This is a genomic window from Erwinia sp. INIA01, from assembly GCF_025947915.1.
Classification (GTDB): domain Bacteria; phylum Pseudomonadota; class Gammaproteobacteria; order Enterobacterales; family Enterobacteriaceae; genus Erwinia; species Erwinia coffeiphila.
This window is the reverse complement of record NZ_JAPDNC010000001.1, coordinates 1-230,686: the sequence shown is the minus strand read 5'-3', so window position 1 is coordinate 230,686 and position 230,686 is coordinate 1. Positions and strand designations below refer to the sequence as shown.

The following is a 230,686-nucleotide window of genomic DNA, read 5'->3' as shown; positions in this document are numbered from 1 at the left end:
AAAGCACCGGGGATTATGTTTCGGCGCTGCGATTTTTACAGGCCACACAGCGAATGGATGCGCCGCTGACGGCGGAAGAAGATTTCACTTTTACCCTGGAAGCAGCGGAGTGCGAATTCCTGCACTGCAACCTGTCGACCGCGCAGGGCCACTGCACTAAGCTGCTCAGCGCACCGGGGAACCCCACCGATAAGGCGATTGCCGCCTGCATGATGGCGGAAATCCATATGCGGCGGTCAGACAGCAAGCTGGCGCTGGAGACGGCGATTGCGTGGCTGGCGGTGTTCGGCATTCATCTGAACCGCGAGCCGGACAAAGCCGAGTGCGATGCCGCCCGCATCAAACTTAAGGAGCAGGTGGGTAAAAACCCCTATACCCGCCTCAGACCGCTACCGCTAATGACCTGCCGTAAAACCGAAGCGATCATGAATCTGATGGCCAGCGCCTGCATGTTCGCCGCGTTTGTCAGCCCGCGCCTGCACTTTATGATCGTCTGTAAAATGCTGCATCTGACTATGGACAAGGGCATGACCGGTGCCTCGACGTTTGCGCTTTCCTGGTATGGCGTGCTGTGCGGCGATCATTACAACGAATACAGCCGGGGATTTGCCAGCACGCTGCTGGCCCGCGAACTGGTCTATAAACACGATTTCACCAGCTTCAAGGCGCGGACGCTGCTGCCGCTGGACCAGGTCAGTATCTGGACCATGCCAACCACCTATTCTATCGAATGTGCCAAAACCACCTTTGATACCGCCGTCGCCGTAGGGGATCGCACCTCGGCCTGCCTGGCCCTGCGCCATCTGGTGATGAACTATTTAACGCGCGGCGATCACCTCGAAGGGGTGCAGACCTCCATCGAGCGCGGCCTGGCGTATGTCAGCAAGGCACAGTATCGGGACGTTGAGGTGATTTTGCAGATGCAGCGCGACTACGTGCTGTTTCTGCGTTTCGCCGGGGATGAGCCGTTCTCCGGCAAAAACTTCACGCCGGTGCCCATTTTGCAGATGAAACCGGGCACCGCCATTGAACCCCTTCTGCTGATGCAGTTCTGGTCGTGGCTATATCGCGGCATGGCGCACTTCTTCGCCGGGGAATATGCCTGCGCCAGCGACTGCTTTGCCCAGGCCGCGCCGCTCACCGGTTCGATTCCCGGTCATATACACCGGCTTGATTTCCACCTCTACAGCGCGCTGTCGGTGACTATTCCGCTCACTTCACTGACCTGTACCGAGGAACACCGGCAGTTTGTCGCCGCACACTATGAAATGATTGCCACCTGGGCGGTTGAAAATCCGCGCACCTTTGCCGATAAAGCCGGGCTGCTGCGCGCGGAAATGCTGCGGCTGGAGGGGGATTCACTGCAGGCCGCACAGCAGTACGAGCTGGCAATCACCCTGTCGCGCGAAGGCCGCTTTGACCATATCAACGGCCTGGCCTGCGAGCTGGCCGCCGGTTATGCCAGCACCTGTGGACTGAGCGTGGCGGCGGATGGCTATATCAAAGGGGCCATGGCGGCCTGGGAGCGCTGGGGGGCCGGGGCCAAAGTCAGACAGCTGGAGCTGCGCTATCCTCACCATGCCTCTTCCCAGCGCCACGCCGCCTTCAGCACGGTGTCGTTTGAGCAGAGTGCGGAACTGAGCGACTTGCAAAGCGTGATTACCGCGGTGCGGGCGCTGACCGAAGAGATTAACCTCGACCGGTTGATCAACACGCTGATGATGATGCTGCTGGAAAGAGCCGGTGCACAGCACTGCCTGCTGATCCGCCTGCTGGACGGTAGCGTGCCGGAAATTGAGGCGCGGGCGGCCACCACCGCCGACGGTATTCGGGTGAAAATCGTGCAGGAAACACCGCTGGCTACGGATTTGCCGCTGTCGGTGCTGTCGGCGGTGATCCGTACCGGGCAGGAGATCCGCACCGGCAAACCGGAAGTGTTCAGCCCGTTCAGCCAGGACCCTTACCTGGTGGCCTCCGGCGCGGCGGTGATGTGCGTACCGATGTTTAAGCAGGCGCGTATGGTCGGGGTGCTGTATCTGGAAAACCGCCTGATGCCGGATGTGTTTACCGCCGAACATTCGCGCGTGGTGTCGATGCTGGGCGCGCAGGCTGCCGTCTCACTTGAAACCGCGCGGCTGTATGCCGAGCTGATGGAGGAGAACGTTAACCGCCGTCGGGTTGAAAAACAGCTGCGCGCCAGCCAGACCTCGTTGATTATGGGCGAGAAAATCAGCCATACCGGCACCTGGCACTGGAATCTGGCAAAGGACCAGATGATGATTTCTGAAGAATATCGCCGCATCCTCGGCCTGCCACAGGAGCAAACCAGCCTGTCGATGGTGGAGTTTATGACTATGGTGCATCCTGACGACCATGGTTGCATCAGTGAGTTAGTCAGAGAAAGCGTGATTCACGGCGTCAGTATGCAGGCGGAATTTCGTATTATTCGCCGCGACGGCGAGTGCCGCTATATCAAGGGCATCGGCGATCCGGTCGAAAATCTGCCCGACGTCAGCGAGTATTTCGGCACCATTTCCGATATCACCTCGCAGCGCCTGGCTGAAGATGCCGTACGCATCGCGCAAGCCGATCTCGCCCGTGTCTCCCGTGCGACCACGGTCGGGCAGCTTACCGCCTCGATTGCTCACGAGATTAATCAGCCGCTGATGTCGATTGTGGCGAATGCCGGTGCCAGCATGCGCTGGATCAAACGCGGCCCCGAACATATCGACAACGCCTGCCACGGCCTGCAGGAAATTCTGAGTGAAGGGAAGCGCGCGGGGGACATTATTCGCGGGCTGCAGGCGTTGACCCGCAATCAGCTCTCTGAGTTTGCACCGGCAAAACTGCATCATCTTGCGCGGGATATTCTGTCGCTTTCGCGTATGGAGCTGGAGCGGCGCTGGATCTCGCTGGATTTAGATTTGCGCGCGATAAATGACAACATTTACTGCGAGCGGGTACAGATCCAACAGGTGCTGCTGAACCTGGTGGTGAATGCGATTGATGCGATGGTAGAAAAAGGTCGGGGTTCCAGCGTGCTGAAGCTGTCATCGTGTAATCCGACCCCGGATACGATTCTTTTCGAAGTGGCGGATAACGGCACCGGCCTGTCGGATGAGGTGATATTGCGTATTTTCGACTCTTTTTACACCACCAAAAAAGAGGGAATGGGGATGGGACTGACCATCAGCGAAGGGATTATCAAAAGGCATAAGGGCGAACTGAAAGCGGAGAACCGCGCGGAAGGTGGCAGCCGGTTCTGGTTTACGCTGCCAACGGAAGCCGAAAGCTCACCCCCTGTTCCCTGAGGAACGACTCAGAGAATGTTCGGGGCCTGCAATGTTACAGGCTCTGAAAACGCTAGCGGCTGGCTGATTTAACGATGCTGAGCCGCTCGGCGGCCCTGACCAGGTCCGACAGCGATCGTACCTGCATTTTTTCCATCACCCTGCGCTTGTGCACCTTGGCAGTGATCTCACTGACGCCCATCTCGGCGGCAATCTGTTTATTCTGCAATCCGCCAATCGCCAGCATCATGACTTCGTTTTCACGCGGGGTCAGCGTCAGATGGCGCTCGGTTAGCGCCAGCTTTTCCTGCGCAGCTTCCATACCCTGTTCGGAAATCCGTAGCGCTTCTGCCACGGCCTGCAGCAGTTGTTCAGGATCTACCGGCTTGGTTAAAAACTCACAGGCTCCGGCCTTCATCGCTTTTACCGTAATGGGGATGGTGCCGAACCCGGTAAGAAAGATGGTGGGAATTGAGTAGCCGCGTTCGCTGAGCGCACGCGTCACATCGAAACCGTCAGATCCTGGCATATTGATATCGACAATCAGGCAGCAAGGGCCAGTGGAGAGTGATTCTGCAAGGAAAGACTGAGGAGAGGTAAACGGGGCGACACGATAATCTTCAGATTTAAGCAGGTTGGTCAGTGCGGCAATCACGGATGCATCATCATCAACAAGATAAACAGTATGATTCATTGGCAGATTCTCAGTTGATGTTATGGTCGTAACGAGAAGGTATGTACTTTAAGGTGCGAGATATTTTTATTTGTAAGGATTATATAAAGGCCGCATCCTTTAATTATTAAATACTATACCAACTATCTGTAAATGACGACTATTTTTCTTACGGCAGGATTGTTGTTAACTTGATGAAATCATGTGCAAAATGCATTTTTCGTGGCCAGTTTATTGTAAATGACCATGATGGAGTGATTATTGCAAAATATTTCCCGCTGGCGAATTGATACTGTTATTAAGAATAATCTTAGTTGTCATGGCGAATTTTTTACTCTCAAATTGGTCAATACTTACCTTAATACCTCATTTTTGGGTGGATAGTTAAATAATATTATTCAAACAGGTAAAATTAATGAAACGTACCGGACGTTATTTTCATATTCTCACGCGGCAATATTATCCATGCAAAAAGAAGGGAATAAAGTGGATCGGGATTTTATGGGCAATTAACATCCGAATCGATCATAAAATTAACGCCTTGCGGTGATGTTTGATACTTGCGGGCTTTTCTGCGGCAATGTTTAAAAAGCAAATAGAAATTGGCGGATTATGATGGAGGGAAGGCGCGAGAAATCAGCGTGAAATTTTTCTTATCATTAATAAGCAAAGCGGATGAGGACGACGCAACAGAGAGGAACGGTGTGAAACAAACCCATGCAGGGCGCACTCCCGGCCGCCTGCGATTAACCGTTCACAGGCGTCAGGAAAGAGTTCCGGCATGGGAGATTATTTGATCAGCTCGGCGGTAACGTAAGCCTGGTTATCCACGCGTGCACCGGTAATTTTATAGCTTGCACCACTCTGTTTTGCCTGTGCGGCCACTTTAGCTTCTGCCGCGTCCAGAGTAGAGGCAGTTGCGGTGATGTTTTGCGCCATGCTGCCGAATGAAACCAGAGCCAGTGCGGATACTGCAACGAAAGTTTTGATAGATTTCATGATTAATTCCTCAGTTGATTTTGTTTTGAGTGAAGCGTTTCGCCTCGATGGAATGCATAGTAGACCTGTGGCGGGATGAAAAACATCCCTGTCTTTTGCTGAAGTAAGTCAGAAAATTTGAATGATATTGAGCGAGGAATTCGACTGCCTGTAAATTGCATGTTTCCGCCGGGCAGACGACGGCAGTTCAACCACTCAGGCACATCTTAAAAGCGCATGAACGTGCTTAAAGGGGAGGGGGGCGAATCATGGCTGGGATTTTTCGCGTTTAATTGTCCATTTGAAAACTAATCAATTATCTCTTCGTATCACTATCTGTCCGTATACCTATCCATCTGTATAATTTATTTTCCCCCTCCGCTAAGTAGATAATCATCCTCCACTTTTAGCTTGCTCGCCGAGCGAATAACTTCGAATTATCCGCTGTCCGATCTGTAAAATGAGCGGAATGGAGAAAACATGCACATTATCAGCCCTGAACGAGAGCCGTTAACCCGCAAGGAGCCATGCTCGGCATGGGGAATCAAGTCGGTGGTACAGGATATCCTTCCGTGGATCGAAGATAACCTTGATAACGAACGTATCAGGGTCAGTACCGTCACCCGCAAGAGCGGCTACGGCCATTCGCACTTCCAGCGCGTGTTCAGAAAACAAACGGGCTACAACCTGGCCGAATATATTCGCACCCGGCGTTTGATCCGCGCGGCACAATCGCTGTTGTTTACCGATAAAGACATTATGCAAATCGCGTTTGATAACGGATTTACCAGCCAGCAAACCTTCTCGCGAACGTTCCGTAAGTATCTGAATGTGCCGCCTGCTACGTTCAGAAAGAGGCACGCCCGGCGGGCACAGCAGCCGCGTAACAGCGTTATCTTTGCCTGGCGCTGCCTGTCCGGTGCGGAGCAACGTCGTTTCACCTGCTAGTGCTGCTGGCGAGCTGCCGCGACGGCGCTTCGCCAGCATCAAACTGCATCAGATTACCGGCGAAACACCGATGTTCAGCGGCTTTTCGGACACAAGAAAAAGGATAATCAACGGTGAGCGGGATTATCTTGCCTTACGTTCGCGATAACCCTTCCCACTGCTCCGGGGTCAGGGTTTTTACATCAAACTGGTCGCGGGTGCGGCAATAGGTGTTGCCGCCCATGCGGCCAATGGCATCCATCAGCTGCTGATCGATGTGCAGATTCTCGGGATTAACCGCATCGCTACGCACGTAAACACCCACCACTTCGCCCAGAATAATTTCCCGCGCCGGGCCAACCTGCAGGGTGGTGTGGCGGCGGCACTCCAGCGCGGCCGGGGCGGAAAGAATGCGCGGGCTGCCAACCCGGTGACCCGCAACGGTGGCCAGCCCGGCTTCCTCCAGTTCGTTCACCTCGGGGCCAAATTTGATTGCGCAGATTTCCATCTGACGCACCAGCGCATCATCGACGATATGCACGGTAAATTCGCCGGTTTCACGGATATTGCGTGCGGTATCCTTAAAACGCATGTCGCTGTAGTTTTCCACGCCGATGGCCACAATGGCCGGGTCGTGCGTCAGCACGTTAAAGAAGCTGAACGGCCCGGCGTTCGGTTTACCGTTTTTATCGACCGTGGTCACCAGAGCAACGGGCCGGGGGATAACAGTACCGATCAGGATCTTATAGCGTTCCCGCTCGTTCAGTTCGGCAAAATCAAACCATGTATGATTTTCAGGCAGGCTCATATCAGACTCCGGCGCGAACGCGGTGGGTTTCCAGCGGGGTATGGCGGCTGAGGTTCTCAAAACCGTCCTCGGTGACAACGTAACAGTCGCCAATGTTACACCCTGCCGACAGCGGCTCCAGCCACTGCGTATGTAGAACAAACACCATGCCGGTTTCCAGCCGATCGTAGTTGTGCGATGAGATATTGAAGCTGTTTTGCCCGCCCGCCATACCAACCGAATGGCCAAGATTTGGATTGTGCGGTCCATGGGTTGCCGGGTAAACATGCATCAGTTTACGCCCCTGGGCTTCCCAGTCGACATCGCGCACGTACTGCTGCGGGATCAGCCGCGCCTCGCCGTCCGGCATCGCAGACCAGTTGTAGGGCATGGTGCGCGCTTCGGCATCGTTCAGCATGCCCTGCTCAATCATTGGGCCAAAGGCGGCATTGTTGATATCGCGCATCAATGCACCGGGCTTAATCAGCCGCTCGGCGCGCTTCACGCCTTCGGTACAGGCCGCCAGCACGGTTTCCTGGCGCTCGGTAATGTCACCCACGGCAATCATGCGCGCCGTTTGTGCGGTATAGCCACGCCAGGTGACGTTAGAGATATAGAGGTTGATCAAATCTCCCGAACGCACGACGTGTCCGTAGGGCTTGCCGCAGTGCGTACCAAATTCGTTAATGCCAATCTGATAGCCGTCACCGGTTTCGCCACCAAAGGCCATTTGCGCGGCGGTAAAGGCGGCAAAAATTTCATGATCGGTGACGCCCGGTTTGGCCACGTGATACGCCGCCTGGGTGCCGATACTGATTAACTGTGCGGCCGCGCGGAACATCTCGATTTCACGCGGGGAGCGAATTTTTTGCAGGCGGTCGAGAATCGGGTTATCGCTCACAAAGCGACAGCCGGGCATGAAGGTGTGCAGCGCGGCCTGGAAGGTCAGCGATGTCCGATCGCCAATTTCCCCAATCTGCGCTTTGCTCAGGCCGAGTCGGGCGAGGATGTCCGCGCATTTCTCTGCGGTTTTCAGGACGGCATCGCCGGGGCGATCGGCATACTCGCGGCCAATCGGCCCAATCTGCCAGATATCTTCAACCAGCAGCGGTTCACCCGCAGGCGGCAGCAGCACCGACTGCGTGAAAAAGGAGAGCAGGGTCAGCGGCTTGTCGGCGTCGGTGGGAATAATCAGTACCCCTTCGCGCATCCAGTCGCAGAGGTAACGCAGGTAAGCGTTGGACGCATGAAACCAGCCGACGCTGCCCGCATGGACGACAAGCGCATCGTGACCGGCCTCTACCGCCTGGCGACGGATGCGTCTGAGTCGCTCGGCGAACTCGGCTTCCGGCAAAGGCAGCGGTGCCGAAAAGGTGAAGTCCGGCTGGAAATCGGCCAGCAGAGAGCCGATGCGATAGCCCGCCGATGCGGTCGCATGAGTATGCATAATAGTTCCTTGTGAAATCAGTCGATCAGTGATTTTGCGGTCGCGGAGCCAGCACCCGACGAGCGACCAGTAATCCCAACAGGGTGAGGCCAATCAATATCCCGGAGATCGCCGCCACGCGGACGTCCAGTGATTCTTCAATCAGCGCAAACATTCGCAGCGGCAGTACCGTGGTACTGGCGTCCGCGAGGAAAAGTGACACCGTGACGTTATCCAGCGACTGGATAAACACCAGAAACGCACCGGCCAGAATGCCCGGCATCAGCAGCGGCAGCGTGACGCGGCGCAGCGTCATAAACCAGCTGGCCCCCATGGTGGTCGATGCTTCGGCCAGCGACGGGTTCATCCCCTGAGCCACCACCGAGGCAGCGCGATACATCAGTGGGCCAAACACCACGATATGACCGGTGACCGTCAGCCAGAGCGAAGGCTGGAAGCCGACAAAATTGGCGACAATCAGCGCGGCCAGCCCGTAAACCAGGCTCGGCATCACCAGTGGCGCAAGCAGCAGGGGTTCTATGCTGTTCACGCTTTTCCGTTTCATGCGCGTCATTCCAATGGTGGCTGGTACCGCAAACAGCAGCGATCCCGCCACCGCCAGAGCGGCAATTTTCAGCGAATTGCCCGCCGCAATATGCTCGGTTGCGGAGCGAACCGGGTCCAGCAGCGCTTCATACCAGCGCAGTGAAAACCCTTCCGGCGGGTATTTCAGCGTCTGACCGGCGGTGAAGGACATCATCAGTGCGATAACGATCGGCGCGATCAGATAGATCAGGCAGAGTACGCCAAAACCGTAGACAAACACCTTGTAAAGCAGCGCTGGAACAGGATTCTCGCGAAAATTAAGCATGACCGTTCAGCCTCCTGTGGCGTGAAATCATGGAGAGGGCAACCAGTAAACAGCCGGTGGACAGCAGCAGTACAACCGCAATCGCCGAGGCCAGCGGCCAGTCAAACAGCGTGCCGACTTCACGATAGATCAGCTGCGGAACGTAGACGTTGCGTGCCCCACCGATCACCGCCTGGGTGACGAACGAGCTGCTGGTGCTGGCAATCACCAGTATCCAGCCGGCCAGCAGACCCGGCAGCATGACGGGCAGCATCACGGTAATCAGAATGCGCCACGGACCGGCACCGGAAACCTGTGCGGCTTCGGTCAGTGAGTAAGGCGTGCGGGTCAGAATGGCAATCAGCGGCAGCAGGATCAGCGGCAGATCGATCTGACACATCGCCATCACCAGCCCCAGCTCGGTAAACATCAGGCTGGTGGGCGCGCCGGTGATCCCCAGCGCCATCAGCGCATCGCTGATCGGCCCCTGGCGGCCCAGGATGACGATCCACGCGAATGTACGCACCACGTTGCTGGTCAGCATCGGGATCAGCGTCAGAAAAATAATCATCTGCCGCATCGTGCGCCCGCTGTGCCAGTAAAGCAGGGCAATCGGCAGGCCCAACAGGGTGGTGCCGATGGCCGTCTCCAGCCCCAGTCGGGCGGTGTTCACCAGTACGCGAAAGTTAAAAGCATCGCCAAAAAATCGCGCGTAGTGTTCAAGGGTAAGCCCGCCGGGGTGGATAAAGCTGAATCCGATCAGTACAACGAGCGGCACGGCAAAAAACAGCACCGACAGCACCAGCATCGGAACAACATAAGGAAAGCCGCTCTGCTTCATTCCGTCACCTCAGCCTGCAACAAGGGTGTCAAATTCGCGTATCCAGGCATCGCGATTTTTGTTGATGCTGTCCCAGTCGGGATAGACCAGCGTTTTCAACTGCTCGCGAGTGACATAGGCGGCGATCTCCGGCGTCAGTGCGACTTCGCTGTTGGTGGGAAACATTTCGGCCGGTGGCAGCTTGAACCGGTCCTGCGCCGCCTGCGAGATGGCGGCATCCATATAGGCGTAGACCGCATCGGCATTGCGACTGCCGCTGGCAAGATGAATGTTGACCGGGGCGGCCGGGGAACCACTTTCCGGGTGAACAAACTCGGCATTCATCCCCAGGCTTTTCAGGCGCGCCACGTTGCCGGTACTGCACATAAACACCGCGATTTCGCCCTGCTGGAACAGCGTCATCTGATGGTTGGTACTGTCGACGATGTTTTTCATCTGCTCGGGATATTTGCGGAACAGGTCGAACACCGCTTTCATATCGTCCGGGCCGCTGCCGTAGAGTTTGGCGATTTCCGTGTAGGCCATCACCGCCGTGTTCGAGGCAAAGCCGGTCCAGGACACCAGCCCTTTGTAAGCCGGATTTTCAAAAAGGTCTTTATAGCCACGCGGACGCGGCACCAAATCCGGGTTATAGGCAATGCCGTTCACTTCCACAGTGACCGTAGGCCCGTACTCCCCCTGAAAATCGGGGGCGATCAGGTGCCAGTTCTTCAGCCTTGTCGGATCGATTTTCTGAATCAGGTTGTTTTGTACTGCCACCGTCATCTGCCCCGGTGACATCAGCAGCGCGTCGTAGGAAGGATTTCCCCGACTTGCCATCACTTTTGCCAGCTGATCCTGCGCCATCGCCGGGGCGATAGTCAGTCCGTAGCCCTCTTTTTGCAGCATCGGCGTGAGGACAGTTCGATAGGCATCCTCCCAGGTTCCGGGGAAGGTCGCCGCTACCGCGCGGCCTTTATCGGCAGCCATCGCGCGCAGTGAAACGGGTAACATTGCGGCGGCGGCGGAGCCTGCCAGTAGCTGACCAAACCGACGACGACTGATTGGGAAATCTTTCATGGTGTTGACCTCAGGTTAAGCATTCAGGGTTGCGGTTCAGCCGGGAAGGCGTGACAGCGTGTGGTATCAATGTCGGCAAAGAGTGACGTGCCGGGTAACGGGGCCGCTGTACCGGGGCGGCGGACCTCAGAGGCGCGCAGGCTGCTGCCGCAGTCCAGTTTCAGTTCATGAAGCAGCACCGGGCCAAGCGGCACGGAAACGGTGACCGTCACCTTCTGGCTGTTCTCGCCGGGTTGAGGCAGCAGACGCACTTCCTCCGGACGACAGGTCAGGGTCACTTTTGATCCAGGGGTAAAGCTGAGACGGCGCGGCAGGCGCAGCGTGGTATTGTCCGCCAGGCCGACCAGCGTGGTGTCATCGTCAAAACGCAGCACGGTGGCAGGCAGCTGATTGGCCTGGCCAATAAAAGTATTCACAAACAGCGAGCGGGGCCGGTCGTAAACCGCCATGGGGGTATCGATCTGCTCAACGTGGCCTTTGTTCATCAGCACCAGGCGATTGGCCAGACTCTGCGCCTCTTCCTGGTCGTGGGTGACGATCAGCGTGGTAATACCCAGCGTTTTTTGCAGATGCAGCAGCTCCACCTGTAAATCAAAGCGCAGGGCGCGATCCAGTGCTCCAAACGGTTCATCGAGTAGAAGCAGAGAAGGGCGACCGGCAATCGCACGAGCAACCGCCACCCGCTGCTGCTGGCCACCCGACAGTTCACGCGGCAGACGGTTGCCGAATTCATCGAGCCGCACCATCGCCAGCATCTCTTCAACCCGCTTCTGCCGTGCCGGGCGGGAAATCTGCTGACACGCCAGCGGATAGGCGATGTTTTCCGCAACGGTCAGGTGCGGGAAAAGCGCGTAGTTCTGGAAAACCATACCGATGCCGCGCGCTCTGGCGGATAACGATGCGAGATCGTCATCCCCCAACACGATTTTTCCTGCCTTAGGCTGGATCAGTCCGGCGATCGCCCGCAGCACCGTTGATTTGCCACAGCCGCTTGGCCCTAAAAGCGCAACGACTTCTCCGGGTTCGATAGTGAAGGAGATATCGTTTATCGCATTACTGCCGCCGTAGCTGTGAGTCAGGCCCTGCACGCTCAGGCGCTTGCGTAAGGACATGGATTGCATTTCTGCCATAGTGCTTCCCAGGTTGAAGGTGCTGAAAAAAGCCAGGAACGATGTATCAAGGAGATAGCAAGCGATGTGCCAGATTGAATGAAAGAATGAGTTTTGTTTTTAACGATATGAAATTAAACGAAAATAAATTTAAAATATAAATTCGCACAAAGTTTCGCATAAATATGAATCTTTAATTAATCCTGTTTTTACTCATCAATGCTGTTCACGGTGGTGCAAAATCATCCTCATATTGGTGCATTCGCATACACTGGTGGGGAGTTGCCGGAAGATGCAGGAGCTGTAAAGTCTGGTGATTGTGATGAATTATTTAATTAAATCATTGTGATAGATAAATGCTTTGCTTTTCACTGTCATTATTATCCTTGCAATCAAAATTAATAATTAACTTTCGAATATAGTTAAAACAAAAATTAATTATATAAATTTTATTTAAAATTAGTTTGTTAGGTGGTTTTTTCCTTTTGTGGCACATGATTTGCACCCTCTCTGAGCGTTACTAACTATCAAAAGGAAAGAGTCGTGAGATTAGGTATCGATGGGTTGAAGCTGCCGGAAGTGAAAAAGCGCGGCGCGCTGGCCAGTCTGGATCATGTCAAGTCTCTGGGGCTGGGTGGGGTATTCTTCAGTACGCTGCTGGATATGAGCCCCACGCTGGATCGCGGTGCGCTGCGGGAACTGCGCAGCAGGGCCGACGAGCTGGATCTTTATCTGGAAGCCGGACTGGGAAAAATTAATCCGTTCTGCAATGCCGAAGTGCCTGAACTGCGTGCCGCAGGCGGCGGTGACATTATTGCAGGGCTGATCCGGATGATTGAGACCGGCGCTGAAATTGGCTGCCGGGAACTGTGGGTTTCCACCGGGAACTTTAAACCGCAGTTTACCGGGCGCTTTGCGGTTGATCGCTTCCGCACCGACGTCAGCTGGAAAGATCAGCTGCTGGCCACGGAGAAAGTGCTGCGTTTGCTGGCTCCCGCGGCGCGGGCGCACGGTGTGCATATGAATATCGAAACCCATGACGAGATTACCTCATTTGAGATCCTGCGATTGATCGAGGCGGTAGGCGAGGATTGCGTTGGCGTAGTGCTCGACACGGCGAACATGCTGCAGCGGGGTGAACATCCGCTGCTGGCGGCACGCAGGCTGGCACCCTGGGTACGGCAAACCCACATTAAGGACGCCTACGTTGGCCGCGCGCCGGGCGGGCTGGACTTCCAGCCGCGCCCCTGCGGTAGCGGTATTGTGGATTTTTCCCCGATTCTGGCCCTGCTGGCCGGGGTGAATCCGCAGATTAATCTGTCGCTTGAAATTGCTCAGTCCTGCGAGGATAAGCCGCGCCAGGCCTGGCCACGGCAGTGTATTCAGATAGACGATCCGCTGTGGCGCGCGGGCCATCCGGACCTCAACGAGCAGGAGCTGGATGCCTATTTCGTCATGCTGGATGCCTTTGAACAGCAGGTTGCCGCCGGAGAGATTGCCGACTGGGAGAGCTATGAACGCGCGCACTATGGCTATCCCAGCTATCAGCATCAACCCTACGGTTACACGCAGACCGTAGGCTTTATTCAGCAATCCGCCGATCATATCCGCGCACTCTGCGCCGCACAGGGCATCGATTTAAGGTAAAAGTTGCGCAGGAATTTAATTACAGAGATAGTGAAGCAACCGTCTGAATTCAGGTGTGAACAGGGAGAAAACATGAAAAAGCCGCGCGGCCGTCCTGCGGCAGCCGATAAAAGCGCCGACAGCCATGATGATGTCTCTGAGCGGATACGCATTACGCTGGCGAAAGCCATCAGCGAGGGTGCGTTAAAACCGGGCAGCAAAATTCTGGAAGAGGCGATTGCCGATCACTTCGGCGTCAGCCGTACCGTGGTTCGCGGTGCGCTGGGCGTGCTGGAGAGCGATCACCTGCTGGAGCGCAAACGCAATCGCGGCACTTTTGTGGCCGAACCCGGCATTGAGGAAGCGCGCAGCCTGTTTGAGGCCCGCCGCAAGCTGGAAGGTATTTTACTTGAGCTGGTGGCCGCAAGGGTCACTGCTGCCGAGCTGGAATCGCTGGAAAAACTGGCTGACGAGGAAGAACGGGTTCATCAGCACGGTGACGAGAAATCGCGTGCCGTGCAGTCCGGACAGTTCCACATCGCACTGGCGGACCTTGCGCACAATGCGGTGCTGACTGAAGTCCTGGCGAAAATTGTTGCCCGCCTGTCGCTGGTGATGTCGCTGTATGAGGATCATCGCCATGACGACTGTGGCGCGGATCATCACCGGATGATTGTTCAGGCTCTGAAGGATAAAAATCTGCAGCAGGCCCGGCAGCTGATGGAGCACCATCTGGCCGATATCGAAAGCCGCGTCAAGCTGACAACCGGGCAGGGCGATCGCCATTCGTTTATCTCCGTGCTGGAGAATTTTTCCTGACCGATGAAAATTCCTGATTTAAATCTGATTATTGCGCTGGATGCGCTGCTGGACGAGGGTTCGGTGATTGGTGCCGCGCGCAGAATGAACCTCAGCCCGCCGGCGATGAGCCGCACCCTGACCCGTATCCGGCATCAGCTGGGCGACCCGATTCTGGTTAAGTCGGGGCGGAAAATGGTGCCCACCCCCCGGGCGCTGGCGCTCAGGGACGAAGTCCATCAGGTGATGGGCGAGGCGATTCGCCTGCTTCAGCCGCAGTCGGGGGTGGATTTATCCCAGCTGGAGCGCACCTTCACGCTGCACGCCAACGATGTGTTTATCAGCGCGTTTGGCGGCGTGCTGCTCAGCCGCCTGCGGCAGGAGGCGGTCAATGTCGGCCTGCGCTTTACCCCGGAAAACGGCAGCGATGAAGACAGCCTGCGCGACGGCAAGGTGGATCTGTATATCAGCGCGATGCGACCGCTGGGGGACGATATCCACGTGCAGTCGCTGTTTTCCACCCATTTTATGGGGCTGGCGCGAGAGGATCATCCGATTTTCGCCAGCGAGATCACCCCGGAATCCTTTGCCCGCTACGAGCAGATCAGCGTGTCGCGACGCGGGCGCGCGCGGGGGCCGATCGACAAACGCCTGGCGGAGCTGGGGCTGGTGCGCCATATCTCGCTGGTGGTGCCGACCTTCCATTCGGGAGTGTTTTCGCTGGGGAACTCCGATCTGATACTGCCGCTGCCGGGCCACGTGGTCCGCGCGGTGCAGGAGATGGGGATTAAAACGCGGGCGTTTCCGCTGCCGGTGGAGCTGGATGCCATTCCCATCGTGCAGGCCTGGCATCCGCGATTCCAGAACGATCCCGCCCATCAGTGGCTGCGGCGGACTATTCACCAACTCTGTGTTCAATCCGATGGGGCGTAACCTGGCTTAGCACGACTGCTCCGTCTCTTCGTTTTCAACCAGCACCGGACAGGCCGCGAGGTCGATCACTTCCTTCACGATGGAGTGTTCGACCCAGCGCTTCAGCGACGATAAATGCCGGTGCCCCATCACAATCAGATCGACCTTCAGCCTTGCTGCCTGCTGGATAATCACCTGCGTTGGCTCACCGCCGACGATCAGCCCGCTCACCTTGCGATTCTCCCAGCGCAGGCTGCCAACGGCCTGGTTCACCGTTTCCTGCGCGGCCTGATATTCGCGATCGGCCGGAGGGTAAATCAAACCGTCGCTGGCCTCCGTTGCATGCTGCTCCTCCAGGTAAAAATAGTTTTCCTCTGGCAGCAGATACGCGCCGTCGACCACGCACAGAATATGTATTGTTGCCGGGTGTCCGGCGGTGATTTTACGGCTGAGCTCAATCACCGCCAGCGACTGCGGCGAACCGTCCAGCGCGACCAGTATCGTATTAAACATGCTGTTTCCTTCTTAGGCAGGGTTAAAGCACGCATCTTCCGGTTCTCAGGCGGGTAAATAAATGCCTCCGGGCGCATCTGACCAGTGCGCCAGACGCACGCCTCGGCTGCACACATCGCAATTCCTGTCCCTCCTGCATCTTTCTAGACTGTGCGCCTGATCGACTGGAAAGGATGAACTATGCAAACACTCGCGCAACCCAAAGCTGCGCCGCCCGTGGCGGCGTTTGACCTGCGCATCATGACAGGGCTGACCGGTATTTTGCTGGCATCGCTGGTGGCCGGATTAAACGAGCACGTAACGGATATCGCCATGACCGACGTTCGCGGCGTGCTGTCGGTCAGCCACGATGAAGGCAGCTGGCTGACCACGCTGTATGAAGCCGCGCAGGTGGCGGCGATGGCGTTTGCACCGTGGTTTTCGGCCACGCTGTCGCTGCGCCGTTTTACCTTCGGCGTGACCGCCGTGTTTATGCTGGCGGGGATGCTGTGCCCGCTGGCACCCAATCTGCCGACCCTCTACGTGCTGCGCACGATCCAGGGGCTGTTTGGCGGCTGCCTGCCGCCGATGCTGATGAGCGCGGCGCTGCGCTTTTTACCGCCGGGGATCAAGCTGTACGGCCTGGGGGCCTATGCGCTGACGGCAACGTTCGGACCGAATCTGGGCATCCCGCTGGCGGCGTTGTGGACCGAGTACACCGGCTGGCAAATGGTGTTCTGGCAAATCATCCCGATCTGCCTGCTGGCGATGGCCGCCGTTTCCTGGGGTATTCCACAGGACCCGCTACGGCTGGAACGCTTCGCGCAGTTCAACTGGGTTGGTCTGCTGCTCGGACTCCCGGCCATTACCTCGCTGGTGGTGGTGCTGGAGCAGGGCACGCGGCTGGGCTGGCTGGATTCACCGTTTATCTGCCGGATGCTGCTGCTGGGGCTGACAACCCTGACGCTGTTTATGATCAACGAATGGTTCCATCCGCTGCCGTTTTTCAAAGTGCAGCAGTTGGCGCGGCGTAACTTAACCTTTTCGCTGATTACCCTCGGCGGAGTGCTGGTTGTTCTGGTGGCGGTGCCGGGGATACCGGCTGGGTATCTGGCGGAGATCCAGGGCTACCGGCCGCTGCAAACCGTGCCGCTGGCGCTGTACGTGGCGCTGGGTCAGCTGGTTGCGCTACCGCTGGTCTCGGCGCTGTGCAATTTCACTCGCGTTGACTGCCGCTGGGTGCTGGCCTGCGGTCTGGGTCTGATCGCCGTGACCTGCTACCTCGGCAGCGCTATGACCTCCGACTGGATACGCGACAACTTCTACGGCCTGCAAATGCTGCAAATCCTCGGGCAGCCGATGGCGGTGATACCCCTACTGATGCTGGCGACCAACGGCCTGCCGCCCGCCGAAGGGCCATTTGCTTCCGCGTGGTTTAACACCGTGAAGGGCATGGCGGCGGTGGTGGGTAGCGGCGTACTGGAAGGGTTGACCACCGCGCGTGAACATTTCCACTCCAACACGCTGGTCAATCAGTGGGGCAACAGCGGTCAGGCGCTGTCGATCCCTCCTTCTGACGGTGAAGGCCTGTCCGCGCTGGCGGAACAGATCCACGTGCAGGCGGTGGTACTGGCTTCCGCCGACGTTTATCAGGTGATGACTCTGCTGACCGCGATTCTGATTTTCTTTATTCCTTTAATGGCAACCCGCGTGTATCCACCGCGACCGCTTGCCGCTTCTCATGCATAAGGCTTGAACATGACTTTATTGAAATTGACTAAGAAGAACGTACCGCTTGTGGCCGGAGCCGCCGTACTGGCCGTGGCGGCAGGGATCGGGTTTGGCCTGCTGGGCGACAGCGCCGACCAGCGAACCAACGATGCCTTTATCCGCGCCGACTACACCGTGGTCACGCCGCGTATCACCGGGCAAATTGCGCGGGTGGCAGTAAAAGACAATCAGTATGTGGAACAGGGGCAGCTGCTGGTGGAGATCGATGACCGCGATCTGCTGTCGGAACTGAACGCGGCAGAGGCCAGCGTGGTGGTACAGCAGGCCACGGTGGACAATGCCAGTGCCAGCCTGGCGCAGCAGCAGTCGATGATTGCTCAGGCTGACGCCACGCTGGCCGCCAGCCGGGCCGGTTATGTCTTTGCTAAAGCGGAGCTGGCGCGCTATCTCGACCTGGCCGCCCACGGCGCGGGCAGCCAGCAAAATGCCCAGCTGGCACGATCGCGGATCGACACCGCTCAGGCCAACGTGGCACGCGATACTGCCACGCTCAACGCCGCCCGGGCGAAAACCGTGGTGTTACAGGCGGAATTCCAGCGGGCGCAGGGGGAGCTACAGCGATCGCAGGCGATGCTGGATACTGCCAGACTGAACCTGTCGTACACCAAAATCCTGGCCCCGATTGCCGGATGGGTCGGGCAGCGCGTCGTGCGTGAGGGGGCGTACGTCACGCCCGGCACGCCGATGCTGGCGGTGGTGCCGCTGAATAAAGCCTATGTGGTGGCCAATTTTCAGGAAACCCAGCTTGAGCACGTGCGGCCAGGGCAGCGGGTGGATATCCGCGTCGACAGCTTCAACGGGGCGCTGCTGCACGGTGTGGTAAACAGCTTTGCCCCGGCAACGGGCGTCACCTTCTCGGCGATTACGCCGGATAACGCCACCGGCAACTTTACTAAGGTGGTGCAGCGTATTCCGGTCAAAATTGAACTCGACGGCGGTCAGCGGCAGGCGGAACAGCTGCGGGTGGGCATGGCGGTGGAGGCCACTATTCATACCGTGAAGGCAGGAGAGAAATCATGAAACTGACTGCCTTAGCCACCAGTATTCTGCTGCTGAGCGGCTGCATGGTCGGCCCGGACTTCACGCCGCCTGATGTGAGCAGCCCGCAGACGTGGCCGCAGGGTCACGCACCGGGGCGCATTGCTGAACGCGAACTGCAGCCGCAGTGGTGGCAAATTTTCCATGATGACACCCTGACCGCACTGGTTGAGCAATCCGCGCGCAGCAACCTTGATGTGCAGGCGGCGGGCGCGCGTCTGCTACAGGCGCAGGCGGAGCACCGCGTGGTGACCGGGGAGAGCCTGCCGTCGGTTGACGCCACGGCGTCGTACCAGCGCGCCCGCAACAGCCAGAACGGGCTGCAGGATATCTCCGGGCTGGGCGGTAAAAAGGCCTGGAGCGTTTGGCAGCCGGGCATCGGCGCATCCTGGGAGCTGGATATGTGGGGACGGCTGCGGCGGGAACGCGAATCGTCCGCCGCCCGCGTAGAGGTCAGCGACGACCAGCGCCGTGCGGTGCTGTTAACCGTGCAGGCGGCGACCGTCAGTGATTATTTCCAGCTGCGCAGCGTGCAGCTCCAGCGCGATATCAGCCTGCAAAACCTGGACATCGCCCGCCACAGCCTGAAGCTGACCGGCATCCGCATGGACGACGGCGTGGCTACCCGGCTGGAGGTGGCCCAGGCGCAGGCGCAGGTAGCCTCGGTGGAATCGACCCTGCCGATCCTCGAACAGCAGGAAGCGCACCTGATGAACTCGCTAAGCTTCCTGCTGGGTGAAAACCCGGGGGCATTAACCGAGCGGCTGGCCGGTAGCCGACCGCTGCCGCTGACGCCGCCGGAAGTGCCGGTTGGTCTGCCGTCCGAGCTGGCGCAGCGCCGACCGGATATCCGCGCCGCCGAGGCGCAGCTGCATGCGGCCACCGCCGATATTGGCGTGGCGACCGCAGATTTCTATCCGAGTATTACCCTGAGCGGCAACGTCGGGTTACAGGCGATGCAGTTTAGCCAGCTGGGGAACTGGGGATCGCGCCTTTACAGCTTCGGTCCGTCGCTGAATCTGCCGATATTTGAAGGCGGACGGCTGCGCGGCCAGCTGGCGCTGAAAAAAGCACAGCAGCAGGAAGCGGCAATCCACTTCCAGTCCACGGTGCTCAAGGCCTGGCATGAAGTGAGTGACGCGATGGTGGATTACGACACCTATCAGCGCCAGCGCAGCCAGCTGGCAACCCTGGTGGAAAACGATCGCATCGCGCTGGCGGCGGCATCGAAGCAGTACGAGGCGGGTGCCACCGACTTCCTCAACGTGCTGACCATGCAAAAAGAGCTGCTGGCTTCGCAGCAGGAGCAGGTAAAAAGCGATGCCAATGTGTCGCTGGCGCTGGTACGGCTGTATCAGGCGCTGGGAGGGGGATGGGAGAACGGCAAGAGTTAACCCTCGCTTTCTCATAAAGTAAAACGCTCAATTAAAAAGGTTACGCAACTGGCGTAACCTTTTTATTGTCGGCGGTAAAAATACCCGATGACGGCTTATTCAACCCACAACGATCGGATTATTATATTGATTCACTGAAATAACGATAAATCCCGGCCTTTTTTAAAAAGAGTTTAAAAATTTTTTTTATTCATTAGGTTCATTAAAGAATAAAGAAACCGTTATATAATTCGCGGCATATCTGTTTTACCGAATTACATAGCCGATATAGTGATTTTACAACCCCCTCTGACCATTCCAGTATGGTTGTCTTATTCCGGCGGAATGAATGTTGGCAGAAGCCATATCGATTATTTCGCCCTGTCACCCGTTTAATATTTTGCGCACCTGATGCTGAACGCTTTCCCCGCGCCGCCTGTTCGCTGCGCGTAAGGGAGAGCCCTCGACAAGCGCAGAACGTATTTTCTTTTAAGGCTGTCGCAATCATGACCATCAAGATAGCAGTGGTAGGACTGGGTGCGCTGGGCTGTGCAACCCTGCTGGCACTGGCACGCAAAGGTTTTCACGTTGAGGGATTCGAGCAGTATCGCGTCGGGAATAATATCGGTGCATCAGGTGGCCGTTCTCGTCAGCATCGACTGATCTACGGTGAAGGCGCGGCTTACACGACCTTGCTACAGCGCGCCAGTCAGCTCTGGCATCAGCTGGAGCAGGAACAACAGACACAGCTATTTTGGGGGGGAGGATGCCTCACCATCGGCACGCCTGACAGCCCGTGGTTTACGGCAGTGGAAAACTCGGCGAAGCAACAAAATCTGCCCCATGAGCGACTATCGCGCGCGGCGCTGAATCAGAGATTCCCGCGCCTGAATATTGATGAAGATGAGGAAGGCATTTTTGACCCCGCCGGGGGCATTTTGCTGACGCATGAACTGCTGCTGGCGTCCGCCGGGCAGGCGCAGCAGTTGGGGGCAAAGATTCATGAACAGACTCAAATCGACGAGATTGTGGCGCGAGACGGCGCGGTCGAACTGACGATTAACGGTAAGGTAAGCACTTTTGATCGGGTGATTGTGGCCACCGGTGCGTGGAGCAAGCGGCTGCTCCCCGATTTACCCATCTCCTCACGCCGACTCGGTATGAGCTTCCACGTGGGCAAAGAAACCGGCTTCGACAGCGTGGCGTTTCCTCCGACGATGCGCGTAAGCGCCGGGCGGGCGATGTGGAATACCCAGCCCCTGCCGGATGGCAAAAACTTTAAATTCTTTGTGGGCGATGCCGAGCTGAATGAACAGCACGACCCCGAACTTGTCGCCACGGAAGCCACTAGCAGTCTGACGCCTGTTCTCCACGAGCGCCTCGATCGTCACGTGACGGATGCGGTGAACGGCGCACACCGTACCATTGTGGGCGGCGGCACCTGGCCGGAAGCCTACACCCACGATCAGGCTCCGCTGATTGGCGAACTGAAAAACCATCCCCACGTCTGGATTGGCATTGGCCTGTCCGGGCATGGCTTCAAACTGGCCCCCGCGCTGGGCGAGTTGCTGTCTGAGGCCGTTGCAGGCGAAGTCAATATTGCCCGCGACTGGCCTCTCTTTTCGCCTGAACGGCATTTTGCTGAACCGCAGGCGGTTTACTCTCGATAATCACCGGGTATCTCATGAAGAAAATATTACTGGCTGCTTTAATCGGTAGCCTGACGCACGCTGCACTGGCCGCGCCTTTAGCAATAACGTTAAAAGATAAACAGCTGCACGGCATTATGCAGAATGACTACGAACCGGTCGTCTTTGTAGACGATAAAGGGGAGAACAGCGGCTATTTCTACGAAATAGTTTCAGCGGCGGCAAATAAGCTGGGCGCGAAGCTGGACGTTAAGAATGGCACTTTTGATACCTTCATTCCCGGTCTGCAAAGCCACCGTTACGATCTGGCGCTGGGCACCGATGCCACCGTACCGCGCCAGCAGGTCGTGGATATCGTGCCTTTGATTGATGCCGGTTATTCGTTTATTACCCGCAGCGATGGCACCGTCAAGCTTTCCAGCGAGCTGACATCGCTCTGCGGTCATTCCGTCGCAGCCCTGGCCGGGCAATCTACCATTGATGCGCTGAACCAGCAGGCAGCGGCCTGCCAGCAGCAGGGCAAACCGGCGCTGAAGGTGGCCATCTATCCGTCGCGGTCAGCGGCATGGCTGGCGGTAAAAAGCGGTCAGGCGGAACTCACCCCGGTCTATACCGGCGAAGCGGGCTGGATAGTTAAAAAAGATCCAACCTGGCGAGTTACCGGGCCGGTATTTAACAGCGGTCAGTCCGGTTTCGCCGTAGATAAACAGCAGGGTCATGCCCAGCTGTGGGCTGACGCGGTGAATGCGCTGATTGCTGACGGCAGTTATCAAAAGATTTTACAGAAATACGGTGTAGAAAGCGTGGCGCTGAAAACGGTGGTGATCAACCCGGCTAAATAAGCCCCCGTCAACATCGTAAAAAACCGGCAAAGGAATGCATAAATCGGCATTGAGCAGAATAGTGATAACTGACTTAATGCCATTTCATTACCTTTATTGTTAACCGGTAATATCATGAGTGAAATAAATGAAAGCCTGGTGAAAATTGTGCCGGGTCATACTATTCGACCGCCCAATCAGGCCGTTTCGTCCTCTAATTTCGACACGCTACAGCGTATTAATCAGGCGGAAGAAAAACACGGCGTTCGCCAGGCGTGGCGCTGGCGCAGACATCTTTCTGCGATCGCCTTCAGCGCCATCTTAATTATTTTAATCTGGCAGGCAGCGGAAAACCCGGCATTTGACTGGCCGCTGGTGGGGCATTATTTATTTGACGGCCAGATCCTGAAAGGCCTGTGGACAACACTCTGGCTGACCGCTCTGGTGACCCTGCTGAGCGTGGTATTTGGTGTGGTGGTCGCTTTAATGCGGCTCTCGCGTAATCCGGTCGTTTCACTTTTCGCCTGGAGCTATATCTGGCTGTTTCGCGCCACGCCACTGCTGGTTCAGCTGCTGTTCTGGTTCAACATTGGCTATCTTGTACCGCGCCTGACGCTGGGCTGGCCCGGCGATACTCCCTGGTTCAGCGTGTCAACGAACGATCTTATTAGCGCGATTGGCGCCTCGATTCTCGGTTTAACCCTGCACGGCATGGCTTATTCAGCGGAGTTTATTCGGGGAGGGCTGCTGGCGGTACCGCAGGGGCAGAAAGAAGCGGCCACCATGCTGGGACTTTCGCCGTCAGAGATATTTATCAAAATCACCCTGCCGCAGTCGCTTCGCACGATTATTCCCGCCCTGGGAAATTTCCTGATTGATAATTTAAAAGGCACATCAATTATCAGCGTGGTGGCGGTGACGGAGCTACTCTACTCTGCCCAACTTATTTACAACCGAAATTACAAAATTATTCCGTTATTACTGGTGGCGACATTCTGGTATGTGGTTGTCACGTCCATATTGTCTTTATTACAACACTGGAGCGAGCGTTATTACGGTCGCGGGTATCATCGAAAATAATTAAGGTTCTGCTATGAGCGAATCCCCTGTCCCGGCTTTGGATAATAAAAAGTCGACGGTGCTGCGCGCCCGTCGTTTACAGAAACGCTATGACGATAACATCGTCCTGCAGCATATCGACCTCGATATTGTCGAAGGCGAAGTGCTGTGCCTGATTGGCCCATCGGGTTCGGGTAAAAGTACCCTACTGCGCCTGCTGGCGACGCTGGAGTCGCCGGACAGCGGCGTGGTGTTTTTTCACGACACGCCGCTGGGCATTGTTGAGCGAGGCGGCAACTTATATACCGCCCCGGAAAAAATCATCCGGCAGCAGCGCGATCGCATTGGTTTCGTCTTCCAGCAGTTCAACCTGTTTCCGCATCTGACCGTTCTGCAAAACGTCATGCTGGCCCCGCGCCTGCAGGGCCAGCGTGGGAAAGCCGAAGATAAAGCGCGCGCGCTGCTGGAACGTGTTGGTCTGGCGCACAAAGCGGATGCCTGGCCCGCATCGCTTTCAGGAGGGCAGCAGCAGCGCGTGGCCATTGCCCGTGCCCTGGCGCGCGATCCCGCGTTGATCTTGTTTGATGAACCGACCAGCGCGCTCGACCCCGAGCTGGTTAATGAAGTACTGGCGGTGATGACCGATCTGGCGGCGACCGGGATCACTATGGTGGTTGCCACCCATGAAATGCAGTTTGCCCGCCGGGTTGCCAGCAATGTGGCGTTTCTGGATAAGGGCCACATTGTGGAATATGGCTCACCGCAGCAGGTGCTTGATGATCCGCAGCAACCGCGGACGCGGGCCTTCCTGCAACAAATCTCCTCTCTGCGCAGCGAGGCTGAACATGTCTGAGATCATCGTTAAAGCACCGGTATTTGAGGCCGTTTTCCAACCGCTGCGGGTGGGGCATTTGCTGCTGCGAAACCGCATCATCAACTCCGGCCACGGTACGTCTCTGGGGCCGGGCACGCACAACGAAGATTTACTGGCCTACGAAGCGCGGCGGGCTGAAGGCGGCGCGGCTGTAGTGATCACCCAGGCGAATGCGGTCAGTGCGGGCTGCGGTGATTTTTACGTGCACGATGAAGCGCGGGACGGCAAATACGATCGCCTGGCCAGCAGGATACAGGCGCACGGTGCTTACTGCTTTGTGCAGCTTAATCATCCCGGCCGTCAGGCGTTTCTTGGCCCGAATCGCAGCGACGGAATTTTGTTTTCTGCGTCAGCGATCCCGCAGCGCGAATACGGTGGCGCGGTTCGCGTGCCGCTGGCGCTGGATGAGGCGCAGATTGAACAAATCATCGAAGATTTCGCCGCCGCTGCGGAGGCCGTCGCGCAGACGAAAGTGGATGGCATTGAACTGCATTTTGGCCACGGCAATCTGGTGCAGCAGTTCCTCAGCCCGGAAACCAATGTGCGGGAGGACCGCTGGGGTGGCAGCGCGGAAAACCGCAGCCGTTTTGCGCTGGCGATCCTGGAACGGATCCGCGCCCGCATCGGCACCCGATTAGTCGTGGGCGCGCGCGTCAATCTGGAACTGGCACCGCAGGCGGAAGAAAGGGCGGAACTCACCGAGCAGATTGTGGCGCTGGGTAATAGCGGCCTGCTGGATTATCTCTCCGTGAGCGGCGGCAATTTTTCCAGCGGCTGGGGGGTGGCAACCAATCTGCCGGACGCCAGCTTCCCGCCTGCGCTGTGGCAGCAGGCGGCAGCGACGCTGAAGCGACAGTTACCGCATTTACCGATCTGGCTGGCCGGGCGCGTGCTGAACGTGGCGCTGGCGGACAGGTTAATTACCGAGGGTATTTGTGACGCTGTCACCATGGCGCGTGAACTGGTCGCCGATCCCGATCTGCCGCGTAACGCGCAGCAGGGAGCAAGCGACCGCACGCGCCCCTGTGTCGGTATTCAGTCCGGCTGCTGGCAGCGCGTTGCCGACGGCAAGCCTATTCACTGCGCATTCAATCCGGTTGCTGGACGTGAAGCCGAGGCAGCGCGCTGGCAGGCACCGGTCAACGAAAAAGCCTTAAAAGTGGTGGTGGTCGGAGCCGGGCCTGCCGGTCTGGAGGCCGCGCGTAATGCGGCCCTGCAGGGGCATCAGGTGGTGCTGTATGACCGCGCATCGCGCCCCGGCGGGCAGCTGGCGCTGATTGAGCAGGTGCCTCATCGCCAGGATCTGCGCAATATCATCGACTGGTATGTCCGCGAACTGACGCACAGCGGGGCAGAGTTCCGCCTGAATGAAGAGGTGACGCTGGACAAATTACGAGCGGCGGCTGCCGATCGGGTGATTATCGCCACCGGCAGCCAGGAAACCGCGGTCAGCAGCGGGCATGCCGGTTTTTCGGGCGAGATCCTCACCGTTAATCAGGCGTTACAACACGCCTCCGGCGTTCCCGGTTCGGTGATGGTTTATGACGAATGGGGCGGCCGCGCGGCACTCAGCGTGGCCGAGTTTCTCGCGCAGCAGGGCCATCAGATTGAGTTTGTCACCTCCCTGAAATGGGCGGGACAGGGACTGAATGACACCGTTCGGCTACCCGCAGTGAGTCGTCTGGCGAAGCTTGGCGTGCATTTCCAGGCGGAACACCGCGTGGCGCTGCATCAGGGATGTTTACAGGTACAAAATCAGCTCAGCGGTGCGTGGAACCCGCTCTCCGATTCATTCGCCATGCTGGTGACCTCACTGATCCCCGCCGGGAATAACGCGCTGTATCTCGCCGCGAAGCAGGCCGGGTTTTCTGTACAGCTGGTGGGGGATGCCCGTGCACCGCGCGGACTCACTGAAGCCACGCGGGAAGGCTATCTGGCGGCGCGTTCATTTGGCAACGTTTCTTTAATTCAGGCTTTGTAGCCGTCACTTCAACTTGGGAAAAAAGAATGAAAAAGAGCTTTATTGCACTGTCAGTCCTGCTGGCGGCGAGCCAGGCTAATGCCACCACGATCGCCAACTCACCCTACGAGGGAAAAACGCTGGTCACCGCAATCCAGTATGACTGGGAGCCGCTGTCGTACAAAAACGACCAGGGGCAACCAACGGGTTATTTTTACGATATTGCCAATGAAGCAGCGCATCGGCTGGGTGCAAAATTAGCGGTGACCAGCGGTGATTTTGCCGCCGTGATACCGGCGATTCAGTCGGGGAAATTCACGCTGGCGGCCGGGCTGGACGCCACGCCAGAGCGTCAGCAGGTGGTCGATATCGCCTCAACGGTGCGGGCAGGCTATCAGCTGATTGTGCTGAAAAACTCCCCCCTGAAACAGGACGTGAAGCTCAGCGATCTGTGTGGTAAAACCGTTGCGCTGCTTGCCAGCCATCCGTCGACGAAAACCTTTGAGCACATTTCACAGCAGTGTGAATCGAGTGGCAAATCAGCGGTGAAAGTGAGCCAGTTCCCCGATCGCGGCGCGACCTGGCTGGCGCTGCGCTCCGGTCGTGCAGATGCCACATTGGGCTATACCGGGGAGAATGGCTGGCTGTTGCAGAAACAGGCTGATTTAAAGCGCGTCGGACCCATCTTTGACACGGTCTATGCCGGAATTCCCGTCAGTAAATCTTCAGGCAATGCGAAATACTGGGTCGAAGCGATCAATTCATTGATCAAAGATGGCACTTACCAAAAGATCCTCGCCAAATATGGCGTTGAGGATGTCGCCATTGACCATTCTGAGCTTAACCCAGGGAAATAGTTACCAGGGCTGATGGCGGTTGAAACGTTGATAAGCAGGATACAGAACGGTAATTGAATCGTTTATATTTCCTCTGCGTTATTAATATTTTTGAGCCAGCGAATCAGTTCACCCTCGACTTCTTGCAGGATATTCATGAAGTCCGTGAGCGGAAAGCGCCTTTCAGCTTCCCGCTCAAGAACAATCTGATCGAAGAAAAATTCGATTTCCACTTCTTCGTCCTCATCGTCTGTTTTAATCAGCCTGCAAAGGATTTGGCTGTCGAACAGAATCTCACCGTAGATATCTTCGGATGTTGGACTGGTGGTATAGACAACCTCGAACTCATTTCTCATTTTCCGATCCCTCGGTAGTCTGTCAGATCCTGATCGGCCGACGAGTAAGAATTTTGACGAAGGCACCGACCAAAAGCGCAGAGTAGTACAGGGGAACGAAAATTAACCCCAGGGCAATCAGCATCGCACCGGCGGAGAGTAATAACGCCACGGTGCTGTCCGGGGATTGTAAGGCCAGCAACCCCTTTTCAATGCCCGTCAGAAATGTCAGCCCCTGTAGCCGGGCGTAAAGCCATGACGTGCCGACAAGAACCGTACCGATCCAGAAGCTTATCCAGCAAAGCGCTGAAGTAAAACTAACCATCGTTTGTCGCATTAACATCCTCTCCCTCCCTTTTTATCTATTTTACAACAGGATGCTGTGATAGTGCTCCGGGTACTGCAACACGTGGGAAATCGTCTGGAGATTTTCTGCGCACAGTTCGCGTGACCACGCGCCGCCCAGGCAGATGCGCAATGCGTCGGGGGGATTATTATCGGTACAGAACGCCGCGCTGGAAACGGCACTGACGCCGAGTTCGCGCAGCTTCACGGCCACTTCTGCCGGATTCCAGTTATGGTGGCGCGGCAGCAGCAGCCAGAGGTGAAATCCCTGCTTAGAGGCACGCACGGTGAACGGCTGCAAAATATCCGCCGCCAGCTTCTGGCGGATGCCGGCTTCCACTCGAATCGAGTCCAGCACGCGGTCGGCGGTGCCATCCTGAATCCACTGCGCGACCAGGCCATTGGTTATCGGGCTCGCCATCACATTCAGTGCGCGCAGCGCCCCGGCCAGCAGCTCCGTATTGCGTCTGCCCGGTCCCTTAACGAACGCGGTGCGTAAGCCGGGACCGAAGCATTTCGACATGCCGGTAATGTACCAGGTCAGCTGCGGTATCAGCTCACTGAAACTCGCAATATGCTCCGTTGCCAGCGCGGCATAGGCTTCATCTTCAATCACTGGAATGCTGTAGCGTTCGGCGACATCGGCCAGGGCTTCGCGTCGGCGCAGGGGAATGGTCAGCGTGGTGGGGTTCTGTAGCGTCGGGTTGACGTAGAGCGCGCCGATATTTCCCGTCTGGCACTGATGCTCAAACGCACGCGGCAGCGGGCCGTCTTCGTCACAGGGCAGCGACTGGAGTGGAATGTTCAGCTGGCTGGCAATGGCTTTCAGACCGGGATAAATCAGCGAGGCCACCGCCACACTGCCACCCCGGCGGCACAGCAGAGTCAATAACCCCACCAGCGCACTGTGGATACCGGGCGTAATCAGCACCTCCTCAACGCTGACCGGCGGCAGCTGCTTTTCCAGCCACACTTTAGCCATCACCTTATCGTCAGCAGTTCCGCCAAAATCCTGATAGCGCAGCAGGTGGATAATGTCTTTCTGCGCGAACATGTTAACGGCCCCGTCGCGGATAGCCTGCGCCAGCTCTTCACCCGGCTCAATCGGCGAGTTCATCGTCATCTCATAACTGCTGCCGCCGGTGAGCGGTACGGCAGGCACCTTGCCGCGGATAAAGCTGCCCAAACCCGGCCGGGAATCTATCAGCCCGCGTCGTTTCGCTTCGGCATAGCCCCGGGTCACGGTGGTGTAGTTAAGCGACAGCGACACGGCCAGATCGCGAAGGGGCGGCAGCCGGTCGCGTGGCTGAAACTCCCCGCTGTTAATGCCGTCAGCAATGATATCGGCGATCAGCAGATAAGCCGGGCGCTGGGTCTGATGAGTGAGATGGGTGTTCCAGCTGCTGGAGAGTTTGGTCAGCATCGTCGTCGCGCCTCGGGTCATAGCAAGACCCACACTATGCCGCCCGCCGTGACCCTCTGCAATCAAATTTCCATTGATTGCATCATTGATTGCATGATGATTTTCTTTGTGTGCTTTTTTGGTGCAAAACAGCATCAAACCAGTGCATTTATGCCGTTATGGCCCGCTGATGTCCGTGCGAAAGTCAGGGAATTACGCCGGGTAAAAAATTTTTTGGCTCACAAAATAGGCAATTGATAGGAGATTGATTGCATCGGGTGAAATCGCGGCTGGCACGTCCCTTGCTCCCGTTAATACAGCATCACCTGCGGATGCGCCAACATGGGGAGCCAGACTCCCCCAGACACTAAACGGGAGAAACGTGCTATGCCAAAAGTCACATTACCAGCTCATGCCACCGGTGATTTCTTTGTCGATTACGAAGAGAAGGTGTTCGAGGATGTGAAAGCGGAACCGGGCCAGAAGGCGTTAGTGACCTTCCATACGGTGGCCTTTGAAGGATCGATTGGCTTCGTCAATATGCTGCAGGCCACACGGCTACAGCGTAAGGGGTTCGAAACCTCGATCCTGCTTTACGGTCCGGGCGTTTTACTGGGCGTACAGCGTGGCTACCCGACGATCGGCGCGGAAGCGTTTCCCGGTCATCAGAACTATGCCAACCAGCTGAACAAGTTTATGGCCGAGGGCGGCAAAGTGTATGCCTGCCGTTTTGCACTCCAGGCGCTGTACGGTCACGGCGAGCCGTCACTGCTGGAAGGCGTGCGCCCGATCAACCCGCTGGATGTGCTGGATCTTAAGCTGCTGCACGTGCGTGACAATGCACTGGTTATTGACACCTGGACCATGTAAGCGGAGGTGCAAGATGGCTGGATCACGCATTATCCGCGCCGCTGCAGCTCAGATTGCTCCCGATCTTTACGAGGCCAGCAAAACGCTGGCCAAAGTACTCGAGGCAATCGACAGGGCAGCAGAACAGGGCGCTGAAATCATCGTATTTCCTGAAACCTTTGTTCCCTATTACCCGTACTTTTCGTTTATCACTCCCGCGATGACCGCCGGTGCTGAACATCTGAAACTTTACGAGCAGGCGGTGGTGGTGCCCGGTCCAATCACTTATGCCGTCGGCGAACGCGCCCGCGTGCGCAAGATGGTGGTGGTGCTGGGGGTGAATGAACGCGATCGCGGCACGCTGTACAACACGCAGCTGGTGTTTGATGCCAGCGGAGAGCTGGTGCTCAAACGCCGCAAGATCACCCCAACCTATCATGAGCGGATGATCTGGGGGCAGGGGGACGGTGCCGGGCTAAAAGTGATTGAAACCGCCGTCGGCCGCGTGGGCGCGCTGGCCTGCTGGGAGCATTACAACCCGCTGGCGCGCTACAGCCTGATGACCCAGCACGAGGAGATCCACTGCAGCCAGTTCCCGGGTTCGCTGGTGGGGCCGATTTTCGCGGAGCAGATGGACGTCACCATCCGCCATCATGCGCTGGAGTCCGGCTGCTTTGTGATCAACGCCACCGGCTGGTTGACGGAGGCGCAGATCGGTGAACTGACAGCCGATCCCGCGTTGCAGAAGGGGCTGCGCGGCGGGTGCAACACCGCGATTATCTCTCCGGAAGGCCGCCATCTGGTGCCGCCGCTGACGGAAGGTGAAGGTATCCTGGTGGCCGATCTGGATATGGCGCTGATCACCAAACGTAAGCGGATGATGGATTCCGTGGGTCACTACGCCCGCCCGGAGCTGCTGAGCCTGGTGCTGAACAATACACCAGCACGTTACGTGATCCCCCACAGCCCTGAGGCTGAACCAGAAGGAGCGCGCGATGCAGAACGCCCCACTTAATCGTCAGCAGCTGATCACCGAGCTTCTTACCCAGGGAGTACAGGTGATCAACCCGCAGCAGCAGCATGCCAGCCGCCACGGCGGGGCGGGGCCTTCCGATCACCAGGCGATGAATATTGACGGCGTGACGGTGATGGTGCCGGTCTACACCCATTCCGCCCACCGTTCACCGTGGCAGGTGAAGCACGAAGAATCGGGTACAACCCGCCTGTATAACCAGAGCATTCCCGTGCGGGAGATCGGGATTACCCGCAAGCCGCGCTTCTATGAGCGGCAGACGGCGGAGGGAATACCTTATTCACAGATTGCGACCCTGCACGGCACCGACGTGCTGGCCACCACGGTATTGCAGACCTGCATTCGTTATGAGAACCGGGCCAAAGCCTGTCAGTTTTGCGCCATCGGCCAGTCCCTGGCGGCAGGGAGTACCATCGCCCGCAAGACGCCCCAGCAGCTGGCCGAAGTGGCTAAAGCGGCGGTGGAATTAGACGGCGTTAAACATATGGTGATGACCACCGGCACGCCGTCGGGCAGCGACCGGGGCGCGCGCATCCTGGTGGAAAGCGCCGAAGCGATTAAAGCCGCCGTGAATCTGCCGCTACAGGGGCAGTGCGAACCGCCGGGCGACCCGCGCTGGTTTCAGCGCCTGAAGGATGCCGGTATCGATGCATTAGGTATGCACCTGGAGGCCGTTACGCCAGAAGTGCGTGCGCGCATCATGCCGGGCAAAGCGCAGGTCAGCGTCGATCAGTATCTGGTTGCCTTCGCCGATGCGGTGGCGGTATTCGGTCGCGGCCAGGTCAGTACCTATATCCTGGCGGGGCTGGGGGATACGCCGCAGGCCATTCTGACGCTGTCGGAGAAGCTGATTGCGCTGGGTGTTTATCCCTTCGTTGTGCCGTTCGTACCGATCAGCGGCACACCGCTGGAGCATCACGCCGCGCCGGACAGCGCCTTTATGACGTCAATTCTGCAACCGCTGGGACAAATGCTGAATCAGGCCAATCTTCGCTCCCGCGATATCAAAGCCGGCTGCGGCCGCTGCGGTGCCTGTTCGTCACTCTCCAGTTTTGAGCAGGCGATGGCCTGAGGAGTACCGATGAATCATTACGCGGGATACACCATAAAATGGGTCACGCTGCCGTGGGAACGGCAAAAAGCCTATGACCTGCGCCAGCGCGTCTTCTGCCATGAGCAAAAGCTGTTCCAGGGCGACGATCGCGATGACATTGATAAGCACGCCCGCCTGCTGGTCGCGCTGGGCAGCGTCGGCGGCTGGCACGATGAGGTGGTGGGCACCGTGCGTATTCATCAGCCGGAGCCGGGCATCTGGATCGGTTCCCGACTGGCCGTGGACAGCCTCTACCGACGTCAGGGGCAGCTCGGCCCGACCCTGATTCGGCTGGCGGTATGCAGCGCCCATGCGCTGGGCTGCACGGCGTTTTATGCCCAGGTTCAGCACCAGAACGAACCGCTGTTCAGACGGATGCACTGGCACACGCTGGACAGTTTCGACCTGCACGGCGTGCGGCATGTGCGCATGCAGGCCGACCTTAATTTCTATCCTCCCTGCCACGATCCCCGCAGCGGGATGGTGATCGGCAGCGCCACGCGGTCACGCGTTGCCTGGACCGCGGACTTCCTGACGGGGGCGGCATGATGGAAAACGAACTGACCGCGCTGATTTCCCGTCTGCATACTTTCAGCGGCCTGGCCCATAAGCAGGATATTCAGCCCGTGGCGCAGCAGCTGCGTGAAGCCTGGCCCTGCCCCTGTGCCAACGGCGATGACTGCGCGCTGATCCCCGACGGCGAGGGGTACAAGCTGCTGGCGATGGAGGGATTTATCAATCGCTTTGTCGCGGAAGATCCGTGGTTCGCCGGCTGGTGTGGCGTGATGGTGAACCTGAGCGATATCGCTGCGATGGGCGGGCGACCGCTGGCGATCGTTAATGCTCTGTGGGACGACTCGCTGCCGCACGCCGGGCGGATCGTACAGGGAATGGCAGCCGCCTCCCGGGCTTATCAGGTCCCAATCGTCGGTGGGCATACCAACCTGCGTTGCGATCGGCCGCAGCTTGCGGTGGCGGTGCTGGGCGAAACGCGGCATCCGCTGAGCAGCTTTCTGGTACAGCCGGGGCAGGCACTGATGGTGGCGATCAATTTGCAGGGGCGCTGGCATCCACCGGGCCACAACTGGGATGCGGCGACGGAGGCTGACCCTGCCGCACTGCGGCACGCGCTGGCCTTATTGCCTGAACTGGCAGCGTCGGGCCGGGTCCATGCCGCGAAGGACATCAGCCAGGCCGGGCTGGCGGGTACACTGGTCATGATGCTGGAAAGCGCTGGCGTCGGGGCTGAAATCAATCTGGCTGAGATCCCCATTCCGCCGCAGGTTGACCTTGAGCAGTGGCTGTGTGCTTTCCCCAGCTTTGGTTTCCTGCTGGCCGTGGAGCCGGAGCAGTGTTCAGCCGTACAGCAGCAGTTTAACAGCGGCGGTATCGCCTGCGCGCGCGTCGGCCACTTCACCGCTGACAAACAGCTGATGATGCAACTCGGGCAGCAGCGCGCCTGCTACTGGGATCTTGACCAACAGCCGTTAACCGGCATGAGCAATCACTAGAAAGGAGCGAGCAATGCCTGCAATGCACTTTGTCGTTTGCTGGCCGGACGGCAGCAAAGAAACCTGTTATTCCCCGTCTACGGCGATTGAGAAACACCTGTTGGTCAATCACCCCTACCGGCTGGATGAGTTTATCGCCACGACGGTCCGCGCGCTGGATGAAGCCAGCGAACGGGTGAAAGCAAAATTCGGTTATTTCTGCTCCAGCGCGATGGATCAGTCGGCGGCCATCAGGCTCAGGGCGCAGCAGTTCAGCCCGGAGCAGCTGGTCATTGTCGAAACTATTAAGCCTGTAACGGCCTGACAACAAGCGGACACCTTATGAACAATCATTATCCTGTGGTCATTATTGGCGGCGGGCAGGCCGGGCTCGCCATGAGCTGGCATCTGACGCAAAAGCACATTCGCCATATCGTACTGGAACGCCATCAGCTGGCCTGGGCGTGGCGGCATCAGCGCTGGGACAATTTCTGCCTGGTGACCCCTAACTGGCAGTGTCGGCTGCCGGGGTTCCCCTACGACGGCAGCGATCCGAACGGGTTTATGCTTCGTGACGATATCGTGGCCTACATCGAACGCTATGCCCGCAGCTTTAACGCCCCGCTGCGTGAAGGGGTGACGGTGGAGCAGGTGACTCAGCGCGGTGAAGGATTCCAGCTGCGCACCTCCGCCGGGGAGTTTCTCGCCGACCGGGTGGTGGTGGCCGTGGGCAATTACCATCGCCCGCGTTTCCCTGAAATTGCGGCACAGCTCCCGAAACACATTGCTCAGGTGCACTCCGCCGACTACAAATCCTCGCAGCAACTCCCTGAGGGAGAGGTGCTGGTGGTGGGGTCCGCGCAGTCGGGCGCGCAGATCGCCGAAGATCTGCATCTTGACGGCCGCCGCGTGCATTTATGCGTCGGCAGCGCGCCCCGCGTGGCACGCTTCTATCGCGGCAAGGATGTGGTTGAGTGGCTGGAGCAGATGGGCCATTACCGTTTAACGGTGGACAATCATCCGCTGGGCGAAGACGCCCGCCGCAAAACCAACCACTACGTCACCGGGCGCGACGGCGGACGCGACATCGATCTGCGGGCCTTTGCCTTACAGGGCATGCAGCTTTACGGGCGGCTGCTTGGCTATCGCGAAGGCCAGCTGCTGACGGCCGATGATCTGCAACACAATCTTGATGGCGCGGACGCCACCTCGCAGAAAATCAAAGACAGTATTGATGCCTGGATTGTCGAGCAGGGTATTGATGCCCCGGCGGAGGCGCGCTATCAGCCTCTGTGGCAGCCTGAGCCCGGGGCCAAACCGATAGACCTGCGCAATATCAGCGCTATTATCTGGGCCGTCGGTTTTCACACCGACTTCAGCTGGATTGATGCTCCCGCCTTTAACGCCAGCGGCTATCCGCGCCATACCCGCGGCGTGTCGGTGCATCCCGGGCTTTATTTCCTCGGTCTGCCGTGGCTGTGGACGTGGGGATCGGGCCGCTTTGAAGGGGTGGGCGAAGACGCCGAATGGCTGGCGAAACATATTGCACATCACGCTGCGCGCGCGGAGCCTGCTGAAAATGACTATGTTAACGATGCACGATGATCGGGATGGATTCAGCCTGGCGTTCTGGCAGCAGGAAGCGCGGCGTATCCACTGGCAGCGCCCTTTCCGGCAGGTGATGTCGCTAACGGAACGGGGGCCGCGCTGCCGCTGGTTTGCTGATGGCCGCACGAATTTGTGCTTCAACGCGCTGGATCGCCATCTGGATCGGCGCGGGGAGCGATGCGCCATTATCCATCGCGATTATCAGGGGCAGACGCATCGCCTGAGCTATCGCGAACTGTGGCAGCAGGTCAATGCGCTCAGCAGCCTGATGATTCACTGGGGCATTAAACCGGGCGACCGCGTATTGATCGCCCTGCCGATGACGCCGCAGGCCGCGGTGGCGATGCTGGCCTGTGCGCGTATTGGGGCGGTACACGTTGTGGTGTATTCCGCGATGACCGGCGATGCCCTGGCTCAGCGCATCGCGGCCTGCCGCCCTTTACTGCTGCTGCATCATGGCGACCCGCGCGGGCGCGGCATCCTGCCGCCTGTTCCGCCCTCGTCAGAAACGATGCGGGTCGTTGATACCGCAACGGCTGAGTTCGCTGAGCACCTCGCCCGGCACCAGGGGCAGATCGCGCCCTGCGTGTGGCTGGAGTCCAGCCAGCCGTCCCATATTCTGTTTACCTCCGGCACTACCGGCACGCCGAAAGGCATCGTGCGGGATACCGGCGGCTATGCCGTTGCCCTGCTGGCAAGCCTGCATCATCTGTTCAGGTTCGGCGACGATGAAATCTGCTTTACCTCGGCGGATGTCGGCTGGGTAACCGGGCACAGCTATGGGGTTTACGCGCCGCTGCTGGCGGGTTTAACCACGGTGATGTGCGAGGCCAGCCCGGCAAACGCCCCCGGCCAGAGCTGGTGGCAGATGATTGATGCACTGGGCATCACGCGCGTGCTGACCATTGCCGGCGCAATTCGTCTGGCACGGCAGCAGGGCGCGCCGCGCGGCCTTTCTTCCCTGCGCACCCTGTATCTTGCGGGGGAACCGCTGGATGATGCCACCGAACAATGGGTTAAAAATCATCTGGCGGTGAGATGTGAAAACCACTACTGGCAGACGGAATCCGGCTGGCCGCTGCTTGCCGGGGAAGGATCGGCGCTGAACGCCGTTTTTAGCCGCAGGGTAGATATCGTTCATCCGGGAACGCACCAGCCCTGCGCGGAGGGCGTTGCCGGGCTGCTGGTGGTGAAAGACACATTAGGCCCCGGCGCGATGCTGACGTTATGGGACGGCGATGAGGCGCACGACCGGCAATACTGGATCAACATCGCCGGGCGCTGGCATTACCTGACCCACGACTGCGCGGTCAGGCAAAATGGCCGGATTGTGGTGCGGGGCCGCATGGATGAAGTGATCAACGTTGGCGGCAAAAGGGTGGCAACGGCCGAAATCGAAAATGCGCTGACCGGGCTGGAGGGGATCGTGGAAGTGGTTGCGACCCGCGTACCGCATCACCTTCTCGGCGAAATGGTCGCGCTGTACGTGGTGACTCAGGATTCAGATGCGCAGCAGCAGGAGATATTGAAACAGCAGATCCGCGAAACGCTGACGGCGCGATGCGGGCGGCATGTGCTGCCTCGGCGGATCTATTTCCGGCAGTCGCTGCCTAAAACGTTTTCGGGGAAAATCGTCAGGCGAATGCTGGCGGTTTAACGCGGGGGAGTGGGGTAGGATTACTGTGGCAGAGGCATTTTCGTGGGGTCAGAACCGGTCATCCCGCTAAGGATGACCGGCTTTCCAACCTGTTAAATCACGGCAGTTTATAAGCAATCACGTAATCACCGCGATCCGGTGAATTACGCGCGCCGCCCGCGGAGATCAGCAGATACTGCTGACCGTCTACCGGCGATTTGTAGCTGATTGGCGTGCCCTGGCTGCCGACCGGCAGGCGGGCTTTCCACACTTCTTTACCCGTTGAGGTATCGAAAGCGCGCAGATAGTAGTCCTGCGTTGAGGCAATAAACACCAGGCCGCCCTGCGTGGCGAGCGTACCGCCAATGGTCGGCATACCAATAGGCATCTGCAGGCCAATTTTCACCCCGAACGGTCCGGTATCTTGGACGGTACCAACCGGAACCTGCCAGGCAATTTTCTGTGTTTTCAGGTCAACGGCGGTCAGCGTGCCGAACGGTGGCTTCTGGCAGGGGATTTCCAGCGGCGACATAAAGCGCACTTTCGCATTGATCGCATACGGGGTGCCTGACAGCGGCAGAGGGCGACTGATGGCCGCCGCTTCGTTGCCGTCGTTCTTCATGCCCTGAATCTCTGGCGAAGCCGGGATCAGCTGTACTTCCAGACCCACGCGCATATCGTTGATAAACAGTAAATTATTAACCGGATCGGTCGACAGTCCGCCCCAGTTCATACCGCCCAAAGAACCGGGCAGATTCAGTGAAGGATCGGTGCCCGGCGGGGTGAACAGCCCGTTGTAGCGTTTGGATTTAAACTGAATACGGCACAGCAGCTGATCGAACGGCGTTGCGCCCCACATATCCGACTCTTTCAGCACATCCGCGCCAATGGTCGGCATGCCAACGGAGAAGGGCTGCGTCGGCGAGTAGTTTTCATCCGGGATCTGCCCCTGGGTGACCGGGCGTTCTTCCACTTTGGTCAGCGGCTTGCCGGTTGCACGATCCAGAACAAACAGCTGGCCTGACTTGGTGCCGAAAATCAGCGCCGGCGTTTTTTTACCGTCCGCACCCGGGAAATCAGAGAAGGACGGCTGCATCGGAACATCGAAGTCCCACAGATCGTTGTGAACGGTCTGATACACCCATTTTACCCGGCCCGTGCTGGCATCAACCGCCACCATCGACGCACCGAACTTACGGTCCAGATCGTTATGCTTGACGCCCCATAAATCTACCGCTGCGCTGCCGGTTGGCATATACACGGTGTTTGAATGGCTGTCGTAAGACATCGGTGCCCACACGTTCGGTGTGGAGCGGGTATAGGTTTTATCCCCCTCCGGTGCCTGTTTCTGCTCAGGGTTACCCGGGTCAAACGCCCAGCGCAGCTGGCCGGTGATCACATCAAAACCACGAATGACGCCACCGGGCATATCGGTCGCCACATTATCCGCCACGCGGCCACCGATGACCACGGTGGTGCCCGCCAGCGTCGGTGCGGAGGTCGGATAGTACTCACCTTTGTCCGCGCCTTTGCCCATATGGTCGCTCAGGCTGACCCGGCCGTTGTTGCCAAAGTCATGGCAGAACTCACCGGTGTCGGCATCCAGGGCGATCAGCTCAGGCGTGACGCTGTTCATCAGAATGCGGCGCTGACACTGGGCCGCTGCCGGAACGGACACGCTGGCGACCGGCGTGGAGTCCGGCATATCAGGCTGCTTTAACGGTGCCTGGGCATCGAAGTAGGCCAGCCCACGGCAGCGCATCCACTTTTTCTGCTTCGCGTTGATTTCCGTTTTCCACAGCTCTTTACCGGTGGTGGCATCCACGGCAATCACGTTGTTATGCGGCGTGCATAAGAAGATGCGGTTACCGATCTGCAAAGGCGTCTGCTGATCTTCTGCGCCGCCGCCGTTCGGGCTGACGGGGATATCCCCGGTGCGGTAGGTCCAGGCGACCTGCAGGTTTTTCACATTGTCGCGGGTGATCTGGTCCAGCGCGACAAAGCGTGAACCGCCCGAGGTGTTGCCATAATTGTCCCAGTTGACCTGCTCTTCACCCGGCTTTACTTTCACCAGCGGCAGAGACTCACCCGACGCGCTGATGGGCGCATGAGGGACAAACATCCCGCCCAGGGTCGCGCCGAAGGCGATCGCCAGCATCCCGGCCAGCGATGCGGAGAATTTCCAGCAGGCTTTTTTACCCGACCGCTTCAGCAGGAGCGGCAGCGACAGCGCCACTAAAATGCCAAATCCGGCCAGCGTCAGCAGCCTTGAAACCAGCGGCCAGAAATCCAGGCCCACGTCCCACAGCGCCCAGATACCCGTGCCCACCAGCACTGCGCCATACAGCACCGCGCCGCTAAAACGCTGGCGGATAATCTGGATGCCAGAGACCAGCAGCGCGATTCCCGCTATCAGGAAGTAGGCGCTGCCGTGCAGGCTGACAAGCTGCCAGCCGAAGTAGATGAAGAAAGCGGCCATCAGCAGAATGATGGCACCCAAAACTGACAGCCAAACGGCCGCCGCTTTGGTGTTTTTGTAACCCGACATAATTGTTCCCTTAGGTGTAACTCATGCGCTAACGACAATACTAAAGCCTTACAAAATGTAAGGCTTGTTAATCACATGTAAAAAAGAGCCGCAATGTTAGTTTTTTTTTAAAATAAAGGCCATCGAACTTTGAGTAGATGTGCATACATACACCGCTGCTCCGTCATGGTGCGAAAGCCTGCACTCTGCACACTTTCATGACAGTTGACCGCGCGTTAGCGGTGTTTTATGTGCAAAGTGCCCACTTTGCTATGTAGTCTCTGCCCGGATATTTTTGGCATATCTCTTGCTGTTACTGGCATAGCCATTCAGACAGCCACTCAGAGGTTAACTATGTCAAACAGCAATGATTTCCCGCTCGTCGAAGCGCCCGCCTCGGGGCGCAAGGGTGTATTTTCGATTTCCATGGTCCTGTTCAGCTTTACGTTCTTTACCGGCACGATGTTCGCGGGAGGAAAACTTGGCGTCTCGTTTTCCATTGTTAACCTGCTGTGGATTGCCGTGATTGGTAACCTGCTGCTGGCCCTCTATGCTGCGTCGCTCGGCTGGATCGCGGCCCGCAGCGGGCTGAATACCGTGCTGATGGGGCGTTTCTGCTTCGGAGAAATCGGCAGCAAGCTGGCGGATTTTATCCTGGGCTTCGCTGAGCTGGGCTGGTACGCCTGGGGAACGGCGACCGTGGCTATTTCACTGGTCAAAATCCTCGGCATACCCGAGGTGATGACCGTTCCGCTGATGATCCTGTTCGGTATTCTGTTCTGCGTCACCGCGCTGGTGGGCTACAAGGGGCTGGATGCGCTGTCCCGCGTGTCTGTGCCGCTGATGTTTATTCTGCTGGTGATATCGATGTACATCGCTGCTCATCACGCCGGTGGCTGGCAGGCGATGACCCTGATCGAGCCGAACGCCAGCGAAACCATGACCTGGTCGGCGGCGATTACCATGGTATTCGGCACCTTCGCCAGCGGCGCGACCCAGGCGACAAACTGGACGCGCCTGGCCCGCTCCAGCCGTACCGCCATCGTGGCCAGTATGAGCAGCTTCCTGATCGGTAACGGGCTGATGATTGTGGCCGGAGCCTGGTGTGCGATCGTTTACCAGCAGGCCGATATCGTCGAGGTACTGATTTTGCAGGGGCTGTCCGCCGCTGCGGTGGTGATGCTGTGCCTCAACCTGCTGACGATCCAGGGGCCGACGATTTATAACGTCTCGGCGGCCGCCTGCCATCTGCTGCGCAGCGAGCGCCGCCGCACCCTGACGGTCGTTTCCGCTGGGGTCGGTATTCTGCTGGCGATTGGTGGTATGTATGAAATGCTGATCCCATTCCTCGTTCTGCTGGGCAGCATTATCCCGCCGATCGGCGGCGTTATCCTCGCCGACTACTGGTTCTATCGCGGCGGCCGCTATCCTTTACTGCACACAGCCCGCTTACCGCGCTTTAACTGGTCGGGGCTCTGCGCCTACGCGGTGGGGGCGGTGGTGGCTTATCTGTCGCCGTGGATCGCACCGCTGGTGGGTATTACTGTTTCCGCGCTGGTCTATATTGCTCTGACCCGCCTCGGCAAACGCCAGCCCGCCGCCGATTCAGTCGCGGAGCAGTAGCCATGAGCCTGACGCTAAGCGATATCCTTGCTCTGGAAGGGCTCTCCGCCATGCGGCTGCGCGCGGGCGGGCAGGGGTTGCAGCTGGCGGTGCGCTGGTACTACGTGGCGGAAAACGAAACTATCGCGGACTGGATCATGGGGGGAGAGCTGGTGTTTATCACCGGCATCAATCATCCCCGCGATGAGGACAATCTGATCCAGCTGCTGATGGAGGGCAAACAGCGCGGGATCGCCGGCATGGTGATCCTCACCGGTGACGCCTATATTCAGTCAATCCCGCCGCGCCTTATCGCACTGGCCGATGAACTGGGTATTCCACTGATCGAGCAGCCCTATCTGCTGAAGATGGTGATCGTGACCGAACGCATCGGCACCGCCCTGGTACGCAGCGAAAATGCCCTGCAGTCGCAGCGCGATATTCTGATGCAGCTGTTAACCGGAGATTATCCCGATTTGCAGATGCTACAGCAGCGCGCAATCCATCAGCAGCTGGATTTCACCCGCCCGCTGCGGGTGGCGGCACTGCGCCTTGAGGGGATACAGAACCTGTTTCGCCAGTTTCCCCCCGAGCAGGCCGAAGCCTGGCTACAGCAGGCGCGCCGTACTCTACGCCAGCGCCTGCAGCAGCAGCTGAATCAGCAGGGCAACAGCTTTCCGCTGGTCGAGCGCGGCAATATGTTTATCTTCCTGCTGCCGGACGAGGAAGATGATTTTTATCAGCAGAAAACGTGGTTGCAGCAGTGGCTGCGTGAACTGGCGGAAGGCAATGAGGGGCTGTCGCTGCTGTGCGGCCTGTCGGCGAAGGTACAGCAGTTGCAAGACTATCAGCGCGCGCTGTCGCAGGCGCGTCAGGCACTGGATCTGAGTGAAAACCTGCGCCCGGCGCAGCGCATCAGCGACTATCAGCAGCTGGGGTTTATCAAGCTGCTCTCTGCCATTAACGACCCGGCGCTGCTGAGTGATTTTATGCATGACCACCTCGGCTGCCTGATAGAGCGTGACCGCAAAAGCCCCTGGCTGCTGATGGAGACGCTGGAAACGCTGTTTCAGGAGAACGGCAACGTGGTCAGGGCCGCCGAGCGGTTGGGCATCCACCGCAACACCCTGCATCAACGCATTCAACGTATTGAAAAGCTGACCGGCTATGCGATCGGTCATCCACAGTTCCATCTCAACGCCTCGGTCGCGCTGACGATCTGGCGTATGTCACAAAACCATTTACGGGAACATCTATGAAACTGATCAACGCGCGCCTGCGCCATAAAGCATCACTCTATACCCTTGAATTAATTGACGGCGTGATTAACCGCATCACCGAGCAGTCCTCTGTGCAGGTGGCCGGGACCGACGATCTCGACGCGCAGCAAAAACTGGTTATCCCGCCGTTTGTTGAGCCGCACATCCACCTTGATGCCACGCTGACGGCGGGCGAGCCGGAGTGGAACCGCAGCGGCACGCTGTTTGAAGGGATCGCCCGCTGGAGCCAGCGCAAACAGACCGTCACGATTGAAGATACGCGCCAGCGCGCGCTGAAAACCATTGGTATGCTGCGCGATAATGGCGTGCAGCACGTTCGTACCCATATTGATGTTACCGACCCCTCCCTGACGGCGCTTGAGGCCATGCTGGCCGTGAAAAAAGAGGCCGCTCATCTTATTGACCTGCAGATCGTGGCGTTCCCGCAGGAGGGCATTGAATCCTTCCCCGACGGCCGCGCGCTGATGACCCGCGCCATTGAGATGGGTGCCGACGTGGTGGGCGGCATCCCGCACTACGAATTCACCCGTGAGAAGGGCATCAGTTCGCTGACTTTCCTGATGGACCTGGCCGAGCGCCACAACTGCCTGGTGGATGTACACTGCGATGAAATCGACGATCCGCAGTCGCGCTTTCTGGAAGTGCTGGCGGAAGAAGCGCGGGTACGCGGGATAGGGGCGAAGGTAACCGCCAGCCATACCTGCGCCATGGGATCTTACGACAACGCTTACTGTTCCAAGCTGTTCCGCTTGCTTAAGGCCTCGGGTATTAACTTTATCTCCTGCCCAACGGAGAGCATTCATTTACAGGGCCGCTTCGACACCTGGCCGAAACGTCGCGGGGTGACGCGGGTGGCGGAGCTGGACCGTGCCGGGATCAACGTCTGCTTTGCGCAGGACTCGATCCAGGACCCGTGGTATCCGCTGGGCAACGGCAACATCATGCGCATTCTTGATGCCGGTCTGCATATCTGCCATATGCTGGGGTATGACGATTTGCAGCGCTGCCTCGACCTGATTACCGATAACAGCGCGCGGGCGATGTGCCTCGGGGATAACTACGGTATTGCCGAAGGACGCCCGGCGAACCTGCTGATCCTGGATGCCGAAAATGACTACGATGCGGTGTGCCGTCAGGCCCGGGTGCTGACCTCGATTCGACACGGTAAAATTATTATGCAGCGCCAGCCGGAACGGATTGGCTATCCCGAGTAACTGTTAAGTTCGCCCGGCGGTTAGCTGCCGGGCGTGCGTTTGGCCTTAACCTGAGGCTGCGTGCAGATCCCCTCTGTTTCATTTCAGGCTCCTTCACTAATTGATATAAATACCGATCGTTACAAAAGTAATTGACAGGGCGGGTCCGGCTCCCCTAGATTTATAACGATCGTTATACATGTGGTCTGCATCGGGCTCTGAAGGTCGCGCAGGCATTGACCACCCGTCTAATCAATTACAGGAATAACCATGAGCAATACCGTTATCGCATCCCTTTTAAGCCGCACAACCACCAGCCTGTATGATCCGGCTGCCACGTTAAGCGACGAGCAAATCCGCGAACTGGTGCGCGTCGCAACCACTGCCCCCACGGCTTTCAACTTCCAGAACTGGCGTTTTATTGCCGTGCGCACCCCCGAAGCCAAAGCAACGCTGCGAACGCTCGCGTGGGACCAGCCTAAGATCACCGATGCCGCCGTGACCTTTATCGTCTGCGGCCAGCTGATCGACTACAGCGTGCTGCCGCAGCGTCTGGCACCAGCCGTGGCGGCGGGGATCATGCCCGCGCAGATGGTGGAAGGATGGCAAGGTGCCGCACGCGGCCTCTATTTTGAGCAGCCGCAGCGCCAGCGTGATGAGGCGGTGCGAAGCGGTGCCATTGGCGCGACGGCGCTGATCTACGCGGCGCATGCGCAGGGCCTGGGGTCAACGCCGATGATCGGTTTTGATGCGGATGCGGTGGCCCGGACGTTTGCGCTGGCCGACTCGGAGCTGCCGGTGATGCTGGTGTCGGTCGGCAGGGCACTGCCCGAGAACTGGCCGCAGAAACCGCGCCGCCCGGTCGCCGACGTACTGGATTTCATCTGACCGCTGGGGTCAGTGTCAAATGTGATGAATTGAATTCATACAGAATTTTCTTCATGCAGTGAGATGAGGAGTATCTTTTGAGTCCTTTTGTATCATTTCGGTGAAGAAACCCAATGGCTGGCATAACTTGATGTCCAGCTAGCTTTATTTTTGCACTATTTCAGATTGAATGATTCATTTTCAAGCATTTTTGAAATGAAAATTCGATTTGCGTCTCATTTTTGATCTTCTTTCATTGTCTCAATTGTCTCTTTCGATCTACTTTGCGTCTAATTTGACACTTTATGTATCAATAAGAGGCGTGCGAAGTATTAATCGATGCCTCACGGATAACAATGGCAAGTAAGCGGAAGAAGACAAAATGACAAAATCTGTTTGGCTACTGGGCGCTATCGGTGCACTGGTGATTATCCTGGGAGCAGCACTGGCGGCAGGCGGTGCCTGGCTCGCGGTATTAGGGGGAGCCTGGTTCTATTTGTTCGCAGGGGTTCTGTTGTGCATCACCGGCTACGGCTTAATGCGTAGGCGTTTCTTCGCCTGGCCGGTTGCGCTGGGGCTGGCGCTGTACAGCGTGATTTGGGCCTGCTGGGAAATTGGCGATGATTTCTGGCAGTTCCTGCCGCGCGTAACGGTGTTCCTCGGTATCGGTATGCTGGCGTCCCTGTGTGCGCCGTGGCTGACCCGGAAAAATGGCCTGCCGACCCCCGGCAAAAAGTCGGCGTTTACCACGGCCGGTGCCTTCTTTATTGCCCTGGTCGCGTTGATTAGCGGCATCTTTATTCCCCATGCGGAAGTCACCGCATCGGGCGAAGCCGCGCCGGTGATTAATCCTCAGGCCGGTCACGAAGGCGGCAACGACTGGTCGGCCTGGGGGCGTAACACCCTCGGCGAAAAATATGTCCAGTTTGACCAGATCAACAAAAGCAACGTCAAGGATCTGAAGGTCGCCTGGACCTATCGCACCGGAGACATGGCGGTGGACGGTGCCGAATATCAGGTTACCCCGCTGAAAGTCGCCGACACCGTTTATCTGTGTACGCCGCTGAGTAAGGTGATTGCGGTTGATGCGACAACCGGTAAAGAGAAGTGGCGTTTCGACCCGCAGCCGAAAATCTTCGAAAGCAACCAGGGCTGGAAGCGATGCCGCGGAGTGGGCTATGCCGATCTCGACGCGCTGTCGGCGACCAGCCCGACCACCGGCGAGGTTACCGGAGCGGGAGTTTCCGCTGCGGCCACCTGCCGCAAACGTATCATTGAAACGACCATCGATGCCCGCATTGTGGCGCTGGATGCCGAAACGGGAAAACTGTGTGAAGACTTTGGCAACGGCGGCTACGTCGATCTGACCGTGGGCCTGCCCGCTGACGCCAAAGGGGGACAGCAGGGCAGTTATAACGTCACCTCCGCGCCGCTGGTGGCCGACGGGGTGATCATGGTGGGGGGCCGTCTGAACGATAACCTGACCGTTGGCGAGCCCGGCGGCGTTGTGCGTGGCTATGATGTGGCAAGCGGCAAGATCCTGTGGGCCTGGGATGCGAAACGCGGTGCCAGCGACAGCAGCCCGCTGCCGGTTGGGCAGACCTATCCGATTGAAACGCCTAACTTCTGGGGCACCGCCGCCTACGATCCTAAGCTGGGTCTGGCCTATTTCCCGACGGGTAACCAGACGCCTGACTTCTGGACCGGCGACCGTCATCCGTACTCTAACGAGTACAACGATGCCATCGTGGCCGTCGACCTGAAAACCGGCAAGGAGCGCTGGCACTTCCGCACCGCCAACATTGACCAGTTTGACTACGACGTTTCCACTCAGCCGATTCTGTACGATATGCCGCAGAAGGATGGCACCACTATTCCGGTGATCATCCAGGGCACCAAGCGCAGCCAGATTTTTGTGCTGGATCGCCGTACCGGCAAGCCGGTTTACCCGGTGGAGCAGCGTAAAGTGCCGACCGATGTCATGCCGGGGATGCAGGTCGCTGATACCCAGCCTTACTCTGCGCTCTCCGTGGGCGTCGACCGGCTGAAAGAGTCCGATATGTGGGGAGCCACGATCTTCGATCAGCTCTACTGCCGCGTGCAGTTCAAGAAGCTGCGCTACGAAGGGGAGTGGACGCCGCTGTCGGATAAGCAGGACACGCTGATCTGGCCGGGTTATTACGGCGGCCAGAACTGGGGCAGCATGGCGATCAACCCGGCGACCGGTGTGCTTTACGTCAATGACATTCGCATGGCGATGGTGGGGCGCTTCCTGTCCCGTGAGGAGGCCGCGAAGGGGGGGCTGAAACCGTCAACCGAAGGCGAATATTCCGAGCAGAAGGGCACGCCGTGGGGCGTGGAGCGCGGGATGTTCCTGTCACCGCTGGGTACACCGTGCTTCAAACCGCCGTTCGGCTCGCTGACCGCTATCGATCTGGCGAACAACCAGGTTAAGTGGCAGGTGCCGCTTGGCGGCATCCAGGATGCACCGATCCATAACAGTTTTTTACCGAAGGAGGGCATTGTGCCGAACCTGTATATTCCACTGGGCATGCCCAACCTCGGCGGTCCACTGGTCACAGCGGGCGGGCTGAGCTTCTTCCACGGCACGCTGGACTACTACCTGCGCGCATTCGACAACGATACCGGTAAGGAAGTCTGGCGCACCCGTCTGCCGGTCGGCGGGCAGGGCACGCCAATGAGCTATATCGGCAAGGACGGTAAGCAGTACATCGTGGTGGTGGACGGCGGTGCGACTCGCACCGGCACCAATAAAAATCGCGGCGATTACGTGATTGCCTACGCCTTACCCTGATTCAATTTTACCCTGAATAGTCTGTTAAACGGCGCTCTGCATAATCAGAGCGCCTGCCGGGCGGCGCGATTAAAAAATCGGTTGCCGGAATAACGATCTTATTATCTGCATATTAAGGTGATTATAATGCTGACCTCATTACATGGTATTTCGACCAGCCACGGTAATTTAATAACGGATGTACGACTCGCGAAAGAGGCGGGGTTCGACGCGCTGGAAATATTTTATCCTAAACTGGTGCGCTATTTAGAAAATGGCGGAACCACGCAGGAAATAAAACAGATTATTGCCGATGCGGGGCTTTACATTTCATTTCTCAGCGCACTCGACAGAATTGAACGGCATGAGGGGAGCGAGAAGCAGCAGCTGCTGGCCGAAGCGGAAAAAATCACCCGTGAGGCCGTTGAGCTGGGTACCGAAACCGTCATGATATTACCGCGTACCGGCATCGACCATTATGCTGATGACAAGATCATGGACATCATGAGCGAAAATATTTCTGCTATCGCCACCATCGGTGAACAGCACGGCATTCGCTATATGATCGAGCTGCCCGCCTTCACCAAATTCCGCACGCTAAGCCAGGCGCGGGAGGTGATCCGCCGGATTGATAAGAAGAATATCGGTGTGGTGGTCGACTTCTGGCACTTCTATGCCTCCGGCGCCACGCCGCAGGATGTCGCTACGATGGATAAAGATATGATTTTTGGCGTGCACTTCGGTGACGGCCGCGTGCCGCACAGCCCGCAGGAACCCTGGGATGAAACGGTATTACGCGACTGCATACCGGGAGAAGGGGAAATCGATCTTCGCGCCTGGTCCGAAGCCGTTAAATCCACTGGCTATAACGGAGCCTGGTCAATTGAATTAATCAGCCCGCGCCTGTGGGAACGCGATCCTGCTTTATTAACAAAGGAGCTGTTAGCCTCCATTAAAAAATACGCGAATTAATTTAACTATTATCGAACCTCGGGTGTTAACGTTCATTCTTAATTAATGAATTCGATCGTTATCACCTTAATACCTCCCTGTATTAATGCGTGACGTAGAGAATAATATGAAAACAAATAATGCTCCCCGTTTACCGGTGAGAGTGGCAATCAGTCCGCTCTCCTGGGCCAATGAAGTCATAGAAGAGTTTGGTAAAGATGCCACGGCAGAGCTATGCCTGACGGGCGCGCAGGCTGCGGGTTATGAAGGCGTTGAGATGAGCCGTTTATTTCCCCGCGATCCTGACGAACTGAATACGCTGCTGTCCGGTTATCACCTTTCCCTGGCATCCGGCTGGCACAGCGGTTTTCTCGCCGAGCGCAGCGTGAATGAGGAACTGATCGCGGTTGATGAGTTTGCCACGCTGCTGCAGAAAACCGGGGCGCGGGTAATGGTGTACGGCGAGTGCGCCGCGATGGCGGAGAACGCGCTGGATGTGCCCATGTCCCGCCGTAAGAAGTTAACTCCGGCGCAGATGGCGGCGTATGGTGCGCGGCTGACTGAGTTCGCCAGGGCGCTGGCGGAACGCTACGGTCTGGCTATGGCGTATCACCACCACCTGATGATGGTGGTGGAAACGCGCGATGAAGTTCGCCAGCTGATGGCGGCAACCGGCGATGAAGTCGGCCTGCTGCTGGACACCGGACATGCGCTGACGGGCGGGTTCAGTTACGTCGATCTGATTTCGGAGTTTGGCCCACGGATTAAGCATATCCACCTGAAAGACGTGCGTCCGCAGGTACTGGAAACCGTGCGCAGCGGCGATCTCTCGTTCAACGATGCGGTGTGGGCCGGCATGTTTACCATCCCCGGTGACGGCGCGATTGATTTCCAGCCGCTGTTCGAGTTTATCCGCCGCTCGGGTTACGAGGGCTGGGTAGTGGTAGAAGCCGAGCAGGATCCTTCGCTGGAGTGCCCGGACATCACCGTCGCCAGAGCGCGTGACTGGCTCAGCACCATTCTGCCTGCCAAGGCATAACGGAGAGCAATACCATGTCTTATAAACACAGGTTTAATGCCCGTTACGTGTATATGCTCTGCCTGGCGGCTTCCGCCGGTGGATTTATGTTTGGTTATTCCGAAGGGGTGATTGCCGCCACGCTGGAGTCGATTCAGCACACCTTCGGCCTGAATTCGGTTCAAACCGGCTGGGCGGTTTCCAGCGTGATCTTTGGCGGGGTGATTGGTGCGCTGACCGCCGGGAAAATGGCGAATAAAACCGGCCGCAAACCGGTGATGCTGCTCAGCGCCATCCTGTTTGTGGTGACCTCTTATTTTTCGGCCGTCGCGGACTCGTTTACGCTGTTTACCGGCTCGCGGCTGATATGCGGTATCGCCGTGGGCCTGGCAGCGACGGTGGCCCCGATGTATATCTCTGAAATGTCGCCGGCCAAAATGCGCGGCAAAGCAACCGGGACGTACGATCTGTCGATGGTGGTCGGCGTGCTGGCGGTGTTTATCGTCAACTATCTGATTGCACGCGGCATGCCGCAGGCCTGGATGGTCGAAACCGGCTGGCGGATTATGATGGCTGTGCAGCTGGTGCCGTCGCTGGCGATGCTGGTGTTGATCATTTGCTTACCGGAGTCGCCGCACTGGTGTATCCGGCATAACCGCAGCGAGCAGGCGATTAAAGTGCTGTCGCGTATCTATCCGGAGCTTAATCAGGAAGAGGCCCGTCAGCTGTTTCAGCTGCCATCATCACCCGCCAGAAGCTCAAACACAGCGAGCAAAGGCGCGTTGGCGGACAACCTGGCGCTGCGCTATATCCTGGTAGTTGGTGTGGCGATTGCGGTTCTACAGCAGTTCACCGGCATCAACGTCATCAACTACTACACCCCGATGATGCTGGAAGACACCACCAGTGATAAAGACATCATCTTCTTCGAAACGATTTTTGTCGCCCTGCTCAATGGTATTGGCGCATTTATCGGCATGCACCTGTTCGACCACTACGGCCGTCTGCCGATCATGAAGATTGGCACCGTCGGTGCCATCGTCGGGCTGCTGATTGCCTCCTGGGGTCTGTACACCAATGATGTCGGCTATATCGCCATCAGCGGCATCCTGATCTTCACGCTGTTCTTTGGTATGGGTTGGGGTGCGGGTGCCTGGGTGATGATCTCGGAAATTTTCCCGGACAGAATCCGTGAATTCAGTATGGGACTGGCCGTGGGTCTGATGTGGATCAGCAACTTCCTGATCACCCTGGTGTTCCCGATCGTCAACGACAATGCCTGGCTACAGGAGCAGTTCCACGGCGCGTTCTCCATGTGGATCTTCGTGGTGTTTAACGTCGTCTGTTACTGGTTCCTGTCGCGTTACGTTCCGGAAACCCGAGGCGTGGCGCTGGAAGATATAGAAAAGGTCGCGGCAGCGAAGATGCTGAAAAATTCGCTGTCTGTGCAGACGGAGAAAGGCTGATTTTTCTGCTGCTGAGGGTGATAATCCGCCAGCGTATTTCCCGGCACATAACGGAAAGCGGGCCAGATGACAGGCCCGTTTGACCGTGCAGCCCCGTTCAAATCATCTGCAGGGTGCGGCGTTGCTCCGTTTGTACCAGCGCCTGCGGCAGCAGCGCCAGCACCCGCCGGTTCTCTTCTGGCGTGCCAATGGTGACGCGTAGCCAACCCGGCAGGCCGAATCCTTCGCCCGCACGAATCAATATTCCCTGTTGGTAATAGACGTCGACCACCGGCTGGCTGTTCGGCAGCCCGGTATGGAACAGCACGAAATTGCCGTGCGAGCGGATGTAGCGCAGTCCCAGCGCGTCCAGCGTCCGGTAGTACAGTTCCCGTCCCGCCTTAACGCCATCGACGACCCGCTGGTAATAGTCCCGATCCGCCAGACTGGCGATGGCGGCGAGCTGCGACGGGGTGCTGATGTTGACCGGCAGGTGCAGGCGGCTCATCAGGTCGATCAGTTCCGGGCGGGCGATGCCGTAGCCGATGCGGAACGACGCCAGCCCGTAGGCCTTGGAGAAGGTGCGCAGGATGACCAGATTGCCGAACTCGCGCAGCAGGCGCGGGCTGTCCGGGAAATCCGGGTCGTCGACGAAATCCACATAGGCCTCATCCAGCACCACCACGATATCGCGTGGGATCGACTGAAGAAACTGGCGCAGAGTCGGCTCGGTCACGATGCCGCCCGCCGGGTTGTTGGGGTTGCACAGCCAGATGACGCGGGTCTTGTCGTTTATTGCCTGTTTGAGCGGCTCCAGATCGATGGTGAAATCCTGCAGCGGCACGGAAACGAAACGGGCTGCCATCTGACGGGTGGCGTTGTAGTAGTAGGGGAAGGACGGCGTCAGCGCGATAGCTTCATCACCCGGCGACAGAAACGTCTGGGCGACCAGCTCAATCAACTGGAAAGAGCCGGTGCCGAAAATCAACTGTTCGGGCGGCAGTTGATGATAGTCGGCCACTTGCCGCCGCAGCGCGGCGGCGGTGGAGTCCGGGTAGTAGCTGAGATCGTTCCAGTGGTCGAGCAGCGCCTGCTTCACCCGCGGCGACAGGCCGAAGGTGTTCTCGTTAGCCGACAGATTGAGGATCTGCTGCGTGCCCAGCTCCTGCCGGGTGGCTTCCAACGTTCTCGCCGGTATGAACGGGCTGAGATCGTCAAGGATTTTACGATGGGTCGGGATCATTTAAGGCTCCTGTCAGGCGGCGGTGTGATGGGGAACGGCGGCACGGATCTGCCGCACCCAGCGGTCGGTCTGGCGGATGGCGGTTTCAATCTGCTGCGGGCCGGAGGCGAAGGGCAGGCGCGTCAGGCGTTGCAGCTCGCTGAAGGTTTCCTGCGCCAGCAGGGCGATATCGGCGTCGATGTCGTCGCTGATGCCGATCTCTTCCAGCGTCAGCGCCAGGTTGAACTGTTCGAACAGCTGCACGCGCTCGCGGAAGCTGTCGTAGTCGGTGCCGCTGATGACGAACTGCGTCAGCAGCCCCAGCGCCACCTTGTCGCCGTGCAGGCGGTAGCGGGTATGGGCCAGTCGGGTGGAGGCTTGATAATACGGGTGGGCGAAGCCGCCGAAGTAGCGACCGTCGTGCAGGGTGCCGACCTGTCCGGCCAGGTAGATGATGGCGTCGACGGTGTCCAGCCCGGCCTGCGTTATCACGCCGCGTTGCCCCTCTTCAATGGCCTGCCTTGCCTGACGCGAAAGCACGTCGAACGCCAGTCGCGCGGTGTGGATCATTTGCGGCAGAGTGAGCGAATGGACGTCTGGCGTATGGTTCGGCTCGGTTTCGTACCATTTTGCAAGCGTGTCGAGCACCCCGGCGTGGGTGTAGCGCGCCGGGGCGGCCAGAATCACCCTGGTGTCGGCCAGCACCAGCACCGGGGAACGGCGGTTGAGGTGTACGGCGTCGAAGTCGCCCTCTTCGTCGTAGAGGATCGACACCGCCGCCCAGGCGGCGCAGGTGGCGGCGATAGTGGGCACAGCCACTACCGGCAGGCCGAGCCGATCGCCCACCACTTTGGCGGTGTCGCACACCCGGCCGCCGCCAATGGCGATAATCACGTCGGCGGTAAAGTCTTTAGCCTGCTGGCTGAACAGCTCGATGATGCGCCGCGTCGGGTAGCCGCTGAGCGTCACCGTCTGGTGGGCGATACGCTGCTCGCCCAGACTGGCGGTCAGCGTGCCGCCGACCTGTTCGAACGCGGTCTGGCCGGTGATGATAAAGGCGCGTTTGCCGTAGCGCGAGATGTGCTCGCCCGCCTGCGACAGCAGATCGGGCTGGTTGAGATACTGTTCCGGTGCCTTGATAGTAAGCATGATGATTCCTCTCAGATGGTGAATTCTGCCTGTGGGCTCTGATGTTCCGGCAGGTGCAGGATCTTGCTGAGAATCAGTTTCTTGTAGTGCAACTGGTCCTCTTCGGCGGTATGTGGACGGCTGAGTTCGATACGGACATCCAACGCGATGTGCTGGTGCGCCATAACGATCACCCGGTCCGCCAGCCGCACGGCTTCGTCCACGTCATGGGTAACCAAAATGCCGGTGAAGCGCTGCTCCAGCCAGACATTCTCGATCAGCGCCTGCATGTCGAGGCGGGTGAGTGCATCCAGCGCACCGAGCGGTTCGTCCAGCAGCAGCACGCGCGGTTCGGCCACCAGTGCGCGCGCCAGTGCCACTCTCTGCTTCTGCCCGCCGGACAGCACGCCCGGCCAGCTGCGCTGCTTATCGGCCAGCCCGACTTTGGTCAGCACGCTTCGCGCCACGTCGTCGTCCCGGTTCGGAGAGCCGGAACGCACGTTGTCCAGCACGCTGCGCCAGGGCAGCAGACGCGCTTCCTGAAACAGCACGCGGACGTGCGGATTGACGCCGTCGATCGGCTGACGGTCGATGGTGATGGTGCCGCTGGTAGGCTGTTCCAGCCCGGCGATCATGCGCAGCAGCGTGCTTTTGCCGCAGCCGCTGTGGCCGACGATGGCGACGAACTCGCCGGGTGCCAGCGTCAGGCTAACGTTGTTGAGAATGGGCACGTCGCCGAAACGCTTGCTGACGTTGTCGAGGGTAATGCCGTAGCCGTTGGGGGACGTCATGATGGAGTTCCTGTTAGTTGCGCCAGCGCAGCACCCGGCGCATCAGCGACGAGGCGATGACGTCGGACAGTTTGCCGAGCAGCGCATAGATGATGATGCTGAGTACCACTTTGTCCATTTGCATCAGCTCGCGGCCGGTGATGGCCATGTAGCCGATACCGGCGTCGGAGGCGATGGTTTCAGCAGCTATTAGCACCAGCCACATGATGCTTAGCGACAGCCGCACACCGACCAGAATCGAAGGCAGCGCGCCGGGGAAGATGATGTCGCGGAACATTTGCAGCGGCGTGAAACCGTAGACCTTGCCCATTTCCAGCAGACCGCGATCGATGTTCCTGATACCGTGGAAGGTATTGACGTACACCGGGAAAAACACGCCGAACGCCACCATGGCGATTTTCACTTCCTCACCGATGCCAAACCAGACGATAAACAGCGAGATCACCGCCAGCACCGGGATGTTGTGCACCATGTTGATCGTGGTGCTGAGGGTAATTTCAGCCCGCCGCGACACACCGTTAAGCAGGCCGAGCACGAAGCCGATGCTGCCACCGAGCAGGAAACCGGCGATGGCGCGCCGGGCGCTGACGTACATGCTTTCGGCCAGATCGCCGTTCTCCAGACTGGTGATGGCACGCGTTACTACCTCAAGCGGCGACGGCAGAATGGAGCGGCTGGCTTCGTTCAGACTGGAAAGGTGCCAGACGATCAGCAGTACAATTGGCAGCAGCCACGGGGCGAGCAGGCGTAGCAGCCGCGCCAGCGCAGGTTTGAAGCGCGGCGGCGAGATAACGCGCGGCTGCTGAATCACCGACTCGGCGGTGAGTGAAACGGGATGATTTTTCTGCATGGCGGTCATTCCGTGAAGTTATCGGGGAAGGTATTTGGCAAGGGCCTGATTGATTGGAACGTCCAGCGTCGAGTCGTAGAACGTGGCGACATTGGCCGGTTTTTCCAGCAGCCCGGTGGCGTACAGTGTGTCGGCTACGTCCTGCTGGGACTTGAGCGCTTCAGGCGAAACCACGAGGTAGCGGGACGGGCCCTGGACGTACTCTGCTTTGATGTCCGACAGCGCGACGTCGTAGGGGCGGCCGGTTGGGTCGGCTGAGACTTTAGCCCAGTCTTCCGGGTGCGTTTCGGCATAGTGGTAAGCTGCGTTCAGGCGGCCGATGTAGTCGGCGAAGGCGGCGCGTTTGCCGGGGTCTTGCAGCGAAATTTCTGACGCCGCGATTGGGAAATTGCCGGACAGAATATTCTCGGCGCTGGCCAACTGGGTAGCGCCGCGCAGTTCGGCGGCTTTAATCGAATTGCCGTAGCTGGCGAAGGCGTCGATACCGCCGCTGAATAGCGCGGTGACGCCGTCGGCGGTGGTAATTTCTACACGCTGAATATCGTCCCATTTCAGACCGGCGTTTTTCAGCATCTGATACAGGAAATAATGGGCGGTGGTGGATTTAATATAGCCGACGCGTTTGCCTTTTAATTCCGCCACGCTTTTTATCGGCGAATTGGGCGGAACGATCAATTCCTGATGCAGGGTGGAGCTGTTTTTAATCGCGATAATTTTGAAATTACCTTTATTTGCTGCCAGCGACGCAAATACCGGCGGAATTTCGCTGGTGACGGCGAAATCCACTTTGTTGGCCGCCATCGCCTCCAGCCCCAGCGCGCCGCCCTGGAAGGCCTGATACGTAACGCGATAGGGCGTATCGTCCAGTTTCGCCAGCTTTAACACCGCCTGTTCGACTTTCCAGCCGGTACTGGCCACGCTCAAGGTGGTCTTGCTCAGGTCGGGGTCGGCGATGGCGCTTTGTGCTGCCAGCGTCAGCAAGGTAAATACCCATCCCAAAGATCTTATTCTCATATCGTGTTTCCTGTTGTATTGGTATTTTTAATTGATGTTATTGCAATGTTATTCGTGGTCGAGAATAAGATAATCTTTGTGATATATGTACGTTTTCGTCATGCTTTTTATAGGATTGCTTATGCGGAAGTTTATTAGGTTCTCAAAATAACTAGCCCAATAGAAATGCCCGTATATTCGAAGCGGATATGACTAAGTTGCACCAATAATAAATGTTTACCCGAAGTTGAAATATCATCCTCAGTTCCCAAGTTAAAATGAAAGGTGGTAAACGCGCCGTAACTGGGTGACATTATAAACTAGCTAAAAAGTGACATTATCAGGTTGATATTTAACATAATTAACACCTGTACTTGGTGCGCATAATACTAATTATGTTAAATTAACTATCTCCGCTAAAGTGTTATCGGTGGAACCTGCCGTGTCCGTCAATAGTTAATTGACAACAGCAACTTAATATCTGGCGTTATGAAAATCAGTGCCCTGAATCCAATATGAGGCATGCCTTCCCCTTCATCAGGCGGAAGGCAGTTTACTGTCCTGACAACAATCAGAACTGTGGTTTATTGCTTTATAGCATTACCCGAGGACTCCAGCCCTACGCGCTGTCCGTAAGAGAGCTCCAACGTATTGCCGTCTGGGTCAGCGAAGAAAACGTAATAACCCACTGGATCGCCTGCATCTACAGGTTCTTTCCGCAAAACATTTTCAGCACGTGCCAAACTAATTTTTTCATCAATTTCCTGGCGACTGGCACAGGCAACGCCCAGATGACCGAAGTTCCCTAATGGGGTGTCCGTCACATTATCTGACTGTACCAAAACGAGGGCAAACGGGCGGGTTCGATCGCTCAGCCATGCCACTTTTCGCGCATCGGGAACATCAGGTTCGCGCTGGTGAACAACAGACATACCGGCATAGCGTTCATAAAACGCAATACTTCTATCCAGGTTTCTGACGACAAATGCAACATGCGTGAAACCAACATCTATTTCGTTCATATCCATAATTTGCCCATAGAAGTTAAGAGCAGGCATTCTAAAACCTTAAGTTAAGTTGAGGTCAAGGGCCGGTCTGAGCTGCTTTTACACCAGGAATGAGTCATATACCCTGGATTAACTTCCGAATGCAGTAGCCAGAACAAAATGATTTAATGCTTCACGCCGTCCTTTTGTGATGACCTTCATAAGACTCACCGGGCAGCGAGTTTCTCTATGTTGCCAGCGACATGCTTTATCTATCACCGACCAACTTCCTCTAATTTATCTGCCGAACGCTTAAAATAAGAGGCAGGATAAAAGTGGAAAAATTACTCTATGGTGTGGCTTACTACCGTGAATATATGCCTGAAGAACGGCTGGATGAAGATATACGGCTGATGAAGGCGGCAGGCATCAATGTGGTTCGTATTGCGGAAAGCACTTGGAGCAGCTACGAACGACAGGACGGTGATTTTAACTTTTCCAGCGTGCTGACCGTTCTGGACCGTATGCATGCTAACCACATCGCCGTTATCATCGGTACGCCAACCTATGCCATTCCTGCATGGCTTGCGAAAAAACACCCTTCGGTCATGGCCACCACCCCGCAGGGGGTGAATAAATATGGTCACCGCCAAAAGATGGATATCACCAGCCCTGTTTACCTGCGATATGCAGAGCGGATTATTCGCGAGTTGCTGACCGCCACCGCCAGTCACCCGGCCGTCATTGGGTATCAGATCGATAATGAGACTAAATACTACGATACCTGCGGAGCACCCGTTCAGAGGGGCTTTATTGAGCAGCTGAAGAAGCAGTTTGATGGCAATCTCGACAAGCTGAATGCCGAGTACGGCCTTGATTACTGGAGTAACAGAATCGACGCCTGGGAGGATTTCCCGCCGCTGGAAAGTACCATCAACGCCAGCCTGGGCGCCGCCTTCCAGCGCTATCAGCGCGGCCTGGTGACAGACTTCCTGGCCTGGCAGGCAACGCTGGTCAGCGAGTATCGCCTGCCCGGTCAGTTCATCACCCATAACTTCGATTTCGAGTGGCGGACCTGGTCCTTTGGTGTGCGAGGAGAGGTCGATCATTTCACGGCATCGTCAGTGCTGGACATTACCGGCGTGGATATTTATCACCCGGGCCAGCATCAGCTTACCGGGGTAGAAATTGCCTTCTGCGGGGACATTGCGCGCACAACGAAGGACGCAAACTATCTGGTTCTGGAAACGCAGGCGCAGGCGTTTAAAAACTGGACCCCTTACCCCGGCCAGCTCCGCCTTCAGGCTTTCAGCCACATTGCTTCCGGCGCAGCGATGGTAAGCTACTGGCACTGGCATTCCCTGCATAACTCCTATGAAACGTACTGGAAAGGACTGCTCAGTCACGATCTGGAGCCAAACCCTGTTTATGATGAGGCGAAAGATATCGGCCAGGCATTCGCCCGCCTTTCCCCGCATCTTGCGGGCCTGAAAAAACATAATCGCGTTGCCCTGCTCGTCAGTCACGACTCATTGACCGCCGTTGACTGGCATCCTTACAGCGGACATCAGTTTGGTCGTAACAAGGAACATCAGTATAACGACACCGTTCGCGCTTATTATGATGCTCTTTACCGTCTCAACATTGAAGTAGACATTCTGACCGTTGACGATCCCCGTCTGTCACGTTATCAGCTACTGGTAGCCCCCCTGCTTTACGCCGTTTCTGAGTCATCTCTGCAACGCCTGAATCAGTTTACCGAACGGGGCGGGCATATCCTGTACGCCTTCAGGTCGGGCTTTGCTAATGAACACCTCAAAGTCAGAATGAACCGGCAGCCGGCCGTCATCAGAGAAGCGGTGGGTGCAAGCTATCAGCTATTTGTAGAGCCACACGAGGTGACCCTGCAGTCTGCACAGCTGGACATTCCTGCCGGGAAAGCCGCTGTAGCTGACTGGATGGAACTGCTGGAGGCCGATGCCGGGGCCCAGGTTTGGGCCAGTTATCAGCACCCCTATTGGAATAAATACGCGGCTATCGTTCATAACCGCTACGGTGCCGGAACGGCAACCTACGTGGGCTGCAGCATCAGTTCTGAGGCCGTGGAGGCGGTGCTGCTTCGATTGATTGAAAAAGCGGCTCTGGACGTCGCAGCCCTATCGCCGGGTTATCCGGTTACGGTCAGGCGTGCGGTTAACCGCGCAGGCAATACCGTTCTTTTCTTCCTGAACTATTCCAGCCAGCCACAGACCCTGTCCTTGCCGTTTAAGGCTGGCGAGGAGTTACTGAGCGGGCAGCGTTACCGGCAGGGGCAATCGCTTGAACTGGCTGACTGGGGCGTGGCGATTTTTGAAGTGGAGAAAGAATGATGACCTCTAACTCATCGAATCAGGATCTGCAGCGTATCGGCACCCGGGAACGCCTGGCCTTTGGCGTGGGCGATTATGGCACCAACTTAACCTACACGTTAATGGTGACTTTTCTGGCGTATTACTACACCGATGTGGTGGGCATCTCTGCTCTGCTGGTGGGATCGCTGATGTTCTTTGCCCGCGTGCTGGATGGCATTATCTGTATCTACGTCGGCATACGCATCGATAAGACGCGCTCCCGCCTGGGCAAAGCCCGGCCGTGGGTTCTGTGGACCGCCGTCCCGTTTGGCCTGTCGGCCTTTCTGATGTCGACCATTCCGGACGTCAGTTACACACTGAAAGTCGTCTACGTCTGCATTACCTATCTGCTGATCAATATTATGTTTACCGCAAATAACATTGCCTACGGATCGCTCCTGGCGTTGATCACCCGTGACAATTATCAGCGCGGCATGCTGAGTGTCTTCCGGAAAGGGTTCTCAACCTGTGGATCGCTTACCGTTGGGGTGTTAACCCTGCCGATGGTGGCATTTTTCGGCAACAGCAGTACGTCCTGGATTATCGTATTCGCTATATTTGGCTTGTTCACTGCCCTGTTCCTGCTTCTGACCGCGCTGGGTACCCGCGAGCGTGTAGAACCGGTGAGCAGCGACAACAGCCAGAGAATTAATGCCAGACAGGTTACGCGTTCAGTCATGGCAAATCGCTACTGGCTGATCATCTTCTTCTATCTGATGATTACCTTCACCAGCCTCACCGCGTTGTCGGCAGTCGGGGTGTATTACTCGAAATATGTTCTTTCGGATGTCTCACTGATTGCCTACATCAGCATGGCCCAGTACATACCGGGATTGCTTACGCTGATGATCATTCCGACGCTGCTTAAAAAGCTGGGCAAGCGGCGCCTGGCCATGCTCGGGTTGATCGTTTGCTGTATTGCTTACCTGCTGCCGCTGTTCGACAAGCAGAATGCGCTGTTTGTGATTATGGGAACGGCGGTACGCAGTGTGGGATTCTGCGGCATTGGTGCCACCATGTTCGCCCTGCTGGCAGACACCATCGACTACGGTGAATGGCGAACCGGGCTGCGTATTGAAGGCATTCTCTTCAGTGCGGGTACGCTGGGGCAGACGCTGGGTATGGGGCTGGGTACGGCAAGCGTAGGCTGGATCCTGGGCGCGGCCGGGTTTGTCAGTGGTGGAAGCGCCCCTCAGTCTGAAACCGTCATCCGGACTATCGAATTTTTGTTTATCTTTTTCCCGCTCATCCTCGCGGCGCTAAACCTGGTACTGCTCTGGTTTTACAAGCTGGATGGGTTCTACCATCGGGTCGCGCAGGATTTGTCTGCCGGTCGTTATCAGCAGGCTGACAGCACCGATGTTTCAGTCACCGGCGACAGTTTGCTAAATTTGAAGTGATCTCTACGACAAAAAGAGTACATCCCCCCTTCAGTAATGGAGGGGGTTCCCTATAGTATCTGCAGCGTTGAAACAGGGACGGGTACCAATGGAAGAACTGAACGAAGCCGGTATGTTAAGCTTTTCTCCGCTTATGAGAAGCTTCACCTTTAACGCATTCATGGTTTCCGGCTTTACCCCAATCAGCCCCGGCAGCAAACTCGATTTTTTTATTCACCGCCCCAACGGAATGAAAGGCTACATGATTAACCTGACGCTGAAAGGTGAAGGGATCATTCATCATGCAGAGGGCGAGTTTTACTGCCAGCAGGATGAGATGCTGTTGTTCCCGCCCGGCGTAATTCATCACTACGGCAGGGCTAAAGAGAGCATTGCCTGGGACCATCTCTGGATCTATTTTATCCCCCGCCCGTACTGGATTGACTGGCTGCGCTGGGACAATAAACAGGGCGACATCGGCCGTATGTTGCTTGCTGACAAATCGCACAGCCAGCAAATGGTTCAGCTCTTCAAAGAGGTGATATCTTGTAATGCCGTCGGGGCACTGCTCCAGGATGCCATGGCCATGAATGCGCTTGAGCGCATCATTCTTAAGGCCTTCCAGCTTCAGCCGGCCAGCAATCGTCATAACCGGGATCCCCGTATTCAGACCGTCTGCGATTACATCAATGAGCACCTGTCCGAAGATACCCGAATTGAAGAACTGGCACGCATGACCTTCCTTTCCGCCTCACGCCTTACTCATATATTCAGGAAAGAGATGGGCAAAACCATTTACGGCTGGCGGGAACAGCAGCGTATTTCACGCGCCTGTGATTTACTTCGCTATAAACAGCTGAATGTCACTCAGGTTGCCCGCGCCGTCGGCTATGAAGACCCGCTTTATTTTTCACGTGTGTTCAGTCAGCACAATCAGCTGAGCCCACGCGAGTACCGAAAGAAATTTGAGCAAGCCGCTTTATTTTGAGCGTACAAAGCATGGGGAATTTTTAAGCTAATGTTCGAACATCAGCTCAAACATCATTGACACGCCATCAACACCTATTTATGACTCATGTATGAGTCATAAACCACAATAAAGCCTCATATGGCGTCCATTAAGTTTGAAGTTCCAAGAGTAAAATGATAATTTGATTTCCATATGATGCACTATGTCAGTTAATGACCTTTAAGGAGGTCAAAATGCCGCGTTCGATACAGAGGGTTTACTCACGCTACACCCTTGAGGCGATCAAATTGTTCGCTGAAATGATCCGTTTTGAACGTAAAAATCAAAAAATGACGGAATCGGAACTGGCGGAACGCGCAGGCATATCGCGGAGTATGCTGCAGCGAATTGAAAAAGCCGATCCGAAGTGCGAGCTGGGAGTTGTATTCGAAGTTGCGGCACTCCTCGGAATTCCTCTCTTCGATGCGACAGCCGACGTCAACCGGCTGATAACCTATCGCAGGCAAACCGAGGAAAAGCTCAGCCTGATGCCACGAAGGATTCGTAAACCAGCGAAGGAGACGTTTGATGACTTCTGAAAACGCGCCGCAACAGGCATTTGTATGGATTTGGTTACCAGGTGAAACTGCACCTGTGGTCGCCGGACGGCTGAGTTACGACAATACCGGAAAACTGGTGTTTAACTATGGCCGCAGCTATCTGGAACGCGTCCGCGATCGCTCCCCTGCCATCCCGCTTTACCTGCCTGAACTCCCGTTGCAGCCAGGTATTTTACCCCTGCTGCCGGGTCTGACGATGCCTTCGTCAATCCGCGACAGTGCGCCGGATGCATGGGGACGCCGTGTGATCATTAACCGTACGTTGGGGATACGCGGTGCCGATACGGATACCGCGTTACTGGATGAGTTGACCTACCTGCTCGAATCCGGTTCCGATCGGATTGGCGCGCTGGATTTCCAGCGTTCGGCAACGGAATATGAGCCTCGTTACGCAATAAATGTGGCAATGGAAGAACTGCTGCGTTCGGCTGAACGGGTGGAACAAGGTGTTCCGCTGACTCCTGAGCTTGACCAGGCATTATTTCACGGTAGTTCAATCGGCGGTGCCCGACCTAAAGCCCTCATAGAAGAAGACGATAAAAAATACATCGCAAAGTTTTCGGCGAGTAACGACCTTTACAGCGTGGTGAAAGCGGAGTTTATCGCCATGCGACTGGCCGCGATGTGCGGGATAAACTGTGCACCGGTTCGTCTGGCGCAGGCCGCAGGCAAAGATATTCTGCTGATTGAGCGCTTCGATCGGGTTGAAGCTGAGGCCGGTTGGACCCGGCGATCGATGGTGTCGGCATTAACGCTGTTTGGCCTGGACGACATGATGGCGCGCTATGCCAGCTATGAAGAGTTTGCACAACTGATTCGCCATCGTTTTGAACGCCCTGCTGAGACATTGCGTGAACTGTTCGCCCGTATCTGTTTCAACATCCTCAGTGGCAACACCGACGACCACGCCCGCAACCATGCCGCCTTCTGGGATGGGCAAAGGCTTTCGCTGACGCCAGCGTATGACATTTGCCCCCAGGGGCGGGCGGGAAATGAGGCCACTCAGGCGATGCTGATTGCCGGTAATAATCGCTTCAGCCAGCGCAGCGCCTGCATGGCAACCGCGCATAATTTCCTGCTTTCTCCGGCGGAAGCTGCGCAAATTTTTGATGGGCAGGTCGAAAAAATAAGTGAGCACTGGGACGCAGTCTGCGAAGAAGCCAGCCTGACTGAGATCGATCGCCGCTATTTTTGGAAAAGGCAGTTCCTTAACCCCTTCGTGTTTGAATGACCGTTCATACATCGCGTTCTGCCTGATGCGGGATGGAACATATCCACATCAGGCAATCACAGATATTTTTGAACGACCTCCAGCCGATACCCCCACCTCACCTCACTGCAACCGACTCGCAATCTGCCGCAGCTGCGCGGCGATCTGCGCAAAATCCTGCGTACCCGACCCCAGCGCGGCGGTGGAATTGCGCACCACCAGGCGTGCGGGCAGGATCGAGGACGATCGACTGTGGTCGTCTTCGCTGGCCTGCAAAATGCGGCTCACCGCCTCTTTCCCCTGTAAATCGAGGTCGAGGGAAACCGTGGTCAGCGCGGGGTGGAAGAAGGCGCTTTCATAGGTGTCATCGTAGCCCACCACCGAAACCTGCCCCGGAACCGCCATGCCGCGCTGGTGCAGCGCGCTCAGCACGCCCAGCGCCATCTGATCGTTGCCGACCAGCAGCGCGCTGAAGCGCGGGGTTTCGTGCAGCATCTGCAGGATGCCGTTAAAGCCGCTCTGCGCATCCCAGTTACCGTGGATCACACTGACCGGCTGTAAGCCATACCCTTCCAGAGTCTCCAGCCAGCTTTTCAGCCGCAGGCGGGCGGAAACCGAGTGCTGCGGCCCTGCCAGCAGCGCAAACTCGCGGTGCCCCTGTTCGTAGAGGTATTTGACGCTGGCGCGCGTGCCGTCCGCCGGGTTAAACGAAACGTTAAACACCGATGAAAACGGATCGACGTCGAGGAACAGGCACAGAATATCGTCGTTCTCCTGCACGATGCGCTCTGCATCGGCGGTCTCCAGCGGCACGTTAATAATCACTTTATCGACGCGCTGTGACTTCAGCTCGTTGATGCAATCCTGCAGGCTTTGGTTGACGTTCTCATCAATCATCGCGATCAGCACCTGGTAATCCGCCGCGTTAGCGTAGCGTTTTACCGCCGCCGCCACCTGTGAAGGGGCATGCAGTGCCAGCGAGGTGGTAACCAGCCCGAGCGTGGTGCTCTGCTTACCGACCAGCTGCTGTGCCAGGCGGTTAGGCACGTAGCGCAGCACCTCTATCGCCTTCTCAACCTTGCTGCGCGTCGCTTCGGAGACGTTGGCAGACTTATTAAGCACCCGGGAAACGGTCTGATAAGACACTCCGGCGTGACGGGCAACATCCTCTAAAGTGGAATTCTTCGATTTCATGGCTCGCTTCCCTGGTAGCAGATGCGGAAATTGTAACACAGCCGAAACCCTGGCCGGGTTAACCCCGTCACACTGTCGAAAAAATCATAAAAAAGTCTGACGTTCACATTCATATTTCGGTGATCAATCTCACCAAACGTTACAATAAGCGCCTAAAAACTTGCAGTAAATCACACAATCTTGACATTTGAATTGCAGGGGATTCGTCACTGGGCGTTTACTGCTCTCACATTGTGAACGTATTACAAAAACGAGGGTGACATGAATACCAGACTACATGCAACCGCTGTGGCACTTGCTGCGGCACTGACTTCCCCGGCGTTATACGCAGCCATCGATAATATTGATTTCCACGGCTATCTGCGCGGCGGTGTGGGCGTGTCGCAGGACGGCGGCATTCAGGAGTGGCAGAAGAACAAGCTTGGTCGTCTCGGCAACGAAGGCGATACCTACGGCGAGGTGGAGCTGGGTAGCGAAGTCTATAAAAAGGACGACGTCAGCTTCTACGTCGACAGCATGGTCAGCATGGTCTCTGATGGTTCCAACGATAACGAAACCACCCTCGGCGACGATGCGCAGTTTGGTCTGCGTCAGCTGAATCTGCAAATTAAAGGCCTGATCCCGGGCGATAAGAATGCGGTGATCTGGGGCGGTAAGCGCTACTACCAGCGCCACGATCTGCACATTATTGACACCAAATACTGGAATATTTCCGGCTCCGGTGCTGGTATTGAAAACTACACCGTCGGCCCGGGCGCGGTGTCATTCGCCTGGATACGTGGCGATGCGAACGACGTGGATTACCGTGAAGACGGTGATAACGACGTCAACATCAACTACCTCGACCTGCGTTACGCTGGCTGGAAGCCGTGGAGCGGTGCCTGGACCGAGTTTGGTATCGACTACGCCATGCCGAACACCACCAAAAAGCAGAAAGAGTACGGCGGGCTGTATGATGCCGACAACGGCGTGATGCTGACCGGTGAAATCAGCCAGGATATGTGGGGCGGCTACCAGAAGCTGGTGTTCCAGTATGCGAATAAAGGCCTGGCGCAGAACGTTATCTCGCAGGGCGGCGGCTGGTACGATATGTGGAATGACACCCGCGACGCCACCGGCTATCGCATCATTAACACCGGCCTGCTGCCGATCACCGACCGCCTGTCGCTGAACCAGGTGATTACCTGGGGCTCTGCGCAGGATCTGACGGCGTACAGCGATAAGAGCACCCTGCTGTCCGTCGTGGGCCGTGCGCAGTACCAGTTTACCGACTATGTGCGCGGTATCGGCGAAGCGGGCACCTTCTGGCAGAAAGATCAGTACAAAGACGGCAGCGATTACAAACAGGCCGGGCAGAAATATACCCTGGCGCTGGGTCTGGCGGCCGGTCCTGAGTTTATGTCTCGCCCTGAACTGCGCGTGTTTGCCTCCTACCTGAATGACTCCGAGCAGGGCAACAGCTTCGATGATGGTACAGCCAGCGATACCTGGAACTTCGGCGTCCAGGTTGAGGCCTGGTGGTAATCTCCCCCGCTCGCTCCCCGATCACTGCTTGAACACTGGCTGTTTTATTGGATAACCGTTACCGGTTATCCTTTTTTTATTGTGACAACGTCACCCTGTCAGCTCAGGCATCGCCAAAGAAACGCGCATCCAGCAGCTGGCGCAGCCGGTCAGACTGCGTGCCGAAGATGGCATGCACCTCGTGGCCGAGGATCACCACTCCGATCGCCCCCGCCTGCTGCAGCCCGGCAGAATCCACGGCAGACAGCGATTTAACCGTCACCCGCAGCCGGGTCAGACAGGCATCAACCTGCACGATATTGTCGCGGCCACCAAAGCAGCTTAACAGCCGATCCAGCAGCGCGTTGTCGGCCGGGGCTTCTTCAGCAGGCAGCGCTTCGCGGCTGAAGTAGTGCTTAAACGATTTCAGACTCACCATATTTCTCTCCTTCTGGACATAAAAAAAGGCGGGCTTGCGCCCGCCTGTGTATTCGCCGTTACAGCGGCGCGCGAAGCACGCGGCAGCCCCACGGCGGCAGGACCAGTACCCCGGAGAGCGGCGAGCCGTCCGTCAGGTCACTGATCCCCGCTGGCAGCGTGACTCTGTGCTCTGCCGCGGTGTAGTTCTGCAGGAAGATAAACGACTGCTCGCCGTCGGTACGACGATGGGCCGTCACGCCCGGCGGCAAGGTCACATCGAGCGCGCGCGGCAGCGCCAGCTGTTTAATCAGCGCGCCGTAGAAGTCGCGGTGGAAGGTCAGATCGTTGCGCGAAGCGATGTACCACGCCTTACCGGCACCCACCTCATTCACCGTGACCGCCGGCTGCCCGGCGTAGAAATCGCTCTGATAGCGGGCCAGCGCGGTGGCCCCCTCAAGATGGATCAGCTCGCACAGCTCACGCGCCTGATACGGGCCGCTCAGCCCCAGCGCATTGCCTTTAATGCCCTGAATCCCGTTTGATTCCTCGTCGGTCAGGCTGTCGATCTCTTCCGCCCAGATACCCAGCAGCGGCCGCAGCGGGCCGGGGAAGCCGCCGAGGTGGCAAAGATCGGTTTCATTCACCACGCCGGTCCAGTAGCTGGCAACGAACTGCCCGCCGTTGTGCAAATGACGCTCCACGCGTTCGGCAAAGCCGTCGCGCACCATATACAGCATTGGCGCAATCACCAGCGTGTAAGGCGTCAGGTCAGCATCGGCGTTGATCACGTCAACGGCCACGCCCTGTTCCCAGAAGGTCCGGTAGTGTTCCACCACCGTGCGCTCGTAGTGCAGGCCGATGTTGCGCGGGCCCTGCGCGTTATCCATCGCCCAGCGGCTTTCCCAGTCAAAGATAATCGCCACGCGCGCTTCCACGCGGCTGCCGAGCACAGGAGTCATGGCGTCCAGCATCCGCCCCAGCTCGCTGACCTCGCGGCCGATGCGCGTATCCAGATGACCCACGTGGTCGATCACCGCGCCGTGGAACTTCTCCACTGAGCCGCGGCTTTTGCGCCACTGGAAGTACTGCACCGCATCCGCGCCGTGCGCCACGGCCTGTAGCGAGGAAAGAATATGCATGCCCGGCTTTTTGAGCTTGCTGGTCGGCTGCCAGTTGGTGGCCCCCGGCGTGGACTCCATCAGCACGAACGGTTTGCCCTGCTTGAGCGTGCGCATCAGGTCATGGAACATCGCGGTGTAGCAGGCCAGCGTGGTGTCATCCTTCTCGTTGTGCCACGTCGGATAGCTGTCCCAGGAGATAAAGTCCAGCGCCTGCGACAGCTTCCAGTAGTCGTAGTCGTAGAAGTACTCCATAAAGTTGGTGGTAGCCGGCAGTTCCGGATTCACCGCCTTCAGCGGCTTGATCTCCTGGGTGCAGAAATCGGCCACCTGATCGGTCATAAAGCGCCGCCAGTCGAGGTTCAGGCCGTGGATGGACATCTCGCCCTGCGGCGAAGGCGAGGCAATCTGCGACCAGTCGGTGTAGGTATGGCTCCAGAAGTCACTCCACCAGGCGTGGTTCAGCTGTTCCAGCGTCTGATAGCGGCGCTGCAGCCAGTCGCGGAACGCCTGCTGGCAGCTGTCGCAGTGGCACTCGCCGCCGTACTCGTTGGAGATGTGCCAGCCAATCACCGCCGGGTGATGGCCGTAGCGCTCTGCCAGCCGCCCGTTCATTTCCTGCACCTTCTGGCGGTACACCGCCGAGGTCATACAGTGGTTGTGACGCCCGCCGTGCAGCGCCTTCACGCGATCGCGGCCCACGCGCAGCACCTCAGGATATTTTTGCGACATCCAGGCCGGGCGCGCACCGCTCGGCGTGGCGAGGAACACGCGGATGTTCTGTGCATACAGCTTCTCCAGCACGTTATCCAGCCAGCTGAAGTCGTAGCGCCCTTCTTCCGGTTCCAGCTTGGCCCAGCTGAAGATGCCGACCGACATCACGTTGCAGTGGGCCTCCTTCATCATCGCCACATCTTCATCGATAATGCCCGGCGTGTGCGACCACTGCTCGGGGTTATAGTCCGCGCCGTGCAACAGGCGGGTGATCCCGGCCGCCAGCGGTGGGAATTTAGTCATACTTCTTCCTTAATCTGTCAGAGATACCGGCCCGCAGGCCGGTCAATTAATGAAAAGCCTGGATGGACGGCAGCACTTTGCCGCGGCAGTCAAACAGCGCCTGATTTTCACGGGCGTTGCCCTGCTTCCACTCGTCGTGGATGTACTTCATGCCTTCCGGCGTGGCCCAGGTATTGCCGCTGGCGGGTATCCAGGCCGGCTCCCAGTACACCACCCCTTTGCCGCGATGATTCGGCACCGCCAGCACCGCCGACATCAGGTCGTGCAGATAGGCCGCCTGGCCCGCCACGGTTGCCGGATAGCCGCCGTCTTTCTCTTCTTTCGCCTGGAAGCTGTTCTCGGCGCTGTCGCAGTTTTCCAGCGTGTAGCTGTAGGCGGCTTCCACCACCATCACGTCTTTCTGATAGCGCTGGCTGATGTCATCCATATTGGCTTTCAGCGCGGAGATCGGTCCGTTCCAGTAGGTGTACATCGACAGGCCGATCACATCGAACGGCACCTGGCGGCGGGTAATTTCATCGAACCACCAGCGGAACATGTCGTTTTTGGTGCCTTCCGCCAGGTGCAGCATGATCTTCACCTGCGACGGATCGCTGAGGTTCTCACGCAGACCGGCGATGGCCGATTTCAGCAGTCCCGCCAGGCGATCAAACTCGCCGCCGTTCTGCCCCCAGCTTTTGCCTTCCGGCCACAGCATGCCGCCGTTCAGTTCATTGCCGATCTGCACGATCTCCGGCAGCACGCCCTCCGCCTTAAAGCGGGCGATGGTGTCGCGGGTGTAGTCGTGAATGCGCGTTTCCAGCTGCGGGAAGGTCAGCTTCTCCCAGGCTTTCGGCTTGTACTGCTTGCCCGGATCGGTCCAGAAATCGCTGTAGTGGAAGTCGAGCAGCAGATGCATTCCCGCCGCTTTGGCACGTTTGGCCAGCGCCAGCGTGGTGTTCAGATCGTTGGTGCCGCCGCCGTAGGCTTTGCCACTCGGGTCATACGGGTCAACCCACAGCCGCAGGCGAATGGTATTGATGCCGTTAGCCTTCAGGATGGCGATCGGGTCCTGTAACTGGTTGTTGGCGTTGTAGAATTTCGCGCCCTGCTTTTCCAGCTCCGGCAGCGTGGAGATATCCGCGCCCTTAACAAAATCCGCAGGCACCTGGCCTATCGGGGTGATGACCGACGGCGTGGCGGCGAGCAGAGGGGTCGCCCAGGCCAGCGCCAGGGCGATTAACAGTGATTTACGCTTCATGGTTTATCCCTTTGTACTGCCTGATGTCAGGCCGGAAACGAAGTATTTTTGCAGCGCCAGATAAAGGATGGCGACCGGTACGGCGATCAGCACCGCCCCTGCGGCATAGGTGGTGTAGCTGGCCCCCATTTTCTGCGACACGAGGTTGTACAGTCCGATAGGCAGCGTGAACTGGTCCGGGCTGCGCAGAATGGTACTGGAGAGGATGAAATCCCCCAGCGGGCCGGTGAAGGAGAACAGCGCCACCACCGCCAGAATCGGCTTCGACAGCGGCATAATGATCTCAATGAAAATGCGGAAGTTCCCCGCGCCGTCCATGCGTGCCGACTCGTCCAGATCTTTCGGAATGGCGTCGAGGTAGCCTTTCATCAGATAGGTGTTCATCGGGATCATGCCGCCAACGTAAATCAGCACCAGCGCCAGGTGGCTGTTGATTAAGCCCAGCAGCTGCGACAGCACGAAGATGGCAATCAGCGCCGAGAACTGCGGGATCATCTGCAACAGCAGGAACAGCATCAGACCATTCTGCCGCCCTTTAAAGCGGAACCGCGAAAAGGCATAGGCGGTACAGCTGACGCTGATCAGGGTCAGCACCATGGTGAAGAAACTGATTTTCATCGAGTTCCAGTACCAGCTCAGGTACGGCACCGTGCCGTTAAACAGATTGCGGTAGTGCTGCAACGACGCGTTTTCCGGGATGATCGAGCTGCTGAGCAGGCTGTTGCCCGCGTTCAGCGACGCGCCCACCGTCCACACCAGCGGATAGATAATGATGGTGGAAACCATCAGCACCACCAGCCAGGTCAGCGACAGGCGCATCCATTTTTCGCGTTTAATACTTACTGATTTCGCCATGACTGTGCCCTTACGCCATTTCATCTTGTTTAAACGATTTAGTGGCCCGGAACTGCCACAGCGCCACGCCGACCACAAAAATCGACAGCAGGATCGTAATGGTGGCGGCAATCGCATACTGCGAAGACGACATGGTCAGCTTGTAGATCCACGAAACCAGAATGTCGGTGCCACCGGCGTTAGACCCGGCCACCGCCGGGCCGCCGTTGTTAAACAGATAGATAATGTTGAAGTTATTAAAGTTGAAGGTGTACTGGGTGATGATGATCGGCGCGATGGCGTACATCACCAGCGGCAGCGTGATGGTTTTCAGCCGCGTCCAGGCGCTGGCTCCGTCCATCATCGCCGCTTCATACAGGTCGTCTGGAATCGCCTGCAGTACCCCGGTGGTCATGGCGAACACAAACGGGAAGCCGAGCCAGGTCTGCATTAAAATCAGTGCCGTTTTGGTCCAGAACGGATCGGTCATCCACGCCTTCGGCGCAATGCCGAAAAAGTCGAGAATCGAATTGTTGATCACGCCAAAGGTGTCGTTGAACATGCCCGCAAACACCAGAATGGTGACAAAGCCCGGCACCGCCCACGGCAGAATGAAAATGGTGCGGATCAGCGGCTTAAAGCGCAGATCTTTCTGGTTCACCAGAATGGCCAGCATCACGCCCACGCTGCACTGTAACGTCGTTGCCAGTAGCGTCCAGACCACCGTCCACTGCAGCACGTCGAAGAAGGTGGAACGCCAGATGGATAAGGTGAAGATATTAATGAAGTTCTTCACCCCGACCCAGTCAACCAGCTTCGCGGGCGGCGTGTGGTACAGGTTGTAGTTAGTGAAAGCGATGGCGAACCCGAACAGGATTGGAAACACCACCACAAACACCAGCAGGATAAACCCCGGGGTGATCATCAGATAGGGGAAGCCCTCGCGCAGCAGGATCTGATACTGCTTGCGTACCCCGTGCAGCTGGTCGCCGTTATCGCGGCGTTGGCCGTTCAGCCAAGCGTCGCGGAACGACAGACCCCACAGCGTCAGGCCAAAGGCGATAATCAGCACGCTGATAATACCCTCCGCCAGCAGGAAGATCGAGTTGTCGCGCGGCACCTCTTCCCCCAGCGTTACCAGTCCCCACAGCCCCTGCTGCAGAAAATCATGGAACACACCGGCAAAGCTGGTGAGCAGGATTAAAAAGCACAATCCCTTGGCCCACTGGCGATGATAGAACTGGCCGAAGCCCGGCAGCAGCGCCAGCAGTACGCCAGTTACGGCGTGCTGCCGCGAGCGTTTGTTAAGCATCAGTTTTTCACTGGGGGAAATCATCACACCATTATCCTTCTTGCTTCCTGATTTGGGCCGCGATACGACGCTGGCTTACTGGTTACTGGCCTGCATCGCTTCAATCTGCATGGTGATTTGCTTCACCGCGCCGTCGAGTGCCGCTTTAGGTTCCTGCTTGCCGGACACGCTCAGCTCCAAAGCAGCATTCGCCGGTCCCCACACTTCCTGCATTTCCGGTACGCCCGGCATGGCGGAGGCGCGGGCGGCCTGGACCGCAACGGCGTTGGCTTTCTCATCGTCTTTGATAATCGGGTCATTCATCAGCGCCAGCAGCGGTGGGATCTCCTGGGTTTTCTGATAGCGTTCTTTGACGTACTGCGGCTGGTTGATGAACTCGATAAACTGCTGCGCCAGCGCTTTATCCTTGCTCCAGGTGGAGACCACATAGCCCTTCACGCCGAGGAATGAGCTCATCGGTTTGCCGTTTGGCAACTCGGGCAGCGGTGCCACGCCGTAGTTGATGCCCGCCGCTTCATACGGCTGGAACGCCCACGGGCCGTTAATCACCGCCGCCGCTTTTTTCTCGGTAAACAGCGAGTCGATGGCGTTCAGTCCGTTATCCCCCAGGATGCCACCCGGCAGCAGGCCCTGAGTGAAGAAGCTTTTCAGATAGGTGACGGCCTCGATGCTGCCCGGGGTGTTCAGGCCGATGTCGTGGGTGTTCAGCCCACCTTTGCCATCCTTGCCGAAGATGTAGCCGCCCATCGGCGCAATCGCGCCCCAGCTGTAGTAAATCTGGTCGAACTTCGCCAGCAGGCCGTACTGTTTGGCTTCACGCTGCTTCTGCGAGAAGGTGCGGTACTCGTCGAGGGTTTTCAGCGGCGACGGCAGCAGATCCTTGTTGTAAATCAGTACCAGGGTTTCAATCGCTTTCGGAATGCCGTACACCACGTTGTTCTGGATAAACGCGGCCATCGCCGACGGGGTATACGCCGCCTGATGTGCCGCATCCACGGTGATTGGCGACAGCAGGCCCTGCACCACGGCGCTGCCCAGCTGGTCGTTCGGGATCACCAGCACATCGGGGCCGATACCGGCCGGGCCATCCAGACGCAGCTTCTCAATCTGCTGAGCGAAAGGCATCTCCTGCACTTTGACTTCAACGTTATGCTGCTTCTGGAAATCCGCGATGGCGGTTTTAATGCCGTCAGATTTCTTAATATCTTCCCAGACGGTGAGCTGCTGTGCGGCGTAAGCGGCCTGCGTGGCCATCAGTGCGGACAGTAACAGCGTGATGCTCGTTTTTAATTTCATTGCTGACCTCATGTGAAGGTATGACATTTTTATGTTTTATTGCTGAATTCGCGGGTCGTTAACCGGTGGAAGTCAGCCTGTAGAGCGAGAGGAACTACAACGTATTGATGTCATACGCTACGCAAGAGCACCCGATCCCACCAGCCCATAATTATCAATGTGTGATCGACGTTACAGAAATCAAAATACCCGGTAGGGTGCTTACCACCAGGGGGTTATAGTCAACCCGCTTCCCACAACGGTTGAAGCGCATAAGTGAAGATTTGTAATACGTAATACATTTAACCCTGAAAAACATTCCCGATGAGGATTCGCATGTCCAGCATCAGACTGAGAAGCGTGAGTAAGAAGTTCGGCGCAACCGAAACGCTGAAAAATATTCAACTGGATATCGAGGCAGGCGAATTTGCCGTATTCGTTGGCCCTTCCGGCTGCGGCAAATCCACCCTGCTGCGGCTGATTGCCGGGCTGGAGGAAGTCAGCGGCGGCGAGATCCTGATTGGTGATGAGATGGTCAACGACGTCGCCCCCGCCCATCGCGGTGTGGCGATGGTGTTTCAGTCCTACGCGCTTTATCCGCATATGACCGTGGCGGAAAACATGGGCTACGGCCTGAAGGTCAATCGCGTACCGAAAGAACAGATCCGCCACCAGGTGGAGATGGTTTCCAAAACGCTACAGCTTTCCCACCTGCTGGACCGCAAACCGAAGCAGCTTTCCGGCGGGCAGCGCCAGCGCGTGGCGATTGGCCGGGCGATTGTACGTAATCCGAAGGTGTTTATGTTCGATGAACCGCTGTCAAACCTGGACGCCGAGCTGCGCGTGGAGATGCGCCTGCACATCGCCAAGCTGCATCAGGAGCTGAAAACCACCATGGTTTATGTCACCCACGATCAGGTTGAGGCAATGACGCTGGCCGATAAGATTGTGGTGATGAACTACGGCAAGGTTGAACAGGTCGGCTCGCCGATGGCCCTCTACTACAATCCGGTTAACCGCTTTGTGGCGAGCTTTATCGGCTCGCCGAAGATGAATTTCCTGCCCGCCCAGGTCGTGGAGTGCAGCGCCAGCGGGCTGCTGGTCAGCATTAACGAAGGGCAAAACACCCTGGCGCTGCCTGCCCCGCAGCGGCTGCTGCAACCGGGCGAGGCGCTGACGCTGGGCATTCGACCTGAGCATTTGCGCATCAACAGCGACGCCCCGCTGCAGCTGGATTTCCACTGTGAAGTGGTGGAACGGCTGGGCAACAATACCTATCTGTTCGGTCAGAGCTACGGCCACGACGGCTTTAAAATGCTGCTGCCCGGCGATGTTTCCTTCCGTCCTTATCAATCTCTGCGCCCGTCTTTCTATCCGCATCAGTGCATGGTCTTTGACAGCGAAGGGCTGCGTATCAGCGCGGATATTGAGATCCCGCAGGATCAGGCGGCGTAATGCTGCCGGTTGCTTTCTCTACCCGCTTTATCCGTTGAGTCACTCCTGGCTGCGTGTTTGTTCACTCAGCCTGAAGGGATTTAGCGCCAATAAAAAACCAGACCATGAGGGTATCGGCACTTCTGCCGGGTCGTCATGGACTGGTAGCACCCTTTGATTTTGATGTCTCTCTGTGCCGTGAACCCGCCATCACCGTGTCATAACAGGCCCTTCCTGTCTTTTACTCTCAGGGGGTGTTTGATGATGATTCAAGCCGTTCATGCAGCTATTATTTTCGTAACATCTCAGAAACAAATTAAAAACACATAAAAAACATAAAAACTCAGACCTCATCAAAATATAACCACGTGCTCATCTTTCGTTCTAAAACCGCCGATACACTCAAATTATCAACTGAGCCCTACCCTACTTTTTATAACGACCTATAAATAAATCAGGAGATAAAATGGCGATCGCGATCAAGGATATCAGCGTTAAAGATATTCGTTTCCCAACGTCCAGAAACCTCGACGGTTCTGATGCGATGAATGCAATATCTGATTATTCCGCAACGTATGTCACCCTGATAACCGATCGGGAAGATTTAAAAGGCTACGGACTGACTTTTACTATTGGCCGGGGAAACGATCTCTGCGTCAGCGCAGTTAAATCATTAGCCGAATTATTTGTGATTGGCCGCACGCTGGAGGAAATTACCGCTAATTTCGGCCAGTTCTGGCACGAGCTGGTTTCCGGTGATTGTCAGCTGCGCTGGGTCGGGCCGGAAAAAGGCGTTATTCATTTAGCCACCGCGGCAATTATTAATGCGCTCTGGGATTTATGGGCGCGTTCGGAAAATAAAACCGTGTGGAAACTGCTGGTGGATATGAAGCCGGAAGAGGTGGTGAAGTGCATCGATTTCACCTACATTACCGATGTGTTAACCCCGGAAGAGGCGCTGACCCTGCTGCGCCGCGTCGAGAGCGGGAAAGTGCAGCGCGAACAGGAGATGTTTGAATACGGCTTCCCTGGCTATACCACCGCTGCGGGCTGGCTGGGCTACTCGGAAGAAAAAATGCGCCAGCTGGCACGCCAGGCGGTCGCCGATGGCTGGACGCACCTGAAGCAAAAAGTCGGAGCCGATCTGGAGCAGGACATGCGGCGTGCGGCCATTCTGCGTGAGGAGCTGGGCTGGGACCGCAAGCTGATGATGGACGCCAACCAGATTTGGGGCGTAGACCAGGCCATTGCGGCCATGCGCAAGCTGGCACAGTTCGACCCGCTGTGGATTGAGGAGCCAACCAGCCCGGACGATATTCTCGGCCATGCGGCGATTAAGGCGAGAATCGGTGATATCGGCATTGCCACCGGCGAGCACGCCCACAACCGCGTGATGTTCAAACAGTTCTTCCAGGCCGGCGCGATGGACTTTTGCCAGCTCGATCCCGCCCGCCTCGGCGGCCTGAACGAGGTGCTGGCCGTGGTGCTGATGGCAGCGAAATTTGGCGTGCCGGTTTGCCCGCACGGCGGCGGCGTCGGCCTGTGCCAGTATTCGCTCAATATCGTGCTGTTCGATTATATTGCTGTCTCCGCCTCGCTGGAAAACCGGGTGCTGGAATATGTTGACCACTTACATGAAAACTTCGAAGAGCCCTTAGTCATTAAACGCGGAAGATATTATCCGTTACAGCAACCGGGCTACGGCGTGAAAATGAAAGCTCAGACCCTACTGGATTATTCATGGCCTGACGGTCGCGAATGGTTAAATTAAAAACCTCTCACTATTAATCCTGTCAATTTTCTGCTATCCCGCCATGAAATAATGGCGGGATAGTCAGAATGCCTTATGACGTTATTATCGAAGAGACCGACTGCATAACACTCAACGTGGAAGCACTCCTATGAGTCAGACTGAAGATGATAAAGTTGTTAATTCGGCAGTACGTAAATCTATTATCCGCCTGCTGCCGTTTCTGGCATTAATGTATGTAATGGCTTATTTAGATCGTGCCAATATTGGTTTTGCCAAAGAGGCATTCCAGGTGGATACCGGTTTAAGTAATGCTGCCTACGCGTTTGGTGCCGGGGTGTTTTTTATCGGCTATGCGCTGTTCGAAGTGCCCAGCAACATTCTGCTGTATAAAGTCGGAGCCCGGGTCTGGCTTTCCCGCATTATGGTGACCTGGGGGCTGATCTCAGCGGCGATGATGTTCGCCCACGACGAGAAAACCTTTATCATCCTGCGCTTCTTCCTCGGTGCATCGGAAGCCGGTTTTATGCCGGGCGTGATGCTCTATCTCACCTTCTGGTTCCCGCTGAACGTCCGCGCCAAGGTCGCCGGTTATTTCTGGTTTGGTCCGCCGATCGCCTTTATTCTCGGCGGCCCGGCATCCGGCGCGCTATTAACCATCCACGGTATGTGGGGCTTGCACAACTGGCAGCTGATGTTCCTGGTTGAGGGATTACTGGCGGCGTTTGTTGGCGTGGTAGCCTATTTCTATCTTGACGATAAGCCTGCCGATCGGCGCTGTAAGTTCCTTAACGAAGAGGAGAAGCAGGCTCTCAGCCGGGTGATTGAAAAAGAAGAGAAGGCTAAGGTCAACCACGGCCCGCAGGGTATCCTGAAAGCCCTGTGCGATCCGCGCGTGCTCTATCTGTGCATGATCTGCTTTACCATCCAGGTGGGTTCCTACGGGATTGCGTTCTTCCTGCCTTCGCAGGTGGCGGCTCTTTCCGGCCAGAAAGTCGGCTTTATCGTCGGCGTGCTGTCCGGTATTCCCTGGCTTTGTGCCCTGTTTGCGGCCTGGTATATTCCGCACCTGTCGACGAAGCGCAAAGAAAGGCGCTGGATCGGCACCATTACCCTGCTGTGCGGCGGCCTTGGCGTGGCGCTGTCAGGGATGTTAGCGGCAACGCCGGTCTGGGCATTCATCGTGCTGTGCATCGGCTGCGCAGGTCTGCTGGCGGTGCAGCCGATCTACTGGACCTTCCCCACCAGCTATCTGGGCGGTGCGGCGGCGGCATCAGGGATTGCACTGATTAACTCGCTGGGCAATCTGGGTGGTTTCGTTGCGCCAAACATCCGCGTGTGGGCCGAAAACACCTTCAATTCTCCGGCGGCGGGGCTTTATCTGCTGGGTGCAATCGCCATTGTCGGTGCGCTGATGCTGTCCGGGGTGTTCCGCATCGGCATCCGCCGCGATCTGGACAGCCCGGCACCGGATATTCAGCGGGATGCGCCAGCGGAAAACAGCGCGACGCTGACTTCGGGTTCGCTGAAATAACGATGAAAGGAAAATACCCCGCCCTGTGCGGGGTATTTTTTTAACCCGGCCGGAACGCGTTCGATTTCCGTTCGGGCAGGGGAAAATAATCAGCGAGGCGTATGCTGAGGCACGCGCAATGCCGTTTCCGACCAGCATTGCTGCATTTTGTCCGTTGCCACCTTGAAGCGCTGCGTCCACTGCTGCAAATATTCCGACCGCTCTTTTTGCTGACGCTCGCGGGTGGAAGGATCGCTGCTGAACGTGCCCCACTGGCTCTGCACGGCCTTGCTCTCATTCGTCAGGCTGTCCGTTTCGGCACGGCACTGCGGAATAACGATGTTGTCGAAATCAGTCACCGACACGCCGTAATCCCGGTAGATGCTTAACATGCGATAGCGGTCATCGCTGCCGTCGGCATAATTTTTAGCGTCATTATAGACTTTCATATCCAGCGCCGAGTTGCTGCGGAAGTCCATCTCAATCGGCTCAAGCACCGCCGATGTCGCTGTTAAATGGTAGGTTTTCACTTCACCGGCGGCGGAAGGTGCTGCACTGGCTTGTGCATTCACCGCTGTCTGTTGCTGACTGGCGCTTGCCGCTACGCCGGTGCGGCAGTCATACAGATTGGCATCAAATCTTGGCTTCATGCTGCCTTTCACCGAGGTGAAGATAAAACTGAGGAACCCGTTGGCCTCGCTTTTGCGGTAGAAGGAGGTGGTGCCGTCCTGCTCCTGCTTAACGTTCATAAACTCCTTGCCGCGCGGTGAAATAAATTCACTGTTCATATCGCCCAGCCCGTAAAAACGATCGAAGTGGATGATAAAGCTTTCGCCGTTATCGGTGACGCGCAGCCGGTTTGGCTGGGTTTTCTGGTTGGTGATGTACTGATCGACAGCATCTTTACTGTAGGTGACCTGCACCTGGCAGGAGCGTTCTACCGACGCCTGGCCCGAACTCGCTACGGGCGCTGCACTCTGAGCAACGGGTGCGGCCTGTTGTTCGGGAGCGACCGCTGCCGGTGCAGCAGACTGAGGCTGGCTGCCGGAAACCGCCGCCGACTGTGCGCTGCCCCCGACGATCGCATTCAGGTCGTTCACGCGGTTCACATAGGCGTTTTGCAACTCGGTGAATGACGTGGACTTATTGCGAACCTCTTTTAACCACGCCAGCTGCGATTTTCTGATGGCGGCTTTATTGTCCGGGTTCTGCTTAATCGCCTGGCCGTATAAGCCGCTCACTTTATCGTCCAGCGCGGACAGCGCTGGGGTGGAACAGATGGTCTGTTCAACGTAGCCGCTGGCTTTATTACAGTCGAAGCCGGCAGCGAAAGACGCTGAACTAAAAATAACACTCGTAACGGCTAATGCAGCGAGACTCAATTTCTTATTCATGTAAAGTCCGATTAATATTGTTGTGCTGGCGAAGCGTTATTTTCCAACAGATTCACCATCTGATTTGTTGGAATACTTATTATTTATACTGCCTGGTTTAATGCTGCCTTGCCTTTGAGGATGTGATTTATATGTTTTAATTCTGTGGGTTACGTGAAGATTGCGCTGCTGGATTCTACCATCAGAACACGCCCGCGATTGTATAGTATGCCCGCGTTGCCCTGCCAGATAATTTTACTGAAACGGGTTCTGACCCGGCTGGCGGTCTCACTTCAATAATAAATAGACCTAACGGTAGTGACCGAAAACGTATCGGATGAAAAAGTTTTAATGATTCACCATCACGCAGATAAATAATCAATGCGGGTAGCTCATCCCTTAAGTGGAATATCAATTGATGCAGCAGTTTCTGATTTCGACCTGCGAGTGATTAATCCGACCAATCCTGGGCACTAAATTGTTAAACGATCAATCCGGAATGCTCATGTTCGCGCTGGGCTACGTCACCAGATCCGTTAGTCCCAGGTTTGGTTCCTGTACCGCCCATTCCCCTCCCCGGCATAATGACCCCGATCACAGAAATCACTTCTGCATTTTGTAATCGATTACTTTTGATCGTAGTTTGTAATCGATTACTTATTAATAACAGGATGAAAATTGATGAAAAATTTGATGGCAACGGTGGGCCTTTTGGCGGCTCTGGGCACGGCGTCGGGCTTTGTTTCAGCGGCGCAGGTGGATGATGAAATCGCGCTGCAAATGTATACGTTGCGCAATGTCGGCACGCCAGCCGAGCAGTTCGCGATGGCGCACAAGGCGGGCTTTAAGCACGTGGAGCTGGTCGGCACGCACGATCTGAATGCCGCACAGCTGAAGGCGCTGCTGGAGAAAAACCAGCTGACGGTCACCTCTTCACACGTCCAGCTGAAGGCGCTGGAGCAGGACTATCAGCAAACCGTGGCCTTTAACAAGGCGGTAGGCAACAGCACCATCGTGGTGCCGTGGATTGAACCGCAGGATCGCCCGGACAGCACCCAGGGCTGGATCGACTACGCGCAGCGGCTGGATAAACTGGGCGCGAAGCTGCACAAGGACGGCATCCAGCTGGGCTACCACAACCATAATTTTGAAATGAAGAAGTACGACGGCGTCACCGCGCTGGACATCATCTTTAAGCACTCGCAACCCGCCAACCTGAAGCTGGAAATGGATGCGGCGTGGGTATCACGCGGCGGTCAGGACCCCGCACGCATTCTGAAAGAGTATCCGGGCCGCGTGTTTGCTATTCACGCCAAGGATAATGCCTCGATCGGCATCCGCGATGACGAAATGAACTTTGCCCCGATGGGCGAAGGCCTGCTGGACTGGAAAACGATTTTACCCGCCGCGAAGGCCAGCGGCGTGAAGTGGTTTATCATCGAACACGATAAGCCGAAGGATGCCTGGAGCATCATCACCACCTCGCTGAAAAATCTGCGCGCCGCGCTGGAAAGCCTGCCGAAATAACCTCAGCAGAGCGGTACCGGAAAGAGTGCCGCTCGCCGTAGGAACCCGGAGCTGCATCACAGCCTCGATTTTTGGTAATCAGACGGCTCACGGGCTGATGCCTAACCCGTGAGCCCGCCCCGTCAGTCAGCGATGCGGATAACGACCTTGCCAAATGCACCGCGTGACAGGTGTTCGAAGGCCTTCACCGCATCCCGGAAGTCGTAGACCTGCTCAATCACCGGCTTGATGTTGTGCTCGGTGAGGAACGGATTCATGCGGTCAAACGATGAACGCGGCGCTACCGCGATACCCCGGATCGTGGTCTGGCGGAAAATCACCGGCATCAGGTCCAGCTGCGATGTCTGCCCGGTCAGAAAGCCGACCTGCGCGATGGTTCCGGCAACCTTCGTGGCGGCCACCGACTGGTTAATCCCGTCCCCCCCGGCGACGTCGATAGTGATATCAACCCCTTTACCGTCGGTCAGCGCCAGCACGGCGTTATGCCAGTCCGGCGTGGTTTTATAATTAATCCCTTCATCGGCACCCAGCTGTTTAATCCGATCCAGATTGGCATCACTGCTGGAGGTGGCGATAACGCGTGCGCCATACGCATGGGCTATCTGCGCCGCAAAGACGGAGACACCACCGGTTCCCTGTACCAGCACCGTCTGGCCCGGTTGCAGGTTGCCAATATCCATCAGCGAATACCATGCGGTCAGTGCGGCAATCGGCAGCGTTGAGGCTTCCTCATCGCTCATCGTGTCAGGGGCTTTCACCGCGCTGTCCTGATGAATAATCATATACTCGGCCAGGCCGCCCGGCAGCGGCATTCCAAGGCACCAGTCCGGCTCATCCGCTGCGGGTTCGCCGTCCAGCCAGCGCGAATAGAGGTGTGAGTTAACCCGTTCGCCGACGGTGAAGCGGCTTACGCCCTCACCGACTGCCACGACGGTTCCCGAGGCGTCGGACACCGGGATCAGCGGTTTAGGAACCCGGTGTGGTTCATAGAATCCGTCCACGATCGCCTTATCCCGGAAGTTGAGGGATACCGCCCCCACCTTCACCAGCAGTTCGCCCGGACCCGGCGCTGGGGTTTCCACCTCGGCGAGCTGTAAATTCTCAAGGCCAAAATCTTTCAGTAACCATGCTTTCATTTTTGCGTCTCCACGGTATGAGTTAAGTGGCGGCCATCATAAAAACTGCGTGCGGCGGGAAAAAGCCGTGGAAAAGCACTTCACTGTTATTGCAGGGGAAACAATCCGCCAGGGTATACTTCGCTGTATTGATACCCGGTGGGTGAACGATTTCAGTGGAGAAACGATGCGCGCTAACATGCTGGAACTGATGGCGATTTATGTTCAGGTGGTTGAACTGCGTAGCTTCACCCGTGCGGCAGATGCCCTGCAACTGCACCGTCCGGCGGTGAGTAAATCGGTACAGCAACTGGAAGACGATCTGGGGGTAAAGCTGCTGCATCGCACCACGCGCAGCCTGAGCATGACGGCAGAGGGTGAGGAAATTTATCAGCGTGCTAAAGGGCTGCTGACCGACGTCGGCGAGATGATGGCCTCGGTGTCGACGGATAAACCGCCGCGCGGCCGTCTGCGGATTGATGCGCCGCTGGCGCTGACCCACGCCATCCTCGTTCCCGCGCTGGACGAATTCCAGGCGCTGTACCCACAGATTGAAATCGTGCTGACGGCATCCGATCGCCTGACGGATTTTATTGCGGAAGGTATCGACTGCGTTATCCGGCTGGGCGAACTGAAAGACTCCAGTCTGGTCTCGCGCCACGTTGGCAGCGTAGCGATGGCGACCTGTGCCGCACCGTCGTATCTGGAAAAGTACGGAACACCGCAGACGCCCGACGATCTTGCCAGGCATAAAGCGGTAAATTTTTTCAGCGAGCACAGCCGCGAAATCATGGAGTGGAAGTTCACGGTCAACGGAGAAACGGTTTCACGACGCCCGGCCAGCAGCATGCTGGTTAACAATTCCGATGTGCTGCTGTCCTGCGGGCTGTCCGGCCTGGGGATGCTGCACGCATTACGCGCCGCGCTGGAACCGCATATTCAGGCCGGAAGGCTGACCGAGGTGCTGGCGGAGTACTCCACCGTTGCCAAGCCCGTCTCGGTTCTTTATCCCGATCGCCGCTATTTATCCCCGAAGGTTCGCGTCTTTATCGACTGGTTTAGCGCGATGTTCGCCCGCCAGCACCCGCGTTAACCGCGCACTCTTTTCACTCACTCCCGCGTTATTTTTACGATATGATTGCCGCTGGTCGTTAAGAACGATAACTATTTTCATTCAAACATTCCGTCTCTTTATCATCCCCGCAGAATATGCGGTTGTTGGGAAGCCACTTTGTCAGCGTTTGAGCGTTACTACACCGAACTGTTCCGTTTCCTGAGTGGCAAACTGCGGGACAAACACCTCGCGGAAGAGCTGACCCAGGAGACATTCAGCCGTGCGCTGGCCTCTCCGGAACAGGTTTCCTCGCACCGCGGCCTGCTTTACCATATCGCCAGAAACCTGCTGGTCGATCGCTATCGTCTGCATAAACAACATGAAGATGCACCGGATGTGGACGCTGACGAACTGCCGGCGCCGGGTCACGAGCAGCCCGACAGCCAGCTGGAGAACCAGCAGTACATCGACCATATCGTTGCCGCCATTGAACAACTGCCACCGCGCTGCCGCGAGGCGTTTATCCGCCATCGCATTGATGGCCAGTCGCAGAGTGAAGTCGCTGCCAGCATGGGTATTTCAATCAATATGGTGGAAAAACACATTATCCGCGCCATGCTGGCCTGCCGCGCCAGCCGTGAGAGCTGGCGGGATGAAGCAACAGGGAAGCCACAATGACGACGCAAGATAAGCAGGCAGTTGCCGAACAGGCGATCCGCTGGCTGCTTCGCCAGCAGGAGGGCATGACCCGGGCCGAGCAGGACGCCTTTCAGCACTGGCTGCAAACCCCGGCACACCGGGCGGAGTATCAGGACCTGTCCGGCCTGTGGCAGCAAACGGCGGCCATCCCCGCCGACGCGGTTAATCATCTGCGCCCTGTGCCGGTTCGCCGCCGCGTCTGGCGGCCGCTGGCGTTCGGCTGCGCGCTACTGATGCTGGCGGCAGTGCTGTGGCTGCCGCTGCGCGGTGAATTCGCCGCCCCGATTTACACTGCCAGCTGGCAGACCGGTCGCGGCGAGATGCGCACCGTCGATCTGCCCGACGGCAGTAAAGTTTCGCTGGATGCCGGGACGCAGCTGACCGTGCGCTATTACCCCGGCCGCCGGGAAGTGGAGATGCCGCAGGGACAGGCCTTCTTCCAGGTGGCGCATAACCCGCAGCAGCCTTTTGCGGTGTTCAGCGGCCCGTCGCGGGTGACCGTGGTCGGCACCGAATTCAGCGTGCGCTACCTGCCGCACACCATGAGCGGCGACGGCACCGATGTGGCGGTCAGCTCCGGTGCCGTGCGCGTTGGCCCGCGCGGCCGCTGGCAGAACGGCTGGTGGCGGGCGATGCAGCATCTGCATCTGCCGCAGGCCAGTGCGCATCTGGCCGTGCTGCACGCTTCCGAACGTGCAACAGGTGATGCCGAGGGGCGACTGATCGCACGTACCACCCTGCCCGCCGACAGCATTGCCGCATGGCGCGATGACCGCATCGTGCTGGACAATACGCGCCTGGATATGGCGCTGGCGGAATTTGCCCGCTATGGCGACGTGTCGATCAAACCGGGATCGTCCGCCGTTGCCGCGCTGAGAGTAAGCGGAAGCTTTGATACCGACCGCGCCGGGAGCTTTGCGAAATCGCTGCCGCTGGTGCTGCCGGTGAAAATAAAAACCGATAAAAATCAGTTAACTATCGTTTCATCTGCTGCTGAACGAAAAAATAATTAAAAACGACGTCAGGATTTGTCTTCGCGCTGCGTCTTCAGAAGAGAATGATTATTATTCATCTTAAATCTGGGGATCATGAATGGCCGTTTTTTCTGCTTTACGCGCGTTTCGTACACAGCACCTCGCCGTAGTTATCGCCGCCGCGCTGCCGATGTCCGGCGCTTATGCGGCGGCAACCCTCGCCGTTTCGCTGCCTGCGCAGCCGCTGTCAACGTCACTGAACCAGCTGGCCAGGCAGGCTGGCGTGCAGCTTATCGCCGCACCAGCCTCTCTTGACGGGAAAACCGCTCCGGCGGTATCGGGCCCGATGAGCCTTGAACAGGCGCTGGGACAGCTGCTGGCCGGCAGCGGGCTGGAGTGGAAACTGATCGGCGGGACCGTCTCCATTACCCCATCGGCCTCCGGCGACGGTACGCTGACCGTGACCGCCAGCGTCAGTAACGCTGCCGCTGTACCGCAGCAGACCCTGACTGCCACCAAAACCGATACCCCGCTGATTGAAGTGCCGCAGTCGGTTTCAGTGATCACCCGCGAGCAGCTGGATCGGCAGAACGTGCAGACCGTCACAGAGGCGCTGCGCTACGTGCCGGGCGTCAAAACGGAAACCTACGGCGTCGACCCCAAGGGTTACGACTGGATTTACATTCGCGGCTTTAACGCTCTGACCACCAATGACTATCGCGACGGCCTGCGCCAGCTGAACAACAGCTACAGCTATTTCCGCACCGAGCCGTACGCGCTGGAACGTATTGATATCGTCCGTGGCCCCTCTTCCACCCTGTTCGGACTGGGTGATGCGGGCGGGATCGTGAATCGCGTCAGCAAAATGCCGGACGCGCGCGGCGTGCATGAAGTGGAAGTACAGTTGGGTAATTTCAACCGTCGCCAGGCGCAGTTTGATATGAGCGACAAGCTGGACGAGGACGGCGAGTGGCTGTACCGCGTGGTCGGCCTGGCCCGCGACAGCGACACCCAGTTCCAGTATCGCGACGGGCCACACGTGGAAGACAACCGCGTGTATCTGGCGCCAACGGTGACCTGGATCCCCTCATCGGACACCAGCCTGACCCTGCGTGCTGACTATCTGCGCGACACGTCCGGCGGCACCATCGCCGTACTCACTACGCCGGGCGGTCGGGCCACCGATACCCTGCTGGGTGACTACAGCTACAACCGTTTCCGCCAGGAGCAGTACAGCGTCGGCTACGAATTCAGCCAGCAGTTGGGTGAAAACGTCAAGTTCCGCCAGAACCTGCGCTACGGGCAGACGGATACCATCCTGAATAACCTGCTGCCGGGCAGTCCTGACTTCACCACCAACACCATATCGCGCAACGCGATTCGTTTTGATGAGCACATGAAGGCCTTCAATGTCGATAACCAGCTGCAGATGGATTTCAATACCGCGTCCGTAGCGCATACGCTGCTGGCCGGCGTGGACTACAGCTGGCTGGACGGCAACGCCAAGCGTTTTGGTGCCGTTGCCCCGGCGTTGAGTATCACTAACCCGGTATACGGGCTGAATATTGCCGACCCGACCTATGCGCTCAACAATAACGATCAGACCACCGCACAGCTGGGCGTGTATGTACAGGATCAGATCCACCTGACGGACCAGTGGCTGTTAACGCTGGGCGGTCGCCATGACGACATCAGCATGCGCACGCAGAATAACCTGACCAGCAACACCTCGTGGATTGATAAAGATGCCTGGACCGGCCGCGCGGGGCTGACGTACCTGGTCGGCAACGGTCTGGCACCGTACATCAGCTACGCCGAGTCGTTTATACCCAACAGCGGCACCGACAGTCAGAACCGCACATTCGATCCGAGCAAGGCGCACCAGTATGAAGTGGGGGTAAAATACCAGCCGGACAGCAATCTGCTGATGACCCTGGCGGCGTTTGAAATCACCAAGTCCAACGTGCTGACCAATGAGCTGGTTAACGGCACGGCAACTGGCTATCAGGTGGCCTCCGGCGAAGTGCGTTCCCGCGGTGTCGAGTGGGAAACTCAGGCGAAGCTGACGGATAACCTTGATGCGCTGGCGTCTTACAGCTGGACCGATACCGAAATCACCAAAAGCAACAACGGTGACGAAGGCAAGCAGCAGGCTAACGTGCCGAAAAACATGGCCTCCGCGTGGCTCAACTACGGCTTCCATCAGGGGCTGTTTGACGGGCTGATGCTGAGCACCGGCGTGCGCTACGTCGGCAGCATGTACGGCGATAACGCCAACACCATCCAGGTGAAAAACTTCACCCTGGTGGATGCCGGTGCGAAATATCAGGTGAATAAAAATATCCAGGTTGGCGTGAACGTGCAGAACCTGTTCGACCGCCACTACGTGGGCACCTGCGATGGCGATACCAGCTGCTACCCGGGCCAGGAACGCACCTTTATTGGCTCGCTGAAACTGAACTTCTGATGCCGGAGTTCAGCCGCCGTCACTGTCTGAAAATGCTGATGATGCTGCCGCTGGCGGCGCGTGCGGGTCTGCCGACGGTGGACCCGCAGCGTATCGTGGCGATTAACTGGGCGGCGGCGGAAACGCTGCTCAGTATCGGCATCACGCCGCTGGCGATTTCCGATACCGGCTATTTTCGACGCCGCATCCCGCAGCCTGTGCTGCCTGCCGGCGTACAGGACATCGGGCCGTTCTGGGAACCGAATATGGAACTGCTCGATGCCCTGCGCCCTTCGCTGATTATCAGCGATATGCTTTCCGCACCGGTGATGGCAAAAATGGCGGCTATCGCGCAGCTGGAAACGGTATCGGGCTGGTATGCCTCGGGCGATCCGTGGCAGGCGCTGCACGACTGGACGCAGCAAACCGGGCGGCGGCTGGGCGCGGATGCTGCCGCCGCGCGCTGGCTACAGCGGGTGCAGGCCGAGATTAACGATCTGAGTCAGCGCCTCACGGCGCGTCAGCAGACGCGGGTGCTGGTGATGGTGCTGGATCAGGACGGTAAGCACGCCACAATCTACGGCAGCGGCAGCCTGGCGGATGCGATTATCCGCCAGCTTGGCCTGCGTAACGCCTGGCAAAAAGCGGTCAACGCCGCCCATATTGCACGCGTACGCATTGAGGAACTGGCGGATCTGCCCTGCGATCGGCTGTTCTATACCGAATTACCCACCGCGATGACGCGACTGATGCGCGCCAGGCAGCCCAACGGCCTGTGGCAGCAGTTACCGATAGTAAAAAGTGACCGCGTCACGCATCTGGAAAGTTTTTTCCCGTTCGGCGGACTCGCGACCGGGCTGGCGCTGGCCGGGGATATCACCCGGGCGCTGGAGGCGGAGCAATGAGATCGACGATCGCCGCCGTTATTCTGCTTCTCTGTTTCGCCGCCGCGCTGGCCTGCGTGGCGATGAACTATTTCGCGCTGGTGGCACGCTATCCGGCAACGCTTGCTGCCCTGTTACTGGACCAGAGCTTCCTGCCGCGCGTTGCGGTCAGCCTGCTGTGCGGCGCGGGCCTGGCGCTGGCCGGACTGCTGTTTCAGCAGGTGCTGCAAAACCCGCTGGCGGAACCGGGTACGCTCGGCGTGGCCGCCGGGGCAAATCTGGCGATGTCGGCCGCGCTGGTCTTCGCGCCCGGCCTGCTGGCGCTGGGCCTGCCCGTTCTTGCGCTGTGCGGCTCGGCGCTCGCCGTTTTACTGCTGATCAAGCTGACCTCCGGCCGCCGTTTTGCGCCGCTCAGCGTGATTCTGGTGGGGATGGTGCTGAGCCTGTACGGCAATTCACTCAATACCCTGCTGGTGCTGTTTAATCATGATTATCTGAGCGACCTGTTCAGCTGGCAGGCCGGTGCGTTAACCCAGAGCGGCTGGCGCAGCGGCATCCTGCTGGCGATCGCGCTGTGCGCTGCCCTGCTTATCAGCCTGCTGCTGGTCAGGCCGCTGGCCGTGCTCAGCCTGTCGGAACAGCAGGCCAGCGGGCTGGGGATCTCGGTGGTGAAGGTGCGCATTGCGGCGCTGAGCGTGGCGGTGGCGATCAGCGCCATTATCACCAGCCAGGTGGGGATTATCGGTTTTATCGGCCTGGCCGCCCCGGCCATCGTCAGGGCCAGCGGCATCCGCCGTTTTCTGCATCAACTGATCGCCACGGTGCTGACCGGTGCGGTGATGCTGACGCTGGTCGATCAGCTGGCCCTGCGCTTTTCCCCCGCCGCCGGGGATATTCCGGCAGGGGCGATTACCGCGCTGCTAAGCGCGCCGCTGCTGCTGGTGCTGCTGTTACGGCAGCGGGTAACGGGTTCACCGACTGTGCAGCCTGCCGCCCCGACGGTCGCCGGTTTTAAAACCCGTCAGCTGGGCATTCTGCTGCTGCTGTTAGCGCTGGCGCTGCCCGCCTCGCTGTGGCTGAACCGCGAACCGCCGGGGGCGCTGAGCTCACATCTGCTGGCCTGGCGCTGGCCGAGAATGACCGGTGCGCTCTGTGCCGGCATGATGCTGGCCTGTGCGGGCGAACTGATCCAGCGGCTCACGGGCAATGTGATGGCCAGCCCGGAGCTGACCGGCATCAGCAGCGGTGCCGCGCTGGCGGTATTACTGACCGTGCTGTTCACGCCGCTGCCGATGACCTTTATGCTGCCCTCGGCAATCGTGGGCAGCCTGCTGGCGATGCTGTTGCTGTTCCTGTTTGGTGCGCGCAGCCGGTTTAATCCGCAGAAGGTGGTGCTGATCGGCCTGAGCCTGACCAGTCTGGCCGGGGCGCTGAATACGATCCTGATGCTGAGCGGCGATCCGCGTGCGCTGATGCTGCTGAACTGGAGCACCGGTTCTACCGCCGGGATTAATGCGGACATGGCCGTTGAAGCGCTGATCGCCGCCGCCGTGCTGTGCCCGCTGGCGCTGCTGATGCAGCGCTGGCTACAGCTGTTAGGGCTGGGGCAACTCACCGCACAGTCGCTGGGTATCCATTTACCGCGCACCAACCTGCTGGTGCTGTTGCTGATATCCCTGCTCACCGCCGCCGGGACGCTGCTGGTGGGGCCGTTAAGTTTTATCGGCCTGCTGGCTCCGCAGTGCGCCAGGTCGGTGGGTGCGCGGGCGCTGCGCCATCAGCTTTGCGCCGCTGCGCTGATTGGCGGAACGCTGATGGTGCTGGCCGACTGGCTGGGGCGCAATATTGCCTGGCCCTGGCCGGTTTCCGCCGGGCTGCTCACTGCGTTTATCGGCGCGCCCTGGTTTTTATGGCAGTTTTCCAGAAATACGAGCCGCTAGGCTTTTTTGAAATAGTGATCGGTGAGGATTTCCGCGCCGTCATCGATCGCTTTCAGAATCAGCTTCTCGCAGGTTTCAGCATCACCCGCCTCTAACGCTTCCAGCAAATGGTCGTAGTTGTGATGCCCCTGCGCCATCTCCGTTGACTGCGGGTAGAGATAGTTGAAGCACGGGCCAATCTGTACCCACAGCTGCTCGATGATCGCTTCCAGCGTTGGCATCTTCGCATAGCTGTAAAGCGTAAAACGAAATGCACGGTTGGCTTCCAGCGCCATCTCAACGTCACCGCTCAGCTTGGCCTGCATAAAGCGTGCACAAAGTTTTTTTAACGCCGTCAGCTGTTTTTTCGTCACGGCCGTCGCGGCAGACCTCACCGCTAAACCTTCAAGCTGCTTACGGATCAGCGTGATCTCCTGATAGCGTTGCAGCGTGATTTCCGGCACCAGAAACGCCGCCGCGGGCGTGGCGTCCAGCGCGCCCGCAGAAACCAGACGCAGCAGCGCTTCGCGCACCGGCGTGATGCTGGTACCCAGCTGTGCCGCCAGATCGCGGGTCACCAGCCTGGCACCCGGCTTGAGTTTCCCCACAATCAGCGCGCTGCGCAGCGTGGATTCCACCTGCGCGGTGAGACTCAGTCGCTGCGCTTTTTCCATCTCAATCATGCTTTTTAGTCCTTTCCCGGATATCGCAAATGGTTATTTAATTTTAATGTTTTATTGCTATTCAGCCTGACTATAGGATATATCATGTATTACAAAAACACAGCATTGTCCTCACAGTATTCACTCTTTTCACTACCTTGCCGATGGCAATTTGGGAAAACGTTATGAGACTACCTGCAGTGAAGTTTGCCACTACCGCATTGCTTATTGCTCTGCTGCCTGCCGGTGTGCAGGCGGCGGAGATCACCATTGGCCAGGCGGCGTCCGCCACGGCAATGGACCCCGGCTTTCTGAAAGAATCCGCTACCCTCGTGGATAATATTTTCGATACTCTGGTGCGCCGCGGTGACGATATGTCGCTACAGCCGGGCCTGGCTACCGAATGGAAAGCGGTGGACGCCACCACCTGGCTGTTTACCCTGCGCCCGGGCGTGAAGTTTACCGACGGCGAGCCGGTGAATGCCGAAGCGGTGAAATTCTCCATCGACCGCATCCTCGACCCGGCAAACCACGCGCCGACCATCTCCTACATCCGCACGATTAAATCCGTTGAGACGGTCGGCGACAATCAGGTTCGCATCACCACCAACGGCCCGGACCCGCTGCTGCCAACGCGGATGAGCCGCTATCCGGCCTATATCGTCCCGCCTGCCTACGTGAAAAAAGTGGGTGCCAGCGAGTTTGCCCGCAAGCCGGTTGGCAGCGGTGCCTACAAGCTGGAAAGCTTTATCCCGGATGAAAAAGTGGTGATGGTCGCCAATGACGCCTACTGGCGCGGCAAGCCGGCTATCGATCAGGTCACCTGGCGTCCAATCCCGGAAGCCACCGCGCGCCTGACCGCGCTGCTGACCGGCGAAGTTCAGCTGATTGAGAACGTGCCTGCCGACCTGGTTCCGGCGCTGAAAAACCGCCCGAACGTGCAGCTGGAGCAGGTGAAAGGCGGCGGCCTGACCATCTATTTGGGCCTGAAAGATGAGGAAAAACCGCTTAACGACGTGCGCGTTCGCCAGGCACTGTCACTGGCGCTGAACCGCCAGGCGTATACCCAGCAGCTGCTGCACGGATTTGGTACGCCGACCGGCACCACCGCCGGAGCCAATGACTTTGGCTATCTGCCGGTTCCGGCTACCGTGCAGGACGTGGCGAAAGCGAAGTCCCTGCTGGCGGAAGCGGGTTACCCGAACGGCTTCACTCTGCGCTTCCAGGCACCGCGCCGCTATATTGCCAGCGCCGATGTGGCGCAGGCCATCGTGCAGGATCTGGCGGTCATCGGCGTGAAAGCCCAGCTGGAAGTGCCGGAATGGTCGGTCTACACCCAGCAGGTCGCGGCGCAGAAACAGGCTCCGGTTTATATGCTGGCCTGGGGTTCAACCCAGACCCTGGATGCCGACGCCGCGCTGTTCCCGATCCTGCGCAGCGGCGAGCCGTACTCCACCGTGCATGATGCCGAACTGGACAAACTGCTGGACCAGAGCCGTCAGATTGTTGATCCCGTAGCGCGCAAAAAGGTGCTGGAGCAGATCCAGCAGCGCGTCGCCGAACAGCAGCCTCTGCTGCCGCTGTATCGGGAAGACACCCTTTACGCCCACAGCGATTCGCTGGTGTTTAAAGGCCGCGTGGATGCCCGTATCCCACTGTATGACCTGAGGCTGAAATGATCGCACCGACCGCCGTGCTGCGCCGTCGCCCGAGGCGACTGATCTATGGTGATGCCGTGATTGGCGCGACCCTGCTGATCGCGGTTATCGCCGCAGCACTGCTGTCGCCGTGGCTGCCCCTGCCCGATGCGTTAAGTAATAATCTGCTGGAAATCTTCCTGCCGCCGGGTAGCCCCGGCGCGCAGGGCACCCACTGGCTGGGCACCGACCAGCTGGGCCGCGATCTGCTGTCGCGCATACTCTCCGGTACGCGGCTGTCGCTGCTGGTGGTGGTACTGGCGGCGCTGATCGGCGCGGTCATCGGCACCACGCTGGGGATGATTGCGGGCTATCTTGGCGGCTGGGTGGATGCGCTGCTGATGCGCCTGATCGATATCCAGCTGGCCATTCCGTTTATCCTGCTCATTCTGCTGGTGATTGCTCTGATGGGGGCGTCGCTGACCAATATTATTGTGATTATGGGCTGCACCAGCTGGGCGATTTATGCCCGCGTGGCCCGTGCCAAAACGCTGGAAATCCGCGAACTGGAATATATACAGGCGGTGCGGGCGATGGACTTCTCTACCCTGCGCATCCTGTTCCGCCACATTCTGCCGAATCTGTTTACCCCGCTGATCGTCCTGCTGACGCTGGATATCCCACGCCTGATCGTGCTGGAAGCCTCGGTCGGTTTTCTCGGCATGGGTATTCAGCCGCCGACGCCGACGCTGGGCAATCTGATTGGCGAAGGGCGCTCTTATATGCTGCTGTCTCAGTGGCTGGTGCTCTATCCGGGGCTGGTGATTGCCGCCCTGGTAATCGGCTGCAATCTGCTGGGCGATGCCCTGCTGCGCCGCACGCATACGAGGCTGGATTAAGATGCTGAACCTGCTGCTCAACCGCGTCGGCCAGTCGCTGCTGGTGATGTTTGGCGTCTCGCTGCTGATTTTCTTCAGCCTGCATATTACCGGCGATCCCGCTGCGCTGATGATGCCGCCCGGCTCCAGCCAGCAGGAAATTGATACGTTTCGCCACAGCATGGGCTTCGATCGCCCGCTGCTGTGGCAGTACGGCCACTACCTTAACGGCGTGCTTCACGGTGATTTTGGTGAGTCGCTGCGCTACAGCCAGCCGGTGCTGGCGCTGATTGGCGAACGGCTTCCGGCCACCGCTCTGCTGGCGGTCAGCGCGCTGGCCTGGAGCTCCGTGCTCGGGCTGCTGCTGGGTATCGTCAGCGCCCTGCGCCCGCACAGCTGGCTGGATCTGCTGTGCCGTCTGGTGGCATTCAGCGGCCAGGCCATCCCGGTATTCTGGCTCGGCCTGTTGATGATCCTGCTGTTCAGCCTGCAATTACAGTGGCTGCCCTCCAGCGGCTACGGCACTTTTGCCGCGCTGGTGATGCCGGCGATCAGCCTCGGCGCGTTTTACATGAGTGCGGTTGCGCGCCTGTCGCGCGCCAGCCTGCTGGATGTGCTGCAAACGGACTATATTCGCACCGCCCGCGCCAAAGGGCTGAGCGCCTGGCGCATCGTTGTACGTCACGGCCTGCGCAATGCGCTGATCCCGGTGATTACCGTACAGGGGATGTATTTTGCCTCGCTGCTCGGCGGCGCGCTGGTGACGGAAATCATCTTCGCCTGGCCGGGTATTGGTCGCCTGGCGATTCAGGCGATCCAGAACCGCGACTTCCCGCTGGTGCAGGCCATCGTGCTGCTGGCTGCACTGGTGTTTGTGGTGATTAATCTGCTGATCGATCTGCTTTATCTGGCACTCAACCCGAGGATACGCCTGTGAGCCGCCTAGATGCCACGTTAGAACTGCTGAGTGAACTGACCCGCTGGCGCAGCGTAGCGGGTGAGAAGGACGCCCAGCGCGGACTGGCTGCCTGGCTGGAGCAGTGGATGGTCGAGCGGCTGGATGCAGCCGTGGTGCTGCCGGTGGCCGTACAGTCCCACGACACGCCGCCGCTGGTGCACGTGCGCATTGATAACGGCTTTGAGCGCACCGTGGTGCTCTACAACATGTATGACGTGATGCCCGCTGACGAGAGCGGCTGGGACGTCTCCCCGTTTGTTGGCGGTCTTTGCGACTGGCCTGAACTGGGCCGGGTATTTGTCGGGCGCGGTGCCGAAAACAATAAAGGTCCGGTGGCCGCCATGCTGATCCTGCTCTGCGAGCTTCAGCAGCAGCGGCTGGACTTCAATATTGAAATTCTGCTGGAAGGCGAAGAGGAAGTGGGCAGCGGCACCCTGCGCCGCTATCTGGCACAGCAGCCCTGCCCGATTGCACCTGCAGAGGCGGTGCTGTTTCCGTCGCTGTGCGAATACGGTGGTGGTGCACCGCGCATTTACCTCGGTTTTACCGGGCTGGCCACCGGTCGCCTGAGCGTCACCGGCGGCGAATGGGGCGGGCCGTCTTCCGCCATTCACGCCAGCAACGCCGGATGGATTGCCAGCCCCGCGTGGCAGTTGGTCAATGCACTGAACGCCATTTCTCCGGCCGCCGACAGAGGCGTGCTGGGCCGCCTGATGCCGGACGAAGAAGCCAACCTGCTACTGGCCGAACTGGCCAAATCGTTCAGCCTGGAAGATGAATTGCGTTTTCGCCGCAGCCAGCGGCTGATGATTGAAGGCGATACGCTCAGCTGCCTGCAAACGCTGCTCGGCAGCGCCGTGCTGACGCTGGCCGAACTGCACAGCAATCCGTCCGGCGGCCGTGGGGTGATCCCGTATCGTGCCAGCGCGGAGCTGGCGTTCCGCATCCCGCCGGGATTTGATCAGGACGCGATGATCGAACGCGCCCGCCAGCGTTTGACGCAGCCGGATCTGGCCGGGAGTGAACTTGAACTGTTCGACAGCTATCCCGGCATTCGCTTCGGCCGCAGTGCCAACGGCGTTGATGCGCTGATTGCCAGCTATCAGGCGCTGGACGCCACGCCGCAAATCTGGCCGTGGGCACCGGGCTGTGCGCCCGCCTACGCCTTTGCGGCGGTTGCCCCGGCCTTTCTGATCGGCGGGCTGGGCCACGGCGGTAACGCCCACGCCGTTAATGAGTTTGTCACGCTGGAAGGACTTGAACGCTTCCAGCAGTCGCTGAGCCTCTGGCTCACAGGATTCAATGATCCGGCCTTTGGCCGGGTCGCGCGCCACACCAGGGAAACACCAAAGACTATTAAAACAGGTAAAAAACCATGAAATCAGTTGAAGAGTTCGAACGCGTTCCGCTCGGCTTCTTCCCCACCCCGCTTGAGCCGCTACCCCGGCTCAGCGAGGCGCTGGGGATTACGCTGAGCATCAAACGCGATGACTACAGCGGCTTCGGCGGCGGGGGCAATAAGGTCCGCAAGCTGGAGTACCTGATGGCCGAAGCCCGCCGTTCCGGGGTTAATGTGGTGATCACCACCGGCGGGCATCAGTCTAACCATGCCCGTATGGTGGCCGCTGCCGCTCGTAAGTTCGGTATGCGTCCGGTGCTGGTGCTGCGCGGCAACCCGCCATCCAGCTGGCAGGGGAACCTGCTGCTGGACAAGCTGTTCGGGGCCGAAGTGCAGTTTCTTGACCCGGACGGCTACTTCACCCAGATCGAAGGGGCGATGCAGGCACACGCCGATAAGGCGGTTGCCAACGGCGAAACCCCGCTGATCATTCCGCTCGGTGGCGCGACGCCGCTGGGTGCGCTCGGCTATGTGCGTGCGGTGGAAGAGATCGCCGCGCAGCTTGAGCCAGGTGGCACCGCTGCCCCGGACTTTATCGTCGCGCCGACCGGTTCCGGCGGTACGCTGGCCGGGCTGCATGTCGGCACGCGACGCTACTGGCCCGACAGCCGTGTCGTGGGTATCAGCGTCAGCGCGAAAGCCGACTGGTTCCAGCCGCGCATTGCCGGGATGGCACAGGACTGCGCCGATCTTCTGCAGTGGCCGCAACAGTGGCAGCCGGAAGATATCTGGATTGAGGATGGCTTTGTCGGCCAGGCCTACGGCGTGCCGTCGGATGGCGGCATCGAGGCGATCTACAAACTCGCGCAGTCGGAAGGCGTGCTGTTAGATCCGGTATATACCGGCAAGGCGATGCACGGCCTGTTCTCGCTGGTTGAGCAGGGCAAGATCCCGCAGGGATCGCGCGTCACCTTTATTCACTGTGGTGGTTCTCCTGCGCTTTATCCGTTTGCCGACCGCCTGCTGGAGCAGTAATGGACGGCCTGCTGCGCGTCCTTAATGACGCTGACGTCGCCCGGCTGGGCGGCGCAGATGTGGCGCTGGCGCTGGAGGATGTCCGCGAGGTGGTGAAGCTGATGCGGCTCGGCGAGGCGCAGATGCCCGCTGAGAACGCCGTCGACCTCGCCACGCCGCTGGGCAAAGCCTATGCGCTGCCCGCCCGCGTCGGAGGCCGTTTCAATGCGGCCGGAGTGAAATGGACGGCGCACCGGCCCCTGCGCCCGGATGCCCTGCCCGCCGCGCTGGCCGTAACGCTGATTAACGATGCGCAGAACGGCGTGCCGCGCGGCCTGTTAGCCAGCGGCGCGTTAACCGCCGCGCGTACCGCCGCCGTTACCGCCGTAGCGCTACAGCACGCCGCACCGCAGCCGGTGAAGCGTGTGCTACTGCTCGGCAGCGGTATCCATGCGCAGGCCCATCTGCAGATGCTCAGGCAGCTGTTCCCGGGCCTGGCGCAGATTGGCGTCTGGAACCGCACCCCCGGAAAAATACTGCCCGCCGCCGATCTGACGCTGGAAAGCGATCTTCAGCAGGCGCTGGCACAGCCGTATGACGCGGTGATTACCTGCACCAGTGCGGACCAGCCGATGTTAACCGAGACCGCCGTCCGCCCGGGGCGAATTGTGATTCAGGTGGGCTACCACGAGGTCAGCTTTGACGCCATTCGCGTCAGCGATCGGGTGGTGGTAGATGCGTGGGGCGATTTTGCCGAACGCAGCGCCAAGAGCCTGTTCCAGATGTACCGCGCCGGGCTGTTTCAGCCGCAGGAGGTGGCCGCCGATCTGGCCGCGCTGCTGCTGGACGGCTGGCGCGCCGCAGCGGATGACAGCGTCTACTTCTCTTCATTTGGCCTCAACGTGTTTGATATCGCCCTTGCCGCCCGCGTGCTACAGGCTGCGGAACGTGACGGGGTCGGGCAACGGCAGCCGCTGTTTACGGGAGCACTTCAATGATTATCTCAGCTCAAGCGCTGCACCTGCGCCAGTCGCGCGGCGAGCACTTTCTGCTGATAGACGTGCGCGATGCCGCCGAATGGCAGCAGGCCACGCTGCCCGGCGCGCTACACTGTAACGTTTATGACTATTTTATTGCCGACAGCACCGAAGCGGGCCTGGCGGTGATGGCCGCTGAGGCCGCCAGCGCGCTCGAGCCGCTGCTGGCGAGCTATCCCGGCGCCACGCCGGTCTTTTTTGAGAATCAGGTCGGCATGCGTTCACCGCGCGGTGCCTGGTTTGCCTGGCTTCTCGGCCATGAGGATGCGCTGATCCTTGACGGCGGCATTGAGGCCTGGCGCGAAGCCGGGTTTGCCACCGCTGCCGGGCAGGGATTAAGCCGGACGATCGCGCATCAGCCCGCCGCAGAAGCCACGCGCTGGCAGCGGGATCTGGTCTGTACCCGTCAGCAGGTACAGGAGGCCGACGGCGTCGCGGTAATTAACGTTGATGCCCGTCGACCCAGCGAGTTCGACGGCAGTTTTGCCCACGACTGCTGCCCGCGCGCCGGGCGCATTCCGCATTCCGCACTGCTGTTCTGGGAGGATGTGGTGTCAGGTGGTCATTTCCTGAAGCCGGAGGAGATCCGCCAGCGTGCTCTGAATGCCGGACTGCGTGAAGAGGCAAAACTGCAGGTTTACTGCCATCGCGGTGCCCGTGCGGCAACGGTGCTGGCCGCACTGAAACGGGCGGGCTTTAGCAATGTTTCAGTGTACGTCGGCTCGTGGCACGAGTGGGCCGAACATCCTGAACTGCCGCTACTGCGCGGCAGCTGAGCGCTGTGCCAGCGCCTGATGGACATCGGGCGCTGCGGCCAGCAGTTGCAGGGTATACGGGTCCTGCGGCTGGCTGATAACCCGTTCGGTTGCCCCTTCTTCCACCACTTTACCGTGATACATCACCACAATACGGTCGCACAGCTGACGTACCGCGCTGAGATCGTGGCTGATAAACAATACGGATAAACCCAGCTTGTGGCGCAGTTCGTTAAACAGCGCCAGGATCTGGCCGCGCACCGATAAATCCAGCGCGGCGACCGCTTCATCGGCCACCAGCAGCTTCGGTTCCATCGCCAGCGCACGGGCAATGACGATACGCTGGCGCTGCCCGCCGGAGAACGCGCCCGGCAGTCGACCGGCATGCTGCTCCTGTAATCCCACCAGCGTTAACAGCTCTTTGACCCGGGCCTGCACGGCCGCTTCGCCTTTGCGCAGCTGCCAGACCCGCAGCGGTTCGGCAATCTGCTCGCCGACGGTGATTTTGGGATTCAGGCTGGAGTAAGGGTCCTGGAAGATGATCTGACAGTGGCGGCGCAGCACTTTGCGCTGCCGCCCGCGCAGCGCCTCGCCCTGGAAGCGGATCTCGCCGTTATCGGCATCAATCAGCCCAATCGCCGCGCTGCCCAGCGTGGTTTTGCCGGAGCCGGATTCGCCGATCACCCCGACAATTTCACCCTGCGCAATGCTGAGATCCAGCGGGTGCAGCACGGTCTGCCGCTTAGCGGGCCAGAACGGCAGCGGGCGCGGCAGCGGATAGCTTTTGCAGATGGCGTTCAGCTCAAGCAGCGGCTGCGTTTTGACGGCGGCCTGCGACGGCAGCTGCGCCACCGAGGCGTCTACTAGTTTGCGGGTATAGGGGTGAACCGGGCTGCCGAGCGTGGCGACCGTTTCCCCCTGCTCCACCAGTTGCCCCTGCTGCATCACGCACACGCGGTCGGCATAGCGGGCGACCACCGACAGATCGTGGGTGATAAGCAAAATACCCATGCCCATTTCCCGCTGCAGATCCTGCAACAGGCTGAGGATCTGCGCCTGAATGGTCACGTCCAGCGCGGTGGTCGGTTCATCGGCGATCAGCAACTGCGGCTGGCCGCTTATCGCACTGGCAATCATCACCCGCTGGCGCATACCGCCGGAAATCTGGTGGATGTACTGCCGCCCGCGCAGCGCGGGGTTGACGATGCCCACGCGATCCAACAGGGCAATCGCCTCCTGCTGTGCCTGCTTCCAGCTCATCTGGCGGTGACGCACCAGCACTTCGGCAATCTGCTCGCCGATGCGCAGCGTGGGATTCATGCTCGACATGGGTTCCTGAAATACCGTCGCTATGCGGCAGCCGCGCAGCGATTGCACGTTGCCGGATTCCAGCCGCTGGCCTGCAAAGGTCAGTTCGCCTGACGCCTTCTGCACGCCCGCAGGCAGCAGGTCCATCACCGCCAGCGACGTCAGCGTTTTACCAGAACCGGACTCCCCCACCAGCGCCAGGATCTCCCGCTGGTCGAGATGAAACGAGACGTTATCGACCAGCAAACGGCCTTCGGCAGTTTCCAGCGACAGATTTTCAACGGACAGCAGGCGGGAATGCGTCATCGGAACGGGCTCTCTTCGGGCTTAAAGAATACATGATATATTCTGTGTTATAGCGCCTCAAGAACAATAGGTTTTCATTCTGGCCCAAATGGAATAAGCCCCATGGGCCAGACGTTTTACTTTTAACCCGATTGATTCAGTTTTACCAGGCCAATGGTTTTCTCAATCACCATCAAAAGCAGGATGGCAATGACGATAAAAATCACCGAAATGGCGTTCACCGTAGGATCGAAAGTCTGGTCGACATAGTTAAAGACCTGCACCGGGACGGTAATCGTGCCGGGAGCGGTCATAAACAGGCTGACCGACACCTCGCCAAACGAGGTAACGGCGGCAAAGACCGCACCGGCTAAAATTCCCGGTTTAATCAGCGGCAGCGTCACCGTGCGGAAGGTATACCAGCGCCCGGCTCCCAGGCTCATCGCCACCGACTCAAGGCGTTTATCCATCGCCGCAAGGCTGACGCTGATGGTGCGCACCACGTAGGGCAACGCCACCACCGCATGGCCGATCGCCAGCCCGCTGAGCGTTCCGGCGATCCCGGCGGCGGTCAGCACGTACAGCAGCGCGATGCCCAGTACCACCTGCGGGATCATCAGCGGCGACAGAATAAATGCCTGTAGCGCCTCGCGGTAGCGGAAATTAAGCCGCGCCAGCGACCAGGCGGCAAAGGTGCCCAGCACCACCGTTAGCGGCGTGACAATCGCCAGCAGCAACAGGCTGACCCACAGTGACTCAGTCCAGGCCGGGTCCTGCAACAGTGCTTCAAACCAGCGCAGCGACAGCCCCTGCGGCGGAAACTGCGGGTAAGGCTCCGGGCTGAACGCCGACAGCACGATCACCACGACCGGCAGCGCCAGAAACAGGTAAACAATAATACCGGCAAGGGTGACGGCCAGGCGGCTCAGCCGCAGCGACAGACGGTGTAAGGCATCAGCCATGATTTTTTTTCTCCCAGCGTTTCAGGAAAATACCGGCCACGCCCGCCACCGCCAGCGTCATCACCAGCAGCGTCAACGACAGCGCCGCCGCCAGCGGCAGATTAGCAATCTGCATCGCCTGCTGATAAATCGCAATGGGCAGCAGCGGCTGCAGGCGTCCGCCAATCAGCAGCGGGGTAATATAGCTGCCTGCGGCCAGCGAGAAGACGATCATAAAACCGGTCAGCATTCCCGGCAGCGTCAGCGGCAGGATCACCCGGCGAAAGGTCATCCCCGGCGTGGCACCCAGGCTCATCGCCGCCAGACGTAGCGCGGGGGCAATCTCATTCAGCGAGGTGATCAGCGGCAGCACGGCGAACGGCAGCATGACCTGCACGTAGGCGATCACCACCGCATTCATATTCCACAGCAGGCTCAGCGGCTGCGGGATCAGCCCGGTAAACAGCAAAAAGCCGTTAATCAGGCCGTTCTGCGCCAGCAGCACAATCCACGCAAAGGTGCGGATCACCACGCTGGTCAGCAGCGGTGAAATCAGCACTACGTACAGCAGCGTGCGCCAGTGACGTTGACAGGCGTTGACCAGCAGCCAGGCGGCGGGCCAGGCAAGCAGCACCGTGATGGCCGCCGTCAGCAGCGATACCCACAGCGTAGTCCAGAGCGCGTGCAGGTACTGGGGATCGCGGAAGATCGTCACGTACTGTGCCAGGCTGAATCCCGGCAGCGGATTGAGCAGGCTGTCGACATCGGTCAGGCTCTGGTCGAAAAGCAGCAGCAGCGGCACCAGTAAAAACAGCAGCAGAAACAGCAGGCAGGGCATCAGCATCAGCCAGGGAAACAGGTTACGCGTGCGCATCATCACCCCGCACCTGCTGCGGCAGAACAATCACATCCCCGGCCTGCCAGTGCAGCCAGCAGCGGTCACCCGGCGCGGGCAGCCGGGCGAAGTGTGACTCGGCGGGCTGTACGCGGATTTCTCCTCCGCCCGGTAGATCGCACGCCAGCCGCAGCGTTGCGCCCGCAAAGCTGACCTCTCTGACCACGGCGGCACAGGCATTCACTCCGGCGATACCGGGTTCAGCGCTGTACTGCACGCGCTCGGGGCGAACCACCAGCAGATCCGCATTCACCGCCGTGGCCGCCCGCAGCCGCAGCGGCACGCCGTCGGCGACAAAGTGCTCGCGCGCGGCGTACTCTTCACCCTGTGTCGCGACGGGAAAGAGATTGGCCTGGCCGATAAACTCCGCCACAAAGCGATTGGCGGGCTGGCGATACAGCGCCGCCGGGGTGCCGACCTGCTGCAGCTCGCCGTGGCCTAGGATGCCGATGCGATCCGAGAGCGTCAGCGCTTCTTCCTGATCGTGGGTGACCAGGATAGTGGTGATACCGACGCGCTGCTGGATCGCCCGTAGCTCGTCCTGCATCTCTTTACGCAGCCGCGCATCCAGGTTGGACAGCGGTTCATCCAGCAGCAGCACCTGGGGTTCAATCGCCAGCGCGCGGGCAATCGCGACACGCTGCTGCTGCCCGCCGGAAAGCTGATGCGGCATACGCTGCGCCAGCCCTTCCAGCCGGACCAGCCGCAGCGCATCGGCCACGCGCTTCTCCTGCTCGCTGCGGGAAACCTTACGCACCTTCAGGCCAAACGCCACGTTGTCCCCCACGCTCAGATGCGGGAACAGCGCGTAGTTCTGAAACACCATACCGATATTGCGCTGGTAGGGCGGTAGCGCGGTCACCTCCCTGCCGCCCAGTAAAACCCGCCCCTGATTCGGGGCGAGAAAACCGGCGATGATGTTAAGCAGGGTGGTTTTACCGCAGCCGCTCGGCCCGAGCAGGGAGAAAAACTCCCCCTGCGCGATGGTCAGGCTGACGTCATTCAGCGCGCGGTGGTTGTCGAACTGCCGCGCCACGCCGTCGATGACGACAGAACTCACTGGTTACCGCCCAGCGCCTGGCTCCAGCGACGGGTCCAGTCGGCCAGCTGCGGGGTGGCCGTGCTGTAGTCGATCCAGATCAGCTTGCTGTAGGCCTCTTCACCCACCTTCACCTGGCTCTTGAGGCTGTCGCTGTACTGCACGTCTTTGTTGGTCATGCCGTACAGTGACTTATCCGAGAACGCTTTCTGCACCTCGGGGGCGGACATGGCATTCACCAGTTTGTAGGCGTTGGCGAGATTCGGTGCACCTTTCGGGATCACCCAGTTTGCCGCACCCACCACCGGACCGTCCGACGGATAGACAAAATCAATCTTCATCCCCTGCTGCTTCAGCGCAAAGACCCGGCCGTCCCAGTACGGCACCACCCACGCATCGCCGCGCTCCAGCAGCGTCTGAATCGCGCCCGGGCTGTCCGGGAACGCCACGGCATTGCCGCGCAGCTCCTGCAGTTTGCTGAATGCCTTGTCCACCGCCGCAGGCTGATTCAGCTCGCCGCCGAGCGCATGAACCAGACCGGCAAAGAACTGCAGCCCGGCCGCATAGGTCGGTGAGGAGATAGCAACGTGGCCTTTATATTCCGGGTTCCACAGATCCAGCCAGCTTTTCGGCGGGTTTTTCACCAGATCGGTGCGGTAGGCCAGGCCCAGCTGACCGAGGCTGAACGCGGCGGCATAGGTCTGATTATCGTAAACAAAACGCGACTGCACGGTTTTATACAGGTTGTTCAGGTTCGGGATATCTTTGGCATCCAGCGGCTGCAGCAGCCCCGCAGCCTGCGCGCGCTGGACGGTATCGGGCTGGAACACCACCACGTCATACGGCGCGCGGCGTCCCTTGGCGGCACGTAGTTTGGCAAACCATTCCGCGTCCGCGCCCGGCACGATGGTGAGCTTCAGGTGATTATCTTTAGCAAACTGCTCAAGGCCGGAGGCGCGGATGTTTTTTTCCCAGTCTCCGCCGTAAACGCCCACGACCACCGAATTGCTGGCCTCGGCCGCAACGGCGGCGTGGCCGATAAAGATGCCCACCAGCGCGGCGAGCAGACGTTTTTTATTATGAATATTAGGCATGGTTGTCTCCTGGTATTAAGGTCTCTGAAACGGCAAGCTGCTCGGCCAGCCTTTCCAGCGCGTCGGCGAATGCACGCCGCGCAGGGGTAGGATCGGCAGAAACAGAACGGGGGAAATTCTCCGGCAGGCTGCCCAGCGCGGCGGCAAAGACCGCCTGCTTATGGCGCTGCCGTTCGGCCGGGCTGAGCGGATACAGCAGCCGGTTCAGCCGGGTCAGTGCGGCACTGTCAAACACGCTCAGCCAGTTGGCCCGCGCGTCAGACGTTGCATTATCGGATTGGCGCGGCTGGCTGCGGGCGGCTGCCGTGGCGGCGTCATCAACGCCCTGTGCGCCGATCGCCACGCCGTAGTTCCGCAGCGCCTGTTCGGCGGTCAGCAACTGGTTATCCACATCCCGCTGCACCGCAAGGGGATCGCGCAGCCAGGGATCGCCCCAGCCGCCGCCGCCCGGGGTTTGCAGCAGCACTTCATCGCCACGGTTGACGATGAGCAGATCGATTTTGCCGAGTTTTTTCGCCTCGGGGCTGTCAGGATTGAAGGTCAGCGTGGTGGGCGCACCGGACTGACCGCCCTGCACGCCCCACGGCTGGAACAGCATACGCTCCAGGCCGCGCGCCAGCAGGGTGCTGTCGTCCTGTAAAATCCGTACACGGATCTGCTGGCCCATACCACCGCGCCACTGACCCGCGCCTGCGGAACCGGGCCGCAGCGCGTACTGGCGAATTTCGATTTGAGTTTCCGCCTCTACCATCTCGACCGGGTTGTTCGCCAGGTTGGAGATACTGTTATCGCGGCCATCGATGCCGTCGCGCCCTGCCCGCCCACCGCCGCCGCCGACCAGCGGCTCAATCACCTGCACATTCTGTTCCCGGCCGTGACGCGCCGACTCGGCAATCACCAGCGGGATAATGGTTCCGCCGCTGGCGGCAGGCATCACGTCGGGCAGCGGCTGGCCCAGCAGTCCGTTCAGCAAGTCGTTTACTCTTACCGCCGCCGCATGGCGCACGCCCACCGCGGCCGGATAGTGCGGATTGACCAGCGAGCCCGGTGGCGCATACAGCGTAACCGGAGCCAGCAGGCCCGCATTCAGCGGCACCGTTTTATCCAGCGTGCACACCAGCGCAAGTATCCGCAGCGTCAGCCACGCGTGGGGATCGCCGTGGCTGGGAATATTGATGGCGGCCGCCACCTGCGCGTCGCTGCCGGTAAAATCCAGGTGGACCTGGCCGTCAGTAAAGGTGGCGGTTATCGCCAGCCGTACCGGCAGGCCGCTGCCTGCGGCATCATCCAGATAGTCTTCAAACTGATAAACGCCGTCGGGAATGCGTTTCAGCACCTGTCGCGCACGCGCCGCCGAGTAAGCCTGCAAATCCTGCTGTGCCTGGCGCACCGCCGGAACACCGTGCTGTGAAGCAATCCGGCCCAGACGCTCGCGGCCCGCATTCAGCGCCGCCAGCATCGCCTGAATATCGCCGCTAATCGCCTCCGGGGTGCGGCTGTTGGCGGTGAGGATCGCCATCACATCGCGATTCAGCTCCCCGGCGCGCAGCAGCTTCACCGGTGGGATCTGCAATCCTTCCTGGTAGATATCGCTATTGGTGGGGGAGATGCTGCTCGGCACGCGCCCGCCAACGTCTGAGGCGTGCAGGAATGCCCAGCCCCACGCCACCAGCTCACCGTCAATAAACCACGGGGCCAGCAGCTGCAGGTCGGGAAGATGGGTGGCCAGCCCCCGTGAGCGCCACGGATCGTTGGTCAGGATCACATCGCCAGGAGCCACTTCACCGACGGCGGAAATCGCCGTCAGGGCATTCAGCCCGACGAAGCCGGACACCCCAATGCCTTTGGGATAGGCAAAAAAACGCCCCTGCAAATCCGCCACCGCGCAGCAGAAGTCGGCGGTTTCTTTCACGTACAGCGTGCGGCCGGTGCGTTGCAGAATATGGCACATCTCTTCCGTCAGCGCGGTGAGTTTCTGGTTAAGAATTTCAAGCGTAATCGCATCAAGCTTCATGCTGTGCCTCCCGGAATACGGACGATCAACAGATTGCCGTGGGCATCGGGACGCGCCGTCCAGCCCGGTAAAATCACCGTGGTCGTGTCATCCTGTTCGATGACTGCCGGGCCGTGAATCGTACTGTCGGTGCGCAGATTCTCACGCTGCCAGATCTCGGCCTCCGTCCAGCCGCCGGCAAGGAAAACCGGCCGACTCGCCGGGGCAACGTGGGCCGTTTGCGCATCGAACGGTTTGTCCTCAGGCTGCGGCAGCGCCGCATTCAGATACAGGCGCAGCGTCGTCAGCTCAACGGTGGCTTCCGGAGTAATAAAGCCGTAGCGCTGCTGGTGCAGCTGCTGGAATCTGGCCCTGAGCTGTTCCAGCGTAACGTCCTGCGGAGAACCGAGGCTCACGCTGAGCTCGTAGGCCTGCCCGACATAGCGCATATCCGCTTCCACGCCATAATCAACCCGGCTGCTGAGGCGGCTGGCCTGCTGAGTAAACCAGCCTTCGGCCAGCTGATGCAGTTCTTCAAGCGTGGCGGCGATTTTGCTCCAGCTGCCCGCCGTGAGCGTTATCCGCAGGCTGCGGACAAAATCTCGCCGGATATCTGCACCGATAGCGCCGTCGGCGCAGAACGTTCCAGGGCGCAGCGGCACCAGAATACGTTGCAGCCCGGCTTCGGCGGCGAAGAAGTTCGCGTGCGTCGGGCCTGCGCCGCCAAACGGGATCAGCGTCAGCTCATCGGAGGCAAGACCGCGCTGTGCCAGCGCCTTGTTCAGCTCGGTGGCCATCTGGGCCGTCGCCACCGCAATCGCACCGCGTGCAACTTCGGCGGCTTCCATCCCCAGCGTTTCGCCTGTTTGCTGAAGCGCGCGCGTGGCGGCTTCGCGGTCCAGTTCGATACTGCCCGCCAGGCGGTTTTCAGCAGACAGGATGCCGCTGACCAGGTAGCAGTCGGTCAGCGTCGGCTGCGTGCCGCCGCGCCGGTAGGCAACCGGTCCGGGATCGGCTCCGGCGCTTTCCGGCCCGACTTTCAGGATGCCGTATTCATCCACTTGCACGAGCGAGCCACCGCCTGCGCCGATGGCCGATACGCCGACCACCGGCAGGATCAGCGGCAGGCCGCCGATTTCGGTGCGGTTTACCCGCTCGATTTCCCCTTCTGCCGACAGCGAAATATCGCTGCTGGTGCCGCCCATATCGAAGGAAACGAAGCCGCGACCTGCGGCAAGCCGTGATGCGGCCGTGACCCCGGATGCCGGGCCGGAGAGCAGCGTATCCACCGGGCGCTGCTGAGCGGCATCCAGCGGCAGCACGCCGCCGTTAGAGGCGGTGATCAATAATGGAACCTGAATTCCCTGCCCGGTCAGTAATGTGTTAAGGCGGGTAAAGTAGCGCTGCATCAGCGGCTGGATATAGGCGTTAAGCCCGGCCACCAGCGTACGTTCATATTCGCGAATTTCCGGCCACAGCTGCGCTGAAGAGAGTACCGGCACAGTGCCGAGCCTGGCGGCCAGTTCTGCCGCCAGTTCCGCCTCCCGCGCCGGGTTGGCATAGCCATTGATGGTCACCAGCGCCACCGCGCTGACGTTTAACGCGGCCAGTTCTTCGGCAGCCTGTGCCAGCGCGGCCTCGGTGGGCCACTGCGTCACCTCACCCTCAGGGCTGAAACGCGCCGGGATCTCCACCACGCGACGGCGCGGTAAAAACGGTGCTTCGCGATCGGCGTGAAAATCGAACGAGGACGGCATACGGGCGCGGGCAATCTCCAGCACATCGCGAAAGCCCTCGGTGATCGCCAGGGCAATATCCGCCCCGCGACGCTGGATAATGGCATTCAGCCCCAGCGTGGTGCCGTGCAGTACCAGCGACAGCGCGCTGGCCGGTAAATGGCTTTTTTGCAGGATCGCCTGTAGCCCTTCACTGACGGCAAGGGCAGGATCGGCGGGCGTACTGGGTTGTTTATGGTAAAAACGCTGCTGGCGCTGCGGGTCAAATAGAACAAAGTCGGTAAAGGTTCCGCCGACGTCCACGCCGACGGTTGCGCCGGCTGCGGGGCTGTTATCCACCTTACTTCTCCTGCATTACAAGTCACTGAGATAATCGGTACGGTCTGTAACCCCTTAATCTCCCTTGATTTGCCGGATATCACGAATAACAAAAATGACTTAGCTTTGCCGAAAAACGCATGAAGTGGATTCTTCACTTAATGGCTACTGAGATGACATATCACTCACAATAGATTTAAGAGTCTTAATCTAAGCTTTTAGAGTGGGTTTATTGCTTTTAAAGGCGTTAAAACAACTCTTGTGATAGACTAGCGGTTAAAGTTATTCGTTGAAATAAAAGAGCTTAAAACACCCCTTGTCGGTGATTTTAACTATCAGGAGCGTTTATTATGTCTCTTAAACTCTATTCTGAATCGACACTGATTGCTCAGCTGGGGCAACGCCTGCGTGAGCATCGCTTACGCCGCAACCTGCTGCAAAAAGAGCTGGCCGAAAAGGCGGGGATTTCAGTCTCGGCGCTGAAAAAGCTGGAAAGCGACGGTAAAGTGACGCTGGAAAACTTTATGAAGGTGGTGTTTGCCCTGCGGCTGGAAAGAGAGATGACCGGCCTGTTCGAACTCCCGGCGATGAGCATCGCACAGGTCGAAGCGCTGAAAGCGCCCACCCGGCAGCGTGCGGCTAAACGCCGCGCGCTTTAACCCGGCGAGAAGACGAATGACGGTTCCGCCGCTGTGGGCAACGGCGGCTGACGCGCTTCCGCCCCGCTAACCGCCGACAGAAGCTGGCGGGTCCAGGCGTGCTGCGGCCGGTGCCAGACATCGGCCGCATCCCCTGCTTCAATGATTTCCCCCTGATTCATCACCATAATCCGGTCTGACATATAACGCACCACGGCCAGGTTGTGGGAGATAAACAGATAGCTCAGACCCAGTTCCTGCTTCATCTCCAGCAGCAGATTAAGGATCTGCGCCTGCACCGAGACATCCAGTGCGGAAACCGCCTCATCGCAGATCACCAGCCGGGGTTTAACAATCAGCGCACGGGCAATGCCAATACGCTGGCGCTGACCACCGGAGAACTCATGGGCGTAGCGATGCAGCGACTGCCTCGGCAGGCCCACCCGGTCCAGCATGGTATGAATGCGCTGTAATCGCTGTGATGCCGGAGCGGGATCGTGCAGATGCAGTACGGAATCCAGAATAGTGAAAATGGTTTGCCGTGGATTTAACGACGCGTACGGGTCCTGAAAAATCATCTGCACGCTGCTGCGCAGGTTTTTCAGCCCGGATTCCGGCAAAGGGGTAAGATCCTTGCCGTCCAGCAGAATCTTACCGCTGTCCGGGCGCAGCAGGCGCAAGATACTTCGCGACAGGGTTGATTTCCCGCAGCCCGATTCGCCGACCAGGCCCAGCGTTTCACCGGCGTGTAAATCAAAGCTGATGTCTTTCAGGGCGGGGATGCGCGTGCGGCCCCGGCTGTAGCTCACATTGAGCTGGTTGACCGACAGCAGCGGCTGCGTTTCCCGCTGGCTGGCCGCCTCAGGAAACGACAGCGTAGCGGGCTGATGGAGATGAAAGCGATCGGCACCGTCGTGGCGAATTTCGGTGAGCAGGCGCTGGCGATAGTGCAGATCGCGCTCGCCCGTCAGCGAGGCGGCCATCAGGCCACGGGTGTAGTCATGGCCCGGCTGGTGCAGTATCGCCTCGGCGGCCCCCTGCTCGACAATCCTGCCGTTGTGCATCACGGCGACGCTATCGGCCCAGCGGGAAACCAGCCCCAGGTCGTGGGTGATCATCAGTACGCTCAACGAAAGTTCCCGGCGCAGCCGGTCCAGCAGCGACATAATGCTGGCCTGCACCGTGACGTCGAGTGCGGTCGTCGGTTCATCGGCGATCAGCAGTCGGGGTTCACAGGCAACGGCCATCGCAATCATTACCCGCTGCCGCTGGCCGCCGGAAAGCTGATGCGGAAAATCATCCACCCGCCGGGCAGGATCGGGAATATTCACCAGCGCCAGCAGTTCGATGGCGCGGGCGCGGGCCTGTCTGTGCGACAGACGCTGATGAATCCGCAGGGTTTCTGCGATTTGTGCTCCGACGCTGTACACCGGATTCAGTGAGGTCATCGGCTCCTGGAAAATCATCGACAGCGCATCACCGCGCAGTTTTCGCAGGGCGGACGGCGGCAGTTTCACAACATCGCGTCCGGCAAATTCAATGCGCCCGCTGACCTTTGCCTGGTCTGACAGCAGCCCCATTATCGCCAGCGCGGTCGCGGATTTCCCGCTGCCGGATTCACCGACCAGCGCGAGCATTTCACCCTGTACCAGGCTGAAATTCACGTTGTTAACCGCGGCATGACTGCCGAAACGAATGTGCAGGTTTTCCACGGAGAGAAGCAGTTGCATTATTGGTCACTCAGTCTTGGATTAAAGGCGTCATTTAGCGCATCGCCCAGCAGATTCAGCCCCAGCAACGTTATCACCAGCGCAACGCCCGGCTCGGCGGTCAGATACCATGCGGTGCGGAGCATTTCCCTGCCGCTGCCGATCAGGAAACCCCAGCTCACGACGTTAGGATCGCCCAGGCCGAGGAAGGACAGTGCAGCCTCCATCAGTATGGCGGAAGCCACCATCACCGATGACGTCACCACGATTGCCGGGAGGGCATTGGGCAACATCTCGCGAAAGATGATGTGCGCAGAGGAAAAGCCCTGGCAGCGGGCGGCCAGCACAAAGTCAGACCCGCGCAGAGTACGGAATTCAGCCCGCACCAGTCGCGCGATGGTCGGCCAGGTGGTGGCACCAATACTGAGGGTGATTAAGGTTACTGTCGGCGTGGAGATCGCCAGAATGATAATCACCAGCAGAAAGGCGGGCATGGTCTGAAACAGCGTGGTGATACGCATCAGGAGATAGTCAACGCTGCCGCCGAAATAGCCGCTCAGGCTGCCGACCAGCGTACCGAGGAGCAGCCCGATCAGCGTGGCACCCAGCCCAATCAGCAGCGAGACGCGCGCGCCGTGAAAAATACCGGCGGCCAGATCGCGCCCCATCGCATCGGTTCCCAGCGGCCACGCCGGGTCGGTAAACGGCGCCAGCAGCGGTGAGGCGACCATATCCAGCGGATCGCCGGGGAACAGCCAGGGGGCGATAACGGCCATCGCGACGGTCAGCAGCAGGATAATTAACCCGGCGATGCCCGCCGGGTTGCGCAGAAACTGGCGCAGGGCGCGGCGGTTAACCGGGGAATGAACAGATACAACGGACACAGTGGCCATAGATCATCTCGCAATACGGGGGTCTAACCAGGCGTGGAGAAGATCCACAATAAAGTTGGCGAGTATCACCATCAGTGAGGAGAACAGCAGAATGCCCAGCAGGATATTAACGTCGCGCGCCATCACCGCATCCAGCGCGAGCCTGCCCAGCCCCGGCCAGGAAAACACCGTTTCCACCACCGCCGCGCCGCTGAGCAGCGTCGCGATATGCATACCGCTCACGGTGACCAGCGGAATTAACGCGCAGCGGAGGGTGTGAACCAGCGTGACGCGCAGCGGCGACAGCCCTTTGGCATGAGCGGTACGCACAAAATCCTGATGGGCGATTTCCAGCATCGCCGCGCGCGTCAGGCGGGCGTAAATCGCCAGGAAAAAACTCGCCAGCGACAGAACCGGTAACACCGCATGCTTCAGCCGATCGCTGATATAGGCCCAGCCGTGCAGATCGGCACCGATAGTCATATTGCCGTTGCTGGGCAGCCAGCCGAGGTGCACGGAAAACAGCACCAGCAGCATCAGCCCAATCCAGAATCCGGGCAGGGAATAAAGCAGCAGGCTGACGAGTGATAATACCCGGTCAGGCCAGCGCCCGACGAATAACGCCATCAGCACACCGAAAATCACGCCAATAATTAACGCAATGGCCTGCGCGGCCAGCATTAAAATAAGCGTGGCGGGAAGCCGTGAAAGAATCAACGTGCTGACCGGAGTATTAAAGCGGGGGGAAAATCCCAGATTACCCTGCAGGATGTGGCTGCCCCAGTTAAGAAACTGCTGCCAGCCGGGCAGGTTAAGACCGTACTGCTCACGCATCAGCGCCATGCTGGCGGCGCTGGCTCCGCCCGACTCCCCGGCCAGCACGTCAACGGCATCACCGGGAATGGTTTTGAGGATGATAAACATAATCAACAGAATACCAATAAACGTTGGCACGACCTGAAGCGCACTTTTAAACAGAAATATCAGCAGCCAATGGCGCTCTCGCTGCATAGCCAGCGTCCTTAAATCACAATCTGTGGAGAGGGTCGAAATTAACAGGCGATGTTTTTCTCACTTAATAATTTTTCCGGGAAACCTTTTCTGAAATAAGACGATTGAGGAGCCATGACCGCTTTTGCAAATAACGAATGAGTTAACCCGAAATACTCAGTAGCCATCGTTTACCTGATACCGGTTAATGACGCCCTCCACTTTTTATTATGTATAAAGGCGAAGGTATGTCAGAGAGAGGGGGTAACGGCCCCGTTAACCGGGTTGCTGTAGATGTTGGCGGGACATTTACCGATATCGTGATGCTGCACGGCAGTACGCAATTTTCCGCAAAAATTCTCACCAGTGCCGACGCACCGGAACGTGCGGTGATTACCGGCATCAGCGACGTGCTGGCTCAGGCGAAATTAGCCTTCAGCGATATCGATGCGTTGATTCTGGGGACGACATTAGCCACCAATGCGCTGATTGAACGCAAAGGCGCGCGTACGGCATTGATTACCACCGCCGGATTCCGCGACCTGGTCGAAATCGGCCAGGAAGATCGCTTTGCCCAGTATGACGTTTTTCTGCAAAAGCCCAGGCCGCTGGTTGAGCGTGAATGGCGCTTCACCGTAGAAGAGCGCATCGATGCCCAGGGACAGGTGCGCATTCCGCTTAACGAAGCGCAGGTTGTCGCGCTGGCGGCAGAGCTTCGGGCGCAGCAGTTCGAGAGCGTGGCGATTGGCTATCTGCAGAGCTTTATCAATCCGCAGCATGAGCAGCGCACCGCTGAGATCCTGCGCGATTTGATGCCCGGTGTGACCGTGTCACTTTCCAGCGAGGTCTGCCCTGAAATCCGTGAGTACGAGCGGCTGTCAACGGTTTCAGCCAATGCCTACGTGCAGCCGCTGGTCGCGGGCTATCTGCACCGCCTGCAACAGCAGCTGGCAACGCGCGGTCTGCGTGTTCCGCCCTATCTGATGACCTCCGGCGGTGGCATTACCACTCTGGAAAACGGTATTCGCGAACCGGTCCGTCTGGTGGAATCCGGCCCGGCGGGCGGTGCGATTCTGGCGAGTAATATCGCCAGCCAGCTCGGTCTGCAAAAGGTTCTGTCGTTCGATATGGGCGGTACTACGGCCAAAATTTGCTTTATCGATCGTTTCCAGCCGCAAATCTCCCGCAGCTTTGAGTTTGGCCGCGTGCATCGTCATCAGAAAGGCTCCGGCTTACCGATTCGCATTCCGGTGATCGACCTGGTGGAAATCGGTGCCGGAGGGGGATCGATTGCCCGCATCGATCATTTACAGCGCCTGCAGCTGGGGCCCGACAGCGCCGGTTCTGCCCCCGGCCCGGTCAGCTACAACCTCGGTGGCGAACTGGTCACGATTACCGATGCCAATGCGCAGCTGGGGCTGCTCGATCCGGCCAGTTTTGCCGGTGGCAAAGTCGAGCTGAACGTTGCTAAAGCCGCTGCGGCGCTGACACAGCAGATCGGCAAACCGCTGGGGCTGGGAACGGATGAAGCCGCACTGGCGGTCACTGAAATTATTGCCGAGAACATGGCTAACGCGGCGCGTGTTCACGCCACGGAATCCGGTAAGCAGGTGGACAGCTACACGCTGATTGCCTTTGGCGGTGCGGCACCGCTGCATGCCGCCCGACTGGCCGGCAAGCTGGGCATCGATCGCGTGGTGATCCCGCATGCCGCTGGCGTGGGGTCGGCGCTCGGTTTTCTGTGGGCACCGGCGTCCTATCAGGCCGTGCGCAGCTTTTATCAGCGACTGGATAACCCCGACTATCCTGCCGTCAATGCACTGCTGGAAACACTGAGCGAGCAGGCCCACCGCATCGTTCAGCAGGCCGATGAAACGGCGGAAGTCACGCTACAGCGCAGCGTTTATCTGCGCTATGCCGGTCAGGGACATGAGGTGGCGATACCGCTTGAGGGGCAGCACGTTGATGAGCAGGAGCTGACCGCACTGCATGAACGCTTTACCCGGACCTATCGCCAGCTCTACGGCCGCAGCCTCGATCACGTGGCGGTGGAAGCCATCAGCTGGACGGTCACTGCCACCACGGCCGCGCCGGAAATTGCCTTCCCTGCTCCCGGCGATCCGACCGTGCCGACTGCCGGTGCGGCCGAACGCACGATCTACTCCCTTCAACAGCAGCAGCGGATTCAGGTGCCGGTCGTGACCCGTGCCGATATTGCGCACGCGGGGCAGCGCCCCGGTCCACTGGTCGTGGTCGATCCCGAAACCACCACGCTGGTGGATGAACGCTTTACGGTCAGCAGCACCCGCGAAGGCCATCTGCTGTTGGAACGTCAACCCCTGTCAGGAGCGGCACAATGAGCCAACAGGTTATTCAGTCTCAGGTGATCTGGAATCGTTTGATTTCGGTGGTAGAAGAGCAGGCGCAGGCGCTGATCCGCACCGCATTCGGTACTGCCACGCGCGAAGCGGGCGATCTGTCCGCCGGGGTATTTTTACCTGACGGGCGCATGATCGCTCAGGCGGTTACCGGCACGCCGGGGCACGTCAACTCGATGGCGGAGTCGGTTAAGCATTTCCTGCGTGAATTCCCGCTGGATACCCTACAGCCTGGGGATGTGCTGCTGACCAACGACCCCTGGAAAGGCACCGGACACCTGTACGATATCACCATGGTTACGCCGGTATTTCATCACCAGCGCCCGGTGGCGCTGTTTGCCTCTACGCTGCACGTGATTGATATCGGCGGGTTAGGCCCGGGACCGGACGGTCAGCAGATCTGGCATGAGGGATTGTTCCTGCCGATCCTCAAATTTATCCATGCCGGACGGCTCGACCAGACCGTGCTGAATATCGTGAAGGCCAACGTTCGGGAACCGGCGCAGGTGGAGGGCGATTTTCTGGCGCTGGTGGCCTGTAACGATGTGGGTGCCCGCCGTCTGCTGACGCTGCTGGACGAGTTTGCCCTGACCGATCTGCTGGAGGTGGGCGAGTATATTTTGACGCGCTCCGAGCAGGCGATGCTGGAAGCGGTCAGAAGCTGGCCTGCCGGCAGCTGGGAAAGTGAACTGTGGGTTGACGGCTACGACCAGCCGCTGCGGCTACAGGCGAAACTGACCCTCGGCCACGACGGCATTCACGTTGATTTTGCCGGCAGTGCGGGCTTCGTTGCTAAAGGGATTAACGTCGTCAAGGCCTATACCGACGCCTATACCTCCTTCGGCATTCGATGCCTGATCGGGGCCGATATTCCCAATAATGCCGGTTCTCTCGGTGTGATTAAAATTGATGCGCCGGAGGGGTCGATACTCAATGCGCCTTATCCGGCGGCGGTCACCTCCCGCCATATTATTGGCCAGATGCTGCCCGACGTGGTGTTCAACTGCCTGCGGCAGGCACGCCCCGGAGAAGTCCCGGCCGAGGGGGCATCCTGCCTGTGGAATATTCAGCTTTCCGGCGGCCATATTTTGCCGGAATACGATGCCGTTAATACCCTGACGCAGCCTCGTTTTTCCATCACCAGTTTTTCAACCGGCGGCACCGGCGCGCGTCCCCGGCTTGACGGGCTGTCCACCACGTCCTTCCCCAGCGGGGTACGTAACGTGTCGCTGGAAATCCTGGAGTCGATCAGCCCGGTGGTGTTCTGGCGCAAAGAATACCGTCAGGATTCCGGCGGTGCGGGCCAGCAGCGCGGTGGGCTGGGCCAGGTGATCGAACTGTCACACGGCCAGGATCTGCCAATGGAGCTGGGTGCTGCCTGGGATCGCATCCACTTCCCTGCACAGGGGGCCGAGGGCGGTCTGGCCGGTGCGCCGGGCCGGGTGACGCTCTCCACCGGCGAGACGCTGTCCGGTAAAGGCAGGCAGATTGTGCCGCCGGGCAGCCATCTGATTGTGGAAACGCCAGGCGGCGGCGGGCTGGGCAATCCCCGCGAACGCCCTGCCGCCAGCGTTTCCCGCGACCTCACCCACCAGCTTATCAGCCCCCAGGCCGCTGCGACATCGTACGGCCATTCGGCTCAATCAACGAATAAAACGGAGTAAAACATGCTTGAGACATTTCGCCGCTCGCTGCTGGCACTGGCACTGGGTGCCAGCCTGATTGGCGGTGGCGCACAGGCCGCCGAGCCGCAAAAGGGCGGTACGTTAAATCTGGTTCTGAACTATGAGCCGCCCGCGTTGATTGCGCTGACCACGGTTGCCACGCCTGCGCTCAGCGTCAGCGCCAAGGTTACCGAAGGGCTGCTGAGCTATGATTATGAGCTCAATCCTCAACCCCAGCTGGCAACGAGCTGGGAGGTCAGCCCGGACGGCACGCGATACACCTTCCATCTGCGCCCTGGCGTGAAGTGGCACGACGGGCAGGATTTCACCTCTGCCGATGTGGCGTTTTCCATTGAGCTGCTGAAAAAGGTGCATCCGCGTGCCTCCAGTACCTTCGCCAACGTCACGAAAGTGGAAACGCCCGACCCGCTGACGGCGGTGCTGGTGCTGTCGAAACCCGCCCCCTATCTGATTAAAGCGTTTGCCGCCGCCGAGTCACCGATTGTGCCCAAACACATTTACGACGGTACTGACGCACTGACCAATCCGCACAACAACGCACCGATTGGCACCGGTCCGTATGTCTTCGACAAGTGGGTGCGGGGCAGCTACATCCTCTATAAGCGGAATCCTCACTACTGGGATAACAATCGCCCGTACCTGGATCAGCTGGTGGTGAAGTTTATTCCCGATGCGGCAGCGCGCTCGGTGGCGTTTGAAACCGGCGATGCGGATCTGGGCTATCGTACCCCGGTGGCGCTTAATGATGTGGCGCGGCTGAAAACGCTGCCGCAGCTGGGCTTTGAAACCAAGGGCAACAGCTACTCCTACAACGTCAGTTCGTTACAGTTCAACCTCGACGATCCGCATTTCAAAGATTTGCGGGTGCGGCAGGCCGTTGCCCATGCCATTAACCGGAATGTGATTTTGCAGGTGGCCTACTTTGGTCTGGGTCAGGTGACAGCGTCACCGATTGCGCCGGGGATTAAGGCCTATCACGACCCGTCTCCGTCTCCTTATGACTTTGATATCAAGAAAGCCAATGCGTTGCTGGATCAGGCGGGCTTTGCCAAAGGCAGCGACGGTACGCGGTTTAGCGTGACGCTGGATTACAATCCAATCTCAGAGGATCTGCGCAAAACGGCGGAATACACCCGCTCGGCGCTGGCGAAAATCGGTATTAAAGTCACGCTGCGCGCTCAGGATCTCTCCAGCTTTGTGCGCCGCATCTATACCGACAGGGACTTCTCTTTCACCATAAACGGGCACAGCAATCTGTACGACCCGACGGTGGGCGTGCAGCGCGTGTACTGGTCGAAAAACTTCCGCAAGGGCGTGCCGTTCTCTAATGCATCGGATTATCACAACCCGGAAGTTGACCGTCTGCTGGAAGCCGCTCAGGTTGAAAACGATCCGCAGAAGCGCGTTGAGGAGTTTAAAGCCTTCCAGAAAATCGTTGAACAGGAACTGCCCGATATCAATCTGATATCACCGCAGTTTATTACTATCTACAACCGCAAGGTTCACGATCATTCGGTGACCGCCGACGGCGTGGAGGGGAATCTTTCGCAGGTCTGGCTGGAGAAGCAGTAAGAGATGAGGGAAGCCGTCGCTGACGGCTTCCCTCACGCGATGTCAGGATCAGAAGCGATACTGCAGACCCGCGGTCACGGTGTAGTTTTTGTTAGCAATACCGGCCGCATCACCGCCGATTGAGCCAGACTCACCGGTGCTGTTGTCGATAATCTGCGTGCCGCCCTTACCTTCTTCGTATTTGCTGTAGCTGAATTCAGCGAAAACTTTGGCGTTTGGCGTCACGTAGTAACCGGCATCAACGGACACGCCGTAATAGCGAGAGCCGGACGTCTTCTCACGGAAAGTCAGTTCGCGAACGTAGTGTTCGTCGTTATCGTGCGCGCGGACCCAGTCACTGAATTTGAACTGAGTATTGAATTCAAAGTCATTGAAGCGGTACTGACCTACCAGACCGATATACGGCAGGGTGAAGCGCTGGCTGTAGCCAATGCCGACCTGATCATTCGGGAAGTTACCCACGGTACTGCCGTTATCGTAGTTGTAAGACCCACCGGTCGCCGTCCAGCTAAAGCGCGTTTCCTGATAACCGGCCACGATCCCGGCTTTGTAGTCCTCGCCACGCAGCAGCCAGCCCTTCACGTTCAGGTCATACTCGTTGGCGTAGTTGACGTCGGTGCTCGGGTGAGACGAATGGTCGGTCCAGCCTGACTGATTGCTGTTGTCCCAGTCGTAATCATCCATATGACCGGAACCGGATGCCAGCGATGTCCAGCCGCGCGCGTTCAGCGTCAGGAATGAGTAGGCATCCCAGGAGAAATCCGCTTTCAGGATCGCCACATTTTTGATTTTCCAGTCCAGCTGGCTGAGTTTACGGCCGGTCGTTTCGTCATAAACCAGCTCGGTTGATTTGCCGCTCAGCAGGCCCACGGAGGTGGCAACGCTGAGGCTGTCAGAGGATAAATTCGGTATATATTGTGAAGACTCAGCGGAAGCCGTTCCGGAAATCCCAGCCATCACCATCATGCAGATAATACTTTTTTTCATTATATTTCCTGTGGGTAATTATATTAATCCTTAAACTGCGCGCGCAGATTAAAACATGACAAATTGTAAAGCAAGTGTAAGGATTCTATTAAGATGAAATCGGAATCATGCGGGTGATATGGTGATGGGATGATTCGTAGTAGATTTTAAAAATCCACCGCCTTATTTCGCGTAATGAAATTTGTCACTGGGTTTATTTTTCCAATGAATAACTTTCATGTTGTGTTAAAAATAGCCTGATGTCAGGATGTGTCGCTACATTTGATAATCATCAGACACCGATATCTTAATAAGCAGAACGGTGGACATCCTCAATCTGAACGCGTCAGGCAGAGCCAGGACGTGACACGACTGAGGATCATGGAAACGCAACTTAGCGTGCGTTATGACAGGTTTATGGAGAGGTAACTAGATGAAATACAGTGTTTTTATCGCCGCAGCGATGCTGTCCCAGCCCGTCCTTGCCGAAACGGATTACGATAAAGCGGTCAGTGCCTATATTGAATATAACTGCGATTACAATGCCAAATCGTTAATCAAAGAAGAGGCAAAAATCCCCTATAACGACCTGATTGAAGCCTGCAAGAAAGGTGCAGCGGATATTAAAAAGTTTATTACCGACTGGCCCGACTTTGGCACCAATGAAGGTATTATGGCATTCCAGGATACCGTGGCACCCTATGCGAAAGAAGCCAGCGCTGAGGGCGCGTATAAAAACCAGATTTACCAGTATGGCGTGGGCTCGTGGGGGATTGGTTATATTCAAAGCCCGGCAGCAAAAGCCAATACGGTAAAACAGTGGAAGCAGGGAAAGTTTAAGGTGAAATAACCGCCGGGCGATCCGCCGATGGATTGTCTTCGGATGACAATTCGTCCGATTCAGAAAGCCGCCTGCGTTAACAGGCGGCAATGTCATCAGAAAAGTACCGAATAATTCAGGCCAAAGGTGCGGCCACGGCCCTTATAGGTATACAGCCCAGCAGCGCCGTAGGTCGGGCTGTAGAGCCCCGGCGCACGCTGCCCCCATGCGGTGGTGTAATCCTCGTCCAGCAGGTTTTCCACGCTGAAGCTCAGCTTGCCGACCGGCAGCGCGTAGCTTCCCAGCAGATCCACCGTGTTGTAGCCATCAATTTTCTTACCGGCCTCATCGGACAGTGAGAAGGTCTGGGTGCTTTGCAGGCGCAGCGTCCAGTCTCCCGGTGCCCAGCCGATCCAGGCGCTGACTTTCGACGGGCTGGCGCTGTCTACGGTCAGCTTCTTCCACTGGCCGTCAACGCGGGTTTCAGATTTGATGGCGTTAAAGTTGGCACCGGTACTCCATTCACCGTCGTCAAAGAAGTAGTCCACCTGCCCTTCCACACCGTAAATCCGACGCTTATCGTCATCAATATTAATAGTCATATCGGATTTATTGATGCTGATGGTTTTATCCGACAGCGAATAATAACCGGCGATTTGCGTACGCAGGTTATCGCCGATAAAGCGCCAGCCCAGCTCGTAAGAATCGACCTTGATACCATCGAGTTTGGAATTATTCACGTTGACGCTGTTAAGCAGGTTGTAGTGGCCGTTGTTCAGTTGATAGGTGCCGGAACCGTAATACTTTGCCAGGTCCGGTAGCTCAAAGCCCTGCGAGAAGTTAAACCACAGCTGCTGGCGTTCCGTCAGGTGGCCGAGGATGCCCGCGTTGAATAACAGATTGTTGTAATCGGTTTTGCCGCCCGGCACGGCATCGGCGGAGGTCGCTTTGCCGCTGGCGATAGCCTGCTGCTGCGCGTAACCGACGAAATCTTCAACCTTGTTTTCGGTGTACTGGTAGCGCACGCCGCCGCTCAGGGTTATCGCGGCAATGTCGTAACTGCTTTGCAGGAACGGGGCCAGATTGGTAATGCTGTAGCCCGGATAGCGCCCGACGTTGTAAGCATTGTCCAGCTTCATGCCGCCGCTGGCAGCCGCCTGAGCAAGGTCAAAGAACTGCTGGTTGGCATTGAAAGATTCATGCTCGGCATCGACACCCCAGGTCAGGGTCAGATCGTCCAGCGGCTTACTGTTGATGGTCAGCTTGCCGCCGTAGAAATCGGTCTTCTGCTGTGAGGCACCAATCGAAGTGACTTTACCGGCGGACAGCGTCGGGAAGGGATAGAAACTCAGGCTTTCATCGCGATAGTAAATCTGCGCTACCAGATCCTGACCCCAGAAATCGGTATTGGCGTACTGCAGATTAATCAGGTGGCGTTCGGTGCCCGGCAGCCGGTCGGAATCCAGATTGCCCTGGTTATAGGCGTTGCCGCTGCCGGTGACCGCCGAGAAGTTTTCGCCGAGGTACAGGCCGTGCTTACCGTCGGACTGGCTTTTGTAATACTGTGTGGTCAGCTGCAGCTGTTGGGTCTCGTCGATATTGATCGTGCCGGTGCCCATCAGATCCAGGCGGTCTGAATATTGCAGGCCGGTCTGGGTGTTATCGATGATCACTTCGTTGCCTTTGCCGTCATACCAGCCGCCGTAGCGCTGATACGCTACCGATACCCGGCCTGAGGCTTTTTCATCACCGCCGCTGACCGCAGCGGCAATGTTCTCGTCGCGATCGTTATGGCTGTTAAAGCCGCTTTTCAGCCCGGTCTGAAACTCGACCTGGGTACCCGCCTGGCCTTTTTTGGTGACGATGTTGATCAGGCCGCCGGTGCTGCCGCCGCCATAAAGCGAGGTGGCCCCGGAAATCACTTCGATGCGCTCGATATTAAACGGATCGATGGAGTCCAGCTGGCGGCTGTCGCTGCGCGAGGAGTTCAGGCGCACGCCATCCACCATCACCATCATCGAACGGCCGCGCATATTCATGCCGTAGTTGGTGCGCCCCTGGCTGCTGACATCCATACCGGGGATCAGCTGCGCCAGCACTTCTTTCAGCTCTTTCCCGCCCTGCACCTGCTGCTCGATTTCACCCTGCTCTATTACCCAGGTGGTTTGCGCCATATCGGTCACGCTGTGGTTAGCGCGGCTGGCGGCCACCACCAGCGTGTCGTCTTTCTGCCCCTCCGCCCAGCTCCCGGTGGAACACATCATCAGTAAACAAGGATTTAAAGCCCAAAGGTAACGGTACTTCATGGTAATCAAATTCCCTTATAAGGAGAAAAATGCGGCTGTCAGCGTCCTCCAGCCGATAAAAATCATATCTGCCAGCGATAATGATAATTCTTATTATATTAATAACTGTTAACATGTAAACACTATTTGTAACATCAGTGCGGCAATCTATCAGTATGAAAATTCTCGGGAAAAAGAATGGCGTTGATGATAAAACTCAGAGGAGGGTGAAATAAAAACGTTATTCAACGATTCTGGTCAGAGGTTTAAATAAATTTGGTTAATTCAAATTTCGTCTTAAATTAATACCTGATTTTGTTTTAAAGCCAGAATCTTAGGGCTAGTTATTAAGACTGTCTGCGTTATTATCAATAATTCCCACCCCGCAAAATAAATGATATTCATTAGTGTTTTATGCTAAAGCCATGATAAAGTTGTTGTTAAAATCGTCTGAATTTCCACTGGTGTAGAATTATGCAACATGAGATAGATCAGTACATATCAGTCATTCTTAATGAATGGATTCCTTTAAGAAAGAGCCTACGCGAAGATACCGTGGCGTTATTATCTCAGATAGCTGAATGCGAGTCGGAAAAGCTGACCAGTAAATTCTACGACAGCATGCTGAAAGACCCTGATACCGCCTCGCATCTTTCTTATGAACTGGTTCAGGTGCAGCTGAGTCGCTCGCTGATCAAATGGCTAAAAGCCGTACTTTGCGTGAAGACCGATGAGCTGGAACCGCTGGCCAAACAGCAGTACCACATTGGCGGAGTCCATGCACGAATCGGCATTCCCATCCAGTTTGTTCAGCGCGGCTCCCGCCAGATTAAATACGGCATCTACCAGTATCTGAAAGAGTATGACGCCGATCGTGCGGTCATTTTTGAAGTGAAGCATTACTCATCAATGGCTATTGATATGGCGATAGAACTCATGAGTCATGCTTATGCGATGTCGCATCACCGCGCTACGCAGAATGAAGAGTCCTATCGTCTGCACGTACTGATGAACAATTCTGACCTGGAACAGGGCAAGCAGCAGGCGGCTCTGTCCAGCTGGGAAAACACCGTGATGTACGACCTGGTCAGCGGAGCCAGGAAGACGGAATCGTTAATCAGCCTGTCCAGTTCCGGATTTGGCCTGTGGTTCCGGCATAAATGCGTTAAGAATTTCGGTGAAGATCGTAAGGTTAGTGAAATTCGCCAGTTAATCGATGTTATCGACCGGGAAATACTGGGCATTGATACCAGCGTGGAGCTGGAAGTGAAAAAAACGCAGGAGCTGTTACGCGTTATTCATTCCAACTGCCAGCAGATACATATGAATCTGGAGATGTTATTCAGCGATGCTTCTAATATGAAGGACGGTAAAGATGCGCTGACGAATCTGCTCAACAAACGCTATCTGCCAACAATATTAAAACACGAGGTGAGCCTGGCAATTGAAAATAAATTGCCGCTCAGCGTAGCGATAATTGACGCCGACTACTTTAAGAAAATAAATGATAAATGGGGCCATCCGGTTGGCGACCGTGCGCTGATGCATATTGCCGGGCTGCTGGGCGATAATATCCGCTCGAGCGATTATCTGTTCCGCTACGGCGGCGAAGAGTTTTTGCTGATCCTGGTGGAGGCCGGCGAGTTCGACGCCCGCACCTCGCTGGAGCGGATAAGAAGAACGATCACCAGTACGCCGTTTGAAGTGCTGCCGGGAGAAACTATCCAGATCACCGTCAGTATCGGCTATGCGATCCATAACGGCCATCCTGACTATAACCTGTTATTGAAAAACGCTGATGCCGCGCTGTACACCGCGAAGGGTAACGGCAGAAACCGCATCGAGCGTTTTTAAGTTTGAGTTAGTCGATTAGCGAGTAAACCCCGTGGCGTAGCATCCCTGCTCCACGCCATCCGGAGTCTGAACGGAAGAGAATTAACGCAAAGGCTTGCCGCGAACCGGCGCATCGCCCGCCACGTAGTAGTCGGCGGTGCTGCGCGGCAGCGGCGCGCGGCCGCGAACGGCGTCGGCAATCTTTTCACCGATCATAATGGTGGTGGCATTCAGATTGCCGGTGATAATCAGCGGCATAATCGAGGCATCCACTACGCGCAGGCCGTCCAGGCCGTGCACGCGCCCTTCTCCGTCGACCACCGCCATCTCGTCGGTGCCCATTTTACAGGTGCCGCACGGGTGATACGCCGTTTCGCCGTGATTGCGCACAAACTCATCCAGCTCTTCGTCCGTCTGGTACGCGTCACCGGGGCTGATCTCTTTGCCACGGAAGGCATCCAGCGCAGGCTGATTGATAATCTCGCGGGTGATGCGGATTGCCGCACGGAACTCAACCCAGTCCTCTTCATCTGCCATGTAATTAAACAGAATGCTCGGGTGCTGGCGCGGATCGCGGGATTTCAGCTGCACGCGGCCCCGGCTTTTGGAGCGCATTGAACCGACGTGGCACTGGAAGCCGTGAGCTTCTACCGCGTTGGAGCCGTTGTAGTTAATCGCCACCGGCAGGAAGTGATACTGAATATTCGGCCAGGCAAACGCGGCATCGCTGCGGATAAAGCCACCGGCTTCAAACTGGTTACTGGCACCAATACCGGTGCCGTTGAACAGCCACTCCGCGCCGATTTTCGGCTGATTCCACCATTTGAGCGCCGGGTAAAGCGAAACCGGCTCTTTGCACTCGTACTGCAGGTACATTTCCAGGTGATCCTGCAAGTTCTCACCCACGCCGGGCAGGTCGTGCACCAGCGGGATATCAAACTGTTTTAACAGCTCAGCCGGGCCCACACCGGAGCGCTGGAGGATCTGCGGCGAGGCAATCGCCCCGGCGGAGAGCAGCACTTCTTTACGGGCGCTGGCGCGATGCAGCGTATCGCCGTCACCCACCAGGTATTCCACGCCCACGGCGCGTTTGCCGTCGAACACAATGCGGTTGGTCAGCGCGTGAGTGATGATTTTCAGGTTCGGGCGCGGTTTGGCCTGGTCCAGGTAGCCGCGTGCGGTGCTGGAGCGGCGGCCTTTCGGCGTCACAAAGCGATCCATCGGACCGAAGCCTTCCTGCTGATAGCCGTTCAGATCGTCGGTGCGCGGATAGCCTGCCTGCCCCCCCGCTTCCACCATCGCCGCGAACAGCGGATTGTTGCCCGCTTTCGGCGTGGTGATGCTCACCGGACCATCTGCACCATGCCAGTCGTTGGCGCCGGTGTCGCGGTTTTCCAGCTTGCGATAGTACGGCAGGCAGTCAAGGTAGCTCCAGTTCTCCAGACCGGGCTGCTGCGCCCAGCCGTCAAGATCCAGCGCGTTGCCGCGAATGTAACACATGCCGTTAATCAGCGAAGAACCGCCCAGGCCTTTACCGCGCCCGCACTCCATACGGCGGTTGTTCATGTGCGGCTCAGGGTCGGTTTCATACGCCCAGTTATAGCGTTTTCCCTGTAGCGGGAAGGCCAGCGCCGCTGGCATCTGCGTGCGGAAATCAAAGCGGTAGTCCGGACCTCCCGCTTCCAGCAGCAGCACGTTAATGTTGGCGTCTTCGGTCAGGCGGGTGGCCAGCACGTTACCTGCCGAACCCGCACCGATAATAATGTAATCAAATTCCATGAGTTGCTCCTCTAAGCAGGGATTAAAACACCGACTGGAAGGTGGCCATCTCAATCTGTACTGACTTCAACTGCGTGTAGTTTTGCAGGGTCATCACGCCGTTTTCGCGGCCGATGCCTGAATGCTTGTAGCCGCCCACCGGCATTTCAGCGGCGGATTCGCCCCAGGTATTAATCCAGCAGATACCGGCCTCAAGCTGGTGGATCACGCGGTGCGCGCGGTTCAGGTCGCGGGTGACCACACCGGCGGCCAGGCCGAACTCGGTCTTGTTGGCGCGGCGAATCACTTCCTCTTCGTCGTCATAGCTGAGGATCGACATCACCGGGCCGAAGATCTCTTCGCGGACGATGGTCATCTCGTCGTGGCAGTCGGTAAATACGGTCGGTGCCACCCACGCGCCGTTGTCGAAGCCTTCGCCGGTTAAGCGCTCACCGCCGCACAGCACGCGTGCGCCTTCGGCCTTGCCGCTGTCGATAAAGCGCATCACATTGTCGCGATGGGCGAAGCTGACCAGCGGGCCGAAGTTGGTTTGCGGATCGTTGAGGTCACCGGCGCGAATGCGGGAAACGCGGAAGCGGATCTTGGCTTCAAACGCGCTCTTCAGCGCCGACGGAATAAACACCCGGGTGCCGTTGGTGCAGACCTGGCCGGAACTGTAGAAGTTGGCCATCATGGCGATATCCGCCGCCAGATCCAGATCGGCATCGTCGAAGATAATCAGCGGCGATTTACCGCCCAGCTCCATCGTCACCTCTTTCAGCGTTGAGCCTGCGGCGTTGGCCATCACCTTCTTGCCGCTCACGACGCCACCGGTAAAGGAAACTTTGTCGATGCCCGGATGCTCGGTCAGCAGCTGTCCGGTGACCGCACCGATGCCGGGCAGTACGTTAAACACGCCGTCCGGCACGCCCGCCTCGGTGTAGATTTCAGCCAGCTTCAGCGCGGTCAGCGGGGTGACTTCGCTCGGTTTGAAGATCATCGCATTACCGGCGGCCAGCGCCGGAGCGGATTTCCACAGGGCGATCTGGATTGGATAGTTCCACGCGCCGATACCGGCCACCACGCCCAGCGGCTCGCGGCGGGTATAAACGAATGCGGTTTCACGCAGCGGGATCTGCTGACCTTCCAGTGAAGGTGCAAGTCCGGCGTAATACTCCAGCACGTCCGCACCGGTGACGATATCAACGCTGGCGGTTTCGCTCAGCGGTTTGCCGGTATCCAGCGTTTCTAATGCTGCCAGCGCGTCGTTGCGCTCGCGCAGGATGTCGACCGCACGGCGTAAAATGCGTGAGCGTTCCATGGCGGTCATCGCGGCCCAGATCTTCTGGCCTTTGCGTGCGGATTCGACGGCGCGGTTGACGTCGGCGGCACCGGCGGCGTGAACCTGGGCCAGCACTTCACCGTTCGCGGGGTTGATGGTGTCGAAACGCTCACCGCTTTCTGCTGCGACGTAGCCGCCATCAATATAGAGTTTCTGCTCCGGGAATCGTGACATGGTATCTCCTTTCTCAGGTTATTCGGTTCGTGCAAGCTGTTGACGAATAAACTGACGGGTCAACGCCAGCGCCAGCTCTTCATCAAACGGTTTGCCGCTCAGCGCGGCACGTAGCCAGAGGCCATCAATCAGCGAGGCCAGTCCGTGCCCGGCAATGCGCGCCGCTTCTCGCGGCAGTTCCCTGCGAAATTCCACCACTAACATGCTGAACAGTCTGCCGCTGCTGACCCGCTCCAGGCGGTGTAAAGAAGGCTGATGCATGCTGCTGGACCAGAAATCCAGCCAGGCCTTCATGGCGGCGCTGTGGACCTGCGTTTTATCGAAATTCCCTTCAACGATCGCGCACAAGCGGGCTTCTGCCCCGGCATCGATCAGTTTTTCCAGCCGCGCCGCGACGGCGTCGCGCAGCTGACGGGTTACGTCACGCATGGTCGCTTCCAGCAGGCCGTTCTTGTCTTTGAAGTAATGGCTGATGATGCCGGTAGACACGCCAGCCCGCCTGGCAATCTGCACAATGGTGGCATCGTTAATGCCGACTTCATTGATGGTGTTCAGCGTGGCATCTATTAACTGTCTCCGCCTGATTGGCTGCATCCCTACCTTTGGCATAACCTCAACTCCACGAGTAAAACGAGACGCTAGTGTAACTTTTTATTGATTGAACGTTCAATATAAAATGTTTTGTTGCTAGTATGTATGTGTTGCAGGCGATTCGTTACGAACCGCAAGTAATTGTTGTGAATTCTTTTTGTTGATTTAAAAACCAGAGGTAATTGATGAATAATCCACCTGCCAGTGAAAAGGACAAAATCAATCCCGTGGTGTTTTACACGTCCGCCGGGCTGATTTTGTTGTTTTCCCTGATGACGATTCTCTACAGCGACCTCATGGCGAGCTGGATACTGCGCGCCGTTAACTGGGTTTCCGCCACGTTTGGCTGGTATTACATGCTGGCCGCTACGTTATATGTGGTGTTTGTGATTTTTATGGCCTGTTCGCGATTTGGCGCGATCAAACTCGGGCCCGAGCAGTCGAAACCGGAGTTCAGTATCCTGAGCTGGGCGGCGATGCTGTTCGCCGCAGGCATCGGTATCGATCTGATGTTCTTCTCGGTGGCTGAACCGGTAACGCAGTATATGCAGCCACCGGAAGGCCAGGGGCAAACGTTCGAAGCGGCCCGTCAGGCGATGGTCTGGACGCTGTTCCATTATGGCCTGACCGGCTGGTCGATGTACGCCCTGATGGGCATCGCGCTGGGCTACTTCAGCTACCGTTACAACCTGCCACTGACCATTCGCTCCGCACTGTATCCCATCTTTGGTAAACGCATTAACGGCCCCATCGGCCACACCGTGGATATCGCCGCCGTTATCGGCACCATTTTCGGTATCGCTACCACGCTGGGTATCGGCGTGGTGCAGCTAAATTACGGGCTGAAGGTGCTGTTTGATATCCCGGAAGGGCTGGGTGCCCAGACGGCGTTAATCGTGCTGTCGGTGATTATCGCCACGATTTCCGTCACCTCCGGCGTCGATAAAGGCATTCGTATTTTATCCGAGCTGAATGTGGCGCTGGCGCTGTTCCTGATCCTGTTCGTGCTGTTCTTCGGCAACACTGAATTCTTACTGAACGCGCTGGTGCTGAACGTCGGGGACTATATCAACCGCTTTACCGGTATGACGCTGAACACCTTTGCCTTCGATCGCCCCGTTGAGTGGATGAACAGCTGGACGCTGTTTTTCTGGGCGTGGTGGGTGGCCTGGTCGCCGTTTGTCGGACTGTTCCTGGCGCGTATCTCACGCGGCCGTACCATTCGTGAATTCGTGCTCGGCACGCTGATTATCCCCTTCACCTTTACCCTGCTGTGGCTGTCCGTGTTCGGCAATGCCGCACTGTATGAAATCATTCACGGCGATGCAGGATTCGCGCAGGAAGTGATGAGCCATGCCGAACGCGGCTTCTACAGCCTGCTGGCACAGTATCCGGCCTTTAAGTTCAGCGCTTCGGTGGCGACGATCACCGGTATGCTGTTCTACGTCACTTCGGCGGATTCGGGATCGCTGGTGCTGGGCAACTTCACCTGCAAACTGAAGGACATCAACAGTGATGCGCCGAACTGGATACGTATTTTCTGGTCGGTCACCATCGGTCTGCTGACGCTCGGTATGCTGATGACCAACGGCATTTCCGCGCTGCAAAACGCCACGGTGATTATGGGGCTGCCGTTCAGCTTTGTGATCTTCTTTGTGATGGCCGGTCTGTATAAATCGCTGAAGGTGGAAGATTACCGCCGGGTGAGTGCCAACCGCGATACCGCCCCGTATCTGGCCAGCGCACACGATCGGTTAAGCTGGAAAAAGCGCCTGTCGCGCCTGATGAACTATCCTGGTTCGCGCTATACCGAGCAGATGATGCAGACGGTGGTTTATCCGGCGATGCAGGATGTGGCGAAGGAGCTGGAGCTGCGCGGCGGCAAAGTGATGCTGGAAAGCCTGCCGGCCCAGGAAGGGGAAGACCTCGGCCATCTGGAACTTCGCGTGCATCTGGGCGACGAGCAGGACTTCGTCTATCAGGTGTGGCCGCAGAAATACTCGGTGCCGGGCTTTACCTACCGCGCCCGCAGCGGGAAATCCAGCTACTTCCGCCTGGAAACCTTCCTGCTGGAGGGCAGCCAGGGCAACGACCTGATGGATTACAGCAAGGAACAGGTGATTATTGATATTCTCGATCAGTACGAACGTCACCTGAACTTTATCCACCTCAACCGCGAAGCGCCGGGCAACAACCTGACCTTCCCGGATATCTAAAACTCCCCGCACGCGGCGTTCTGCCGCGTGCTTTTACCACATCGACTAATTACTCTTCTCATTGACTGACCCTCTGAGGCTGCAGGCAATATCATTCATCGCCTTTGCGCCGGGGAATAACCCTTTTGTTGATAATAAATATAAGTCGTGATGCTGCCGTGCACTGGCAGGATGATTCTTATGTTACTGAACAGATGACTATTTCTGGTTAGTTATCATTTAAATCATGGCGGATTTTTTGTTATTACCACCTCGATGGTAATTAATCTAACGATGGTTAACTTTCAGTTCGGATAATTCTCATAATGCTGTCAGGTAAGGATTATTTATAGGGAAGGCCCAATTTTTCCGTGTAACTTTATGTATACAAAAATACGCAAAAAGACATGGATTATTACAATCAAAGGGCTTTCATTAATGTTCAACTTTAAAACTACCTTGTTACTTTCCGTTATTGCACTTACTGCCTGCGGTGGAGGCGGCGGTGGCGGTGGCGACGACAGCGCTCCCCCAGTCACCACCTCGCCGGGCGAAACCGACAGCGGCAACGGCAGCGGCGGCGAGAATAACGGCGGCACCACCCCAACGCTGCCCACTTCACCGGCAGCCAGCTACGCAACCGGCGGGACTGTTTCCGGCTACACCTACACCACGCCGGACGGCAGTAAGTACACCATGCGCCAACCGGGCCTTGTCGTGACTGGCGTCTTCACCCAGATGCTGACCCGCACCGACGGTACTCAGGTTTCCGCCACGTCCTGGTGCTGCGGCACGATGAGCTACACCACCTACGGCACCTGGACGCATTTTGAAAAGGGCACGCATGACGTGTTCTACACCGGCGATGCCACGCTGGCGGCCAATGTACCGACTCAGGGCACGGCGACCTATGCCGGTAGCGGCATGCGCGAAAGCACCCGCAGCGACGCTACCTTCAACGTGGATTTCGCGGCGAAAACCATTAACGGCAACATCGCCGCCGGTGACGATTACGGCAGTGCGGTCGCCATGCAGGGCAAGATCAGCAACGGTGGCTTCAGCGGTGATGCCCAGTCCGGCGGCGAGAACGGCACCTTTATCGGCCACTTCAACGGCCCGGCAGCCGAAGAGCTGGGTGGCATCGCGCAGTTCAGCGATAGCACCAAGAACACCTCGTTTGGTGCGACGAAAAAATAATCCCTTTCCGGCCAGCCAGCCTGGCCGGTTTTCCTGCAATGGTAATGTCTATGAAAGTCCGGGCTTTAGCTGTACTGGGATTATTGTGCCCGGTCAGTATGCTTTTTGCTGCACCACCTGAAACCCAGTATCTTCCCGCCGCCAGTCATTTAGACCGGCTTGAACAGCCGACCGACACCGGCGACAGCCGCCGTACGCAACACATTAACAATAGCGATCTTGCGGCGCAGCCTGAGTTGGCCAAAGCGATGCTGGACCGTGCCGTCAGTGAAGGCCAGTGGCCGATCGTGCGCGCGATTTTACCGGTTTACGCCGCTTCCCCGCAGCCGGACGAGATACTGATCCACTTTGCCCGCGCGGGTCTGGCCCGCAGCGAAGGCCATTACGATCGGGCGATAAAACACTATCGCGCGATACTCAGTGCCCACCCCGATTTTGCTGCGGTGCGGCTGGAACTGGCGCGGGCAATGTATGAAAACCGGCAGACCGACGCCGCGGAATATCAGTTCCGCCGGGTGCTGAGCAGCAATCCGCCGGAGAATGTTCAGCAGATTATCGCGCAGTACCTGGACCGTATTCACCGCGGCAGCCCGCTCACGGGGAGTTTCAGCCTCAGCTATCTTAACGACAGCAACGTGAATAACGCCTCGTCGGGCGACACCGTACGCATCGGCGATCGCCTGTTTATCCGCAATAAAGACAGCCTGCCGCAGCGCGGCGAGGGCGTGCAGTTCAGCGGCGCGCTGCAAAAAGACGTGCAGTTGTATAACCAGCACGGCCTGCGCTTCCTCGGCACGGTGTATGGCAAAAGCTACTGGAACAACCACCGCTTTGATGACATCACCGGGCGCGTTTATGCTGGATATCAGTGGCGGGATTTCCGTCAGCAGTTTGCCGTTCTACCGTTCTATGAGCAGCGCTGGTACGGCACCGAAAGCTACTCTTCCGGCCCCGGCGTTCGTGCGGAATACAGTTATCTGCTCTCGCCCCGCTGGCAGATTAGCCAGGCGCTGGAGTATCAGAAACTCGGCTATGACAACGGCGACTATGCATTCCTGCGCGGCCATAACCGGCTTTCCTCCACTACCCTTTCCCACGCCCTGAATTCGCGGGTCTCCCTGTTTGGCGGCGTGGATTTGCTGGATCAGCAAACGCTGACGCAGAGTGAAAATAACCGCCGCATCGGGCTGCGCACCGGCGCACAGGTTGATTTGCCCTGGAAACTCTCTTTCTCCGCGATGGGCGCGTTTTCCCGCCGCCAGTACCAGGCGGACAGCGATATTTTTTCCATCCGGCGCAGGGACAACGAGCAGTATTACAGCCTGGCCGTCTGGCACCGCGATCTCGACCTGTTTGGTCTTATGCCAAAGTTGAATTTCACCTATAAACGGGTAAACAGTAACATCGATTTTTACGACTACCATCAGCGCAATATCAGTATTTCGCTGGATAAAAACTTCTGACTGCCGGGTCGTCGCCCTGGTTTATGCGGCGGCGATGAGCGGCTAAGGTGGAAAAGAAACCGATGACGACACTACGTGATTTCAATCATCTCTGGCGTGACCGCAACGACACCTCTTTACTTAAAACGCCGCGCGTGCTGATCCGGGTTTTTGTTAAACCCGGTGAACTGGAAAGCAGCGTGGCCTTTTACGAGCATCTGCAATCAACCCGAGCGGATGGCGGATTCCCGTTCCCGGAAGCAGGCTTAAGGCTGGCGATGGTCGGTGCGTTTTTGCTGATCGAAGGCAGCGAGGATGCGCTGGCCCCGTTTACGTCTACAACCGGCACGCTGCTGGTGGACGATGTTCAGCCCTGGTACGACAAACTGGTTGCTGCCGGTGCAACGATCGTTTTTCCTCTTCAGGTCGTGCCGACCGGAGCAGCGTTTAATGCCGTTCATCCTGATGGCACGGTCGTGGAATACGTTCACCATCGGCCTGATGGTGAGGGTCGCTAAGGTTTATATGGTGAAAAATATACGGCGATAATTGCCGTGTATTTTTAATGCAATAAACCGCTGAACACTCCCTCAACTATGCTTATGTCACTTCCCCTACTCCGACACAGAACGGGCTGAACATCTCCGAAGATGAATTCTTTATGGAGCTGCGCCAGAGCGGGGTTGAGCACCTGGGGCAGGTGCGGCTGGCGCTTATTAAACTGGACGGGCAGCTGAGCCTGTATTATTTCGACGATCGGGACGTGCGACCCGGCCTCAGCGTGCTGCCGCCGGAACATCGACCCGCGTTCACCCGGGTGCCCGATACGGGGTTATATGCCTGCACCCGCTGCGGGCTGAGCCTGCATATTGTCGGAGGTGAAAGCCCGCCCTGCCCCCGCTGCAAAAATGCGCTGTGGTCGGCGGCACTGGCGACCCGACGTGCGCAGTAGAACCAGACCACTCAGAGCGGTGTCCTGGCTGCTATTTAAGCGCAGCGTGTTATCGATTATGGAGAATCAACCTTTATATCTATCTCAAAAAAAAATGAATTTGAGATAGATTCCATCAGTTGTACTATACTATCGCAAAACTGAATAATTTTGAGGTAGTCACTATGTCAATTAAACGACCGCCTGCATTAATCCCGCTGGAGTCGCTCTCCGGCGCTGACTTTGCGGCTCACCAGCAGTATAACCGGGTGGTCGATGAAAGAGGCCGTTATCTGCCCTTTGACGAATTTCGACATCGCGTTTCGCGCCGCGATAACGTGGATCTTGCCTGGTCGATGACGCGTCGCGCCCGTAACGCGGCAATGCAATGGATTAACTATCATGATGAAGCCGGTCAGCAGGCCGGGTTGATTATCACGCCAGCCATGGCCGCAGTGTGCGAGAGGGTCGATAAGCATGCAACCCGACTGGCGCTGAAGGAACTGACGCAGCGTCTAAAAGGCGCGGGAGCTGAACTGAGCCAGCTACGGCTGGATGAACCTATTACCAGTAGCCAGTTGGAAGGCGCGAACACCACTACGCTGGTTGCGCGAAATATGCTGGAAAGCGGTCGCGAGCCTCGTACTGCTGATGAACATATGATCGCCGGTAATGCCCGCCTGATGGCTGAAATACCCGACTGGCTAAGTGAGCCCTTAACGCCTGATTTAATCCGGCGTTTCCACGCAACGGGTATGGCGGGTATTGATGACGAAAAGTACCAACCCGGTGAATTCCGCACCACCGACGACATTGTCATTGCCGACTATGACGGCAACATTGTGCATCAGCCACCTGCTGCCGCTCTGCTGCCGGAACGCCTTGAAGCCATCTGTGGCTGGGTTAATGACAGGGCGGTATATATCCATCCGCTGATCAAAGCATGCATTCTGCATTTTATGATTGCTCACGAACATCCGTTCAGGGATGGCAACGGGCGTACCAGCAGAGCGCTATTTTACTGGTTTATGCTGAAAGCAGATTACGACACCTTCAGATATATCTCGATCAGCAGCCTGCTCCATTCGGCCCCGGTAAAATATGCGTTGAGCTATCAGTACAGTGAGACTGACGGCATGGATTTGACCTATTTCCTTGAGTATCAGGCCCGTATTATTGCGCGAGCGTTGGAGCATTTGCTGCAGCACGTTGATAAGTTGACCCAGCGGGCTGCGGCATTGGACCGCCAGCTTTTTCAATCAGGTGCGCTAACCCGTCTCAGCCCAAGGCAGGTTACGCTGCTGAACGTGATGCTGTCGAGCGAGGGCAAGGAATACACCGCAGCAGACGTGAGCCAGGCGTTGGGGATCTCTGATAATACCGCCAGAAATGATCTACGAGCGATCGTTCGGGAAGGCTTTGCGGAAGAAATCGCCGTTAACGATCAAAAAACGATTTATATCAGCCACCCGAACCTCGTATAACTTAGCTCAGTGCGGCGGTGATGTTGCCCCAGGGTAACTCACCGAGCCGCAGAAAAAATATCTGAATCAACCATGGGAAACACGATGAAGCTACATATCTATCAGCACTGCCCTTTCTGTAACCGCGCGCGCATGATTTTTGGTTTTAAGAATCAGCCCGTTGAGCTTTCGGTGATTATGGAAGGCGATGTGGAAACGCCAACCCGGATGGTGGGTAAAAAAGTGGTGCCGATCCTTGAGAAAGATGACGGAACCTATATGCCGGAGAGCATGGATATCGTTCACTACGTTGATGGCCTGCAGGGCGATCGCGTGGCGGCGGAGCCTGCGGATCAGGCGATCGTTGAGTGGAGCAAGCAGGCGTCCGGTGCGATTTATAAACTGGCTATTCCCCGCTTCACCCGCGCTGATTTTGCCGAGCTGGCAACGCCGGAAGCCCGCGCGGCCTATACCCAGCGCGAAATCGCCGCTTTCGGTAATCTGGAAGAGCTGCAGGCGCAGAGCGAGGCGTTTATTGCTGAGACGGTGGAAAAACTGGCTGAGATTGAACCTTATCTGCAAAACTTCAGTAAGGTATCAACCACCGAGTTTATTCTTTTCCCCGTGCTGAACAGCCTGAGCATCGTAAAAGATTTCCCGTTCAGCCCGGCCTGTTTAGCTTATCTGCAGAAGGTTTCTGCGCTGAGCAAGGTGCCGTTGTTTATTGAGAAGGCGCTCTGATTCACTTGTTCGCCCTCTTCCCTGAGGGCGAATCCGGGCTTCCTTATTCCGTTCTGCGCTGCGGATTATCCTGGTGAGGCAGCCGCCAGTCCGCTCAGCAACATTAGTGATAGCTTTCAAAGTCAAGGGATTACCTGCTTACCTGCTTTCCCGCCCTCACCCGATAGTATAAAAGCGACAGCAGGATCAGCGCACAGCCCAGCATCTGCTGCAGGCTCATCATCTCGGTAAACCACAGCGCGGCGGCGACCACGGTCAGCAGCGGTTCCAGCAGCATAATCAGCGCGGCGTTGGCGGCGCTGGTCATGCTCTGGCCTTTCAGCTGTAGCCAGAAGCGCAGGCTGGTGGCGATCAGCACGCTGGCGGCCAGCCATCCCCATGTGGATAGCGCAACCTGCGGTGGCCAGGTTTCCAGCAGCAGGGAGAGTACGGAAGCAATCACGCCGGTACAGATCAGCTGGAAGGACGCCAGTGGACGCACGGATACAAAGCTGGCGTATTTGGTGTTATAGCAAAAGTAGATCGCCTGCAGGATGGCCGAGCCGAGGAAAAAGAACTGGCTTGGCTCAAACACAATGTTCTTTTTCAGGGTCAGCAGGCCCAGCCCCACCATACCCACGGGCAGGGAAACCCAGAATGACGCCGACGGACGAGCCTGTAAAATCACCCACGCGACAATCGGAACAAACAGCATCGACAGGCTCATAATAAACGCTCCCTCCCCCAGCGATCGGGTGGTGGCGACGCCGTATATCCACAGCAGCATACAGCAGGCCAGCAGCAGGCCGCTGATCAGGACCGACCGGCGATGATGCAGAGCCTGTCTTAATTCGCTGCGTTTGCAAAAGCAGAGCAGTAGCAGGCCGGCCAGCAGGAAACGCAAACCAAGAAATGCCATGGTGGGCATACCGGACACTGCCTCTCTGGAACAGATCCAGCCAAATGCGGCAATCATAGTGGTGCATACCAAAAAGATATCTGCGTGGCCCTGCCGTGACGACATGTTAAGTCCTTAAGTCGTTGAAAAATTATGTCTGCTTTGCTGGTGCGGCGATGCTGGCTTTCGCTCGTTCTCTGCCAGGATGAGTCGTGATACCGGTAAATTGTATGGAATTTTTCTTCCGCTTTATATATCAAGCGAAAATATTAATTCACTAAAAGGTTAAGGCGGCGCGAGCCCGCAGAGCCGCTCATCCCCCCAGCATAATTAAACTCACACTAAAACCACATGTTGGTTTCTGATGCCAGGAAGGCGAATGAGGCGTATTAAGGCCGCCTGTTTTCGTCGAAGATTGATGTATTTTATCTTTATAACAGCCAGTTACCTGTGGATTTCCGGCGTTAACGGGCAACTTTCTGGAAAAGTTTGATGTGGTTTTAGTGTGGCTAATACGCTGTTTTGTTGTTGTGGTTGTGTGGTTTTTATGTTTAGATAATGACAGAACCTGAAGCCGGGATGATGTTTATGACACAGTTGAATGAAAATGTTGATGTGGTGGTGATCGGCGGTGGCGTTGTCGGATGTGCGGTATTCCGGCGCTTCACGCTGATGGGCGCACGCACGATGCTGCTGGAAAAAGGGGGAGATATTCTTTCCGGTGCCAGTAAGGCGAATAGCGCCATCCTCCACACGGGCTTTGACGCCCCTACCGGGAGCCTGGAACTGCAATGTATGCAGGCTGGTTACGAAGAATATATGGCCATTCATCAGCAGATGAATTTGCCGCTGCTGAAAACGACGGCCATCGTCGTTGCCTGGAACCAGGAGCAGCTGGAGGCCCTGCCGGGAATTGTGCAGCAGGCCCATAACAATGGCGTGTTCGACGTCGAACAGATTTCTTCTGAGGAAGTCTATCGCCGCGAGCCGCACCTGGCGAAAGGCGCACTCGGCGGCGTTTACGTTCCGGGAGAATACGTCATCGATCCGTGGAGCTCGCCGTTGGCCTATATGACTCAGGCGGTGATGCACGGCGGTCAATATGCTTTCAACTGTGAAGTACAGCGTGTGAAATCCACCGATGACGGCTGGGAGCTGACGACCAGCAGAGGCCGTGTACAGACCCGGCTGGTGATCAACTGCGCCGGGAATCACGGCGATCTGATTGACGGCATGTGGCGCACCCCGGAATTTGAAATTCGCCCGCGCAAGGGGCAGTTCCTGGTGTATGACAAGGCTTCGGCATCACAGATTAACGCCATTATTCTTCCGGTTCCTACACCGACCACCAAAGGCGTGCTGCTGTGTAAAACCATTTTTGGCAACATGATCCTCGGCCCCACGGCGGAGGAACAGCAGGACCGTCATCGTGCGGACGTGGATGAGACGGTCATGCAGGGGCTGATTGAGAAAGGCAGCCTGATGCTACCGACGCTGACAGACTATCCGGTCACAGCGACCTACGCCGGTCTGCGCCCTGCCACCGAGAAAAAAGAGTATCGGATTTTTCATTACCCGCAGGACAGCTGGATCACCGTCGGGGGAATTCGTTCCACCGGATTAACCGCCGCGTTGGGGATCGCCAGCCACGTGGAATCGCTTTATCAGCAGCACTTCCCGGCGTTATTTACCCTGAACCCGCCCTCCGAGCTGCAATGGCCACGTATGCCGATGCTCTCAGAGTATGAAACGCGGGATTACACCTGTCCGGGTAACGGCGGCATTGTCTGCCACTGCGAGCTGGTCACACGCCGCGAGCTGGAAGCGACGTTTGAATCCGCCATCCCGCCCGAATGCATTGGCGCGTTACGACGCCGCACCCGGGTAATGATGGGGCGCTGCAACGGCTTCTTTTGCAGTAATAACGTTGCTGAAATCATCGGTCATCGTTTTGAAAACACACTGGTCGTCGGGAAAGTCGAATGAGCAATCAGTATGAAGTCATTATTATCGGCGCGGGCCCATCCGGGCTTGCCGCAGCCCGCTCTCTGCTTGAGGACGGCATTCGCAACGTTCTGTTAATTGAACGCGAAGCAGAAGCCGGTGGCGTTCCCCGCCACTGCCGCCACCCCACTTTTGGTTTACAGACCTATTTCCGACCGATGAACGGCCATAACTGGGCGGCGCGCATTCTCAAACGTGTTGCCGGAAAATATGAAATCCGCACCAGCACCACCGTGGTGAATATTAAGCCGGGCGGTGAAGTTGACGTGTCGTCCGATCGCGGTTTTGAAACCCTGAAGGCGAAGCGGGTGATCATTGCCACCGGCGTGCGCGAAACGCCCCGTCACGCTCGCCTTGTCAGCGGCCTTCGTCCGCAGGGCGTACTCACTGCCGGTGCGCTGCAACAGTTTATCTATCTGAAGAAACTGAAACCCTGTAACCGTCCGGTGATTGTGGGTTCCGAACTGGTGAGCTTCTCGACTATCTGGACATTGCGCAACGCCGGAATCAAAGCGCTGGCGCTGATTGATGAGAATTCCCGACCGGTGGCGTTTCGCCCCAGCGCGCTGTACGCAAAACTGATGGGGGTGCCGCTGCATCTGGGGGCGCATATCACGAAAATTAACGGCGCTGAGCGGGTGGAAAGTGTGGAGTTCACCGATGCGAAAGGCCGGACGCAGTTAGTGGAGTGCGACAGTATTATCTTCACCGGGCGTTTCACCGGCGAGTATACGCTGATCCGTAAAAGCCATCTGGCCTTTGAACCGAGCAGCGGTCGGCCGCTGTTCGACCAGTCCGGGCGCTGTTCCGATCCCTGCTATTACGCGGTCGGCAATATGACGCATCCGGCGGACATGGGCGATCAGTGTTATCAGGAAGGCCAGCAGGTCGGGCATGCGGTCGCGGATTCCCTGAAGAGTGAGGATGCAGGAAGTTTCAGCGTGCCAGTTTCACTGGCCGAGGTGTTCCGTATTTCTGCGCCGAATGTGATTCGCTGTGGTGAGGACGGCCGTGGTGCGGTGACGCTGAACGTGCGTGTCAACGCAGCGTACAGCGGGGAGATCGTGATTCATGATGGTCAGAAAGAGCTTTATCGTAAACGTCATCGCTGTATGCCGGAGCGGCGCGTTCTGCTGAAGAATATTGATGTGGCGGGGCTGACACCGGAGAGCGTGCTGAGCGTGACGATTGCCTGATTATTAACTGAAATCTAAATGCTGGCGCTGTAGTGCCGATCCCATGCTGGAAGTTCAGGTTTCGAAGCCGCTGACATTGAGATAGCGGCTTTTTTTGTTGTTGGAATAATGGTGAATGGCGGTCGGCCTTTGCGGTTGTCGGGTGGTCCTCGCGCCGCTTACGCGGTTCCTTTGGTAACGCCACCCGCTAGCGTGAGCACTGAGCCGATCGGTTGACCTTTTGTTGCTGGAATAATGGTGAACGGTGGCCAGCCTTTGCGGCTTCCGGGCGGTCCTCGCGCCGCCTGCGCGGTTCCTTCGGTTACGGCATCCGGCCTGCCGGAACGGTGAAGATGGTGCCTCCCTGCACCAGCTTCACCTGACGCCCACATCCCTGTTGGCGTCTCCTGGCCTGCTGCCTTCACCTCAGCGCTGCGGATTACCCGGCAGCCGCAAAGGCTGGCCACCTGCATAGATCCTGCTTGCGGTTAAAAAGCAGTGAAGTTCGAAGTGAGAAGCGTGCTGTATTGAATTCCTGGCCATAAGCTTCTTTCAATGAACAGCCGCAAAGCTGCGGATCTTCCTGTGAATGCGCCAACTCTTGCCACATACGTTTAGTCGCTGAGCCATACTTGCCAGAACTGCCCGACGCGCTATGGCTACCTTCAAATGGGGTTTCTCAATTGTGTTCTGCTGCTATTCCACACCTCGACTTTTATCTCGACGCTGCAAGGGCTTAAATGAGCTAGCCAGATTGCATGAAAATAATCCGCATTGCTGAGTACAGTCAGTAATCCCGATTCAGTTCATCAGCCCAACACGACGTTCCCCCTGGAAAAATTCAAGCGATATAGCTATCAAAACGCAGGCAGGTTACGGAGAGTGTGGTCAATCCACAGTGCAGAACAGAGATAGGAAGCCAGATTCGGACATAAATTCAGATCGACTTCTGCCTTATAAGGTTTTCTCAGATTACACAAATATCAAAACGCGGGTGGGTGGCGGAGCCTGCGGGCAATCCGCAGCGCTGAACGGAGAGAGGAAAGCCAGGATTCGCCTGCAAGGACGCAGGCGAAAGGCACAGCCGCGCAGGACGCGCGTCTGTGCCGGTCCGTGAGGCTGACGAGCGAAGTGAAGGAACCGCGAAGCGGCGCGAGGACCGCCCGCAGGCTCCACCACCCGCCCGAGTCAGCACTATGCCAACCAGATTAATTAAACTCCCCCGCCACCTCAGACCACAAACTCACCCGCTGATCTCTTCCTTTATAAAATTCGATCTCACGCTGAATCCCGGCACTCTTGTCCCAGCCTTCCAGGTCCAGAATAATCAGCTCACTCATGGCATCAAGAAACACAGCATCGATCGGCGCCCACATCTTGCCGATATTCGCCTTCTCCGTTTTCTCGAGCACCAGATTAATCGGATGAGACATAGTGACCTGGCTGAAAATAACATTTCCCGACTCGGCGATTTTCGCGGCGACTTTATTACAGGCCAGAAAACGTTCGTGAACGACCTTCTCGTCTGCGTGGCTGTACGGGCAGGCAAGGAAAACTTTACGCATATAAACCTCAGTAATATAAGAGTCTGATAAAAACTGAAAAAGTTACTCAGAGGGAAAACATGATTGCTTACGACAGCAATACGGTTAACCCTGATTTAAAATATCGGCCATCTGCAATAATTCGGTAGTGCCTTTTCTGGTAGCAACCAGATGAGTGCCGCCTGCTAAATAATATTCAAAAGAATAAAGATCTTCATTTAACCTTTTTGCACAAAGTTTATTAATTAAAAGGATGCTTCAGTTCATGGCGCAGGTGATAAAAAGCTGATGCTATTAATCGTTTTTCATCACAGGCAGTATGTAAACTTCATGAGTACCATCGTGCTTATCGCGTTACTGGCTTAACTGCGCGGCCATTTTATTTTCGGATGATTCACTCTCATTTAATTCATCGCGTTTTTCCATTCGCTGCGCTTCTGGTACGGAAATAAATATCGCAATCGCCACCGCAATAGCCCCGGCCATAAATTTACCCACCATAATCGGCAGTACCAGAGTCGGCTGGAAGTTAGCCGTGAAGGCCAGATGGTCACCTAGCGTTGCCTGAGCACAGATCCCGAAGGCCACACAAAGCACTTTGTCACGGGCGCGCATGTCTTTAAAGAGATGATACACCGCGATAATGTTCGCCAGCACCATCACAATCCCCAGCGCACCGGCTTCGGTCAGCTTCAGCTGGCGGCCAATAAACTGCATCGGGCGGTGACAGTACTTCTGGAACAGATAGCAAATCGGGAAGGTTCCGGCCAGCATAATGCCGATATATCCGGCGATCTCAATGGCGCGATACAGCTCTTTTTCATCGGCGAACAGCGGGTCGAATACCCAGCCGCCGAAGACTTTAGTAAATACGCCGGTGAAATGCTGAATAATACAGGCCGCCAGCACCAGTTTAATAAAGGCATCCATGATTTTACCGAACATCAGGAAACCGCGAACCATCCATTCAGTGCGGTATTTTAATCCCAGCGCCAGCAGGAAGCAGAAGGCAAACAGCGGTGATAAAAGCTGTAGAGCATTAACAAAGTCAATGGTCAGATAGTGACTGGCCGGTGACGACGTGGAAATAATATCACGCACCGGAATGTTATTTACGGTAATAATCATCAGTGAGATCAGCACGCCAAACGGAATGCTGATTAATCCCGCCATTGCGCCCAGCGCCAGATATTTATGGTCGCACTTTTGCAGCATAATTAAACCTACCGGGATCAGATAAACAATACTGGCTCCCGAGGTGTAACCAATCAGCATCGCGGTGATCCACTGATCGCGGTTCGAGGCAATCACATCCGCCAGCTGGTAGCCGCCCATATCCACGGCAATAATAGACAGTGCGGCAATCGACACATCCGACCCCATCGACTCGAACAGCGGGCCGATAGTATGGGTAATACCGTAGGAAATAATCGGAATGGCAGCCATTATCCCCGCCTGCGCCAGAAATACCGGGCCGATGGAGTGAATACCGTTAACAAACTCTTTCCCCAGTCCGCTTTCCGGGCGAACGATCGACGCCATTGCTCCTAGCAGCGTGCCAGCCATGATGATGTAAATAATGATATTTCCAATCTCTGACATGATAGCCTCTTATTATTATGCGTTCCGCAGGTTGCGTGAGCGATTAATGATGTCCTGATACCGTTCAAAATAGGGCGCGAAGTCCCTGCTTTGTGGTTCAGTGATGGACTGCTGGTTTCTGACTTTCATCGGATGCGTATTGCCTAACCCTCTTCTCGCCAGCAGCGCCACGCCCTGAGCGGTGATCTCGCGGTTAGAAGGGGAAACAATGCGTTTCTGAATCAGGGTGGCAAGGAACTGCTTGAAATAGGCGTTGGAAGACAGGCCGCCGTCGACGGAGATGGTGTCGCCAATGCTGCGCACCTTGTCCATGGCGTTAATCACTTCGGCGGAGCGCACGGCAATGCCTTCCAGAATGGACTGCAGCATGTCTTTGCGTTCGGTTTCCAGCGACAGCCCGGCCCAGACGCCCGCCGCTGAGCGATCCCAGTGCGGGCAGCCCAGACCGGAAAGCGCCGGAACAAACGCCAGGCCGCGTGCAATCGCCGGTTCGTCCGGAAAATCGGAGAACTCCTCCAGATCGCTGTACAGGCCGATTTTTCCCGCCCAGTTGATCGCGGAGGCCGCGTTATAGACGCCGCCGTCCAGACCATACAGCGGGTTTTCACCCGGCAGCTTCCAGCACAGCGTGGGGAGCAGGCCGGAACCGGCGGCATCAGGCACTTCTGCGCCGGTAATTGATTGTAAAAATGCGCCGGTGCCAAAGGTGATCTTCATCTGGCCGGGTTCCAGACAGCCGTGGCCGTAGGTTCCGGCAAACTGGTCGACGATGCAGGCGGTCAGCGGTGTGGTATTTCCTTCATAGCGCACATCGCCAAAGTGGCTGATGTTATGACGCACTTCCGGCAGGGCTTCTATCGGCACGCCGAAGATGCGGCACAGTTCCTCATCCCACTGCAGGGTGTGGATATTGAACAGCGAAGTGCGGGAGGCGGAGTTGTAATCCGTGGCATGCACGCCACACAGGTGGAACATAAAGAAGGAATCCATCGTCCCCAGCCGCAGATCGCCACGGCGCAGCAGCTCCTGCGCGCCGGCAACGTTCTGCATCACCCAGCCCATTTTGCTGGCGGAGAAATAGGTATCCAGCGGCAGCCCGGAGCGCGCACGCACCGTCTCTTCTACGCCGTCGGCGCGCAGTTTACGAATGGTGGCTTCAGTGCGCTGATCCTGCCAGATAATTGCATTGCACAGCGGCAGCCCGCTGCGTGCGTCCCAGGCAACAATGCTTTCCCCCTGGTGGGCCAGCCCGATAGCATCTACCACGCCACAGTGATTCAGGCAGTTTCGGATGTTACGCAGGATCTCCATCGGATCGTGTTCAACCCATCCCGGGTTTGGCGTGAGCTGTTTGTGGGCAATGGCGGCGGGCGAAAAGTGTTTACCGTCCTCGCTGAACACGACAACGCGCGTTCCGGTTGTTCCCTGGTCAATGGCTGCATAGCGTTGGTTAAGCATATAACCCTCAGTTCTTATGTGTTACTTAAATGTTGCCAGTAAGCGATTTCCCACCATTTAGCATCATAACCACACATCAAATCAACATTAATATCACATTACACTGTGCAAACGTGACATGCCTCATACTTTTTCCTTATGTCCATGTGGGTATTTTGCAGCAGTTTTCAGGGATATAGCCGAGCCATAAAAATGGGTCATATGATGGTGAAAGATACCGTCAATCCCTTGAGTATCGCGGTTCTGACGGGAAACGAGGCGCGGTGGCTCACAGAGATGAAAAATGTTCTGAGGGGGAATTTGCAGATAATCGCGGCGAGCCGGTGGGGAAATCAACAAACAAAAACAACATGAAAACAACATTGGGATGTGGTTTCTGTTGACGGCATCGTACTTGTCCGACATTTAGCGAATGCGTACTATTGCGGTTTACGATCGGATGACCGGAAATTTACATGGATCACTCAAACGGTTCGGAACGCAGGAACATCATCCTGGAAAAACTCAGGGAAAGCGGCCAGGTATTTGTTAACGATCTGGCGGAGTTCTTCAACGTCTCTCAGGAAACGATTCGTCGCGACTTCAACAAGCTTGAAGAAATGCGCTATATCAAGAAGATCCACGGCGGTGCGGTCAGCGCGCAGTTTGGTTTTGAGCTGGAATTTAAGGAACGGGCAAAGCTGGCAGAGGAAGAGAAAAAATCCATTGCCGCACGCGCCGCAGAACTGGTGAAGCCGGGAGATTCCCTGTTTATCGACTTTGGCACCACCACCATGGAGTTCGCCCGCCAGATTAGCGCAATTAACAATCTGACGGTGATCACCAACTCGCCGGTGATCGCCAACCTGTTCCATGACAATGCCACCATCAAGCTGATTCTGATTGGCGGCGAGTTCGGTTCGTCAAAGATGGAGTGCATTGGCCCGATTGCCCTGCAGTCCATCAGCGCGTTCTACGCCGATTATGCGTTTATCGGTGCCGGGGCCGTCAGCCCGGAAGCCGGTGTGATGGACCAGGATCTGAACGAAGCCGCCATCGCCAGGCAGATGATTAAACAGAGTAATCAGGCGGTGGTGCTGGCGGATGGCCACAAGGTAAACAGCCGCGCAACCGCGCTGGTGGCAGTGTGGAAGGATATTTCCTGGCTGATTACCACCGATCCCGACCGCAAACTCAGGCAGCTCTCGTTCCCGAAACACCTGAATGTGGTTGTGGCCTGAGATAACAGGATGTTCTGATGGATGTTAATCTTGCAGGCTTTCTCCCCGCCCTGCTCCCCGTTGCGCTGTCCCCCGGAGCCAGCTTTACGCTGGCGATGAACAGCGCCCTCGCCGGTGGCCGCAGCGGCATGGTTCGTACGCTGGTGGGCACCGCGCTGGGGATTTATACCCACGCGCTGCTGATCGGGCTGGGGGTGACGGCCGTTCTGGTGGCTTCCCCTGCAATGTTCGGCGTACTGAAAGTGGCCGGGACACTGTATCTGCTGTGGCTCGGCGTGCAGCTGATCCGCAGTGGACTGCGAGCTGGCGCGATGGACTTCAGCGGCGATGAAGGGGCGATAACGCTAAAGAATGCCTGGCTGGCGAACGTGCTCAATCCCAAGGCCATCGTGTTTTATCTGACCGTGGTGTCGCAGTTTGCCGGGCGGCAGGGTGACATAACCGATTATCTGGTTCTGGCATCGGTGCATATCGCGGTGATGGTGTTATGGCTGATTGCCGTCAGCTATTTACTGATTTTCTCCGCCAGCAAAGCCGATCCGGTGAAGATAAAAAAAACCGTGAATATTGCCGGTGGGGCGTTGTTAATTATCTTTTCACTTCTGGCAGTTTTTCACTGAGCAATTTCGGCTACGGCTACGGCTACTGTTGCAGATGCAACGGCAACTGCTGCTGAGGTGCACCAGCCAGAGGTCGTGAATTTTACTGTGTAGATAAAAAAACACCGCCAGCACAACGCCAGCGGTGTTTTCTAAGCAGAACGACTAACCCGTTACGTCCTGACCCGCAGCGCGGCTTCGATCTTATCGGCGACCTTGGTCACCACCCATGCAATCACCATATAGAACAGCACCGCAATGGCGAAGGCTTCCAGATAGTAGAAGTTCAGCGCGGCGGTCAGCTGCGCCTGAGCGAAGATATCCACCACCTCAATCGCAAAGGCCAGCGACAGCGCCTTCATAATCACCATAAACGAGTTCGCCAGATCGGGGATTGCCGAGACGATAATCTGCGGGAACATCACCCGGCGGAAAAGCTGCCAGTTGCTGTAGCCCAGCGCATGTGCGGCATCGGACTGGCCGCTGTCAAAGGCGTTCAGTGCGCCCTTCACCACTTCGGCCTGAAACGCCGACACGCAGGCGGTCAGCGCCACGATAATAATCACCCAGTTTGGCAGGGAATGGGCGTTCACTTCCACGTTCAGCACCGAGGCAACAAAGTGCAGCGCGGGCGGCAGGCCGTAGTAGGCGAGGAAAATCACCACCACCATCGGCATCCCTTTGAAGGCCACCTTCCAGGCGATCACCAGTTGACGCAGCACCGGGATGCGCCGGTATTCCACCAGCGCGAACAGGCCCCCGACCAGCGTGGAAGTGATAAAAATCAGCACCGCCATCGCCAGCGTAACGGGCACGGCATCCAGAATGCTCCAGAAGTCCGGCAGTAATACATCAATATCAAACATCACACTCTCCCGGTCAGAGGCTTGCCGTGAACTTCACCTTCGAAGCGGCCGTTTTTGAGCTGTACTTTGCATGGCGGCGTTCAAAGAAGCGCACAATAAGCCAGGCCACCAGGCACAGCAGCGAGTAGATCACCGCCAGCACCAGATAGGTGCCGAACTGATACTGGTTATAGTCGCGCTCCATAATCAGATGCGCCGTTGCCATAATGTCGGCGGCCCCGATATACATCACCAGTGCCACGTTGTGGATCAGGTAAATGATCGCGTTGCCGTAGCCGGGCAGCGCGATATGCACCGCCTGCGGGCCGATGACGCGGAATATTTTTTTCTGGAAGGAATAACCGAGACTGTCCGCCGCATCGTGCTGTCCGCGCTCAACGGCCAGATACGCCGGGCGCAGTACCTCCGACAGATAGCCTCCGTGATACAGGCTCAGGCCAATCATCGCGGCGATATTGGCGGAGAACACATCACCCAGTCCCAGCAGCGATGACACCAGCGGCAGCCCGTAAAAGGCCACAAACAGTTGCAGCACCACCGGTACGCTACGCGCATAGGATACGTACAGATCGGCAAGCTGACCGACCACGGGGATACGGTAAACTCGAAGGGTTGTGGCGATCAGCGCGAGGATAAACCCGACGATGATGGCGACGAACATAATCCCGAGTGTCAGCGGCAGGGCCGACAGCAGCTCGGGAATCATGGAAGCGAGATCCACGTTGCAATACTCCTGAATACAGTTTCAGCCGGTATGCCCGGCTGAAAACCTCGGGTTAAAGCGGAGGCGTTATTTGATGTACTTGCTGACGTCTTCGCCAAACCATTTCACCGACAGCTTATCCAGCGTGCCGTCATCCTTCAGCTCTTTCAGCGCCTTGCTGATGTCATCGCTCAGGACTTTGTTCTCATCCGATTTGTGGATCAGCGCGTAAGTGTTGTTGATCACCACCGGCTCGCTGGCCACGATGTTCAGCTTCTGGTTGTCGATAACCGTCTGCTCGCCGAGGTTGGAAGGCAGGATCAGCGCATCGTATTTGCCGTTCTGAACTTCTTTCAGGCGATCCGGGTAAGGGATACCGGCGCTGGAGGCTTTGATATCAATCTTGTCGGCCGGGTTTTCCTGCTGCCACTGGGTGATGAACTTGTACACGCCGCCACCGGCGGTGACCGGTACGATTTTCTTGCCGACCAGCCCTTTCATATCGTCGATCTTGTCGTCTTTACGGCTGTAGATTTTCATCAGACTGGCACCCATCGGGCTGTCCGGGATCAGGAACTGCTTGCTGCGCGCGGGCGCTTTGTAATAGCCGCCGGTGGCCATATCGTATTTCCCGGTGACCAACCCGGTTTCCTGCGCGATATCCGCCGCGCCTTCCATCACAAACTTGTACTGCGGCAGCTTCGCGTTCACCGCCTTCAGCACGTCCGGCTCGTAGCCCTGCGGCTCCACGCCAATCGCACCCCAGGAGAGCGGCTTGGATTCTGCGGCGGTGGCGATTTTAATGGTGCGAACGGACTCTGCGTAGCTGGCTCCGGCGGCGGTCATCGCCAGCGTGACGGCAACCGGCAGGGCCAGGCGGCGTAAAACAGTTTTGAATGCAGGCATGTCTTCGTTTCCTTTTAATTATTAGATGATGCGTTCAGCGTTAAGGAATTGCGCAAGTCGTGGCGTTGACGGGTTGTCAAAGATTTCCGCCGGGCTGCCTTCTGCGGCCACCACGCCCTGATCCATAAATACAATTCGGTTCGAGATATTTTTGGCAAACTGCATTTCGTGCGTCACCAGCAGCGAGGTAATGCCGGAAGACGTCACATCTTTAATCACCTTCAGCACTTCACCCACCAGTTCCGGGTCCAGCGATGAGGTGGGTTCATCAAACAAAATCACGTCCGGGCGAACCGCCAGCGCGCGGGCGATGCCGGTACGCTGTAGCTGCCCGCCGGAAAGCTGAGACGGGTAATTGTCGAGCCTGGTCGACAGGCCAACCCGATCCAGTTCCTGACGGGCGATTTCCCGCGCTTCCTCTTTCGATTTGCGCTGAACCACTATCAGAGGGTCCATGACGTTTTCCAGTACCGTCATATTCTTAAAGACGTTGAACTGCTGGAACACCATGGCGGTACGCAGGCGGATAGCCTGAATTGCCGCTTTATCCGCCGCGCGATAATCCATGCGGATATCGTCGAAGGTGATGGTGCCGGAGGACGGTTTCGCCAGATAGTTAATGCAGCGCAGCAGCGTGGTTTTACCGGTGCCGCTCGGGCCGATAATCGACACCACATCGCCACGATTTACCGAAAGGTTGACGCCTTTCAGGATCGGGGTGCTGCCGTAAGAGAGCGTAATATCGTTAAGTTCAAGCATGGAATTCAGTGTCCTCTCGGCTATGCCGGGCGCAGAACGGGTTTATTTTTCCACCCCGGCATGGCCGAGGACGTGCATCAGGCGATTCGCCCAGCCAAAAATGGCGGTGGCGTGGATCAGGTCGATAATTTCGCGATCGTTCATACCCACTTCGCGCAGCGCCGCCACATCTTCCGGCGTGGCTTCCGACGGCGTGACCGACAGGCGGCGGGCAAAGCGATAAATTGCCGCATCGCGCGGGCCGAGCTGGTCTTCGCGGTGGTAATACAGGGCGCTGACCAGCGCGTTATCTTTGCGCAGCTGCGCGTGGCGGCGGGCGTGAACCACGGCGCAGTATTTGCAGCCGTTGACCAGCGATGCGCCCAGCGCACCCAGCTCGCGGTCGGCGCGGTCCAGGCCGCCTTCCACGTACATAATGGCGTTAAACAGCAGCGTGCGGGCCACGTAGCTTTCCGGGTCGTGCGCCAGAGTGCGCACGTACTCCGACACCTTCTTGTTTGACGGCGTGACCTGCATGGCGGCCAGCTGTTCCGGGGTGGCATCGGCCAGTTCAACCGGGGCGATCCACGGGTGCCAGCTCAGCGGTTTCAGGGTAACGGACGGGATCATTCGGACCTCATCAGACGCAGACCCGCGGCGACGCGCGTCTGGAAATTCACAAAGGCAATCAGTTCAGACAGCGCCACAATCTGCGGATTATTCAGCCCGGCCTGCTCAAGCCGCCGGATCGCGTCGGCGTCGGCGCGGTCAGGGCTCAGGGTAATCAGGTCGCTGTGGCGGCCCAGCGTTGCCAGTGGTTCCGGCAGCGCAGACTCCCCGGCGGCCAGCGCCAGCAGCGATCCATCCGGCTGCTGTTCTGCCAGCAGCGCATCGTATTCGGCAATCAGCGGGCTATCGCTATTCAGTGCTGCGATGCGGCGGGCCAGTGCCAGGCGCAGTGCCGCATTCAGCCCCAGATCGTGTTCGGGCGTCAGTACGGAGCGGCGGCAGGCTTCTGCGCCGTCAACAAATTCGGTACGGAAGCGACGGGCGTGGAACAGCGCATCGTCCGGCTTCAGCCCGGCGGCTTTATCTATGGCGTCGATCACAACGCATTCTCCTTTTTCAGCAGAGGTGAGGCATCCACCCACTCGTCGCCCTGCAGTTCTGGGGTGTCGTAAGCCTGTAAACTGGCGTAATGGCTGACGACGTCTTCGGCAAACAGCGACGCGGTAATCCCGCGCACCAGCCGCTCGGCCCCGGCGCTAACCGCCGGAATATCGCCGGACACCTTGCCGTGCGTCAGCATGGCGGCATCGTTAAAGCAGTAAATCTGGGCAAGCTGCGGGCAGCTTCCCGGTACTTTCTCGCGGAACTCGAAGTCCGGCCCGAGGTCGGGCGCGTCCAGCATGCTGGCGCGCGGGGTGCCCATTTCCGGCGTGTAGCGGCCGTCAGACCAGCTGCGGATAAACGGGGCAACGGCGGCGAACTCAGGCCGGCCGTTAAAATCGTTGGCAAAACCGGTGGCGGCAATCAAAAAGTCGTAATGCTTCTCGCCCTGAGTGGTGGTAATCGCCAGGCCTTCACCTTCTTCTCGCACCGCCTTGATTCCGCAGTTCAGGTAGAAGTGCGCCTGCGGGTGGCGGGAAACGCGCAGCGTGGAGGATCGCGGCGGCGGCGTCTGCGAAGCGGAGGTGTAGTCAACGAACTTCCACTTCCAGTCGTCCGCCAGGCGGTGCATACCGTGAACCACGCCCTGACTGCCGATGCCGGTCATTTTATTGATGCGCGGCATTTCAGCACGGCGGATCAGCATATCTACCGCAGCGGCACCGGCCTCCAGCGCCGTGGCGGCGTTATCCATTGAGGATGCGCCCGCACCGATCACCGCCACGCTTTTCCCGCTCAGCGCCGCGAAGTCGATATCGTCAGCGGAGTGCGCCCAGAAGCGGCGATCGACGCCCTGCAGGAAGTCAGGAACGGCAGCCCCGCCCAGACCGGAGCGTCCGGTGGCCAGCACCAGCCGACGGGTATAAATTCGCCCGGTTTCGGCACCGGTGAGGTCCAGCGCAATCAGGTCGTCGATTGGGGTGATGGCGGTAATGCGAACGTTGTTACGCACCGGCAGATCCAGCACCTGGCGATACCACACCAGGTAATCCATCCACTGATTTTTCGGGATTTTATCCAGTTCCTGCCAGGCCTCTGCGCCCCACTGGGCGGTAAACCAGGCGCGGAAAGTCAGCTGCGGCAAACCGAGCGCCGGGCCGTGCAGCGTTTTTGGCGAGCGCAGGGTTTCCATGCGGGCGAAGGTGATCCACGGGCCTTCCTCTCCGGCCGGAGCGGCATCGTAGGCCACCACGTTGCTGATGCCGGTGAACAGCAGCTTCGCCGTAGCCGCCAGGCCGCACATCCCGGCCCCGATCACCACCACGTCGCGCACGGTTTCACCTTGCAGGGTGCGCGGAGGCACCCAGGATTTTGCCGGAAGTTCAAGCAGTTCAAGATCGGATCGGAGCCGCTCTTCCAGAGCCTGAAGGCCGATCGCCGTTACTGGTGCAGCAGAATGCGTCATGGGTATTTTCCTGAATGCTATCTTCCCCGGGCGGTGGGCAGCCTGCCTGTAAAACCCCGGATAGCGTCAATTTTTATTATTCAAAAAAAGCATGATTAAGCAGTAAGAATTAGATATTCACATAATCATTCGCAATCGTTGGATAATCCTCCGCGCTATGATTTGTGTCAAGAAAGTGCTTACATTTCGAACGACGGATTTCTTATATCTTATGCCGAAATTGATATATAGACGGGTTTGGGAAGGTAAAAGCAGCGGCGCATTCCTGAAGGAGACGCGCCGTGTAGCGATCAGCTGTCCTGATTGATCAGCCGCATCACGCGCGGGTGCTCAGCGGCAGGCAGCTGCTGGAAACCGGGCAGCAGCGTGGCGGCCGCGGTGGCCAGCGCGCTGACCAGCGACTGTGCGGCGCTGGAAAGCGGCCGCCCCTGCGGGGTGATCACGCCGAAGAAATAGGGGATTTCTTCCTCAAGCGGGCGAATCGCCACGCCCGCCAGCGGCATGCCCCAGGCAGTAACCGGCTCCAGGATGGCTACGCCCAGCCCGGCGCGCACGCAGGAAAGGATATTGGCGGAGGAGTTAGTTTCGATGGTTTCGTGCAGCGGCGTTTTCAGCTTTTTAAGCGCTTTTTCAAAGCGGCCGCGCAGGCGCAGCGGGTTCCACGGCGCAATCAGCCGCCGCCCGGCCAGATCGCCAAGCGTGACCTGTTCCTGCGCCGCCAGCGGGTCGTCCTGCGGCAGCGCCACCGCGCAGCGCGACTGGCCGATCCAGTGCAGTTCCACCGCGTGATGCTCCAGCGGCAGGCTGCACAGCGCAATGTCGGCTTCGCCTGAGATAACCGCGTGCGCCGTGTGCTCGGCGGATTCACTGATAATCTGCACCTTGTTTTGCAGGCTCAGCGAGGCCAGCGCCAGCGGCAGCAGCCCCGCCGCCAGCGCGGGCGTGGCGGCGATATGCAGCGGGCGGTGCTGCTGGCTGCCAATTTCCTGCGCCCGCAGGCGGATCTGCTGTAGCGACAGCAGCGCTTTTTGCACGTACTGATGCAGCTGTAGCGCTTCCGAGGTGGGGTGGATGCGCGGCCCGTTGCGGATAAACAGCGGATAGCCCAGCGACTGCTCCAAATCCTGAATCAGCCGTGAAACTGCGGGCTGTGAGCGATCCAGCGCTTTTGCCGCCGCCGTCACGCTTCCGGCGGAAATCACCGCGGCGAAGGCTTCCAGCTGCTTTAAATCCAAATCCTGCAGTGGCGTCACGGCTTCACTCCTGTGCCAGGATGGCTTCGGCCAGCAGCGTATCAATCACCAGCGTGTTGGCAAAGCCGCCCTTCAGCGCGGCAACGATGGCGGTAAGCTTATCCAGCCCCGAAGCCACCAGCAGGCCGTTCATCTGGCGCAGGGTATCCAGCTCAATGCCGATCACGCGATCGTCCACCTCGCCGAGCAGCGGCTGCCCTTCACTGTCAATAAAGCGACCGGCAATAATCCCCGCCGCGCCGTGGGCAACGTAGCGTTCAACTTCTTTTTCGGTAACGATTTTAAACTGGGTGACGTGGCCGTCCGGGGTGCAGGGGCTGACGGTGAAAATGGCTTTATTACAGCGGGTCAGATGCTGTAGCTGTTCGGCGATAATCGGCTCTTCGCGCAGCAGGCGGGCCAGTTCGTTGTTGCTGCACACGGCGGGTGCGTTGAGCGTAACGCATAACGCGCTAAGCCGGTGGGCTATTTCAATCGAGCAGCGTTCGGCGGTGGGCAGCAGCGGGTTGGACATCGCCCCGATCAGCTGCCGTACCGTCAGATTTTCAATCGGCCAGTACGGCACCTTATCCGAGATCAGGCTCAGCGTTGAACCCCAGCTCACGCCGAGCTGATCGCCAGGCTCAAGGAAATCAAGCAGAACATGCGCAGCCGCTTCGCACACTTCGTTAAACCGACTTTCGTCCGACAGACCGTCAGCGGGAATAACAAAGGCATCGTCCAGAGAAAAACGCTCCGCAAGACGGTCAGCAAGATCGTTGGTGCGGAAGTGCTCACCGCTTAACCTTACCGAGACAATCTCCCGCGTTTTGGCCAGCCTGAGGTAGTTAATCACCGTCAGGCGGGACAGCTTCATGCGGGTGGCGATTTCGCTTTGCGTCAGGTTTTTCACGTAATAGAGCCATGCCGCTTCGGCAATGATCCTGTCTGACGGCGACGTACTCTTAGGCTGCGTCTTGATATCCTTGCTCCTGGTTAGGTTAAATCTGACCGGAGCACATCTTCCGTTATCTCGCTATCGGTTTCAAGATGACGATCGGCACGCAGGCCTAATCGTTGTAAATCCGCATGATAGCCGCGCACGGCTTCCAGCGAGGTGGCTTCGCGATCCACCACCCGGCGCATCCAGTTCACCATGGTCGGCTGATGCTCCGCGCCGTTGATCTTGCGGCCAAACAGTGCCAGCCTGCCGCCGCGCCGTTCTGCCTGCGCCAGCAGTTCAAAGGTATCGCGATGTGTACCCTGCCCACCGCCGAGCACGCCCACCACCACCGACGGATCGTGGCTGACCAGCTCTTCCAGCGCCTGCGGGCCGTTATAGGCCACTTTAAGAAACTCCGGGCGCTCTGCACGGGTCAGCGAGGCCAGCGTGCGGATAATGCAGTCGTTAATAAACGCCGGAGTATCCCGGGCGCTGAGCCCGGTATCCACGTTCGGGTTAAACACCTCCAGGAAGTGCATAATTCCGTGCGAGCGGGCGTCAGCGCGGAAGCGTGCGTATGCTTCCAGCGAGGCGACATCGTGTCGCGCATCATTGATCCAGGTCAGCGAGTAAAGGCAAATCGGCGCGCTGGCAAACTCCAGCGCCGCGCCGCGATACGGCAGCGGGGCAAACTCGCGGTAGCGGCCGCCGCGCAGCCCGACCCAGGCATCGGTGGCTTCATTGCCGCGAAACGCCGCCAGCATCCGGCTGCCCTCGAAAGCACCCTCTTCCTTCAACTGCTCCATGGTGGCGGTAGAGGTCAGCATGATATCCAGCGTATCCTGCTGGATCAGATCGCGGATCTGCTGATGGAATTCAGGCCGGGTGCGCAAACCCGCAGCGGCACCGCTGCCGTCGCGGCGATAGCCCATTGCGGTTACACCTGCGGCCAGATCGCCGTCTTTGGCATCGGCCAGCATAAAATCACCCGAACGATATTCACCGCGACGGATACGATCGATTTTTTCAGCAAATCGCGTGGTTTGAAACGGTAGTAACGAACTCATTTTTTACCCTTATCAGTAATCGGAAGGTTGAACGTCAAGCAGCGCTTTGATTCCCTGGTCGAGGCGCGTGAATTCCCGGTAGCGGGCCTGCAGTACCGCCACATTTTCGGCAACGGGTTCATGGCGGCGCAGAATGCGGCTCATGGCGGCAGTAGCCTGCTCCAGCGAGGTATAAATCCCGCCCGCCACGGCGGCACAGATCGCCGCGCCCAGCGCGCCGACCTCCGGCGTATCCACCACCTCAACCGGACGGTTACAGGTATCGGCGAAGATCTGCGCCCACAGCGGTGAACGCGCCGCCCCGCCGGTCAGACGGATAGCCTCCGGCCAGGTACCGTCGGTGTGAACCAGCAGCGCTTCGGCGTGGCGGCGGTGCTCAAACGCCACACCTTCGCAGATGGCGCGAATCATCGAAGCCTCGTTGTCCGTGGCGCGCAGGCGCATAAAGCTGCCCTGGTACGGATCGGGGCCGTGGATATACGGCATAAAGAAGCAGCGCTGGCTGTCAACCGGGCAGCCTGCAGCGATATTCATCGCTTCGTCTACGCCGATCCGGTTGCCCAGCGCGTGTTTGAGATACCAGCCTAAATTGGCGGCCGATGACGGGCTGCCTTCGGCGACCAGTCTGGCTGCACCGTCGCGGTAGAGCATATTCAGCAGCGGATAGTTCTCGCTTATCGGGCGCGGCACTTCGATGGCGTTAATCGCCCAGGTACCGGCAATAAACACCATACGGTCCGGCGAAGTAACGCCCGCGCCCAGTGCGCAGGAGGCCACATCCATCATGCTACCGGCGACCGGAATGCCCTCGCGCAGCCCGGTCAGCTGGGCAATCCCGGCGGTGATCCGCCCGCCGATGGCGGAGCTGTTGACCACCGGCGGCAGCTTCTCCGTCAGCGGTCGATGGCCCAGCAGTTCGAATGCCTCCACGGAATAGTCCTGCCTGTCGAGATTCATCAGTCCGCCGCCGCTGGCATCGGACGGATCGGTCAGCGCCTCCTGTGTCAGGCAGAAACGAATGAAATCCTTGCAGGCCAGGCCCCAGCGGGTTTTCGCCATCACCGCAGGCTCATTCTCCGCCAGCCCGGCCAGCTGGATCAGCGTCTGGCCGCCCCATGGACGGTGGCCGTTTTCATCACTTAACGCACGGTCCTGCCCGGCGGCAATGGTGCGATCGGCAATCGGCTGGGCGCGATGATCCACCGAGACAATGCCGGGACGGGTGGGCTGTCCATGCTGGTCAACGAGGAAGATGCCGTTGCCGAAACCGGTACAGCCAACGGCAACCACCCGTCCGGCGGTATCGCCTTCCAGCACGTCGCGGATGGCGGTGAGCGTGGCCTGCCAGAAGGCATCACCGTCGCGTTCTACCCGGCCATCCGGATAGTGTTCGGTGGTCACTTCGGCGTTGCGGTGGCTGACCAGACGCCCCGTGCTGTCAAACAGCGCCACTTTAACGGCGGTGCCACCGGCATCGATGGCGAGAACGAGAGGTAAGTAGGATGCAGACATAATTATTATTTTCCATTCCAGAGAATGCGGGGATCGGCGGCGCAGCCCTGTGACTGCGTTTGCGCCCATAAATCATCATGGCCCAGCGTTTCGGCCATAATGTCAGCGATGTTGTCGAGCGTGCAGGTTGAAAGGCGTCCGGTCATGACGATATTTGTTCGGCGCAGGATCATATCCTCCAGATTAAGGGTCATACGGTTGCGGGTCAGCCAGATGATTTCGCGGCGCGAGTAGCCCGGCGCATCGGTAACCGGCGCATCCTCCTGCTGGCCACAAAACGCCGCGACTTCGCGGGCCACGGTGCCGTAGCGGCTATAAAGCTCTTTCGTTCGCTGGGTGGTCAGTCCGCTATCCTGCGCCAGCTGCACCACATCCAGAGTGCCCGCTCCCGGGTAGGCGCGATCGGCGGTACTGGCCGTTCGCTGTCGCCCCAGCAGGTTGAGCACGCTGTTGGCCGCCATTTCGGCAAACGAGCGGAAGGTGGTCCATTTTCCCCCGACCAGCGAGATAACCGGCGTACTGCCCGCGCGGTCTTCAAACAGAGCATGATCGCGGGCGGCCTGCGTCGCGCTGCCGTTGCCCGCCTGCAACGGGCGGATGCCGCTGGTGACCGCGACAATGTGTTCCCGGGTCAGGGTGATATCGTCAAACAGGTGATTCAGTGACGACAGCAGATAGTTCACTTCATCATCCACCACCTGGCGGTCCTGCGGATCGTCGGTTTCCACCTCGGTGGTGCCGATCAGCGTTACGTCCTGCACCGGCATACAGACCACCATCCGTCCGCGCCCGTCGTCAAAATAGAATGACCGACCGCCCATACGCCCGTGAAGCTGAGGATGGCGCAGCACCAGATGCGCGCCCTTTACGCCACGGACGCGGGTTGCGTCGATGCCCAGCTGCGAATTGACCCGGTCAATGGCCGAACCGGCGGCATTAATAATGACTCGGGGCCGCAATTCTGCCGTCTCGCCGCTCAGCGGATCGGTAACGGTAATACGTCCATCCTGCATGTATTGCCAGCGGATGTGATTCACTGCGGTTACGCCCTCAATACGGCTGGCGGCCTCCAGCATTTCAAAGACCAGCGCTTCCGGGCCGGTGATTTGCCCGTCGTAATAGCTGATCACCGAACGCACGGCTTTAGGCAAGCCTTGCGGAAAGTTCCTGCCGCTGAGAACCACTTTATGATGCGGCAGCGCACGGCGGATCGCCCCAAAACGTTCGTAGGCCAACAGGCCACTTTTCAACGCCACGAAACTGAGTGGACCGGGGCTGCGGGAAAAGCCAAAAAAGCGCAGCGCCGTGCCCGGCAGCCCTTTCACCCAGTGACGTACCGGCACCACCACCTCCAGCGGTTTCACCAGATGGGATGCGTCGTGCAGCAGCATATTACGCTCCCGCGCCGATTCCCGGACCAGATCGAACTCGCGATTCTCCAGGTAGCGCAGCCCGCCGTGAGCCATACGGCTTGACGCACTGCTGGCCCCGGCGCAGAAATCCCCACTGTCGATCAGCGTTGCCGAAATGCCGTTGAGGGACAGATCCCGCAGCAACCCCACCCCATTGACACCCCCACCAATCACCAGCACGTCCGGCACCGGGTTCGCTTTCAGCTTTACCCAGGCTTCCTGACGGCGAGTCTGCGATTGATCCCTACTTTCAGAACTCAACATGCGATCTGCCTCACGAAACTTTGATTATTAAACACGTCGTACGCATTACATATGTCAATAACGATAGACTAATGTCAATATCGATGTAACAGTAATGTGAAGAAAAAACACCTGCCCGCGGGATTTCACCACCCGACAGCCGCAGGTTTTTTTCTTCTTACCTACTGAAAAACAACGAAAACCTGCATAACTTTGGAGTGAAATGATGGATAGAGTGAAAAATTACGGGCTGCTGCTGAGCGGAAGCATCATTGCCTTTGTACTAATGGGGGCCGGGCAATCGCTGATGGGGCCGGTGCTGCCGGAGTTCCGCCAGATGTTCGATCTGACCATTGCTTCAGCCAGCATGGTGGTGACTGCTCAATGGGTCGGCGCGTTAATTGGCGTTATCGCACTGTTTTTCGCTGGTAAGCGCGACTGGACAGCGCTGGCCTTTACCCTGCTGGTGGTGGGTGCGGCGCTGATGGCGTTTCATCTGAACTGGCCGCTGACGCTGCTGGGATCGCTGGCGTTTGGAGCAGGTTACGGTGCCAGTCTGGCGCTGGTGAATACCCGCCTGCTTGACGCCTTTGGCAAAAAGGGGCCGTCGATGGTCAGCCTGGTCAACGCCCTGTTCGGCGGCGGTGCCATTGTCGCCCCGCTGGTGTTTGTGGCGCTGGCGCGCAATCCGCAGCTGTGCTTCGGCATTCTGGCTGTCGGGCTGGTCCTGCCGCTGCTGTTGTCGTTCCGTTTTCCAAAAACGCACGCGGCAGAAGAAACGGCTCAGGGTAATAGCGGTTTCACACTCTCGGTGCCGACGCTGCTGGTGGGCGCATCGGGTACGGCGATTGAGGCCTGCCTGATCGGACTGGGTCCGGTGATCCTGGTAGCGGGGAATTTCAGCGACACGGCGGCGGCCAGCGCGCTTTCGCTGTTCTTTGTCTTTTTCCTCAGCGGGCGTATTGCGCTGAGCTTTGTCGGCCATCGCCTGCCGGCCGCGCCGATGCTGATCGGCGGCTTTGTCGGTGGCGCTGTGCTGCTGGCCTGCGCCGGGAGTGGGATCGCCCCGACGCTGACCTATCCGCTGGCGGGCTTCTTTATCGGCAGCATCTTCCCGAACTTCTTTGTGTTTGGTTCGGCGCGGATGGGCAACGACCCGCGCACCGGCTCTATTATCGTGACCGCAGCACTGGCCGGAGGCGTGGCCGGGCCGCTGATTGTGGGACAGGTGATGGCAAATCTGCCGCCGCTGACGCCGTTCTGGCTGCTGGCAGGCTACAGCGCGTTTGTTGCGCTGTGTGGTCTGCGCATTCTGAAGACCAGGACGGCATCGCCGCTGCCCGTCGCCGGGAAATAAGATTTTGTGATGGTTGATAATTCTGCTGCCGATAGCCTGATGACCGTGGTTTCAAGCTTCGCGTTAGAAAGTGAACCAGAAGGGTACTGCCGTTTATCGGAAGGGGTACGCAGTGGAATGCCCGCCTGGCAGTAAAGTAGCGGACAGATGAGCAGACCAGGTATCCCCGCGTACTGCGGGGATACCTTCTGTTACGCGGGCGAGCGGCTTAGCTGCCGACGTTCGGCGATCTTCTCGGCGTGCAGCAGCACTTCCTGCAGATCGCCTTCATCGATATCGAGCAGCTGGCCTGCCAGCAGTGCCTCATGCAGGTCGTCACGGGTAATCGATACGGTGATGTCAACCGGCGACGGCGCGGGTTCCGCAGCGGCCAGCGGGTGCGGATAGCGACGCCCGGCAAGGTTGTTGAACAGAATGGCCAGCAGCGCCAGCGACACCGAATTCAGCAGGACCGGGGTAAACGCAAACTCGTAGCCCGTGCTGTGGATGCCCGGCCCGCCGAGCACGGCGGTCAGCGCCACGGCCCCACCGGGCGGATGCAGGCAGCGCAGCTTAAACATCAGTGCAATTGCCAGGCACGCCGCCACACCACAGGCAATGGCCGGATTGTCGATCCACATCCCGACGGTCACCCCGGTCAGGGCGGAGATAAAATTACCGCCAACGATCGACCACGGCTGGGCCAGCGGGCTGTTGGGTACGCCAAATAATAAAACGGCCGAGGCCCCCACCGGGGCGACAAACCATAAGTTAACCTCACCCAGCACCCAGTGGCTGAACAGGCTGGTGATCGCCAGCCCGATACCGGCACCGATACTGGCAAGAACCATCTGCTTTCTGGCAACCGCCAGCGGATGGGGTTTCAGGCGACCGAAGAAAATTCGAACCTTCGCGAGAAGATTATCTGGAGTGGAGTGATTCATAGCGCAGGTGACTAATCCATAGAAAATTCTTATATTATGAGCGGGCGATTCTCCTCCGATTACGCCCCGCAGACAACCTGCAAAAAAGTAAGGTTTTTCATATTCAACCGACCGGTTTTCGGCTACGGTATTTTTTTATCTTTATAAAATCGCTGTGTTATTTTTCAAGGAGCTGTAATGCGTCGTTTCGTACTGAAGGGATTTATGCTGATGTTAGTGGGGTCTTTGGCCGCCTGCAGTCAGTCCACGGATAGCGTCACCGCCCACACCAAAAGTTATGTTTTTAAAGCCAAAAACGATTTTGACCCCAATTACACCACCCAGATTTCCGGCACTATCCAGTTAATGAAGCCTGTTTTTAAAACGTTTTATGATGACGGGGTAAAAGATCGTCAGGCGGGGATGACGCGCGAACAGGCGCTGCTGAAAGCGGAAAACTTCAGAAAAGAAAAATCCTCAGAAAAGATGGAAAGCCAGCATACCTTTATTAACAGCAGCTATACCAGTTCGCTGAGCGACAAGCAGCGGGCGCTGTTTATTAATGAGGCGATGGGAACCTATCTGGACGGTTTTGACGGCCGCTGATCGAAAACCACTGCGGTGCCGGGGCCAGACCCGGCGATTCATCTGGCCCCGACGAGCCGCCTTTAGCCAGCGGCTCGCTACCCTGACGGAAGCAGGTCAGTTAAACCAGTGCGGCAGCGGATCGGGCAAATGAACCCAGCTACGTGGCCCGGCAGCCAGTTCGCTGTCGGTCAGCAGAGCCGCATTCAGCTGGCGGCGCAGTTCCCCCTCATCCATCTGCATGCCGATAAACACCAGTTCCTGTCGTGCATCGCCCACCCCATCCTGCCAGTGCTGCATAATCCAGCGGAGGGATTCTTCATCCTGCGGCCAGCGATCGCGCGGTACGCCTACCCACCAGCGGCCCGCCATCTCCTGGCGCGACACACCACCGGCCTGTGACCAGCTACCGGCAAATTCCGGCCGGCTTGCCAGCCAGAAATAGCCTTTGGAACGCACGACCCCCGGCAGTTCGCCGCTGAAAAATTCCCAAAAGCGCTGAGGGTGGAACGGTCTGCGCGCGCGCCAGACAAAATTGCTGATACCGTACTCTTCCGTCTCCGGCACGTGGGTGCCGCGCAGCTCCTGCATCCAGCCGGGAGCCTGCGACGCTTCGGCAAAGTCAAACAGGCCGGTATTCAATACTTTTTCCAGCGGCACCTGGCCGAAACGAGCGATTTCAATACGTGCGCGGGGATTGAGGCTGCGCAGGATACCGGTAAGCTGTTCGCGCTGCTTTTCACTGATCAGATCGGTTTTGTTGATAATCAGCACGTCACAGAATTCGATTTGCTCGATGAGCAGGTCGACCACCGAACGTTCGTCGAATTCGCCGAGCGACTCGCCGCGGGATTCAATGCTGTCGCGTGATTGATAGTCGCGCAGGAAGTTAAAACCATCAACCACCGTCACCATGGTATCCAGCCGCGCCACCGCCGACAGGCTTTCGCCGCTGTCGTCTTCAAAGGTGAAGGTTTCCGCCACCGGCAGCGGTTCGGAGATGCCGGTGGATTCAATCACCAGCTGGTCGAAGCGGTTTTCCCGCGCCAGGCGGTTGACCTCCAGAAGCAGGTCTTCACGCAGCGTGCAGCAGATACAGCCGTTGCTCATCTCGACCAGCTTTTCATCGGTGCGGGAGAGATCGGCTCCGCCGTCGCGGACCAGTGCGGCATCGATATTGACTTCAGACATATCGTTGACGATAACCGCGACGCGTCTGCCCTCGCGGTTATTGAGAATATGGTTGAGCAGCGTGGTTTTACCCGCGCCCAGAAAGCCGGAAAGCACGGTAACCGGCAGGCGACCATCACGATCGGTGTTGATGCGTTGTTGTGACATAGTGACATCCTCAGGTGCGTTAACGCGGAGATGAACGGGCGTTAAACCGTATCCCTTATGGGGTATTTGTTATGTTATAACATAACAATTGAGTGTGTCATATGTTTATTGAAAAACGCCGCGTGCGGGGATTTGTCTGGACTGCGTGGTGTACATTGTATGTCCTGAATTTCTATGTACCTCGACGAGGAAAAAACGGACCGGGATACTGAAAACAGGGTGAAAAATGAATTTTTTTGAAGAACTAAAAACCTCTCTGGAAGAGGCCGTAGAAATAAAAAAAGGTAACAAAGCGCAAATAGCTTATGCAAGTTAAAGGATAAAAAACTAAAGGATCTGGTTATGTACTATAGTGATGCAATTGTCAGTAAAATGTTAAATGATAACGCTCTTGCCAAAAAGCTGGATAGCGCCTTTGTCGGCGTTAAAGAGCAGGTTATCGAACAGGCGACCAGAATTCAGGATGGTGCTGCCAGAATGGCCTATTACATTTCTTGCTTCACTGATAACTATCAGGATGTTTGCTCAAAATTAAAAAAAGAGGATGTGCGCTTTTTTGAAGCATTATATCATTTCGTTAAGTATCGGAGGATGATTTCAGAACTCATTCATATATATGTTGAGTTGATTTTAAAAAACAAAACGCCGCAACAAATGGAATATATTAAACGCTCATTAATGAGAATGAATGTGAATATTTCCACAAGTTCTTTAACTACTCAATCATTTGCTATAGGCGTTACCATGGTAATATGCCTTGGCTCTAATGTAAGTACCGGAATTGTCGGGAAGGTGAGTAAAGTCTCAGGTCTTTCTGTTGCAGCATTAAATCTCTATGGATATATTCAGGAAGCGGCTGAAAGTGCCGAGCGGTTACAAATCATGCATCCGGAATATTACCAGGCATTGTATATCAGAAAAGTGGAGATGATGTATTTCCTTGTTGAGCCTGTTTTTCTTAAGGCGAACTTTTTCATGAAAAATCTTTCATCAGACGATGATATTGCTAACGTAATATTTCTCATGGCCAGGTAGATATCATGATTGATTTGTTAAAAAAGTGGTTAAAAAACCAACTGCTATTCTTTCTTTGGGTATATTTCCCTATAATATTAACTGTAATTTTTGGGGTTTTTATGGCTCATTTTTTCCCCCATATTGCAATGCAGGCAATAGGGGTTTTCTTTGTCTTGATGTTGGTTGCTGTTTTTTTCTGCTCTCGATAAATTTAAAAGGATGTTAAAATGTCAACCCCAGCTTATATTTGGTTAACAGATGAAAATGGATCGCCCGTAGTCGGTGGATGTTTAATACCAACGCGAATTGGTTCAATTGAATTAAAGTCACTTACACATAATGTTTCCATACCTGTATCCCCTAACACAGGAAAACTTACCGGAACAAGAATCCATTCACCTATTGCAGTGCAAAAAGAGTTCGATAAAACCACACCAATTCTATTTCGCGCGCTGTGTGAAGGTCGAAGCTTTAAATCAGCAACAATAAAAATGTATCGAATTTTGGATGCAGGGATTGAGAGTGAGTATTTTAATATTTTTTTGGAGAATGTTAAAATTACAACAATTTCACCGTATTTATACCAAAATGGAATGACCAGTACACATATGGAAAATATTGAGCTACGTTATGAAACCATTACCTGGAAACATACGGATGGTAATATTATATACCGAGACACATGGAACGAATATGCTACAGCGTAAGGTATGAATGGTTGGCAGCAGCGCTTCTGACGATTACTACGCTTCTGACTGGGATCAGCGTTGAAACCAATAAAAGCTGGGAGTCTAAACGACGGAACCCAACCGGGCTGGCAGCAAAAGTTTTAGCTGCTATTCAGGCAAATCCCGCCCTTTTTGATGAGCTGGCTGCACATTAGTCGGGCATGTTCCCCTGCTCCACATCTGTCATTCTTTATCGTTGTTACGGCCCGCATTAGCGGGCACGTTTAGCCAGTAAACCCCGCAGCAGCAGCGCCAGCGCTTCACTACTCTGCGCCAGGCGGGCGTCGCTATCCTCTCCTTCCGCGATCCAGAATGCGGCTTCGGCCAGGCTGCCGTAAATCAGAGAGGCCAGCGCCTGCGGATTCGCTTCGGCTATCACGCCCTGAGCAATCAGTTGGCCAATCAACCGCTGCATGGCGTCAACGCAGTGGCGCTGTGATTCCTGAGACGGTCCACCCAGCACGGAACGGGCATCGCGCAGGACAATACGCTGATATTCAGGCTCCAGCGCCATGGTCAGATAGGCATTGCACCGATGGGTAAACCCCTGCCAGCCATCTTCAGCCGTGCTGGAAATCGTCTCCAGCCGCGCGTCCATTTCTGCATCGATCTGCTCAACCACCGCCGCGAGCAGTCCCTTTTTATCGCCGAAATGATGATAAAGCGCCCCCCGGGTTAGCCCTGCCTGCCCGGTCAGATCGTCCATCACCGTATCAGCATAGCCGACCTCGCTAAAAACCTTTCGCGCCGTTGATATCAGCGCGGCACGGGTTTCTTCCATCTCTGCGCGCGTACGTCGCACCATAACCCTCTCCTTCAGCTAACGAGTTTTGATTGTTTACATACGTGGCGTATGAATATATGCTTTTTCATACGCCACGTATGTATTATGTCTGCAGCCGTTTTTCGTGGCAAGCGGATGCATTATGGAGAAGGAAATGATCGCCACTTATCGTGAGTTATTTGCTGCACCGGGCACACGGGCTTTTACCCTCGCCGGAATACTGGCAAGGCTTCCGCTGCCGATGACGGGTATTGGTATCATCGTCATGCTATCGCAGTCCGGTGGCAGCTACGCACTTGCCGGGGCCGTTTCTGCAACTTTTGTTTTGACCTATGCGCTGATATCACCGCAGATTTCCCGTCTGGTGGACCGTTACGGCCAGCGCCGGGTGCTGCCTGCTGCCACGGCAGTCAGTTCGCTGGGCTTTTTAACTCTCTCAGTGAACAGCCTGTGGCAGGATACGGCATGGCTGATGTTCGCTGGCGCAATGCTCACCGGATTTATGCCTGCGGTCTCGGCGATGATCCGCACTCGCTGGACGGCTCTCTATCGTGGGCGACCACTGTTACAGACGGCCTATTCACTGGAAACGGTGCTGGATGAACTCTCTTTTATCGCGGGTCCGCCGCTGGCGGTGGCGCTCGGAGTGATAGTGCAGCCCCAGACCGCTTTGCTTGTGGCTATGTTACTGCTGATCGTCGGCATAGCCGCGCTGCTTGCTCAGCGAGTAACCGAGCCGCCGCAAATCTCACCTGATATCAACGGCGGCAGCCAGGCTCTTATCCATCTCCCGACGGTACGCTTACTGGCCATTTTAATGATGGCGATGGGCGTTATCGTTGGCACCATCGACATCGTCAGTGTGGCTTTTGCCACCGAACAGGGGCAGCCCGCTCTGGCCAGCCTGGTTTTGTCTGCGTATGCGTTGGGATCGTGTTTTACCGGGCTGTTGTTTGGCACGCTCAAACTGCAAGCCACTCTGAATCAACAGCTGGTGTTCGGTGGGCTGGGGACCGCTTTAGCCACTCTGCCGCTGATAATGGCAGGTAGCATCCTTTCCCTGACCGCAGCGGTCCTGCTCTCCGGTCTGTTTTTCGCCCCAACGATGATCGTCGCGATGTCACAGGTTGAGCGCACCGTGCCCGAACATCGTGTAACCGAAGGGATGGCCTGGCTGCTTGCCGGGTTGAATATTGGAGTTGCACTCGGCGCGGCAGTGGCGGGACAGGTACTCAATCATGGCACGCCTTCACAAGGGTTTAGCGTAGCGGTGGGTGCCGCAGGGGTAATTCTTGCCGTCGTTTTTTATGGCTTTCGCCGCCCGGAGCCTGCTGTCACCGGTGAATAAGTACGAGCGGGTTAACGATGAAATCAACTGATTCTGATAAGGAAAACATGAGCGCTGAACTAAAACCCTCTGCGGTTGCCCCGGAAAACAGTTTATGGATGGCGGTGATTTGCGTTGGCCTGGCAACGTTTGCCGTGGTTACCACAGAAATGCTGCCCGTGGGGCTGCTGACGACAATGGCAGAATCCCTAAACACCTCTAACGGAAAAGCCGGGATGGCTATTTCACTGCCTGCTCTGCTTGCCGCCCTGTTTGCGCCGTTTGTTGTTATTGCAGCCGGTGGCACAGACCGGCGTATTATTCTCCGCTGGCTATTGGTGCTGCTGACGATTGCCAATATCGCATCGGCGCTGGCTCCCGGTATCCTTCTGCTGCTGGCTGCACGTATCCTGGTGGGGTTTTGTATGGGAGGGATATGGGCGATCGCCGGGGGATTATCTTCGCGTCTGGTTACCGCACAATCCGTCGGCCTGGCAACGGCCATTGTGTTCGGCGGCGTGGCCGCAGCCTCTGTGCTTGGCGTTCCGCTTGGCGCATTCATCGGGGATTATGCCGGATGGCGTTGGGCATTTGGCGGCATGGCGCTGTTCAGTGTTTTAGTTCTGACCCTGCACTGGATCTTTATTCCGGCGCTGCCGGTAACGCATTCCGTTTCGTTCCGCCAATTTGTGCAACTACTGCAAAACCCCCGGATACGGGCCGGTCTGGTACTGACTCTGCTGCTGGTGACCGGGCATTTTATGGCTTTTACCTTCGTTCGCCCGCTGCTGCTGGATGTGGCGCTGTTTGAGGTGAAGTGGATCGGTATTCTGCTGCTTGTTTATGGTATCACCGGCGTGGTGGGGAACTTCCTGACCGGGATCGTCACCACAAGGCGCGCCGCATTGACCCTGTTAGTGATTTCGCTGGGCTTAATGTTCACTCCGCTGCTTTTTTTGAGCATCGGACACTATCACACCGGCAGCGGAGCCGCGCTGATACTCTGGGGCCTGGCTTACGGCGGAGTCTCGGTCGGTTTGATGAGCTGGATGATGAAAGCCGCACCGCGAGCAATCGAAATCGCCACGTCGCTCTATGTTGGGGTGTTTAACATCGGTATTGCGGGCGGTTCCTGGTTCGGTGGGCAGATCGTCGACCGGTTTGGTCTGGTGCCTAACCTCTGGGTGACAGCCGCGATACTGACGGCTGCGGCGCTGCTGTCACTTTACCTGTTGCTTCACGAGCGGAAAAACACCCCTGTCACTCTGAAGCTCTAGCTATAACGCTTTGCCCCAAACACACAAAGGATCACCGCCGTGGCGCAGGCAACCATGCTCCAGGCGATGGATTCATGAAGCAACACGGCGGCCAGCAGCAGGCCGAAAAACGGCTGCAACAGCTGAAGCTGACTGACGCCTGCAATGCCGCCAAGCGCCAGGCCGCGATACCAGAACAGAAATCCAATCAGCATACTGAACAGCGAAACGTAGCCCAGGCTTAACCAGCCTGGCTGGCTGACGGCGCTCCAGCTGTGCGGCAGGCTGAACAGCGCGATAATCGCCATCAGCGGCAGAGAGAGCAGCAGTGCCCAGCTGATCACCTGCCAGCCCCCCAGCCGACGCGATAAACCCGCGCCTTCCGCATAGCCCAGACCGCATACGATGACCGAAGCGATCATCAGCAGGTCGCCACTTAGCGATCCGCCCTGCCCGTTGGCGATAGTGAATCCGGCCACGATGGCGGCACCGAGCAGCGAGAACAGCCAGAATGCCGGGCGGGGGCGTTCACCGCCGCGCAGCACGCCAAACAGTGCCGTGGAGAGCGGCAGCAGACCGATAAACACCACGGAGTGACTGGCGCTAATATGGCGCAGGGCCAGCGCGGTCAGCAGGGGGAACCCTACCACCACGCCTAGCGCGACAATAAGCAGCGGCAGGATATCCGAGCGCGCCGGGCGTCGCTGGCGCAACAGCAGCAGCAGTGCCCCGCCCAGCAGCGCGGCAATGGTGGCCCTCGCCGATGTCAGGAACAGGGGCGAAAAATCATTTACCGCCACGCGTGTGGCCGGGAGCGAACCGCTGAAAATCATTACGCCTGTCAGCCCACTCCACCATCCTGCCGTTGTTCGTTCCATAGTTCCTCGTTTCTGTTTTGACTCACATTTTCAACGATAATAGGCAACATCAGGAACGTTTCGAAGATACAATGCAGTACAATTTTACCAAACTGTATGGATAAAATTGACCATACAGCTGTGATTGCCGCGAGGAAAACTGCGATGACCCGTACCGAAATGCTGATAGCCGACATTCGCAGCCAGATTATCGGTGGCGCACTCTCCGCAGGAGAACGTCTGCCGTCAGTGCGCGGCTATGCGGCAAAGATGCAGGTATCGCCGTCGACCGTCGTTGAAGCCTATGAACGACTGGCGGCGACGGGAATGATCCGCGCACGCCGGGGGGCCGGGTTTTTTGTGACCGGGTCGCATCAGCCGCCGCTCAATCTGGTAGAAAAGAATGTCGATTATCAGCGCGACGTTGATCCGTTCTGGGTTTCTCGCCAGGCGCTGGATGCCGATCGCGATGTGCTGAAACCCGGCTGTGGCTGGCTTCCTGCCGACTGGATGCCGGTGGAGCCCTTGCGAAAAGCCATGCGGCAGCTGGCCCGTTCGGATGCCAGCCTGCTATGTGATTACGGTACGACACGCGGTGCGACGGCGCTGCGGCGTCTGCTGCTGGCGCGCTTTGCCAGTGAAGGGCTGACGACGCCCATGGAGCAGATTATGCTGACCGGCTCCGGAACCCAGGCGCTGGATTTAATCTGTCGCTTCCTGCTGCGGCCCGGTGACACGGTTCTGGTCGACGATCCCTGCTATTTCAATTTTCAGGCCCTGCTCCGTGCGCATCAGGTCACTATCGTGGGCGTTCCTTTTACGCCGACCGGTCCTGACGTGGCCGTATTTGAATCGGTTCTCAGCCAGTCGCGCCCCAGGCTGTATATCACCAACTCGGCGTTACATAACCCGACAGGCGCGAGTCTCTCCCCGCAAACGGCCTGGCGCTTGCTTAACGCGGCCCGCGAGCACGATCTGATTATCGTTGAAGATGATATCTTCGCCGAGTTTGAACCTGAACTGTCATCACGGCTGGCGATCCCCGACGGCCTGGAGCGGGTGATTCGCATGGGCAGTTTTTCCAAAACGCTTTCGGCTTCGGTTCGCTGTGGCTATATCGCCTGTCGTCCTGAATGGATCGAGGGGCTGACCGATCTGCAAATTGCCACCAGCTTCGGTGGCCCAAGCCCGATGACCACCCAACTGCTGGCTGCTGTGCTTTCCGGCGGGAGCTACCGTAAACATCTTGATGAGGTTGTCCGCAGGCTGTCAAAAGCGCGTAAAGACGCGGTCGAGCGTCTGGCTGCGCTCGGCATAACTCCGTGGCTGGTGCCGCGCGGTGGGTTTTATCTGTGGTGTCGTCTGCCTGCAGGATTAGATTCCACGGAAATTGCCCGCCGCTGCCGACTGCACAACGTTGTGCTGGCACCGGGTAATGTCTTCAGCGTGTCGCAGTCGGCGGGGGAATTTTTACGTTTTAACGTCGCGCATCTAAGCGATGAGCGTGTGTATAGCGTGCTGAAGGAGGTCATGGCGGCATGTTCAGCCGGGGATTAGTGTCCCGGGCGGGCAGCGTAAAACAGAGGCTTTCCGTTTAAAACTGCCCGCCGGGCTCCGTATGCCGCTGACGGTCTCATCGGTTTCACGACTGAGAGACTCGCCAGCGGGGTGTTTCGTTTTTAGTGCAGGCTCTCTTCCTTCAAATCAATCGCTCTCAGCGCCTGCTGGAAAGTCGTGTCCGTGATGTTGCGGGCGCGTTTAAGCCTGAACAGCTCGGCACGCTGGGCTACGATCGCCTCGCGCTGCATCTCTTTTTCAATGCGGGCACGCTTCTTCAGTTCCTGGCCAACATCGTTCTGGTCGTCGCTGTCGTTGTAGTGCAGGCGACGCTGGTAGGTTTCCAGCAGCAGGTTTCCGGCATCCGCCCGCATCGCCTCTTCCTCCGGATCGTCAACGGGCTGGCTGAGCAGTTCGTTCAAGCGGGCAATCGCCGCTTCGGTCAGCGCCGCGCCGATTGCCCCCTTGCCTGAATCATGCGGTAAGTCATCCGCAAGATACGCGGTCATGATTGGCAGACCGATAGCGGCAACGATCAGCGACAGCAGGATCACCGACATGGAGAGGAAAATCAGCAGATCCCTGCCCGGGAACGGTGAGCCATCGGTCAGCACTACCGGCAGCGTCAGGATGCCGGCCAGGGTAATTGAACCCTTCACGCCGGCCAGCGCCATCACCGCCACCGCGCTGAACTGCGGGCGGCTGGTGGTCACTTTGCCCTTACGCTTCTGGCGGAACACCGTCAGCGTAATGGACAGCCATACCCAGCAGAAGCGCACAACGCCCAGAGCGAGGGTGATCACCACCGCATACAGCAGCAGATACCAGGGGGAGGAGACGCCCGCCTGGCTGGCAACGTCTGGCAGGGTTTGCAGCATGCGGGGAAGCTGTTCACCGAGCATCAGGAAGATCATCCCGTTCAGGATGGTCTGCAGCATGTTCCAAACCGCGCTGCTTTTCATGCGCGTGGCGGGCAGGCGCGGACCGGAGAGCTGCTCGTAGTGCATGGCAATCCCGGCGGCAACCGCGGCCAGAATCCCCGACACGTGGAAGCTTTCAGCCAGAATGTAAGCGGCAAACGGGATAAGAATACTGATCAGGATCTGTATTGCCGGTTCTTCGCGGGTACGCTTAATCAGGAAGTTATTGCACTTACCGGTGGCCCAGACCACCACCAGCCCGCTGAGGATACCGCCGACGGCCATCAGAACAAACCGAGTTACCGCATCGCCGGCTGAGAAACTGCCGGTGAGCACGGCGGCAACGGCAAAGTTAAACGCCACGAGTCCCGATGCATCGTTGAGCAACGATTCACCTTCCAGGATATGGCCCATTCGGGATGGCAGCGGCGAGTTGGCGGTCATCGCCGATACGGCGACCGGGTCCGTCGGTGACAGAATCGCCGCAAGGGCAAATCCGGCGGCGACGGTGATCGCCGGGATCAGCCAGTGAATAAACAAACCGATACCGATAATGGTAAACAGCACCAGCCCGATGGCCAGCGACAGAATAGGTTTTAAATCGCTGAAAAAAGCATCCTTCGGGATGCGCCAGCCATCAAGAAACAGCAAAGGAGGAATAAACAGCAGCAGAAAGATGTGGGGATCAAAATCGACCTGAAAGCCACCTGCAGCCAGGGCTGCTCCCGCCGCAATCTGCAGCAGCGGCAGTGGGATTTTAGCGGACAGTAAATGAGATATAAAAACGGTAACAACAATGGCCATCATAAAAACTAATACAATGGTGATCAGCGACATTCGCAACCTCCCCTTTTGGTAAAAATGGCATAACACATACAGACCTTCTCCCTGGTTGAAATAAACAACAAAAAATGACTGATATTCACGGAACAACGGTTCTCTCGTCATTGAATGAAGCGTCATTTTGGCTATCAGCCCGGAGGGATGATACAGGAAATATCCGATGCGAAAATGATGCATTCATGGCACGCCGTGCGGGCACTGCTCACGTGGTCAAAATATCCCCACTTTGAAGGCGGTAATTTTTAACATCAGATACGGTAGTCAACCTATTAAGATTTTAACTGCGCATCGTTATCAGATATTTATCTTTCACAGTTTCCCCCCGCGCTGTTAATAATCGTAATAACTTAATTGTGTGGCGGTGAAACTCATGACTGAACGTATTCGTTTAGCAAAAGCGGAAGAGGCAGAATTACTCCACGGTTTATTGCAGCGCGCCTATGCGCCGCTTATTCCTCAGGGTATTCATTTCACCATTACCCGCTCCAGCGTGGAAGATGTTCGCGCGGTGATCGCCAGCGAATCGACCTTCGTACTGGAAAATGAGGGACGCCTGGTTGCCACGCTTACCGTCCGCTTTCCCTGGGCTGCCGACAGTAAACAGGTATCGCCGTGGCCCTTCCTGCACTGGTTTGCCGTCGATCCGGAGTTCAAAGGCCAGGGTTTCGGCAGTCGGATTATCCGTTACGTTGAGGAAAGCTTCCTGCGCGATACGCTGAAATCCCCGGCGGTTTACCTGGCGACGGCAATTAAACATCCGTGGCTGTCACAGCTCTATTTACGCCGTGGCTATCAGCCGTTTCATCGTGCGGTCAATCCGCTGGGCGTAGAGCTGGTTTATTTAACCCGCGTGCTCGATCAGCAGCGCTATCAGCAGGCGAAAATTAAAGAGTACGTACACGATTTTATTGAAAACTCACTGACTGCTTAGTCGTCTTTATTACCTTTCTGGGAAAACTATGCGCTTAAATAATAAAGTGGCCATGATGGCTACGGTATCGCTGTTGGCTTTATCCGTCTCATCGGCATTTGCCGCCGCTGAACCCCGCACGGGCGGCACCCTGACGTGGGGCGTTGAAACCGAACCTAAACCGTTAAATCCTCAACTGAACGGCCAGTCAAAAGCCGAGCTGATCCTGCGCGTGGCCTATGAATCACTGCTGGCACGTAATGCCGACGGCAGCTTCGTTCCGTGGCTCGCGGAAAGTTACCGCGTGGAGCAGGACGGCAAGCGCATTATTTTCACCCTGCGCCCGGATGTAAAATTCTCCGACGGGGCCAAATTGAATGCTGAAGCGGTGGCAGAAAACTTCCGCCATATTCAGGACCCGGCCTACTGCGCGGGTTCAAGTCTTTGCGCGTTAAGCCGCCATATTGACAGCATTGAGACCCCGGACGAACGTACCGTGGTGCTGAATCTCAAGGCGGTTTACTCACCGTTCCTGGCCTTTGCCGCCGGTCTGAAACTGATTTCACCGAAATCCTGGCAGTCGCCGGATCTGAAAGCGGGCGGCGCTTCCGTTGCCGGAACCGGGCCGTTTATCCTGCAGCGCTATGAAAAAGGCCAGCAGATTGTCTTTGTAAAGAACCCGGAATACAACTGGGCACCGACCAACGCCGCCCATCAGGGACCGGCGTATCTGGATGGCGTGACCTATCGCTTCCTACCGGAATCCTCGGTGCGCGTGGGAGCGCTGCTCTCCGGCCAGGTTGATGCGATTGAAGGCGTTTCCGGTAACGATGCCGGTGAGTTTAAAAACAATCCGGACTTCACCTATCAGCACGCGCTGAATACCGGTACGCCGTACTCGCTGTTCCTCAACGTGGAATACGGCCCGACGCAAGAACTCAAGGTGCGCCAGGCATTGTTACAGGGACTGGACGTGGCGCCGATCCTGCAATCCATTTATCGCGGCGAACGTACCCGCGCCTGGGGCATTACCTCCCCGGTCGATCCGCTGTACACCAACGGCGTGGAGGGTAAATACGGTAATAACCCGGAGCTGGGCAATAAACTGCTGGATGAAGCAGGCTGGAACACGCGTGATGCCGACGGTTTCCGCACTAAGGACGGCCAGCGCCTGAGTATTGAAATTATCCAGGCGCAGGCAACGGTGCGCGATCAGCGCGATGTGCTGCTCCAGGCCATTCAGGCTCAGGCCCGTCAGCGTCTGGGCGTGGAGCTGAAGCTGCGCTACGTGGACTCCGGCACGTATACGGAACTGCGCAACAGCGGCCAGTTTGGTTCCATCGCCAACTCGAATACCGAAACCGACGGCATTGATATTGAAAACCACTATCTTCCGGTGAATGCAGGCGGTGCTATCAACTACAGCCGCACGTCCGATCCGGCGATCCTGCCGTTGCTGAAAGGTGCTTCAGCGACCGCTGATGTTCCGGCCCGCCGTGGCTTCTACGCGCAGCTGCAGCAGCTGGCGATTATCGACCAGGCCGTGGCGATCCCGCTTTACGAGCCGGAGGATCAGATTGCCGCCGCCAGCTACGTTAACGGTATTGGCTTCCGTCCCTTTAAACAGATGCCGGAAAACGCCTACAGCGTCTGGCTGAGCGAACATTAACAGGTGAGCCATGAGTAGCGAAACCACCCCCCTGATTAAAAGCGTCGGGCAACCGCGCCTGAAGGCTCCATCATCGCTGGCCTGGCGTATTGCCGGGCGTATCGGCGGTGGCGTGATGGTGCTGTGGGCAGCCGTCAGCCTGTCGTTCATTGCCGTCTGGCTGGCACCGGGTGATATCGTCAGCCTGCTGGTCGGTGAACAGGTGCGTACCCCGGCAATTGAGGCGGCTATCCGCGCCGAATGGGGGCTGGATCGCCCGCTGTGGCAACAGTATCTCAACTATCTGTGGCGCATCATGCACGGTGATTTTGGTCGCTCCTACATGCTGAACGTTGATGTGGGCCAGCTGGTTGCCTCGCAGCTGCTGCCCACGCTGAAGCTGGCCGGTGCGGCGCTGCTGGTCAGTGTGGTGTTTGCAGTACTGGTTGCCGTGCTGACAGCGCACCGCCGCTGGGGACGCAGCGTTGCCAACGGACTGGAGCTGCTGCTGGCTTCCACTCCCTCTTTCTGGCTGGGGATTGTGCTGCTGTTTATCTTCAGCTTTACGCTGCGCTGGTTCCCGGTGGCCGGCGACCGCAATTTCGCCGCGCTGGTACTGCCCTCTCTGTCGCTGGGTCTGGCTCAGGGCGCGGTGGTGTCGCAGGTGCTGCGGCGCGGGCTGGAAGATGCGCTGGACCAGCCCTTCTCCCTGACGCTGCGCGCCTGGGGGATTCACGGGGTGATCGTGCGTCTGCGCCATGCGCTACGACATGCCGCACTGCCGGCGGTGACGCTGACCGGCTGGCTGGTGGGTGGTCTGCTGAGTGGCGCGGTGATCACCGAACAGGTGTTCAGCCGCCCGGGACTCGGCAAGGTGACCGTTGATGCGGTGCTCGCAAAAGATATGCCGGTGGTGCTGGCCGTGGCGATCCTCTCTGCGCTGGTTTATGTGGTGATGAGTACGCTGGTCGATATTCTCGGCCTGCTGATCGATCCGCGCCTGCGCAGCCAGGCAGACAAGGAGTAAGCCATGTCTACGATGTTGATAACCCCCCGCCTGCCGCGACGCATTCCGTTTGCTCTGCTGTTGTCCTTTATTTTTCTTGCCGTGCTGGCGCTGGCCGCCACGTTCCCCGCCTGGCTGGCTCCGGGCGATCCGCTGCTGGCCGATCCGTTAAACGCCATGCAGCCGCCGTCCTGGCAGCACTGGCTGGGAACCGATCAGCTGGGTCGCGATCTGCTCAGTCGGGTGATTTACGGCAGCCGCTACTCCCTGCTGATTTCGGTGGCGGCTATCGGTCTGGCCGTGGTTGTCGGCACCGCGCTGGGCCTGCTGGCCGGGCTGGCGCGCGGCGTGGTGGATGAAGTGATTGGCCGCACGGTGGATGTGATTTCCGCTTTCCCCGACCTGCTGCTGGCGCTGATGCTGATCGCTTTCACCGGTCCCGGAACCACGAATCTGATTATCGCGCTGGGTGTGGCGTCTGTTCCCCGCTTTGCCCGTGTGGTGCGTGCGCAGACCTTTCTGATTGCCCGCTCCGGCTACGTTGAACAGGCACGCACATTCGGCCAGCCCTGGCCGGTGCTGGTGTGGCGGCACGTGCTGCCACACGCCATTGCTCAGGTTCCGGCGCTGGCAACTCTCGGTCTCGGTACGGCGATTATTGGTACGGCGGGATTAAGTTTCCTTGGTATGGGCCCACAGCCGCCGACGGCGGAATGGGGCCTGATGCTGGCCGAGGGGCGTAACTATCTGCGTAACGCCTGGTGGACCGGCGTCTGGCCCGGCGTGGCGATAACCCTGACGGTGGTGGCGGTGAGTATCGTTGGCCGTCACTGGCAGGCTCGATTTGAAGGAAAACAACGATGACCGCGATTGTCGATATTCAAAATCTCTCGATTCGTTTTGGCGCTCAGACGGTAGTTGACGGGCTTGACCTCAGCATTTACCCGGGTGAGTCGGTGGCGCTGGTTGGTGAGTCGGGGTCGGGTAAAACCGTTACCGCCCGTGCGCTGCTGGGGCTTCAGGCAAAAGGCGCATCGATCGAGGCCGATCGTTTCACGATTCAGGGACAGCCCGCGCTGGCAAACCGTGAGCGCGACTGGCGGCAGGTCCGCGGCCGGGAGATTGGCTATGTTCTGCAGGATGCGCTGGTCTCGCTGGACCCGCTGCGAACGGTGGGTCAACAGCTGGCCGACGCGCTGACGGCCAGCGGCCGGGTTTCCCCCCGCGATATTCCGGCTCGCAGCCTGCAGCTGCTGCATGAAGCGGGCATGGCCGATGCGCAACAGCGGTTGGCGGTCTACCCACATCAGCTTTCCGGCGGGCTGCGCCAGCGTGTGCTGATCGCCTGCGCGCTGGCCGGGCAGCCCGCGCTGCTGATTGCCGATGAGCCGACCACCGCGCTGGATATGACGGTACAAAAACAGATCCTGACGCTGCTCCGGCGGCGGCGGGAAAACGGCCAGGCGCTTCTGCTGATTAGTCACGATCTGGCGGTGGTGGCCGAGCTGGCCGATCGCGTGCTGGTGATGCGTGACGGTAAGGTAGTGGAAAGCGGGGAAACCCGCCAGGTGTTAACCGCGCCACAGCATCCGTGGACCCGCCGCCTGCTGCGCGCCATTCCAACGCCGCAGACCCGCGGCTTCCGACTCGCCAGCGAACGCCCGCAGGCGCTGCCTCCCCGCCCGTTGGTCAGCGGTGAACCGCTGGTCAATGTCAGCAACGTACATAAATACTACGGCGATCGCCACGTGGTGAATAACGTCTCTTTCCAGCTGCGTGCCGGTGAAACGCTGGGCGTGGTGGGCGAATCCGGCTCGGGCAAAAGCTCGCTGGCGCGTCTGTTGCTCGGACTGAGTGAGCCGCAGCGCGGCAGCATTGATATTGCCGGTGTGCGCTGGAGCCAACAGCCGGAAACGCTGCGCCGCAGCCGCCGCGCAGGGCTTCAGTTGATCGCGCAGGACCCGCTCAGCTCCTTCGACCCGCGCTACAACGTTGAGCGGCTGATTGGCGAGAGTCTGGATACTGCCGGAATCGTCGGAGCGGCACGTCGTCAGCGCGTGCTGCAGCTGCTGGATGAGGTCAGCCTCAGCCATAAATTACTGCATCGCTATCCGCGTGAACTGTCCGGCGGGCAGCGCCAGCGCGTGGCGATTGCCCGTGCCTTTGCACCGAACCCTGCGCTATTAGTAGCCGATGAGCCGGTCAGCGCGCTGGATGTCTCGGTGCAGGCGCAGATCCTCGATCTGCTGGCCGATATGCAAACTGAACATCGTACCGCCCTGCTGTTTATTTCCCACGATCTGGGAGTGATTCACCATCTTGCCGACCGGGTGCTGGTGATGAAAGAGGGGCGGATTGTCGAAAGTGGGGATGTGGAGCAGGTGTTTAAGCACCCTGTTCATCCCTGGACGCAACAGCTACTTGATGCGCTGCCGGCGATGCCCGGCCGCGCTGCCTGAGATAAAGGAGCACTATCATGAGTCAGACCCAATCCCAGCTGCGTCTGGGGGCGATTATTCAGGGGCCTTCCGGCAATATGTCCGCGTGGCGTCACCCTGATGCGCAGAGCGATGCCAGTATTAACGTTGAATTTGTGCAGAAGCTGGCAAAACAGGCGGAGCAGGCAAAATTCGATTTCCTGTTTGTCGCCGACGGGCTGTATATCAACGCCCAGTCTATTCCGCATTTTCTCAACCGCTTCGAACCGATCACCCTGCTTTCCGCACTGGCGCTGGTGACGAATAAAATCGGACTGGTTGCCACGTTATCCACCTCCTACAGCGAGCCGTTTACCGTGGCGCGGCAGTTTGCCAGCCTCGATCAGCTGAGCGGCGGTCGGGTAGGCTGGAACGTGGTGACTTCACCGCTGGAAGGCTCGGCGAAGAACTTCTCCCGCGATCGTCATCCTGAACACGACGAGCGCTATCGCATTGCCAGCGAGTACCTGCAGGTGGCGAAGGGGCTGTGGGATTCATGGGAGGCCGATGCCTTTGTTCGTAACAAGCAGACGGGGGAATTTTTTGACGCCAGCAAACTGCACACCCTGAACCACAAGGGCCATTACTTCTCCGTGCAGGGGCCGCTTAACGTTGGGCGTTCGCCGCAGGGACGTCCGGTGATCTTCCAGGCAGGGGCATCGGATGCCGGTAAGGCGTTTGCCGCCGAAACGGCCGATGGCATCTACACCCGCCAGGAAACGCCGGAACTGGCGCGGGCGTTCCGTGAAGACGTGCGCCGCCAGCTGGTGGCACGCGGCCGCAGTGCCGATGATATTCGCGTGTTCCAGGGGATCAGTGTGATTATCGGCGAGGATGAGGCACAGGCAGAGGAACGCTACCAGCAAACCGCCCAGCTGGTGACGGTGGAAAAAGCACTCGAGTATCTGGGCCGCTACTTCGAACACTACGATTTCAGCCAGCATCCGCTGGATGAACCGTTCCCGGATATTGGCGATCTCGGCCAGAATAGTTTCCGCAGTACCACCGACACCATCAAGCGAGATGCCCGCGAGCGCGGCCTGACCCTGCGTCAGACGGCGCTGGAGGCGGCAACGCCAAGGCCGGGCTTCTTCGGCACGGCGGAACAGGTTGCCGACGGGCTGGAGCACTGGTTCCGTTCCGGTGCGGCGGACGGCTTTATCGTACGCGGCGGTACACCTACCGCCTTTGATGATTTTGTTGAGCAGGTGATTCCGATCCTGCAGCAGCGCGAACTGTATCGCACCGAGTATGAGGGTAATACGCTGCGTGAAAACCTTGGGCTGAGCGAACCGGAAAATCAGTTTGCTGTGCGGGAGCAGCAGGCGCTGAGCGCCTGATCTGGCGCCTTCTTCCCCGTTGCCCGGCAGATCGCTTTCGCCGGGCACGACAGGCAAGCATTCACACCGGAATACAGGAATCGTCTGTATCAAGGCTGCTGCCGGCGTTATCCCACCGCGTAGGGTATCGACCGACGGCACCTTTAGCTCCCGATCAATCCTCCTCCTTCTGTCATTTGTTTAAATATTATCCATTTAACGCCTGTTGATTTGGCATCCTTTTGTCACGTGTTGCACTGATGTGATGCAATTGTCATCCGTGTTGCACTGCTGCATTTTCTGACGGCTAAACGCCCGAAAATGCCTGTCTCGAAAATAATCGCTGTAACCACATGATTTTAAGCAATAAAAAATAACCCCACAAAGATGGCATACATCGTGCTTTGTTAGCTTCATGTCAGCAATGAGTTCAATGACAGCGAACTAACACGGAAACACGATGAGCGCGAAGAACAAACTGTTCACCCTGATTGAAGCCGCCTGGAGTAGTCAGACGCCCAGCGAAAAACGCATCAGTTCCTGGCTGTTAAGCAACCGGGAACAGATCCCGTTTGAGACGGCCGACAGCATCGCTCAGGCCACCGGCACCAGCGGCATCACGGTGGGGCGGTATCTGCGCAAAATGGGATTCCGCAATCTGGAAGATGTGAAAAGCCAGCTGCGTGAAGCGCCAAGCCAGACCTACAAACACTGGGGGGTGATCGACCGGCTCGACTCCTGGGAGCAGCAGCAGGCCCTGCCCGACCGGGTGAATCAGTCGCTGCATATGGAGCTGGAAGCCATTCGCTACGTCTATCAGCTGGCGCAAACCGACACGTTTATGGCGGTCAGCAAACAGATTGCGCAGGCGGATGCCGTGGTGATCCTGGGTATCCAGTCGACGCGAGGCATCGCCAATACCTTTTTCAGCCATCTGGAATATCTGCGGCCGCGCGTGAGCTATGCCGAAGGCAGTTCGGGCAGCTGGCTTGAATCACTCAACTCCGAATATGAAAAGCCTTACGTGGTGCTGACCGATACCCGCGCCTACTCCACCGTGGCGCGGCAGTTTTGCCGGGTGGCCGCCGAGCGCGGCGTGGCCATGGCACTGGTCACCGACATGTGGTGCCCCTGGGCGCGTGACTATCAGGCCGATGTGCTTCAGGTAAAAACCGATACCGGCAGCTTCTGGGACTCTCTCGCACCGGTGAGCTGCCTGTATAACCTTCTCCTTTCTGCCGTGGTGGAACAGCTTGGGCCAACACTGTCGGCTCGTCTGGCCCAAAACCGCCTGCTACAGCAGGAATTTGGTCAGTTTGAACGTTAAAAGCAGGGATTAAAGCATGATTCGCGAAACACACCTTATCGACATTGCTGAGCAGTTTCCTCAGCTGAAGTTCGATATGAAATATGCCACGGCCGACAACATCACCGGCCAGCAGATTTACAGCTCCGCGCTGTGTCTGCTGCATGCTGATGCGGTTAAGGCGCTGGAAAAGAGTATAGAAATCGCCCGCCTGGCGGGCTTCACCCTGCTGGTGCTGGACGCCTATCGCCCGCAGAAAGCCCAGGAGCTGCTGTGGCGCGCCTGCCCCAACCAGGATTACGTGGTGCCGCTGAGCCAGGGATCGAACCACAGCCGGGGGACGGCAATTGACGTCACGCTGCTGGACGCCGATGGCCACGCGCTGGATATGGGCACCGGGTTTGATGAAATGGACGAATTATCCCATCCCTACCATCCCGCACTGGCGCAGGCTGCACAGCGCAACCGGCTGCTGCTTAACGCGGTGATGTTCGGCGGGGGCTTTACCGGTATTGCGACCGAATGGTGGCACTTTGAATTACCGCAGGCGTCGGTTTATCCGCTTATTGATGATGTTTTCTCCTGTATTTCACCCGCACCGATTGACGGAGTCTTACCATGAACAAGACATACACAGCATCAGGTTATTTTCGTCCACTTTTACTGGCGGCGCTGGTAGCCGTTTCAGCTCAGGCGATGTCAGCCGTTCCGAAGGATATGCTGGTGATTGGCAAAGCGGCCGATCCGCAAACGCTCGATCCGGCAGTGACCATCGATAATAACGACTGGACCGTAACCTACCCCGCCTATCAGCGTCTGGTGAAGTACAAAACGGAAAACGGCAAAGGCTCGACCGACGTGGAGGGCGATCTGGCCGCCAGCTGGAAAAGCTCCGATGACGGGAAGGTGTGGACCTTTACGCTGAATAAGGGCGCTCAGTTCGCTGACGGCAGCGAAGTCACGGCCGAGGCGGTGAAACTCTCCTTTGAACGACTGATGCGGATTAAACAGGGGCCGTCCGAAGCGTTTCCGGCGGATTTAAAAGTGGAAGCGGTCGATCCACAGACCGTTCGTTTTACCATGAAGGATCAGTTCGCTCCGTTCCTGTACACGCTGGCTAACGACGGCGCATCGATTATCAATCCGGCGGTGCTCAAGGCGAACGCGGGCGACGATGCGCGGGCATATCTGGCCGAACACACCGCCGGTTCCGGTGCCTATATGCTGCAGCGCTGGCAAAAAGGGCAGCAGCTGGTGCTGGTGCCTAACCCACATTTCGCGGGTGGCAAGCCAGCCTTTAAACGCGTCTCGGTCAAAATCATCAGCGAAAGCGCCGCGCGTCGTCTGCAACTGGAGAAAGGCGATGTGGATATTGCCGACTCTCTGCCGGTTGATCAGTTCGCAGCCCTGAAAAAACAGGGTGAGGTGGCGGTTTATGACTATCCGGCGCTGCGGGTCACCTATCTGTATCTGAACAATGCCAAAGCGCCGTTAAATCAGCCGGATCTGCGCCGCGCGGTGTCGTGGGCGACCGACTACAAAGGCATGGTTGACGGCATTCTGGGCGGAAACGGCAAACAGATGCGCGGGCCAGTACCGGAGGGCATGTGGAGCTATGACGCCTCTGCCATGCAGTATTCGCTGGACTTAACCAAAGCGAAAGAGGCGTTCGGCAAGGTGGCGGATAAACCGAAAACGCTGTCGTTCCTTTATTCCGATAACGATCCGAACTGGGAGCCAATTGCCCTGTCAATGCAGGCCAATCTGCAGTCGCTGGGTATCAACGTGAAGCTGGAAAAACTGGCTAACGCCACCATGCGTGAACGTATTGGCAAAGGGGACTATGACATTGCCATCGGTAACTGGAGCCCGGATTTCGCAGACCCGTATATGTTTATGAACTACTGGTTTGAATCGAACAAAAAAGGGCTGCCCGGCAACCGTTCCTGGTACGCCAATCCGCAGGTGGATACCCTGCTGAAGCAGGCGGTATCGACCTCTGACCAGGCACAGCGCACCCAGTTCTATCAGGCCGCGCAGAAAGTGGTGATTGATGAAGCCGCCTACGTTTATTTATTCCAGAAGAACTACCAGGTGGCGATGAATAAAAACGTTAAGGGCTACGTCTTTAATCCGATGCTGGAACAGATCTTCAATATTTCCGAGATGAGTAAGTAAGTCGTTCATTCATCCTTATTCCGCAGGATCGGTTTCGATCCTGCTAAGGAAGCCATATGAGTTTCTGGAGTTTAATCCGGCAGCGAAGCTGGGGACTGCTGCTGGTTGTCGCCGGCGTTTGCGTGATTACGTTTATTATTTCACATCTGATCCCCGGCGACCCGGCGCGACTGCTGGCCGGGGACCGGGCCAGCGATGAAATCGTGCAGCATATTCGCGAACAGCTGGGGTTGAACCTGCCGCTCTGGCAGCAGTTTATCCGCTATGTGGAACAGCTTTTACATGGCGATTTGGGGATGTCGATCCGCACCGGACGCCCGGTGCTGGAAGATTTGAAAACCTTCTTCCCGGCCACACTTGAGCTGGCGTTCTGTGCGCTGCTGATTGCCCTGGTGGTCGGCGTTCCTCTGGGCGTACTCTCTGCGGTGTATAAAAACCGCTGGCTGGATCATCTGGTGCGCCTGCTGGCGCTAACGGGCATTTCCACACCGGCCTTCTGGCTCGGACTGGGCGTTATCGTGCTGTTTTACGGCAAGCTGAATCTGCTGCCCGGCGGCGGCAGGCTGGACGACTGGCTTGATCCTCCTGCTCACGTCACCGGCTTTTATCTGATTGACTCCCTGCTCAGCGGCGACATGGAGGCATTTGTTAATGCACTGACTCACCTGATCCTGCCCGCTACCACTCTGGCCTTTGTGCACCTGGGCATCGTGGCTCGCCAGATCCGCTCGGCGATGCTGGAACAGCTCAGCGAGGATTACGCGCGTACGGCATTAGCGAGCGGGTTGAGCAAATTCACTATCGTGGTGCGCTATGCCTTGCCGAACGCGCTGATTCCGTCGGTGACGGTGCTGGGGCTGGCGCTCGGCGATCTGCTGTACGGTGCCGTACTGACCGAGACGGTATTTGCCTGGCCGGGTATGGGTGCCTATGTCGTTTCTTCTATTCAGGCGCTGGATTTCCCGGCAGTGATGGGCTTTGCCATCGTGGTTTCCTTTGCTTACGTGCTGGTCAACCTGCTGGTCGACCTTCTTTATCTGTGGATTGACCCGAGAATGGGTCGTGGAGCGTAACCGATGATGTTAACTCAGGAACAGCCCGCCATTGCCCGGGCTACGCCCCGCGCTTCGGCATGGAAACGCCGTCTGTGGATGATTCGCCAGAGTCCGTTAACGGTGGTGGGCGGCGCGATTATCGTGTTAATGCTGCTATTGATGATTTTTGCGCCATGGCTGGTCCCGCAGGACCCAAACGCGATTAATCTGGCCGAACGCCTGCTGCCGCCGGGGGCCGGGCACTGGTTCGGCACCGATGAGGTAGGCCGCGATCTGTTCAGCCGGGTGCTGATCGGCAGCCAGCAGTCCGTTGCCGCCGGTCTGGCCGTGGTGCTGGTAGCGGGCATCAGCGGGTCGCTGCTCGGCTGCCTGTCCGGTGTACTCGGCGGCCACAGCGATGCCTTCATCATGCGCCTGATGGATATCATGCTGTCGATCCCGTCGCTGGTTTTAACCATGGCGCTGGCCGCCGCGCTCGGTCCCAGCCTGTTTAACGCCATGCTGGCGATCGCCATCGTGCGCATCCCGTTTTATGTGCGGCTGGCGCGCGGTCAGACGCTGATTGTGAAGCAGCATACCTTTGTGGAGGCCTCACGCACCTTCGGCGCTTCGCGCTGGCACCTGATCAGCTGGCATATTCTGCGCAACGCGCTGCCGCCGCTTGTGGTGCAGGCGTCGCTGGACGTGGGCAGTGCGATCCTGATGGCGGCCACGCTGGGCTTTATCGGCCTGGGTGCCCAGCAGCCCACCGCAGAATGGGGCGCGATGGTCGCTATCGGCCGCAACTATGTACTCGACCAGTGGTGGTACTGCACCTTCCCGGGTGCGGCCATTTTGATTACTGCCGTCGGATTTAACCTGTTTGGCGACGGCATTCAGGACTTACTCGACCCGAAAGCCGGAGGACGTAACTGATGCAGGACAGAATACTGACCATTGAAAATCTTCGCCTCAGTTTTCCGGTGTACCAGGGGGAAGTGAGCGTACTGAACAACGTATCGATGCATATCAACCGCGGAGAAATTGTCGGCGTTGTCGGTGAGTCCGGCTCCGGCAAGTCCGTTACCGCCATGTTGTCCATGCAGTTGATCCCCCGGCATACCTATCGGGTGAACAGCGGCAGGCTGGAAGTCGCAGGAAAAGACGTGCTCAGCGCCAGCGAAGCGGAGATGCGGCAGATGCGCGGCAACAGGGTGGCGATGATTTTTCAGGAGCCGATGACCGCGCTGAATCCGACCCGCCGCATTGGTAAACAGATGGTGGATGTGCTGCGTCAGCATAGGCCGCTGTCGGTCAGCCAGGCCCGCGAGCGTGCCGAAGCGCTGCTGAAAGATATGCAGATTGCCGATCCGCATAATGTGATGCAGCGCTATCCGTTTGAACTGTCCGGCGGGATGCGCCAGCGGGTGATGATCGCGCTGGCCTTCTCCTGCGAACCGGACCTGCTGATTGCCGATGAGCCGACAACGGCGCTGGATGTGACGGTTCAGCGCCAGGTGCTGAGGCTGTTGAAAGAAAAAGCCGCCGCCACCGGCACCGCCGTGCTGTTTATCAGCCACGATATGGCAGTGGTCTCTCAGGTTTGCGACCGGATTTATGTGATGTATGCCGGTTCGGTGATCGAAAGCGGCAGTACGGCAAGCGTACTGACCCAGCCGTCGCATCCCTACTCTGCCGGGCTGCTGGAATGCTCACCGGACAGCGCCGAACCCCGCGCGGAGCTGGCTTCGATTCCCGGCACCGTGCCTAATTTGGCCAGCCTTCCGACGGGCTGCGCCTTCCGCGAGCGCTGTTTTGCAGCGGGTGATGCCTGCGGTAAAGCACCGTTACTGCGTACTGCTGGCAGTGTCGACCGGCAGGTGGCCTGCTGGTATCCGCAAAAGGAGGCGATAAATGTCTGAATCCCTGCTCGAACTGAATGACGTCCACGTTAATTTTCCGGCCAGAACCAACTGGCGGGGAAAAGTCACCGAGCGCGTTCATGCGCTTAATGGTCTGGATATGGTGGTCCATCGCGGCGAAACGCTGGGCATCGTCGGCGAATCCGGCTGCGGAAAAAGTACTCTGGCGAAGCTGCTGATGGGCATGCTGAAACCGACTTCGGGGAAACTGGAGCTGGCCCGATCGCCAAATTCGTGGCTGGGCCGGGGTATGCAGATGGTTTTCCAGGATCCGCTCTCCTCCCTCGATCCGCGACTGCCGGTGTGGCGAATTATTACTGAACCGGTGTGGATACAGTCTCGTAGTGATGAAAAGGCCCGCCGTCAGCTCGCGGAGTCGCTGGCCGCGAAGGTCGGTATTCGGCCTGAGTATCTTGACCGCCCGCCCCACGCCTTTTCCGGCGGCCAGCGGCAGCGCATCGCCATTGCCCGCGCGCTTTCCGGGCAGCCGGATATTATGGTGCTGGATGAACCCACTTCCGCGCTCGATATTTCCGTGCAGGCGCAGATCCTTAATCTGCTGGTTTCATTACAACAGCAGCAAAACCTCACCTACGTGCTGATTTCCCATAACGTGTCGGTGGTTCGCCATATGAGCGACCGCGTGGCGGTGATGTATCTGGGGCAAATCGTCGAGATTGGCGAAACGCGCCAGGTGCTGGATGCGCCGCAGCATCCGTATACGCGACTGCTGATGGAGTCGGTGCCGCGCATCGGTGCTCCGCTGGATGGCGCTCCGAGCAATACGGAACTGCCGGGAAATCGTCAGCTGCCTGCGGGCTGTTATTTCCGCGAGCGCTGCCCTTATGCGACAGCCCGATGCAGTGAAGTGCAGCCGCTGAGAAAGTTGGCCAACGGTCATTCCGTCAGGTGCTGGCAGGCGGGGGAGTCAACATTGTTGCAGTAAATCCAATCGTTTTCCCCGGGGAATGTCGCCCGGGGAGGACGTAGTGCACCTCGTCACACTTCCCGTCTCCCACCGTTCAGCGAGGTTAAAAGAGCGTCAAATTGATCAAAATAGTTACAACATACAATATGCGCATCAAACCAATCAGCAAACCTATGTAACAGCGAGACCTAAATGAAGATTGGCAAAACATGCACCAGCTAAGCAGGAATTAAAAGGCTGAAACTGGCGCAGTTCCTTAAACGCCAACTGGTTACGACTCAACATGGCACCGCTGCCGGTGAATCCAGTCCGCCACACCTGGCAGCACTCCCGGGGCATAGGCTTTCTGTCCGAGCATCAAAAAAGCCCCCTGCTTCCACAAGGGCCACTGCGACGTCAGCTGATAGTCGAACAGCGCACTCCGCAGCAATCCATGAGTCGCCCCGCTCACCTGCCGCAGGCATCTCGGCGTATTCGCCGGCAGCGATTCTTTCCACCGTTCGACGGACTCATCGGAATCAACATTTCGGTCCGCTTCACCCATCAAAAGCTGAACTGGCGTGGTCATCTGGCGGATATCCTCACGAGCATCCGCCAGCGCATTCCGTCGCTCAAAATCCTGCCGGTTACAGTGAGAAAGGCAGGGACGATCGACTGCCTGGCGTGAATACTGTTTATCGAAAGCTTCTGTTTCATCGGCCAGCGCTTTCGCTATTTCACCGTCAGGCACGCCTTCCGACAGCAGCCTTTGCCGCATAAAATAAAAGCCCTGGCTACGCCAGTTAATCGCGGCCCCAATCAGCACGGCAAAATCCGCGCGGCTCTGGCGACTGGCGCGCGGTACAACCCAGCCAGCCTGGGAAAATCCCAGAAAGCCCAGGGAACTATTTTGCAATTCGGGAAGCGCTTTCAACTTTTCCAGCGCCCGCGTGGCTTCATCGGCACGGTCGGCCATGGTTTGCGCCAGCCAGTTACCGCTGCTGCTACCTACGCCAGGTTTATCCCAGGAGAAAACCGCGATCCCCTGCGAGAGCAGATAATTCACCAGCGGCAGATAGCCCCCGGCCGACCAGCGATCCTGCGCACCATCCCCATGAACCAGCAGAACCACCGGCGGTGAAGATATGCCATCCGGCAACAGCAGCGTTCCTTCCAGCCGGTCTGCGCCCTGGCTGAAAACAACATGACGCTGCCAGGCAGAATCGGGCAGTTCAAATGCCTGAAGCCTGCTCAGTACCGCTATTATCATCACCATTAGCAATGCGATGAACGGGAGAACAATTCTCAACATCCATTTTCCGCGAGACATATCATCCTTTCACATCCGTGCCGACCGGATACTTTTCAAGTCGTTCCGTAGCCAGCGATGAGCTTCCCGACTGCGGGTTTCGTAATAAACTGGATATAACACTAGCAGGATCGTTCACGATCCTCAAAATGCAGGGTCAGTGCCGGTATCTTTAACGGGTGGATAACCGCAAACCCGCCTCGGCTACAATCTCCACCAGAAAATCCGCCACTGCTCTGGCCCGTGCCGATGCGGTCAGCTCGGCATGCGTCACCAGCCACAGATCTTCACTAAAGACGCGATCGGCAGGGATCGCTATTCTCAGTTCGCTCTCCTGCGCGGCAATAAAACCAGGCAATACGGCCAGGCCCAGGCCCACTTTTACCGCAGCCAGCTGTGCCACCAGACTGGTTGTCACCATTACGGAAGGCGCATTCGGGTAATTTTCAGCTAACCATCTCGCCGAGGGAAGATGCCCGTAGGCAGGCTCCCAGGTGATAACCCCCCTTCCCTGTAGCGGAAGATCGTCAGGGGCCGGATGCCTTTCGAGGTACGTTTTCGAACCGTACACCGCCGAATCAATGCGGCCCACTTTACGAATTTTCAGCGACTGCTGTTCCGGCCGCACCAGGCGGAGTGCGATATCAGCATCGTGCCGGGACATCGAGACGGTATTTATCCCGGTTATCACTTCCAGCACGATATCGGGATATCTTGCATTGAATCGCGGCAGCGCAGGAATAATCAAATGGCTGGCCAGCGTCATTGCCGTTGCCAGCCTGACCTTTCCCGCCGGGCGCATATCCGTGCCGGAAATATGACTCTCCAGCGCCAGGATTTTTCCTTCCACTTCTTCGGCATAGTGCAGCACGTCCTGCCCGGCATCCGTTAAGAAGTAGCCGGTCTGATGATGAACAAACAGACGGGTTTTCAGGCTGCCTTCCAGCGCATTAATTCTTCTTGCTACGGTTGACTGACTGACCCTTAGCGCGGCCGCCGTTTTCGTTAAACTTTGCGTACGCGCGACGGTAAGAAAGAAGCGTAAATCGTTCCAGTCCACAGTAAATTCCCCGTTACCGTTTTCTATTATTGGAAAATGATTGTCCTGTTTTGTCTGTTTTTTCCCAAATCCGCCATAACTATACTGCCTGAAATGATACGTAACCTAATGATTTAAAGATAAAGAGGGTTTTTATATGGCACAGGAAGATAACCTAAGCACATCAAATTTGACTGCCACTGAAGTTGTCAAACGCTATTTCGCCGCATTTGCCAGAGGCAATATCGCGGACGCTATCGCCCTGCTGGATGAGAACGTTGTCTGGCATATCGACGGCGATCCGAGCGTTTCTACCACCGGTCTGCTGTGCGGGCAGAAAGAGGTCAAAAACTGGCTGGAGCGCTTTCCTGAAAACTTCAAGCCAAAGGTCTTTGCCATCAACGAACTTATTGAACACAACGGCAGCGTGCTGGCTATCGGTCGCTTTCGACATACGGTGTTAAGCAGCGGTAATACCATCGGTAGCGATATGATTATTCATTTCACCGTCGAAAATTCGAAAATTACCCGGTATCAGATATATGAAGATTCAGCACTGCTACAGCGTGCTTTTGATGCCAATGACAGCTGGCACAATCAGCAGGTCAGAATTAACGGCACTCTCTATCGCTACCTCGACTGCGGTGAAGGCCCTACCCTGCTGTTTGCTCACGGGCTGCTGGTTGATCGCGATGTCTTTGCGGCACAGGTCCGCGTACTCAGTCAGACCCATCGCTGCATTGTGCTGGATATGCCTGGCCACGGGCAGAGCGGCTACCGCCCCGATGGCTGGACGCTGGATGATATCAGCAGCGACCTGGCGTTAATGATCCGTGAGCTGTCGTTAGGCAAAGTGACGTTTGTGGGACAGAGCCAGGGCGGGATGGTGGGAATACGACTGGCAGCGCGGGAGCCGGAGTGCGTATCGGGACTGGTTTTGATCGGCACCAGCGCCAGGGCTGAGTTCCCGGAACGGCTCGATAGCTGGAAAGCGCAGCGTGAGGTGATACGCAACGGCAGCGATGAGTCGCGTGAATCGCTGTTCAGGGATATTCAGCACCGGCTTAACGGAGAGCGCTGGCTTGCAGATCGTCCGGATGAGGCCCTGCGTGAACGCGCCGTGATGCTGAGCCATAACCGAACCGGACTGGCACTTGCGCTCGATGCCGCCGTATTCACCCGAGGCGATATCCGATCGCTGCTGCCGATGATTACCGTGCCCACACTGATTATCAGCGGTGAAAGCGATCGGGCTACACCACCTGAGTTAAGCCATGAGATGGCGCAAGCGATACCCGACTCAACGCTGCAACTGTTACCCGAAACGGGGCACCATCCCACGCTTGAGTCAGCTGAAGCGGTGACCGACGCTATTGCCGCATTTTTATCTCTGCACCCGAAGGATTGATCCTAACGGCCAGTCGCGGTACACCATGTACCGCGACCTCTGAGTATGAATAACGCAAAATAAGTATTTAAAAATACGTTAATCATAAAAAATCCATATTATCGTTATTTTAATCAGTGCAGAATGAATAAAACATGATTAATTACGTCTCAACATCATTCTTTACATGATTGCCATCCTGCATCCTATACTTACCGACATACCGCTGCTAAAATTCGCCCATTTTTAATAACTAACGAAAAGTGAGGCCTGAAGCATGTCCTGGAAATATCTATTAAGGCGCATTGCATTCAGTCCCTATGACTATAAAGCCACTCATATTAATCCGGAAAAAGTCAGTCTGGCCGTTATTCATATTCCAGATCAAATCGGAGATGCGATGTCAATTTTTCCGGTGATACGTTCGCTGGAAAGGCAAAAAGTCGACCATCTTATTATTGTAGCATCCACGCTGAATAAAACGGTCTTTGACGATCTGATTTTAGCTTCGACCAGGCTCACCGTGATTGAGATGACCTTTCAGGATAACGCAGGCCTGGCGGAAGTGAAGGCGGTAGCGCTGGAGATACGTAAAGCGTTTGGCACACCCGATCTCTGCGTTGAAGCGATGCGGAAAAACAATTTTAAAACAATGTGTTTCATAAAAAACCTGAAGGCTAAAACTAACTTTCAGGTGGTGGGATTATCCCTGAAATGCTTTTCGCCAGCATGCAAAATCCCGTCCAGAATGGATCAGATTTTTCGCGCACCGGTGCCGTTAACATGGTCAATTATGATGCGCGAAGCCGGATTTCCTCTGGTGCGGCCCCAATTCGAATTTCCTCTGGGTGAGGATGTGCAAAATGAAGTGCGGGAAGACCTCGATTATGCGGGAAAATATGTTGCACTCAATTTTGAAGGCAGCGTTGATGAACGGACTTTTTCAGCGGCAATGATTAAAAAAATAATAATATTAATCAGGCAGCAGCTAAAAATTCCGGTGGTAATTGTCCACAGTCCTAAAGGAATGAATACCGCCATTGAATTAGAACAGATGTGCGATCATGTTTATCGCCTGAACCTGGCACCATCCATAAAACGCTCCGCTGCGGTGATTAAAGACGCGTTTATCGTCATCACGCCGGACACGTCGATATTACATATTGCCAGCGCGTTTAATATACCGACCCTTGCCATTTACGCCAATTATAAAACGCGCTGGCCGGCCATGCAGGATATCGCGGAAACGATCGTCGTTGGAAATCACATTAACGATCTCAATCTCGATGAGTTCTCTATGGCCTTACGGAGCCTGCTGACGCGCCTTGGCCTGCCTCATGAAGATCGGGAAGTGCCTGCAGGCCATGCTGTGAACGAATGATATTGATAAATTCTCGCAGGGCCGGATGAACGTATCGCCTGCTGCTGTAGTAAATATGAAAAGGCTCGCCATAAGATGAGTGTGCGGGCATGACATTCACCAGCGCACCCGCAGCAAGCTCGTCACTCACGCGCGATTCCAGCACATAGGCCAGACCTGTACCGGCTTTGGCTGCCGAAATTGTGGTTTCCGTATCCTTGATGGTGATATGGCCCGGAACATTGATACTGATGCCGCCTTCAGGTGAATCAAATTCCCAGCGATAACGCGCGTTATTCCCCAGTAATAGCTGGATGCAGCGGTGTTTTACCAGATCTGCCGGTGATGCGGGCACGCCGTATTGCTCAACGTACTGCGGAGAACCAACCACGATCCAGCGCTGCGCACCGGTAAGCGGCACGGCGACCATATCCTCCGGCACCAGATGACCGTAGCGCATACCGGCATCAAAGCCTTCGGCGGTGATATCGACCGGCCTGTCCTCCACCACAATGCTGAGCCTGACCTGCGGGAAGCGTTCGGAGAATATCGGTAAGGCAGGAGCAACCAGCAGCCTGGCCGCATCGGCAAAAACGTTAACGCGCAGGGCACCGAAACTGTTACGGCCGGGCGCATCCAGTGTTTCAATCGCGGCAGAAATGGTGTCAAATCCCTCACCCAGTTTTTCAGCGAGCTGCTGACCTAACGCCGTTGATGATACCGCCCGGCTGGTGCGGTTAAGCAGGCGGGCATCCAGGCGCGCTTCCAGCCGCCGTATTGCATGGCTGACCGCCGAAGAGGTCAAACCCAGCTCAATCGCCGCCAGCTTAAAGCTGCGGCAGCGCAGCACGGTCAGAAAAACCTGAAGGTCTGCGAAATCAATGCGCTCCATAGTAATAATGAACTCTATTAACTGCTTGAATGAATCCTATTCATCTTTTACCACGAGAGATCCCGGCGGGTAAACGCTAAGCTCCTTCACACACCCAATTTTGTACCCGGCTTGCCGAGTTGCAGCCGCCCTTTTCAGTCAATAACGGTAAGGAATAACAAGATGAAACACAGAACGCTGGGAAAAACCGGCCAGAAGGTGTCGGAAATTGGTTTTGGTGCCTGGGCGATTGGCGGAACCTGGGGTGAAGTCAGCGTTGAAGACGCGGAAGAAGCGCTGAATGCCGCACTGGATGCCGGGATCGACTTTATTGATACCGCCGATGTTTACGGCGACGGGCGTTCGGAAAAAATCATCGCCAGCGTGCTGAGCCAGCGCGGCGGCGAACGCCCGTTTATCGCCACCAAGCTCGGCCGCCGGCTTTCTCCGCATCAGGCTTCCGGCTATACCGAAAAAAACCTCAACGAGTTTGTTGACCGCTCACGGGTTAATCTGCAAATGGATACGCTGGATCTGGTGCAGCTGCACTGCCCGCCGACGGAAATTTACTACACGCCGGAAGTTTTTGCCGTGATGGATGAGATGATTGCCGCCGGGAAAATACGCAGCTATGGCGTATCGGTTGAAAAAGTCGAAGAGGGTCTGAAGGCGCTGGAATACCCAAACGTTGCCTCTATTCAGCTGATTTATAACATCTTCCGGCAGCGCCCTGCCGAACTGCTGCTGCGGGAAGCGAAGCGACGTGACGTCGGCATCATCGCCCGCGTGCCGCTGGCTTCCGGTTTGTTGACTGGTAAAATGAACGCCGCCACCGCGTTTGCCGCCGACGATCACCGGGCATTTAACCGCAATGGTGAAGCCTTCGATAAAGGGGAAACGTTCTCCGGCGTGCCTTATGAGGTGGCGCTGGATGCCGTAGAGGACATCCGCCGTTTCATTACCGGTGACGTGACGATGGCGATGTTTGCCCTGCGCTGGATACTGATGAATGAAGATGTCACCGTGGTGATCCCAGGCTCGAAAAACAGAGCACAGTCACAGGCTAACGCCCAGGCGAGCGGCGTTGACGCGCTGTCCGAGGAAACCATGACCGCGCTGAAACAGCTCTACCAGGAGAAAATCGCGCCGTGGGTGCATCAGCGCTGGTAGCATGAGGTTATCGAATCTCAGATTGGTGAAACGGGAGCATTGCGGCTCCCGTATTTTCACCGTCAGGCGCTAAACGGCACATGCCCCTGTAGCATGACATCAATAACCGCTAAAACGCCCTCTTCATCGTTAGCCGGTGCCGCATAGCGCGCAGCCGCTTTTGCCGCCGGTGAACCGTTCGCCATGGCAAAGCTAAATCCGGCATGTCTCAGCATTTCCAGATCGTTGCCGCCGTCGCCAAAGGCCAGCACTTCGTTATCCGCAACGCCGTAAATTTGCTGGATACGGCGGATACCGTTCGCTTTATGATTGCCGGGGATAATCAGGTCAACGGAGCCGTGGCCGCTGGAGACCGGCGTGACGATATCCCCCACCTCTTCAGCAATCCGCGCCATCAGCGCACTGACGTCATCCTCAACGTAGCTGAGCGCGAATTTAAACACGGTGTCGTCAATCTGGTCATAGCTGTCGATTTTCTCCAGCATATGATAGTAAACCCGCATCTCATTGAAGAACGCCTCGCCGGCGCTGGCCAGCATCCAGGCCCATTTCCGGCCGCAGACCAGGAAGTTCACGTCCTCAATGCGGCTTATCACTTCGATCACGCGTTTAACCTCGGCCTCCGGCAGGCTTCCGCAATAGATCTCCCGCTGCTTATCAACAATATAGGCACCGTTTTCCGCCACGTAGGCCAGCTCGGCATCAATATCGGGAAAGAAGCTTTTCAGCTGGTAGTACTGATTGCCGCTGGCAACCACGAATTTGATATCTCGCTCTTTAAGCTGCTGGTACTGTTCTGCAAAGCGCTGACGCGCATAATCCCCCTGACTGTTAAGGAAAGTTCCATCCATATCCACGGCCACAAGCTTAATCATTTTATCTCCCTGCAATTTAAAAAAAGCCGGTACGAAAGACCCGGCCGGCACGTTGCCACTCAGGTAATCGTTAATATTTCAGTTTCAGGGCGCCCAGCACGATAATCAGGAAGCTGAGTGCCACCAGCGAAAACGCCACATAAAGATTGGAAAGATGCGCCACCCAGCCAATCAGCGCCGGTCCGCCCAGCACGCCGAAGTAACCCAGTGTGGCCACCATCGCTACCGAACGGTTAACCGGCATCACTTTTTCCTGACCCGCCAGGGTAATCAGTACCGGGACAATATTCGCCGCACCAATGCCGACCAGCGCGAAGCCAAACAGCGACATCGCCCAGCCGTCAGTCAACACCGTCAGCAGATAGCCAACGATACCCAGCACACCGCCGATTATCAGCACCCGCTTGCGGCCCAGCGCGGTGACGACCACATCGCCGGTCAAACGCATCAGAGACATAGCGATAGCAAACGCTGCAAAGCCCCACCCGGCGTGTTCAACCGCCATGCCGCGCTCCTGGGTGATAAAAATACCGCTCCAGTCGAGGATGGCACCTTCGGCCATAAAGCAAATCATCGCCATAACCGCCATCAATACCAGGCGGAAATTAGGCCGCGCTTTACCGCCTTCAGACTGCTCCTCCTCCCCACCGGTCGGCAGCAGTGACGACAGGAAGCCCAGCGTCACCAGTACCACCAGCGCCACGGTGCAGAGCGCGGCCCCCAGCGGCGAGAAGCCGGACCCCAGCAGCAGCGCCCCACCGCCCGCCCCGGCAATTCCGCCAACGCTCCACAGGCAGTGGAAGCCTGACATCAACGGCTTATTTGCCGCCTGCTCAACCAGCGTACCCTGAACGTTCATCGCCACATCGGTCAGGCCGACGCCCATGCCGAAAATCAACAGGCTCAGCGCCAGCAGACGGATATCGCTGAATACCGCCAGTAAAGGCAGCGTCAGGCAATACAGCAGCACCCCGGCGACGATCACCGCGCGGCAACCCAGCCGCCCGATAATCCGCCCGGAAGCCAGCATCGCAATCAGCGAACCGCCCCCGAGGCACAGCAGCAGCAACCCCAGATCCCCGGCTTCGGCCCCCGTACGCAGCTGCGCATAGGGAACCAGCGCCGCCCACAGACCCATTGCCATCCCGGTGACAAGAAATATTGCCCGCGTGGAGGCCCGACGTGCGGAGCTGTCCACCCCCACCATCGTGTTTTGCATCGACATAATCAAAGGTTCCTTCGCTTGTGATTATACTTATTAAAAGTCTTTTAATAACTCGGTATTATTACGATGGCGAAAAAAATGTCAATCGGGGAACGGGAAATTATCGGAAAGAAATGCGGCGTTACTCCGCGTACAAACGATGGTAGTTGTACTGTTGCAGGGTGCGATCGGCAATGCCCTGCAGATAGTCCTGGCGAATGGAGTCACGGTAAATCAGTTCAGGCAGATGTTTTTCCGGAACGTACCGCAGACAGATTTCTCTCATCTCCGGCAGATGGTCAGCGCGAATATTATCCCCCGCCACCGCGACGGTACGCGGGTTAATCAGCGCCGTCAGCGAAACCAGGGTTTTGGCCATGCCTTCCACCAGCGGCGGTTCGCCTTCGACGTTAAACGGCAGATGCAGCACCTCACCGGCAAAATTACTGACGCCGGTCAGCACTTTGCCATCAATCACCATGCCGCAGCCGGGGTAGTGAACATCGGGTTTATAGAGATAGGCTACCGGTGCACTGACGCCCGCACAGCTGCTGCGGTAAAAGCCCCATACCGTGTAGTTCAGATCGTTGCCCGCCTGGGTAAAGCAGCCGGTTTGCCGCGCGGTGCGCGCTGCAATCGGCAACCCGCTAAACAGCGAGATATCACAGTATCCCACCACATCGTCCACCACCACGCCGGGCAGCCCGATGCCAATGACCCGCACGCCGGGATACTTCGCCAGCAGAGAGGCAATCAGGGTGTCGAAGGTTTCCACCATCAGCGGCAGAAACGGCATCTCTCCCTGATCCAGCAGATTGCCGGTGGCCGAACTGACCGCCCACACCAGTTCAGCACGGGCATCGCTTCCCGCCGCGTACAGGCTCAGGACGGAGAAAAAATCCGGATTGCAGGCATAACGTTGTGCCGGGCGACCACCGCGCGATGCTTCAAACTCCAGCGCCAGCACCTCTCCGGTAAGGGTCAGCTCATTGAGTACCGCCCCGCAGGTAGCGCTGCTCAATCCGGTTTGCTGCGCCAGCTCGCCCTTGGTTGCCGTGCCAAGGGATTTCAGCATGCCGATCACCAGCGCGATATTGCTCTTTTTCATTTCACGGGTGGTGCGGCTGAGCGGCGTATTCATTTTTTCTCTTCGGCTGTAGCGGGTAACGGCAGTAATTTAACACAGATGGCCGCGTTCCGGGCTGCGCTTCGCCCGGGGCGGGAGAATCTGCCCGGTATTTATCCAAACCGGGCGGGTGTATCAGGCTTTCACTGTTGTATAACGCTCGGCCAGCTTATCGAGGAAGGTGTACAGCACCTGGTTCATCGCCCGGTAGTCATGGGCGCGCAGCTCATCCGGTGTATTCACAAAACGAAATTCAGCCGCGCGGCTGAGATCGTTTTCAGAGTGGGCAATGAGCAATTCAACCACTTCGGGCGTCAGTTCCATATGGCACTGGAAGCCGAAGACGCGATCGGAATAGGCCACAATCTGTCGCGGGCACCCTTCGCTGTAGGCGATGATGCGCGCATCGGGCGTCAGGCCCGGCATATCGTTATGCCAGTGCCCGACTTCCAGCGTCTGGCCGAAATGTGAAAACAGCGTATCCTCCGCTGCGGCATCGGTCAGGAAGATAGGGAACTTGCCGATCTCTTTTTCCGGGCTGTGGGCAAACGGCGCACTCAGCGCTTCGCCAATCAGCTGCGAACCGAGACAGATACCGATAACCGCTTTGCCCGCTTTGATAGCCGACGCAATCAGCACCTGTTCACCTTTGGAATCAAAGTGCGGGCACGCTTCGGGTGTGGTTGCCGGGTCCTGCGGGCCGCCCATCACGATCAGAAAATCAATATCGGTGACGGCCTTCGGTAGCGGATCGCCGGCGTAGACCCGGGAAAAGGTCACATCATGGCCACGCTCTCTGGCCCAGGTTTCATAAGCGCCCGGGGCTTCAAAACTTTCATGTACGATGAAATGTACGCGCATTGCAGGTAACTCCGTTGATCGTTATACAGGCCCGTTTCAGGCCAGCTGAGGGATAAAAGTCTGGCGCGATGCAGAGAGGATCGCTGCCAGAGACTGCGCAATCTGTTCGGTTTCCGCCGGGTTAAGATCGGAGACGGTAATCCGCAGACCGCTACTGCTACCGCCGAGCGCAAAGGAATCCCCGCCCCTGACCAGCCATCCACGCTGAGCCAGCTGCATGACAATGGCCGATGTGTCACCAACAAGCGGAACCCAGATATTCAGTCCGTCATGCTGTGACGAAATAGTGACACCGTAACGTTTTAATGCCGTCACTAATCCTTCCCGCTGCTGCTGATAGCGCTGGCGCGCTTGCTCAATCGTCTGGCGGAACTGTGGCGACGTTATGGATGCGCCGGCCAGGTCCTGAAGAATATGACTGACCCAGTTGGTGCCGGTATTAAGCCGCTGCCGCAGGCGGGCGGAGGTCTCTCCATCGCTGGCGACGAAAGCCAGCCGAAAATCAGGCCCGAGAAATTTCGACGTCGAGCGGATCAGCACCCAGTTTTGCGTATTAAGCGGAATAACATGATGATAATCCTGCGTGGAAAGCAGAGAAAAATGGTCGTCCACGATCACCAGCACCTGCGGATAGCTTTCCAGCAGGGTACGGATCTGTGCGGCTCTGCCAGAACTCAAGCCGTAACCGGTAGGATTGTGTGCGCGCGGGGTAATAATGACCGCCTTCACGCCGGTTTCCAGCTGGCTAGCCAGCGCTTCAGGCTGCATTCCCTCAGTATCGACCGGCACCGGGCAAACCTGCAGGCGGTTATGTTTCAGCGTGCTGATACTGCTGAGAAAGCAGGGATCTTCCACCGCCACCCTATCGCCGGCAATCAGCCAGGTTGCCAGCACGCGCTCTACCGCATCGACCGCACCGCTGGTCAGATTCAGTTCGAAGTGGGTTGATAAGTCAGCCTGTAACCATTCACGCCCTGCCTCTTCCAGTTCAGGGCGAATAGTGGCTTCACCGTAAAGGCTTGGCGAACTGCGGATAAAGGTCACGAAGTCGTGAAGTTTTGGCAGAACGTCGGGGGAAGGATTACCGCTGGCAAGATCCTTTAAAGTCAGGCCGGCGGTGCTCCCCTCCAGCTCAACGTCAGATACGGCGTCGCGAATAATGGTGCCGTTACGCCCCTGCGAGAGCGCAAAACCCGCATCAGTTAGCCGTTTATAAGCCAGTGCAACCGTATTGCGATTGACCCCCAGCTCATTTGCCAGCTCCCGGACGGAAGGAAGCAGCATTCCCGGTGTCAGCTCGCGGGCATGTACCAGAGATCGAATGCTGTCGAAAATTTCACCTGCTGTTTTACCGTTTATCTTCATTGAACTGTGACAAAATTAAGTTTAGCCTAGGACAATGTTAATTCACTGCCGATGAGTTGTCTATCCGTTATGAAAACACACCAGAGTTCCCCTTTCGATCCGGCTGTCGCGAAGCACACGCAGCCGCGTCATGAGATGCATAACCGCTGGCCGCAGGCGGAAAGCGTTGAGGATTTCCGCCATAACCTGGCTGCGGTTCAGGCACGGATCGACAGCGCCTGCCTGCGCGCCGGGCGCGATCCTTCCGAAGTGCGGCTGCTGCCGGTCAGTAAAACCATGGATGAAGCCCACATTCGCCTGGCGCATCAGGCAGGCTGCACCCTGCTGGGCGAGAATAAAGTTCAGGAGGCATGGGGAAAATCGCAGGCGATGGCCGACTTAACCGATCTCAGATGGTCGGTTATCGGTCATCTGCAAACCAATAAAGCGAAGCTGGTTGCCCGCTTTGCCAGTGAATTTCAGGCGCTGGACAGTCTGCATACCGCAGAGGCACTTGACCGCCGCCTGCAGGCGGAAGGCCGGGCACTGGATGTATTTATACAAGTGAATACCTCAAATGAACCGAGCAAATACGGACTGCATCCCGATGCTGCTGGCGAATTTATGCAGAAAATTCAGGGACTGGATACCCTGCGCGTGCGCGGCCTGATGACGCTCGCCGAATTCAGTTCCAACGCCGCACGCGTGCGGGCCTGTTTTGTCCGGCTGCGAACGCTGCGGGATCGCCTCGGTGATGCACAGCAGCTGGCGCTGTCGATGGGCATGTCGGGAGATTTCGAAATCGCGATAGAAGAAGGTGCGACCGTCGTGCGGGTCGGACAGGCGATTTTCGGCGCGCGGTCACTGCCTGACGATCACTTCTGGCCAACGGAGAAATAATCTTATGATACCTGGCATCACCCCGGCCCAGCTGAAAAAGCGCCGCCCGGAAAAAAACGCGGATATTATCTCGATCCAGTCGCAGGTCATTTACGGCACCGTCGGCAACAGCATTGCCAAGCCTGTGCTGGAAAGCCACGGCTGGCAGGTTCTGGCCGTACCCACTTTTTTACTCAGCAATACCCCCGACTATCCCAGCTGCTTCGGCGGTGAGATTTCATCAGACTGGTTCCATGGTTTCCTTCAGGGGCTACACGATCGCGGGCAGGATGCGCAGCTGCGCGCCATTATTACCGGCTACCTGGGCAGCACCGGCAAAGCCGGGGAAGTCAGCCGCTGGCTGCCTGATACGCTGCGGACAAATCCGGATGCGATGGTGATTATCGATCCGGTTATGGGTGACGACGACTGCGGCTACTACGTCGATCCGGCGCTGCTGGAGTGGTATCGCGACAGTCTGGCACCGATGGCAACGGGCCTGACACCCAACCGTTTTGAGCTGGCCTGCCTGAGTGGCAAAACGCTGGAAAACGACGATGATGTAATCTCTGCGGCCCGAACGCTGCTAAACCAGCAAACTCAGTGGATTATCGTCACCAGTGCCGCCCGCGGCGAAACGGGGAAAACACTGCGTGTTATCTGCGTGACCGCAGAGGCCGTGCATATCATCGAGCATGAGGCCTACGACGGTGCGCCTAAAGGCACCGGCGATATGTTTACCGCGCAGCTGACCGCCCTGCTGCTGAAGGGGTTAACGCTGTTCGACGCGGCAGAACTCGCCTGCCAGATGACCCGCCGTAGCGTACTGGATTCGCTGAATGATGGGACAGGACTGCTGAATCCACGGCCGGATATGTCGATCGGCCCGGCGGGGAATGAGACTGACTGAAGCGGCTAATCAGCGACATCCTGACCGACAGGCGATAGCCACCGTGCGTTTAAAGACTTTCCGCTTTGCCGTTAGCAAACACCCTGTCGCTCAGGAAATCGACCAGCGCACGTATCTTCGGCGATGCGTGCTTGCTGGCGGGCCAGAGGATATGGAACACCCCTCTGCGCTTATCAATATCGTCCAACAGGGTCACCAGCTGCCCTTCCGCAATCAGATTGTTAATCGCAAATTCCGGCAGAAAAGCAATACCTAACCCCTTGAGAGCAAAGCACACCCGGGTTTCGATATTATTGCATACCATGGAAATTGGCAGATTCAGCTCCACTTCACTGCCAAGCTCCCATTTTTCCAGCTTTCCGCTGTACGGGAAACGGTAGTGCATGCAGCGGTGACGCAGCAGATCGCCGGGATTTTCCGGCGTGCCGTAACGGGCAAGATAGCCGGGAGAGGCAACGATTTTCATGGTGAAATTACCCAGCTTTCTGGCCGACAAACGGGAATCCATCGGCTGCCCGGTGCGGATCACCGCATCAAACCCTTCCTCAATCACCTCCACCATTCTGTCACTGAAATCCAGATCCAGCTCGATATCCGGGTAGCGCGCCATAAAATCGCCCAGCACCGGCAGCAGCAGCGGGCTGACCTGCGGCAGGCTGATGCGCAGGCGTCCCGCCGGTTTTCCCGCAACCTGCGACAACTCAAGCTGTGCGGCCTCCATCTCACCGATAATGCGCCGACTTCGCTCCAGAAACAGCGATCCTTCAGCCGTCAGCGTCATGCTGCGTGTGCTGCGATGAAACAGCCGGACGCCCAGCTTTTCCTCCAGCCGGGCAACGCTTTTGCTGACCGCCGAAGCAGAAAGCCCCAGCTGGCGACCCGCCGTCACGAAACTGCGGCTTTCCGCCACCTGCACAAACACCGTCACACCGCTGAAGCTGTCCATTTTCACCTGCCGATTAACGAAATTTATTCACGGGTTTACTGAACTATACCCCACTTTTTCTTTAATACGTCACTGATTAAGGTAGTCGGACATTCACTGATTTAAGGAATTCCAGATGAGCAACAGCCTTATTCCGCCGGTTACGGCATCGCTTTCAGATCGCGTCGGCGCGGTCATTCAACAGGCCCTGGACCAGCAGAGACTGGTGGGCGCGGTTGTGCTGATTGCCCGACATGGCCGCATTATTTACCGCCAGGCCGCCGGACTGGCCGACCGGGAAAACAACCGCGCCATGACCCCGGAAACGCTATTCCGCCTGGCCTCAGTCAGTAAGCCGATTGTCTCTGCCGCCGCGCTGGTGCTGGTTGCGCGTGGCCAGCTCGATCTGGACAGCCCGGTCAGCCGCTGGCTGCCGGAGTTTACCCCAACGCTGGCCGACGGCGGCCCGGCAACCATCACCGCCCGCCAGTTGCTGAGCCACACCGCCGGTCTGGGCTATCGCTTTTTCGAGCGCGATGAACAGGGCCCCTATGCGACGGCGGGCGTTTCCGACGGCATGGATTCTTCTGATATATCGCTGGATGAAAACCTGCGGCGCATTGCCCGCGTGCCGTTGCAGTTTGCACCCGGCAGCAGCTGGGCGTACTCACTGGCGACCGATGTTCTGGGCGCGCTGGTCGCACGCGTCCACGGAACCACGCTGAATACGGCAGTTAGCGAGCTGATTACCGAACCGCTGGCGATGCGCGACACGGATTTTTACAGTACGGAACCACAGCGCGTCGCGTGCGCCTACGTCAATGATCGGCCCCAACCGCATCGGCTGCAGGAAGGTGAAATCGTTCCGCCGTTCCCCGACGTGGTTGGCATTAATTACAGCCCGGCACGCATTTTCAATGCCGATGCTTTCCCTTCGGCGGGTGCGGGAATGGTCGGAACGGCAGATGATTTTCTACGCCTGCTGGAAGCGCTGCGCGACGGAGAAACGCTGCTGCCGCGTACGCTGGTTGATGAAATGTCCCGCGACTGGACGCACGGCCTGGAGCTTGAAGGCTCACCGGGCATCGGTTTTGGCCTCGGTTTCTCGGTGCTGCGTGATCCCGACCTTGCCGCCTCGCCGGAGTCACCGGGTACCTGGCGCTGGGGGGGAGCCTACGGCCATTCGTGGTTCGTCGATCCGCAGCAGGACCTGAGCGTGATTGCCTTTACCAATACGCTGGGCGAAGGGATGTCCGGGCAGTTCGTTAACGATCTGCGCGATGCGGTTTACGGTGTTTCCGCTACCGGCCGGGAGGCAGCATGAGCAGCGAGATCACCGCGTATATCGAACGCGATCGGTTGCCGGTTTCCGCCCTGCTCGCCCTGGCACTAGCCGGGTTCATCACCATTCTGACCGAGGCGTTACCGGCCGGACTGTTGCCTGAGATCGGCAACAGCCTGTCCGTTTCCACCGCCAGCGCAGGCCAGCTGGTGACGCTGTATGCGCTGGGATCTCTGCTGGCGGCGATTCCGCTGACGGTCGCTACCCAAAGTCTGCGCCGCAGGCCGCTACTGCTGACGGCGGTGTCCGGTTTTATTGTCGCCAATACGGTAACGGCGCTGTCCGGCGATTACCTGTTGACGCTGGCCGCACGGTTTCTGGCCGGTGTTTCCGCCGGATTACTGTGGGCGCTGATTGCGGGTTATGCCGCCAGAATGGTCAAGCCGTCGCTGAAAGGACGCGCGATCTCACTGGCGATGGTCGGCACTCCGCTGGCGCTGTCTGTCGGTATTCCACTGGGCACGTTTATCAGTGGAATTATCGGCTGGCGCAGCTGCTTTATGGCGATTTCCGCACTCAGCCTGCTGCTGATACTGTGGATCGCGGTCAGCGTGCCCGATTTTGCGGCCCAGCCCGCCGCAAAAAGACTGCCGCTGTCCGGCGTACTTCGCCTGCCCGGCGTACGATCGGTGCTGACGGCCACGCTGGTTTTTGTGCTGGCGCATAACATTCTCTATACCTATATCGCCCCATTTTTACAGGGGGTTCGCATGGCAGATCGCATCAGCACCGTGCTGCTGGTGTTCGGCGTTGCTTCCCTGCTGGGGATCTGGCTGGTTGGCATTACCATCGACCGCTGGCTGCGGGCGGGCGCGCTGCTGTCAACACTGCTGTTCGCGCTGGCGATGGTGCTTTTACAGTGGGGAGGCGGCAGCCCGGCGGTGATATATTCGGCGGTCGTGCTGTGGGGGCTGGCATTTGGCGGCGCGGCTTCGCTGTTCCAGACGGCGCTGGCGAAAACCGCCGATGACTCGGCCGACGTAGCGCAGTCGATGCTGGTCACCGCATGGAATATCGCGATTGCCGGAGGCGGCGCGGCGGGCGCGGCGATTTTGACCGTGTTCGGACCGGGTCTGTTTGCCCCCACGTTACTGACCCTGCTGGGACTCACCTGGGGGACGATCTGGCGGGCAAAACGCCACGGATTCAGGGTGTAACGAGTGGATTAAGGCTCCATAAACAGCAGCGCGCGCTCGCTGAGATGCAGCTTTTCACCCTGATAGCGGTGAGTCAGCGCATGATAAGACGGCGCGGCAATAATGGTTTTGATGCTGTCGGACAGCGCATTTAACGCCTGCTGCATCTGTGGCAGGTAGTTATGCGTATCGTAAACGCGGTCGATCCCTTCAAGCGCGTGGTTCATGATCTTACGCGCCACATCGTTTGGCGTATCCAGCGCCGCCAGCCGGGATCGCGCGGTACGGCGCAGGTCGCGGGTGGTAAACGGCTCCAGACCCAGCCCGCGATCGGCACGGATCATTCGTCGCAGCGCCTGAGTGATAGCTCCCTTCGACAAAGGACGTGACACTGTCACTGGTGACGGCACCAGCCAGGGGGAATCCTCCGGGCTGGCCCGCAATAGCGCATCGATGCAGGTGCGCATCATTGGGGTGATCGGCAGAATATGCTCGCGCTGCGACTTATTTCGATCGCCCTGCCGCCAGATGCCGGACTCCAGATTAAACTCCTGCTTGCGCGCCTGCACCACTTCATCCGGCCTTCGCGCCGACAGCAGGCACAGCCTCAGCGCCCAGCGACACTGCTCGGAAAGCTCCCACTCATCAAGCCCGTGCCAGAACACCCACACTTCCGCATCGCTTAATGTACGGGTTCCCGGCGGTGTGCTTCTTCCGGCAATATCGCGCTTTTTCATTGCACTTAGCGGCGAATGGTCGAGATATCCCTGAATTTCCGCCCAGCTGAGAAACTGCTTACAAAGAGAGAAAACGCGCCGCGCTTCCTCTTTTTTACCGTCGGCAATCAGGATATTAAACAGCCGGTTGAGCTGCAGGCGGGTCACCCCGCTCAGAGATCGATGGCCAATAACCGGCAGTACGTGCTTCAGCAAAGACGAAACGGCGATTTCCGGACGACGACGGGTTTGCAGCAGCGAAAGGCGAACCCACAGTTTCATCACCTGCTGCACGCTGCCCTCATCTTCGCCGGACTCCAGCTGGATCAGCGAGGCGTTTTGTACCTCGTTCAGCCAGATCAAAACGTGGCGGCCAACGTGAGGCGAATGCAAAAGCGGTGTTTTCTGTTTTTCAGCCATACGCGGTTCCGGCGATATTTCCCAACGCCGACCGGCTTTTCCGGCAACGATCGGCGATAACGGTGTTTATTTCACCCGGCATCTTCTTTTCAACAGTGGGATAGGCCGGTGATTTCAAAGCATATTTTACCTCGTTGCACGATATGACTCCAGACTTAATAGGTCTGGAGTCACAAAAATAACGCAGAACGAAATCTGATGAAGATGACGGATCAATCCTCAGGCCAGTTCAATCAGCATTACGGCAGTGGTATTGGCTTCCAGGGCGTCAAAAATATGGGGGCAGTCGGCAGAATAGCTGATGTAATCGCCCGCGCTGAGTTCAACCCACTGCTCCGCAGGCCCGATCCGTGCGCGGCCGCTGCAAAGGATCACATGTTCCAGCGTCCCCGGCTGATGCGGTTCCGACAGGCGCGGCTCGCCGGGCTGCACGCTGAGGCGATAGATATCGCGCTGCGCCCCGACCGGGCATGCGGCCAGCAGCGTTGCAACATAGTTCGCCTGACCGGAAACCAGCGGCGTGCCTTCTCTGGCGCGAATCACCTGCACCTGCTGACGCGGCTGGGCGATCAGCCGGCTGACGGGAACATCCAGCGCCATCGCCAGTGACCACAGCGTTTCCAGGCCTGGATTTCCCAGGCCGCTTTCCAGCTGCGAAAGCGTGGACTTTGCAATTCCCGCCCGCTTCGCCAGTTCGGTAACGGTGATACCAGCTTTTTCTCTTTCCCGCCGCAGCGCCTGTGCCAGCAGAGCAATCGGGGAATGGTTAAGGTTTGAAATCACATCTGCCACAGTTATGTTTCCTATATCGGTCTTTTGTTCATCTTGACGAACAGACACACTATGTTCATCATAATAGTCATCTGTTCATTTTATCGTATTCATTCCGTTTGCACAGCATGCGGAGAAAAAAAGGAAAACAAATGACGTCGGCACGCGGAACAATTGAGATGACCCTGGCAATGGCCATTGCCGGAACAACCGGATGGATGGTGATACTTTCCGGGCAGGATGCGATCGCCGCCGTTTTCTGGCGCTGTCTGTTTGGCGCGGCGGCGATGCTGATCGTCTGCGTCGTGGGTGGGCAACTTCGACGCGGTGCAATGACCTTACCTCAGTTTTTTCTGGCGCTGGCCGGAGGCGTGGCGTTGGTTATGAACTGGGTTCTGCTGTTCGCCGCCTATTCGGATGCGTCGATCGGCATTGCGACCGTGACCTATCACACTCAGCCGTTTATGCTGACCGCACTCAGCGCCCTGCTGTTTGCAGAAAAAATTACTCTGACCAAAGCCGGTTGGCTACTGCTGGCTTTTGTCGGTCTGCTGATGATCGTTGCCGGTGGTGAAAACAGTCAGGGCGTCGGCGATCATTATCTGCGCGGAATACTTTTGGCTCTGGGTGCTGCATTTTGTTACGCCGGAGTGGCAATCACCGCACGCTATCTGAAACAGGTCGTGCCTCAACTGCTGGTTCTGATCCAGCTGACGCTCGGCGCACTACTGCTGCTACCGTTAGCCCGCTTGAACGTTAGCGAATATCAAATGAACACATGGCTGGTTCTGATCGCGCTGGGTGCAGTCCATACCGGACTGATGTCGACACTGCTCTATTCAGCCATCGGCAAGCTGCCCGGAAATCTGGTGGCTGCGCTCTCATTCTTATACCCGGTCATCGCCGTCATCGTTGACTGGGCGGTGTTCGGTCACCGGCTCGGCCTTTGGCAATTTTTCGGCGGGCTGGCGATCCTGCTGGCCGCGGCGGCCAGCCATTTCAACTGGACGCCGGAAAAAATCTCACTGATGGCGAATGCGGCTAAAACCAAACGCCAGCGAGGTCAGAGCCAGCAAAACCGTCAGCACTAAAACGATCGCAGCCAGCGCCGCCGAAGGTGGACGACCCGTCATCGCCATCCCGGCGATCGAAGGTAACAGTCCCCCTGCCAGATAACCGACGGTCTGCACCCATCCCGACAGTCTGACCGCCGAGGCGGCATCCGGACTGATCGCAACCGGAAGATGCAGCGCCAGCGGAAAACAAAGTCCGATGGCGATCCCCATCAGCAACACGGGAACGACAACCGCCACTCCGACGGCGTAAAGTGCCGCCGCCATCATCGTTGCGATAGCGGCAGCCAGCATAGTGAAATATTCCCGACCGGAAAAAAGACGAACGAACAGCGGATAAAAAAGACTGACTAGCGTTGAAAACACAATCAGCAGCGTGGTCAGCGAATCGGCGGTAGATGCACTGTACCCATCATACCGCAGCCACGTGGGTAGCCAGGCGATCAGGGTGTAATTAAGCCCTGCCTGTAAAGCAAAAAATAATGACAGCCCGGCGGCGAGCCAGAACATGGATTGCCCTTTGTTGGCGGCATGCTGCTGTTCGCGTTGCACAGGAAGTGAAAATAAACTCCAGCAGATCAGGGCCAGCAGCGTCGGCAATGCCCAGAAAGCCAACCCGCCACCCGGGTGCCCGCTGATATCCGCTAACGACGCCGTGCTCAACGTTGCCGCCCCCGCTCCGGCACCCATTGATGCGGCATACACACTCACGGCCAGTCGGCCACGATCGGCGCAGCGTAGTTTGATAAAACCGGAAATCATCGGCCGGATCAGCGCATCACCCACGCCTACCAGCACCGCGGTCAACAACAGTAAGCCAAACCAGCTATCGAACCAGCGTAGTAGTTCACCGAAAAATACCAGCACCAGTCCGATCATCAGCGTTTGTTTCAGACCGACTCTTTTTTCCAGCAGAAACGCCAGCGGAGAAATAACCCCCATGCAGACCACCGGGATACTGGTTAGCAAGCCAATCCCCGTGGCACCGACGTCATAAAACTGCCGTTGCAGCGTTTCGGCTAGTGGGGCAATAGAGGATATCCCGGGGCGTAAACAAAACCCGGCAAGGATTAAGAGAAATAAAACGGGAAATTTCAAAGAGATTTTCATTAACGTTAACCCGGGCACTGCATGTTGAGATGGAATGCAGAACAACACACAGCGCCGCTTAAGATAAAAAGTGGAGTCTGTGCGTTGAATGACGTTAACGCGTACGAATGTATCGACAATGAAAGTAGCATAACCCCGGCCTGGTGAAAAGCCCTGTTCACCGGGGGCGAAGCGGACACCATTAACCGCATGCTTTACAGTATGTTGTAACTATAATCGCCACTGATAATAATCCCGTCGTATCAAAATTGATATCAGGATCTATTAGGCAAAAAGGACCACGCAGGGGTGAGTCTGCTGTCAATACTGTTGTCCTGTTTATCGATAATAACGAAACCGTATCGGTAACTGTTTAATCTGCAATTGCGGTACGTCCGGATAAATCGCCTGGTCAGGAACAGCATTTTATTAAAATGCACAAAAGTGTGGAAGACATCAGATTTCTTCTCAGAACTTTGGTTGATAAATGGATTTTTTACAAATTTTGTTAAATCTCGGGTGACAGGGTAACGCGAATAGTTTATTAATGCGGTCGTTAATGTGATGACGGCAACGGCAGAGCGCAAGCAATCTGAGGCATAGTGGATTATAAATTCCCACCTGTTTATCCAGCGTTGATTATGATATCCGCCTGCCTGCGGGGTAAAGTTTCATCAGATAATGATGAGTCACCAAAGAAAGTGTTAAGATTTATCCCATATGTTGTAAATATAGTCCTTTTGCCATTCACTACATTAGTGACTAAACTTGCACTGAAGAAACATTTAAAGAAACATTTTTTTTGATTTAGTGTTTTTTCGTGATTCATTTGTCTGTACACTTGTCTTCGAAACATTAGTTGACTAAATTTAAACCAACCCAAAGGTTACGGATTCCGTTATGAGTGAAACGCTGAAAGTATTAAATAACATTCGCACCCTTCGTGCCCAGGCTCGTGAAGTCTCTTTAGCTGAACTGGAAGAGATGCTGGAAAAACTTGAAGCGGTTGTGAACGAACGACGTGAATCAGAAGCCGCTATCGCTTCTGAGATTAAAGAAAAAGAAGAGAAGCTGGCTAAATACCGTCAGATGCTGCTGGAAGACGGGATTGATTTAAGCGAGCTGACCGCCGCTGATACTACCGCTGGCAAAACCCGTACCAAGCGCGCACCTCGTCCGGCTAAGTATGAATATACTGATGAAAACGGCGAAACTAAATCCTGGACCGGCCAGGGCCGCACCCCGGCTGTGATCAAGCAGGCGCTGGATGCGGGTAAATCACTGGATGATTTCCTGATCAAGTAATGATAAAGGGTCACTCAAAAGAGTGACCCTTTACTTTTCCTCTTCGGCAATCGCTGACTTTTTAATCTCTTTTTATTTAAAGCCCACCGCAAAACACCGACCTTTTTTTTCCTGCCCAACGCGTTAACGATGGTACTTTGATCGTCCTGGATAATCCCGAACACAGAAAAATCTGTATGTGCAGGTTGAATTTGATCCATACCCACAATATAACACCTGGCTTTTCACAGCCGATTCGGTTTAGCGCAACCTGACGAAAGCAATAGCCTAATATTAGCGACATTCTGAGTGTCTGACCGACATAAAGCCGCTGCCGGGATAACCTTATTCATTACTAACATGAGTAGTAACGTCACTTTACCCGGGTCAACCCGTCGCATCTGATGCCCGTTCAGACAAAAATACCGCCGTTAAAATTCTTATCGCCCTCATCGCGGTAAAACCGGCCAGTGTTAATATTCGCACCGGCGCTGCGCATTGATTGCTCCTGTTTTGAAAATATGCGACACCAGACAGGCGAAAACCCAGGCGGTGAAGTTAGCTTCGTTATTCCACAGCGTCAGACCGTTTTATGCGATCGAGCAGCAGTAACAGATGGTCAATATTGGCGTCTTCCGTTCGCCAAGAGGAAATGCTGATACGTAAAGCGGGTTGCCCCTGCCATTGCGTCGCAGCAAACCAGGTTTCTCCAGACGCCTGAACCGCATCGCGAATACGCAACGTCTGCTGTTGATCATCAGCACGGAACAGGACCTGATTCAGCACCACCCGATTTAAAACCTGATAGCCCGAGCCTGACAAACCTTCAGCAACTCGCTTTGCCAGCAGACAGTGACGTTCAACCATTTCCGCTACCCCCGTCCTCCCCAGCGAACGCAGTGCAGCCCAGACCGGAATGCCGCGCGGGCGTCGAGAGAACTCCAGCGTCAGATTTTTCTGCGCGTCCTCTGCCGCTGCGGAATAAACCGCATCGCCGCGCAGGGTGGCCGAAAGAGCCGACGCATGGCGGCAAATCGCCATTGCACAGTCATAGGGAGTGTTCAGCCATTTGTGCGCGTCGGTAGTCCAGCTGTCGGCCAGCTCGATGCCCGAAGTCAGCTCGTTGAGCGATGAAGCTCTGGCCCACAGACCGAATGCACCGTCAACGTGTACCCAACTTCCGGCCGCCTTTGCCAGCGGAATAAGCTGTGCAAAATCATCAAACTCACCGCTGTTAACCTCTCCAGCCTGCAGGCACAGAATGGTGCGGTCATTCAACTCCGGCAGTCGCTCGATATCCACTTGTCCCCGTTCATTCACCGGCGCGATTAACAGATGGCGCAATCCAAAACCGAGCACCCGCAGCGCCTTAATCACCGTGATATGCGCCAGCGCCGACACCACCACGCGGATCTCCGGCGCACCGATCAACCCGTCCTGGTCAAAGTCCCAGCCCTGTTGCTTCAGCAGCTCGCGCCGGGCGGTCGCCAGGCAGCTCAGGGTACAGGCCGTGGCGCTGGTGCCAAATCCCACCGCGCTTTCGCGGGGTAAGTCGAGGATTTCCAGCAGCCAGTGCGCGGCCTGCCGCTCCAGCGTGGCGGACACCGGCGAATTATCCCAGCCGGAAGCGCACTGATCCCAGGCTATCATCAGCCGTTCAGCAGCGCTGGCCACCGGCAGAGCCGCGCCAATAACAAAGCCATAATAGTCCGCCCCATTAGAGGCGGTAGTTGCGGGCGAGCCAACGTCATCAAGCATTGCCAGCGTGTGTTCTGGCGGATAACCGTCCAGTGGCAAAGGTTCATCAAAGCGTTTCAGTCCGGCAATCGCTTCAGCATCGGGAAAGACCCGGCGCGCAGGCAGCGAACGGGTATACTCCAGCGCGCGCCGATCAGCCGCCGCCAGCAGTGCAAATTCATCCATTTTTCACCTCGTGTGATTGTGTCGATAAGCCAAAAATCATTGCCAGCAGGCTGATTGCTGCCCCGGCGAGGCACACCGCCGACCAGCCACCGTACGCGAACGCCTGCGTTGAAATCAGCGCCCCCATGCCGCTGCCTGCGGAGTAAAACAGCATATAGGCAGCGATCAGCTGCGAACCTGCCGCGTTCATGCCGCTAAGCAGCAGGCTCTGGCTGGTCACGTGCAGCGCCTGCCCGCCAGCATCCAGCAGAAAAATGCCGATAATCAACAGTAGCAGTGAACTCCCCCCCAGCCACAGCGGCAGCCAGCTAAGCAGCAGTATCAGCAGTGAAAACCGGGTGTTGCTGCGAGCCAGCCCGCGGTCGGCTCGCCTGCCCGCCCGGCTGGCAATCAGCGCACTGGCTGCCCCCACCAGCCCCAGCGCGCCGGTCTGCGCGTGGCTGAAATTCCAGGGGGGTGGCGTTAACAGCAGTACCAGCGCACTCCAGAAAATCGCGAAGCTGGCAAACATCAGCAGCGCCATCACCCCGCGTATCTGCAGCTGTTTATGGTGATGCAGCAGATGCCAGAGCGCAGCGAGCGGTGCGCGTCCGCCGTCTGTCTTCTGCTGCGGGAGAGCGGGCAGCCGCCGCCAGAGCACGGCCGCCAATAGCGCCATCATCAGTGCAGAAGCAAAATAGACGCTGCGCCAGCCCGCAATATCACTGACCACTCCGGCAAACACCCGTGCCAGCAGCAGCCCGATCACCACTCCGGCAGAAACGGCACCCACCGTCTGGCCACGCGAATGCTCCGGTGCCGCTGCCGCAGCAAAGGCGATCATCCCCTGAGTCATTGCGGTACCGGTCAGTCCGGTCAGCAGCATCGCCAGCAGCAGCATCGTGGCGGAGGAGGAAACCGCCACCAGCAGCAGTGAAGCGATCAGCGCCAGAAGCTGGCCGCGCATCAGCCAACGGCGGTTGAGCCTGTCGCCCAGCGGCACCACGAACAGCAGCGCCAACAGGCAGCCCAGTTGTGTGGCGAAAATTATCGCGCCCAGCGAGGCGGAACGCAGCCCGTAGGTGATACCGAGGGTATCCAGCAGCGGCTGGGCATAATAAACGTTGGCGACGCTGAGCCCGGTAGTCGCCGTAAACAGAGTGACCTGCCAGACGGACAAACTCTGTGGCGATCCGCAGGCCGGAATAATGTGACTCACTGCTGCCTCCTGATTAGTTTCAAATTAAAACCAATTGCAGCCTGCGTGAAGTGGTTTTAAAATGCAACTGAATAATTTTCAGGAGTTGAAACGATGGCGGCAACTGTTTCGTTCAGCCAGTCACCCTGCCCGGTGGCGCGGAGCGTGGATCTGATCGGCGATCGCTGGATGCTGATGATCCTGCGCGACGCCTTTGACGGCAGTCGACGATTCAGCGAGTTTCAGCGCGGCCTCGGCGTGGCGCGCAATATTCTGGCGGACCGCCTGAAAAAACTGGTGGAAGCCGATCTGTTCAAGGTGCAGCCCGCCTCGGACGGCACCGCGTGGCAGGAATATGTGCTGACCGAGCGCGGCCTGGCCACGTTTCCGCTGATCGTAGCGCTGCGGCAGTTTGGCGAGAATCAGCTGTTCGGTGCCGGTGAGGCGCACTCCGAACTGCTGGAGGCCGCCAGCGGGAAAACGCTTTCCCCCTTGCGGATACTTAACCACCAGGGTGACGAGATCACCCCGGAAATGACCCGGGTGCAGAAGCTCGGCTGAGCCTTATGCAAAAAACGCAAATAGCTAGATGAATTCCTTGGTTCACCAAACCCCTTGTCAGGATTGATATTTATCGTCAGCAGATAAAACAAACTGACAATAAAGGAATTCCTCATGCGCACGACTTTCCGCCTCAACGCCCTCGCCGGCGCACTGGCGTTATTTTCCGGGGTGATTGCCGCACAGGCCGCCGATAAACCCGTTCAGGGCGGCACGCTGGTTTACCTTGAGCAGCAGGCACATACCAACCTTTATCCGCCGGCCGGTGGCTTCTATCCCAACGGCGGCATTCTGAATCAGATCACCGATAAACTGACCTGGCAGAACCCGAAAACGCTGGAAGTGGAACCGTGGATTGCGGAAAGCTGGAGCAGCAACGCGGACAAAACCGAATACACCTTTAAAATCCGCCCGGGGGTGACGTTCTCTGACGGCACGCCGCTGGATGCCAACGCGGTCGCGAAAAACTTTGATACCTACGGCCTCGGCAATAAAGCCCAGCGCCTGCCGGTGTCGGAAGTGATCAACAACTATGACCACAGCGAAGTGATCGACCCGCTGACGGTGAAGTTCTTCTTCAAAAAGCCGTCGCCGGGCTTCCTGCAGGGCACCGCCACCATCGGTTCCGGTCTGGTGTCCCTCAGCACGCTGGCGCGCAATTTTGAGGCGCTGGGCGATGCCCGCCACATTATTGGTTCCGGTCCGTTTGTGGTCAGCGATGAGAAGCTGGGCCGCGAGGTGGATCTGAAAGTCCGCGCCGACTACCAGTGGGGACCGAAGAACGGTGCACAGCAGGGCCGCGCCAATCTGGACGCGATTAAAATTATCGTCACCCCGGAAGACAGCGTGCGCATTGGCGCATTGCTGGCAGGCCAGGCGGGAGCCATTCGCCAGGTGCAGGCCTACGATGAAAAGCAGGCAGAACAACAAAACTTCCCGATTTACGCGGCACCAACTCGCGGGATTAACGACAGCCTGAGCTTCCGCCCGGACAACGCACTGGTCGCAGATGTGAAGGTGCGTAAAGCCCTGCTGCACGCCACCAACAGCCAGCAGATCGTCGACACCCTGTTCTCACCAAACTACCCGGTGGCGAAGTCGGTGCTGGCCAGCTCGGCGGCGGGCTTCGTTGACCTCAGTGACCAGCTGAAATTTGACCCGGCGCTGGCCAACAAACTGCTCGATGAAGCGGGCTGGAAAGCGGGCAGCGACGGCATCCGTCAGAAAGACGGCCAGAAGCTGGCGCTGACGGTGTATGAATCGCTGCCGCAGCCGCAAAACAAAGAGGTCTTACAGCTGGTGGCACAGCAGTGGAAACAGGTTGGCGTTTCGCTGGCGGTGAAAGCGGGCGATGCGGGCAGTAAAACCGTCGATAACCTCGACCCGCAGAAAACCCCGGTTTCCGTCACCGAAGTGGGTCGTGCCGATCCGGACGTGGTGAAAAGCCAGTTCTATCCGACTAACCGCGATGGCCTGTTGCAGAAAGGCGGTTCAAGCAGCCTGGTGAAAACCTTCCGTGACGACAAGCTCAACGGCATTCTTGAAGGCATCGCGGCCGAAACCGATCCGCAGAAACGCCTGGCGCTGACCGGCGATGCGCAGCGCTATCTGATCGAGCAGGCCTATAACATTCCGATCTTTGAAGAACCGCAGGTGTTTGCCGGCGCGCCGTGGCTGAAGGGTCTGACCTTCGAAGCCGTAGGTCGCCCGAGCTTCTACGGTGCCTGGCTGGAAAAACACTGAGGTAAACAGCGATGACGGGATATTTCACTCAGCGACTGGGACAGGCTCTGCTGGTGCTGTGGGTGGCGTTTACCGTCTCCTTTGTACTGCTACAGGTGCTGCCCGGCGATGCGATTCTGATTAAATTTCAGAACCCTGATTTAGGACTGAGCCCGGCGCAGATCGAAGAGATGCGCCAGTCTTACGGGGCCACCACGCCGCTGTGGAAGCAGTATCTGCACTCTCTCGGCAGTATGCTGCGCGGAGACTTTGGCTTCTCCGTGCAGGCCGGGGTGCCGGTCAGCGAGCTGCTGGCCGAAAACTTCCCTGCCACGCTGCGCCTGGCGCTGCCGGGCTTTGTGCTGGCCACGCTGCTGGCGGTGGTGATTGCCTTCAGCTCCAGCCTGACCGGGCTGCGCTGGCTGCGTAACGCCTTGCAGTCGCTGCCGTCTCTGTTTATCTCGATCCCCACCTTCTGGCTGGGGATTGCGCTGATTCAGGTCTTCTCCTTCCAGCTGCGCTGGATACCGGTGATCAACCCCGGCGAGTGGGTCGGTCTGATCCTGCCGGTGATCACCCTGGCGGTGCCGATTTCAGCACCGCTGGCGCAGATCCTGATCCGCAGTATTGATCAGGTGCAGACTCAGCCCTTTGTCGCCGTTGCCCGCGCCAAAGGAGCCAGCCAGCGGCGGGTGCTGTGGCACCACGTGGCGCGTAATGCGCTGCTGCCAGTGCTGACCATTGCCGGTCTGCTGCTGGGCGAGCTGATTGCCGGAGCGCTGATCACCGAAACGGTGTTCGGCCTCAGCGGGCTGGGCCAGCTGACTCAGCAGGCGGTGAACAATCAGGACGTGGCGGTGCTGCAGGCGATCGTGATGATTTCCGCTACTGGCTTCGTGCTGATCAATTTACTGGTCGACGTCTTCTCTCCGTTACTCGACCCGCGTCTTAAGCATTATCAGAGGGCGGCATCATGAGCCTCGCCGATTTGAACAGCACACACAAAGCTACCCGCCTGCACTGGCGCAACATTCTGCCACGGCAGTTTCGTCCGGGGCTGGTGCTGGCCTGGCTGGTGATAGCCATCGCCATTCTCTGGGCGCTGGTTCCCGGCTGGTTTACCGACTGGAGCGCCACCGAAGGGGTGGCCGGTGCGCAGCGCCTGGCACCGCAGGCCGGGCACTGGCTCGGCACCGATCAGCTGGGACGCGACCTTTATGCGCGCATCGTCTGGGGCGCATCCCATTCACTGAGCGGCGCGCTGGTGGCCGTGGCGCTCGGCCTGACGGTAGGTACGCTGCTCGGCGTGATCGCCGGGGCACTGGGCGGACGCAGCGAAAGCGTAGTCATGCGGCTGGTGGACGTGCTGCTGGCGATTCCCGGCCTGCTGCTCTCCCTGAGCATTATCATTTTGCTCGGCTTCGGCACCGTTAACGCCGCAATTGCGGTGGGGATCACCTCCATCGCCAACTTCGCCCGCCTCGCCCGCTCTGAGGTGGTTCGCGTGCGCCATTCCGAATACGTTGAGGCGGCTTACGGCAGCGGCGGCACCTTCTTCGCGGTCCTGTGGCGGCACATTTTACCGAACTCGCTGACGCCGGTGCTGGCGTTCTCGGCGCTGCAATTCGGCAGTGCAATCCTGGCGATTTCCACACTCAGCTTCCTGGGTTACGGCACACCGCCGCCTACCCCGGAGTGGGGGTTACTGATCGCCGAAGGACGTAACTATATTTCTACCGCCTGGTGGCTGACCACCTTCCCGGGGATTGTCGTAGTGCTGGTGGTACTGTCCGCCAATCGCATCAGCCATCATTATTCAGGAGGCCGCCGATGAGCGAATCGACCCAGCCGGTGCTCAAAGTGAACAATCTGAGCATCGCTTACCGCAGCGGCGGTGAGCAAAAACGCGTGATCCACAATGTCTCCTTCAGCGTGGAGCGGGGCGAAGTAGTGGCGCTGGTCGGCGAGTCCGGCTCCGGTAAAACCACCACCGCACAGTCGATTATCGGCCTGCTGGCGGACAATGCGGTGCGCGAAGCGGGGCAAATCTGGCTGAACGGCGTGGAGATCACCCACTGGTCGCAGAAGCGCCTGGACGGCATTCGCGGGGCCGCCATCAGCCTGATCCCGCAGGACCCCGGCAGCTCGCTGAACCCGGTAAAAACCATTGGTGCACAGGTGGAAGAGATCCTGCTGCTGCATGAACCATTATCACGCCAGCAGCGCCGCGAGCGCGTGGTGGCACTGCTGAAGCGCGTCGGGTTATCGCATCCCGAACAGCGCGCACAGCAGTATCCACACCAGCTTTCCGGCGGCATGAAGCAGCGGGTGCTGATCGCCATTGCTATTGCGCTGAAACCGGCGCTGATTATCGCCGATGAGCCGACCAGCGCGCTGGATGTCACCGTGCAGAAGCGCATTCTCGATCTGATCGACGAGCTGCGCCGTGAATCGGGCACCGCAGTGCTGTTTGTCACCCACGACCTGGCCGTGGCAGCAGCGCGTTCCGATCGCATTCTGGTCTTCCGCCACGGTGAGATCCGTGAACAGGGCAGCGCGGAGGCGATTGTCCATTCACCGCAGGATGCCTATACCCGCCAGCTGTTCGCCGATGCGCCCGCGCTTTCCGAAAGCGGTTTCGCTCCGACTCAGCGGCAGCAGTTTTCCCAACCGGCGGTGGAAATCATCGGCCTGAACAAATATTTCTCTTTGGGTAAAGGCGAAGGTTTCCAGGCGCTGAACAACGTGTCTTTCAGCGTTCAGCGCGGTACGACGCATGCCCTGGTCGGAGAATCCGGGTCGGGCAAAACCACCCTCGCCCGCATCCTGCTTGGCTTCCAGCAGGCCGACAGCGGCAGAGTGGTGATTGACGGTATTGATGCCTCATCGCTGCGCGGCGAAGCCCTGCGTCAGCTGCGCCGCAAGATCCAGCTGGTCTATCAGAACCCGTTTGCCTCGCTCGATCCGTCACAAACGCTGTATCGGGTGATTGAAGAACCGCTGCTGAACTACGAACCGCTGAGCCAGCAGGAACGCCGCCAGCGTGTAGAAGAAGCAGCGACCCGCGTGGCGCTGCCGCTTACCCTGCTGGACCGCAAACCGCATGAACTTTCCGGCGGCCAGCGCCAGCGCGTGGCGATTGCCCGTGCACTGATCCTGCGCCCGCAGATCCTGGTGCTGGATGAAGCTACGTCGGCGCTGGATGTCACCATTCAGGCGCAGATCCTCACCCTGCTGCTTCAGCTACAGCAGGAACTGGGTCTGAGCTATCTGTTTATTTCACACGATCTCGCCACGGTCCGGCAGCTGGCGCACAGCGTTTCCGTGCTGCGTGCCGGGCAGCAGATCGATTACGGCAACACCGCCGAAGTGTTTAATCGCCCCGCCAGCGACTACACCCGCGAACTGATTGCCGCGATCCCCGTTTTGACTCGCGCTAAGGACACCGCATGACCGCTAAACGTCTTGGATTTTTCACCCGCCTGCTGGATAAAACCAGCGCGCAGGAACGCTATCACCTGGCCACGCTGCAAATTCAGCATGCGGAACGCTGGGGATTTGACACCGCCTGGGTCGCCCAGCACCATTTTCACGAACACGAGGGCGGTCTGCCCTCCCCGCTGCTGTTCCTCGCCAGCGTGGCTGCACAGACGTCACGCATTCGTCTTGGCACGGCGATTATCACCCTGCCGATGGAGAACGCGCTGCGGGTCGCGGAAGATGCCGCCGTACTCGATCTGCTCAGCCATCATCGCCTGGAACTGGGTCTGGGGTCCGGCGGCACGCCCACCTCATTCCTGCCGTTCGATCTGACCTTTGAGCAGCGTGCCGACGCCTTCTCGGCCAATCTGGATACGCTGCTGCAGGCCTGGGGCAACGCACCGCTGGCTCATGAGGACAACCGACTGTATCCGGCCGCGCCGCAGCTGGCCGATCGCCTGTGGCAGGCCACGTTCTCCGTTGCCGGAGCCGCCCGCGCCGGTGCCGCCGGGCACGGGCTGATGCTGTCGCGCACCCAGCCGCGCCCGGCAGGTCAGCCGGAGCTGCCGCTGGATGCCATTCAGAATCCGCTGATCGATGCCTATCTGGAGGCACTGCCTTCCGGTGTTGAACCGCGCATTCTGGCCTCGCGCACCGCCTTCGTCAGCCGCGACGGCAGTGAAGCACGCCGCCTGGCGCTGCCGGGGCTTACCGCACAGGCGGAACAACACCGTGCCGCCGGGCATGTCGTACCGGGCGATACGCTGGATGACTATATAACCGCCTTTGATGCCCATCTCGGCACGCCGGAAGAGGTTGTCGCCTCGCTGCGCAAAGACAGCACCCTGCCGCGCGTCACCGATATTTCGTTCCAGGTGCACTCTATCGATCCGCCGCACCAGCACATTTTAACCTCTATCGAACTGCTGGCCACCGAGGTCGCCCCAGTGCTGGGCTGGCGACCGGCCGTTAGCGCACAGAACCACAAGGAAACCGTATGACTCAGTCTCAGGATTTACTGCAAAAACTGGCCGATATTGCGGCAGACAGCCCGCTGGCGGAAGCCCGCCTGACCCGAGAAGCCGCCACTACGCATACGCAGGGCAGCTACGATGTGCTGTTTAGCGGCAATGATTCGGGTGATTTCCCGCTCTCTCTGCGCCTGGCTCTGGCAGAGCAGATTGCCCGCTGGCACGGCGAAGAATCGCTGACGGCACACTATGCCGGGCGGATCACCACAGCCCCGGCAGAAGATCGGCTGGCCTCCGCGCTGGCACATGCCGAGCTGCTGACCTTTAAACCGGCCAGCGCAGAACCGTCCCATTTGCAGGTGCTGGAACAGGCGGGATGGAGTAAAGAAGCCATCGTGACCCTCTCTCAACTGGTGGCGTTTATCAGCTTCCAGAGCCGTCTGCTGCGCGGTTACCGCCTGCTGAACGGCGAGAACGGTTCGGCGGCCAGCTCACAGCCGGTTACTGCGGCCGCCTGGCGCACCGAACCACAGACCCTGAGCGGGAAAAATGCGCCACCGGCCTTTACGCGTGAAGAGCTGGGCTGGGAGCCTTGGCTGGCAGCCAAACCGCTGGCCGAGTTCAACGCGCTGGAAAAAGCCACGCTGGCCAAGTTCGGCCACACTGATTCTGATTACTTCCGCCTGCTGGCGCGTAATCTGCCGCTGCTGGAACAGCGCACGCTGACCGATAAGGGGATTTTCTTCACCTCCGGCGGGCTGCCGCGCAAGGAGCGAGAGCTGGCCGCCACCGTCGCCAGTAAGGTCAACGGCTGTATTTTTTGCGCCTCAGTTCACGCCCGTAAGGCCGCGCAGCTGTCGAAACAGCCGGAAGACATTCAGCGCCTGATTGACACCGCCCCCGGCAAACCGCTGGCGGTGGATCAGTCCCCGCGCTGGCTGGCGCTGATCGACCTGGCCGCTTCGCTTTCCGCCACACCGCCAACGGCCAATGTGAAGCAGCTGGCCACCCTGCGTGAACAGGGGCTGAGCGAACTGGAACTGGTGGATCTGATCCAGTCTACGGCGTTCTTCGCCTGGGCTAACCGCCTGATGCTGACTCTCGGCGAGCCATACACCGAAAACGTCTGACTTGACAGGGGAGCTGCGGCTCCCTTTTTAACAGGAGTGCTCTATGTCACAACCGCAACCCGCACTAGATCACGTGGTGATCAACGTCGGCCCACAGCTGGATGAGGCGGCAGCGCTGTTTCAGCGTCTCGGTTTCCAGCTTACCGCACGCGGCCACCACTCGCTGGGTTCAAGTAATCACCTGGCGATTTTCGACAATAACTACCTTGAACTGCTCGGTTATGAGCCGGATCGCGGCAATCTGCGCCGCGATCTGTGGCAATCGCCGATTGGCCTTTCCGGGCTGGTGTGGAAAACCAACGATGCCGATGCGGTGTACCAGCATCTGCAACAGCAGCAGCTGGCCGATACGCCACCGGGGTCGTTTTTCCGTCCGGTCACGCTGCCGGACGGCAGTGAGACGGAAGCCCGTTTTCGTACCGTCAGACTGCATGCCGATCGCGTACCGAACGGCCGCAGCTTCTTTTGCCAACATCTGACTCCAGACGCGGTCTGGCAGAAAGACTGGCAGGTACATTCGAACGGCGTCACGCAGATCCGTGAATTCGTTATCGCAGCAGATCATCCCGGACAGGCCGCCGAGGTTTATCTTCAGCTGTTCCCGTCCGTGGCGCTACAGGAAACGGAAAGCGGTGAGCGGATCATTGATGCGGGCGTGGCGCGGATACGCTTTGTTCCGACCGAGGCGGCGAAAGCCGAGTTCGGCACGCTGCCGGACGACTACAACGGTTCGGCCAGAATGGTGGCGCTAAGCCTGCACAGCACCTCGCTGGAACAGGTGAAAAACAGCCTGTCCCAAAGCGGTATTCCCTTCCATGAGGATCGGCAGGGTGTTCGCGTTGATGCCCGTCACGCATTCCAGCTGGCGCTGCGCTTTACGCAGTAAACCGAGGCGAAAAGGTCAGTACAGCGCCATGGGTCACACTGACCAGGCAGGTCAGGCAGGTCAGGCAGGTCAGGCAGGTCAGGCAGGTCAGGCAGGTCAGGCAGGTCAGGCAGGTCAGAGTCGCTTAAAACAGTCGTAAAAATAGCGGGCATTGGCCCGCTATTTAATTTTACCCGTCGGCAAAAAACCGGTGCTTAGCCGAGATACTCGATAATCGACAGACCGCCGTTATAGTCGGTGCTGTAGATAATGCCTGCGGCATCCACAAATACATCACACGACTGGATCACCTGCGGGCGTCCCGGCCTTGTATCCATCATTTTTTCCGGGGCGGCAGGCACCAGCGCACCGGTTTCCACCGGCTGATGTGGATTGCTGATGTCGTAGGCACGCACGCCCGCATTCTGCCAGGTCGCGAAGATCAGCGATGAGCTGACAAAGCTTCCCGGGCGGTTTTCATGCAGGTTGTGCGGACCAAAGTGCGCCCCTTTCGCCACGTAGTCGATTTCACCCGGCTGCGGGAAGGTCGAGATGCTGACCGGGTTGGACGGTTCACGAATATCAAACAGCCAGATGTGCTTTTCCCCGTCTTCCTGGTTATCCAGCACCGCTTCATCCAGCACCACCAGAAGATCGCGATCCGGCAGCGGCAGCGCGGTATGCGTTCCGCCACCGAACGGCGGACTCCAGTTGCGATGGCTGATCAGCGTCGGCTGACTGCGGTCGCTAACGTCCAGCAGCGTCAGGCCGCCGTCACGCCAGCTGCCATAGGCAGTATCACCGCTGATAATCGCATGATGCAGCGCATAGCGTTTACCTTCCGGCCAGTCGGGCTGTTCGCCTTCTGCGGCGTTCATGCCCGGCAGCCACCAGCGGCCTGCCACCTCCGGCTTTTGCGGATTGGCGAGGTCGATGGTCAGGAAGATATAGTCGGTAAACCCGTCCAGCAGCGCGGAAACATACGCCCAGCGGCCGCCTACGTACCAGATGCGGTGAATACCAATGCCGTTCAGCGGCAGGAAGCTGATTTCACGCGGGCGATCGGGGATGGAGATATCAAAAATGCGCAGACCGGCGCTCCAGCCCTTATCCTGCACATCGCTGACCGTCTCCCCCACCGAGCGGGTGTAATACACCTTCTCATCGGCAAAACGCACGTCGGCAAACAGATCGCGGGCGTTGATCACCAGCAGCAGATCGTCATGCGCCTGGAGATGCACATTCCACGTTCCCGGCGGCGCAGCAATATAGCCCGCAGGCCGGGGGTTTTTCGCATCACGGACATCAATAATCGAAAAACCGGAAGAAACCATATGGCCCACGTAGGCGTAGCCACGGTGAACCATCACCTGTACACCGTCCGGTCGCCCACCCTGGTCGCTGTGACCAATCAGGCGCATGTTCCGGCTGAATTCCGGGATCGGTAAACTGTCTGACACGCTGTCGTCCTTACTTTTTGTATTTCGCTTCCAGGGTAGCAAACCACGGCGCCACGAAGTCTTCGGTCTGGCCCCAGCCCGGGATGATCTTGCTCAGGCCCGCGACGTTAACCGGGCCAGGCTGGGCTGCCAGCAGCGCCTGTGGAATCGTGGTGGCTTTGAACTCGTAACTGTCCGGCGTGGCTTCACCCGCCAGCTTCAACGCCACCAGGCGCACGTTGGTGGCACCGATCAGTTTTGGATCGACCGCCGCAGTGACTTTCCACGGGCTGCCGGCTTCACGCATCAGCTGCAGGTCCTGGTTGGAAACGTCGATGCTGTAGAGTTTGATTTCGGTACGGCCATTCTCTTTCAGCGCCTTCATCGCACCCTGGCTGAAGGCGTCCCAGGTTCCCCAGATCGCATCCACTTTGCCTTTCGGATATTTGGCCAGCAGCGCGCCCACTTTATTGGCGGTATCACCCTGCACATCGGAGGAAACGGCACCGACGGATTCCAGCTCGTGGATACCCGGGTTTTCCTGCAGCAGCTGCTTATAAGCGGCCTGACGACGTTCCATCGGCGGGAAACCGGCGACCCACAGTTTGATGATATTGGCTTTGCCATTGTAATCCTGCACCAGCTGCCCGAAGGAGAGTTTGGTCAGCGAAGCATCGTCCTGCTGGGTAACGGTCGCGCCCGGAATGGTGCCGTCAACGGAGGTATCAAACACCGACACAGCAATGCCGCTGTCGACGATCTTTTTAATCAGCGGTGCGGCATACGGCGCGCGCCCCTGTGACAGAATGATCCCGTCATACTTCTGGCTGATCGCCTGGTTGACGAAATCCTGGAATTTCGCGTCGTCGCCGTTAGTTAAAAAAGTACTGACCTTAAAGCCCAGCGCTTTACCCTGCTGGATCGCGCCCTGTACAAACTGTGTGGTGTTATCGTCGGAACCGAGGTTACGGATCACGGCGATACGCACCGGACCATCATGGCTGGCAATTTTCTCCGGTACCGGAGTCGGCGTGGCGGCATGAACGGGCAGAGCGCTGGCAACTAACAGAGCCAGTACGGAAAAAATTGGTTTCATCAGAGATCCCTGTGTCAAAAAGTAAACTGGAGAATAAACGGCACGATAAGTCACTTTTTCATGCCTGTAACTGACTGACAAAGAAGTAAAAGGAATAAGTAACTATAAAAAAAGTATTAGCCTGTGGCAGAGGCTCTACAGCAGGATAGAGGCAAAGAAACACTAAGGATTATCATGGACATTACTGCAATTCAGGTCGTTCCCGGCCCCGCTAACTACTATTCCCATCCCGGCGCACTGACGCGTCTGGCAGATTTCTATAGCGAAGAACAACTTTCACATGCCGTGTGGCTTTACGGCGAGCGCGCAATTCATGCCGCGCGACCTTTCCTGCCTGCGGCATTCTCACAGAACGGGGCGCGACACCTGCAATACGGCGGTCACTGTACCGACCCCGATCTTGCCGAGCTGGCTCAGGCCGCCGGTGACGATCGCCAGGTGGTGATTGGCGTAGGCGGCGGTGCACTGCTGGATACAGCCAAAGCGCTGGCTCGTCGTCTGAGTCTGCCGTTTGTTGCCATCCCGACCATCGCCGCTACCTGTGCCGCCTGGACCCCACTTTCGGTCTGGTACAACGCCGCCGGTCAGGCCTCGCACTATGAAATTTTCAATGATGCTAACCACCTGGTGCTGGTGGAACCGGAGATCCTGCTGCAGGCCCCGGTTGAGTATCTGCTGGCCGGGATCGGCGATACGCTGGCGAAGTGGTATGAAGCCGTGGTGCTGGCACCCGAACCCAAAAAACTGCCGCTGACTGTACGTCTGGGCATTGATACTGCTGCCACCCTGCGTGATGTGCTGCTGGGGCAGAGTGAAGCCGCGCTGGCCGACCAGCAGAAAGGCGTGCTGAGTCAGGATTTCATGGACGTGATTGACGCCATCATCGCCGGCGGCGGCATGGTAGGCGGCCTCGGCGAACGCTATACGCGTATCGCGGCGGCGCATGCTGTGCATAACGGTCTGACCATTCTGCCGCAGACGGCACGCTATCTGCACGGCACTAAAGTGGCCTACGGCATTCTCGTGCAGTGCGCGTTGTTGTCCGATGAAGCCGCCACGCGTCAGCTGATTGCGGCCTATCAGCGCTTCAATCTGCCAACCACGCTGGCGGCGCTGGGCGTGGACGTCAACGATCCGGCCCAGATCGATCCGGTCATCGCGCATACCCTGCGCCCGAAAGAATCGATCCATGCGCTGCCGATCCCCGTTACGCCGGACAGCCTGCGCGAAGCGTTTCTTCACGTAGAGTCCTTAGGTCAGTAAAACGCAGAGTGGGCTCATCTCAACCCGGGGTGAGCCAGATATTTATCCACAGAATCGGGGGATAATTCAGTGAGTAACTGTATTAAACCTGAGAAGAAACACCTCGCAAAAATCATTAACGATTTGATAGCTGGTGGTTTTTTTAATTTGTGAATCGGCCAGGGGCGAACGATCGCCGTGGCCGATTTTATCACCGATATTTCAGACCAATCCGGTAACCCTGCGTGACAATGTCACGAAAATCATGCTGCGCGATGGGGCATGGAGACAAAGGCATTTTTTGCTATTCTGTCAGCGCGACTTTCCCGTCAGAAGCCTAATGAGTAAACCATGATGAAGGACAGAACAGATATGGCGCAGTCCCGTGAAGATAAAACCAAAATTATCGGCGTGGTCAGCGATGAATTTACCAACCCCTACACCGTCACCCTGCTGAATGAGCTGAGCCGTCAGTTGAACCAGCGCGGCTGCGTTACGCTGCTGCTGAACGTTAACTCACGTGACGGCTTGCAGGCTGCGTTGAGCAGTGCAGCCCCGTTAAAGCCTGATGCGCTGATTTTCCTCTCTTCACTTTTCAGCGACGAGTTGCGTATTGCCGCCGATATTCTGCCACAGGTTCCGGCCATTTATATCGGCAGTGCCACACCAGACGCTACGGCAGACAGTATCGGCGTTGATGGGCACACCGCCGGTAAGCAGGTTGCCAGGCTGCTAAGTTCACAGGGCTATTCCCGTTTCGGCTATCTGCAGGCGCAGGACTCCGCACCGCTGCCACAACAGGAAGGCTACAGCGAAGGGCTGGCGGCAGCACATCAGTCCGTCAAACAGGTGCTGACCGCCGGAGGCTTCGATCGTGAACACGCCTGGCGCGCCACGCTGGCCTACCTGAAGCAAACCTGGGCTTCCGAACGTATCGATGCCCTGTTCTGTGATAACGACGAGCTGGCGTTTGGCGCACTGCAGGCAGTGCGTGACTTTGGCGAACGGGTTCACGTTGGCGTTGTTGGATCTGGCGACACCAGTGAAGCGCACTCCGCAACCTGGCATCTCACCAGTCTGTCACAGCGCAGCGATCTGCTGGTCGGCGAAGCGCTCAACCGCCTGCTGGATAACCACAGCGATCCGGAAGGCGCATGGCGTCACGGAGAACTGAAAGTCCGACATTCACATCTGAGCCGCGAGACCTTCAGTGAGCCCTCGCAGTGTGGCTGCGCCAGCCGTCATTGATCCGACGATGACAGCGCTACGATCCTTCCCATCCTGAAAAACAGCCCGGAGCCGATTCCGGGCTGTTTTTTTAATACCAAAAGCGATCCCGCCCAAAGATCCTTTCAACAACCACTGTAGTGAGAGGATCCACTTTGAATATCCACTGTAGAGAGAAGTCCGCTGAAATAACCACTGTGGAGAGTATTAACCACTATAGAGAGTGGTAACCACTGCAACGAGTAGATAACCACTGTGGTGAGAGCACTATCCACTGTGGTGAGTAACGGCGAAATAAAGTGGGTTTAAAGAGGTGGATACTTAAATGTTAGTAATCACTAACATGCCATATAACAAGGCATTACAGGTTAGTGGTCACCAGGGCGGCGCGGAATAACCACTGTAGAGAGTAACGCCACTCATTACAGTGGTTACCCTACTCTCTACAGTGGTGATTATTGATGGGAGGGAGGAAGATCACTCACTACAGTGGATAGTGAATTGACGATCTTCTCTCTACAGTGGTTAATTAATCAGGATTTGCGGCCCTTGCGGATCTTCTCCAGCAGCTCCAGCTCTTCACGGGAGAGCATCACCATCTCCCCTTCTTTCTCTGTGCTGTCCGGGATGTCATCAAACTCGTCTTCGCCAATGTCAGGCAGACTGAGCGGGATGTCCGCCGGGCGCAGCTTTGGCCGTCTGTAGTGGATAACAAAGTACACCACCTTGCCGCGCTTCACTTCGGTATAGTCGAGGTAGCCAATTTCTTTCAGCTGCTCCATCGCCTTACGCACCGTGGCATTCTGCGTGATCGTTCGCGAGGTCAGATTCAGCCTTGCCCGCAGGCGGGCCATAGAGATCGGTGCCGGTGACGGCGGCAGGCTTTCAATAAACGTATAGAGTGCCTGCGCGGACTCTTTACGCGAAAGTTCATTGATCGCCCTGAGCTGCAGCAGCACCTTTTTATCAAACTGATACAGCTCAAAGATCTTCGGATCGGCCTGGAGCGTTACCGAGTCATTTTTGGTGCTGTACTTCGCCGACTGAACCAGGTGAGTCACGTAGTACTCCCCTTCCTTGCTACTGAAAGCAATGGTGTTGGTCGCAATGCGCGTCAGAGACGCATCCAGACGGCTTCTGAGCCGCGCAGAGGACCTTACCGAGGGTATCCCACAGAGTTTGGCAAAATCGATGAACGGCAGCGTTACGCTGTCTCCCAGCACCTTGTATTTAGCAAACGCATGAATGATCCCGACCCAGGTCTTAAAATCGTTGTCCATATCCAGTCGGGCACCGGTGATCTTTATATTCTCATACCCTTCCGACTTGACGATCGACAGCTGCTTTAACTCTTCCGTGACGTCCATCGTCGACATCTGGTTCTTACGCCCGCGCGCGGTGGATTTCAGCGTGGGAACAAACAGCCCCAGCCGCATCAGTGCCACGGGCTGCACGGTATTGTTGGTGTTAGGCGTGAGGTTAATAACTTCGCCGGTGCGTTTATCCGTTTCACTGAAAGCGTCGGCTATCATTTTGTTTTCTGGATCTTTATCCGGCATTTTTCACATTCCGTAAACTCACAGGCGAGGATCGCGATTACTGGTTACAGTGGATACTAACACTCACTATAGCGGATGTTCTACTCGCTACAGAGGTTTTATTACTTATCACAGTGGTTAGTTTACTCACCACAGTGGATAACAACCCCCTCCAGGAGCAGGTGTGGCGCGGCCTGAGCGCATGCAGGGATCTTTATGGTTCTTATAAGGTTCTTTATGGATCTTGTTACTGGATCTAAGCAGTGGATAAAATTACGTTATTTCAGGTCTGAAAACTGTGGAAAAGATCCGGTAACTGCCGATCCAGATTTACCTGCTCACTTAACAACCCTTTACTGGCGCATTTCTGCACGAAAACAGACTTATCAGAGTTATTCACCGTGATTTTTACCCTTTCCTCACTACAGTGGTTTTGATCTACTCTCTTCAGCCGTTAACCGACTCTCTACAGCGGTTGTTTTACTCACCGTAGCGGTTATTTTACTCCTTACAGTGGATAACGATCGGGTCTGAGGCCAGACAGGACAAGGGCTGTGAGGGTGCGGGGATCTTCTTGGATCTATTTATGATCTATTCAGGATCTAATTATTGGATCTGGCCTGTGAATAACGGGGAAAAAATGCACAGTTCTGGTGTGAATATGAGTAAAACAACGATCTTTTCTTTCAGTCATCCATTTAGAGATAAAAGCCACCTTTATGTTGATAATTATCTTCGTATGTAGGATTATTGATTTTAAGACGATAAGCTACATAAGTGGAGACATTGATGAATATGGATTCGCATCAGACTGAAAAGATCGCCCAGCGGGCAGGTAAAATGCTGACTTCTCTGACTGAACACATTCAGGCACAGAAAGAAGAAATGCGTGAGAACGAATACTTTCAGGTCTACGCCAAAGCCGCACTGGCAAAACTGCCTAAACTGACTCGTGCAAACGTTGATTACGCCGTCAGTGAAATGGAAGAAAGCGGTTATGTTTTTGACAAACGCGCTGCAGGATCGTCAACGAAGTATGCGATGACTATCCAGAATATTGTGGATATCTATCAGCACCGTGGCGTTCCTAAATACCGTGACCGTCATGCAGAAGCGCTGACCGTATTCGTCGGCAACCTGAAAGGCGGCGTGTCAAAAACCGTCTCCACCGTTTCTCTGGCACATGCGATGCGTGCTCACCCTCACCTTCTGTTTGAAGATCTGCGCATTCTGGTTATCGATCTCGATCCTCAGTCTTCAGCTACCATGTTCCTTAACCACACAAGGGCTGTGGGTATTGTGGAAACCACTTCCGCACAGGCGATGTTACAGAACGTCAGCCGTGAAGAGCTGCTGGAAGAATTTATCGTCAGCTCAGTCGTGCCCGGTGTCGATGTACTGCCCGCCTCGATTGACGATGCTTTCATTGCTTCCGGTTGGGAAGGTCTGTGTAGTGAACATCTGCCAGGCCAGAATCCGCACGCCGTTCTGCGGGAAAATGTCATCGACAAATTAAAGTCAGATTATGACTTTATTTTTGTTGATAGTGGACCCCATCTTGATGCGTTTCTGAAAAATGCCATTGCCGCTGCGGATCTGTTAATGACTCCGGTGCCACCGGCGCAGGTTGATTTTCACTCAACGCTTAAATACCTGACACGTTTGCCAGAGCTGGTCAGCATTATTGAATCCTCCGGCTGCGGTTGTCGCCTGCTCGGCAATATTGGCTTTATGTCCAAACTGTCTAACAAACCGGATCACAAAGTTTGTCACAGCCTGGCAAAAGAGATCTTCGGCGGCGATATGCTGGACGTTGCCCTTCCCCGCCTTGATGGCTTCGAACGCTGCGGCGAATCCTTCGATACCGTTATTTCTGCCAACCCGGCGACTTACATTGGCAGCAGCGAGGCGTTAAAAAATGCCCGTGCCGCAGCCGAAGACTTCGCCAAAGCGGTCTTTGATCGCATTGAATTTATTCGCATTAACTGAGGTGCCTGATGAACATTAAACGAAATACTATCGGGCGCACCTTCAGTGCGCCGGTATTAAACAGCGAACCGCAAGCAGAACCGGTCAAACAGATATTTACGCTGTCATCAGGCAAAAAAGCCGTTTTTTCCCGCGTTACCGTTGCGGCAGCGGATGTTGCCAGCAAAACGTTCGTGGTTCAGGAAACCAACGGCCGTGACCAGGCCGCGCTGACGCCTGAATCCCTGGAAGGCATTACCCGCACGCTTCGACTGCAGCAATTTTTCCCGGCGATTGGCGTGCGCAAAGGTGAGACGATTGAGATCCTTGATGGATCGCGCCGTCGTGCATCTGCCATTCTGTGCAACGTCGGGCTGGATGTACTGGTCACCGATGTACCGCTGACCGCTGCCGAAGCCCGTAACCTGGCGCAGGATATTCAGACCGCGCGCGAACACAACATTCGCGAAGTTGGCCTTCGTCTGCTGGCGCTGAAGGAAAGCGGACTGACTCAGAAAGAGATCGCCGAGGATGAGAACCTGTCACAGGCAAAAGTGACCCGTGCACTGCAGGCTGCCAGCGTTTCTGCTGAGCTGCTGTCCATTTTCCCGGTGCAGTCTGAGCTGACCTACGGCGATTACAAGAACCTGCTGGCTGCGGAAGAGATGCTGGCCACCATGGATATTTCCATACCCGAACTGCTGGATAATATTGGCAGTGCGGTAGAAAGCATTCGTGCTCAGTCATCTCTGGCTGAAGATGAAGTGAAGAATAAAATCATCGCGGAAATCAGAAAGGAAGCAGCCTTACTGGTGATGACCCCGGAGAAGGATAAGGTTATCACCACGCCGCTGTGGGACTTCAGCGACAAGAACCGCTATGCGCGCAAAAAGACGCGTGGACGCACCTTTAGCTATGAGTTCAATCGCCTGCCAACCGATTTGCAGAGTGCGATAGACAGCGCCATCGCTGCGGTACTGGCTAAGCATTTGAAGAGCTGATTTTCATTCTTCCCTGCATCGGCAACCCCAGAGAGGGGCAATGATGCAGGGTGTTTCTACTGATTTCCCGTCATTGAATTTCACGCCTTTCTCCCCACCGATTTCACTATTAATTTGCTGTTTTTAAAGGAGTTTCATTTTGAATTTCACGATGAAATCTCCATGATTTTACTG

The 230,686-nt window shown here is 57.5% G+C and carries 194 protein-coding genes and 1 pseudogene (1 of these 195 cut by a window edge); 113 read left to right on the top strand and 82 right to left on the bottom strand.

Features of this window, described 5'->3' with window-relative positions:
* A protein-coding gene (locus OMR58_RS00975; protein ID WP_264544907.1) for an AAA family ATPase crosses the window boundary here: on the top strand, positions 1 to 3,311 show its 3' portion. The gene continues 2,272 nt to the left of window position 1, outside the view; 3,311 of the gene's 5,583 nt are visible here — the last part of the coding sequence; its start codon lies beyond the left edge, outside the window; it ends in the stop codon at positions 3,309 to 3,311.
* 52 nt (positions 3,312 to 3,363) lie between these two features.
* Here the strand turns inward: OMR58_RS00975 and OMR58_RS00970 are convergent, their stop codons facing one another.
* Together OMR58_RS00970 and OMR58_RS00965 are read right to left on the bottom strand one after the other, a co-directional pair.
* Positions 3,364 to 3,984, bottom strand: coding sequence for a response regulator transcription factor (locus OMR58_RS00970; protein WP_105591852.1), 621 nt, complete (start codon positions 3,982 to 3,984; stop codon positions 3,364 to 3,366).
* Positions 3,985 to 4,752: 768 nt separating this feature from the next.
* The gene (locus OMR58_RS00965) at positions 4,753 to 4,962 is read right to left on the bottom strand and encodes a YdgH/BhsA/McbA-like domain containing protein (protein WP_205066977.1); all 210 of its coding nucleotides are present in this window, start codon (positions 4,960 to 4,962) and stop codon (positions 4,753 to 4,755) included.
* Positions 4,963 to 5,421: 459 nt separating this feature from the next.
* On the opposite strand from OMR58_RS00965, the gene OMR58_RS00960 reads away from it, so the two are divergent.
* Positions 5,422 to 5,889: a helix-turn-helix domain-containing protein gene (locus OMR58_RS00960; RefSeq protein WP_105591850.1), complete on the top strand. Its 468-nt coding sequence runs from the start codon at positions 5,422 to 5,424 to the stop codon at positions 5,887 to 5,889.
* Between the two features lie 133 nt (positions 5,890 to 6,022).
* On the opposite strand, the gene OMR58_RS00955 is transcribed toward OMR58_RS00960, so the two are convergent.
* From OMR58_RS00955 to OMR58_RS00930, 6 genes are read right to left on the bottom strand one after another with little or no spacing between them, the layout of a single operon-like run.
* Positions 6,023 to 6,676, bottom strand: a complete 654-nt coding sequence (locus OMR58_RS00955) for a flavin reductase family protein (RefSeq protein WP_264544906.1) — start codon at positions 6,674 to 6,676, stop codon at positions 6,023 to 6,025.
* 1 nt (position 6,677) lies between these two features.
* Positions 6,678 to 8,102: a M24 family metallopeptidase gene (locus tag OMR58_RS00950; RefSeq protein ID WP_264544905.1), complete on the bottom strand. Its 1,425-nt coding sequence runs from the start codon at positions 8,100 to 8,102 to the stop codon at positions 6,678 to 6,680.
* 25 nt (positions 8,103 to 8,127) lie between these two features.
* The gene (locus tag OMR58_RS00945) at positions 8,128 to 8,952 is read right to left on the bottom strand and encodes an ABC transporter permease (protein ID WP_200559114.1); all 825 of its coding nucleotides are present in this window, start codon (positions 8,950 to 8,952) and stop codon (positions 8,128 to 8,130) included.
* Positions 8,945 to 9,772, bottom strand: a complete 828-nt coding sequence (locus OMR58_RS00940; RefSeq protein ID WP_200559113.1) for an ABC transporter permease — start codon at positions 9,770 to 9,772, stop codon at positions 8,945 to 8,947. The genes OMR58_RS00945 and OMR58_RS00940 overlap by 8 nt, the downstream gene beginning before the upstream one ends.
* 9 nt (positions 9,773 to 9,781) lie before the next feature.
* Complete coding sequence (locus OMR58_RS00935) at positions 9,782 to 10,831, bottom strand: ABC transporter substrate-binding protein (RefSeq protein ID WP_105591845.1); 1,050 nt, start codon at positions 10,829 to 10,831, stop codon at positions 9,782 to 9,784.
* Between the two features lie 23 nt (positions 10,832 to 10,854).
* Positions 10,855 to 11,961, bottom strand: coding sequence for an ABC transporter ATP-binding protein (locus tag OMR58_RS00930; RefSeq protein ID WP_264545142.1), 1,107 nt, complete (start codon positions 11,959 to 11,961; stop codon positions 10,855 to 10,857).
* Between the two features lie 522 nt (positions 11,962 to 12,483).
* On the opposite strand from OMR58_RS00930, the gene OMR58_RS00925 reads away from it, so the two are divergent.
* The 3 genes from OMR58_RS00925 (at position 12,484) to OMR58_RS00915 (ending at position 15,297) form a co-directional block, all read left to right on the top strand.
* Positions 12,484 to 13,587: a sugar phosphate isomerase/epimerase family protein gene (locus OMR58_RS00925; protein WP_264545141.1), complete on the top strand. Its 1,104-nt coding sequence runs from the start codon at positions 12,484 to 12,486 to the stop codon at positions 13,585 to 13,587.
* Between the two features lie 72 nt (positions 13,588 to 13,659).
* Positions 13,660 to 14,385 (top strand): GntR family transcriptional regulator, encoded by a 726-nt coding sequence (locus OMR58_RS00920; protein WP_200559111.1) that lies wholly within the window; start codon positions 13,660 to 13,662, stop codon positions 14,383 to 14,385.
* Between the two features lie 3 nt (positions 14,386 to 14,388).
* A complete protein-coding gene (locus OMR58_RS00915) occupies positions 14,389 to 15,297 on the top strand; it encodes a LysR family transcriptional regulator (protein ID WP_200559110.1) in 909 nt (302 codons plus the stop codon).
* A 6-nt stretch (positions 15,298 to 15,303) separates the two neighbouring features.
* Here the strand turns inward: OMR58_RS00915 and OMR58_RS00910 are convergent, their stop codons facing one another.
* Positions 15,304 to 15,789, bottom strand: a complete 486-nt coding sequence (locus tag OMR58_RS00910) for a universal stress protein (RefSeq protein ID WP_200559109.1) — start codon at positions 15,787 to 15,789, stop codon at positions 15,304 to 15,306.
* A gap of 180 nt (positions 15,790 to 15,969) precedes the next feature.
* Between OMR58_RS00910 and OMR58_RS00905 the strand changes: the two genes are divergently transcribed.
* From OMR58_RS00905 to OMR58_RS00865, 9 genes are all read left to right on the top strand, one after another.
* Positions 15,970 to 17,517 (top strand): MFS transporter, encoded by a 1,548-nt coding sequence (locus tag OMR58_RS00905; protein WP_264545140.1) that lies wholly within the window; start codon positions 15,970 to 15,972, stop codon positions 17,515 to 17,517.
* A 9-nt stretch (positions 17,518 to 17,526) separates the two neighbouring features.
* On the top strand, positions 17,527 to 18,579 hold the full coding sequence (locus OMR58_RS00900; protein ID WP_264545139.1) for an HlyD family secretion protein: 1,053 nt from the start codon (positions 17,527 to 17,529) through the stop codon (positions 18,577 to 18,579).
* Positions 18,576 to 19,991, top strand: coding sequence for an efflux transporter outer membrane subunit (locus tag OMR58_RS00895; RefSeq protein ID WP_264545138.1), 1,416 nt, complete (start codon positions 18,576 to 18,578; stop codon positions 19,989 to 19,991). The genes OMR58_RS00900 and OMR58_RS00895 overlap by 4 nt, the downstream gene beginning before the upstream one ends.
* 485 nt (positions 19,992 to 20,476) lie before the next feature.
* Positions 20,477 to 21,640 (top strand): FAD-dependent oxidoreductase, encoded by a 1,164-nt coding sequence (locus OMR58_RS00890; RefSeq protein ID WP_264545137.1) that lies wholly within the window; start codon positions 20,477 to 20,479, stop codon positions 21,638 to 21,640.
* A gap of 14 nt (positions 21,641 to 21,654) precedes the next feature.
* On the top strand, positions 21,655 to 22,461 hold the full coding sequence (locus tag OMR58_RS00885) for a transporter substrate-binding domain-containing protein (protein ID WP_264545136.1): 807 nt from the start codon (positions 21,655 to 21,657) through the stop codon (positions 22,459 to 22,461).
* Between the two features lie 114 nt (positions 22,462 to 22,575).
* Positions 22,576 to 23,520, top strand: a complete 945-nt coding sequence (locus OMR58_RS00880; RefSeq protein WP_264545135.1) for an amino acid ABC transporter permease — start codon at positions 22,576 to 22,578, stop codon at positions 23,518 to 23,520.
* 13 nt (positions 23,521 to 23,533) lie between these two features.
* On the top strand, positions 23,534 to 24,352 hold the full coding sequence (locus OMR58_RS00875; RefSeq protein WP_279355971.1) for an amino acid ABC transporter ATP-binding protein: 819 nt from the start codon (positions 23,534 to 23,536) through the stop codon (positions 24,350 to 24,352).
* The gene (locus OMR58_RS00870; protein WP_264545134.1) at positions 24,345 to 26,354 is read left to right on the top strand and encodes an oxidoreductase; all 2,010 of its coding nucleotides are present in this window, start codon (positions 24,345 to 24,347) and stop codon (positions 26,352 to 26,354) included. Before OMR58_RS00875 ends, OMR58_RS00870 begins: the two co-directional genes overlap by 8 nt.
* A gap of 26 nt (positions 26,355 to 26,380) precedes the next feature.
* Positions 26,381 to 27,190, top strand: a complete 810-nt coding sequence (locus OMR58_RS00865) for a transporter substrate-binding domain-containing protein (protein WP_205066995.1) — start codon at positions 26,381 to 26,383, stop codon at positions 27,188 to 27,190.
* A 62-nt stretch (positions 27,191 to 27,252) separates the two neighbouring features.
* Here OMR58_RS00865 and OMR58_RS00860 read toward each other — a convergent pair whose 3' ends face one another.
* The 3 genes from OMR58_RS00860 to OMR58_RS00850 are packed head-to-tail and all read right to left on the bottom strand — an operon-like array spanning position 27,253 to position 29,272.
* Positions 27,253 to 27,525, bottom strand: a complete 273-nt coding sequence (locus tag OMR58_RS00860) for a hypothetical protein (RefSeq protein ID WP_264545133.1) — start codon at positions 27,523 to 27,525, stop codon at positions 27,253 to 27,255.
* A gap of 22 nt (positions 27,526 to 27,547) precedes the next feature.
* The gene (locus OMR58_RS00855) at positions 27,548 to 27,847 is read right to left on the bottom strand and encodes a hypothetical protein (RefSeq protein ID WP_264545132.1); all 300 of its coding nucleotides are present in this window, start codon (positions 27,845 to 27,847) and stop codon (positions 27,548 to 27,550) included.
* 24 nt (positions 27,848 to 27,871) lie between these two features.
* A complete protein-coding gene (locus tag OMR58_RS00850) occupies positions 27,872 to 29,272 on the bottom strand; it encodes an aminotransferase-like domain-containing protein (RefSeq protein WP_200559366.1) in 1,401 nt (466 codons plus the stop codon).
* A 366-nt stretch (positions 29,273 to 29,638) separates the two neighbouring features.
* On the opposite strand from OMR58_RS00850, the gene OMR58_RS00845 reads away from it, so the two are divergent.
* The 8 genes from OMR58_RS00845 to OMR58_RS00810 are packed head-to-tail and all read left to right on the top strand — an operon-like array spanning position 29,639 to position 36,981.
* Entirely contained in the window at positions 29,639 to 30,121 is a 483-nt protein-coding gene (locus OMR58_RS00845) for an MSMEG_0572/Sll0783 family nitrogen starvation response protein (RefSeq protein ID WP_105591827.1), read from the top strand.
* Between the two features lie 13 nt (positions 30,122 to 30,134).
* The gene (locus OMR58_RS00840) at positions 30,135 to 31,115 is read left to right on the top strand and encodes a Nit6803 family nitrilase (RefSeq protein WP_264545131.1); all 981 of its coding nucleotides are present in this window, start codon (positions 30,135 to 30,137) and stop codon (positions 31,113 to 31,115) included.
* On the top strand, positions 31,096 to 32,205 hold the full coding sequence (locus tag OMR58_RS00835; RefSeq protein WP_105591825.1) for an MSMEG_0568 family radical SAM protein: 1,110 nt from the start codon (positions 31,096 to 31,098) through the stop codon (positions 32,203 to 32,205). The genes OMR58_RS00840 and OMR58_RS00835 overlap by 20 nt, the downstream gene beginning before the upstream one ends.
* 9 nt (positions 32,206 to 32,214) lie before the next feature.
* Positions 32,215 to 32,775, top strand: coding sequence for an MSMEG_0567/Sll0786 family nitrogen starvation N-acetyltransferase (locus OMR58_RS00830; protein WP_264545130.1), 561 nt, complete (start codon positions 32,215 to 32,217; stop codon positions 32,773 to 32,775).
* Positions 32,772 to 33,737: a sll0787 family AIR synthase-like protein gene (locus tag OMR58_RS00825; RefSeq protein ID WP_264545129.1), complete on the top strand. Its 966-nt coding sequence runs from the start codon at positions 32,772 to 32,774 to the stop codon at positions 33,735 to 33,737. The genes OMR58_RS00830 and OMR58_RS00825 overlap by 4 nt, the downstream gene beginning before the upstream one ends.
* Before the next feature lie 13 nt (positions 33,738 to 33,750).
* A complete protein-coding gene (locus tag OMR58_RS00820) occupies positions 33,751 to 34,041 on the top strand; it encodes an MSMEG_0570 family nitrogen starvation response protein (RefSeq protein WP_105591823.1) in 291 nt (96 codons plus the stop codon).
* Positions 34,042 to 34,058: 17 nt separating this feature from the next.
* A complete protein-coding gene (locus OMR58_RS00815) occupies positions 34,059 to 35,321 on the top strand; it encodes an MSMEG_0569 family flavin-dependent oxidoreductase (protein WP_264545128.1) in 1,263 nt (420 codons plus the stop codon).
* Positions 35,296 to 36,981 (top strand): AMP-binding protein, encoded by a 1,686-nt coding sequence (locus OMR58_RS00810; protein WP_264545127.1) that lies wholly within the window; start codon positions 35,296 to 35,298, stop codon positions 36,979 to 36,981. The genes OMR58_RS00815 and OMR58_RS00810 overlap by 26 nt, the downstream gene beginning before the upstream one ends.
* A 97-nt stretch (positions 36,982 to 37,078) precedes the next feature.
* On the opposite strand, the gene OMR58_RS00805 is transcribed toward OMR58_RS00810, so the two are convergent.
* Positions 37,079 to 39,508, bottom strand: coding sequence for a membrane-bound PQQ-dependent dehydrogenase, glucose/quinate/shikimate family (locus tag OMR58_RS00805; RefSeq protein ID WP_264545126.1), 2,430 nt, complete (start codon positions 39,506 to 39,508; stop codon positions 37,079 to 37,081).
* A gap of 333 nt (positions 39,509 to 39,841) precedes the next feature.
* On the opposite strand from OMR58_RS00805, the gene codB reads away from it, so the two are divergent.
* The 8 genes from codB (at position 39,842) to OMR58_RS00765 (ending at position 50,658) form a co-directional block, all read left to right on the top strand.
* On the top strand, positions 39,842 to 41,110 hold the full coding sequence (codB, locus tag OMR58_RS00800) for a cytosine permease (protein WP_264545125.1): 1,269 nt from the start codon (positions 39,842 to 39,844) through the stop codon (positions 41,108 to 41,110).
* Between the two features lie 2 nt (positions 41,111 to 41,112).
* Positions 41,113 to 42,348: a PucR family transcriptional regulator gene (locus OMR58_RS00795; protein WP_105591817.1), complete on the top strand. Its 1,236-nt coding sequence runs from the start codon at positions 41,113 to 41,115 to the stop codon at positions 42,346 to 42,348.
* Positions 42,345 to 43,583 carry a cytosine deaminase gene (gene codA / locus OMR58_RS00790; protein WP_200559091.1) on the top strand — a complete coding sequence of 413 codons (1,239 nt, stop codon included), beginning with the start codon at positions 42,345 to 42,347 and terminating at the stop codon, positions 43,581 to 43,583. Before OMR58_RS00795 ends, codA begins: the two co-directional genes overlap by 4 nt.
* 249 nt (positions 43,584 to 43,832) lie before the next feature.
* Positions 43,833 to 44,450 carry a nitroreductase family protein gene (locus OMR58_RS00785; protein ID WP_264545124.1) on the top strand — a complete coding sequence of 206 codons (618 nt, stop codon included), beginning with the start codon at positions 43,833 to 43,835 and terminating at the stop codon, positions 44,448 to 44,450.
* Positions 44,451 to 44,811: 361 nt separating this feature from the next.
* Complete coding sequence (locus OMR58_RS00780; RefSeq protein ID WP_264545123.1) at positions 44,812 to 47,244, top strand: membrane-bound PQQ-dependent dehydrogenase, glucose/quinate/shikimate family; 2,433 nt, start codon at positions 44,812 to 44,814, stop codon at positions 47,242 to 47,244.
* Positions 47,245 to 47,370: 126 nt separating this feature from the next.
* A complete protein-coding gene (locus OMR58_RS00775; protein WP_264545122.1) occupies positions 47,371 to 48,195 on the top strand; it encodes a sugar phosphate isomerase/epimerase family protein in 825 nt (274 codons plus the stop codon).
* A gap of 106 nt (positions 48,196 to 48,301) precedes the next feature.
* On the top strand, positions 48,302 to 49,213 hold the full coding sequence (iolE, locus tag OMR58_RS00770; protein ID WP_264545121.1) for a myo-inosose-2 dehydratase: 912 nt from the start codon (positions 48,302 to 48,304) through the stop codon (positions 49,211 to 49,213).
* A gap of 14 nt (positions 49,214 to 49,227) precedes the next feature.
* Positions 49,228 to 50,658, top strand: a complete 1,431-nt coding sequence (locus OMR58_RS00765) for a sugar porter family MFS transporter (RefSeq protein ID WP_264545120.1) — start codon at positions 49,228 to 49,230, stop codon at positions 50,656 to 50,658.
* Between the two features lie 97 nt (positions 50,659 to 50,755).
* Here the strand turns inward: OMR58_RS00765 and hisC are convergent, their stop codons facing one another.
* The 6 genes from hisC to OMR58_RS00735 all read right to left on the bottom strand — a co-directional run bounded on the left by hisC (position 50,756) and on the right by OMR58_RS00735 (position 56,643).
* Positions 50,756 to 51,880, bottom strand: coding sequence for a histidinol-phosphate transaminase (hisC, locus tag OMR58_RS00760; protein WP_264545119.1), 1,125 nt, complete (start codon positions 51,878 to 51,880; stop codon positions 50,756 to 50,758).
* A gap of 12 nt (positions 51,881 to 51,892) precedes the next feature.
* Positions 51,893 to 53,008, bottom strand: a complete 1,116-nt coding sequence (locus OMR58_RS00755) for an iron-containing alcohol dehydrogenase family protein (RefSeq protein ID WP_264545118.1) — start codon at positions 53,006 to 53,008, stop codon at positions 51,893 to 51,895.
* An 11-nt stretch (positions 53,009 to 53,019) separates the two neighbouring features.
* Complete coding sequence (locus OMR58_RS00750) at positions 53,020 to 53,778, bottom strand: ABC transporter ATP-binding protein (RefSeq protein WP_264545117.1); 759 nt, start codon at positions 53,776 to 53,778, stop codon at positions 53,020 to 53,022.
* A gap of 13 nt (positions 53,779 to 53,791) precedes the next feature.
* Positions 53,792 to 54,628 (bottom strand): ABC transporter permease subunit, encoded by an 837-nt coding sequence (locus OMR58_RS00745; protein WP_264545116.1) that lies wholly within the window; start codon positions 54,626 to 54,628, stop codon positions 53,792 to 53,794.
* An 18-nt stretch (positions 54,629 to 54,646) separates the two neighbouring features.
* On the bottom strand, positions 54,647 to 55,642 hold the full coding sequence (locus OMR58_RS00740) for an ABC transporter substrate-binding protein (protein ID WP_264545115.1): 996 nt from the start codon (positions 55,640 to 55,642) through the stop codon (positions 54,647 to 54,649).
* Between the two features lie 563 nt (positions 55,643 to 56,205).
* Positions 56,206 to 56,643: a VOC family protein gene (locus OMR58_RS00735; protein WP_200545062.1), complete on the bottom strand. Its 438-nt coding sequence runs from the start codon at positions 56,641 to 56,643 to the stop codon at positions 56,206 to 56,208.
* 299 nt (positions 56,644 to 56,942) lie between these two features.
* On the opposite strand from OMR58_RS00735, the gene OMR58_RS00730 reads away from it, so the two are divergent.
* From OMR58_RS00730 to OMR58_RS00710, 5 genes are all read left to right on the top strand, one after another.
* The gene (locus OMR58_RS00730) at positions 56,943 to 58,976 is read left to right on the top strand and encodes a beta-galactosidase (protein ID WP_264545114.1); all 2,034 of its coding nucleotides are present in this window, start codon (positions 56,943 to 56,945) and stop codon (positions 58,974 to 58,976) included.
* Complete coding sequence (locus OMR58_RS00725) at positions 58,973 to 60,397, top strand: MFS transporter (protein WP_264545113.1); 1,425 nt, start codon at positions 58,973 to 58,975, stop codon at positions 60,395 to 60,397. Before OMR58_RS00730 ends, OMR58_RS00725 begins: the two co-directional genes overlap by 4 nt.
* Positions 60,398 to 60,485: 88 nt before the next feature.
* Positions 60,486 to 61,364 (top strand): arabinose operon transcriptional regulator AraC, encoded by an 879-nt coding sequence (araC, locus tag OMR58_RS00720; protein ID WP_264545112.1) that lies wholly within the window; start codon positions 60,486 to 60,488, stop codon positions 61,362 to 61,364.
* Positions 61,365 to 61,579: 215 nt separating this feature from the next.
* Positions 61,580 to 61,924, top strand: a complete 345-nt coding sequence (locus tag OMR58_RS00715; protein ID WP_264545111.1) for a helix-turn-helix domain-containing protein — start codon at positions 61,580 to 61,582, stop codon at positions 61,922 to 61,924.
* Positions 61,914 to 63,176 (top strand): type II toxin-antitoxin system HipA family toxin, encoded by a 1,263-nt coding sequence (locus tag OMR58_RS00710; protein ID WP_264545110.1) that lies wholly within the window; start codon positions 61,914 to 61,916, stop codon positions 63,174 to 63,176. The genes OMR58_RS00715 and OMR58_RS00710 overlap by 11 nt, the downstream gene beginning before the upstream one ends.
* Before the next feature lie 102 nt (positions 63,177 to 63,278).
* On the opposite strand, the gene OMR58_RS00705 is transcribed toward OMR58_RS00710, so the two are convergent.
* Positions 63,279 to 64,349, bottom strand: coding sequence for a LacI family DNA-binding transcriptional regulator (locus OMR58_RS00705; protein WP_264545109.1), 1,071 nt, complete (start codon positions 64,347 to 64,349; stop codon positions 63,279 to 63,281).
* Positions 64,350 to 64,610: 261 nt separating this feature from the next.
* Here OMR58_RS00705 and OMR58_RS00700 point away from each other — a divergent pair, with 261 nt between their 5' ends.
* On the top strand, positions 64,611 to 65,873 hold the full coding sequence (locus tag OMR58_RS00700; protein ID WP_200559076.1) for a maltoporin: 1,263 nt from the start codon (positions 64,611 to 64,613) through the stop codon (positions 65,871 to 65,873).
* Between the two features lie 103 nt (positions 65,874 to 65,976).
* Here the strand turns inward: OMR58_RS00700 and OMR58_RS00695 are convergent, their stop codons facing one another.
* The 6 genes from OMR58_RS00695 to OMR58_RS00670 are packed head-to-tail and all read right to left on the bottom strand — an operon-like array spanning position 65,977 to position 73,089.
* Positions 65,977 to 66,291: a glucose PTS transporter subunit EIIB gene (locus tag OMR58_RS00695; RefSeq protein WP_105591803.1), complete on the bottom strand. Its 315-nt coding sequence runs from the start codon at positions 66,289 to 66,291 to the stop codon at positions 65,977 to 65,979.
* Positions 66,292 to 66,349: 58 nt separating this feature from the next.
* Entirely contained in the window at positions 66,350 to 68,407 is a 2,058-nt protein-coding gene (locus tag OMR58_RS00690; RefSeq protein ID WP_264545108.1) for a beta-galactosidase, read from the bottom strand.
* A 46-nt stretch (positions 68,408 to 68,453) separates the two neighbouring features.
* Entirely contained in the window at positions 68,454 to 69,647 is a 1,194-nt protein-coding gene (locus OMR58_RS00685) for a glycoside hydrolase family 53 protein (RefSeq protein ID WP_264545107.1), read from the bottom strand.
* 3 nt (positions 69,648 to 69,650) lie between these two features.
* Positions 69,651 to 70,502, bottom strand: a complete 852-nt coding sequence (locus tag OMR58_RS00680; RefSeq protein WP_200559074.1) for a sugar ABC transporter permease — start codon at positions 70,500 to 70,502, stop codon at positions 69,651 to 69,653.
* Positions 70,503 to 70,512: 10 nt separating this feature from the next.
* Positions 70,513 to 71,817 carry a carbohydrate ABC transporter permease gene (locus OMR58_RS00675; RefSeq protein ID WP_279355972.1) on the bottom strand — a complete coding sequence of 435 codons (1,305 nt, stop codon included), beginning with the start codon at positions 71,815 to 71,817 and terminating at the stop codon, positions 70,513 to 70,515.
* Between the two features lie 51 nt (positions 71,818 to 71,868).
* Entirely contained in the window at positions 71,869 to 73,089 is a 1,221-nt protein-coding gene (locus OMR58_RS00670; RefSeq protein ID WP_105591798.1) for an extracellular solute-binding protein, read from the bottom strand.
* A gap of 303 nt (positions 73,090 to 73,392) precedes the next feature.
* Here OMR58_RS00670 and OMR58_RS00665 point away from each other — a divergent pair, with 303 nt between their 5' ends.
* From OMR58_RS00665 to OMR58_RS00655, 3 genes are all read left to right on the top strand, one after another.
* The gene (locus OMR58_RS00665; protein ID WP_370569853.1) at positions 73,393 to 74,523 is read left to right on the top strand and encodes an ABC transporter ATP-binding protein; all 1,131 of its coding nucleotides are present in this window, start codon (positions 73,393 to 73,395) and stop codon (positions 74,521 to 74,523) included.
* A gap of 445 nt (positions 74,524 to 74,968) precedes the next feature.
* Positions 74,969 to 76,273 (top strand): enolase C-terminal domain-like protein, encoded by a 1,305-nt coding sequence (locus tag OMR58_RS00660; protein ID WP_264545106.1) that lies wholly within the window; start codon positions 74,969 to 74,971, stop codon positions 76,271 to 76,273.
* A 130-nt stretch (positions 76,274 to 76,403) separates the two neighbouring features.
* Positions 76,404 to 77,786, top strand: coding sequence for an MFS transporter (locus tag OMR58_RS00655; RefSeq protein WP_264545105.1), 1,383 nt, complete (start codon positions 76,404 to 76,406; stop codon positions 77,784 to 77,786).
* A gap of 89 nt (positions 77,787 to 77,875) precedes the next feature.
* Here the strand turns inward: OMR58_RS00655 and OMR58_RS00650 are convergent, their stop codons facing one another.
* Positions 77,876 to 79,159, bottom strand: coding sequence for a lysozyme inhibitor LprI family protein (locus tag OMR58_RS00650; protein WP_264545104.1), 1,284 nt, complete (start codon positions 79,157 to 79,159; stop codon positions 77,876 to 77,878).
* A 660-nt stretch (positions 79,160 to 79,819) separates the two neighbouring features.
* Here OMR58_RS00650 and OMR58_RS00645 point away from each other — a divergent pair.
* Positions 79,820 to 80,665: a sugar phosphate isomerase/epimerase family protein gene (locus OMR58_RS00645; RefSeq protein WP_347710559.1), complete on the top strand. Its 846-nt coding sequence runs from the start codon at positions 79,820 to 79,822 to the stop codon at positions 80,663 to 80,665.
* 122 nt (positions 80,666 to 80,787) lie between these two features.
* On the opposite strand, the gene OMR58_RS00640 is transcribed toward OMR58_RS00645, so the two are convergent.
* A complete protein-coding gene (locus tag OMR58_RS00640; RefSeq protein ID WP_264545102.1) occupies positions 80,788 to 81,801 on the bottom strand; it encodes a zinc-dependent alcohol dehydrogenase family protein in 1,014 nt (337 codons plus the stop codon).
* 166 nt (positions 81,802 to 81,967) lie between these two features.
* Here OMR58_RS00640 and OMR58_RS00635 point away from each other — a divergent pair, with 166 nt between their 5' ends.
* The 6 genes from OMR58_RS00635 to fhuB all read left to right on the top strand — a co-directional run bounded on the left by OMR58_RS00635 (position 81,968) and on the right by fhuB (position 89,777).
* Complete coding sequence (locus OMR58_RS00635) at positions 81,968 to 82,873, top strand: LysR family transcriptional regulator (protein ID WP_264545101.1); 906 nt, start codon at positions 81,968 to 81,970, stop codon at positions 82,871 to 82,873.
* A 138-nt stretch (positions 82,874 to 83,011) separates the two neighbouring features.
* Positions 83,012 to 83,512, top strand: a complete 501-nt coding sequence (locus OMR58_RS00630) for an RNA polymerase sigma factor (protein WP_264545100.1) — start codon at positions 83,012 to 83,014, stop codon at positions 83,510 to 83,512.
* The gene (locus OMR58_RS00625; protein ID WP_264545099.1) at positions 83,509 to 84,546 is read left to right on the top strand and encodes a FecR family protein; all 1,038 of its coding nucleotides are present in this window, start codon (positions 83,509 to 83,511) and stop codon (positions 84,544 to 84,546) included. The genes OMR58_RS00630 and OMR58_RS00625 overlap by 4 nt, the downstream gene beginning before the upstream one ends.
* A 79-nt stretch (positions 84,547 to 84,625) precedes the next feature.
* Positions 84,626 to 86,974, top strand: a complete 2,349-nt coding sequence (locus OMR58_RS00620) for a TonB-dependent siderophore receptor (protein WP_264545098.1) — start codon at positions 84,626 to 84,628, stop codon at positions 86,972 to 86,974.
* Positions 86,974 to 87,858 carry an ABC transporter substrate-binding protein gene (locus OMR58_RS00615; protein WP_264545097.1) on the top strand — a complete coding sequence of 295 codons (885 nt, stop codon included), beginning with the start codon at positions 86,974 to 86,976 and terminating at the stop codon, positions 87,856 to 87,858. Before OMR58_RS00620 ends, OMR58_RS00615 begins: the two co-directional genes overlap by 1 nt.
* Positions 87,855 to 89,777 carry a Fe(3+)-hydroxamate ABC transporter permease FhuB gene (gene fhuB, locus OMR58_RS00610; protein ID WP_264545096.1) on the top strand — a complete coding sequence of 641 codons (1,923 nt, stop codon included), beginning with the start codon at positions 87,855 to 87,857 and terminating at the stop codon, positions 89,775 to 89,777. The genes OMR58_RS00615 and fhuB overlap by 4 nt, the downstream gene beginning before the upstream one ends.
* Here fhuB and OMR58_RS00605 read toward each other — a convergent pair.
* Entirely contained in the window at positions 89,774 to 90,439 is a 666-nt protein-coding gene (locus tag OMR58_RS00605) for a GntR family transcriptional regulator (RefSeq protein WP_264545095.1), read from the bottom strand. The genes fhuB and OMR58_RS00605 overlap by 4 nt on opposite strands.
* Before the next feature lie 164 nt (positions 90,440 to 90,603).
* On the opposite strand from OMR58_RS00605, the gene OMR58_RS00600 reads away from it, so the two are divergent.
* The 7 genes from OMR58_RS00600 to OMR58_RS00570 are packed head-to-tail and all read left to right on the top strand — an operon-like array spanning position 90,604 to position 98,057.
* Complete coding sequence (locus tag OMR58_RS00600; protein WP_264545094.1) at positions 90,604 to 92,097, top strand: ABC transporter substrate-binding protein; 1,494 nt, start codon at positions 90,604 to 90,606, stop codon at positions 92,095 to 92,097.
* On the top strand, positions 92,094 to 92,954 hold the full coding sequence (locus OMR58_RS00595) for an ABC transporter permease (protein ID WP_105591785.1): 861 nt from the start codon (positions 92,094 to 92,096) through the stop codon (positions 92,952 to 92,954). Before OMR58_RS00600 ends, OMR58_RS00595 begins: the two co-directional genes overlap by 4 nt.
* A gap of 1 nt (position 92,955) precedes the next feature.
* Positions 92,956 to 93,870 carry an ABC transporter permease gene (locus OMR58_RS00590; RefSeq protein ID WP_105591784.1) on the top strand — a complete coding sequence of 305 codons (915 nt, stop codon included), beginning with the start codon at positions 92,956 to 92,958 and terminating at the stop codon, positions 93,868 to 93,870.
* Positions 93,867 to 95,270 carry a M20 family metallopeptidase gene (locus tag OMR58_RS00585; RefSeq protein WP_264545093.1) on the top strand — a complete coding sequence of 468 codons (1,404 nt, stop codon included), beginning with the start codon at positions 93,867 to 93,869 and terminating at the stop codon, positions 95,268 to 95,270. The genes OMR58_RS00590 and OMR58_RS00585 overlap by 4 nt, the downstream gene beginning before the upstream one ends.
* Entirely contained in the window at positions 95,267 to 96,265 is a 999-nt protein-coding gene (locus tag OMR58_RS00580; RefSeq protein WP_264545092.1) for a 1-aminocyclopropane-1-carboxylate deaminase/D-cysteine desulfhydrase, read from the top strand. Before OMR58_RS00585 ends, OMR58_RS00580 begins: the two co-directional genes overlap by 4 nt.
* A complete protein-coding gene (locus tag OMR58_RS00575; RefSeq protein ID WP_264545091.1) occupies positions 96,265 to 97,242 on the top strand; it encodes an ornithine cyclodeaminase in 978 nt (325 codons plus the stop codon). The genes OMR58_RS00580 and OMR58_RS00575 overlap by 1 nt, the downstream gene beginning before the upstream one ends.
* Positions 97,239 to 98,057, top strand: coding sequence for a sulfurtransferase (locus tag OMR58_RS00570; RefSeq protein ID WP_264545090.1), 819 nt, complete (start codon positions 97,239 to 97,241; stop codon positions 98,055 to 98,057). Before OMR58_RS00575 ends, OMR58_RS00570 begins: the two co-directional genes overlap by 4 nt.
* Here OMR58_RS00570 and OMR58_RS00565 read toward each other — a convergent pair.
* The 7 genes from OMR58_RS00565 to OMR58_RS00535 form a co-directional block, all read right to left on the bottom strand.
* Positions 98,040 to 99,650 (bottom strand): dipeptide ABC transporter ATP-binding protein, encoded by a 1,611-nt coding sequence (locus OMR58_RS00565; protein WP_264545089.1) that lies wholly within the window; start codon positions 99,648 to 99,650, stop codon positions 98,040 to 98,042. The two genes, OMR58_RS00570 and OMR58_RS00565, sit on opposite strands and share 18 nt — an antisense overlap.
* 122 nt (positions 99,651 to 99,772) lie before the next feature.
* Positions 99,773 to 100,591: an ABC transporter permease gene (locus tag OMR58_RS00560; protein ID WP_264545088.1), complete on the bottom strand. Its 819-nt coding sequence runs from the start codon at positions 100,589 to 100,591 to the stop codon at positions 99,773 to 99,775.
* On the bottom strand, positions 100,584 to 101,447 hold the full coding sequence (locus OMR58_RS00555; protein ID WP_444861285.1) for an ABC transporter permease: 864 nt from the start codon (positions 101,445 to 101,447) through the stop codon (positions 100,584 to 100,586). The genes OMR58_RS00560 and OMR58_RS00555 overlap by 8 nt, the downstream gene beginning before the upstream one ends.
* Entirely contained in the window at positions 101,431 to 102,525 is a 1,095-nt protein-coding gene (locus tag OMR58_RS00550; RefSeq protein ID WP_105591777.1) for an ABC transporter ATP-binding protein, read from the bottom strand. Before OMR58_RS00550 ends, OMR58_RS00555 begins: the two co-directional genes overlap by 17 nt.
* Positions 102,522 to 103,598, bottom strand: coding sequence for an ABC transporter substrate-binding protein (locus tag OMR58_RS00545; protein ID WP_105591776.1), 1,077 nt, complete (start codon positions 103,596 to 103,598; stop codon positions 102,522 to 102,524). Before OMR58_RS00545 ends, OMR58_RS00550 begins: the two co-directional genes overlap by 4 nt.
* Positions 103,591 to 105,612, bottom strand: a complete 2,022-nt coding sequence (locus tag OMR58_RS00540) for a hydantoinase B/oxoprolinase family protein (protein WP_264545087.1) — start codon at positions 105,610 to 105,612, stop codon at positions 103,591 to 103,593. Before OMR58_RS00540 ends, OMR58_RS00545 begins: the two co-directional genes overlap by 8 nt.
* A complete protein-coding gene (locus OMR58_RS00535; protein WP_264545086.1) occupies positions 105,609 to 107,666 on the bottom strand; it encodes a hydantoinase/oxoprolinase family protein in 2,058 nt (685 codons plus the stop codon). Before OMR58_RS00535 ends, OMR58_RS00540 begins: the two co-directional genes overlap by 4 nt.
* A 329-nt stretch (positions 107,667 to 107,995) precedes the next feature.
* Between OMR58_RS00535 and OMR58_RS00530 the strand changes: the two genes are divergently transcribed.
* On the top strand, positions 107,996 to 108,304 hold the full coding sequence (locus OMR58_RS00530; protein WP_200544923.1) for a helix-turn-helix domain-containing protein: 309 nt from the start codon (positions 107,996 to 107,998) through the stop codon (positions 108,302 to 108,304).
* Here OMR58_RS00530 and OMR58_RS00525 read toward each other — a convergent pair.
* Genes OMR58_RS00525 through OMR58_RS00515 form a run of 3 tightly spaced genes read right to left on the bottom strand, consistent with a single transcriptional unit; the run spans position 108,301 to position 111,875 of the window.
* Positions 108,301 to 110,013 carry an ABC transporter ATP-binding protein gene (locus tag OMR58_RS00525; RefSeq protein WP_264545085.1) on the bottom strand — a complete coding sequence of 571 codons (1,713 nt, stop codon included), beginning with the start codon at positions 110,011 to 110,013 and terminating at the stop codon, positions 108,301 to 108,303. The two genes, OMR58_RS00530 and OMR58_RS00525, sit on opposite strands and share 4 nt — an antisense overlap.
* Positions 110,013 to 110,885: an ABC transporter permease gene (locus OMR58_RS00520; RefSeq protein WP_264545084.1), complete on the bottom strand. Its 873-nt coding sequence runs from the start codon at positions 110,883 to 110,885 to the stop codon at positions 110,013 to 110,015. The genes OMR58_RS00525 and OMR58_RS00520 overlap by 1 nt, the downstream gene beginning before the upstream one ends.
* Before the next feature lie 3 nt (positions 110,886 to 110,888).
* Positions 110,889 to 111,875, bottom strand: coding sequence for an ABC transporter permease (locus OMR58_RS00515; protein ID WP_200544926.1), 987 nt, complete (start codon positions 111,873 to 111,875; stop codon positions 110,889 to 110,891).
* Positions 111,876 to 112,102: 227 nt separating this feature from the next.
* Here OMR58_RS00515 and OMR58_RS00510 point away from each other — a divergent pair, with 227 nt between their 5' ends.
* The 3 genes from OMR58_RS00510 to OMR58_RS00500 are packed head-to-tail and all read left to right on the top strand — an operon-like array spanning position 112,103 to position 117,489.
* The gene (locus OMR58_RS00510) at positions 112,103 to 114,214 is read left to right on the top strand and encodes a hydantoinase/oxoprolinase family protein (protein ID WP_264545083.1); all 2,112 of its coding nucleotides are present in this window, start codon (positions 112,103 to 112,105) and stop codon (positions 114,212 to 114,214) included.
* The gene (locus OMR58_RS00505) at positions 114,211 to 115,896 is read left to right on the top strand and encodes a hydantoinase B/oxoprolinase family protein (protein WP_264545082.1); all 1,686 of its coding nucleotides are present in this window, start codon (positions 114,211 to 114,213) and stop codon (positions 115,894 to 115,896) included. The genes OMR58_RS00510 and OMR58_RS00505 overlap by 4 nt, the downstream gene beginning before the upstream one ends.
* Positions 115,897 to 115,899: 3 nt before the next feature.
* Positions 115,900 to 117,489, top strand: coding sequence for an ABC transporter substrate-binding protein (locus OMR58_RS00500; protein WP_200559038.1), 1,590 nt, complete (start codon positions 115,900 to 115,902; stop codon positions 117,487 to 117,489).
* 48 nt (positions 117,490 to 117,537) lie between these two features.
* Here OMR58_RS00500 and OMR58_RS00495 read toward each other — a convergent pair whose 3' ends face one another.
* A complete protein-coding gene (locus OMR58_RS00495; protein WP_200559037.1) occupies positions 117,538 to 118,476 on the bottom strand; it encodes an omptin family outer membrane protease in 939 nt (312 codons plus the stop codon).
* 412 nt (positions 118,477 to 118,888) lie between these two features.
* Between OMR58_RS00495 and OMR58_RS00490 the strand changes: the two genes are divergently transcribed.
* Positions 118,889 to 119,305 (top strand): hypothetical protein, encoded by a 417-nt coding sequence (locus tag OMR58_RS00490; protein WP_200544931.1) that lies wholly within the window; start codon positions 118,889 to 118,891, stop codon positions 119,303 to 119,305.
* Positions 119,306 to 119,391: 86 nt separating this feature from the next.
* Here OMR58_RS00490 and OMR58_RS00485 read toward each other — a convergent pair whose 3' ends face one another.
* A complete protein-coding gene (locus OMR58_RS00485) occupies positions 119,392 to 121,581 on the bottom strand; it encodes a TonB-dependent siderophore receptor (protein WP_264545081.1) in 2,190 nt (729 codons plus the stop codon).
* Between the two features lie 453 nt (positions 121,582 to 122,034).
* On the opposite strand from OMR58_RS00485, the gene OMR58_RS00480 reads away from it, so the two are divergent.
* Positions 122,035 to 123,414, top strand: a complete 1,380-nt coding sequence (locus OMR58_RS00480; RefSeq protein ID WP_264545080.1) for a GGDEF domain-containing protein — start codon at positions 122,035 to 122,037, stop codon at positions 123,412 to 123,414.
* Between the two features lie 81 nt (positions 123,415 to 123,495).
* Here the strand turns inward: OMR58_RS00480 and betA are convergent, their stop codons facing one another.
* From betA to betI, 3 genes are read right to left on the bottom strand one after another with little or no spacing between them, the layout of a single operon-like run.
* A complete protein-coding gene (gene betA / locus OMR58_RS00475; protein WP_264545079.1) occupies positions 123,496 to 125,172 on the bottom strand; it encodes a choline dehydrogenase in 1,677 nt (558 codons plus the stop codon).
* Positions 125,173 to 125,194: 22 nt separating this feature from the next.
* Positions 125,195 to 126,667, bottom strand: a complete 1,473-nt coding sequence (betB, locus tag OMR58_RS00470) for a betaine-aldehyde dehydrogenase (protein ID WP_200559035.1) — start codon at positions 126,665 to 126,667, stop codon at positions 125,195 to 125,197.
* A gap of 18 nt (positions 126,668 to 126,685) precedes the next feature.
* Complete coding sequence (gene betI, locus OMR58_RS00465) at positions 126,686 to 127,276, bottom strand: transcriptional regulator BetI (RefSeq protein ID WP_200559034.1); 591 nt, start codon at positions 127,274 to 127,276, stop codon at positions 126,686 to 126,688.
* 167 nt (positions 127,277 to 127,443) lie between these two features.
* Between betI and OMR58_RS00460 the strand changes: the two genes are divergently transcribed.
* From OMR58_RS00460 to grxB, 7 genes are all read left to right on the top strand, one after another.
* Positions 127,444 to 129,474 (top strand): choline transporter, encoded by a 2,031-nt coding sequence (locus OMR58_RS00460; protein WP_200544935.1) that lies wholly within the window; start codon positions 127,444 to 127,446, stop codon positions 129,472 to 129,474.
* A gap of 417 nt (positions 129,475 to 129,891) precedes the next feature.
* The gene (locus OMR58_RS00455; RefSeq protein WP_264545078.1) at positions 129,892 to 130,650 is read left to right on the top strand and encodes a Slam-dependent surface lipoprotein; all 759 of its coding nucleotides are present in this window, start codon (positions 129,892 to 129,894) and stop codon (positions 130,648 to 130,650) included.
* 44 nt (positions 130,651 to 130,694) lie between these two features.
* Positions 130,695 to 132,113 carry a surface lipoprotein assembly modifier gene (locus tag OMR58_RS00450; protein ID WP_264545077.1) on the top strand — a complete coding sequence of 473 codons (1,419 nt, stop codon included), beginning with the start codon at positions 130,695 to 130,697 and terminating at the stop codon, positions 132,111 to 132,113.
* 62 nt (positions 132,114 to 132,175) lie between these two features.
* Positions 132,176 to 132,610: a VOC family protein gene (locus tag OMR58_RS00445; RefSeq protein WP_264545076.1), complete on the top strand. Its 435-nt coding sequence runs from the start codon at positions 132,176 to 132,178 to the stop codon at positions 132,608 to 132,610.
* Positions 132,611 to 132,726: 116 nt separating this feature from the next.
* Positions 132,727 to 133,044: a YetF domain-containing protein gene (locus OMR58_RS00440; RefSeq protein ID WP_444861289.1), complete on the top strand. Its 318-nt coding sequence runs from the start codon at positions 132,727 to 132,729 to the stop codon at positions 133,042 to 133,044.
* A gap of 164 nt (positions 133,045 to 133,208) precedes the next feature.
* Entirely contained in the window at positions 133,209 to 134,507 is a 1,299-nt protein-coding gene (locus OMR58_RS00435; protein ID WP_264545074.1) for a Fic family protein, read from the top strand.
* 84 nt (positions 134,508 to 134,591) lie between these two features.
* On the top strand, positions 134,592 to 135,227 hold the full coding sequence (grxB, locus tag OMR58_RS00430) for a glutaredoxin 2 (RefSeq protein WP_264545073.1): 636 nt from the start codon (positions 134,592 to 134,594) through the stop codon (positions 135,225 to 135,227).
* 130 nt (positions 135,228 to 135,357) lie between these two features.
* Here grxB and OMR58_RS00425 read toward each other — a convergent pair whose 3' ends face one another.
* The gene (locus OMR58_RS00425; protein ID WP_200559025.1) at positions 135,358 to 136,230 is read right to left on the bottom strand and encodes a DMT family transporter; all 873 of its coding nucleotides are present in this window, start codon (positions 136,228 to 136,230) and stop codon (positions 135,358 to 135,360) included.
* 462 nt (positions 136,231 to 136,692) lie between these two features.
* Between OMR58_RS00425 and OMR58_RS00420 the strand changes: the two genes are divergently transcribed.
* Together OMR58_RS00420 and OMR58_RS00415 are read left to right on the top strand one after the other, a co-directional pair.
* On the top strand, positions 136,693 to 138,090 hold the full coding sequence (locus OMR58_RS00420; RefSeq protein WP_264545072.1) for an NAD(P)/FAD-dependent oxidoreductase: 1,398 nt from the start codon (positions 136,693 to 136,695) through the stop codon (positions 138,088 to 138,090).
* Positions 138,087 to 139,304 (top strand): NAD(P)/FAD-dependent oxidoreductase, encoded by a 1,218-nt coding sequence (locus tag OMR58_RS00415; RefSeq protein WP_264545071.1) that lies wholly within the window; start codon positions 138,087 to 138,089, stop codon positions 139,302 to 139,304. The genes OMR58_RS00420 and OMR58_RS00415 overlap by 4 nt, the downstream gene beginning before the upstream one ends.
* Before the next feature lie 1,187 nt (positions 139,305 to 140,491).
* On the opposite strand, the gene OMR58_RS00410 is transcribed toward OMR58_RS00415, so the two are convergent.
* The 3 genes from OMR58_RS00410 to OMR58_RS00400 all read right to left on the bottom strand — a co-directional run bounded on the left by OMR58_RS00410 (position 140,492) and on the right by OMR58_RS00400 (position 143,887).
* On the bottom strand, positions 140,492 to 140,848 hold the full coding sequence (locus tag OMR58_RS00410; RefSeq protein WP_264545070.1) for a DUF1937 family protein: 357 nt from the start codon (positions 140,846 to 140,848) through the stop codon (positions 140,492 to 140,494).
* A 333-nt stretch (positions 140,849 to 141,181) separates the two neighbouring features.
* Positions 141,182 to 142,429: an ethanolamine utilization protein EutH gene (gene eutH / locus OMR58_RS00405; RefSeq protein ID WP_264545069.1), complete on the bottom strand. Its 1,248-nt coding sequence runs from the start codon at positions 142,427 to 142,429 to the stop codon at positions 141,182 to 141,184.
* A gap of 15 nt (positions 142,430 to 142,444) precedes the next feature.
* On the bottom strand, positions 142,445 to 143,887 hold the full coding sequence (locus OMR58_RS00400; protein ID WP_264545068.1) for a glycerol kinase: 1,443 nt from the start codon (positions 143,885 to 143,887) through the stop codon (positions 142,445 to 142,447).
* A 455-nt stretch (positions 143,888 to 144,342) separates the two neighbouring features.
* Here OMR58_RS00400 and OMR58_RS00395 point away from each other — a divergent pair, with 455 nt between their 5' ends.
* Together OMR58_RS00395 and OMR58_RS00390 are read left to right on the top strand one after the other, a co-directional pair.
* Positions 144,343 to 145,107, top strand: coding sequence for a DeoR/GlpR family DNA-binding transcription regulator (locus tag OMR58_RS00395; protein ID WP_200559021.1), 765 nt, complete (start codon positions 144,343 to 144,345; stop codon positions 145,105 to 145,107).
* 17 nt (positions 145,108 to 145,124) lie between these two features.
* Positions 145,125 to 145,727, top strand: a complete 603-nt coding sequence (locus tag OMR58_RS00390; protein WP_264545067.1) for a LysE family translocator — start codon at positions 145,125 to 145,127, stop codon at positions 145,725 to 145,727.
* A gap of 152 nt (positions 145,728 to 145,879) precedes the next feature.
* Here OMR58_RS00390 and OMR58_RS00385 read toward each other — a convergent pair whose 3' ends face one another.
* From OMR58_RS00385 to OMR58_RS00330, 12 genes are all read right to left on the bottom strand, one after another.
* Positions 145,880 to 146,572, bottom strand: a complete 693-nt coding sequence (locus OMR58_RS00385) for an amino acid ABC transporter permease (RefSeq protein ID WP_105591744.1) — start codon at positions 146,570 to 146,572, stop codon at positions 145,880 to 145,882.
* Positions 146,573 to 146,585: 13 nt separating this feature from the next.
* Positions 146,586 to 147,293, bottom strand: coding sequence for an amino acid ABC transporter permease (locus OMR58_RS00380; protein WP_264545066.1), 708 nt, complete (start codon positions 147,291 to 147,293; stop codon positions 146,586 to 146,588).
* Positions 147,294 to 147,362: 69 nt separating this feature from the next.
* Complete coding sequence (locus OMR58_RS00375) at positions 147,363 to 148,181, bottom strand: transporter substrate-binding domain-containing protein (protein WP_105591742.1); 819 nt, start codon at positions 148,179 to 148,181, stop codon at positions 147,363 to 147,365.
* Positions 148,182 to 148,202: 21 nt separating this feature from the next.
* Positions 148,203 to 148,940, bottom strand: coding sequence for an amino acid ABC transporter ATP-binding protein (locus OMR58_RS00370; protein ID WP_105591741.1), 738 nt, complete (start codon positions 148,938 to 148,940; stop codon positions 148,203 to 148,205).
* A 42-nt stretch (positions 148,941 to 148,982) separates the two neighbouring features.
* Complete coding sequence (locus tag OMR58_RS00365; RefSeq protein ID WP_105591740.1) at positions 148,983 to 149,549, bottom strand: peroxidase-related enzyme; 567 nt, start codon at positions 149,547 to 149,549, stop codon at positions 148,983 to 148,985.
* A complete protein-coding gene (locus tag OMR58_RS00360) occupies positions 149,546 to 150,028 on the bottom strand; it encodes a hypothetical protein (RefSeq protein ID WP_264545065.1) in 483 nt (160 codons plus the stop codon). The genes OMR58_RS00365 and OMR58_RS00360 overlap by 4 nt, the downstream gene beginning before the upstream one ends.
* The gene (locus OMR58_RS00355) at positions 150,025 to 151,494 is read right to left on the bottom strand and encodes an NAD(P)-binding domain-containing protein (protein ID WP_264545064.1); all 1,470 of its coding nucleotides are present in this window, start codon (positions 151,492 to 151,494) and stop codon (positions 150,025 to 150,027) included. The genes OMR58_RS00360 and OMR58_RS00355 overlap by 4 nt, the downstream gene beginning before the upstream one ends.
* Positions 151,495 to 151,784: 290 nt before the next feature.
* On the bottom strand, positions 151,785 to 152,747 hold the full coding sequence (locus tag OMR58_RS00350; RefSeq protein ID WP_264545063.1) for a LysR family transcriptional regulator: 963 nt from the start codon (positions 152,745 to 152,747) through the stop codon (positions 151,785 to 151,787).
* Positions 152,748 to 152,751: 4 nt separating this feature from the next.
* The gene (locus OMR58_RS00345) at positions 152,752 to 153,639 is read right to left on the bottom strand and encodes a sugar-binding transcriptional regulator (RefSeq protein ID WP_200544953.1); all 888 of its coding nucleotides are present in this window, start codon (positions 153,637 to 153,639) and stop codon (positions 152,752 to 152,754) included.
* A gap of 83 nt (positions 153,640 to 153,722) precedes the next feature.
* Positions 153,723 to 154,736: a hypothetical protein gene (locus OMR58_RS00340; protein WP_264545062.1), complete on the bottom strand. Its 1,014-nt coding sequence runs from the start codon at positions 154,734 to 154,736 to the stop codon at positions 153,723 to 153,725.
* A 12-nt stretch (positions 154,737 to 154,748) separates the two neighbouring features.
* On the bottom strand, positions 154,749 to 156,248 hold the full coding sequence (locus OMR58_RS00335; RefSeq protein WP_264545061.1) for an FGGY-family carbohydrate kinase: 1,500 nt from the start codon (positions 156,246 to 156,248) through the stop codon (positions 154,749 to 154,751).
* Between the two features lie 5 nt (positions 156,249 to 156,253).
* Complete coding sequence (locus OMR58_RS00330; RefSeq protein ID WP_264545060.1) at positions 156,254 to 157,924, bottom strand: glycerol-3-phosphate dehydrogenase/oxidase; 1,671 nt, start codon at positions 157,922 to 157,924, stop codon at positions 156,254 to 156,256.
* A gap of 202 nt (positions 157,925 to 158,126) precedes the next feature.
* Here OMR58_RS00330 and OMR58_RS00325 point away from each other — a divergent pair, with 202 nt between their 5' ends.
* Complete coding sequence (locus tag OMR58_RS00325) at positions 158,127 to 159,260, top strand: MFS transporter (RefSeq protein WP_264545059.1); 1,134 nt, start codon at positions 158,127 to 158,129, stop codon at positions 159,258 to 159,260.
* A gap of 191 nt (positions 159,261 to 159,451) precedes the next feature.
* Here OMR58_RS00325 and OMR58_RS00320 read toward each other — a convergent pair whose 3' ends face one another.
* Positions 159,452 to 160,183, bottom strand: coding sequence for an HPP family protein (locus tag OMR58_RS00320; RefSeq protein ID WP_264545058.1), 732 nt, complete (start codon positions 160,181 to 160,183; stop codon positions 159,452 to 159,454).
* A 177-nt stretch (positions 160,184 to 160,360) separates the two neighbouring features.
* Between OMR58_RS00320 and OMR58_RS00315 the strand changes: the two genes are divergently transcribed.
* Positions 160,361 to 160,768 (top strand): Exc2 family lipoprotein, encoded by a 408-nt coding sequence (locus OMR58_RS00315; RefSeq protein ID WP_105591731.1) that lies wholly within the window; start codon positions 160,361 to 160,363, stop codon positions 160,766 to 160,768.
* Positions 160,769 to 160,864: 96 nt separating this feature from the next.
* Here the strand turns inward: OMR58_RS00315 and zigA are convergent, their stop codons facing one another.
* Positions 160,865 to 162,085 carry a zinc metallochaperone GTPase ZigA gene (gene zigA, locus OMR58_RS00310; protein WP_264545057.1) on the bottom strand — a complete coding sequence of 407 codons (1,221 nt, stop codon included), beginning with the start codon at positions 162,083 to 162,085 and terminating at the stop codon, positions 160,865 to 160,867.
* Positions 162,086 to 162,427: 342 nt separating this feature from the next.
* On the opposite strand from zigA, the gene OMR58_RS00305 reads away from it, so the two are divergent.
* The 4 genes and pseudogenes from OMR58_RS00305 to nadS all read left to right on the top strand — a co-directional run.
* Positions 162,428 to 163,120: a hypothetical protein gene (locus OMR58_RS00305; protein WP_264545056.1), complete on the top strand. Its 693-nt coding sequence runs from the start codon at positions 162,428 to 162,430 to the stop codon at positions 163,118 to 163,120.
* A 5-nt stretch (positions 163,121 to 163,125) separates the two neighbouring features.
* Positions 163,126 to 163,311, top strand: coding sequence for a hypothetical protein (locus tag OMR58_RS00300; protein WP_264545055.1), 186 nt, complete (start codon positions 163,126 to 163,128; stop codon positions 163,309 to 163,311).
* A gap of 18 nt (positions 163,312 to 163,329) precedes the next feature.
* Positions 163,330 to 163,809, top strand: coding sequence for an Hcp family type VI secretion system effector (locus OMR58_RS00295; RefSeq protein ID WP_264545054.1), 480 nt, complete (start codon positions 163,330 to 163,332; stop codon positions 163,807 to 163,809).
* A gap of 50 nt (positions 163,810 to 163,859) precedes the next feature.
* Positions 163,860 to 163,985 (top strand): annotated as a pseudogene (nadS, locus tag OMR58_RS00290) (NadS family protein); the annotation flags it as partial.
* Positions 163,986 to 164,041: 56 nt separating this feature from the next.
* Here the strand turns inward: nadS and OMR58_RS00285 are convergent.
* Entirely contained in the window at positions 164,042 to 164,635 is a 594-nt protein-coding gene (locus OMR58_RS00285; RefSeq protein ID WP_105591729.1) for a TetR/AcrR family transcriptional regulator, read from the bottom strand.
* Between the two features lie 133 nt (positions 164,636 to 164,768).
* On the opposite strand from OMR58_RS00285, the gene OMR58_RS00280 reads away from it, so the two are divergent.
* On the top strand, positions 164,769 to 165,962 hold the full coding sequence (locus OMR58_RS00280) for an MFS transporter (RefSeq protein WP_264545053.1): 1,194 nt from the start codon (positions 164,769 to 164,771) through the stop codon (positions 165,960 to 165,962).
* Between the two features lie 47 nt (positions 165,963 to 166,009).
* A complete protein-coding gene (locus OMR58_RS00275) occupies positions 166,010 to 167,218 on the top strand; it encodes an MFS transporter (RefSeq protein ID WP_264545052.1) in 1,209 nt (402 codons plus the stop codon).
* On the opposite strand, the gene OMR58_RS00270 is transcribed toward OMR58_RS00275, so the two are convergent.
* Complete coding sequence (locus OMR58_RS00270; protein WP_264545051.1) at positions 167,215 to 168,075, bottom strand: DMT family transporter; 861 nt, start codon at positions 168,073 to 168,075, stop codon at positions 167,215 to 167,217. The two genes, OMR58_RS00275 and OMR58_RS00270, sit on opposite strands and share 4 nt — an antisense overlap.
* 144 nt (positions 168,076 to 168,219) lie before the next feature.
* Here OMR58_RS00270 and OMR58_RS00265 point away from each other — a divergent pair, with 144 nt between their 5' ends.
* The gene (locus OMR58_RS00265) at positions 168,220 to 169,611 is read left to right on the top strand and encodes an aminotransferase-like domain-containing protein (protein WP_264545050.1); all 1,392 of its coding nucleotides are present in this window, start codon (positions 168,220 to 168,222) and stop codon (positions 169,609 to 169,611) included.
* Between the two features lie 122 nt (positions 169,612 to 169,733).
* Here the strand turns inward: OMR58_RS00265 and OMR58_RS00260 are convergent, their stop codons facing one another.
* Entirely contained in the window at positions 169,734 to 171,368 is a 1,635-nt protein-coding gene (locus tag OMR58_RS00260; protein WP_264545049.1) for a Na+/H+ antiporter, read from the bottom strand.
* 376 nt (positions 171,369 to 171,744) lie between these two features.
* Here OMR58_RS00260 and OMR58_RS00255 point away from each other — a divergent pair, with 376 nt between their 5' ends.
* The 13 genes from OMR58_RS00255 (at position 171,745) to OMR58_RS00195 (ending at position 186,120) form a co-directional block, all read left to right on the top strand.
* On the top strand, positions 171,745 to 172,305 hold the full coding sequence (locus OMR58_RS00255; protein WP_105591724.1) for a GNAT family N-acetyltransferase: 561 nt from the start codon (positions 171,745 to 171,747) through the stop codon (positions 172,303 to 172,305).
* A 52-nt stretch (positions 172,306 to 172,357) separates the two neighbouring features.
* Positions 172,358 to 173,953 (top strand): ABC transporter substrate-binding protein, encoded by a 1,596-nt coding sequence (locus tag OMR58_RS00250; RefSeq protein ID WP_444861288.1) that lies wholly within the window; start codon positions 172,358 to 172,360, stop codon positions 173,951 to 173,953.
* Positions 173,954 to 173,963: 10 nt separating this feature from the next.
* Positions 173,964 to 174,959 (top strand): ABC transporter permease, encoded by a 996-nt coding sequence (locus tag OMR58_RS00245; RefSeq protein ID WP_264545047.1) that lies wholly within the window; start codon positions 173,964 to 173,966, stop codon positions 174,957 to 174,959.
* 3 nt (positions 174,960 to 174,962) lie between these two features.
* The gene (locus OMR58_RS00240) at positions 174,963 to 175,802 is read left to right on the top strand and encodes an ABC transporter permease (RefSeq protein ID WP_444861284.1); all 840 of its coding nucleotides are present in this window, start codon (positions 174,963 to 174,965) and stop codon (positions 175,800 to 175,802) included.
* Positions 175,799 to 177,397, top strand: coding sequence for a dipeptide ABC transporter ATP-binding protein (locus tag OMR58_RS00235; protein ID WP_264545046.1), 1,599 nt, complete (start codon positions 175,799 to 175,801; stop codon positions 177,395 to 177,397). Before OMR58_RS00240 ends, OMR58_RS00235 begins: the two co-directional genes overlap by 4 nt.
* A 17-nt stretch (positions 177,398 to 177,414) precedes the next feature.
* Positions 177,415 to 178,755: an LLM class flavin-dependent oxidoreductase gene (locus OMR58_RS00230; protein WP_264545045.1), complete on the top strand. Its 1,341-nt coding sequence runs from the start codon at positions 177,415 to 177,417 to the stop codon at positions 178,753 to 178,755.
* 439 nt (positions 178,756 to 179,194) lie between these two features.
* Positions 179,195 to 180,061: a MurR/RpiR family transcriptional regulator gene (locus OMR58_RS00225; RefSeq protein WP_264545044.1), complete on the top strand. Its 867-nt coding sequence runs from the start codon at positions 179,195 to 179,197 to the stop codon at positions 180,059 to 180,061.
* Positions 180,062 to 180,077: 16 nt separating this feature from the next.
* On the top strand, positions 180,078 to 180,662 hold the full coding sequence (ddpX, locus tag OMR58_RS00220; RefSeq protein WP_264545043.1) for a D-alanyl-D-alanine dipeptidase: 585 nt from the start codon (positions 180,078 to 180,080) through the stop codon (positions 180,660 to 180,662).
* Entirely contained in the window at positions 180,659 to 182,218 is a 1,560-nt protein-coding gene (locus OMR58_RS00215) for an ABC transporter substrate-binding protein (RefSeq protein WP_264545042.1), read from the top strand. Before ddpX ends, OMR58_RS00215 begins: the two co-directional genes overlap by 4 nt.
* 56 nt (positions 182,219 to 182,274) lie before the next feature.
* Complete coding sequence (locus tag OMR58_RS00210) at positions 182,275 to 183,291, top strand: ABC transporter permease (protein WP_264545041.1); 1,017 nt, start codon at positions 182,275 to 182,277, stop codon at positions 183,289 to 183,291.
* A gap of 3 nt (positions 183,292 to 183,294) precedes the next feature.
* Positions 183,295 to 184,188, top strand: a complete 894-nt coding sequence (gene ddpC / locus OMR58_RS00205) for a D,D-dipeptide ABC transporter permease (protein ID WP_105591715.1) — start codon at positions 183,295 to 183,297, stop codon at positions 184,186 to 184,188.
* On the top strand, positions 184,188 to 185,174 hold the full coding sequence (locus tag OMR58_RS00200) for an ABC transporter ATP-binding protein (RefSeq protein ID WP_264545040.1): 987 nt from the start codon (positions 184,188 to 184,190) through the stop codon (positions 185,172 to 185,174). The genes ddpC and OMR58_RS00200 overlap by 1 nt, the downstream gene beginning before the upstream one ends.
* On the top strand, positions 185,167 to 186,120 hold the full coding sequence (locus tag OMR58_RS00195; protein ID WP_264545039.1) for an oligopeptide/dipeptide ABC transporter ATP-binding protein: 954 nt from the start codon (positions 185,167 to 185,169) through the stop codon (positions 186,118 to 186,120). The genes OMR58_RS00200 and OMR58_RS00195 overlap by 8 nt, the downstream gene beginning before the upstream one ends.
* 253 nt (positions 186,121 to 186,373) lie before the next feature.
* Here the strand turns inward: OMR58_RS00195 and OMR58_RS00190 are convergent, their stop codons facing one another.
* Positions 186,374 to 187,393 carry an alpha/beta hydrolase family protein gene (locus OMR58_RS00190; RefSeq protein WP_264545038.1) on the bottom strand — a complete coding sequence of 340 codons (1,020 nt, stop codon included), beginning with the start codon at positions 187,391 to 187,393 and terminating at the stop codon, positions 186,374 to 186,376.
* Between the two features lie 169 nt (positions 187,394 to 187,562).
* Entirely contained in the window at positions 187,563 to 188,450 is an 888-nt protein-coding gene (locus OMR58_RS00185; protein ID WP_264545037.1) for a LysR family transcriptional regulator, read from the bottom strand.
* Between the two features lie 169 nt (positions 188,451 to 188,619).
* Between OMR58_RS00185 and OMR58_RS00180 the strand changes: the two genes are divergently transcribed.
* Positions 188,620 to 189,837 carry an alpha/beta fold hydrolase gene (locus tag OMR58_RS00180; RefSeq protein WP_264545036.1) on the top strand — a complete coding sequence of 406 codons (1,218 nt, stop codon included), beginning with the start codon at positions 188,620 to 188,622 and terminating at the stop codon, positions 189,835 to 189,837.
* A gap of 256 nt (positions 189,838 to 190,093) precedes the next feature.
* The gene (locus OMR58_RS00175) at positions 190,094 to 191,197 is read left to right on the top strand and encodes a glycosyltransferase family 9 protein (protein WP_264545035.1); all 1,104 of its coding nucleotides are present in this window, start codon (positions 190,094 to 190,096) and stop codon (positions 191,195 to 191,197) included.
* On the opposite strand, the gene OMR58_RS00170 is transcribed toward OMR58_RS00175, so the two are convergent.
* On the bottom strand, positions 191,112 to 192,068 hold the full coding sequence (locus OMR58_RS00170; RefSeq protein WP_200558990.1) for a LysR family transcriptional regulator: 957 nt from the start codon (positions 192,066 to 192,068) through the stop codon (positions 191,112 to 191,114). The genes OMR58_RS00175 and OMR58_RS00170 overlap by 86 nt on opposite strands.
* A gap of 162 nt (positions 192,069 to 192,230) precedes the next feature.
* On the opposite strand from OMR58_RS00170, the gene OMR58_RS00165 reads away from it, so the two are divergent.
* Positions 192,231 to 193,217, top strand: coding sequence for an aldo/keto reductase (locus tag OMR58_RS00165; protein WP_264545034.1), 987 nt, complete (start codon positions 192,231 to 192,233; stop codon positions 193,215 to 193,217).
* Positions 193,218 to 193,279: 62 nt separating this feature from the next.
* Here the strand turns inward: OMR58_RS00165 and OMR58_RS00160 are convergent, their stop codons facing one another.
* The 5 genes from OMR58_RS00160 to ptsJ form a co-directional block, all read right to left on the bottom strand.
* On the bottom strand, positions 193,280 to 194,092 hold the full coding sequence (locus OMR58_RS00160; RefSeq protein WP_264545033.1) for a Cof-type HAD-IIB family hydrolase: 813 nt from the start codon (positions 194,090 to 194,092) through the stop codon (positions 193,280 to 193,282).
* Positions 194,093 to 194,162: 70 nt separating this feature from the next.
* Complete coding sequence (locus tag OMR58_RS00155; RefSeq protein ID WP_200559345.1) at positions 194,163 to 195,317, bottom strand: MFS transporter; 1,155 nt, start codon at positions 195,315 to 195,317, stop codon at positions 194,163 to 194,165.
* A gap of 121 nt (positions 195,318 to 195,438) precedes the next feature.
* Entirely contained in the window at positions 195,439 to 196,437 is a 999-nt protein-coding gene (locus OMR58_RS00150) for an ROK family protein (RefSeq protein WP_105591706.1), read from the bottom strand.
* A gap of 120 nt (positions 196,438 to 196,557) precedes the next feature.
* Positions 196,558 to 197,283, bottom strand: coding sequence for a type 1 glutamine amidotransferase (locus OMR58_RS00145; RefSeq protein ID WP_200559343.1), 726 nt, complete (start codon positions 197,281 to 197,283; stop codon positions 196,558 to 196,560).
* A gap of 36 nt (positions 197,284 to 197,319) precedes the next feature.
* On the bottom strand, positions 197,320 to 198,648 hold the full coding sequence (gene ptsJ / locus OMR58_RS00140) for a MocR-like B6 salvage transcription factor PtsJ (RefSeq protein WP_200559329.1): 1,329 nt from the start codon (positions 198,646 to 198,648) through the stop codon (positions 197,320 to 197,322).
* A 69-nt stretch (positions 198,649 to 198,717) separates the two neighbouring features.
* Here ptsJ and OMR58_RS00135 point away from each other — a divergent pair, with 69 nt between their 5' ends.
* Both OMR58_RS00135 and OMR58_RS00130 read left to right on the top strand, forming a co-directional pair.
* Positions 198,718 to 199,527, top strand: coding sequence for a YggS family pyridoxal phosphate-dependent enzyme (locus OMR58_RS00135; protein WP_264545032.1), 810 nt, complete (start codon positions 198,718 to 198,720; stop codon positions 199,525 to 199,527).
* 4 nt (positions 199,528 to 199,531) lie between these two features.
* Complete coding sequence (locus tag OMR58_RS00130; protein WP_200559327.1) at positions 199,532 to 200,416, top strand: PfkB family carbohydrate kinase; 885 nt, start codon at positions 199,532 to 199,534, stop codon at positions 200,414 to 200,416.
* A 49-nt stretch (positions 200,417 to 200,465) separates the two neighbouring features.
* On the opposite strand, the gene OMR58_RS00125 is transcribed toward OMR58_RS00130, so the two are convergent.
* Entirely contained in the window at positions 200,466 to 201,362 is an 897-nt protein-coding gene (locus OMR58_RS00125) for a LysR family transcriptional regulator (RefSeq protein WP_200559325.1), read from the bottom strand.
* 115 nt (positions 201,363 to 201,477) lie between these two features.
* Here OMR58_RS00125 and OMR58_RS00120 point away from each other — a divergent pair, with 115 nt between their 5' ends.
* Both OMR58_RS00120 and OMR58_RS00115 read left to right on the top strand, forming a co-directional pair.
* Positions 201,478 to 202,665 carry a serine hydrolase domain-containing protein gene (locus OMR58_RS00120; RefSeq protein ID WP_200559323.1) on the top strand — a complete coding sequence of 396 codons (1,188 nt, stop codon included), beginning with the start codon at positions 201,478 to 201,480 and terminating at the stop codon, positions 202,663 to 202,665.
* Positions 202,662 to 203,840 carry an MFS transporter gene (locus OMR58_RS00115; RefSeq protein WP_200559321.1) on the top strand — a complete coding sequence of 393 codons (1,179 nt, stop codon included), beginning with the start codon at positions 202,662 to 202,664 and terminating at the stop codon, positions 203,838 to 203,840. Before OMR58_RS00120 ends, OMR58_RS00115 begins: the two co-directional genes overlap by 4 nt.
* A gap of 8 nt (positions 203,841 to 203,848) precedes the next feature.
* On the opposite strand, the gene OMR58_RS00110 is transcribed toward OMR58_RS00115, so the two are convergent.
* Together OMR58_RS00110 and OMR58_RS00105 are read right to left on the bottom strand one after the other, a co-directional pair.
* Positions 203,849 to 204,955, bottom strand: coding sequence for a tyrosine-type recombinase/integrase (locus OMR58_RS00110; RefSeq protein ID WP_200559295.1), 1,107 nt, complete (start codon positions 204,953 to 204,955; stop codon positions 203,849 to 203,851).
* A gap of 219 nt (positions 204,956 to 205,174) precedes the next feature.
* Positions 205,175 to 205,738, bottom strand: coding sequence for a helix-turn-helix domain-containing protein (locus OMR58_RS00105; protein ID WP_444861287.1), 564 nt, complete (start codon positions 205,736 to 205,738; stop codon positions 205,175 to 205,177).
* Between the two features lie 140 nt (positions 205,739 to 205,878).
* Here OMR58_RS00105 and OMR58_RS00100 point away from each other — a divergent pair, with 140 nt between their 5' ends.
* Positions 205,879 to 206,817: a DMT family transporter gene (locus tag OMR58_RS00100; RefSeq protein WP_200559291.1), complete on the top strand. Its 939-nt coding sequence runs from the start codon at positions 205,879 to 205,881 to the stop codon at positions 206,815 to 206,817.
* Here the strand turns inward: OMR58_RS00100 and OMR58_RS00095 are convergent.
* Positions 206,749 to 207,909 carry an MFS transporter gene (locus tag OMR58_RS00095; RefSeq protein WP_264545030.1) on the bottom strand — a complete coding sequence of 387 codons (1,161 nt, stop codon included), beginning with the start codon at positions 207,907 to 207,909 and terminating at the stop codon, positions 206,749 to 206,751. The genes OMR58_RS00100 and OMR58_RS00095 overlap by 69 nt on opposite strands.
* An 879-nt stretch (positions 207,910 to 208,788) precedes the next feature.
* Here OMR58_RS00095 and OMR58_RS00090 point away from each other — a divergent pair.
* Entirely contained in the window at positions 208,789 to 209,193 is a 405-nt protein-coding gene (locus tag OMR58_RS00090; RefSeq protein ID WP_105591695.1) for an H-NS family histone-like protein, read from the top strand.
* Positions 209,194 to 209,739: 546 nt separating this feature from the next.
* Here the strand turns inward: OMR58_RS00090 and OMR58_RS00085 are convergent.
* Complete coding sequence (locus OMR58_RS00085) at positions 209,740 to 211,095, bottom strand: pyridoxal phosphate-dependent decarboxylase family protein (protein ID WP_264545029.1); 1,356 nt, start codon at positions 211,093 to 211,095, stop codon at positions 209,740 to 209,742.
* Positions 211,088 to 212,293 (bottom strand): MFS transporter, encoded by a 1,206-nt coding sequence (locus OMR58_RS00080; protein WP_264545028.1) that lies wholly within the window; start codon positions 212,291 to 212,293, stop codon positions 211,088 to 211,090. The genes OMR58_RS00085 and OMR58_RS00080 overlap by 8 nt, the downstream gene beginning before the upstream one ends.
* A 93-nt stretch (positions 212,294 to 212,386) precedes the next feature.
* On the opposite strand from OMR58_RS00080, the gene OMR58_RS00075 reads away from it, so the two are divergent.
* From OMR58_RS00075 to OMR58_RS00040, 8 genes are all read left to right on the top strand, one after another.
* Entirely contained in the window at positions 212,387 to 212,833 is a 447-nt protein-coding gene (locus OMR58_RS00075) for a winged helix-turn-helix transcriptional regulator (RefSeq protein ID WP_200559269.1), read from the top strand.
* 114 nt (positions 212,834 to 212,947) lie between these two features.
* Positions 212,948 to 214,576 (top strand): TIGR04028 family ABC transporter substrate-binding protein, encoded by a 1,629-nt coding sequence (locus OMR58_RS00070; RefSeq protein ID WP_200559268.1) that lies wholly within the window; start codon positions 212,948 to 212,950, stop codon positions 214,574 to 214,576.
* An 11-nt stretch (positions 214,577 to 214,587) separates the two neighbouring features.
* Positions 214,588 to 215,532, top strand: a complete 945-nt coding sequence (locus OMR58_RS00065; protein ID WP_264545027.1) for an ABC transporter permease — start codon at positions 214,588 to 214,590, stop codon at positions 215,530 to 215,532.
* Positions 215,529 to 216,389, top strand: a complete 861-nt coding sequence (locus OMR58_RS00060) for an ABC transporter permease (RefSeq protein ID WP_264545026.1) — start codon at positions 215,529 to 215,531, stop codon at positions 216,387 to 216,389. The genes OMR58_RS00065 and OMR58_RS00060 overlap by 4 nt, the downstream gene beginning before the upstream one ends.
* Complete coding sequence (locus OMR58_RS00055) at positions 216,386 to 218,008, top strand: dipeptide ABC transporter ATP-binding protein (protein ID WP_264545025.1); 1,623 nt, start codon at positions 216,386 to 216,388, stop codon at positions 218,006 to 218,008. Before OMR58_RS00060 ends, OMR58_RS00055 begins: the two co-directional genes overlap by 4 nt.
* Positions 218,005 to 219,036 (top strand): putative FMN-dependent luciferase-like monooxygenase, encoded by a 1,032-nt coding sequence (locus tag OMR58_RS00050; RefSeq protein WP_264545024.1) that lies wholly within the window; start codon positions 218,005 to 218,007, stop codon positions 219,034 to 219,036. The genes OMR58_RS00055 and OMR58_RS00050 overlap by 4 nt, the downstream gene beginning before the upstream one ends.
* Positions 219,033 to 220,136: an alkylhydroperoxidase domain protein gene (locus OMR58_RS00045; protein WP_264545023.1), complete on the top strand. Its 1,104-nt coding sequence runs from the start codon at positions 219,033 to 219,035 to the stop codon at positions 220,134 to 220,136. The genes OMR58_RS00050 and OMR58_RS00045 overlap by 4 nt, the downstream gene beginning before the upstream one ends.
* Positions 220,137 to 220,179: 43 nt before the next feature.
* Entirely contained in the window at positions 220,180 to 221,022 is an 843-nt protein-coding gene (locus tag OMR58_RS00040) for a VOC family protein (RefSeq protein ID WP_200559262.1), read from the top strand.
* 194 nt (positions 221,023 to 221,216) lie between these two features.
* Here the strand turns inward: OMR58_RS00040 and OMR58_RS00035 are convergent, their stop codons facing one another.
* The gene (locus OMR58_RS00035) at positions 221,217 to 222,422 is read right to left on the bottom strand and encodes an LVIVD repeat-containing protein (protein WP_444861286.1); all 1,206 of its coding nucleotides are present in this window, start codon (positions 222,420 to 222,422) and stop codon (positions 221,217 to 221,219) included.
* Between the two features lie 49 nt (positions 222,423 to 222,471).
* Positions 222,472 to 223,536: a sugar ABC transporter substrate-binding protein gene (locus OMR58_RS00030; RefSeq protein WP_264545021.1), complete on the bottom strand. Its 1,065-nt coding sequence runs from the start codon at positions 223,534 to 223,536 to the stop codon at positions 222,472 to 222,474.
* Between the two features lie 174 nt (positions 223,537 to 223,710).
* On the opposite strand from OMR58_RS00030, the gene OMR58_RS00025 reads away from it, so the two are divergent.
* Positions 223,711 to 224,799, top strand: a complete 1,089-nt coding sequence (locus OMR58_RS00025) for an oxidoreductase (RefSeq protein WP_264545020.1) — start codon at positions 223,711 to 223,713, stop codon at positions 224,797 to 224,799.
* Positions 224,800 to 225,129: 330 nt separating this feature from the next.
* Positions 225,130 to 226,026: a substrate-binding domain-containing protein gene (locus OMR58_RS00020; RefSeq protein ID WP_234471686.1), complete on the top strand. Its 897-nt coding sequence runs from the start codon at positions 225,130 to 225,132 to the stop codon at positions 226,024 to 226,026.
* 512 nt (positions 226,027 to 226,538) lie between these two features.
* Here OMR58_RS00020 and OMR58_RS00015 read toward each other — a convergent pair.
* The gene (locus OMR58_RS00015; protein ID WP_105591681.1) at positions 226,539 to 227,564 is read right to left on the bottom strand and encodes a RepB family plasmid replication initiator protein; all 1,026 of its coding nucleotides are present in this window, start codon (positions 227,562 to 227,564) and stop codon (positions 226,539 to 226,541) included.
* A gap of 774 nt (positions 227,565 to 228,338) precedes the next feature.
* Here OMR58_RS00015 and OMR58_RS00010 point away from each other — a divergent pair.
* Together OMR58_RS00010 and OMR58_RS00005 are read left to right on the top strand one after the other, a co-directional pair.
* Positions 228,339 to 229,532: an AAA family ATPase gene (locus tag OMR58_RS00010; protein ID WP_200545069.1), complete on the top strand. Its 1,194-nt coding sequence runs from the start codon at positions 228,339 to 228,341 to the stop codon at positions 229,530 to 229,532.
* A gap of 8 nt (positions 229,533 to 229,540) precedes the next feature.
* Positions 229,541 to 230,512 (top strand): ParB family protein, encoded by a 972-nt coding sequence (locus OMR58_RS00005; RefSeq protein ID WP_264545019.1) that lies wholly within the window; start codon positions 229,541 to 229,543, stop codon positions 230,510 to 230,512.
* Positions 230,513 to 230,686 lie beyond the last annotated feature (174 nt).

Bases quoted from the DNA above. Each gene is read 5' to 3' on its own strand.
- OMR58_RS00970 (WP_105591852.1), bottom strand. From the start codon at position 3,984: ATGAATCATACTGTTTATCTTGTTGATGATGATGCATCCGTGATTGCC.
- OMR58_RS00965 (WP_205066977.1), bottom strand. From the start codon at position 4,962: ATGAAATCTATCAAAACTTTCGTTGCAGTATCCGCACTGGCTCTGGTT.
- OMR58_RS00960 (WP_105591850.1), top strand. From the start codon at position 5,422: ATGCACATTATCAGCCCTGAACGAGAGCCGTTAACCCGCAAGGAGCCA.
- OMR58_RS00955 (WP_264544906.1), bottom strand. From the start codon at position 6,676: ATGAGCCTGCCTGAAAATCATACATGGTTTGATTTTGCCGAACTGAAC.
- OMR58_RS00950 (WP_264544905.1), bottom strand. From the start codon at position 8,102: ATGCATACTCATGCGACCGCATCGGCGGGCTATCGCATCGGCTCTCTG.
- OMR58_RS00945 (WP_200559114.1), bottom strand. From the start codon at position 8,952: ATGCTTAATTTTCGCGAGAATCCTGTTCCAGCGCTGCTTTACAAGGTG.
- OMR58_RS00940 (WP_200559113.1), bottom strand. From the start codon at position 9,772: ATGAAGCAGAGCGGCTTTCCTTATGTTGTTCCGATGCTGGTGCTGTCG.
- OMR58_RS00935 (WP_105591845.1), bottom strand. From the start codon at position 10,831: ATGAAAGATTTCCCAATCAGTCGTCGTCGGTTTGGTCAGCTACTGGCA.
- OMR58_RS00930 (WP_264545142.1), bottom strand. From the start codon at position 11,961: ATGGCAGAAATGCAATCCATGTCCTTACGCAAGCGCCTGAGCGTGCAG.
- OMR58_RS00920 (WP_200559111.1), top strand. From the start codon at position 13,660: ATGAAAAAGCCGCGCGGCCGTCCTGCGGCAGCCGATAAAAGCGCCGAC.
- OMR58_RS00915 (WP_200559110.1), top strand. From the start codon at position 14,389: ATGAAAATTCCTGATTTAAATCTGATTATTGCGCTGGATGCGCTGCTG.
- OMR58_RS00910 (WP_200559109.1), bottom strand. From the start codon at position 15,789: ATGTTTAATACGATACTGGTCGCGCTGGACGGTTCGCCGCAGTCGCTG.
- OMR58_RS00905 (WP_264545140.1), top strand. From the start codon at position 15,970: ATGCAAACACTCGCGCAACCCAAAGCTGCGCCGCCCGTGGCGGCGTTT.
- OMR58_RS00900 (WP_264545139.1), top strand. From the start codon at position 17,527: ATGACTTTATTGAAATTGACTAAGAAGAACGTACCGCTTGTGGCCGGA.
- OMR58_RS00895 (WP_264545138.1), top strand. From the start codon at position 18,576: ATGAAACTGACTGCCTTAGCCACCAGTATTCTGCTGCTGAGCGGCTGC.
- OMR58_RS00890 (WP_264545137.1), top strand. From the start codon at position 20,477: ATGACCATCAAGATAGCAGTGGTAGGACTGGGTGCGCTGGGCTGTGCA.
- OMR58_RS00885 (WP_264545136.1), top strand. From the start codon at position 21,655: ATGAAGAAAATATTACTGGCTGCTTTAATCGGTAGCCTGACGCACGCT.
- OMR58_RS00880 (WP_264545135.1), top strand. From the start codon at position 22,576: ATGAGTGAAATAAATGAAAGCCTGGTGAAAATTGTGCCGGGTCATACT.
- OMR58_RS00875 (WP_279355971.1), top strand. From the start codon at position 23,534: ATGAGCGAATCCCCTGTCCCGGCTTTGGATAATAAAAAGTCGACGGTG.
- OMR58_RS00870 (WP_264545134.1), top strand. From the start codon at position 24,345: ATGTCTGAGATCATCGTTAAAGCACCGGTATTTGAGGCCGTTTTCCAA.
- OMR58_RS00865 (WP_205066995.1), top strand. From the start codon at position 26,381: ATGAAAAAGAGCTTTATTGCACTGTCAGTCCTGCTGGCGGCGAGCCAG.
- OMR58_RS00860 (WP_264545133.1), bottom strand. From the start codon at position 27,525: ATGAGAAATGAGTTCGAGGTTGTCTATACCACCAGTCCAACATCCGAA.
- OMR58_RS00855 (WP_264545132.1), bottom strand. From the start codon at position 27,847: ATGTTAATGCGACAAACGATGGTTAGTTTTACTTCAGCGCTTTGCTGG.
- OMR58_RS00850 (WP_200559366.1), bottom strand. From the start codon at position 29,272: ATGCTGACCAAACTCTCCAGCAGCTGGAACACCCATCTCACTCATCAG.
- OMR58_RS00845 (WP_105591827.1), top strand. From the start codon at position 29,639: ATGCCAAAAGTCACATTACCAGCTCATGCCACCGGTGATTTCTTTGTC.
- OMR58_RS00840 (WP_264545131.1), top strand. From the start codon at position 30,135: ATGGCTGGATCACGCATTATCCGCGCCGCTGCAGCTCAGATTGCTCCC.
- OMR58_RS00835 (WP_105591825.1), top strand. From the start codon at position 31,096: ATGCAGAACGCCCCACTTAATCGTCAGCAGCTGATCACCGAGCTTCTT.
- OMR58_RS00830 (WP_264545130.1), top strand. From the start codon at position 32,215: ATGAATCATTACGCGGGATACACCATAAAATGGGTCACGCTGCCGTGG.
- OMR58_RS00825 (WP_264545129.1), top strand. From the start codon at position 32,772: ATGATGGAAAACGAACTGACCGCGCTGATTTCCCGTCTGCATACTTTC.
- OMR58_RS00820 (WP_105591823.1), top strand. From the start codon at position 33,751: ATGCCTGCAATGCACTTTGTCGTTTGCTGGCCGGACGGCAGCAAAGAA.
- OMR58_RS00815 (WP_264545128.1), top strand. From the start codon at position 34,059: ATGAACAATCATTATCCTGTGGTCATTATTGGCGGCGGGCAGGCCGGG.
- OMR58_RS00810 (WP_264545127.1), top strand. From the start codon at position 35,296: ATGACTATGTTAACGATGCACGATGATCGGGATGGATTCAGCCTGGCG.
- OMR58_RS00805 (WP_264545126.1), bottom strand. From the start codon at position 39,508: ATGTCGGGTTACAAAAACACCAAAGCGGCGGCCGTTTGGCTGTCAGTT.
- codB (WP_264545125.1), top strand. From the start codon at position 39,842: ATGTCAAACAGCAATGATTTCCCGCTCGTCGAAGCGCCCGCCTCGGGG.
- OMR58_RS00795 (WP_105591817.1), top strand. From the start codon at position 41,113: ATGAGCCTGACGCTAAGCGATATCCTTGCTCTGGAAGGGCTCTCCGCC.
- codA (WP_200559091.1), top strand. From the start codon at position 42,345: ATGAAACTGATCAACGCGCGCCTGCGCCATAAAGCATCACTCTATACC.
- OMR58_RS00785 (WP_264545124.1), top strand. From the start codon at position 43,833: ATGAGCAATACCGTTATCGCATCCCTTTTAAGCCGCACAACCACCAGC.
- OMR58_RS00780 (WP_264545123.1), top strand. From the start codon at position 44,812: ATGACAAAATCTGTTTGGCTACTGGGCGCTATCGGTGCACTGGTGATT.
- OMR58_RS00775 (WP_264545122.1), top strand. From the start codon at position 47,371: ATGCTGACCTCATTACATGGTATTTCGACCAGCCACGGTAATTTAATA.
- iolE (WP_264545121.1), top strand. From the start codon at position 48,302: ATGAAAACAAATAATGCTCCCCGTTTACCGGTGAGAGTGGCAATCAGT.
- OMR58_RS00765 (WP_264545120.1), top strand. From the start codon at position 49,228: ATGTCTTATAAACACAGGTTTAATGCCCGTTACGTGTATATGCTCTGC.
- hisC (WP_264545119.1), bottom strand. From the start codon at position 51,880: ATGATCCCGACCCATCGTAAAATCCTTGACGATCTCAGCCCGTTCATA.
- OMR58_RS00755 (WP_264545118.1), bottom strand. From the start codon at position 53,008: ATGCTTACTATCAAGGCACCGGAACAGTATCTCAACCAGCCCGATCTG.
- OMR58_RS00750 (WP_264545117.1), bottom strand. From the start codon at position 53,778: ATGACGTCCCCCAACGGCTACGGCATTACCCTCGACAACGTCAGCAAG.
- OMR58_RS00745 (WP_264545116.1), bottom strand. From the start codon at position 54,628: ATGCAGAAAAATCATCCCGTTTCACTCACCGCCGAGTCGGTGATTCAG.
- OMR58_RS00740 (WP_264545115.1), bottom strand. From the start codon at position 55,642: ATGAGAATAAGATCTTTGGGATGGGTATTTACCTTGCTGACGCTGGCA.
- OMR58_RS00735 (WP_200545062.1), bottom strand. From the start codon at position 56,643: ATGAACGAAATAGATGTTGGTTTCACGCATGTTGCATTTGTCGTCAGA.
- OMR58_RS00725 (WP_264545113.1), top strand. From the start codon at position 58,973: ATGATGACCTCTAACTCATCGAATCAGGATCTGCAGCGTATCGGCACC.
- araC (WP_264545112.1), top strand. From the start codon at position 60,486: ATGGAAGAACTGAACGAAGCCGGTATGTTAAGCTTTTCTCCGCTTATG.
- OMR58_RS00715 (WP_264545111.1), top strand. From the start codon at position 61,580: ATGCCGCGTTCGATACAGAGGGTTTACTCACGCTACACCCTTGAGGCG.
- OMR58_RS00710 (WP_264545110.1), top strand. From the start codon at position 61,914: ATGACTTCTGAAAACGCGCCGCAACAGGCATTTGTATGGATTTGGTTA.
- OMR58_RS00705 (WP_264545109.1), bottom strand. From the start codon at position 64,349: ATGAAATCGAAGAATTCCACTTTAGAGGATGTTGCCCGTCACGCCGGA.
- OMR58_RS00700 (WP_200559076.1), top strand. From the start codon at position 64,611: ATGAATACCAGACTACATGCAACCGCTGTGGCACTTGCTGCGGCACTG.
- OMR58_RS00695 (WP_105591803.1), bottom strand. From the start codon at position 66,291: ATGGTGAGTCTGAAATCGTTTAAGCACTACTTCAGCCGCGAAGCGCTG.
- OMR58_RS00690 (WP_264545108.1), bottom strand. From the start codon at position 68,407: ATGACTAAATTCCCACCGCTGGCGGCCGGGATCACCCGCCTGTTGCAC.
- OMR58_RS00685 (WP_264545107.1), bottom strand. From the start codon at position 69,647: ATGAAGCGTAAATCACTGTTAATCGCCCTGGCGCTGGCCTGGGCGACC.
- OMR58_RS00680 (WP_200559074.1), bottom strand. From the start codon at position 70,502: ATGGCGAAATCAGTAAGTATTAAACGCGAAAAATGGATGCGCCTGTCG.
- OMR58_RS00675 (WP_279355972.1), bottom strand. From the start codon at position 71,817: ATGATTTCCCCCAGTGAAAAACTGATGCTTAACAAACGCTCGCGGCAG.
- OMR58_RS00670 (WP_105591798.1), bottom strand. From the start codon at position 73,089: ATGAAATTAAAAACGAGCATCACGCTGTTACTGTCCGCACTGATGGCC.
- OMR58_RS00665 (WP_370569853.1), top strand. From the start codon at position 73,393: ATGAGGATTCGCATGTCCAGCATCAGACTGAGAAGCGTGAGTAAGAAG.
- OMR58_RS00660 (WP_264545106.1), top strand. From the start codon at position 74,969: ATGGCGATCGCGATCAAGGATATCAGCGTTAAAGATATTCGTTTCCCA.
- OMR58_RS00655 (WP_264545105.1), top strand. From the start codon at position 76,404: ATGAGTCAGACTGAAGATGATAAAGTTGTTAATTCGGCAGTACGTAAA.
- OMR58_RS00650 (WP_264545104.1), bottom strand. From the start codon at position 79,159: ATGAATAAGAAATTGAGTCTCGCTGCATTAGCCGTTACGAGTGTTATT.
- OMR58_RS00645 (WP_347710559.1), top strand. From the start codon at position 79,820: ATGAAAAATTTGATGGCAACGGTGGGCCTTTTGGCGGCTCTGGGCACG.
- OMR58_RS00640 (WP_264545102.1), bottom strand. From the start codon at position 81,801: ATGAAAGCATGGTTACTGAAAGATTTTGGCCTTGAGAATTTACAGCTC.
- OMR58_RS00635 (WP_264545101.1), top strand. From the start codon at position 81,968: ATGCGCGCTAACATGCTGGAACTGATGGCGATTTATGTTCAGGTGGTT.
- OMR58_RS00625 (WP_264545099.1), top strand. From the start codon at position 83,509: ATGACGACGCAAGATAAGCAGGCAGTTGCCGAACAGGCGATCCGCTGG.
- OMR58_RS00620 (WP_264545098.1), top strand. From the start codon at position 84,626: ATGGCCGTTTTTTCTGCTTTACGCGCGTTTCGTACACAGCACCTCGCC.
- OMR58_RS00615 (WP_264545097.1), top strand. From the start codon at position 86,974: ATGCCGGAGTTCAGCCGCCGTCACTGTCTGAAAATGCTGATGATGCTG.
- fhuB (WP_264545096.1), top strand. From the start codon at position 87,855: ATGAGATCGACGATCGCCGCCGTTATTCTGCTTCTCTGTTTCGCCGCC.
- OMR58_RS00605 (WP_264545095.1), bottom strand. From the start codon at position 90,439: ATGATTGAGATGGAAAAAGCGCAGCGACTGAGTCTCACCGCGCAGGTG.
- OMR58_RS00600 (WP_264545094.1), top strand. From the start codon at position 90,604: ATGAGACTACCTGCAGTGAAGTTTGCCACTACCGCATTGCTTATTGCT.
- OMR58_RS00595 (WP_105591785.1), top strand. From the start codon at position 92,094: ATGATCGCACCGACCGCCGTGCTGCGCCGTCGCCCGAGGCGACTGATC.
- OMR58_RS00590 (WP_105591784.1), top strand. From the start codon at position 92,956: ATGCTGAACCTGCTGCTCAACCGCGTCGGCCAGTCGCTGCTGGTGATG.
- OMR58_RS00580 (WP_264545092.1), top strand. From the start codon at position 95,267: ATGAAATCAGTTGAAGAGTTCGAACGCGTTCCGCTCGGCTTCTTCCCC.
- OMR58_RS00575 (WP_264545091.1), top strand. From the start codon at position 96,265: ATGGACGGCCTGCTGCGCGTCCTTAATGACGCTGACGTCGCCCGGCTG.
- OMR58_RS00570 (WP_264545090.1), top strand. From the start codon at position 97,239: ATGATTATCTCAGCTCAAGCGCTGCACCTGCGCCAGTCGCGCGGCGAG.
- OMR58_RS00565 (WP_264545089.1), bottom strand. From the start codon at position 99,650: ATGACGCATTCCCGCCTGCTGTCCGTTGAAAATCTGTCGCTGGAAACT.
- OMR58_RS00560 (WP_264545088.1), bottom strand. From the start codon at position 100,591: ATGGCTGATGCCTTACACCGTCTGTCGCTGCGGCTGAGCCGCCTGGCC.
- OMR58_RS00555 (WP_444861285.1), bottom strand. From the start codon at position 101,447: ATGATGCGCACGCGTAACCTGTTTCCCTGGCTGATGCTGATGCCCTGC.
- OMR58_RS00545 (WP_105591776.1), bottom strand. From the start codon at position 103,598: ATGCCTAATATTCATAATAAAAAACGTCTGCTCGCCGCGCTGGTGGGC.
- OMR58_RS00540 (WP_264545087.1), bottom strand. From the start codon at position 105,612: ATGAAGCTTGATGCGATTACGCTTGAAATTCTTAACCAGAAACTCACC.
- OMR58_RS00530 (WP_200544923.1), top strand. From the start codon at position 107,996: ATGTCTCTTAAACTCTATTCTGAATCGACACTGATTGCTCAGCTGGGG.
- OMR58_RS00525 (WP_264545085.1), bottom strand. From the start codon at position 110,013: ATGCAACTGCTTCTCTCCGTGGAAAACCTGCACATTCGTTTCGGCAGT.
- OMR58_RS00520 (WP_264545084.1), bottom strand. From the start codon at position 110,885: ATGGCCACTGTGTCCGTTGTATCTGTTCATTCCCCGGTTAACCGCCGC.
- OMR58_RS00515 (WP_200544926.1), bottom strand. From the start codon at position 111,875: ATGCAGCGAGAGCGCCATTGGCTGCTGATATTTCTGTTTAAAAGTGCG.
- OMR58_RS00510 (WP_264545083.1), top strand. From the start codon at position 112,103: ATGTCAGAGAGAGGGGGTAACGGCCCCGTTAACCGGGTTGCTGTAGAT.
- OMR58_RS00505 (WP_264545082.1), top strand. From the start codon at position 114,211: ATGAGCCAACAGGTTATTCAGTCTCAGGTGATCTGGAATCGTTTGATT.
- OMR58_RS00500 (WP_200559038.1), top strand. From the start codon at position 115,900: ATGCTTGAGACATTTCGCCGCTCGCTGCTGGCACTGGCACTGGGTGCC.
- OMR58_RS00495 (WP_200559037.1), bottom strand. From the start codon at position 118,476: ATGAAAAAAAGTATTATCTGCATGATGGTGATGGCTGGGATTTCCGGA.
- OMR58_RS00490 (WP_200544931.1), top strand. From the start codon at position 118,889: ATGAAATACAGTGTTTTTATCGCCGCAGCGATGCTGTCCCAGCCCGTC.
- OMR58_RS00485 (WP_264545081.1), bottom strand. From the start codon at position 121,581: ATGAAGTACCGTTACCTTTGGGCTTTAAATCCTTGTTTACTGATGATG.
- OMR58_RS00480 (WP_264545080.1), top strand. From the start codon at position 122,035: ATGCAACATGAGATAGATCAGTACATATCAGTCATTCTTAATGAATGG.
- betA (WP_264545079.1), bottom strand. From the start codon at position 125,172: ATGGAATTTGATTACATTATTATCGGTGCGGGTTCGGCAGGTAACGTG.
- betB (WP_200559035.1), bottom strand. From the start codon at position 126,667: ATGTCACGATTCCCGGAGCAGAAACTCTATATTGATGGCGGCTACGTC.
- betI (WP_200559034.1), bottom strand. From the start codon at position 127,276: ATGCCAAAGGTAGGGATGCAGCCAATCAGGCGGAGACAGTTAATAGAT.
- OMR58_RS00460 (WP_200544935.1), top strand. From the start codon at position 127,444: ATGAATAATCCACCTGCCAGTGAAAAGGACAAAATCAATCCCGTGGTG.
- OMR58_RS00455 (WP_264545078.1), top strand. From the start codon at position 129,892: ATGTTCAACTTTAAAACTACCTTGTTACTTTCCGTTATTGCACTTACT.
- OMR58_RS00450 (WP_264545077.1), top strand. From the start codon at position 130,695: ATGTCTATGAAAGTCCGGGCTTTAGCTGTACTGGGATTATTGTGCCCG.
- OMR58_RS00445 (WP_264545076.1), top strand. From the start codon at position 132,176: ATGACGACACTACGTGATTTCAATCATCTCTGGCGTGACCGCAACGAC.
- OMR58_RS00435 (WP_264545074.1), top strand. From the start codon at position 133,209: ATGTCAATTAAACGACCGCCTGCATTAATCCCGCTGGAGTCGCTCTCC.
- grxB (WP_264545073.1), top strand. From the start codon at position 134,592: ATGAAGCTACATATCTATCAGCACTGCCCTTTCTGTAACCGCGCGCGC.
- OMR58_RS00425 (WP_200559025.1), bottom strand. From the start codon at position 136,230: ATGTCGTCACGGCAGGGCCACGCAGATATCTTTTTGGTATGCACCACT.
- OMR58_RS00420 (WP_264545072.1), top strand. From the start codon at position 136,693: ATGACACAGTTGAATGAAAATGTTGATGTGGTGGTGATCGGCGGTGGC.
- OMR58_RS00415 (WP_264545071.1), top strand. From the start codon at position 138,087: ATGAGCAATCAGTATGAAGTCATTATTATCGGCGCGGGCCCATCCGGG.
- OMR58_RS00410 (WP_264545070.1), bottom strand. From the start codon at position 140,848: ATGCGTAAAGTTTTCCTTGCCTGCCCGTACAGCCACGCAGACGAGAAG.
- eutH (WP_264545069.1), bottom strand. From the start codon at position 142,429: ATGTCAGAGATTGGAAATATCATTATTTACATCATCATGGCTGGCACG.
- OMR58_RS00400 (WP_264545068.1), bottom strand. From the start codon at position 143,887: ATGCTTAACCAACGCTATGCAGCCATTGACCAGGGAACAACCGGAACG.
- OMR58_RS00395 (WP_200559021.1), top strand. From the start codon at position 144,343: ATGGATCACTCAAACGGTTCGGAACGCAGGAACATCATCCTGGAAAAA.
- OMR58_RS00390 (WP_264545067.1), top strand. From the start codon at position 145,125: ATGGATGTTAATCTTGCAGGCTTTCTCCCCGCCCTGCTCCCCGTTGCG.
- OMR58_RS00385 (WP_105591744.1), bottom strand. From the start codon at position 146,572: ATGTTTGATATTGATGTATTACTGCCGGACTTCTGGAGCATTCTGGAT.
- OMR58_RS00375 (WP_105591742.1), bottom strand. From the start codon at position 148,181: ATGCCTGCATTCAAAACTGTTTTACGCCGCCTGGCCCTGCCGGTTGCC.
- OMR58_RS00370 (WP_105591741.1), bottom strand. From the start codon at position 148,940: ATGCTTGAACTTAACGATATTACGCTCTCTTACGGCAGCACCCCGATC.
- OMR58_RS00365 (WP_105591740.1), bottom strand. From the start codon at position 149,549: ATGATCCCGTCCGTTACCCTGAAACCGCTGAGCTGGCACCCGTGGATC.
- OMR58_RS00355 (WP_264545064.1), bottom strand. From the start codon at position 151,494: ATGACGCATTCTGCTGCACCAGTAACGGCGATCGGCCTTCAGGCTCTG.
- OMR58_RS00340 (WP_264545062.1), bottom strand. From the start codon at position 154,736: ATGAGTTCGTTACTACCGTTTCAAACCACGCGATTTGCTGAAAAAATC.
- OMR58_RS00335 (WP_264545061.1), bottom strand. From the start codon at position 156,248: ATGTCTGCATCCTACTTACCTCTCGTTCTCGCCATCGATGCCGGTGGC.
- OMR58_RS00330 (WP_264545060.1), bottom strand. From the start codon at position 157,924: ATGTTGAGTTCTGAAAGTAGGGATCAATCGCAGACTCGCCGTCAGGAA.
- OMR58_RS00325 (WP_264545059.1), top strand. From the start codon at position 158,127: ATGATGGATAGAGTGAAAAATTACGGGCTGCTGCTGAGCGGAAGCATC.
- OMR58_RS00320 (WP_264545058.1), bottom strand. From the start codon at position 160,183: ATGAATCACTCCACTCCAGATAATCTTCTCGCGAAGGTTCGAATTTTC.
- OMR58_RS00315 (WP_105591731.1), top strand. From the start codon at position 160,361: ATGCGTCGTTTCGTACTGAAGGGATTTATGCTGATGTTAGTGGGGTCT.
- zigA (WP_264545057.1), bottom strand. From the start codon at position 162,085: ATGTCACAACAACGCATCAACACCGATCGTGATGGTCGCCTGCCGGTT.
- OMR58_RS00305 (WP_264545056.1), top strand. From the start codon at position 162,428: ATGTACTATAGTGATGCAATTGTCAGTAAAATGTTAAATGATAACGCT.
- OMR58_RS00300 (WP_264545055.1), top strand. From the start codon at position 163,126: ATGATTGATTTGTTAAAAAAGTGGTTAAAAAACCAACTGCTATTCTTT.
- OMR58_RS00295 (WP_264545054.1), top strand. From the start codon at position 163,330: ATGTCAACCCCAGCTTATATTTGGTTAACAGATGAAAATGGATCGCCC.
- OMR58_RS00285 (WP_105591729.1), bottom strand. From the start codon at position 164,635: ATGGTGCGACGTACGCGCGCAGAGATGGAAGAAACCCGTGCCGCGCTG.
- OMR58_RS00280 (WP_264545053.1), top strand. From the start codon at position 164,769: ATGATCGCCACTTATCGTGAGTTATTTGCTGCACCGGGCACACGGGCT.
- OMR58_RS00275 (WP_264545052.1), top strand. From the start codon at position 166,010: ATGAGCGCTGAACTAAAACCCTCTGCGGTTGCCCCGGAAAACAGTTTA.
- OMR58_RS00270 (WP_264545051.1), bottom strand. From the start codon at position 168,075: ATGGAACGAACAACGGCAGGATGGTGGAGTGGGCTGACAGGCGTAATG.
- OMR58_RS00265 (WP_264545050.1), top strand. From the start codon at position 168,220: ATGACCCGTACCGAAATGCTGATAGCCGACATTCGCAGCCAGATTATC.
- OMR58_RS00260 (WP_264545049.1), bottom strand. From the start codon at position 171,368: ATGTCGCTGATCACCATTGTATTAGTTTTTATGATGGCCATTGTTGTT.
- OMR58_RS00255 (WP_105591724.1), top strand. From the start codon at position 171,745: ATGACTGAACGTATTCGTTTAGCAAAAGCGGAAGAGGCAGAATTACTC.
- OMR58_RS00250 (WP_444861288.1), top strand. From the start codon at position 172,358: ATGATGGCTACGGTATCGCTGTTGGCTTTATCCGTCTCATCGGCATTT.
- OMR58_RS00245 (WP_264545047.1), top strand. From the start codon at position 173,964: ATGAGTAGCGAAACCACCCCCCTGATTAAAAGCGTCGGGCAACCGCGC.
- OMR58_RS00240 (WP_444861284.1), top strand. From the start codon at position 174,963: ATGTCTACGATGTTGATAACCCCCCGCCTGCCGCGACGCATTCCGTTT.
- OMR58_RS00235 (WP_264545046.1), top strand. From the start codon at position 175,799: ATGACCGCGATTGTCGATATTCAAAATCTCTCGATTCGTTTTGGCGCT.
- OMR58_RS00230 (WP_264545045.1), top strand. From the start codon at position 177,415: ATGAGTCAGACCCAATCCCAGCTGCGTCTGGGGGCGATTATTCAGGGG.
- OMR58_RS00225 (WP_264545044.1), top strand. From the start codon at position 179,195: ATGAGCGCGAAGAACAAACTGTTCACCCTGATTGAAGCCGCCTGGAGT.
- ddpX (WP_264545043.1), top strand. From the start codon at position 180,078: ATGATTCGCGAAACACACCTTATCGACATTGCTGAGCAGTTTCCTCAG.
- OMR58_RS00215 (WP_264545042.1), top strand. From the start codon at position 180,659: ATGAACAAGACATACACAGCATCAGGTTATTTTCGTCCACTTTTACTG.
- OMR58_RS00210 (WP_264545041.1), top strand. From the start codon at position 182,275: ATGAGTTTCTGGAGTTTAATCCGGCAGCGAAGCTGGGGACTGCTGCTG.
- ddpC (WP_105591715.1), top strand. From the start codon at position 183,295: ATGATGTTAACTCAGGAACAGCCCGCCATTGCCCGGGCTACGCCCCGC.
- OMR58_RS00200 (WP_264545040.1), top strand. From the start codon at position 184,188: ATGCAGGACAGAATACTGACCATTGAAAATCTTCGCCTCAGTTTTCCG.
- OMR58_RS00195 (WP_264545039.1), top strand. From the start codon at position 185,167: ATGTCTGAATCCCTGCTCGAACTGAATGACGTCCACGTTAATTTTCCG.
- OMR58_RS00190 (WP_264545038.1), bottom strand. From the start codon at position 187,393: ATGTTGAGAATTGTTCTCCCGTTCATCGCATTGCTAATGGTGATGATA.
- OMR58_RS00175 (WP_264545035.1), top strand. From the start codon at position 190,094: ATGTCCTGGAAATATCTATTAAGGCGCATTGCATTCAGTCCCTATGAC.
- OMR58_RS00170 (WP_200558990.1), bottom strand. From the start codon at position 192,068: ATGGAGCGCATTGATTTCGCAGACCTTCAGGTTTTTCTGACCGTGCTG.
- OMR58_RS00165 (WP_264545034.1), top strand. From the start codon at position 192,231: ATGAAACACAGAACGCTGGGAAAAACCGGCCAGAAGGTGTCGGAAATT.
- OMR58_RS00160 (WP_264545033.1), bottom strand. From the start codon at position 194,092: ATGATTAAGCTTGTGGCCGTGGATATGGATGGAACTTTCCTTAACAGT.
- OMR58_RS00155 (WP_200559345.1), bottom strand. From the start codon at position 195,317: ATGTCGATGCAAAACACGATGGTGGGGGTGGACAGCTCCGCACGTCGG.
- OMR58_RS00150 (WP_105591706.1), bottom strand. From the start codon at position 196,437: ATGAATACGCCGCTCAGCCGCACCACCCGTGAAATGAAAAAGAGCAAT.
- OMR58_RS00145 (WP_200559343.1), bottom strand. From the start codon at position 197,283: ATGCGCGTACATTTCATCGTACATGAAAGTTTTGAAGCCCCGGGCGCT.
- ptsJ (WP_200559329.1), bottom strand. From the start codon at position 198,648: ATGAAGATAAACGGTAAAACAGCAGGTGAAATTTTCGACAGCATTCGA.
- OMR58_RS00135 (WP_264545032.1), top strand. From the start codon at position 198,718: ATGAAAACACACCAGAGTTCCCCTTTCGATCCGGCTGTCGCGAAGCAC.
- OMR58_RS00130 (WP_200559327.1), top strand. From the start codon at position 199,532: ATGATACCTGGCATCACCCCGGCCCAGCTGAAAAAGCGCCGCCCGGAA.
- OMR58_RS00125 (WP_200559325.1), bottom strand. From the start codon at position 201,362: ATGGACAGCTTCAGCGGTGTGACGGTGTTTGTGCAGGTGGCGGAAAGC.
- OMR58_RS00120 (WP_200559323.1), top strand. From the start codon at position 201,478: ATGAGCAACAGCCTTATTCCGCCGGTTACGGCATCGCTTTCAGATCGC.
- OMR58_RS00115 (WP_200559321.1), top strand. From the start codon at position 202,662: ATGAGCAGCGAGATCACCGCGTATATCGAACGCGATCGGTTGCCGGTT.
- OMR58_RS00110 (WP_200559295.1), bottom strand. From the start codon at position 204,955: ATGGCTGAAAAACAGAAAACACCGCTTTTGCATTCGCCTCACGTTGGC.
- OMR58_RS00100 (WP_200559291.1), top strand. From the start codon at position 205,879: ATGACGTCGGCACGCGGAACAATTGAGATGACCCTGGCAATGGCCATT.
- OMR58_RS00095 (WP_264545030.1), bottom strand. From the start codon at position 207,909: ATGAAAATCTCTTTGAAATTTCCCGTTTTATTTCTCTTAATCCTTGCC.
- OMR58_RS00090 (WP_105591695.1), top strand. From the start codon at position 208,789: ATGAGTGAAACGCTGAAAGTATTAAATAACATTCGCACCCTTCGTGCC.
- OMR58_RS00085 (WP_264545029.1), bottom strand. From the start codon at position 211,095: ATGGATGAATTTGCACTGCTGGCGGCGGCTGATCGGCGCGCGCTGGAG.
- OMR58_RS00075 (WP_200559269.1), top strand. From the start codon at position 212,387: ATGGCGGCAACTGTTTCGTTCAGCCAGTCACCCTGCCCGGTGGCGCGG.
- OMR58_RS00070 (WP_200559268.1), top strand. From the start codon at position 212,948: ATGCGCACGACTTTCCGCCTCAACGCCCTCGCCGGCGCACTGGCGTTA.
- OMR58_RS00065 (WP_264545027.1), top strand. From the start codon at position 214,588: ATGACGGGATATTTCACTCAGCGACTGGGACAGGCTCTGCTGGTGCTG.
- OMR58_RS00060 (WP_264545026.1), top strand. From the start codon at position 215,529: ATGAGCCTCGCCGATTTGAACAGCACACACAAAGCTACCCGCCTGCAC.
- OMR58_RS00055 (WP_264545025.1), top strand. From the start codon at position 216,386: ATGAGCGAATCGACCCAGCCGGTGCTCAAAGTGAACAATCTGAGCATC.
- OMR58_RS00050 (WP_264545024.1), top strand. From the start codon at position 218,005: ATGACCGCTAAACGTCTTGGATTTTTCACCCGCCTGCTGGATAAAACC.
- OMR58_RS00045 (WP_264545023.1), top strand. From the start codon at position 219,033: ATGACTCAGTCTCAGGATTTACTGCAAAAACTGGCCGATATTGCGGCA.
- OMR58_RS00040 (WP_200559262.1), top strand. From the start codon at position 220,180: ATGTCACAACCGCAACCCGCACTAGATCACGTGGTGATCAACGTCGGC.
- OMR58_RS00035 (WP_444861286.1), bottom strand. From the start codon at position 222,422: ATGCGCCTGATTGGTCACAGCGACCAGGGTGGGCGACCGGACGGTGTA.
- OMR58_RS00030 (WP_264545021.1), bottom strand. From the start codon at position 223,536: ATGAAACCAATTTTTTCCGTACTGGCTCTGTTAGTTGCCAGCGCTCTG.
- OMR58_RS00025 (WP_264545020.1), top strand. From the start codon at position 223,711: ATGGACATTACTGCAATTCAGGTCGTTCCCGGCCCCGCTAACTACTAT.
- OMR58_RS00020 (WP_234471686.1), top strand. From the start codon at position 225,130: ATGATGAAGGACAGAACAGATATGGCGCAGTCCCGTGAAGATAAAACC.
- OMR58_RS00015 (WP_105591681.1), bottom strand. From the start codon at position 227,564: ATGCCGGATAAAGATCCAGAAAACAAAATGATAGCCGACGCTTTCAGT.
- OMR58_RS00010 (WP_200545069.1), top strand. From the start codon at position 228,339: ATGGATTCGCATCAGACTGAAAAGATCGCCCAGCGGGCAGGTAAAATG.
- OMR58_RS00005 (WP_264545019.1), top strand. From the start codon at position 229,541: ATGAACATTAAACGAAATACTATCGGGCGCACCTTCAGTGCGCCGGTA.